The sequence below is a fragment of the Campylobacter novaezeelandiae genome, from assembly GCF_018968685.1.
Classification (GTDB): Bacteria; Campylobacterota; Campylobacteria; order Campylobacterales; family Campylobacteraceae; genus Campylobacter_D; species Campylobacter_D novaezeelandiae.
This window is the reverse complement of record NZ_CP076657.1, coordinates 401,111-631,796: the sequence shown is the minus strand read 5'-3', so window position 1 is coordinate 631,796 and position 230,686 is coordinate 401,111. Positions and strand designations below refer to the sequence as shown.

The 230,686-nt window shown below is 28.2% G+C and carries 222 protein-coding genes, 16 tRNA genes, 3 rRNA genes, 1 other RNA gene and 6 pseudogenes (2 of these 248 cut by a window edge); 85 read left to right on the top strand and 163 right to left on the bottom strand.

What is annotated here, in order from left to right:
* Positions 1-433, top strand: the 3' portion of a protein-coding gene (locus CNZW441b_RS03365) for an amino acid ABC transporter ATP-binding protein (RefSeq protein WP_131163422.1). Its footprint begins 296 nt before the window's first position; 433 of the gene's 729 nt are visible here — the last part of the coding sequence; its start codon lies beyond the left edge, outside the window; its stop codon occupies positions 431-433.
* Positions 434-471: 38 nt separating this feature from the next.
* On the opposite strand, the gene CNZW441b_RS03360 is transcribed toward CNZW441b_RS03365, so the two are convergent.
* From CNZW441b_RS03360 to pgp2, 4 genes are read right to left on the bottom strand one after another with little or no spacing between them, the layout of a single operon-like run.
* Positions 472-1,917, bottom strand: coding sequence for an alanine/glycine:cation symporter family protein (locus tag CNZW441b_RS03360; protein WP_216681570.1), 1,446 nt, complete (start codon positions 1,915-1,917; stop codon positions 472-474).
* 48 nt (positions 1,918-1,965) lie between these two features.
* Positions 1,966-2,433, bottom strand: a complete 468-nt coding sequence (locus CNZW441b_RS03355) for a tRNA (cytidine(34)-2'-O)-methyltransferase (protein WP_131166152.1) — start codon at positions 2,431-2,433, stop codon at positions 1,966-1,968.
* Positions 2,433-3,422, bottom strand: coding sequence for an alanine racemase (locus tag CNZW441b_RS03350; RefSeq protein WP_131186382.1), 990 nt, complete (start codon positions 3,420-3,422; stop codon positions 2,433-2,435). The genes CNZW441b_RS03355 and CNZW441b_RS03350 overlap by 1 nt, the downstream gene beginning before the upstream one ends.
* Positions 3,422-4,396 (bottom strand): cell shape-determining L,D-carboxypeptidase Pgp2, encoded by a 975-nt coding sequence (gene pgp2 / locus CNZW441b_RS03345; protein ID WP_216681569.1) that lies wholly within the window; start codon positions 4,394-4,396, stop codon positions 3,422-3,424. The genes CNZW441b_RS03350 and pgp2 overlap by 1 nt, the downstream gene beginning before the upstream one ends.
* Before the next feature lie 178 nt (positions 4,397-4,574).
* On the opposite strand from pgp2, the gene CNZW441b_RS03340 reads away from it, so the two are divergent.
* The gene (locus tag CNZW441b_RS03340) at positions 4,575-5,039 is read left to right on the top strand and encodes a hypothetical protein (protein WP_131186384.1); all 465 of its coding nucleotides are present in this window, start codon (positions 4,575-4,577) and stop codon (positions 5,037-5,039) included.
* A 28-nt stretch (positions 5,040-5,067) separates the two neighbouring features.
* Here the strand turns inward: CNZW441b_RS03340 and CNZW441b_RS03335 are convergent, their stop codons facing one another.
* A complete protein-coding gene (locus CNZW441b_RS03335) occupies positions 5,068-5,370 on the bottom strand; it encodes an HU family DNA-binding protein (RefSeq protein ID WP_131186385.1) in 303 nt (100 codons plus the stop codon).
* 69 nt (positions 5,371-5,439) lie between these two features.
* A complete protein-coding gene (ciaB, locus tag CNZW441b_RS03330; protein WP_216681568.1) occupies positions 5,440-7,302 on the bottom strand; it encodes an invasion protein CiaB in 1,863 nt (620 codons plus the stop codon).
* 62 nt (positions 7,303-7,364) lie between these two features.
* Here ciaB and CNZW441b_RS03325 point away from each other — a divergent pair, with 62 nt between their 5' ends.
* On the top strand, positions 7,365-7,778 hold the full coding sequence (locus CNZW441b_RS03325; RefSeq protein WP_131163430.1) for an acyl-CoA thioesterase: 414 nt from the start codon (positions 7,365-7,367) through the stop codon (positions 7,776-7,778).
* Positions 7,779-7,811: 33 nt separating this feature from the next.
* Here the strand turns inward: CNZW441b_RS03325 and kcuS are convergent, their stop codons facing one another.
* The 4 genes from kcuS to CNZW441b_RS08120 form a co-directional block, all read right to left on the bottom strand.
* On the bottom strand, positions 7,812-8,003 hold the full coding sequence (kcuS, locus tag CNZW441b_RS03320) for a KCU-star family selenoprotein (RefSeq protein ID WP_131166156.1): 192 nt from the start codon (positions 8,001-8,003) through the stop codon (positions 7,812-7,814).
* Positions 7,987-10,131 carry a carbon starvation CstA family protein gene (locus CNZW441b_RS03315; RefSeq protein ID WP_216681567.1) on the bottom strand — a complete coding sequence of 715 codons (2,145 nt, stop codon included), beginning with the start codon at positions 10,129-10,131 and terminating at the stop codon, positions 7,987-7,989. Before CNZW441b_RS03315 ends, kcuS begins: the two co-directional genes overlap by 17 nt.
* A gap of 279 nt (positions 10,132-10,410) precedes the next feature.
* Positions 10,411-11,358: a hypothetical protein gene (locus CNZW441b_RS03310; RefSeq protein WP_131166158.1), complete on the bottom strand. Its 948-nt coding sequence runs from the start codon at positions 11,356-11,358 to the stop codon at positions 10,411-10,413.
* A gap of 14 nt (positions 11,359-11,372) precedes the next feature.
* Entirely contained in the window at positions 11,373-11,837 is a 465-nt protein-coding gene (locus tag CNZW441b_RS08120; RefSeq protein WP_244985444.1) for a hypothetical protein, read from the bottom strand.
* 119 nt (positions 11,838-11,956) lie between these two features.
* On the opposite strand from CNZW441b_RS08120, the pseudogene CNZW441b_RS03300 reads away from it, so the two are divergent.
* Positions 11,957-12,809 (top strand): annotated as a pseudogene (locus CNZW441b_RS03300) (hypothetical protein).
* Positions 12,794-13,390, top strand: coding sequence for a C39 family peptidase (locus CNZW441b_RS03295; RefSeq protein ID WP_216681566.1), 597 nt, complete (start codon positions 12,794-12,796; stop codon positions 13,388-13,390). The pseudogene CNZW441b_RS03300 and the gene CNZW441b_RS03295 overlap by 16 nt, the downstream one beginning before the upstream one ends.
* Positions 13,391-13,450: 60 nt before the next feature.
* Here CNZW441b_RS03295 and CNZW441b_RS03290 read toward each other — a convergent pair whose 3' ends face one another.
* From CNZW441b_RS03290 to CNZW441b_RS03265, 6 genes are all read right to left on the bottom strand, one after another.
* Positions 13,451-14,818, bottom strand: coding sequence for a Cj0814 family flagellar-dependent secreted protein (locus CNZW441b_RS03290; protein WP_131166161.1), 1,368 nt, complete (start codon positions 14,816-14,818; stop codon positions 13,451-13,453).
* A 9-nt stretch (positions 14,819-14,827) separates the two neighbouring features.
* Positions 14,828-16,108, bottom strand: a complete 1,281-nt coding sequence (locus CNZW441b_RS03285) for a Cj0814 family flagellar-dependent secreted protein (protein WP_216681565.1) — start codon at positions 16,106-16,108, stop codon at positions 14,828-14,830.
* 100 nt (positions 16,109-16,208) lie between these two features.
* The gene (locus CNZW441b_RS03280; RefSeq protein ID WP_131166043.1) at positions 16,209-16,652 is read right to left on the bottom strand and encodes a hypothetical protein; all 444 of its coding nucleotides are present in this window, start codon (positions 16,650-16,652) and stop codon (positions 16,209-16,211) included.
* A 231-nt stretch (positions 16,653-16,883) separates the two neighbouring features.
* Positions 16,884-17,813 carry a ribose-phosphate pyrophosphokinase gene (locus CNZW441b_RS03275; protein ID WP_131186906.1) on the bottom strand — a complete coding sequence of 310 codons (930 nt, stop codon included), beginning with the start codon at positions 17,811-17,813 and terminating at the stop codon, positions 16,884-16,886.
* A 79-nt stretch (positions 17,814-17,892) separates the two neighbouring features.
* Positions 17,893-18,675: a CheR family methyltransferase gene (locus CNZW441b_RS03270; protein ID WP_131186907.1), complete on the bottom strand. Its 783-nt coding sequence runs from the start codon at positions 18,673-18,675 to the stop codon at positions 17,893-17,895.
* A 19-nt stretch (positions 18,676-18,694) separates the two neighbouring features.
* The gene (locus CNZW441b_RS03265) at positions 18,695-19,246 is read right to left on the bottom strand and encodes a CheB methylesterase domain-containing protein (RefSeq protein ID WP_131186908.1); all 552 of its coding nucleotides are present in this window, start codon (positions 19,244-19,246) and stop codon (positions 18,695-18,697) included.
* A 148-nt stretch (positions 19,247-19,394) separates the two neighbouring features.
* Between CNZW441b_RS03265 and rpiB the strand changes: the two genes are divergently transcribed.
* The 7 genes from rpiB to CNZW441b_RS03230 are packed head-to-tail and all read left to right on the top strand — an operon-like array spanning position 19,395 to position 26,856.
* On the top strand, positions 19,395-19,832 hold the full coding sequence (gene rpiB, locus CNZW441b_RS03260; RefSeq protein ID WP_131186909.1) for a ribose 5-phosphate isomerase B: 438 nt from the start codon (positions 19,395-19,397) through the stop codon (positions 19,830-19,832).
* Positions 19,833-20,165, top strand: coding sequence for a hypothetical protein (locus CNZW441b_RS03255; RefSeq protein ID WP_131186910.1), 333 nt, complete (start codon positions 19,833-19,835; stop codon positions 20,163-20,165).
* Positions 20,162-20,710 (top strand): adenine phosphoribosyltransferase, encoded by a 549-nt coding sequence (apt, locus tag CNZW441b_RS03250; RefSeq protein ID WP_131186911.1) that lies wholly within the window; start codon positions 20,162-20,164, stop codon positions 20,708-20,710. The genes CNZW441b_RS03255 and apt overlap by 4 nt, the downstream gene beginning before the upstream one ends.
* Positions 20,711-20,721: 11 nt before the next feature.
* Positions 20,722-21,318 (top strand): DedA family protein, encoded by a 597-nt coding sequence (locus tag CNZW441b_RS03245; protein ID WP_131186912.1) that lies wholly within the window; start codon positions 20,722-20,724, stop codon positions 21,316-21,318.
* The gene (locus CNZW441b_RS03240; protein ID WP_131186913.1) at positions 21,315-22,766 is read left to right on the top strand and encodes a leucyl aminopeptidase; all 1,452 of its coding nucleotides are present in this window, start codon (positions 21,315-21,317) and stop codon (positions 22,764-22,766) included. Before CNZW441b_RS03245 ends, CNZW441b_RS03240 begins: the two co-directional genes overlap by 4 nt.
* Positions 22,763-23,872, top strand: a complete 1,110-nt coding sequence (gene ychF, locus CNZW441b_RS03235; protein WP_131186914.1) for a redox-regulated ATPase YchF — start codon at positions 22,763-22,765, stop codon at positions 23,870-23,872. Before CNZW441b_RS03240 ends, ychF begins: the two co-directional genes overlap by 4 nt.
* On the top strand, positions 23,869-26,856 hold the full coding sequence (locus tag CNZW441b_RS03230) for an MFS transporter (RefSeq protein WP_216681564.1): 2,988 nt from the start codon (positions 23,869-23,871) through the stop codon (positions 26,854-26,856). The genes ychF and CNZW441b_RS03230 overlap by 4 nt, the downstream gene beginning before the upstream one ends.
* 4 nt (positions 26,857-26,860) lie before the next feature.
* Here the strand turns inward: CNZW441b_RS03230 and CNZW441b_RS03225 are convergent, their stop codons facing one another.
* Together CNZW441b_RS03225 and secA are read right to left on the bottom strand one after the other, a co-directional pair.
* Positions 26,861-28,099: an ABC transporter permease gene (locus CNZW441b_RS03225; RefSeq protein WP_425331634.1), complete on the bottom strand. Its 1,239-nt coding sequence runs from the start codon at positions 28,097-28,099 to the stop codon at positions 26,861-26,863.
* Complete coding sequence (secA, locus tag CNZW441b_RS03220) at positions 28,057-30,639, bottom strand: preprotein translocase subunit SecA (RefSeq protein ID WP_216681562.1); 2,583 nt, start codon at positions 30,637-30,639, stop codon at positions 28,057-28,059. Before secA ends, CNZW441b_RS03225 begins: the two co-directional genes overlap by 43 nt.
* A gap of 102 nt (positions 30,640-30,741) precedes the next feature.
* Between secA and lolA the strand changes: the two genes are divergently transcribed.
* Positions 30,742-31,248, top strand: coding sequence for a LolA-like outer membrane lipoprotein chaperone (lolA, locus tag CNZW441b_RS03215; protein WP_131186918.1), 507 nt, complete (start codon positions 30,742-30,744; stop codon positions 31,246-31,248).
* On the opposite strand, the gene CNZW441b_RS03210 is transcribed toward lolA, so the two are convergent.
* Positions 31,245-31,880 (bottom strand): hypothetical protein, encoded by a 636-nt coding sequence (locus tag CNZW441b_RS03210; RefSeq protein ID WP_216681561.1) that lies wholly within the window; start codon positions 31,878-31,880, stop codon positions 31,245-31,247. The two genes, lolA and CNZW441b_RS03210, sit on opposite strands and share 4 nt — an antisense overlap.
* Positions 31,877-33,208: an ATP-dependent DNA helicase gene (locus CNZW441b_RS03205; RefSeq protein WP_216681560.1), complete on the bottom strand. Its 1,332-nt coding sequence runs from the start codon at positions 33,206-33,208 to the stop codon at positions 31,877-31,879. The genes CNZW441b_RS03210 and CNZW441b_RS03205 overlap by 4 nt, the downstream gene beginning before the upstream one ends.
* Before the next feature lie 46 nt (positions 33,209-33,254).
* Between CNZW441b_RS03205 and CNZW441b_RS03200 the strand changes: the two genes are divergently transcribed.
* Positions 33,255-34,568 carry an SH3 domain-containing C40 family peptidase gene (locus tag CNZW441b_RS03200; protein WP_216681559.1) on the top strand — a complete coding sequence of 438 codons (1,314 nt, stop codon included), beginning with the start codon at positions 33,255-33,257 and terminating at the stop codon, positions 34,566-34,568.
* 331 nt (positions 34,569-34,899) lie between these two features.
* Here the strand turns inward: CNZW441b_RS03200 and CNZW441b_RS03195 are convergent, their stop codons facing one another.
* The 24 genes from CNZW441b_RS03195 to CNZW441b_RS03080 all read right to left on the bottom strand — a co-directional run bounded on the left by CNZW441b_RS03195 (position 34,900) and on the right by CNZW441b_RS03080 (position 54,361).
* On the bottom strand, positions 34,900-35,106 hold the full coding sequence (locus CNZW441b_RS03195) for a hypothetical protein (RefSeq protein WP_131186750.1): 207 nt from the start codon (positions 35,104-35,106) through the stop codon (positions 34,900-34,902).
* Between the two features lie 510 nt (positions 35,107-35,616).
* Positions 35,617-35,733, bottom strand: a 5S ribosomal RNA gene (rrf, locus tag CNZW441b_RS03190).
* Positions 35,734-35,904: 171 nt separating this feature from the next.
* Positions 35,905-38,813, bottom strand: a 23S ribosomal RNA gene (locus CNZW441b_RS03185).
* 368 nt (positions 38,814-39,181) lie between these two features.
* Positions 39,182-39,258: transfer RNA gene (locus CNZW441b_RS03180), tRNA-Ile, on the bottom strand.
* 5 nt (positions 39,259-39,263) lie between these two features.
* Positions 39,264-39,339, bottom strand: a tRNA-Ala gene (locus CNZW441b_RS03175).
* Positions 39,340-39,433: 94 nt separating this feature from the next.
* Positions 39,434-40,947: ribosomal RNA gene (locus CNZW441b_RS03170) — 16S ribosomal RNA — on the bottom strand.
* The 16S, 23S and 5S rRNA genes sit together here with 2 tRNA genes alongside, the layout of an rRNA operon.
* A gap of 506 nt (positions 40,948-41,453) precedes the next feature.
* On the bottom strand, positions 41,454-41,783 hold the full coding sequence (locus CNZW441b_RS03165) for an ArsC/Spx/MgsR family protein (protein ID WP_131166321.1): 330 nt from the start codon (positions 41,781-41,783) through the stop codon (positions 41,454-41,456).
* On the bottom strand, positions 41,783-43,084 hold the full coding sequence (locus tag CNZW441b_RS03160; protein ID WP_131166304.1) for a 3-deoxy-7-phosphoheptulonate synthase class II: 1,302 nt from the start codon (positions 43,082-43,084) through the stop codon (positions 41,783-41,785). The genes CNZW441b_RS03165 and CNZW441b_RS03160 overlap by 1 nt, the downstream gene beginning before the upstream one ends.
* 7 nt (positions 43,085-43,091) lie before the next feature.
* Positions 43,092-43,505 carry a hydroxyisourate hydrolase gene (gene uraH, locus CNZW441b_RS03155; protein ID WP_131166305.1) on the bottom strand — a complete coding sequence of 138 codons (414 nt, stop codon included), beginning with the start codon at positions 43,503-43,505 and terminating at the stop codon, positions 43,092-43,094.
* A 134-nt stretch (positions 43,506-43,639) separates the two neighbouring features.
* A complete protein-coding gene (gene rplS, locus CNZW441b_RS03150; RefSeq protein ID WP_131166306.1) occupies positions 43,640-43,996 on the bottom strand; it encodes a 50S ribosomal protein L19 in 357 nt (118 codons plus the stop codon).
* A 9-nt stretch (positions 43,997-44,005) separates the two neighbouring features.
* Positions 44,006-44,713, bottom strand: a complete 708-nt coding sequence (gene trmD, locus CNZW441b_RS03145; RefSeq protein WP_216681558.1) for a tRNA (guanosine(37)-N1)-methyltransferase TrmD — start codon at positions 44,711-44,713, stop codon at positions 44,006-44,008.
* On the bottom strand, positions 44,710-45,246 hold the full coding sequence (rimM, locus tag CNZW441b_RS03140; RefSeq protein ID WP_216681557.1) for a ribosome maturation factor RimM: 537 nt from the start codon (positions 45,244-45,246) through the stop codon (positions 44,710-44,712). The genes trmD and rimM overlap by 4 nt, the downstream gene beginning before the upstream one ends.
* Positions 45,239-45,481, bottom strand: a complete 243-nt coding sequence (locus CNZW441b_RS03135) for a KH domain-containing protein (protein WP_216681556.1) — start codon at positions 45,479-45,481, stop codon at positions 45,239-45,241. Before CNZW441b_RS03135 ends, rimM begins: the two co-directional genes overlap by 8 nt.
* A 2-nt stretch (positions 45,482-45,483) precedes the next feature.
* Positions 45,484-45,711 carry a 30S ribosomal protein S16 gene (gene rpsP, locus CNZW441b_RS03130; RefSeq protein ID WP_131166310.1) on the bottom strand — a complete coding sequence of 76 codons (228 nt, stop codon included), beginning with the start codon at positions 45,709-45,711 and terminating at the stop codon, positions 45,484-45,486.
* A 62-nt stretch (positions 45,712-45,773) separates the two neighbouring features.
* Positions 45,774-47,111, bottom strand: coding sequence for a signal recognition particle protein (gene ffh, locus CNZW441b_RS03125; RefSeq protein WP_200218020.1), 1,338 nt, complete (start codon positions 47,109-47,111; stop codon positions 45,774-45,776).
* 74 nt (positions 47,112-47,185) lie between these two features.
* Positions 47,186-47,938 (bottom strand): pseudouridine synthase family protein, encoded by a 753-nt coding sequence (locus CNZW441b_RS03120; RefSeq protein WP_216681555.1) that lies wholly within the window; start codon positions 47,936-47,938, stop codon positions 47,186-47,188.
* Positions 47,919-49,088, bottom strand: coding sequence for a lipid IV(A) 3-deoxy-D-manno-octulosonic acid transferase (gene waaA, locus CNZW441b_RS03115; protein ID WP_216681554.1), 1,170 nt, complete (start codon positions 49,086-49,088; stop codon positions 47,919-47,921). The genes CNZW441b_RS03120 and waaA overlap by 20 nt, the downstream gene beginning before the upstream one ends.
* The gene (locus tag CNZW441b_RS03110) at positions 49,085-49,798 is read right to left on the bottom strand and encodes a zinc ribbon domain-containing protein (RefSeq protein WP_200218018.1); all 714 of its coding nucleotides are present in this window, start codon (positions 49,796-49,798) and stop codon (positions 49,085-49,087) included. Before CNZW441b_RS03110 ends, waaA begins: the two co-directional genes overlap by 4 nt.
* Positions 49,798-50,532, bottom strand: coding sequence for a Nif3-like dinuclear metal center hexameric protein (locus tag CNZW441b_RS03105; RefSeq protein ID WP_216681553.1), 735 nt, complete (start codon positions 50,530-50,532; stop codon positions 49,798-49,800). Before CNZW441b_RS03105 ends, CNZW441b_RS03110 begins: the two co-directional genes overlap by 1 nt.
* Entirely contained in the window at positions 50,519-51,382 is an 864-nt protein-coding gene (gene glyQ, locus CNZW441b_RS03100; protein ID WP_216681552.1) for a glycine--tRNA ligase subunit alpha, read from the bottom strand. Before glyQ ends, CNZW441b_RS03105 begins: the two co-directional genes overlap by 14 nt.
* Before the next feature lie 20 nt (positions 51,383-51,402).
* Positions 51,403-51,924 carry a DUF3972 domain-containing protein gene (locus tag CNZW441b_RS03095; protein WP_131166317.1) on the bottom strand — a complete coding sequence of 174 codons (522 nt, stop codon included), beginning with the start codon at positions 51,922-51,924 and terminating at the stop codon, positions 51,403-51,405.
* Positions 51,925-51,933: 9 nt separating this feature from the next.
* On the bottom strand, positions 51,934-52,431 hold the full coding sequence (gene purE / locus CNZW441b_RS03090) for a 5-(carboxyamino)imidazole ribonucleotide mutase (RefSeq protein WP_216681551.1): 498 nt from the start codon (positions 52,429-52,431) through the stop codon (positions 51,934-51,936).
* Positions 52,428-53,684 (bottom strand): peptidase U32 family protein, encoded by a 1,257-nt coding sequence (locus CNZW441b_RS03085; RefSeq protein WP_216681550.1) that lies wholly within the window; start codon positions 53,682-53,684, stop codon positions 52,428-52,430. The genes purE and CNZW441b_RS03085 overlap by 4 nt, the downstream gene beginning before the upstream one ends.
* Positions 53,681-54,361, bottom strand: a complete 681-nt coding sequence (locus CNZW441b_RS03080) for a chemotaxis protein (RefSeq protein WP_216681549.1) — start codon at positions 54,359-54,361, stop codon at positions 53,681-53,683. The genes CNZW441b_RS03085 and CNZW441b_RS03080 overlap by 4 nt, the downstream gene beginning before the upstream one ends.
* Before the next feature lie 214 nt (positions 54,362-54,575).
* Between CNZW441b_RS03080 and glnA the strand changes: the two genes are divergently transcribed.
* Complete coding sequence (gene glnA, locus CNZW441b_RS03075; protein WP_200218013.1) at positions 54,576-56,006, top strand: type I glutamate--ammonia ligase; 1,431 nt, start codon at positions 54,576-54,578, stop codon at positions 56,004-56,006.
* A gap of 27 nt (positions 56,007-56,033) precedes the next feature.
* Here the strand turns inward: glnA and CNZW441b_RS03070 are convergent, their stop codons facing one another.
* The 8 genes from CNZW441b_RS03070 to CNZW441b_RS03035 all read right to left on the bottom strand — a co-directional run bounded on the left by CNZW441b_RS03070 (position 56,034) and on the right by CNZW441b_RS03035 (position 57,173).
* Complete coding sequence (locus tag CNZW441b_RS03070) at positions 56,034-56,582, bottom strand: DUF2972 domain-containing protein (protein ID WP_280636232.1); 549 nt, start codon at positions 56,580-56,582, stop codon at positions 56,034-56,036.
* A 2-nt stretch (positions 56,583-56,584) separates the two neighbouring features.
* Positions 56,585-56,661: transfer RNA gene (locus CNZW441b_RS03065), tRNA-Asp, on the bottom strand.
* A gap of 12 nt (positions 56,662-56,673) precedes the next feature.
* Positions 56,674-56,749: transfer RNA gene (locus CNZW441b_RS03060), tRNA-Val, on the bottom strand.
* Between the two features lie 11 nt (positions 56,750-56,760).
* Positions 56,761-56,836: transfer RNA gene (locus tag CNZW441b_RS03055), tRNA-Glu, on the bottom strand.
* 14 nt (positions 56,837-56,850) lie between these two features.
* Positions 56,851-56,926: transfer RNA gene (locus tag CNZW441b_RS03050), tRNA-Lys, on the bottom strand.
* Between the two features lie 2 nt (positions 56,927-56,928).
* Positions 56,929-57,005: transfer RNA gene (locus CNZW441b_RS03045), tRNA-Asp, on the bottom strand.
* Between the two features lie 12 nt (positions 57,006-57,017).
* Positions 57,018-57,093, bottom strand: a tRNA-Val gene (locus CNZW441b_RS03040).
* 4 nt (positions 57,094-57,097) lie between these two features.
* Positions 57,098-57,173 (bottom strand) — tRNA-Lys (locus CNZW441b_RS03035).
* Between the two features lie 131 nt (positions 57,174-57,304).
* On the opposite strand from CNZW441b_RS03035, the gene dsbD reads away from it, so the two are divergent.
* A complete protein-coding gene (gene dsbD, locus CNZW441b_RS03030) occupies positions 57,305-58,999 on the top strand; it encodes a protein-disulfide reductase DsbD (protein WP_216681547.1) in 1,695 nt (564 codons plus the stop codon).
* A 2-nt stretch (positions 59,000-59,001) separates the two neighbouring features.
* Here the strand turns inward: dsbD and CNZW441b_RS03025 are convergent, their stop codons facing one another.
* The 3 genes from CNZW441b_RS03025 to CNZW441b_RS03015 are packed head-to-tail and all read right to left on the bottom strand — an operon-like array spanning position 59,002 to position 60,511.
* A complete protein-coding gene (locus tag CNZW441b_RS03025) occupies positions 59,002-59,202 on the bottom strand; it encodes an EexN family lipoprotein (RefSeq protein ID WP_131163534.1) in 201 nt (66 codons plus the stop codon).
* Between the two features lie 5 nt (positions 59,203-59,207).
* Complete coding sequence (locus tag CNZW441b_RS03020) at positions 59,208-59,846, bottom strand: trimeric intracellular cation channel family protein (protein WP_131163535.1); 639 nt, start codon at positions 59,844-59,846, stop codon at positions 59,208-59,210.
* 11 nt (positions 59,847-59,857) lie between these two features.
* A complete protein-coding gene (locus CNZW441b_RS03015; protein WP_216681546.1) occupies positions 59,858-60,511 on the bottom strand; it encodes a DNA/RNA non-specific endonuclease in 654 nt (217 codons plus the stop codon).
* A gap of 183 nt (positions 60,512-60,694) precedes the next feature.
* Between CNZW441b_RS03015 and gltS the strand changes: the two genes are divergently transcribed.
* Complete coding sequence (gene gltS, locus CNZW441b_RS03010) at positions 60,695-61,915, top strand: sodium/glutamate symporter (protein WP_131163537.1); 1,221 nt, start codon at positions 60,695-60,697, stop codon at positions 61,913-61,915.
* Here gltS and nth read toward each other — a convergent pair.
* Positions 61,912-62,535 (bottom strand): endonuclease III, encoded by a 624-nt coding sequence (gene nth / locus CNZW441b_RS03005; protein ID WP_131163538.1) that lies wholly within the window; start codon positions 62,533-62,535, stop codon positions 61,912-61,914. The genes gltS and nth overlap by 4 nt on opposite strands.
* Positions 62,536-62,616: 81 nt before the next feature.
* Between nth and CNZW441b_RS03000 the strand changes: the two genes are divergently transcribed.
* From CNZW441b_RS03000 to CNZW441b_RS02975, 6 genes are all read left to right on the top strand, one after another.
* Positions 62,617-63,438, top strand: coding sequence for a peptidylprolyl isomerase (locus tag CNZW441b_RS03000; RefSeq protein WP_131163539.1), 822 nt, complete (start codon positions 62,617-62,619; stop codon positions 63,436-63,438).
* Complete coding sequence (gene fbaA, locus CNZW441b_RS02995; protein WP_131163540.1) at positions 63,438-64,502, top strand: class II fructose-bisphosphate aldolase; 1,065 nt, start codon at positions 63,438-63,440, stop codon at positions 64,500-64,502. The genes CNZW441b_RS03000 and fbaA overlap by 1 nt, the downstream gene beginning before the upstream one ends.
* A gap of 74 nt (positions 64,503-64,576) precedes the next feature.
* A complete protein-coding gene (locus CNZW441b_RS02990) occupies positions 64,577-65,929 on the top strand; it encodes a MotA/TolQ/ExbB proton channel family protein (RefSeq protein WP_131165972.1) in 1,353 nt (450 codons plus the stop codon).
* A gap of 11 nt (positions 65,930-65,940) precedes the next feature.
* A complete protein-coding gene (locus CNZW441b_RS02985) occupies positions 65,941-66,894 on the top strand; it encodes an OmpA family protein (protein WP_131165971.1) in 954 nt (317 codons plus the stop codon).
* Positions 66,854-67,756: a 1-aminocyclopropane-1-carboxylate deaminase/D-cysteine desulfhydrase gene (locus tag CNZW441b_RS02980; protein WP_131163694.1), complete on the top strand. Its 903-nt coding sequence runs from the start codon at positions 66,854-66,856 to the stop codon at positions 67,754-67,756. The genes CNZW441b_RS02985 and CNZW441b_RS02980 overlap by 41 nt, the downstream gene beginning before the upstream one ends.
* Before the next feature lie 64 nt (positions 67,757-67,820).
* Positions 67,821-68,108: a FlhB-like flagellar biosynthesis protein gene (locus CNZW441b_RS02975; protein WP_131163543.1), complete on the top strand. Its 288-nt coding sequence runs from the start codon at positions 67,821-67,823 to the stop codon at positions 68,106-68,108.
* Between the two features lie 182 nt (positions 68,109-68,290).
* On the opposite strand, the gene CNZW441b_RS02970 is transcribed toward CNZW441b_RS02975, so the two are convergent.
* Both CNZW441b_RS02970 and CNZW441b_RS02965 read right to left on the bottom strand, forming a co-directional pair.
* On the bottom strand, positions 68,291-69,100 hold the full coding sequence (locus CNZW441b_RS02970) for a phosphatidylserine decarboxylase (RefSeq protein ID WP_216681545.1): 810 nt from the start codon (positions 69,098-69,100) through the stop codon (positions 68,291-68,293).
* Positions 69,097-70,221: a metallophosphoesterase gene (locus CNZW441b_RS02965; protein ID WP_216681544.1), complete on the bottom strand. Its 1,125-nt coding sequence runs from the start codon at positions 70,219-70,221 to the stop codon at positions 69,097-69,099. Before CNZW441b_RS02965 ends, CNZW441b_RS02970 begins: the two co-directional genes overlap by 4 nt.
* 93 nt (positions 70,222-70,314) lie before the next feature.
* Between CNZW441b_RS02965 and gltX the strand changes: the two genes are divergently transcribed.
* Genes gltX through CNZW441b_RS02950 form a run of 3 tightly spaced genes read left to right on the top strand, consistent with a single transcriptional unit; the run spans position 70,315 to position 73,506 of the window.
* Positions 70,315-71,610 carry a glutamate--tRNA ligase gene (gene gltX / locus CNZW441b_RS02960; RefSeq protein ID WP_131163695.1) on the top strand — a complete coding sequence of 432 codons (1,296 nt, stop codon included), beginning with the start codon at positions 70,315-70,317 and terminating at the stop codon, positions 71,608-71,610.
* A 1-nt stretch (position 71,611) separates the two neighbouring features.
* Entirely contained in the window at positions 71,612-71,893 is a 282-nt protein-coding gene (locus CNZW441b_RS02955) for a YggT family protein (RefSeq protein WP_131165969.1), read from the top strand.
* Positions 71,890-73,506: a lytic transglycosylase domain-containing protein gene (locus CNZW441b_RS02950; RefSeq protein WP_131165968.1), complete on the top strand. Its 1,617-nt coding sequence runs from the start codon at positions 71,890-71,892 to the stop codon at positions 73,504-73,506. The genes CNZW441b_RS02955 and CNZW441b_RS02950 overlap by 4 nt, the downstream gene beginning before the upstream one ends.
* Here CNZW441b_RS02950 and CNZW441b_RS02945 read toward each other — a convergent pair.
* A complete protein-coding gene (locus tag CNZW441b_RS02945; RefSeq protein ID WP_216681543.1) occupies positions 73,409-73,894 on the bottom strand; it encodes a hypothetical protein in 486 nt (161 codons plus the stop codon). The two genes, CNZW441b_RS02950 and CNZW441b_RS02945, sit on opposite strands and share 98 nt — an antisense overlap.
* Positions 73,895-73,989: 95 nt before the next feature.
* Between CNZW441b_RS02945 and mobB the strand changes: the two genes are divergently transcribed.
* The 5 genes from mobB to CNZW441b_RS02920 are packed head-to-tail and all read left to right on the top strand — an operon-like array spanning position 73,990 to position 78,358.
* Positions 73,990-74,469, top strand: coding sequence for a molybdopterin-guanine dinucleotide biosynthesis protein B (gene mobB / locus CNZW441b_RS02940; RefSeq protein WP_216681542.1), 480 nt, complete (start codon positions 73,990-73,992; stop codon positions 74,467-74,469).
* A gap of 10 nt (positions 74,470-74,479) precedes the next feature.
* On the top strand, positions 74,480-75,325 hold the full coding sequence (locus tag CNZW441b_RS02935) for a class 1 fructose-bisphosphatase (RefSeq protein ID WP_216681541.1): 846 nt from the start codon (positions 74,480-74,482) through the stop codon (positions 75,323-75,325).
* A gap of 1 nt (position 75,326) precedes the next feature.
* Positions 75,327-75,530 carry a hypothetical protein gene (locus CNZW441b_RS02930; protein WP_216681540.1) on the top strand — a complete coding sequence of 68 codons (204 nt, stop codon included), beginning with the start codon at positions 75,327-75,329 and terminating at the stop codon, positions 75,528-75,530.
* 21 nt (positions 75,531-75,551) lie between these two features.
* On the top strand, positions 75,552-77,417 hold the full coding sequence (gene metG, locus CNZW441b_RS02925; protein WP_216681539.1) for a methionine--tRNA ligase: 1,866 nt from the start codon (positions 75,552-75,554) through the stop codon (positions 77,415-77,417).
* Positions 77,414-78,358 (top strand): hypothetical protein, encoded by a 945-nt coding sequence (locus CNZW441b_RS02920; protein ID WP_131165963.1) that lies wholly within the window; start codon positions 77,414-77,416, stop codon positions 78,356-78,358. Before metG ends, CNZW441b_RS02920 begins: the two co-directional genes overlap by 4 nt.
* On the opposite strand, the gene CNZW441b_RS02915 is transcribed toward CNZW441b_RS02920, so the two are convergent.
* Positions 78,347-78,796: a methylated-DNA--[protein]-cysteine S-methyltransferase gene (locus CNZW441b_RS02915; protein ID WP_131163554.1), complete on the bottom strand. Its 450-nt coding sequence runs from the start codon at positions 78,794-78,796 to the stop codon at positions 78,347-78,349. The genes CNZW441b_RS02920 and CNZW441b_RS02915 overlap by 12 nt on opposite strands.
* A 125-nt stretch (positions 78,797-78,921) precedes the next feature.
* On the opposite strand from CNZW441b_RS02915, the gene CNZW441b_RS02910 reads away from it, so the two are divergent.
* The 4 genes from CNZW441b_RS02910 to trmA are packed head-to-tail and all read left to right on the top strand — an operon-like array spanning position 78,922 to position 83,679.
* Positions 78,922-80,142: an ankyrin repeat domain-containing protein gene (locus CNZW441b_RS02910; protein WP_131165962.1), complete on the top strand. Its 1,221-nt coding sequence runs from the start codon at positions 78,922-78,924 to the stop codon at positions 80,140-80,142.
* The gene (locus CNZW441b_RS02905) at positions 80,139-80,888 is read left to right on the top strand and encodes an SDR family NAD(P)-dependent oxidoreductase (RefSeq protein WP_131165961.1); all 750 of its coding nucleotides are present in this window, start codon (positions 80,139-80,141) and stop codon (positions 80,886-80,888) included. The genes CNZW441b_RS02910 and CNZW441b_RS02905 overlap by 4 nt, the downstream gene beginning before the upstream one ends.
* The gene (locus CNZW441b_RS02900; RefSeq protein ID WP_131165960.1) at positions 80,885-82,606 is read left to right on the top strand and encodes a Na+/H+ antiporter NhaC family protein; all 1,722 of its coding nucleotides are present in this window, start codon (positions 80,885-80,887) and stop codon (positions 82,604-82,606) included. Before CNZW441b_RS02905 ends, CNZW441b_RS02900 begins: the two co-directional genes overlap by 4 nt.
* The gene (trmA, locus tag CNZW441b_RS02895; protein WP_216681538.1) at positions 82,603-83,679 is read left to right on the top strand and encodes a tRNA (uridine(54)-C5)-methyltransferase TrmA; all 1,077 of its coding nucleotides are present in this window, start codon (positions 82,603-82,605) and stop codon (positions 83,677-83,679) included. Before CNZW441b_RS02900 ends, trmA begins: the two co-directional genes overlap by 4 nt.
* Here the strand turns inward: trmA and CNZW441b_RS02890 are convergent.
* The 8 genes from CNZW441b_RS02890 to glmU form a co-directional block, all read right to left on the bottom strand.
* Positions 83,666-84,082, bottom strand: a complete 417-nt coding sequence (locus CNZW441b_RS02890; protein ID WP_131165958.1) for a hypothetical protein — start codon at positions 84,080-84,082, stop codon at positions 83,666-83,668. The two genes, trmA and CNZW441b_RS02890, sit on opposite strands and share 14 nt — an antisense overlap.
* 75 nt (positions 84,083-84,157) lie before the next feature.
* On the bottom strand, positions 84,158-84,880 hold the full coding sequence (gene truA, locus CNZW441b_RS02885; protein WP_131165957.1) for a tRNA pseudouridine(38-40) synthase TruA: 723 nt from the start codon (positions 84,878-84,880) through the stop codon (positions 84,158-84,160).
* Entirely contained in the window at positions 84,880-85,905 is a 1,026-nt protein-coding gene (locus CNZW441b_RS02880) for an LptF/LptG family permease (protein WP_131165956.1), read from the bottom strand. Before CNZW441b_RS02880 ends, truA begins: the two co-directional genes overlap by 1 nt.
* On the bottom strand, positions 85,889-86,662 hold the full coding sequence (locus CNZW441b_RS02875) for a prepilin peptidase (RefSeq protein ID WP_131165955.1): 774 nt from the start codon (positions 86,660-86,662) through the stop codon (positions 85,889-85,891). Before CNZW441b_RS02875 ends, CNZW441b_RS02880 begins: the two co-directional genes overlap by 17 nt.
* Positions 86,659-87,327, bottom strand: a complete 669-nt coding sequence (uppS, locus tag CNZW441b_RS02870; RefSeq protein WP_131163563.1) for a polyprenyl diphosphate synthase — start codon at positions 87,325-87,327, stop codon at positions 86,659-86,661. The genes CNZW441b_RS02875 and uppS overlap by 4 nt, the downstream gene beginning before the upstream one ends.
* A 2-nt stretch (positions 87,328-87,329) precedes the next feature.
* Entirely contained in the window at positions 87,330-87,944 is a 615-nt protein-coding gene (locus CNZW441b_RS02865) for a hypothetical protein (RefSeq protein WP_216681537.1), read from the bottom strand.
* Positions 87,941-89,095: a bifunctional phosphopantothenoylcysteine decarboxylase/phosphopantothenate--cysteine ligase CoaBC gene (coaBC, locus tag CNZW441b_RS02860; RefSeq protein ID WP_131186528.1), complete on the bottom strand. Its 1,155-nt coding sequence runs from the start codon at positions 89,093-89,095 to the stop codon at positions 87,941-87,943. Before coaBC ends, CNZW441b_RS02865 begins: the two co-directional genes overlap by 4 nt.
* The gene (glmU, locus tag CNZW441b_RS02855; RefSeq protein ID WP_131186527.1) at positions 89,092-90,378 is read right to left on the bottom strand and encodes a bifunctional UDP-N-acetylglucosamine diphosphorylase/glucosamine-1-phosphate N-acetyltransferase GlmU; all 1,287 of its coding nucleotides are present in this window, start codon (positions 90,376-90,378) and stop codon (positions 89,092-89,094) included. Before glmU ends, coaBC begins: the two co-directional genes overlap by 4 nt.
* A 158-nt stretch (positions 90,379-90,536) precedes the next feature.
* Here glmU and fliP point away from each other — a divergent pair, with 158 nt between their 5' ends.
* Entirely contained in the window at positions 90,537-91,274 is a 738-nt protein-coding gene (gene fliP, locus CNZW441b_RS02850) for a flagellar type III secretion system pore protein FliP (RefSeq protein ID WP_216681536.1), read from the top strand.
* 361 nt (positions 91,275-91,635) lie between these two features.
* On the opposite strand, the gene CNZW441b_RS02845 is transcribed toward fliP, so the two are convergent.
* From CNZW441b_RS02845 to omp50, 7 genes are all read right to left on the bottom strand, one after another.
* Positions 91,636-91,712: transfer RNA gene (locus CNZW441b_RS02845), tRNA-Arg, on the bottom strand.
* A 41-nt stretch (positions 91,713-91,753) separates the two neighbouring features.
* The gene (gene fusA / locus CNZW441b_RS02840) at positions 91,754-93,829 is read right to left on the bottom strand and encodes an elongation factor G (protein WP_131163568.1); all 2,076 of its coding nucleotides are present in this window, start codon (positions 93,827-93,829) and stop codon (positions 91,754-91,756) included.
* A 12-nt stretch (positions 93,830-93,841) separates the two neighbouring features.
* Complete coding sequence (gene rpsG / locus CNZW441b_RS02835; RefSeq protein ID WP_131163569.1) at positions 93,842-94,312, bottom strand: 30S ribosomal protein S7; 471 nt, start codon at positions 94,310-94,312, stop codon at positions 93,842-93,844.
* 68 nt (positions 94,313-94,380) lie between these two features.
* Positions 94,381-94,767, bottom strand: coding sequence for a 30S ribosomal protein S12 (gene rpsL, locus CNZW441b_RS02830; RefSeq protein WP_002782934.1), 387 nt, complete (start codon positions 94,765-94,767; stop codon positions 94,381-94,383).
* Positions 94,768-94,968: 201 nt separating this feature from the next.
* Positions 94,969-95,562 carry a DedA family protein gene (locus CNZW441b_RS02825; RefSeq protein WP_216681535.1) on the bottom strand — a complete coding sequence of 198 codons (594 nt, stop codon included), beginning with the start codon at positions 95,560-95,562 and terminating at the stop codon, positions 94,969-94,971.
* Positions 95,563-95,657: 95 nt separating this feature from the next.
* Entirely contained in the window at positions 95,658-95,894 is a 237-nt protein-coding gene (locus tag CNZW441b_RS02820; RefSeq protein ID WP_131165949.1) for a hypothetical protein, read from the bottom strand.
* Positions 95,895-95,905: 11 nt separating this feature from the next.
* Entirely contained in the window at positions 95,906-97,354 is a 1,449-nt protein-coding gene (gene omp50, locus CNZW441b_RS02815) for an outer membrane tyrosine kinase (RefSeq protein WP_131165948.1), read from the bottom strand.
* Between the two features lie 223 nt (positions 97,355-97,577).
* Here omp50 and CNZW441b_RS02810 point away from each other — a divergent pair, with 223 nt between their 5' ends.
* Both CNZW441b_RS02810 and CNZW441b_RS02805 read left to right on the top strand, forming a co-directional pair.
* On the top strand, positions 97,578-98,354 hold the full coding sequence (locus CNZW441b_RS02810) for a threonine/serine exporter family protein (protein ID WP_131163581.1): 777 nt from the start codon (positions 97,578-97,580) through the stop codon (positions 98,352-98,354).
* On the top strand, positions 98,351-98,860 hold the full coding sequence (locus CNZW441b_RS02805; RefSeq protein ID WP_131163582.1) for a threonine/serine exporter family protein: 510 nt from the start codon (positions 98,351-98,353) through the stop codon (positions 98,858-98,860). Before CNZW441b_RS02810 ends, CNZW441b_RS02805 begins: the two co-directional genes overlap by 4 nt.
* Here the strand turns inward: CNZW441b_RS02805 and CNZW441b_RS02800 are convergent, their stop codons facing one another.
* Positions 98,861-99,514 carry a bacteriohemerythrin gene (locus CNZW441b_RS02800; protein ID WP_216681534.1) on the bottom strand — a complete coding sequence of 218 codons (654 nt, stop codon included), beginning with the start codon at positions 99,512-99,514 and terminating at the stop codon, positions 98,861-98,863.
* 37 nt (positions 99,515-99,551) lie between these two features.
* On the bottom strand, positions 99,552-100,136 hold the full coding sequence (locus tag CNZW441b_RS02795; RefSeq protein WP_200218228.1) for a bacteriohemerythrin: 585 nt from the start codon (positions 100,134-100,136) through the stop codon (positions 99,552-99,554).
* A 127-nt stretch (positions 100,137-100,263) separates the two neighbouring features.
* On the opposite strand from CNZW441b_RS02795, the gene CNZW441b_RS02790 reads away from it, so the two are divergent.
* On the top strand, positions 100,264-100,506 hold the full coding sequence (locus tag CNZW441b_RS02790) for a TFIIB-type zinc ribbon-containing protein (protein WP_131163584.1): 243 nt from the start codon (positions 100,264-100,266) through the stop codon (positions 100,504-100,506).
* 26 nt (positions 100,507-100,532) lie between these two features.
* Here the strand turns inward: CNZW441b_RS02790 and argS are convergent, their stop codons facing one another.
* From argS to CNZW441b_RS02655, 27 genes are all read right to left on the bottom strand, one after another.
* A complete protein-coding gene (argS, locus tag CNZW441b_RS02785) occupies positions 100,533-102,122 on the bottom strand; it encodes an arginine--tRNA ligase (RefSeq protein ID WP_131166323.1) in 1,590 nt (529 codons plus the stop codon).
* Between the two features lie 8 nt (positions 102,123-102,130).
* Positions 102,131-102,364 (bottom strand): Sec-independent protein translocase subunit TatA/TatB, encoded by a 234-nt coding sequence (locus CNZW441b_RS02780; RefSeq protein ID WP_131163586.1) that lies wholly within the window; start codon positions 102,362-102,364, stop codon positions 102,131-102,133.
* Positions 102,365-102,366: 2 nt separating this feature from the next.
* A complete protein-coding gene (gene gmk / locus CNZW441b_RS02775; RefSeq protein WP_131166324.1) occupies positions 102,367-102,984 on the bottom strand; it encodes a guanylate kinase in 618 nt (205 codons plus the stop codon).
* Positions 102,981-104,633: a highly acidic protein gene (locus CNZW441b_RS02770; protein ID WP_216681533.1), complete on the bottom strand. Its 1,653-nt coding sequence runs from the start codon at positions 104,631-104,633 to the stop codon at positions 102,981-102,983. Before CNZW441b_RS02770 ends, gmk begins: the two co-directional genes overlap by 4 nt.
* Positions 104,634-104,688: 55 nt before the next feature.
* Complete coding sequence (gene fliR / locus CNZW441b_RS02765) at positions 104,689-105,456, bottom strand: flagellar biosynthetic protein FliR (protein ID WP_216681532.1); 768 nt, start codon at positions 105,454-105,456, stop codon at positions 104,689-104,691.
* Positions 105,443-106,078, bottom strand: coding sequence for an ABC transporter ATP-binding protein (locus tag CNZW441b_RS02760; RefSeq protein WP_131166327.1), 636 nt, complete (start codon positions 106,076-106,078; stop codon positions 105,443-105,445). Before CNZW441b_RS02760 ends, fliR begins: the two co-directional genes overlap by 14 nt.
* Position 106,079: 1 nt before the next feature.
* Positions 106,080-107,159, bottom strand: a complete 1,080-nt coding sequence (tsf, locus tag CNZW441b_RS02755; RefSeq protein WP_131163591.1) for a translation elongation factor Ts — start codon at positions 107,157-107,159, stop codon at positions 106,080-106,082.
* Complete coding sequence (rpsB, locus tag CNZW441b_RS02750) at positions 107,159-107,947, bottom strand: 30S ribosomal protein S2 (protein ID WP_131166328.1); 789 nt, start codon at positions 107,945-107,947, stop codon at positions 107,159-107,161. The genes tsf and rpsB overlap by 1 nt, the downstream gene beginning before the upstream one ends.
* Positions 107,948-108,062: 115 nt before the next feature.
* A complete protein-coding gene (locus tag CNZW441b_RS02745) occupies positions 108,063-109,223 on the bottom strand; it encodes a class I SAM-dependent methyltransferase (RefSeq protein ID WP_131166329.1) in 1,161 nt (386 codons plus the stop codon).
* A 117-nt stretch (positions 109,224-109,340) separates the two neighbouring features.
* On the bottom strand, positions 109,341-110,465 hold the full coding sequence (locus CNZW441b_RS02740; protein ID WP_216681531.1) for a c-type cytochrome: 1,125 nt from the start codon (positions 110,463-110,465) through the stop codon (positions 109,341-109,343).
* Positions 110,462-111,712 carry a cytochrome b gene (locus tag CNZW441b_RS02735; RefSeq protein WP_131163595.1) on the bottom strand — a complete coding sequence of 417 codons (1,251 nt, stop codon included), beginning with the start codon at positions 111,710-111,712 and terminating at the stop codon, positions 110,462-110,464. Before CNZW441b_RS02735 ends, CNZW441b_RS02740 begins: the two co-directional genes overlap by 4 nt.
* Position 111,713: 1 nt before the next feature.
* Positions 111,714-112,217: a ubiquinol-cytochrome c reductase iron-sulfur subunit gene (gene petA, locus CNZW441b_RS02730; RefSeq protein ID WP_216681530.1), complete on the bottom strand. Its 504-nt coding sequence runs from the start codon at positions 112,215-112,217 to the stop codon at positions 111,714-111,716.
* A gap of 127 nt (positions 112,218-112,344) precedes the next feature.
* Positions 112,345-116,901 (bottom strand): DNA-directed RNA polymerase subunit beta', encoded by a 4,557-nt coding sequence (gene rpoC / locus CNZW441b_RS02725; RefSeq protein WP_216681529.1) that lies wholly within the window; start codon positions 116,899-116,901, stop codon positions 112,345-112,347.
* On the bottom strand, positions 116,894-121,021 hold the full coding sequence (gene rpoB / locus CNZW441b_RS02720; RefSeq protein WP_216681528.1) for a DNA-directed RNA polymerase subunit beta: 4,128 nt from the start codon (positions 121,019-121,021) through the stop codon (positions 116,894-116,896). The genes rpoC and rpoB overlap by 8 nt, the downstream gene beginning before the upstream one ends.
* Before the next feature lie 103 nt (positions 121,022-121,124).
* Positions 121,125-121,505, bottom strand: coding sequence for a 50S ribosomal protein L7/L12 (gene rplL, locus CNZW441b_RS02715; protein ID WP_131163599.1), 381 nt, complete (start codon positions 121,503-121,505; stop codon positions 121,125-121,127).
* An 11-nt stretch (positions 121,506-121,516) separates the two neighbouring features.
* Entirely contained in the window at positions 121,517-121,996 is a 480-nt protein-coding gene (gene rplJ, locus CNZW441b_RS02710) for a 50S ribosomal protein L10 (RefSeq protein ID WP_131163600.1), read from the bottom strand.
* A gap of 149 nt (positions 121,997-122,145) precedes the next feature.
* Entirely contained in the window at positions 122,146-122,847 is a 702-nt protein-coding gene (gene rplA / locus CNZW441b_RS02705) for a 50S ribosomal protein L1 (protein ID WP_131163601.1), read from the bottom strand.
* A gap of 57 nt (positions 122,848-122,904) precedes the next feature.
* Positions 122,905-123,330, bottom strand: a complete 426-nt coding sequence (gene rplK / locus CNZW441b_RS02700) for a 50S ribosomal protein L11 (RefSeq protein WP_027304856.1) — start codon at positions 123,328-123,330, stop codon at positions 122,905-122,907.
* Positions 123,331-123,366: 36 nt separating this feature from the next.
* Complete coding sequence (nusG, locus tag CNZW441b_RS02695) at positions 123,367-123,900, bottom strand: transcription termination/antitermination protein NusG (RefSeq protein ID WP_131163602.1); 534 nt, start codon at positions 123,898-123,900, stop codon at positions 123,367-123,369.
* A gap of 9 nt (positions 123,901-123,909) precedes the next feature.
* Positions 123,910-124,092 carry a preprotein translocase subunit SecE gene (secE, locus tag CNZW441b_RS02690; protein WP_131166332.1) on the bottom strand — a complete coding sequence of 61 codons (183 nt, stop codon included), beginning with the start codon at positions 124,090-124,092 and terminating at the stop codon, positions 123,910-123,912.
* A gap of 18 nt (positions 124,093-124,110) precedes the next feature.
* A tRNA-Trp gene (locus CNZW441b_RS02685) sits at positions 124,111-124,186 on the bottom strand.
* Between the two features lie 16 nt (positions 124,187-124,202).
* On the bottom strand, positions 124,203-124,361 hold the full coding sequence (gene rpmG, locus CNZW441b_RS02680) for a 50S ribosomal protein L33 (protein ID WP_131163604.1): 159 nt from the start codon (positions 124,359-124,361) through the stop codon (positions 124,203-124,205).
* Positions 124,362-124,418: 57 nt separating this feature from the next.
* Positions 124,419-125,618 carry an elongation factor Tu gene (tuf, locus tag CNZW441b_RS02675; RefSeq protein WP_131163605.1) on the bottom strand — a complete coding sequence of 400 codons (1,200 nt, stop codon included), beginning with the start codon at positions 125,616-125,618 and terminating at the stop codon, positions 124,419-124,421.
* A gap of 68 nt (positions 125,619-125,686) precedes the next feature.
* Positions 125,687-125,761, bottom strand: a tRNA-Thr gene (locus CNZW441b_RS02670).
* Positions 125,762-125,848: 87 nt separating this feature from the next.
* Positions 125,849-125,925, bottom strand: a tRNA-Gly gene (locus CNZW441b_RS02665).
* 9 nt (positions 125,926-125,934) lie between these two features.
* Positions 125,935-126,020 (bottom strand) — tRNA-Tyr (locus tag CNZW441b_RS02660).
* A gap of 32 nt (positions 126,021-126,052) precedes the next feature.
* Positions 126,053-126,128: transfer RNA gene (locus tag CNZW441b_RS02655), tRNA-Thr, on the bottom strand.
* Between the two features lie 564 nt (positions 126,129-126,692).
* Between CNZW441b_RS02655 and CNZW441b_RS02650 the strand changes: the two genes are divergently transcribed.
* The 4 genes from CNZW441b_RS02650 to CNZW441b_RS02635 are packed head-to-tail and all read left to right on the top strand — an operon-like array spanning position 126,693 to position 133,897.
* A complete protein-coding gene (locus CNZW441b_RS02650) occupies positions 126,693-128,462 on the top strand; it encodes a cytochrome c3 family protein (RefSeq protein WP_131166351.1) in 1,770 nt (589 codons plus the stop codon).
* A gap of 42 nt (positions 128,463-128,504) precedes the next feature.
* Positions 128,505-130,577, top strand: coding sequence for a rhodanese-like domain-containing protein (locus CNZW441b_RS02645; protein ID WP_131166333.1), 2,073 nt, complete (start codon positions 128,505-128,507; stop codon positions 130,575-130,577).
* A 34-nt stretch (positions 130,578-130,611) separates the two neighbouring features.
* Positions 130,612-131,193 (top strand): SoxW family protein, encoded by a 582-nt coding sequence (locus CNZW441b_RS02640; protein WP_131166334.1) that lies wholly within the window; start codon positions 130,612-130,614, stop codon positions 131,191-131,193.
* The gene (locus CNZW441b_RS02635) at positions 131,186-133,897 is read left to right on the top strand and encodes a cytochrome c biogenesis protein (protein ID WP_131166335.1); all 2,712 of its coding nucleotides are present in this window, start codon (positions 131,186-131,188) and stop codon (positions 133,895-133,897) included. Before CNZW441b_RS02640 ends, CNZW441b_RS02635 begins: the two co-directional genes overlap by 8 nt.
* A gap of 354 nt (positions 133,898-134,251) precedes the next feature.
* Here CNZW441b_RS02635 and CNZW441b_RS02630 read toward each other — a convergent pair whose 3' ends face one another.
* The 5 genes from CNZW441b_RS02630 to CNZW441b_RS02610 all read right to left on the bottom strand — a co-directional run bounded on the left by CNZW441b_RS02630 (position 134,252) and on the right by CNZW441b_RS02610 (position 137,403).
* A complete protein-coding gene (locus CNZW441b_RS02630; RefSeq protein ID WP_131166336.1) occupies positions 134,252-134,494 on the bottom strand; it encodes a glycosyltransferase family 25 protein in 243 nt (80 codons plus the stop codon).
* Between the two features lie 200 nt (positions 134,495-134,694).
* The gene (locus tag CNZW441b_RS02625; protein WP_131163612.1) at positions 134,695-135,438 is read right to left on the bottom strand and encodes an amino acid ABC transporter ATP-binding protein; all 744 of its coding nucleotides are present in this window, start codon (positions 135,436-135,438) and stop codon (positions 134,695-134,697) included.
* A 1-nt stretch (position 135,439) separates the two neighbouring features.
* On the bottom strand, positions 135,440-136,096 hold the full coding sequence (locus CNZW441b_RS02620) for an amino acid ABC transporter permease (protein ID WP_131166337.1): 657 nt from the start codon (positions 136,094-136,096) through the stop codon (positions 135,440-135,442).
* Positions 136,089-136,790, bottom strand: coding sequence for an amino acid ABC transporter permease (locus CNZW441b_RS02615; RefSeq protein ID WP_131166338.1), 702 nt, complete (start codon positions 136,788-136,790; stop codon positions 136,089-136,091). Before CNZW441b_RS02615 ends, CNZW441b_RS02620 begins: the two co-directional genes overlap by 8 nt.
* A 10-nt stretch (positions 136,791-136,800) precedes the next feature.
* A complete protein-coding gene (locus CNZW441b_RS02610; RefSeq protein ID WP_131186514.1) occupies positions 136,801-137,403 on the bottom strand; it encodes a Crp/Fnr family transcriptional regulator in 603 nt (200 codons plus the stop codon).
* A gap of 80 nt (positions 137,404-137,483) precedes the next feature.
* On the opposite strand from CNZW441b_RS02610, the gene CNZW441b_RS02605 reads away from it, so the two are divergent.
* The gene (locus CNZW441b_RS02605) at positions 137,484-137,858 is read left to right on the top strand and encodes a group III truncated hemoglobin (protein ID WP_131163616.1); all 375 of its coding nucleotides are present in this window, start codon (positions 137,484-137,486) and stop codon (positions 137,856-137,858) included.
* 152 nt (positions 137,859-138,010) lie between these two features.
* On the opposite strand, the pseudogene CNZW441b_RS02600 reads toward CNZW441b_RS02605, so the two are convergent.
* From CNZW441b_RS02600 to CNZW441b_RS02585, 4 genes and pseudogenes are all read right to left on the bottom strand, one after another.
* Positions 138,011-138,469, bottom strand: a pseudogene (locus CNZW441b_RS02600) (hypothetical protein); the annotation flags it as partial.
* Between the two features lie 238 nt (positions 138,470-138,707).
* Positions 138,708-140,525: an ATP-dependent DNA helicase RecG gene (gene recG, locus CNZW441b_RS02595; protein ID WP_131163617.1), complete on the bottom strand. Its 1,818-nt coding sequence runs from the start codon at positions 140,523-140,525 to the stop codon at positions 138,708-138,710.
* On the bottom strand, positions 140,515-141,741 hold the full coding sequence (locus CNZW441b_RS02590; protein ID WP_131163618.1) for a M16 family metallopeptidase: 1,227 nt from the start codon (positions 141,739-141,741) through the stop codon (positions 140,515-140,517). The genes recG and CNZW441b_RS02590 overlap by 11 nt, the downstream gene beginning before the upstream one ends.
* Complete coding sequence (locus CNZW441b_RS02585) at positions 141,741-142,790, bottom strand: dehypoxanthine futalosine cyclase (protein WP_131163619.1); 1,050 nt, start codon at positions 142,788-142,790, stop codon at positions 141,741-141,743. The genes CNZW441b_RS02590 and CNZW441b_RS02585 overlap by 1 nt, the downstream gene beginning before the upstream one ends.
* An 83-nt stretch (positions 142,791-142,873) precedes the next feature.
* Here CNZW441b_RS02585 and CNZW441b_RS02580 point away from each other — a divergent pair, with 83 nt between their 5' ends.
* On the top strand, positions 142,874-144,073 hold the full coding sequence (locus tag CNZW441b_RS02580; protein ID WP_131163620.1) for an MFS transporter: 1,200 nt from the start codon (positions 142,874-142,876) through the stop codon (positions 144,071-144,073).
* Here CNZW441b_RS02580 and CNZW441b_RS02575 read toward each other — a convergent pair.
* The 3 genes from CNZW441b_RS02575 to htrA are packed head-to-tail and all read right to left on the bottom strand — an operon-like array spanning position 144,070 to position 147,453.
* A complete protein-coding gene (locus CNZW441b_RS02575; RefSeq protein ID WP_131163621.1) occupies positions 144,070-145,314 on the bottom strand; it encodes an ArsS family sensor histidine kinase in 1,245 nt (414 codons plus the stop codon). The two genes, CNZW441b_RS02580 and CNZW441b_RS02575, sit on opposite strands and share 4 nt — an antisense overlap.
* Positions 145,311-145,985 carry a response regulator transcription factor gene (locus CNZW441b_RS02570; RefSeq protein ID WP_131163622.1) on the bottom strand — a complete coding sequence of 225 codons (675 nt, stop codon included), beginning with the start codon at positions 145,983-145,985 and terminating at the stop codon, positions 145,311-145,313. The genes CNZW441b_RS02575 and CNZW441b_RS02570 overlap by 4 nt, the downstream gene beginning before the upstream one ends.
* A 49-nt stretch (positions 145,986-146,034) precedes the next feature.
* A complete protein-coding gene (gene htrA, locus CNZW441b_RS02565; protein ID WP_131163623.1) occupies positions 146,035-147,453 on the bottom strand; it encodes a serine protease HtrA in 1,419 nt (472 codons plus the stop codon).
* 198 nt (positions 147,454-147,651) lie between these two features.
* Between htrA and CNZW441b_RS02560 the strand changes: the two genes are divergently transcribed.
* The 12 genes from CNZW441b_RS02560 to CNZW441b_RS02505 are packed head-to-tail and all read left to right on the top strand — an operon-like array spanning position 147,652 to position 158,775.
* Positions 147,652-148,521 carry a DnaJ C-terminal domain-containing protein gene (locus CNZW441b_RS02560; protein ID WP_131163624.1) on the top strand — a complete coding sequence of 290 codons (870 nt, stop codon included), beginning with the start codon at positions 147,652-147,654 and terminating at the stop codon, positions 148,519-148,521.
* A 1-nt stretch (position 148,522) separates the two neighbouring features.
* Positions 148,523-148,894 (top strand): heat shock protein transcriptional repressor HspR, encoded by a 372-nt coding sequence (locus CNZW441b_RS02555; RefSeq protein WP_131163625.1) that lies wholly within the window; start codon positions 148,523-148,525, stop codon positions 148,892-148,894.
* Positions 148,894-150,519: a cation:proton antiporter domain-containing protein gene (locus tag CNZW441b_RS02550; RefSeq protein WP_131166341.1), complete on the top strand. Its 1,626-nt coding sequence runs from the start codon at positions 148,894-148,896 to the stop codon at positions 150,517-150,519. Before CNZW441b_RS02555 ends, CNZW441b_RS02550 begins: the two co-directional genes overlap by 1 nt.
* 9 nt (positions 150,520-150,528) lie before the next feature.
* Positions 150,529-150,864 (top strand): hypothetical protein, encoded by a 336-nt coding sequence (locus tag CNZW441b_RS02545; RefSeq protein ID WP_131163627.1) that lies wholly within the window; start codon positions 150,529-150,531, stop codon positions 150,862-150,864.
* Complete coding sequence (locus CNZW441b_RS02540; protein WP_131163628.1) at positions 150,861-151,481, top strand: HAD family hydrolase; 621 nt, start codon at positions 150,861-150,863, stop codon at positions 151,479-151,481. Before CNZW441b_RS02545 ends, CNZW441b_RS02540 begins: the two co-directional genes overlap by 4 nt.
* A gap of 52 nt (positions 151,482-151,533) precedes the next feature.
* Positions 151,534-153,531 (top strand): glycine--tRNA ligase subunit beta, encoded by a 1,998-nt coding sequence (glyS, locus tag CNZW441b_RS02535; RefSeq protein ID WP_131163629.1) that lies wholly within the window; start codon positions 151,534-151,536, stop codon positions 153,529-153,531.
* Entirely contained in the window at positions 153,528-154,361 is an 834-nt protein-coding gene (gene pgp3 / locus CNZW441b_RS02530; protein ID WP_131163630.1) for a peptidoglycan metallopeptidase Pgp3, read from the top strand. Before glyS ends, pgp3 begins: the two co-directional genes overlap by 4 nt.
* Positions 154,348-155,301, top strand: a complete 954-nt coding sequence (locus CNZW441b_RS02525; RefSeq protein WP_131163631.1) for an SAM-dependent methyltransferase — start codon at positions 154,348-154,350, stop codon at positions 155,299-155,301. The genes pgp3 and CNZW441b_RS02525 overlap by 14 nt, the downstream gene beginning before the upstream one ends.
* 32 nt (positions 155,302-155,333) lie before the next feature.
* A complete protein-coding gene (locus CNZW441b_RS02520) occupies positions 155,334-156,107 on the top strand; it encodes a pyridoxine 5'-phosphate synthase (protein ID WP_216681527.1) in 774 nt (257 codons plus the stop codon).
* Positions 156,100-157,257 (top strand): 4-hydroxythreonine-4-phosphate dehydrogenase, encoded by a 1,158-nt coding sequence (gene pdxA / locus CNZW441b_RS02515; RefSeq protein ID WP_131166345.1) that lies wholly within the window; start codon positions 156,100-156,102, stop codon positions 157,255-157,257. The genes CNZW441b_RS02520 and pdxA overlap by 8 nt, the downstream gene beginning before the upstream one ends.
* The gene (locus CNZW441b_RS02510) at positions 157,244-158,431 is read left to right on the top strand and encodes an MFS transporter (RefSeq protein WP_216681526.1); all 1,188 of its coding nucleotides are present in this window, start codon (positions 157,244-157,246) and stop codon (positions 158,429-158,431) included. Before pdxA ends, CNZW441b_RS02510 begins: the two co-directional genes overlap by 14 nt.
* 50 nt (positions 158,432-158,481) lie before the next feature.
* Positions 158,482-158,775, top strand: a complete 294-nt coding sequence (locus CNZW441b_RS02505) for a hypothetical protein (RefSeq protein WP_131166346.1) — start codon at positions 158,482-158,484, stop codon at positions 158,773-158,775.
* A gap of 8 nt (positions 158,776-158,783) precedes the next feature.
* Here the strand turns inward: CNZW441b_RS02505 and nusA are convergent, their stop codons facing one another.
* On the bottom strand, positions 158,784-159,866 hold the full coding sequence (nusA, locus tag CNZW441b_RS02500; RefSeq protein ID WP_131166347.1) for a transcription termination factor NusA: 1,083 nt from the start codon (positions 159,864-159,866) through the stop codon (positions 158,784-158,786).
* Positions 159,867-159,994: 128 nt separating this feature from the next.
* Here nusA and CNZW441b_RS02495 point away from each other — a divergent pair, with 128 nt between their 5' ends.
* The 6 genes from CNZW441b_RS02495 to CNZW441b_RS02470 are packed head-to-tail and all read left to right on the top strand — an operon-like array spanning position 159,995 to position 164,126.
* Complete coding sequence (locus tag CNZW441b_RS02495) at positions 159,995-160,237, top strand: HP0268 family nuclease (protein ID WP_131163637.1); 243 nt, start codon at positions 159,995-159,997, stop codon at positions 160,235-160,237.
* Positions 160,234-161,535: a tRNA (N6-isopentenyl adenosine(37)-C2)-methylthiotransferase MiaB gene (gene miaB / locus CNZW441b_RS02490; RefSeq protein ID WP_216681525.1), complete on the top strand. Its 1,302-nt coding sequence runs from the start codon at positions 160,234-160,236 to the stop codon at positions 161,533-161,535. The genes CNZW441b_RS02495 and miaB overlap by 4 nt, the downstream gene beginning before the upstream one ends.
* A complete protein-coding gene (locus CNZW441b_RS02485; protein WP_131163639.1) occupies positions 161,519-162,151 on the top strand; it encodes a lysophospholipid acyltransferase family protein in 633 nt (210 codons plus the stop codon). The genes miaB and CNZW441b_RS02485 overlap by 17 nt, the downstream gene beginning before the upstream one ends.
* Positions 162,151-163,098, top strand: a complete 948-nt coding sequence (locus CNZW441b_RS02480; RefSeq protein WP_216681524.1) for a clan AA aspartic protease — start codon at positions 162,151-162,153, stop codon at positions 163,096-163,098. The genes CNZW441b_RS02485 and CNZW441b_RS02480 overlap by 1 nt, the downstream gene beginning before the upstream one ends.
* Positions 163,088-163,612, top strand: a complete 525-nt coding sequence (locus CNZW441b_RS02475; protein WP_131163641.1) for a hypothetical protein — start codon at positions 163,088-163,090, stop codon at positions 163,610-163,612. Before CNZW441b_RS02480 ends, CNZW441b_RS02475 begins: the two co-directional genes overlap by 11 nt.
* Positions 163,602-164,126 carry a hypothetical protein gene (locus CNZW441b_RS02470; protein WP_131163642.1) on the top strand — a complete coding sequence of 175 codons (525 nt, stop codon included), beginning with the start codon at positions 163,602-163,604 and terminating at the stop codon, positions 164,124-164,126. Before CNZW441b_RS02475 ends, CNZW441b_RS02470 begins: the two co-directional genes overlap by 11 nt.
* 20 nt (positions 164,127-164,146) lie before the next feature.
* Here the strand turns inward: CNZW441b_RS02470 and CNZW441b_RS02465 are convergent, their stop codons facing one another.
* Together CNZW441b_RS02465 and rpe are read right to left on the bottom strand one after the other, a co-directional pair.
* Positions 164,147-164,950: a 3'-5' exonuclease gene (locus CNZW441b_RS02465; RefSeq protein WP_131163643.1), complete on the bottom strand. Its 804-nt coding sequence runs from the start codon at positions 164,948-164,950 to the stop codon at positions 164,147-164,149.
* Positions 164,947-165,594: a ribulose-phosphate 3-epimerase gene (gene rpe / locus CNZW441b_RS02460; RefSeq protein WP_131163644.1), complete on the bottom strand. Its 648-nt coding sequence runs from the start codon at positions 165,592-165,594 to the stop codon at positions 164,947-164,949. The genes CNZW441b_RS02465 and rpe overlap by 4 nt, the downstream gene beginning before the upstream one ends.
* Before the next feature lie 169 nt (positions 165,595-165,763).
* Here rpe and rpmB point away from each other — a divergent pair, with 169 nt between their 5' ends.
* The 4 genes and pseudogenes from rpmB to CNZW441b_RS08280 all read left to right on the top strand — a co-directional run bounded on the left by rpmB (position 165,764) and on the right by CNZW441b_RS08280 (position 167,431).
* Complete coding sequence (rpmB, locus tag CNZW441b_RS02455) at positions 165,764-165,958, top strand: 50S ribosomal protein L28 (RefSeq protein ID WP_131163645.1); 195 nt, start codon at positions 165,764-165,766, stop codon at positions 165,956-165,958.
* A 130-nt stretch (positions 165,959-166,088) separates the two neighbouring features.
* Entirely contained in the window at positions 166,089-166,310 is a 222-nt protein-coding gene (locus tag CNZW441b_RS02450) for an HP1242/YdcH family protein (protein ID WP_131163646.1), read from the top strand.
* Between the two features lie 410 nt (positions 166,311-166,720).
* Positions 166,721-166,987: pseudogene (locus CNZW441b_RS08285) on the top strand (methyl-accepting chemotaxis protein); the annotation flags it as partial.
* A gap of 12 nt (positions 166,988-166,999) precedes the next feature.
* A complete protein-coding gene (locus CNZW441b_RS08280) occupies positions 167,000-167,431 on the top strand; it encodes a CZB domain-containing protein (RefSeq protein WP_424944988.1) in 432 nt (143 codons plus the stop codon).
* A 2-nt stretch (positions 167,432-167,433) separates the two neighbouring features.
* Here the strand turns inward: CNZW441b_RS08280 and CNZW441b_RS02440 are convergent, their stop codons facing one another.
* The 8 genes from CNZW441b_RS02440 to gpmI form a co-directional block, all read right to left on the bottom strand.
* Positions 167,434-168,030: an NUDIX hydrolase gene (locus CNZW441b_RS02440; protein WP_131163648.1), complete on the bottom strand. Its 597-nt coding sequence runs from the start codon at positions 168,028-168,030 to the stop codon at positions 167,434-167,436.
* Positions 168,031-168,106: 76 nt separating this feature from the next.
* Positions 168,107-170,164 (bottom strand): TonB-dependent receptor domain-containing protein, encoded by a 2,058-nt coding sequence (locus CNZW441b_RS02435; RefSeq protein WP_216681598.1) that lies wholly within the window; start codon positions 170,162-170,164, stop codon positions 168,107-168,109.
* Positions 170,165-170,451: 287 nt separating this feature from the next.
* The gene (locus CNZW441b_RS02430) at positions 170,452-171,393 is read right to left on the bottom strand and encodes an acetyl-CoA carboxylase carboxyltransferase subunit alpha (RefSeq protein WP_131163649.1); all 942 of its coding nucleotides are present in this window, start codon (positions 171,391-171,393) and stop codon (positions 170,452-170,454) included.
* A gap of 2 nt (positions 171,394-171,395) precedes the next feature.
* Positions 171,396-172,613, bottom strand: coding sequence for a beta-ketoacyl-ACP synthase II (locus CNZW441b_RS02425; RefSeq protein ID WP_131163650.1), 1,218 nt, complete (start codon positions 172,611-172,613; stop codon positions 171,396-171,398).
* A gap of 30 nt (positions 172,614-172,643) precedes the next feature.
* Positions 172,644-172,877, bottom strand: a complete 234-nt coding sequence (gene acpP / locus CNZW441b_RS02420) for an acyl carrier protein (protein ID WP_131163651.1) — start codon at positions 172,875-172,877, stop codon at positions 172,644-172,646.
* A 62-nt stretch (positions 172,878-172,939) separates the two neighbouring features.
* The gene (locus tag CNZW441b_RS02415; protein WP_131163652.1) at positions 172,940-174,187 is read right to left on the bottom strand and encodes a DUF2920 family protein; all 1,248 of its coding nucleotides are present in this window, start codon (positions 174,185-174,187) and stop codon (positions 172,940-172,942) included.
* Positions 174,187-174,930 carry a 3-oxoacyl-ACP reductase FabG gene (fabG, locus tag CNZW441b_RS02410; protein ID WP_131163653.1) on the bottom strand — a complete coding sequence of 248 codons (744 nt, stop codon included), beginning with the start codon at positions 174,928-174,930 and terminating at the stop codon, positions 174,187-174,189. Before fabG ends, CNZW441b_RS02415 begins: the two co-directional genes overlap by 1 nt.
* A gap of 64 nt (positions 174,931-174,994) precedes the next feature.
* Positions 174,995-176,473 (bottom strand): 2,3-bisphosphoglycerate-independent phosphoglycerate mutase, encoded by a 1,479-nt coding sequence (gene gpmI, locus CNZW441b_RS02405; RefSeq protein WP_131163654.1) that lies wholly within the window; start codon positions 176,471-176,473, stop codon positions 174,995-174,997.
* A gap of 78 nt (positions 176,474-176,551) precedes the next feature.
* On the opposite strand from gpmI, the gene mraY reads away from it, so the two are divergent.
* Both mraY and murD read left to right on the top strand, forming a co-directional pair.
* Positions 176,552-177,610 (top strand): phospho-N-acetylmuramoyl-pentapeptide-transferase, encoded by a 1,059-nt coding sequence (gene mraY, locus CNZW441b_RS02400; RefSeq protein ID WP_131166353.1) that lies wholly within the window; start codon positions 176,552-176,554, stop codon positions 177,608-177,610.
* Positions 177,607-178,809, top strand: a complete 1,203-nt coding sequence (murD, locus tag CNZW441b_RS02395) for a UDP-N-acetylmuramoyl-L-alanine--D-glutamate ligase (RefSeq protein ID WP_131186500.1) — start codon at positions 177,607-177,609, stop codon at positions 178,807-178,809. Before mraY ends, murD begins: the two co-directional genes overlap by 4 nt.
* Positions 178,810-178,844: 35 nt before the next feature.
* On the opposite strand, the gene CNZW441b_RS02390 is transcribed toward murD, so the two are convergent.
* Both CNZW441b_RS02390 and ruvB read right to left on the bottom strand, forming a co-directional pair.
* A complete protein-coding gene (locus CNZW441b_RS02390; protein ID WP_131163657.1) occupies positions 178,845-179,888 on the bottom strand; it encodes an AI-2E family transporter in 1,044 nt (347 codons plus the stop codon).
* Positions 179,889-179,894: 6 nt separating this feature from the next.
* Positions 179,895-180,902 carry a Holliday junction branch migration DNA helicase RuvB gene (ruvB, locus tag CNZW441b_RS02385; protein ID WP_131166354.1) on the bottom strand — a complete coding sequence of 336 codons (1,008 nt, stop codon included), beginning with the start codon at positions 180,900-180,902 and terminating at the stop codon, positions 179,895-179,897.
* Positions 180,903-181,100: 198 nt separating this feature from the next.
* Between ruvB and CNZW441b_RS02380 the strand changes: the two genes are divergently transcribed.
* Positions 181,101-181,511: a histidine phosphotransferase gene (locus CNZW441b_RS02380; RefSeq protein WP_131163659.1), complete on the top strand. Its 411-nt coding sequence runs from the start codon at positions 181,101-181,103 to the stop codon at positions 181,509-181,511.
* A gap of 1 nt (position 181,512) precedes the next feature.
* Positions 181,513-181,872, top strand: a transfer-messenger RNA (tmRNA) gene (ssrA, locus tag CNZW441b_RS02375).
* A gap of 93 nt (positions 181,873-181,965) precedes the next feature.
* Here the strand turns inward: ssrA and CNZW441b_RS02370 are convergent.
* The 10 genes and pseudogenes from CNZW441b_RS02370 to CNZW441b_RS02325 all read right to left on the bottom strand — a co-directional run bounded on the left by CNZW441b_RS02370 (position 181,966) and on the right by CNZW441b_RS02325 (position 191,566).
* Complete coding sequence (locus CNZW441b_RS02370; RefSeq protein WP_216681523.1) at positions 181,966-183,720, bottom strand: tetratricopeptide repeat protein; 1,755 nt, start codon at positions 183,718-183,720, stop codon at positions 181,966-181,968.
* Between the two features lie 137 nt (positions 183,721-183,857).
* Positions 183,858-184,907: pseudogene (locus tag CNZW441b_RS02365) on the bottom strand (autotransporter outer membrane beta-barrel domain-containing protein); the annotation flags it as partial.
* Between the two features lie 438 nt (positions 184,908-185,345).
* Positions 185,346-185,885, bottom strand: coding sequence for a ferric reductase-like transmembrane domain-containing protein (locus CNZW441b_RS02360; RefSeq protein WP_216681522.1), 540 nt, complete (start codon positions 185,883-185,885; stop codon positions 185,346-185,348).
* Positions 185,885-186,778, bottom strand: coding sequence for a protein-methionine-sulfoxide reductase catalytic subunit MsrP (gene msrP / locus CNZW441b_RS02355; RefSeq protein ID WP_216681521.1), 894 nt, complete (start codon positions 186,776-186,778; stop codon positions 185,885-185,887). The genes CNZW441b_RS02360 and msrP overlap by 1 nt, the downstream gene beginning before the upstream one ends.
* A gap of 128 nt (positions 186,779-186,906) precedes the next feature.
* A pseudogene (gene pyrF, locus CNZW441b_RS02350) lies at positions 186,907-187,584 on the bottom strand (orotidine-5'-phosphate decarboxylase); the annotation flags it as partial.
* The gene (nusB, locus tag CNZW441b_RS02345; RefSeq protein ID WP_131163708.1) at positions 187,581-187,979 is read right to left on the bottom strand and encodes a transcription antitermination factor NusB; all 399 of its coding nucleotides are present in this window, start codon (positions 187,977-187,979) and stop codon (positions 187,581-187,583) included. The gene nusB and the pseudogene pyrF, both read right to left, overlap by 4 nt.
* 8 nt (positions 187,980-187,987) lie before the next feature.
* Entirely contained in the window at positions 187,988-188,452 is a 465-nt protein-coding gene (ribH, locus tag CNZW441b_RS02340) for a 6,7-dimethyl-8-ribityllumazine synthase (protein ID WP_131163709.1), read from the bottom strand.
* 9 nt (positions 188,453-188,461) lie between these two features.
* Positions 188,462-189,268 carry a 3-deoxy-8-phosphooctulonate synthase gene (gene kdsA, locus CNZW441b_RS02335; RefSeq protein WP_131163710.1) on the bottom strand — a complete coding sequence of 269 codons (807 nt, stop codon included), beginning with the start codon at positions 189,266-189,268 and terminating at the stop codon, positions 188,462-188,464.
* Between the two features lie 26 nt (positions 189,269-189,294).
* Positions 189,295-190,653, bottom strand: coding sequence for a uracil-xanthine permease family protein (locus CNZW441b_RS02330; RefSeq protein WP_131163711.1), 1,359 nt, complete (start codon positions 190,651-190,653; stop codon positions 189,295-189,297).
* Entirely contained in the window at positions 190,643-191,566 is a 924-nt protein-coding gene (locus tag CNZW441b_RS02325; RefSeq protein WP_131163712.1) for a DMT family transporter, read from the bottom strand. Before CNZW441b_RS02325 ends, CNZW441b_RS02330 begins: the two co-directional genes overlap by 11 nt.
* Before the next feature lie 116 nt (positions 191,567-191,682).
* Between CNZW441b_RS02325 and der the strand changes: the two genes are divergently transcribed.
* From der to CNZW441b_RS02300, 5 genes are read left to right on the top strand one after another with little or no spacing between them, the layout of a single operon-like run.
* On the top strand, positions 191,683-193,068 hold the full coding sequence (der, locus tag CNZW441b_RS02320) for a ribosome biogenesis GTPase Der (protein ID WP_131163713.1): 1,386 nt from the start codon (positions 191,683-191,685) through the stop codon (positions 193,066-193,068).
* Positions 193,058-193,549, top strand: coding sequence for a shikimate kinase (locus CNZW441b_RS02315; protein ID WP_131163714.1), 492 nt, complete (start codon positions 193,058-193,060; stop codon positions 193,547-193,549). The genes der and CNZW441b_RS02315 overlap by 11 nt, the downstream gene beginning before the upstream one ends.
* Positions 193,549-194,508 carry a tryptophan--tRNA ligase gene (trpS, locus tag CNZW441b_RS02310; protein ID WP_131166224.1) on the top strand — a complete coding sequence of 320 codons (960 nt, stop codon included), beginning with the start codon at positions 193,549-193,551 and terminating at the stop codon, positions 194,506-194,508. Before CNZW441b_RS02315 ends, trpS begins: the two co-directional genes overlap by 1 nt.
* Positions 194,509-194,517: 9 nt before the next feature.
* A complete protein-coding gene (gene serS / locus CNZW441b_RS02305; protein ID WP_131166225.1) occupies positions 194,518-195,753 on the top strand; it encodes a serine--tRNA ligase in 1,236 nt (411 codons plus the stop codon).
* A 9-nt stretch (positions 195,754-195,762) separates the two neighbouring features.
* Positions 195,763-198,207: a tetratricopeptide repeat protein gene (locus CNZW441b_RS02300; RefSeq protein WP_131166226.1), complete on the top strand. Its 2,445-nt coding sequence runs from the start codon at positions 195,763-195,765 to the stop codon at positions 198,205-198,207.
* 13 nt (positions 198,208-198,220) lie between these two features.
* Here the strand turns inward: CNZW441b_RS02300 and CNZW441b_RS02295 are convergent.
* Positions 198,221-198,295 (bottom strand) — tRNA-Asn (locus tag CNZW441b_RS02295).
* A gap of 213 nt (positions 198,296-198,508) precedes the next feature.
* On the opposite strand from CNZW441b_RS02295, the pseudogene CNZW441b_RS02290 reads away from it, so the two are divergent.
* A pseudogene (locus CNZW441b_RS02290) lies at positions 198,509-199,837 on the top strand (Cj0814 family flagellar-dependent secreted protein).
* A 277-nt stretch (positions 199,838-200,114) separates the two neighbouring features.
* On the opposite strand, the gene CNZW441b_RS02285 reads toward CNZW441b_RS02290, so the two are convergent.
* The 6 genes from CNZW441b_RS02285 to CNZW441b_RS02260 are packed head-to-tail and all read right to left on the bottom strand — an operon-like array spanning position 200,115 to position 205,213.
* A complete protein-coding gene (locus CNZW441b_RS02285; protein WP_131166227.1) occupies positions 200,115-201,017 on the bottom strand; it encodes a radical SAM protein in 903 nt (300 codons plus the stop codon).
* Positions 201,014-202,033: a uroporphyrinogen decarboxylase gene (hemE, locus tag CNZW441b_RS02280; protein WP_216681520.1), complete on the bottom strand. Its 1,020-nt coding sequence runs from the start codon at positions 202,031-202,033 to the stop codon at positions 201,014-201,016. The genes CNZW441b_RS02285 and hemE overlap by 4 nt, the downstream gene beginning before the upstream one ends.
* Before the next feature lie 35 nt (positions 202,034-202,068).
* The gene (gene aroC / locus CNZW441b_RS02275) at positions 202,069-203,151 is read right to left on the bottom strand and encodes a chorismate synthase (protein ID WP_131186648.1); all 1,083 of its coding nucleotides are present in this window, start codon (positions 203,149-203,151) and stop codon (positions 202,069-202,071) included.
* Positions 203,148-203,822 (bottom strand): ribonuclease III, encoded by a 675-nt coding sequence (gene rnc, locus CNZW441b_RS02270; RefSeq protein WP_131186649.1) that lies wholly within the window; start codon positions 203,820-203,822, stop codon positions 203,148-203,150. The genes aroC and rnc overlap by 4 nt, the downstream gene beginning before the upstream one ends.
* On the bottom strand, positions 203,809-204,249 hold the full coding sequence (gene rnhA, locus CNZW441b_RS02265) for a ribonuclease HI (protein ID WP_131163723.1): 441 nt from the start codon (positions 204,247-204,249) through the stop codon (positions 203,809-203,811). Before rnhA ends, rnc begins: the two co-directional genes overlap by 14 nt.
* Positions 204,236-205,213: a tetratricopeptide repeat protein gene (locus CNZW441b_RS02260; protein ID WP_131163724.1), complete on the bottom strand. Its 978-nt coding sequence runs from the start codon at positions 205,211-205,213 to the stop codon at positions 204,236-204,238. Before CNZW441b_RS02260 ends, rnhA begins: the two co-directional genes overlap by 14 nt.
* Positions 205,214-205,279: 66 nt before the next feature.
* On the opposite strand from CNZW441b_RS02260, the gene dnaG reads away from it, so the two are divergent.
* A complete protein-coding gene (gene dnaG, locus CNZW441b_RS02255) occupies positions 205,280-207,073 on the top strand; it encodes a DNA primase (protein WP_216681519.1) in 1,794 nt (597 codons plus the stop codon).
* A gap of 59 nt (positions 207,074-207,132) precedes the next feature.
* Positions 207,133-208,113: an MnmA/TRMU family protein gene (locus CNZW441b_RS02250; RefSeq protein ID WP_131163726.1), complete on the top strand. Its 981-nt coding sequence runs from the start codon at positions 207,133-207,135 to the stop codon at positions 208,111-208,113.
* 125 nt (positions 208,114-208,238) lie between these two features.
* On the opposite strand, the gene CNZW441b_RS02245 is transcribed toward CNZW441b_RS02250, so the two are convergent.
* The 4 genes from CNZW441b_RS02245 to CNZW441b_RS02230 all read right to left on the bottom strand — a co-directional run bounded on the left by CNZW441b_RS02245 (position 208,239) and on the right by CNZW441b_RS02230 (position 212,151).
* Positions 208,239-209,246 carry an alpha/beta hydrolase gene (locus CNZW441b_RS02245; protein ID WP_208332046.1) on the bottom strand — a complete coding sequence of 336 codons (1,008 nt, stop codon included), beginning with the start codon at positions 209,244-209,246 and terminating at the stop codon, positions 208,239-208,241.
* Between the two features lie 272 nt (positions 209,247-209,518).
* Positions 209,519-210,103, bottom strand: a complete 585-nt coding sequence (locus CNZW441b_RS02240; protein WP_131166234.1) for an NAD(P)H-dependent oxidoreductase — start codon at positions 210,101-210,103, stop codon at positions 209,519-209,521.
* Positions 210,104-210,162: 59 nt separating this feature from the next.
* The gene (locus CNZW441b_RS02235; protein ID WP_216681518.1) at positions 210,163-211,233 is read right to left on the bottom strand and encodes an NAD(P)-dependent alcohol dehydrogenase; all 1,071 of its coding nucleotides are present in this window, start codon (positions 211,231-211,233) and stop codon (positions 210,163-210,165) included.
* 303 nt (positions 211,234-211,536) lie between these two features.
* On the bottom strand, positions 211,537-212,151 hold the full coding sequence (locus tag CNZW441b_RS02230; protein ID WP_131163730.1) for a hypothetical protein: 615 nt from the start codon (positions 212,149-212,151) through the stop codon (positions 211,537-211,539).
* A 281-nt stretch (positions 212,152-212,432) separates the two neighbouring features.
* Here CNZW441b_RS02230 and CNZW441b_RS02225 point away from each other — a divergent pair, with 281 nt between their 5' ends.
* A complete protein-coding gene (locus CNZW441b_RS02225) occupies positions 212,433-213,734 on the top strand; it encodes a major outer membrane protein (RefSeq protein ID WP_131163731.1) in 1,302 nt (433 codons plus the stop codon).
* Between the two features lie 1,626 nt (positions 213,735-215,360).
* Here the strand turns inward: CNZW441b_RS02225 and CNZW441b_RS02215 are convergent.
* From CNZW441b_RS02215 to lgt, 5 genes are all read right to left on the bottom strand, one after another.
* Positions 215,361-216,062: a tetratricopeptide repeat protein gene (locus tag CNZW441b_RS02215; RefSeq protein WP_131166239.1), complete on the bottom strand. Its 702-nt coding sequence runs from the start codon at positions 216,060-216,062 to the stop codon at positions 215,361-215,363.
* A gap of 81 nt (positions 216,063-216,143) precedes the next feature.
* Positions 216,144-216,869 carry a fumarate reductase iron-sulfur subunit gene (locus tag CNZW441b_RS02210; RefSeq protein WP_131166240.1) on the bottom strand — a complete coding sequence of 242 codons (726 nt, stop codon included), beginning with the start codon at positions 216,867-216,869 and terminating at the stop codon, positions 216,144-216,146.
* On the bottom strand, positions 216,862-218,853 hold the full coding sequence (locus tag CNZW441b_RS02205) for a fumarate reductase flavoprotein subunit (RefSeq protein ID WP_131166241.1): 1,992 nt from the start codon (positions 218,851-218,853) through the stop codon (positions 216,862-216,864). Before CNZW441b_RS02205 ends, CNZW441b_RS02210 begins: the two co-directional genes overlap by 8 nt.
* Positions 218,837-219,619, bottom strand: a complete 783-nt coding sequence (locus CNZW441b_RS02200) for a fumarate reductase cytochrome b subunit (RefSeq protein WP_131166242.1) — start codon at positions 219,617-219,619, stop codon at positions 218,837-218,839. The genes CNZW441b_RS02205 and CNZW441b_RS02200 overlap by 17 nt, the downstream gene beginning before the upstream one ends.
* 70 nt (positions 219,620-219,689) lie before the next feature.
* Positions 219,690-220,505 (bottom strand): prolipoprotein diacylglyceryl transferase, encoded by an 816-nt coding sequence (gene lgt / locus CNZW441b_RS02195; protein WP_131166243.1) that lies wholly within the window; start codon positions 220,503-220,505, stop codon positions 219,690-219,692.
* Between the two features lie 101 nt (positions 220,506-220,606).
* On the opposite strand from lgt, the gene CNZW441b_RS02190 reads away from it, so the two are divergent.
* Positions 220,607-221,467, top strand: coding sequence for a YajG family lipoprotein (locus tag CNZW441b_RS02190; protein ID WP_131166244.1), 861 nt, complete (start codon positions 220,607-220,609; stop codon positions 221,465-221,467).
* Between the two features lie 4 nt (positions 221,468-221,471).
* Here CNZW441b_RS02190 and CNZW441b_RS02185 read toward each other — a convergent pair whose 3' ends face one another.
* The 8 genes from CNZW441b_RS02185 to gatC all read right to left on the bottom strand — a co-directional run bounded on the left by CNZW441b_RS02185 (position 221,472) and on the right by gatC (position 227,769).
* Positions 221,472-222,263, bottom strand: coding sequence for a shikimate dehydrogenase (locus CNZW441b_RS02185; protein ID WP_131166245.1), 792 nt, complete (start codon positions 222,261-222,263; stop codon positions 221,472-221,474).
* Positions 222,260-223,081: an SPOR domain-containing protein gene (locus CNZW441b_RS02180; protein WP_131166246.1), complete on the bottom strand. Its 822-nt coding sequence runs from the start codon at positions 223,079-223,081 to the stop codon at positions 222,260-222,262. The genes CNZW441b_RS02185 and CNZW441b_RS02180 overlap by 4 nt, the downstream gene beginning before the upstream one ends.
* A gap of 12 nt (positions 223,082-223,093) precedes the next feature.
* A complete protein-coding gene (locus tag CNZW441b_RS02175; RefSeq protein WP_131163740.1) occupies positions 223,094-223,639 on the bottom strand; it encodes a DUF1882 domain-containing protein in 546 nt (181 codons plus the stop codon).
* Entirely contained in the window at positions 223,636-224,880 is a 1,245-nt protein-coding gene (locus CNZW441b_RS02170; RefSeq protein ID WP_131166247.1) for a serine hydroxymethyltransferase, read from the bottom strand. Before CNZW441b_RS02170 ends, CNZW441b_RS02175 begins: the two co-directional genes overlap by 4 nt.
* Positions 224,877-226,382 (bottom strand): lysine--tRNA ligase, encoded by a 1,506-nt coding sequence (gene lysS, locus CNZW441b_RS02165; protein WP_216681517.1) that lies wholly within the window; start codon positions 226,380-226,382, stop codon positions 224,877-224,879. The genes CNZW441b_RS02170 and lysS overlap by 4 nt, the downstream gene beginning before the upstream one ends.
* On the bottom strand, positions 226,383-226,853 hold the full coding sequence (locus CNZW441b_RS02160) for a Fur family transcriptional regulator (RefSeq protein ID WP_216681516.1): 471 nt from the start codon (positions 226,851-226,853) through the stop codon (positions 226,383-226,385).
* A complete protein-coding gene (locus tag CNZW441b_RS02155; RefSeq protein ID WP_131166249.1) occupies positions 226,843-227,412 on the bottom strand; it encodes a CvpA family protein in 570 nt (189 codons plus the stop codon). Before CNZW441b_RS02155 ends, CNZW441b_RS02160 begins: the two co-directional genes overlap by 11 nt.
* Before the next feature lie 69 nt (positions 227,413-227,481).
* Positions 227,482-227,769, bottom strand: coding sequence for an Asp-tRNA(Asn)/Glu-tRNA(Gln) amidotransferase subunit GatC (gatC, locus tag CNZW441b_RS02150; RefSeq protein WP_131163745.1), 288 nt, complete (start codon positions 227,767-227,769; stop codon positions 227,482-227,484).
* Between the two features lie 93 nt (positions 227,770-227,862).
* Here gatC and CNZW441b_RS02145 point away from each other — a divergent pair, with 93 nt between their 5' ends.
* The 4 genes from CNZW441b_RS02145 to CNZW441b_RS02130 all read left to right on the top strand — a co-directional run.
* Complete coding sequence (locus CNZW441b_RS02145) at positions 227,863-228,474, top strand: hypothetical protein (protein ID WP_424945000.1); 612 nt, start codon at positions 227,863-227,865, stop codon at positions 228,472-228,474.
* Positions 228,475-228,476: 2 nt separating this feature from the next.
* A complete protein-coding gene (locus CNZW441b_RS02140; RefSeq protein WP_131166251.1) occupies positions 228,477-229,475 on the top strand; it encodes a PQQ-binding-like beta-propeller repeat protein in 999 nt (332 codons plus the stop codon).
* A gap of 60 nt (positions 229,476-229,535) precedes the next feature.
* Positions 229,536-230,168 carry a type III pantothenate kinase gene (locus tag CNZW441b_RS02135; protein ID WP_131163748.1) on the top strand — a complete coding sequence of 211 codons (633 nt, stop codon included), beginning with the start codon at positions 229,536-229,538 and terminating at the stop codon, positions 230,166-230,168.
* A 106-nt stretch (positions 230,169-230,274) separates the two neighbouring features.
* Positions 230,275-230,686: the 5' end (the start) of an FAD-dependent oxidoreductase gene (locus CNZW441b_RS02130; RefSeq protein ID WP_131166252.1), read on the top strand. The gene runs 935 nt beyond the window's last position; the window shows 412 of its 1,347 coding nt (coding positions 1-412); the start codon lies at positions 230,275-230,277; its stop codon lies off the right edge, out of view.

Genomic DNA, 230,686 nt, shown 5'->3' with positions numbered 1-230,686 from the left:
TTTAGCACCCATTAAAACAAAAATTTTAACCAAAGATGAAGCTATAAAAAAAGCTAGAATTTTACTTAAAAAAATAGGACTTAATGATAAAGAAAATGCTATGCCTCATCAATTATCTGGAGGACAAAAGCAACGTATAGCTATTGCAAGAAGCTTAATGATGAATCCTGATGTCATTTTATTTGATGAGCCAACTTCTGCACTTGATCCTGAAATGATAGGAGAGGTTTTAAATATCATGAAAGAGGTCGCTAAAGAAGGTTTAACCATGCTTGTAGTTACACATGAAATGGGTTTTGCTAAAAATGTAGCAAATAGAATACTTTTCATGGAACAAGGAAGTATCGTTGTAGATGAAAATCCTTATAATACTTTTGAAAATCCTACAAATGAAAGACTAAAAGAATTTTTAAATAAAGTTTTAAACCATTAATTATTCAAAAAAGACTTTAATAAAAAAGTCTTTTATTATCAATCCCAACATTCTGCATTTTTAATGCCAAGTTTTGAAGCACTAAATTGAGGATCTTTTCCTTGTTTTTTTTGTAAGTTATAATCATTTAAAACCTTGCTAACAATAGAACCTAAAAGCAATAAAGAAATAATATTTGTTGTCGCCATAAAAGCCATTGTTAAATCAGCCAAGCTCCACGCTAATTTTAAATCCATTTGAGAACCTATAAAAATCATTAATACAGCAGAGATCCTAAAAATATTCATAACAACCTTAGAATCACTTAGATATTTTACATTAGCTTGAGCATAATAATAATTTCCTATTAAAGAAGTAATGGCAAATAATACAATAGAGATTGAAATAAAATGTATTCCTAATTTACCATAATACTCATCCATAGCATGCTGAACCAAAGGAAGAGCAGTTAAAATAGGCTTGCCATCTACGCCTATATTATTCAAATAGGTTAAAGAAAATAATACTAAAAATCCAGAGCTTGTACATATTATAACATCAATAAAAACAGAAAAAGACTGAATAATTCCTTGCTTTACAGGATGACTAGTAAGCGCTGCTGCTGCTGCATTAGGAGCTGAACCCATACCAGCTTCATTAGAAAAAAGCCCCCTTTTAATACCTATAACCAAAACAGATCCAGCAAAACCTCCAAATATAGCTTTAAAATCAAAAGCACTTTGAAAAATCATATGTAAAACCATAGGAATTTTCTCAAAGTTCATTAAAACTGCAATAATAGCAAGAAAAATATAAGCTAGCGCCATAAAAGGAACGATTAAAGAACTTATTTTCCCTATTTTAGTATGATGAGAAAAAAACATCCAAATACCAAACAAAGTTAAAATAGCTCCTATAATTAAAGGCCAATGACTCTGCATAAAAGAAATAGACGAATTTGGATTGACCATATTGTAATAAACTTCAAATGCTGAAGTAATATTTTGACTTTGAAGACCATTAAAACCATAAGCATAAGTAATAATCAAAATAAAGGCAAAAAACGCTCCCAACAATTTTGAGCCTAATGCTTTTTTTATATAATATGCTGGACCGCCTTTATAACCTCCAGTACCATCTTTTGATTTATAAACCTGTGCTAAAGTGCTTTCAGCAAAGGCTGAAGCTCCTCCAAAAAAAGCCATAAGCCACATCCAAAATAAAGCACCAGGACCACCAGCAACAATAGCAATAGAAATACCTGTAATATTTCCTATACCTACCCTTGAAGCTGTAGAAATCATTAATGCTTGAAAAGGAGAAATATGCTCTTTTTCATTAGATCTTTCTGTTAAAATTTTAAAAACACCACCTAACATTCTAAATTGAACAAAGCGAGTTTTAAAACTATAATAAAAGCCACAAATAATCAATAAAACAACCATTATAATATCTGTTTTAGGCAATACTTTATCTATAAAATTACTAACATCTATTAAATTCATTTATACTCCTAAAGTTAATAAAATATTTTACACAATTATTCTAAAAAATCAATGAGTAAAAAAAGAAAAATTTTGTCTTAATGCTTCATAAGTTACAATTCCCACACTAGTAGCCAAATTAAGACTCCTTCCATAAGCCTTCATTGGTATGGTAATTGCATTTTCCCAATTAAGTTGCATTAAATCTTGTGGCAAACCAAAACTTTCACTTCCAAAGAATAAAAAATCATCTCTTTGAAATTGCACCTTAAAATAAGGCTTATTGCTTTTTGTAGTTGCAAAGAAAAAACGATCTTTGTATTTTATATTTTCTTGCAAAAACTCATCAAGACTCTCCCATATGATAGGATTTAATCTATTCCAATAATCAAGACCAGCTCTTTTAAGTTTTTTTTCTTCTAAATCAAAAACAATAGGCTTTACAATATGCAAAGTAAAACCAGCATTAAAACACATTCTTCCAATACTTCCAGTATTTTGAGGAATTCTTGGAGAAACCAAAACTATATTAAACATTAAACTACTACTCTTTTGATATTAGGATGAAGCTTGACTAAAATTTCATAATCTATAGTATCGAAAAAATTTGCCCATAAGGTTGCATCATTAAAAACACAAACTTCATCTCCACTATCCTCACAAGAAAAACTATCCATAGACATTTTTCCAAGTATCTTTTTTCCATTTGCAAGTCTTAACTCTCTTTTTGCATTATAACGAAATAACCCATCTGCATAACCTAAATCATATGTTGCGACATTTAAATCTTTATTTGCTGTATAAGCATTAGAATAACCTATGCTTTGCCCTGTTTTTAAAATTCTTTGACTCAATTTATGTGCATAAAGACTTAAAACCTTTTTCAAATGTAAAGCCCCGTAGCCAAATTGAACAAGACCTACTCTGCAATACTCATCTTTAGGAATTTCAGAGTTAAATAAAGCCGCTGAATTAAAAGAATGAAAAATTAATTTTTTACTACAATTCTTATAAAACCATTCTTTTACTTTTTTAAAATTATTTCTTTGCGCCAAATAAAAATCATCAGCATTATCAGCACTAGAAAAATGTGTAAAAACACCTTCAAATTTTAAATTATATTTTAAAATATCATTATAAGCTTTGTTTAAATCTTGGAGTTCAATTCCATTTCTATGCATATTTGTATCAATCTTCAAATGAATTCTAGTTAAAGGTTTAAAACTTTTAATCAGATTTATATCATTTAGTGCATAAATAAAATTTGGATTTTCATTCCCATTTGGACGATGTGAGAGAATTAAAATAGAGTCAAAAAAATCTTTAAGTTCATCTGCTTCTTGTTCGTTTTTAACAGCAACAAAGTTAATACCTTTGCTTTTGGCAATAGGAGCCAAAAGAGTAGCTCCATGCCCATATGCATTATCTTTAAAAACACAAATAACACGATCAAAATTCCCTGCTTTATTGGCAATTTGATCTAAATTAAATTCATAAGCCTTTTGATTTAACCTAATTAAAGACATTATTGCTCTGCAAGAATTTTCATTTTGCCTTCTTTATCAAGCTTAACATAAAGAACTTTATTTCCCTTAAACTGATAATTTTTAGTATAGTAGTCTTCATAAAAAGAAATTCTATACATAATTCTTCCTTCTAAATTTGGATAAGGACTTATGCTAATATCTGAAAATTTAATATCTTTTTTTTCATTTCTTGAAAAAATATTTTTTTTCATAGTTGCAAATTGCTCAAAAGAAGTCTTATCGAATCTTTTAAATTCTTTTTCATCATAAAAATTTAAATATACTTTAATATTATTGTTTTCCCAAGCATTTTTCCATTTGAATAAAGAAGACAATAAAGAAGCAACTTCATCTTTATTTGCAAAAACTTTATCTTTTTCCTCTGTTAAAACATAAACTTTTTTATCTTTAACTATCGCGGCAAAACTATCTAAATTTTTATTAAATAAAGCAATACAACCTCTGGTCTTATACTCGTCAATTCTAGTTCCATCTAAAGGATAGCCATGGATCCAAATTCCTCCTCCTGTTTTTCCCTGAACTTTATCAAGCAAATTAGGATAAGTCGTTGCAAAAGCAAAAGGACCATAATAAGGATCCCCTGGATTAAATTTTTTTCCTAATTCATAAAAACCAATAGGAGTTTTTAAATCGCCTTCTTTTTGCTTATCACCCATTAAACCAGTAATCACATCTTTTTGTTCAAATTTTTCTTCGATTTTTCCATTGCTATAAGAATAAACTTTAAGAATTTTATCTGTTTTATTTGTAACAACTATAACTACTTCATCTTTATAATAACCCAAAGAAACATTTTGGTCTTTAAGTTCTTCCAACCAAAAATCTTTATTGGATAACTTTTGTTCTATAGCTGTTTTAACCGCTTCTAAACCATTATCAAGATAAATTTTTACAAGATCTGAAGCATAAACACTTGAAATAAAAAATAATGCAGTAGTGATAATTTTAAACAACGATAATCCTTTAAAAAATTTTCGAAGTGAAATTATATATCAATTTTTCTTAAAAAACTATGTAAATGAAAATTTAAAAATAGATTAATTTGTAAAAACATTTTATTTACGATATACTAAATACTTCTTAAAAAATTCGTTTTTTAAGTTATAAATTTTAATTAATCATTGGATATTTATGAAAAAAAATATTTTTATATTTGCTTTTATTTTTAGCATTATTATTCTTTACGTTATTTTTGATTTTTATATATTAGATGGTACAAGATTAACAACTAAGGTATCTTCAGCGTCTGCAAAAAATGCTTGTGATTTAAATTTAAAAGATTGCATATACACTTTTAATAATGAAAAAATTTCAATTTCTATCAATCCAAAACCCATTAAAGCATTAAATACCAATAAAATAAAAATAACAATAAAATCAAATAAAATTTACAATGATTTAAAGTTAAGAGTTTATGGAATAAATATGTTTATGGGCATAACAGAAATTAACCTTTATAAAATAAAAGATAATACCTTTGAAGGAAATATTATACTAAGTTCTTGCACAAAAGATTTAATGCGTTTTAAAGCTGATGTATTAGAAAATAATAGATTGACGGATTTTTCTTTTGAGTTTGATGTTAAAAAACATTAAAAAAGGCTAGAAAACTAGCCTTAAAAAATTACTTTTTCTTTTTGTTAGCTCCTGCTTTTTTTGCAACAGCTTCTTTAAGATTTTTTCCTACTTTAAATTTAGCAACTTTAGTTGCAGGAACGGTAATTGTTTTACCTGTACTAGGAACTCTAGCTGTTCTAGCTGCTCTTTCAGTAGTTGAAAAAGTTCCAAAACCGATAAAACTAATGCTATCTCCTTTTGCTAATAAATCTGTAATTGCTGAAATAACAGCATCCGTAGCGGCACCTGCATCTTTTTTTGTTAGCCCAGAAAGTTGAGCAACTTGAGAAATAAAATCTGCTTTAGTCATGGAAAGCTCCTTTTTTAAATTAAAAAGCCTAATTCTAGCATATTTAAAAAGTAATAGCAAGAAAAAACATTATTTTTCCTTATCTTTTTTTATTTTTTTCTCTTTCTCTTTATATTTTTCAAATTCTTTGCTATCATCAAGCTCATTTCCAATCTGCTCGTATAAATCATAATAATATAAAACAAAATCTCTACATTCTTCATTAATAGGTAAGAATATTCCATTTTCTAAAGTGCAAAAAAGATTTAAAAATTCCTTGGCATCTTTTTTTTCTGTATAATGTTTAGCAAGATTATAATAATTCTGCAAAGTTAAGTTTTTAAACCTTTCATAGAATTCTAAAGTAAAATTAATAGATAATTTTTTATTTTTAAAACTTAAAACTCTACTCCTAAATAATAAATCAAGATGAATTAAACCTTCTGTATAGTAAGGTTTCACCTCTTCAGTCTTTTGCCAAGCAATTAAAGAAATAGCCCTTTTAATAAGCTCATGAAATACTGGCATTCTAAGCTCATCAACTTCATGGTAGAAAAAATTTACCAAACCTCCTGTAGTCGCTTTATATTCTTCTATATTTTTAAAATATCCACTTTGATTCATCAATTTTTCACTCTCTTGATCTATGAAAAAAATATGACCAAATTCATGTCCTATAGTTGAAATTTCATAAACTCTTTTCCAAACTTCTTCTTTAAAAAAAAGAATTTCTCTTCCATAATCTAAGAATTCTTTATTAAAAATAATATTTGAAAGTTTCATAAAAGGCTTACTTTTAGCGCTTTCATAAACAAAATTTAAAAAAGCAAATATTTTTTTACCTAATTTAGCACTTACAAACTCATCATTAGGAACTACCTGAGCAGAAAAAAGCCCTCTAAGTTCTGCTCCATAAAAAATCATAGGGGTGCATATATAAAGTTGTGTTTTATTAATATTATTAAAAACTTCAGTTTTTAAACTGTCATTATCTAAATCTATATTTTTGCAAATTTTTTCAAAACTAGTATTAATTTGATTAATAAATTTAGCAACATCAAAACAGCTTTCATCTTGTAATCTGATATCCCACTCTAATGCTACAGCATGAGTATAATTATCTTCGTAATACTCCAAAGGATGACCAATTTGCAAAGGTGATTTTACTTCCATCCAAGCAAGCTCAGCTTCTTGCCAAGCTTCTATAACTTTATCTTCTTGTCTTTCACAAAAAGCTGCTTTTAATTTAACCAAATACTTAATATAGGCAAATTCCTCATTTGTATTTGCAATTTTTTTAAGCTTATCAATCATCGAATCAAAAGCAAACTCAAGCCTTAAAATTTCATTTTCAAAAAATTTAGCATAGGGAACAAATCTCCAAATTTGACCAATTCTCACTAAAACCCCATAGCTTCTTTCGCAAATCTTACCCTCTCTATCGACTTGATAAAGCTTATTTTGTTTTAAAAAATCCAAAGCTAAATCAAGATCCTTAAACATTGAAGATAAAATTTTATTATTTTTTTCTATAATCTCTTTAGTCCAAGAACTCTCAAAATCATTCATAATCAAACCTATGTCATGAACCCCTTGAATAAGAGTCTGATAAAAATCATTTAAAAGTTTTTTACTTTTAATCTCATCAATAAGTTCTTGATGCTCTCTTTCATAAAATTTTCTTACCTCATTATAAAAGAGATGTTTTATTTGGATAATTTTTTCTTCGCTAAAATTATTTTTTTCTAATTCTTTTACTAAATTTTCCTCTTTTAAATCTACTAAGCGTCTTAATATCGCTAAAATAGTATTTTTTTCTTTTTTTAAACCGCTTAGACTAATTAAGGATTCAAAATAAGAACCGATATTATCTTTATCTACAATTTCATATAAAGAATTGATCTGATCTTTTCGTTTTTTTACAAGTTGTAACACTTCTGTGAAATTATTCATAATTTTACTCCTTATAATTTTAAATTCTATTATAATTAAACATTAAAAATCAAGGAGAAAAAATGAAAGATATGGGAGAACCAAAACTTAAAATTGTTGCAATGCCAAAAGATACAAATTCTGCAGGCAATATTTTTGGAGGATGGATTTTATCACAAATAGACAGTGCTGGAGTCATAGCTGCTAGAGAACTTTCTCCTGAAAGAGTTGTAACAATCTCTATGGAACAAGTGGTTTTTAAGCAACCAGTTTTTATAGGGGATATCATCTCATGTTATGCGAAAATTTTAAAAGTTGGAACCACTTCGATCAAAGTTCAAGTAGAAGTTGTTGCTCAAAGAGTAGATAAGCTAGGTTGCATGGCTTGTATCCATGTAACCTCTGCTACTGTAACCTATGTAAGCGTTGATAGAGAAGGTAATAAAAAACCAATTAGTGAAGAATTAAAAAAAATTCATGGTTTTTTAAATTCTTAAATTGTGTGATAAAACTTTATCCTAAAAAGTCTATCAACATTTACTTAATTTACTATTGTATTTATTTTCCAGACATTCCTTGAAAAACTCCGCTCTAGTTTTAGGAGTTTTTTCAGGATGTTTTTCTTTCATATGCTCTAAATACTTATCATAACTTGAAAGTCCTACTAAAGGATGAAAAAACCTTTCGGCTTTTTCATAATAAATTTTAATCTTCTTTAGCATTTAAAGAACTTATTTTGATATAAGGACTCTCTTTTAATGGAATTTTAATCTTACCCATACAAATTCCTATACAAGAAATAATAACAAGTAAAGTAGTTAGCATAAAAAAGATACATAAAATAGCATCTAAAATGTTTCCAAATATCACATGAGATAAATTAGAAATTTGTTGTTCTTTTTCTTCTATTTGTTTAATAAAATGACTTTCTTTTTTATTTAAATTATCTTTTTGCGCTCTAAGCCCTGAAAGCTCATTTTCTAATTTTTCTATATTTTTACTAGCCATTTGAGCAGTAGCTATATGGCTTACCACATTTCTTACTTTAGCCCCTTCTTCATAAGGTAGTATTTTTTGCACTCCGCCATAAAGAGTTACTAATAAAACAAAACAAGCTGGGATTAAAGTCACCCAAAGAAATCGTTTTTTGCCCATTTTGACAAGTATTACACTTACTAAAAGTAAAGCCATTCCAGCCAACATTTGATTACTTACCCCAAAAAGTGGCCATAAAGTATAAATTCCACCCTTAGGATCTATTGCACCTTGATATAAAAAATATCCCCAACAAGTTACACTTAAAATAGTAGCTAAAATTCCTGCAAAATAATTATGAGTATTTCCTAAAGGTTTATATACATTGCCTAAAATATCTTGAACCATAAATTTGGAAGTTCTAGTTCCAGCATCAACAGCAGTTAAAATAAATAAAGCTTCAAACAAAATGGCAAAATGATACCAAAAACCCATAAATTCAACTCCACCAAAAATTTTATGCAAAATTAGAGTAACGCCCAAGGCAAATGTTGGAGCACCCCCTGTTCTTGATAATATAGTTTGCTCTCCTATATCCTTAGTAAGTTGCATAATTTCTTGTGGTGTTACACTAAATCCCCAATCACTAATAATTTTTGCTGCATTAATTAAATCATTTCCTATCAAAGCTGAAGAAGAATTGACAGCAAAATAAATTCCAGGATGCAAAATACATGCACAAATTAAAGCCATAATAGCCACAGCACTTTCAGCAAGCATAGCGCCATAACCAACTAATAAAGCGTGTTCTTCATTTTCAAGCATTTTAGGGCTTGTTCCACTTGAAATTAATGCATGAAAACCACTAATAGCTCCACAAGCTATAGTAATAAATAAGAAAGGAAAAATTGATCCAGCAAAAACAGGTCCAGTCCCATCAAGGTATTGGTAATTTACTTTTGGCATCTGAAAATCAGGCATAACAATGACAATAGCTAAGGCCATTACAACTATAACACCGATTTTTAAAAAAGTAGCAAGATAATCTCTTGGTGCCAAGAAAAACCATACAGGTAAAAGCGATGAAATAAATCCATATCCCATAATCATAAAAGCTAAAGTTGGAGCATCAAAAGTAAAAATTTTCGACCAGTAAGGATCTGTCGCAACAACACTGCCATAATGAATCGCTAAAATTAAAAGTACAAAACCTATAATAGAAGTCTCACCCACCTTTCCAGGACGAATAAAACGCATATAAATACCCATAAATATAGCAATAGGAATGGTCATAGCAATGGTAAATAAACCCCAAGGAGAATTCGCCAAAGATTTTACTACAACCATAGCTAAAATAGCGATGATAATAATCATTATGCCAAAAATTGCTATCATAGCTACAGCACCAGTAAAATTTCCCATCTCATCTTTTATCATTTCGCCAAGAGAGCGACCCTTTCTTCTCATAGAAATAAAAAGAACTAAAAAATCATGCACAGAGCCTGCTAAAACACCACCAATTAAAATCCAAATCATAGAAGGTAAATAACCCATTTGAGCAGCCAAAACAGGACCAACCAAAGGACCAGCTCCAGCAATAGCCGCAAATTGATGACTAAATAAAACAATTTTATTTGTTGGAACAAAATTTTGTCCATCATTCTCAACTCTTGCGGGTGTAGCGCGATTTTTATCAAGCTCTAAAACCTTATAAGCTACAAAACGTCCATAAAATCTATAAGCTATCATATAAATACATACAGCAGATACAACCAAATAAAGAGCTGAAACTTTTTCTCCATTTTGTAAAGCCAAATAGCAAAAACAACAAGCTCCAAACAAGGCGACAAAAAACCATAAAATTTTATTAACCATTTTTGTTTATCCTCCTTTATTGGATAATCGTTAAATTATAATTAATAAAATATTAATTATAATTTAAAAATTATTTTTAATTTTTAAAAATTTTTAAAACTCTCAAACATTCATTATTTGCTTTTTTAAGCAGTATTAAAAAGATAAAAATTAAAAATTTATTTATTATTTATATTTTGAAAAGTTTAAAGAGTAAATAAGAGTTTAAAGACTAAGAAAGAGTAAAAATATAAAAATTTTTTACTTGATTTTTAAAGCAAAAAGCTATTTCTAAATTATTTAAATATTATTTTTTAATATATCTTTTAATGGTGACATAGAATTTTTAATAAAAAGATTTTCTTGCTTATTTTTTAAAGTAGTTTTGAAATTTTCTAAATCTTTTCTTACAATACTCCAATAAATATTTACAAGAATAAAATTTGAAGATTCTTTTTCATTTTCTTCTTTTGGAAGATTTTTAACATTTTCATGAGCCTTTTGGATATCAAGTTCAAAATTTGATTTATCATATATGGAAAAGCTAGTAAATTTACCCTCTGTTCCATCATTGTCAAAATAAATGCTAATATCTATATCTTCTTTAAAATCATTAAGTGTTTTTATATCAGCATTTTTTATATTTGTAAGCAAATTTTTTCTTTCACTTGTGCTTAAATTTTTATCACTTATAAATGAAAATTTATATATTTGGCTATCATTATGCTCTAAAAAACCATAGCTTCCATACTTATTTTCATTCATTGTTTGCATAGAAAATTCTGCCCCCATACTAAGAGTTTTTCCATCAATAGTACGAAGATTTGCCTCGATATAAAGTTCATTATTATCATTTAAATCTATTTTTATATCGCTTAATTTTGCTCTTGTCCCATAGATATTAGTTTGTTCTAATGGTGTTCTTAAAAAAGAAATAATAAGACTTTGCTGTTTGGAATCTAAACTATTAAAATCAATTTTATTTCCATTTAAATCTTTTATATTATTAATATATTTAGTGATTTCATTGCTAACATAGTTGCTACTATTATCGCTATAGATATTTAAAAAATCATTTTTATCTATATTTTTATGATTTTCATCTTTGGAAAATTGATTGAATTTATCATCTAAGATTTCTTGCCATTTAGAGCCATCATTATAAATTCCGCCACAATATTCTTTATCACGCTGATAATCAATAACAGCACCAAATGGCGTGTTGCTAACTTGAAAACTACTTAGCATTGCTTTATTCTAATTTAATGAGAATTTATTAGAAATGTTCTATATTCATTTTGAATATAAGAATTGTTATTTTTAATCAGTTGAGGCTTTAGCTGTCTTTTTGTATCATAAAGAACAAACATAGGATTATTGTTTTTGTCTTTAACTCCCAATATAACTATTCCGTTTCCTTGATATCCTATTTTTTTTCTTACTGAATCTGTTCCAGAGTTTGATTTAAGATTTCCATTTGCATCGGTTGTAATATACATTGAATCACTTGCAAGCCAAACTTTATATCCATATTTATCAAGTTTAGATATTCTGTGATAGAATGCACCACCTACTATTTGTTTCATCTCATCTAAACTAAGAGCTTTAACACCTTGAGAATTATCACTTAAAGCATCATTGCTAATTTTAGCTAAAAAATCATCTGCAAAAGCAGAACTTACTAACAAAGAACCTAAAATCAATGAACTTGCTAATTTTTTTAACATAATTTCTCCTTTTTTAGCTATTTTTAGTCTTTATTTGCATAATATCACAAATTATATATTAAAATCAATTTTTTGCTTATATTGTAAAAAATTTTTTGAAAATAGTCAGAAAGGTAACAATGAAAAAGATTTGTTTAGCGTTTATAGTTTTAGTTGGTTGTGTTTTTGCTAGTGATGAGTTAAATATAGACAATTTATTTAAAAAGCAAATAGGTTTAAGAAGTATCACAAGTTTATCCTTGCTTAGCACAGGAAATGCTTATTCGTATTATCTTTATCCAAATATAGGAGTAAATGGAGATTTAAACGTTTGGAATGATACTAAGCAACTTTATTTAAATCAAACTTTTATCTATACCATAACACCTAAATTCGATATTTTAATTTCAGGTGGCGGAAATTATTCAAGACAAGAATACAACAATATCATCTCAGGAGCATTCACAAGTAAAAATACCTTAAATTTTGATTCTTTATGGCTAGGTTTCATTTACACAGCAGATAATATAGCTGATTTCATCCCTCAACTTAAATTTCAAACTGCTATTATCCAAAGAGAAAAAACAGTAATGCAAACTAAAAACTTTTATTTCCAATCTCAAAATTTAGAAGCTAGTTTAAGAGGTTATAGCGATCCAGTAGTTTATAGCATTTATACTGGCTTTGGCTATAATCAAACAAGAAAATTTAAAATTGCAAAAATAGCTTATGGAAATAGTATTTATATAGGTGGAAATTTATCCATTATTTTAAGTCCTAAAATTACTTTAGATTTAGGAGCAGAACAAAGATTTCAAACAGCACAAAAAATCAATGGAATAAAAAATTCAGAATTAAGATCAATCCCTACATAGTGCCGGATCTACTTATAGTATAAATCAAGACACGGCTGTTTCAGTCAGTGCTAGTTTAGGCGGAAGTTCTGCTGCACCTGATGCAATTTTTGGTTTAAGTCTATGGAAAAAATTCTAAAAATAGTATTAATGGTTACTCTTTTGCCTTTATTTTTAAAGGCAGAATTTGTAGTTAAGTCTTACCAAGAAATTAAAAATGAAAAAGTAATAAGACAAAATTATGAAGAATCTTGCGGAGCTGCTTCTTTAGCTACACTTGTCAATATACTTGATGATAACAATTTAACAGAATTGGATTTATTAAAAACTATGAGTGGACAAAAACTTTATACAGATATGGTAAGTTTTGCGGATTTAAATGATGCAGTAAAAAAGCTTGGCTATGAAAGCAAATCATATAAAGTCGATAGAAAAATTTTAGAAAAACTTGTAAATATTCCACTGCTTGTAAAAATCGAAGATGATCCACGCTTCCCACATTTTGTAATAATTATCAATCATAAAGGTAATTATTTACAAATACTTGATCCAAGCTATGGAAAATATATAAGCTCTAAAAGAGAATTTTTTAGTGTATGGGATAGATATAATAAAGGTGGCTACGCTTTAATAGTAGCACCTAAAAAGGGGTTAAAAAAATTTAAACTTAATATACCAAAATCTTTAAATTTTGACTTTAGACCTTTTAGCTTGTATTAAATAAATTATTTCGATTTTGATACCACTTTGGTGATATCAAAATCTTTGCTTTAATTTTTTTTATACCCTAGTTTGCTCCAAAAGATTATTGAGTCTATCCATTATAGAATTTACAAAAGAGTTTATACTTTCATTACTTGCTTTCCAGCCATTATGTTTAGCATTATTAAATTCTCTATCAAACCAAGCTCCACCATAACCTATACTTGTATTTTGCCATTTAACTCCTTTTTCCATTGCATATATATCTGCATCAAGCCATCCATCTTGAGCATAACCTTTTAATAAACTTGCAAAATCAACTTTACCTGTCATGATGTCATCTAAAGCTATTCTACTACCGCTAAAGCTTTCCTTAGCCATAGCTCTATTATAAGCTTCTATTGTCGGATTAAGTGTGGTTTTTAAACTCTCAACAGGTTGCCCACCTTGAGATTTTAAAAAGCTCATAAATAAAGCTTCTTTAGAATAACTTCCATCTTCATTTTGCGGATAAACTGACATATCAGGATTAAACTGCCAATCTCCACCCTTAGAAACATTTTTAATCTCTTCCAAAGATAAACCAAAGCTATGACTGCTTATACCTTCTATATAAACCCCTGATTGTACAAACAAGCTTTCAGCTTCTTTTACTTGTTCAGAAGTTTTATAAACATTTGAAATAGAAACTTTGGAAAAATCTCTTAAATGAGTAATATTCATTCTATTATTTAGGTCATTATAATCTGCAGCTTTTATTCCACTTACACTATACCCCTTAGGTATAGAATTTATATCTGCTTCACTAAAACTTGTTTTATCGTTTGGAAAACTTTGGCTTAAAGCATTAGAAAAAAGATTATAATATTGTTTTATGGTTTCAGCCATATCGATATTAGTATAATACTCGCTTACGCCTAAATATTCTTTTATACTTGAAGCAACAGGATCATTCTCAGCAGCTTTTTTAATCTCATCTAAAGTAGATTTATGTATTTTAAAATCTTTTGGTAATCCTGCAGCTTTATTAAAGTCTTCTCCCATATAACCATCTTTATCTACACTATAACCATAGGCTAAAGATGCAATATTATTTATATTAACTAAAGGATCAGCTTGTTTATATTTTAGAGTATAAATAGAGTTTTTAAATTCACTAGCTATATCATAATTAGGAGAATTTGTTTTAGTAGTATTGTTAGTATTATTAATACTAAAATTACTATTATTAGATATATTAGCAGAATTTAACTCATCATCTAATACTTCACTTCTTATTAAAGTTTGTGAATTTGCACTTTGAATTTCATTTAACTTAGTGACATTTTGTTTTAAAAAAGTATTAGCAAAATTTATTTTAGAATTTTCTTTACTTTCTTTATTAGTTTTACTTTGTGAAAGTATAGAAGTATAACCTGAATTATCATTGATAGTAAAGATACTCATATTAACTCCTTATACTCTAGTTTGCTCCAAAAGATTATTGAGTCTATCCATTATAGAATTTACAAAAGAGTCTATACTTTCATTACTTGCTTTCCAGCCATTATTTTTAGCATTATTAAATTCTCTATCAAACCAAGCTCCACCACTGCCTATGTATATATTCTGCCATTTAACTCCTTTTTCCATTGCATATATACTTGCATCAAGCCATCCATCTTGAGCATAACCTTTTAATAAACTTGCAAAATCAACTTTGCCTGTCATGATGTCATCTAAGGAAACACTAAAAGAAGGATTTGCTTTCATTTCTTGAAAAAGTTTTGCTTCGCGAACTTTTGCTTCAGAGCTCAAAACAACTTGATTTGAAGATGGAACAGGCGAATAAGACTTTAAAAAGCTCATAAATAAAGCTTCTTTAGTATAAGTTCCGTCTTCATTTTGTGGATAAACTGACATATTAGGATTAAAGCCATCTTCTAGTGAAGGACCTTGCTCCATGCTTTGTGGAGAAAAGTCAAGTTTTACCCAATTAATTCCTAGACCTGCAATACAATCAAGCTCTTGTGCTTCTTTCAGTTGTTTTGCATTAAATATATTTGTTACAATTTTTTCTTTATTTTCATTACAATTATAATTTAATCCTTTTGGTAATTGTTCCAAATCTGCTTTGCTAAAACTTGTTTTATCATTTGGAAATGCACTTATTACTTGATTAAAGCTATTATAATAGGATTTAACAATAGAAGCCATATCAAAACTATTATAATAGTTTCCATTAGTTTCATCAGCCATACGATGTTGATTAAACCTCTCTATCTCATCTAAAGTAGATTTATGTATTTTAAAATCTTTTGGTAATCCTGCAGCTTTATTAAAGTCTTCTCCCATATAACCATCTTTATCTACACTATAACCATAGGCTAAAGATGCAATATTATTTATATTAACTAAAGGATCAGCTTGTTTATATTTTAGAGTATAAATAGAGTTTTTAAATTCACTTGATATATCATAATTAGGAGAATTTGTTTTAGTAGTATTGTTAGTATTATTAATACTAAAATTACTATTATTAGATATATTAGCAGAATTTAACTCATCATCTAATACTTCACTTCTTATTAAAGTTTGTGAATTTTTATTTTGAATTTCATTTAACTTAGTGACATTTTGTTTTAAAAAAGTATTAGCAAAATTTATTTTAGAATTTTCTTTACTTTCTTTATTAGCTTTACTTTGTGAAAGTATAGAAGTATAACCTGAATTATCATTGATGCTAAAGATACTCATATTAATTCCTTGATTTAGATTCTGCCTTCAATCTAAATATAAATTAATATAAGCAAAATTTATTCCATTTTAGAATAAAATGGAATAAATTTAGAAAGAATTAGTATTGATTTTTAAATTGTTTTAAAATGTCATAAGCAGGACTTCCTGCATAAGCCCAGATATTTGTACCTGTTCCATATTTGCTTGAAAAATATTGCAAATAATAATCTTTTTGATTATTTACATAACGGTATTTAGCTACGATATATCCACTATTTGAATAACCAAGTTTTTCACTTACTGCTCCATGATCATTACTATTATCATTAAAAACAACATAACCATAAGAACTTAGAGAACCAGCATTATAATCAAAAGCACTATCTCTTTGAAACCAATATCCACCCTTAACCTCTTTCATCTCATCAAGGCTAAGAACTTTAACACCTGCGCTATTATCACTAATTGCTCCATTACTTACTTTAGCAAGAATATCCTCTGCAAAAGCAGAACTTGAAACTAAAGCACCTAAAGCTACAACACTAAGTAGTTTTTTAAACATTTTAGCTCCTTATTTTAAAATATGATGTGAATTTGTTTTATTGCAGAAAATATTTTAAGTCAAATTTAATAAAACATTGTTTTATAGATATTTGAAGATTATTTATAATGATTTTATGGTATTTATGAGTGTTTTTATTTTTTATAAAATTGGGTAAATTTATAATATTTATTGAATTTTTGCTATATTGAAGTTATAAAATCTATAAAGATATTTTTCATCTTTATAGATTTAAATAAATAAGGAATTTACACTTTCATTGTGATAAACACGGCGTATAACTTCTGCAAAAATTGGGGCTACACTTAATACTTTAATATTAGGAAGTTCTTTTTTAAGAGGAATTGTATCTGTAACAACAAGTTCATCTAAGGCGCTATTTTGAATTCTTTCATATGCTGCTCCACTTAATACTGGATGAGTGCAACAAGCCATAACCGATCTTGCCCCTCTATCTTTTAAAACCTCAGCAGCTTTTACTATAGTTCCTGCAGTATCTATAATATCATCAACTAAAATTACCTCTTTATCTTTAACATCGCCTATAATATTCATAACTTCGCTTTCATTAGCTCTTTCTCTTCTTTTATCAACAATAACAATGTCAAGACCCAAATGTTTTGCAACACTTCTTGCCCTTGCAATCCCTCCTATATCTGGACTTGCAATGATTGCATTTTTAAAATGTTTATTTTTTATATAGTCATTAAAAACTATACTTCCATAAAGATTATCAACTGGGATATCAAAAAAACCTTGAATTTGGCCTGCATGCAAATCAATAGTTGCAACACGATCAATTCCTGAAGTTTGAATCAAATTAGCAACCAATTTAGCTGTAATTGGAACTCTAGGATTGGCTTTTCTATCTTGTCTTGCGTATCCAAAATAAGGGACAATTGCTGTAATGGAATTAGCACTTGATCTTCTTAAAGCATCTGTTAAAATCAAAAGCTCCATTAAATTATCATTCGTTGGGACACAAGTGCTTTGTATAATAAAAACATCTTTTCCTCGAACACTTTCATCAATTTGAACGCTAATTTCACCATCACTAAAACGTTTAATACCGGCATCACTTAAAGGTAAAGAAAGATATTTTGAAATTTCTTTTGCAAAATTAATATTAGCTGAACCTGAAAAAATTTTATAACCACGCATAAATATCCTTAAAAATTAAAACGGCATTCTATTAAAATAAATATTAAAAAATGCTGTAAAATAAAGATCTTCAAATGATTTATACTTTTTCATAATACACCCCTTTAGAAGAAAAAACCTTTTTAAATAATCCTGCATCTGGAACCAAATCGGCATTTCCAATATATAATCTTCCGTTATTATCTAAAATCTTATAAAAACGTTCCATAAGTTTTAATTTAGAATCATGATTAAAATATATCATCATATTTCTTGATACAATGATATCAAATTTTCCTAGCCTTAAAAATTTATCTTCAAAAACATTGCAAAGTTCAAATTTACAAGAACAAAGCTCACTCTTATTGATAGTATATATTTCACCTTCTTTTGTAAAAAATTTATTTTTTTCAGCTTCACTAAGTCTTTGTAAAGTTCTTCCTTGATATTTTCCTAATTTTGCTTTTTCTATAACATTGGAATTTATGTCAATTCCTAAAATATCTATGTCTTTAATAAAATTCTGAGCAGCTAAAATAGCCAAAGAATACACCTCTTCTCCTGTTGAACAAGGAGCACTTAAAATTCTTACACTTTTTTCTAAACCTTTGATATAGAAAATTACCTCTTTTAACTGTTCAAGCTCTCTTAAAAAATATGTTTCACCTATAGTAACAAAATCTAGAGTTTCTTGTTTTAATTTTTGATTAATCCTTAATTTAAATAAAAAATCCTGAAAATTATCAAACCCTTGATCTAAGCAAAATTTAAATAATTTTAAAGAAAGAGTGTTTCTTTTATCAGCTAAATCAATACCACTTATTTCGTTAATCACTTTTACAAACTCATTAAATTCAAAATCATTAAGATTCTTTTTTTCCATAGTTATCCCTTGATAATTCTTATTCAATAAAATCTAAAATTTCTTTTTTAATTTCTTTTAAACTCATAGGCTTTAATTCAGGATTTAAATCTTTAGCTCTTTTTGGCATTCCATAAACTACAGAATCTGTCTCATTCTCGCATAAACATTTTACTCCAGCTTTATAAAGCTTAAGCAAGGACTTTGCTCCATCATTTCCCATACCTGTTAAAATAATAGCTAATATTTTATTTGTTTTACTAAGCTCAATTGCAGAATTAAAGAGCAAATCAACACTTGGCTTAAAATCTGACAAAACTTCATCTTGCCACAATGCAATTGGATTTAAAGTTCCTGTTAAAATAGTATTTTTTTGACAAATATAAATTTTATTTGATAGCATTTCTTTATCATTTATAATACATACTTCACTTAAAGCTTCTTTATTAAATTGACTTACAAACGAAGGAATAAAACTTTGACTCATATGTTGAGCTATTACAATACAAGTATTTTTAATATCTACATCTTTTAATAAATATTTAAGTTGATTAGGTCCACCTGTAGAAGATCCTATAAGTATAAATTTCATTAATAAAATTTCCTTGACATTTAATTAATATTTTATAGAAATATTATTGTATCATAAATATTTTAGTATATTTTTATATTTTAATTAGTTATTTTTATACTTTATTGTGATAAAATAAATCTTAATTTTTTAGTTGGGTCGGATTTTTATGCTTAAAGAACAAATTTATATTGCTAGTGATCATGCTGGCTTTAAACTTAAAGAGCAAATTTGTATTTTTTTTCAAAATCAAAATATTTCTTTTATTGATCTTGGAACACACAATAATTCAAGTTGTGATTATCCTGATTTTGCTCATTTGCTTGCTAGCAAAATTGACGATAAAAGCTTTGGAATTTTAATTTGCGGATCAGGGATTGGCATTTCAATCGCTGCAAATAGACATAAAAATATTCGTTGTGCCCTATGCAATGAAAGTCTTAGTGCAAAACTAGCTAGAAAACATAACGATGCAAATGTTTTAGCCTTGGGTGGAAGACTCATCGGAACTGATTTAGCAATTGATATTATTCAAAATTTTATCCAAACTCCCTTTGAACAGGGAAGACATATCGACAGAATTCAAAAAATTGAAATAGGATTATAAATGTTTTTAGATTGGCTTATACTGACTGTGCTTATTTGTATTAGCATTTATTTAATTGTTATGTTATTTTATTATAAAACTTTACTTCACAAAGAAAAACATTCCAAAGAGTTTATTAAGCATAACCTTGATGACACAGAAATTATTATAAGAAAACTCCAAGTTCAACTTCAAAGAAGTTTAGGAAATATAGATATTCTAACAGAAGAGCTAAACAAAATAAAAGCTGATTTAACTTCTCTTAGAACTAGAAATTCCCAATACCGATTAGAAAATGATAAATTAAGACAAAGAATTAAAGAATTAGAAGCAAAAATAGAGGCATTATTATGATAACATTAAATACCAAAGAACAAAAATATTTACTTGATACAATCAGAACAATTGCAGATTTTCCTAAAAAAGGAATCCAATTTAGAGATATCACAACTTTATTAAACAATAAAGAAGCTTTATCTTTTTTGCTAAACCATTTACAAGAACGTTATAAAAATACAAAGCTTGACTTTATCGCTGGAGCTGAAAGTCGTGGATTTATCTTTGCTGCTATGCTTTGTGCAAGACTTAATGTTCCTTTTGTTCCGATAAGAAAACCTAAAAAACTTCCGTACAAAACATTTTCTTGTGAATATGAATTAGAATATGGAAGTGATACTTTAGAAATTCATCAAGATGCATTTAATGGCATTTCAAATGCTAAAGTACTTCTTGTTGATGATCTAATAGCAACTGGAGGAACAGCTATAGCTTCTTGTGAGCTTATCCAAAAAGCAGGAGGACAATGTATAGAATCTTGTTTTTTACTTGAATTAAAAGATCTAAAAGGAGTAGAAAAACTTTCTAGTATTACTTCAGTTTATAGTATTTTACAAATTTAGAAAGGTTTATTATGGAAGATTTTTTAAAAAATTTACTTTACAATTATAAAGATCTTGCCTATATTATTATTTTTGTATGGTGTATGCTAGAAGGAGAACTTGCTCTAATTTTGGCAGGAATTTTTGCTCATCAAGGTCATGTCAACTTAGGTTTAGTTATTTTTATAGCAGGACTTGGAGGTTTTGCTGGAGATCAAGTTTATTTTTATATTGGAAGGTATAATAAAAAATATATACAAAAAAAACTTAGAACACAAAGACGTAAATTTGCTGTAGCCCATTTACTTTTACAAAAATTTGGCTGGCCTATTATTTTTATTCAGCGTTATATGTATGGCTTTAGAACAATTATACCTATGAGTATTGGTATTACAAGATATAGTGCTAGAAAATTTGCCATTATCAATCTTTTTAGTGCTTGGGCTTGGGCAAGTATTACTATACTTTTGGCTTGGTATTTTGGTGAAACCATTTGGAAAGCAGTTGGATGGGCAGAAGAACATTGGTACTATGCAGCTTTAATTATTGTATTGTTTTTATTGCTTTTGTTATTTGGTTTTAAGCAAATGGAAAAAGCCTTACTAAAGGAAAGAAGGAAAAAATCATGAAATTTGAATTTAGCTTAAAAAAAATTGAAGAAATTTCAGCTGACTTTGAACTCGTTTTTATTCAAAACAAAAATATAAAAAATTTAAAAGAGTATAAAAATTTCTTTGATCTTAATAATTATACAGGTGAAGGATTGTGTATTGATTTAAATAGTAAAAAATTATTTATAGAACTAAAAAGCCTTGATTATGAGGATATAAGAAAAAGTTTTTATGAAGCTTACAAATATCTTGAAAAATTAAATATCAAAACCATTAAAACCCCTTCCATAATAGGAGAATGTGTAGTTAGAAGTTTTTCTGCTTTAGTGGAAGGAATTATTTTTGCAAGTTATAAATTTGATAAATATAAAAGTGAAAAAAAACAATCAAATATCAAAAAAATCATTATTGCCAAAAATGACATAAATAATAAAAAATTTAATCACGATGAAGCAAAAATAGGAATTTCAAGAGGAGAAATTTTAGCTAATGCTACAAATTTTACAAAAAATATCGTCAATGAATTTCCTGAATTCTACACTCCGCTTCAAATGGCAGAAGATGCCAAAAATTTAGCAAAAGCAAATAAAAATATATCGTGTAAAATTTATGATGAAAAATTTTTAATCAAAGAAAAGATGAATGCGTTTTTAGCTGTTAATCGTTCATCTGTCCATCCTCCACGTCTTATTCACCTTAGCTATAAACATAAAAATGCAAAAAAACGTATTGTCTTTGTAGGTAAAGGTTTAACCTATGATAGTGGTGGGCTTAGCTTAAAACCTTCAGATTATATGGTTACAATGAAAGCAGATAAAAGTGGTGCTGCAGCTGCTATGGGAATTATCAAAGCAGTAGCAGAACTTGAATTAGAATTTGAAGTTCATTGCATTCTTGGTGTTACAGAAAACATGATAGGAGGCAATTCTTACAAACCTGATGATATATTAATCTCAAGAGAAGGTATTAGTATAGAAGTAAGAAATACCGATGCGGAGGGAAGATTAGTATTAGCTGATTGTCTTTCTTTTGCACAGGATTTAAAACCTGATTTACTTATAGATTTGGCAACTTTAACAGGAGCTTGCGTTGTAGGACTTGGAGAATATACAAGCGCCATTATGGGAAATAATGAAAATTTACAAAATGATTTTTATTTATCAAGCAAAAAAAGCGGAGAATACACAACTATATTACATTTTAACCCTTATCTTAGAGAGTTGATTAAATCAAATATAGCAGATGTTTGCAATGTTTCATCAAGTCGTTATGGAGGAGCAATCACTGCTGGACTTTTTTTAGATAAATTTATACGTAAAGAATATAAAGATAAATGGTTGCATCTTGATATTGCAGGTCCTGCTTATATAGAAAAAAATTGGGGTTATACAAATTTTGGAGCAAGCGGGGCTGGAGTTAGAATGTGTGTAAATTTCTTAATTTATCTTTTAAGGAATAATAAATGAGTCTTTCTGTAGGAATAGTAGGCCTTCCTAATGTAGGAAAATCAACAACTTTTAATGCTTTAACTAAAACGCAAAATGCACAAAGTGCTAATTATCCATTTTGCACCATAGAACCAAACAAAGCATTAGTAGAAGTTCCAGATCCACGGCTTGATCATTTGGCCAAAATTGTCAATCCACAAAAAATTGTAAGATCTTTAATCGAGTTTGTAGATATAGCTGGACTTGTTAAAGGAGCAAGCAAAGGAGAAGGACTTGGTAATAAATTTCTTTCTAATATTAGAGAAACTGAAGTTATTTTGCACATAGTGCGTTGCTTTGAAGAAGAAAATATCACTCACGTTGAAGGGAGTGTAGATCCTATAAGAGATATTGAAATCATTAATACTGAACTTATTTTAGCAGATATTGAGCAACTAAATAAAAAAATAGAAAAGCTCTCTAAAGAAGCAAAAGCTAACCAAAAAGGAGCTAAAGAAACATTAGAACTAGCTTCACGTCTGCTTGAACATCTTAATAAAGGTTTAACAGCAAAAACCTTTGAACAACAAGATAATGAAATTTATCAAAATATCATTAAAGAATTACGACTACTTTCTGCTAAAGAAGTAATTTATGGAGCAAATGTTGATGAAAATACCCTTAATGAAGACAATCACTATGTAAAAATTCTAAAAGAATATGCAAAGAAGCAAAATCAAGAAGTGATTAAACTTTGCGCCAAAATAGAAGAAGAATTAAGCACTCTTAATACTGAAGAAAGTTATGAGTTTTTAAATTCTTTAGGAGTCAAGGAAAGCGGACTTGATCAAATTATTCGTACAAGCTTTCATAAACTCGGTCTTATTAATTATTTTACCGCTGGAGTAGTAGAAGTGAGATCTTGGACTATAAAAAAAGGCTGGAAAGCTCCAAAAGCTGCAAGCGTTATTCATAATGATTTTGAAAAAGGTTTTATTAAGGCTGAAGTAATTTCTTATGAAGATTTTATTCAATACGGCGGAGAGATCAAAGCTAAAGAAGCGGGAAAATTACGTTTAGAAGGAAAAGATTATTTGGTTAATGATGGAGATGTTATGCATTTTAGGTTTAATGTGAGTAAATGAGAAAGATTTTTTTAAAAAAAATTAATCAAATTCATATTCTTTTATTATTAATATTTATAAATATTTTTATTTATATAAGTCATAAATTAATAACTAAAAACTTCATTTATAGTACTTATGAAAAAGATCTACAATCTTTTTTCGTTATATTGAATGAGGTTTTATTTTTTTTACCTTTTGTTTTATTTTATCCTTTAACCAGCTTTTTAAATACTGCTTTTTATGCTAAAAAATACATTATAAAGTTACTAGCTTCTTTATTTTTATTATTATCTGTGATTATTTATATATCTTATTATAATCACATTTTTTGGCTAGCTTTATTTTTAAATTTTCTATTAGCCTTACTTAATTCTTTTTATTTTCCTATTTTTTATGCTTATATAACAAAAATTGCTCAAAAACATTTAGCATTAAAAATAAATTTATTAATTGGTATTAGTGGTGCTTTAGCAATTTTAATGGCTTTTGGAGCATCTTCTTTTTCTCTGAACAATAAAAATGAAATTTCTGATTTTATTAATTTAATTGGATTATCTTTTATTGCCCTATCTTTAATAAATTTAGCATTAAGCTATAAGCTTTCGATTTTGCAAGAAAAAAATATTAAATACTCATTAAAAAAATTTTTAAAGAAAAAACTTTTTTTAAAAAATTTAAAATCAATAATCAAAAAACCCATTCTTTTTCCTTCTATCTTGGGTATCTCTGTATTTTTATTTTTATTAGAATCTTATATGATACTATTTCCTATATACGTTAAGGATGTTTTACTTGAAGATGATTTATTTTATATTTATTTAAATTTTATATTGCTAGCTATAGGATTTATTTTTGGTTCTTTTATTTTAAAGAGATCTTCAGAGACTTATCTTGAATTTGGATTTATCCCTCTTGCTCTTTCTGGTTCTTGTATTTTAACACTATTATTGCCTCATATATTAAATCATTTTGTGGTCTTTTTTTTGTTTGGATTTTGTGGAGCTTTTATAATCATTCCTTTTTTTGCTCTTATACAGTTTCACTCTCAAACAAAAAAAATACAAAGAGTTATTTTAATTAATAATTTCATACAAAGTAGTATTATTTTAATCTGCATTATCTTCATTTTTTTGTTTGCAATGACCAAGTTTAATATAAATTATATTTTTTATATTCTTGCGTCTATTGCTTTTATCATATCTTTATATATATTTAAACAACTTCCTTTTTTATTGATAAGACTTTTAACCAGTTTTTCTTATTTTCATCATTATAAATTTTTAATCAATGGATTTGAAAATTTATCAAGTCAAAAAGGGATCTTATTAATAGGAAATCGCGATAGTTTTCTTGATTGGGCCATTATACAAATGATTATTCCAAGAAAAGTTCATTTTATTATGGATAATAATATTTTCTCTCCTTGGTATATTAAGATTTTTATTGAAAAATTTAGCTTTATATCTAAAAATTTAAAAGAAGGTCTTAAACTGCTTGAAAAAGGAGAAGTAGTTTGTATCTTTACAGATGAAATAAAAAATGATTTAGAAAATATGATTTCAAAACAACAAATAGAAATTATACCTTTTCATATTAAAGGCATATGGGGCAGTTCTTTTTCGAAAGATAATGAAGAATTTTCATTAAAAAATAAACATTTAAGTCAAAAATATATTTGCATAGCCTTTGGTAAAAAAATAAATTCTCTTTGCAAAACAGAAATTCAAGAGTGTATATTAAAATTATCATTTAAAACTTGGCAAATGCAATGTGAAGCTACGCATACCATAGCAAGAACTTGGATTGATTGTGCTAAAAAAAATCTTTCCCGTATTGCTTTAATTGATTCTTTAAACAATACATCATTTACCTATAGGGAACTTTTAAGCTTAAGTCTTTTACTAAGCAAAATTATCAAAAATAATTCCAAAACACTCAATATTCATTTTTCAAGGGGAAGCTATGCGCCAAAAGAAGAATGCATAGGAATTTTACTTCCAATTTCATTTGAAAATCTTCTTTGCAATCTTAGTGTTTTATTATCACAAAAAGTTATTATAAATTTAAATCATAATGACAAAAATATATACTCTATTATAAAAAACTCAAATATAAAACAAATTTACACATCAAGAATTTTTTTAAAAAATCTTGATTTAGATTTTAATGATAAAAATATTCATTTAATTTTTGTAGAGGATATTTTCAAAACCATAAAAGAACAAAAAAATAAAATGTTTTTATATACTCTTTTGATAAGCATACTCCCAAAAAGTCTTTTAAAACTTATATTTTCACTTTCAAAAAACAATCTTGCCATCACAAATATAAATTTTGAAAATAACCAAGGTTTTATGTTTAATAACCGCAATATCTTAAGTACTATTATGCAAATATCAGACCAATTTAATTTAAGAAATGATGACATTATATCATCTTCATTTCCTTCTCATACTTTTTTTGGTTTTATTATGAGCTTTCTTCCTATTTTAACTGGAACTAAAACTATCATAAATGTAAATTTTAAAAGTAAAATTACAAATCAAATTACAATAATATGCCAAGAACAAAATGCCCTTAAAAACTATATTCAAATATTAAATGAAAATACATTCATAAATACTAGAATCATCTTAAGTGATAATAAAATAAATCAAGACATTAAAGAGAAATTTGAATCAAAATTCAAAAAAAGAATTTTTTGTGTATTTGGAATTAACGAACTTTCACCTATAATAAGCATTAATACCGATCAAGAAAAAAATAATAACCTAGGTCACATTCTAGATGGTATTGCTATAAAAATTAATGAAGAAAATAGTAAAAATTATTTATTAAACAAACATGGAACTATATTATTAGGCGGACATCAAGTTATGGTTGGATACTTAAATGATAAAAAACTAACTGATGAGACAATCAAAGAAATCGATGGAATACGCTGGTACAATACAAAAAAAATGGGGTATATTGATGAAAATAACTCTTTACATATAATATAAAGAGTTATTCATTTCTTAAAGTATCTAAAACATTAACTTCTGTTGCTTTTTTTGCTGGATAATAAGAAGATAAAGCAACGATAATTAAAGCTCCACATATAGTTAAGAAAAAATCAATTATAGATAAATCAAGAGGTAATTTTGTTGTGCCATAAACATCTGCAGGAAGAGAAATAATATCGAAATTTCTCAAAAGCCATAAAATAATAAAAGCTAAAACAATGCCACATATCATACCACTTCCACCAATCAACATACCTAAAGAAAAAAAACTTTTTTTAATCTCTATCCTACTGGCCCCTAAAGCTAATAAAAGAGCAATTTCACTGCGACGATTCATTACTATCATAAGTAAAGAACTTACTATATTTAAACTCGCAACAAGAATAATAAGCATTAAAACTATAAATAAAACTCTTTTTTCTAAGGCTAATGCTGAAAAGAAATTTTGATTTTGCTCCCACCAGCCAATACTTATGTAATCATCTCCTAAGTATTGCTTTATTTTTTTAAGATCCTCAAAGGCATTAGTGCTATAAATATGGATACCATCATAATCTTGTTTTCTGTTTAAAATTTTTCTCAAAGCATTTACATCAGTATACATATAAGCTTTATCATAAAACAAAAGACCTGAATGAAATTGTGCTTTAATATCAAAGCGTTTTGTTTTCGGGGTCAAAGAAAATCCACTTGCATCAAGATTTGAGAAAATAATAGCCAATTTATCCCCTCTTTTTAAACTAAACTCACGCACTAAAGCAGATCCTATTAAAATATCAAAATTTTTAATCTCATCAATTACCAAAGCTTTTTTAACTACTTCATTAATCTCTTTTTCATCATTAAAATTAACTCCAAATAACACCCCGCCCTCAAAAGAATTATCTGTTTTAACAATTACTTGAGTGCTAATATAGGGACTAAATTTAAGTTTAGGAAATTCTTTTTTTAATTTATTGATTAAATCATCATCAACCAAAGAATAAAATTTAGGCAAAATGGTAATGGGATAATTCATTACAAAAAATCTTTTTTCAAATTCTTTATCAAATCCATTCATTATAGCCATTGCCACTAAAAGAACACAAAGACCAACACTAACACCTAAAAAAGCCAAAAGCATAGAAAGATTGATAAAAGGTTGCTCTTTGTCAAAACGAAGATACTTAAAAAGTAAATATCTTAAAATTCCTTTTTTCAAGAAAATATTCCTTGTTTTGGCCCACTTTTTCCATGGCATTCTTTAAACTTCTTTCCACTACCACATGGACAAGGAGAATTTCTTGGCACTTTTCTAAATTCCATTTCACCCAAATTATCCTCACTTGCTCCAGATTCTGTTATATTGTCTAAAATTTTTTGATTTTCTTCATTAGCTTTTTCTTCTAAATTTTTGATATCTTTTTTATTTAACACTATACTAAAAAGAAGTTTTATGCTATCAAATTTAATACGCTCTACAAGCTCTAAGAAAAGATTATAACTTTCTTTTTTGTATTCTACTAAAGGATCTTTTTGATTATAACCTCTAAGTCCTATTCCTGTTTTTAAGATATCCATTTGATACAAGTGCTCTCGCCAAGCATTATCTAATACTTGAAGATAAATAATTCTTTCTATATTCTTTCTCTCTTCTTCTGATAATTCTTGCATTTTTTGATTATAAGAATTTTGTAATACCAAAACTAATTTCTCTTGAATTTGAGAAAATTCTAAATCTTTAAATTCTTTATCATCAATTTCAGTTGAACATTCATAAAGAATTTTTTGTTTTAAAATTTCAAATTTCTTATCTTCATCGTAGGTTGAAAATTCATTCATAATATTAGAAGCATATTCTTGGATATTTTGAGAAATCTTACTTTTAATGTCATAATTTTCATCTAAAAGCTCATTACGATAGCGATATACTGTTTTTCTTTGTTCATTAGCCACATCATCATATTCTAATAAATGTTTTCTACTTTCAAAGTGTAAGTTTTCAACTTTCTTTTGTGCATTTTCGATTGCTTTAGTAACTATTCTTGATTCTATACTTTCACCCTCTTGGATACCCAACTTATCCATAATACCCTTTATACGATCTCCACCAAAAATTCTCAAAAGATTATCTTCAAGACTAAGATAAAAACGACTCATTCCAGGATCACCTTGACGTCCTGCACGACCACGGAGCTGATTATCGATTCTTCTACTTTCATGACGCTCTGTTCCTATGATATAAAGCCCTCCTAGCGCTCTTATTTCATCATCAATTTTTATATCAACTCCACGTCCAGCCATATTTGTAGCTATAGTCACAGCTCCTTTTTTTCCTGCATCTTGTATAATCAAAGCTTCTTGTTCATGATTCTTAGCATTTAAAACATAATGTGGAATTTTTTCTTTAACAAGCATTTTATGAAAAACTTCGCTTCTTTCTATGCTCGCAGTTCCAACTAAAACAGGCTGTCCTTTTGAATTTGCTTTTTTAATTTCTTCTATTACGGCTTTAAATTTCTCTTCTTGAGTCTTATAGATAAGATCATCTTTATCAATTCTTTGAATTTTAATATTTGTAGGAATAGAAATCACTTCTAAATTATAAATTTGTGAAAATTCACTCGCTTCAGTTTGAGCAGTTCCTGTCATACCTGCAAGCTTATTATACATTCTAAAATAGTTTTGAAAAGTTATATCAGCTAAAGTTTGACTTTCTTCTTGAATTTTTACATTCTCTTTTGCTTCTAAAGCCTGATGAAGTCCATCACTAAAGCGTCTTCCTTCACTCAATCTTCCAGTAAATTCATCTACTATAATAACTTCATTTTTACGTAAAACATAATGAACATCTTTTTCAAAAAGATTATGAGCTTTTAGAGCTTGATCTAATTGATGGGCTAAGATTGCATTATCAAGACTATATAAGTTTTCAACCCCAAAAAGCTTTTCAGCTTTTGCTATACCCTCTTCTGTAATCAATATAGTTCTATTTTTTTCATCTACTAAAAAATCACCTTCTGGTTTTTGTGGAGCTTCTACTTCTTTGGCTCGTTTCATTTTTTTAGCTACTTCATTAGCTTTGATATAACCATCTAAAGTTCTATTTGTAGGACCACTTATAATAAGAGGGGTTCTTGCTTCATCAATTAAAATACTATCTACTTCATCAACAATAACAAAATTATATCCTCTTTGTACTTTATCTTTTGCTTCAAATTTCATATTATCGCGTAAATAATCAAAACCAAATTCATTATTTGTTCCATAAGTAATATCGCAACCATAAGCCTTTTTTCTTTCTATATCACTATTTTGCTCTGAAACAATAACTCCAACGCTTAAGTCTAAAAAATTATAAAGAGCACTCATTTGTTCTGCATCTCTTTTTGCTAAATAATCATTTACAGTAACCACATGAACACCTTTACCACTCATAGCATTTAAAACAACAGGCAAAGTAGCAACCAAAGTTTTACCCTCACCTGTTTTCATTTCTGCAATTTTTCCTTCATGTAAAACCATACCACCAATTAATTGAACATCAAAATGACGCATATTAAGAGTTCTTTTGCCAACTTCTCTTACTATGGCAAAAACGTCATTTAAAATTTCATCTAAACTTACTTGATTATTTAAAACTTGATCTTTTAAATTTGCAAAAACATTTTTTAATTCTTGATCTTGCATTTTTTGATATTTTTCTTCAAGAGAATTTATTTTTTCAACGCGTTTAAAATATTTTTTTATTTCGCGATCATTTTTTGTTCCAAGTAAAGTTTTTAAGGTGCTTAAAAACATAATTTAGCCTTTTGATTAAATTCTTTTAAGCTATCATTATAGCTATTATTTAATTAAACTTAGCTAGAATGTTTTAAAAATATTTATTTTTTAAGGAATTTTATGAAGGTTATTTTTATTTTATTGGGCTTGATCATTAAAATTTTTGCTCTTGATTTAAGCTTTGAAAATTTTTCAAGTGATTTTATTCAAAGCATAGATAATAAAAAAACAAAGATTAACTATACAGGGCATTTTATTATAACTCATAATAAAGCTCTTTGGAATTATCAAAATCCTATGCATAAAGATATTTTTATAGATAATAATAAAATCACTATCATAGAATATGATTTAGAACAAGTCATTATTTCAAAGCTTGAACGTATACCAAATTTAAACGAAATTTTTAAAAATGCCAAAAAGATCAATCAAAATACTTATGAAGCCAAATATGAAAATACTACTTATATTTTAAACCTAAAAGAAAATCAAGTAGAAAATATTTCTTATAAGGATGAATTTGATAACAATGTCAATATTAAATTGCTTAATCAAAAAAGAAATACTCACATAGATGAAAATTTATTTATACCCAAAATTCCAAAAAATTTTGATATCGTTTCTTAAAGAGTTTGATTTTCATCAAGCTTTATCTCAAATCCAGTAGATTCACTTGAATTATTCTCTTTTCTACTGGCATTATTATCTTTAAATATTTGAGGTAAAATATTAGATGTATTATGATCTAAAGTTAAGTTGTTTTCTAACTTTATATTTTCTATTTTGGATAAATTTAAATCATTATTTAAAGAAACTTTTGGAACTTCAGGAATTTCTGGTGTTTTAATATGCGGAGCTTGTTCTAAATTTTCTTTATCTTTTTCTTGAGATTTTAAAAATTTTTTTAACTCTTCTATATCAAATTTTTCAACACTATTTAAAGATAAAATATAAATAGAATTAATTTTTATTTTGTATTTCTTATAAATAAATTTTTCTAGCGTCTGTTTAAAAGTTCCTTTTCCAAGCTCTGTAAAAATATCTTCATAAAAAAAACTTGAAATGACGCTATTAATACTATCAATAATTTTTGCTTTATTACTTTCTAAATTTTCTCCATTAATTTCTAAGGAAATATTGATTTTTTTAAGTAAATTATCACTAGCCTTAGAATAAAGATCTGTTTTTAAATTTAAAATTTCTAAAGTATCAGCACACAATAAAAATGGCATCATTAAAATAAAAAAATATTTTTTCATATTTCATCCTTTTCTAAATCTAAAAAATTATTTTTTTTATAAAATTCTAAAACTTGTGTATCAATTTTTAAACTATTATGAAAATAGGATCTAAAATTATCAATCCTAGAATAAAGTATTTTTAAGTTGTTTGGATTTATAGCCCTTGAAAGAGCCACGTAAAGTTGTCCATTTTCAAATATATTATTAATATCACAAATTAATTTTTCTATGCTCATACCCTGTGATTTATGAATTGTTATAGCATACGCAAGTTTTATAGGAAATTGTCTTATACTTGCACGAATATTGATTTCTAAATTATCTTGATTTTGACTTAACTCTTCCATATTAAAAGTATAAGGTTCTAATAAAATAATTGTGCCATTATTTTTTAAAATTTCAATATAAATTTCTTGATCTTTTTCCAAAATATCCTTTACAATACCTTGTTCCCCATTATAATAATTTTTTTCCCAATTATTTAAACAAAAGATTATTTTAGCACCTATTTTTAATTTTAATTCTTCTAAAATATTTAAACTTTTAATCCAAGAGTACAAAACCTTATCCTCTAAAGATTTATCTTCTTTTTTGATCTGTGCTTTAAAAATCACCAACTCACTTTCAAGTTTTTTTAATTTTTGAGAATTAATTAAATCAACCTTTTTATTGATGCCGCACAATAAAGTAAAATCATCAGATATTTCATCAAATTCTTGATCCTTTATCAGCAATTTTTCAAAATATGAAAAAATAGTATCATTAATCTCCCCTTTTCTTAAAAAAGATAAATAATTATAAAATTCTTCATTATCTGTTCTTTTGGATATACTTAACTTTAAAAATTTAAAATTCAAATCATTCCAAAATATAGAATTAAAAGCATAAAAAGAATTAGAAAATAATGTTTGCTTATCATCTTTTATTACAGGGGGTAATTGAAAAAAATCTCCAACAATTAAAATTTTACCATTAAAGCTTGAATTTCTTAATCTAAGAACAATCATATCAAAGATATTTGCACTTACCATTGAAATTTCATCAATGATAATTAAATCTGTCTTTTTTAAAATTTTATTGAGTTTTATAATTTTTTCTTTTTGTTTTTTATCATAAAATGTAAGTTCATTTTGATTTACGCTTCTTCCAAAACAAAAAAAGCTATGTAAGGTAATTCCACTAATATTAAATGCACTCAAAGCAGTAGATCCTAAAGAAATGACATTTTTACCTTGTTTTTGATAATGTGCTTTTAGTTTATTTGTTAAAAATGATTTTCCAACACCAGCTCCACCACTTAAAAAAACATTATTTTTTTCTAAAATTTTTTCTAGTTTATCAAGCATTATTTTTCCTTATTATAATTATAACTATTTTTATAAAGGTTTTTTTATGTTTCGTTATTTTTTATATTTTATTTTATTTTTTATAAGTGGATGCACATTAAACACACAACAATCCTTTAAAACTCCACAATATGCACAATTTAAACTTGAACAAAATGTTTCTATATTACCTAAATTAGATGAGAATTTTTTTATAAAAAATAACTATAAAAAGAATTTTTTTCATCCTTGGCATAGTGATTTTAAAAAATTAAAAAATGAAGATTTATTTTGGGCTTTTAAAATGTATAAAAATCAAAAAAATCAATTTTATTTTTACAATAAGCAAAAAATTTCCCAATTCTGGTTTGATGAGCAGATTAAAAATTCTAATATCAATCACTTAGGATCAATAAATAAAAAAGCCCTAATAATACAAAATTCTTTGATAAGAAATTTACCAACCTCAAAAGCTATTTTAAAAAATCCTTTTGAAGAAGGAGAAGGTTTGCCTTTTGATTATGCACAAAATAGCATTTTAAATATAGGCTCTGCCATTTTAGTATCGCATTATAGCGAAGATAAACGCTATGCTTTTGTGATGAGTGAAAATGGTTTTGGCTTTATTAAAGCTAATGATTTTGAATTTATAAGTAATCATAGGGCAAAAATCTATGAAAATTTAAATTTTATAACTCCCCTTAAAGAAAAAACACCAATCTTTGATACAAAGGGAAATTTTTTATTTCAAACGCGTGTTGGGGCTATTTATCCTTATTATAAAAAAGATAAAAACTATTATTATGGAAAAATAGGATCTTATAAATATAAAGCTCAAAAAACCCTTTTCTCAACTTTTCCTATGCAATTAAATGATAAAAATTTAAAAAATCAGATTTCTCAAATCCTAAATCTTCCTTACGGCTGGGGAGGGTATGACTTTGAACGAGATTGTTCTTTATTTACAAGAGATTTATTTTCTGCTTTTGGAATTTATATGCCTAGAAACTCCTATGCACAAATTACTCATTTTGATTATTTTGATATTAGCAAATTAAACCAAAAACAAAAAGAGGATTTTCTTGATCATTTTGCTAAACCCTATTTGAGCTTGCTTTATTTTCCTGGACATATCATGCTTTATAGCGGAAAAATAAATAATACCCACACTGTGTTACATAGCACTTGGGGAGTAAAAGGCTATAACAATACTAGATTATTAATTTCTCAAAGCGCTATAACTTCTTTGCAAATAGGAAAGGATCAAGCTGATATTCCAAATAAGAATTTATATATCTCAAAATTAAGCAAAATTGCTTTTATAAATCTTAATATAGATGAAAAAAATATCATAGAATCTTACTTAAAAAATATCTTTTAAGTAAGATAAAAATAATATAGTCTTTATTCAATATAATTTCAATATAGCAATTTTATCTTTGCGTTGAAAAGAGATAATAACTTTTTAATATTTTTTTCATTGGTAGTTAAAATTGATAAATTTTAATCTTATTTAATTGTTTTTTATTTGTTATCTTTAATTTATTATAAATATTTTAGCCAATCAATCCACCCCTTTTAATATCAAAAACTTCAAAGACATATAAAGCTTAAAGAAATAAAAATAAAGCCCAAGAACTTTTTTATTTAAATAAGCAAAGAGTAATTAAAGTAAAAGAAGTATAAAACTATAAAAATCTTTTTACAACGAATTAAACAAATATGTCTAAAAGCTTATCTTTTTTGCTAGTATCTACTTGATTATCCACATTTATATTAATATCTTTACTTACTTCGATATTTTTTTCCTTGTTTTCTTGTTTAAGTTTTACTTCTTCAAGTTTTAATAATGGTTTTACTGTATAACGTAAGTTTGTATCAATAACTTGATTACAACATTGAGAATATACTAATCCCATAATTAGCCTTTAGCGATACAAATACCCAATTTAAAACGAACTTGATATTGGTATTGATGTATTGCTAACAATTGTGAAAATATTCCCACAAGTCATACTTCTACCTTCCATAAATTCTTGTTGCAAATTACCAAGATTTTCTTACTATGATAACTATGATTTAAAGCTAAAGCAACACTATACAATGAAGCAATAATCATTAAATTTAGATAACTTTTTTCATTTTTATCCAGCTTTTTAAAACATAATTATAAATTATATTTTAAACATAATAAATTTAAATCTTAACCCTCTCATTCATTAGATAATACCTATCTTAACCATTCTAAAAACCATTAAAAATAAACATTCTAAAATAACTAAAATATAAAAAACAATTAGAATTTAAATTAAATCATAAACATTCAACTTAATATATTAAACAAACAATCCTAAATAATCTTTTTAAAACCTTAATATTGAAATTATTATTTATAATTAGTAGTATGTAGTATAAGAAGTAAATTAACAAGTCCGCAATGAGCTACTTTCCCCCTGCCAGTAAGGCGTAGTATCATCACCCACGATGTGCTTAGCTTCTTGGTTCGGGATGGAGCAAGGCGTTTCCACATCTGTATAATCACGGACATTGTTATTTAAATATTCTTTATTCTATCTTTAATATTATTTATAAAAGACAATGATTAATTTACACATTTATTATTTAAGTAAGAATACTTAAAAAACAATGTTAAAAGCAAGTTTAAAACCTTACTCATTTAAAGGTGTAAAACCTTAACAAGGAAGTGATGCTTTATTTAAGATAAGCCAAACGCTCTATTAGTACTGGTCAGCTAAAGGACTTTCATCCATTACACACCCAGCCTATCAAACTAGTAGTCTTCTAGAGAGCTTAGAGAAGATTCATCTTAGAGTTGGCTTCACGCTTAGATGCTTTCAGCGTTTATCCTTTCCAAACTTAGCTACGCTGCGATGCTCTTGGCAGAACAACAGCTACACCAGTGGTTTGTTCAACCCGGTCCTCTCGTACTAGGGTCAAATCTCTTCAATCTTCTTACGCCCACGGCAGATAGGGACCGAACTGTCTCACGACGTTCTGAACCCAGCTCGCGTACCGCTTTAAATGGCGAACAGCCATACCCTTGGGACCTGCTCCAGCCCCAGGATGCGATGAGCCGACATCGAGGTGCCAAACCTCCCCGTCGATGTGAGCTCTTGGGGGAGATCAGCCTGTTATCCCCGGGGTACCTTTTATCCTTTGAGCGATGGCCCTTCCACACAGAACCACCGGATCACTAAGACCGACTTTCGTCTCTGCTTGACTTGTATGTCTTGCAGTTAAGCTGGCTTATACCTTTATACTCTACTAGCGATTTCCAACCGCTATGAGCCAACCTTTGTAAGCCTCCGTTATTATTTGGGAGGCGACCGCCCCAGTCAAACTACCCACCAGACATTGTCCCACTTGAGGATAACTCAAGCTGGTTAGCTACCCAAATAAGAAAGAGTGGTATCTCAACAATGGCTCATAATAAACTGGCGTCTATTACTCAAAGCCTCCCACCTATCCTGCACATTCTTATCCAAGTAGCAGTGTCAAGCTGTAGTAAAGGTCCACGGGGTCTTTCCGTCTTGCCGCGGGTAGGAGGAATTTTCACCTCCACTACAATTTCACTGGATCCCTCTTTGAGACAGCTCCCATCTCGTTACGCCATTCATGCAGGTCGGTATTTAACCGACAAGGAATTTCGCTACCTTAGGACCGTTATAGTTACGGCCGCCGTTTACTCGGGCTTCGATCAAGAGCTTCGCTAATGCTAACCCCATCAATTAACCTTCGAGCACCGGGCAGGCGTCACACCCTATACATCCTCTTACGAGTTAGCAGAGTGCTGTGTTTTTGGTAAACAGTCGGGAGGGACTCTTTGTTGTAAGTTTCTTCGCTTTCGGAGTAAATCCTAATACGAAGCGAACCACACCTTATACCGAAGATACGGTGCTATTTTGCAGAGTTCCTTAAAGAGAGTTCTTCCACGCGCCTTAGAATACTCATCCCACCCACCTGTGTCGGTTTACGGTACGGGCAACATTAGCTAAACTTAGAAACTTTTCTTGGCTCGACGGCATCAGGGGTTCTCCTATCCATCCGAAGACTTCAAAGAGCCTTTCAGTTCTCAGAGTATTGTTATACGGATTTGCCTATATAACCTCCTACAACCTTAGACTAGCACTTCCATCCGCTAGCCCCCTTAGCCCTAAGCGTCCTTCCATCGCACACTAATGTTGGTATTGGAATATTAACCAATTTGCCATCACCTACCCCTTTCGGACTCGGCTTAGGACCCGACTAACCCTACGATGACGAGCATCGCGTAGGAAACCTTGGGTTTACGGCGTTAATGATTCTCACATTAATTATCGCTACTCATGCCTGCATGCTCACTTCTATTCGCTCCAGCACTCCTTACCGGTATACCTTCGACGCAAATAGAACGCTCTCCTACCACTTGACAAAGTCAAGTCTACAGCTTCGGTACTTACTTTAGCCCCGTTATATTTTCCGCGCAAAATCACTAGACCAGTGAGCTATTACGCTTTCTTTAAAGGATGGCTGCTTCTAAGCCAACCTCCTGGTTGTTTAAGTAACTTCACATCGTTTTCCACTTAAGTAAGATTTAGGGACCTTAGCTGGTAGTCTGGGTTGTTTCCCTCTTGACGACGGATTTTATCACTCGCCGCCTGACTGCTGTGATTACATATAAGGTATTCGGAGTTTGATAGGGTTTGGTACATTGGTGTATGCCCTAGCCCATTCAGTGCTCTACCCCCTTATATTACGACACAACGCTATACCTAAATATATTTCGGAGAGAACCAGCTATCACGAAGTTTGATTGGCCTTTCACCCCTATCCACAAGTCATCCCGGGGCTTTTCAACGCCTATGGGTTCAGTCCTCCACTAGTTCTTACACTAGCTTCAACTTGCTCATGGATAGATCACTTCGTTTCGGGTCTGCAGCATCTGACTAAAACGCCCTATTCAGACTCGCTTTCGCTACGGCTTCGCGTGTGCTTAACCTTGCCAGACACCACAACTCGCAGGCTCATTATGCAAAAGGCAGTCCATCACCCTGTATTGCTACATAGGGCTCTGAATGATTGTAAGCAAATGGTTTCAGGTTCTATTTCACTCTGATCACCTCAGTTCTTTTCACCTTTCCCTCACGGTACTTGTGCACTATCGATCTGGTAGTAGTATTTAGGGTTGGATCGTGGTCGACCCAGCTTCAGACAAAATTCCACGTGTTTCGCCCTACTCAGGATACTGCTAGTTAAAGTCAGCTTTTCGCATACGGGACTATCACCCTCTATGGCTATACTTTCCAGAATGTTCTGCTAAGCTTTTTTTATACATATTGCAGTCCTACAACCCCCAATGCAAGCATTGGGTTTGCCCTCTTACGCTTTCGCTCGCCGCTACTTACGCAATCTCTATTGATTTCTTTTCCTGAGGGTACTAAGATGTTTCAATTCCCCTCGTTCGCTCCTATTAAGGTAATGTATATCTCTATACATTGGGTTGCCCCATTCGGAAATCTACGGATCAAAGCTTCTTGACAGCTCCCCGTAGCTTATCGCAGTCTAGTACGTCCTTCATCGCCTTTACCAGTCAAGGCATCCACCATTCGCTCTTAGTAGCTTACCTTTTGACTTCTTTATAAAAAAGAAGTTTGCATAAAAGTTAGACTAGAATCTAACTTCTACCTTTTATTCTAAAACGCATCACTTCCTTGTTAAAGTTTTACAATAAGTCTTTTATATTCAAGACGGAAAGCATTTAATACTTATAAATAAATATTAAAACTCAACTTTAGATAATATTTATACTAAAGAAAAATATAAAATCTTATTCTTTAACAAGCTTAGTAAAATTGTTTTTTAAAACTTGCTTGTGACTCTTAACATTGATAAGTAAAAGAACATTTAGGTAAAACCTAAAGTAAATATATAAAAAATTATATAATTTAAATATACTTACTTTAGATTTAAACCTTTTTTCAAATCTTAATCCTATGGTGGGCCTAACAAGACTTGAACTTGTGACCTCACCCTTATCAGGGGTGCACTCTAACCAGCTGAGCTATAGGCCCTTATATGGTGGAGAATAGCGGGATCGAACCGCTGACCTCCTGCGTGCAAAGCAGGCGCTCTCCCAGCTGAGCTAATTCCCCAAAATTAGCTTTTCATCAATCTTTGAAATCTAAACAAGGATGATTGAGTTTGATTGAAGTAATAGTTGTGAGACTTATTACTTTAGTACTCTAGAAAGGAGGTGATCCAACCGCAGGTTCTCCTACGGTTACCTTGTTACGACTTCACCCCAGTCGCTGATTCCACTGTGGAAAGTAGCTATTTTAGCATCCTCGCTTCGAGTGAAATCAACTCCCATGGTGTGACGGGCGGTGAGTACAAGACCCGGGAACGTATTCACCGTAGCATGGCTGATCTACGATTACTAGCGATTCCGGCTTCATGCTCTCGAGTTGCAGAGAACAATCCGAACTGGGACATATTTTATAGATTTGCTCCACCTCGCGGTATTGCGTCTCATTGTATATGCCATTGTAGCACGTGTGTCGCCCTGGGCATAAGGGCCATGATGACTTGACGTCGTCCACACCTTCCTCCTCCTTACGAAGGCAGTCTATTTAGAGTGCTCGGCCGAACCGTTAGCAACTAAATACGTGGGTTGCGCTCGTTGCGGGACTTAACCCAACATCTCACGACACGAGCTGACGACAGCCGTGCAGCACCTGTCTCTAAGTTCTAGCAAGCTAGCACCCTCATATCTCTATAAGGTTCTTAGGATATCAAGCCCAGGTAAGGTTCTTCGCGTATCTTCGAATTAAACCACATGCTCCACCGCTTGTGCGGGTCCCCGTCTATTCCTTTGAGTTTTAATCTTGCGACCGTACTCCCCAGGCGGTATGCTTAATGCGTTAGCTGCATTACTGAGATGACTAGCACCCCAACAACTAGCATACATCGTTTAGGGCGTGGACTACCAGGGTATCTAATCCTGTTTGCTCCCCACGCTTTCGCGCCTTAGCGTCAGTTAAGTTCCAGCAGATCGCCTTCGCAATGGGTATTCTTGGTGATATCTACGGATTTTACCCCTACACCACCAATTCCATCTGCCTCTCCCTCACTCTAGATTACCAGTTTCCCAAGCAGTTTAATGGTTAAGCCATTAGATTTCACAAGAGACTTGATAATCCGCCTACGCGCCCTTTACGCCCAGTGATTCCGAGTAACGCTTGCACCCTCCGTATTACCGCGGCTGCTGGCACGGAGTTAGCCGGTGCTTATTCCTTAGGTACCGTCAGAATTCTTCCCTAAGAAAAGGAGTTTACGCTCCGAAAAGTGTCATCCTCCACGCGGCGTTGCTGCGTCAGGGTTTCCCCCATTGCGCAATATTCCCTACTGCTGCCTCCCGTAGGAGTCTGGACCGTGTCTCAGTTCCAGTGTGACTGATCATCCTCTCAGACCAGTTAAGCGTCATAGCCTTGGTAAGCCATTACCTTACCAACTAGCTGATACTATATAGTCTCATCCTACACCGAAAAAACTTTCCCTATTCAACTTATGTTAAATAGGAGTATGGGGTATTAGCACTCATTTCTAAGTGTTGTCCCCCAGTGTAGGGCAGATTAACTATACCTTACTCACCCGTGCGCCACTAATCCACTTCTAGCAAGCTAGAAGCTTCATCGTTCGACTTGCATGTATTAGGCACGCCGCCAGCGTTCACTCTGAGCCAGGATCAAACTCTCCATAATAATTTATAGATAGTTTAATCTTTTTCTTCAAAGAAAAAGTATTTGATTAAAAACTAGTTTAATCTTTATATTTTTTATAATTATAATCTGGCTCAATCGATCACTTATTTAGATTTCAAAGATTGACTATAAGATTTGAAAACAATATTAAATTAAAAGAACAAAACTTTTTTACTTAAAATAAAATAGTGAAAAAATTAAAAATAATATAATCCATAGTTTTTATTTTAAAAATAAAAAACTACTTTTTATCAAAGTATTATTTAATACAACTATTTTATTATTTTAAAAAATGCTTTTAAGGCTTTTTTGTAAAATGTAAAAAAGAAATGAGATTATATTCCTAATAAGCTTAAGGGGAGATTAAATGAGATAAATTTTTATAATTTTTATTAAAATTAATATTATTGATTGATTATTTTTTAATATTCTAAATAAATCAGATTATAAAAATATTAAATTTAATATTTAAATCATATATCCACTAACAGAATTTCAATAATTATTTATTCAATTTTCTCATAATCTTTTCCTATAAGAATTTTATTATTAATTTCTATAACCGGTCTTTTAATTAAACTTGGATTTAATAAAACTAATTTAAATAACTCTTCATCACTTAAAGTTTGAAGCATTTCTTTATTAAGATTAATTTTTCTAGCACTCATACCAGAAAGATTGATAAATTCCTTTAGATTTCTTTTTTTAACCCATGAATTTAAAATATCATTATCTATTTTTTTAATATCCTTAAAAGCAAAATCAAGTTGCTTTTGCACAAGGAAATCCATAGCTTTTTTAACGCTATTGCAATTTTTAATTCCATATAAATTTATCATATTTTCACCTTTTTGATTAAATTTGCTACCAGAAGTGCTAATTCTAATGCTTGTTCAACGTTCAATCTTGGATCACATTTACTTTCATAATACTCTTTTAAATTACGCTCTGTAATATTGCTTATACCTCCAATGCATTCTGTAACTTTTTTACCAGTCATTTCAAGATGTATTCCACCCGGATAAACTCCTTCTGAATAAGCAATTTCGAAAAAAGACTGAACTTCTTTTGCAATTTTTTTAAATTCGCGCGTCTTTAAATCATTAACTTTTATAGTATTTCCGTGCATCGGATCAATGCTATAAATTAAATTTAAACCTTCTTGTTTAAGTTTTCTAAAAATATTTGGCAAAATTTTATCAATTTGATCAGCACCCATTCTCATAATAAAAGTCAATCGTCCTTCTTCATTGTTGGGATTTAAAATCTGTGTAATTTGAAGCAAATCATCAATTTGAACATTTGGACCTATTTTAACCGCTATTGGATTTTTAATTCCACTTAAAAAATGAACATGAGCCTCATGAATATCTCTTGTTCTTTCTCCAATCCAAAGCATATGAGCTGAATGATTGTAAAATTGTCCACTTAAATCATCAACACGAGTTAAAGCCTCTTCATAAGGCAAAAGCAAAGCTTCATGTGAGGTGTAAAACGCATCAATAATCGTTTCGTAATTTTTTTGAGCGCTTAAAAATTGAGAATCTTTTTCACTTATATATTCATTGTTAAGATTATTTTTTTCAATAAATTCCAAAACCCCATTTAAATCTAATAATTTTTCTTTAGAACAATTTCGTATTAATTTTAAAGTTGTTAAACTTTGATAATACGCCTTAAGAATTCTATCAGGATCTGGAATTCTTTCATTTTTACTAAATCCAAAACCATTTATAATATCGCCACGAAAACTTGGCAATATCTCCCCTTGATACTCTTCAAATTCAGAACTTCTTGGTTTAGCAAATTGCCCAGCTATACGACCAACTTTTATCACGGGAAAATTTCCTGAAAAAGTTAAAATCATAGACATTTGAAGTAAAATTTTAAACATATTACAAATATCTAGAAAGTTAAAATTTTCAAAACTTTCAACACAATCACCTCCTTGAAGTAAAAAAGCTTCTCCTCTAGAAACTTTTATCAAAGCATTTTGAAGATTTTTAATTTCCTCTATAAAAACCAATGGAGGAAATTTTTCTAATTTATTTAAAATCTGATTCAAATGATATTGATTTGGATAGATTGGTTGCTGTTTTATGGGATAATTTCTCCAAGAACTTTTACTCCAATTCATTCAATTATTAATTTCCTCTATAAGTCGAATAACCAAATGGAGAAAGAGTTATGGGAACGTGGTAATGCTTTTGTTCTTTTGAAATTTCAAAACTTACCTCTATAAAAGGATAAAAAGAGTTAATATTATGTAATCTATAATAATCTTTAGTATAAAATTTAAGTTTATAAATTCCAGAAGCTCTATTTTCAGGTTTTTCATAAGGAATCAAATCTTCTATCCTACCATTTAACTTAGTAAATTTTTCACTTATTTTTTTCCAATGTTGATTTTTATCTAAATAATAAAGTTCAACTCTCACTTTAGAAGCAGGTTCTCCAGAAGTAATATCCAAAATATGAGTGCTTAGCTGATACTCTGTTGCACTCAATAACACAGGCATACTAATTAAAATAATTAAAATTTTTCTAATAAAAAACATAATTTCTCCTTGTTATTATATTATGGATTATCATAATATAATATTAGTAATTATAATTAAATAATAAAATTTATTAAATTAAATTTTATTAAATTTATATCAATTCAAGGAGTAAAATTTTAGTTATAATTAAATTATTTTTTAAGCTCTTTAATACGAGCAGCTTTACCACGTCTATCTCTTAAATAAAAAAGTCTAGCACGACGCACACGACCTTTTCTTAAAACAGAAATACTTTCTAAACTATCACTATAAATAGGGAAAATTCTTTCAACCCCTACATTATTAGCACCTATCTTACGAATAATAAAAGTTTCATCAACACCATTACCCCTTCTAGCAATGCAAATACCCTCAAAATTTTGAATTCTTGTTTTATCTCCTTCTTTAATGCGAATTGCTAGTTTTAGTGTATCCCCAGCACGAAAATCTGGAACATTTTTACCCTCAATTTGCTTAGTTTCAAATTGCTCAATATATTTATTTTTCATAATAATTCCTTATTTTTTGCGCTCATGTTCTAAAAACAAATCTGGACGAAAAAATTTTGTTTTACAAGACGCCAAAGTATTTTTTAAATCGGAAATTTTAGCATGATTACCCTTTAAAAACACTGAAGGAGTGCTATTTTTTTTATGATACCTATCTTCAAATATAAAAGGTTTTGCAAAAGCAGGAGCTTCTAATAAATCAACTTCAAAACTTTCCTCTTCTAAACTTTTAAAATTTCCCAAAACTCCTTTAATATTTCTTGAAATTGCATCACAAAGAGTTAAAGCTGGTAATTCTCCTCCTGTTAAAATAAAATCTCCTATGCTAAAAATTTCATTAGCAAAAATTTCAAACACTCTTTCGTCTATACCTTCATATCTTCCACAAATAAAAACAAGATGCTCTTTTTCGCTTAAACGTTTAGCATCCTTTTGATTAAAAGTTTTTCCGCTAGGAGAAAGAAAAATAAAATGAGATTTTTCATCTTGTTGTTTAATAAAAGTTAAAGTTTTAAATAATGGCTCAATTTGCATTAAAAGCCCAGCTCCACCACCTATTTTATAATCATCAACTTTTCTATAAATATCAGAAGTAAAATCTCTAGGATTATAAAATTTAATATTTATAATTTTCTTTTCCAAGGCTCTAAAAAGTATAGAGTCCTTAAAATAAAACTCCAATAAATGAGGAAACAAACTAACAAAGCTAAAATTCATGAGTTTTCTAAAATTAAAACTGCTTCATTAGAACAAAAAATTTGATGCTTGTCAATATCAACTTTTTGAACATATTTATCAATATAAGGTATATAAAATATTTTAGAATATTTTTTTCTTAAAAGTTCTTCATCTGTTTGGATCTCTAACAAGTAAGAGAATCCAGTTTTAACAATATCACAAACTTTTCCAAGCTTTTGTTTATCATCATAAACTTCACATTCTAAAATATCAAAATAAAAAAATTCATCTTTTTTTAATTTGCAACATTTTCTAGTTTGCTCTATGCTTTGATATAAAATAAGATTTGTTAATTTTTTTGCTTTATTTAGATCTTCATAATCCACAAATAAAACAGTAGAATTATAACGATTAAAATCTTTAATTGTTATAATTTCTTCTTTGCTAATGTAAAAAGAATTGCCTTTTTTAAATTGAGAAGGAAAATCACTCAAATTATAAAGCTTTATATAACCCCTCAACCCAACCGTTCTACCAAGTTTTGCAACCTGAATTAATGTTTTTTCAGCCAATTGGTTTAACCGTTACACGATAAGAAGTTAAATCTTTTACTTTATAAGCAGAAACAACTGTTTTAATGGCATTAATCATTTTACCATTCTTGCCAATCAATTTTCCAGTATCAACTTTATCGACAAAAATAATAAGTTCTATAATATTATCTTCTAAATTTATTTTTTGAACTTGAATTTTATCTGGAAATTCTACAATTAATTTTGCATATTCTTTTAAAAAATCTTCTATCATTTTTATTTGCTTGTGATAGAAGCAACCTTATCACTCAACTTTGCACCTACACCTTTCCAATACTCTAAACGCTCTTTATCAAATTTAATAACTTCAGGATTTACCATAGGATTATAATAACCTATGCTTTCTATCCAGCCACCATCTCTACGTTTTCTACTATCAGTAACCACTATACGATAAAAAGGTCTTTTAACTCTTCCCATTCTTGTAAGTCTAATAACTGTCATTATTTCTCCTTAAATTTTTAAAAATTTATTTAAAAATATTTTTCATATTTTTAAATAAATTTTTAAAATTGTTTTCTTGATTGAGACATCATTTGCATTAAACTATCCATACCTTTTTTTCCAGAAAATTTTTTAGCTAATTTTGCAGCATTAGAAAATTGCTTTAAAAACCTATTTACTTGAATCTGAGATAGGCCCGAACCTTCTGCTATGCGACGTTTTCGTGCATTATTTAAAAGAGAAGGGTTTTCTCTTTCTTTTGGTGTCATTGACGATATCATAGCTTTAATATGAATAATCTCCTTAGAGTTATCTAAATCAAGATCTTTTATTTGTGAACCCAAGTTCGAAAGGCCAGGTATCATGCCAATGATAGATTTAATGCTACCTAATTTTTTAACACTTTCCATTTGTTCTAAAAAATCATTAAAATTAAATTCCCCTTTTTTAATCTTTTGACCTAATTTCTTAGCTTCTTTTTCGTCAATAATAGCAGCTGTTTTCTCGGCCAAAGTAGCCAAATCTCCTTCGCCCATAATACGACTAACTATTCTATCTGGAATAAAAATTTCCAAATCAGCTACTTTCTCTCCAACCCCTATAAATCTCAAGGGAATTCCAACTTGCTTTGCAATGCTTAAAGCAACACCGCCTTTTGTATCTGCATCAAATTTAGAAAGTATAACTCCACTAAGTTCTAAAGCCTCATTAAAACTTGTTGCTGTTTTTACTCCATCTTGACCGCTCATAGCATCTGCTATATAAAAAATTTCATCAGGATTTAGAATATTTTTCATTTCCTTAAGTTCTTGCATTAAAACTTCATCTATAGCTAAACGCCCAGCTGTATCAACCAATAAAACATCAACCATTAATTCTTTAGCTTTATTTAAAGCATTTTTGGCAACATTTAAAGGATTTTTCTCATTTTCTATATAAAATAATTCGATTTCATTAGCTTCACAAAGCTGGCGTAATTGCTCCACAGCGGCTAATCTTTGCAAATCACACGCGGCCACTAAAACTTTTTTATTTCTTAGTTTAAGATAGTGAGCTAGTTTTATTGTGCTAGTAGTTTTACCACCACCTTGTAAACCAGTCATTAATACAACTGTAGGAGGTTTAGAACTAAAAACAAAACCCTGAGTCTTGTTTGGAACATTTAAGATATTTTCTAAATTAGTTTTTATTGCATTTAAAAACTGTTTTTGACCTATTCCATTTTTCTTAACATCTTCTTCTACTAAGTATAAAAGTTCTTTTGTAACTTTATGATGTACATCAGCCTTTAAAAGAGATTTCTTTAAAGTCTCTAAAGCATTTTTAAGGGCTTTTTCATCATCAATAAAACGAATTTTATTAATAGCTGATTTAAAAGAATCGCTAATTAATTCAAACACTTAAATACCTTTCGAAAATTTTATATTTTAAGAAATTAAAATTTGCATTATAAAAAATTTTTCCTTAAATACCTTTAAAAAACTAAATTTTTTAAATCAAAACCGAACTGATTAAAATCCTGATCAATTTTTGCTCTAAAAACATAATCTAATATTTTTATTTCATAACTTTGAAGATACATTCTATTGCTTGGAATCTTGGCATATTTTTCATCTCCAATAATACCATGTTTTATAAAGTGAGTATGTACTCTTATTTGATGTGTTCTGCCAGTTGAAATAACAATATGTGCTAAAGTTTTTTTGCCATGGATCATAAGTGGAGTAATTTTTGTATGAGCTTGCAATCCTTGTTTTGATATTTTGCTATATGCACCTTTTTTATTTTTTAAAGTTAAGATAGGCTCATTTATGCAAATCTCTTCAGCAACGATTCCATCAAGCAGTGCTATATAACTTTTATAAACTTTTTGTTGCTTAAACTCTTTAATACACAAAGCTCTAAATTCTTCATTTTTACAAAGCAAAATTACTCCACTTGTTTCTTTATCTAAACGATTCAAAAGCTTTGCATTAAAATCTCTTTCTAAATTTTCACTGATAAAAGAATGAGGTTTATAAATAGCCAAAATATTATTATCTTCAAAAATGATATAAGGATTTTGTATTTTTTTAATAACGAATTTAGCTTTATTATGTAGTAAAGTTCTTGCTAAAACAAGTTTTTTACCTTGAAAAAATACACAACCTCTATCAATCAAATCTTTAGCTTGATGATTTGAAATTCCTTCTTGTAACGCTAATAATTTATAAGCTTTTTCTTGCATTAATACCCTCTTTTATGCTTTCTATAATAATGTTTAAATTACTTTTTTGGTTTATTTTAGCTTTTTTTTGAAGTTTGTGAATCTTATCATCTAATTCACTTATGTCGCTACACAAATAAATATTTTCAACAGCCTCATATAGTTTTTTTTGATTATGAAAATAAATTCCTGAAATTAAAATATTATTAAAAGAGGCTGCCTCTATAGGATTGTGTCCTCCGATACCTTCTATAAAAGATCCTCCAAGTACAACAACATCAGAAATAGCATAAAAATTAACAAGCTCTCCTATGCTATCTAATAACAAAATAGAACTTTTAAACTCATTCTTAAAAGATGGAGATGATAAATTTAAAGAACTAAATTTTACAAAATCCAATTTCTTGGCTTTAAGCAAATTAGCGACCTCTTCAAAACGTTCGGGGTGACGAGGAGCTATAATTAATTTTTCATTTTTCCTTAACATAAAATTTTCTAATAATAAACGCTCTTCTCCCTTATGAGTATTTGCAAAAATAATTAATCTTTGATCTAATTTTTCATAATTTTTATTTATCTGTATTTTTGAATTGATTTTAATATTACCTACAATTTTTATATTTTTAGCCCCTAAATCAACAAGTTTTTTTTGATCTTCTTTGCTTTGAGCAAAAATTTCATCAATATAAGAAAAAATTTTTTTATAAAAAAATGAAAATCTTTTATAATTTTTATATGATTTATCTGAAATTCTTGCATTAATAAGAATAATTTTTGCACCTTTTAATTTGGATATCAAAATCAAAATTAACCAATATTCTGCTTCAAATATCACTAGCACTTTGCACGGTTTAAGCCAAAAAGGAATAAAATTTTCAAAAACAAGATAGTTGACTGATTTGCAAAATTTCTTTGCCTCTTCATAGCCAGTTTGAGTAATTGTAGTAATTCTAGAATCAAAAAGAAATGCAAGATCTTTAATACTCTTTACTTCTCCCAAAGAACAAGCGTGAAAATGGACATCTCTTACATTTTGAACTAAATTTTTATATAAAAAAAATCTTGCTTTTAAGCTATGTTTATATTTTGCTTTTAAAAATGAAAGAAAAAATAAAGGGATAGCTAATAAAATATAAACTATCCAAGTTAATAAATAATAAAAAATAATCAATTTTCTTGAGATTCTTTATAAAGGATTCTACCGCAATGAGGGCAAGTTACAATCTCTTCTCCTTTTATAATCGAAAGATAAGTTTTATCATAAATTCTCATAAAACAACCATAGCAAGCTTGTTTTTTTACAGGAACTACAGCTGTATTCTTGGCCCATTTGCGAATTTTCTCATAAAAACCTAAAACTTTTTGGTTCATTTCTTCAACTAATTTTGTTTTTTTATCATAAACATTCATTCTATCTTTTTCTAGAACTTTCATTTGTTCTTGAACTTCCAATTTAATTTGTTCTAATTGTTTTTCTAAATCTTCTTTTTCTGCAAAAAGTTCTTTTTTATAACTTTCTTTATTTTCTAAAATTTTATCTAAACGGATTATTTCATCATTAGCTGCATCAAGTTGCTCTTTAGCTATGTCTTCTTCTATTTTTAACGCATTTGCTTCTTTTTCAGTTTTAACCATAGCACTTTTTTTTGAGAATTCTTTAATTTTTGCAGAAAATTCTAAAATATGAGTGTTATTTTGACTTTTTTGATTTTGAATATCTTTAATCTCATCGTCGTAATTATTTAATTGTATATTTATTTTATCAATCTTATTTTCTACTTCTTTTAAATTTTTATTGATACTTTCAATTTTAGGCTCAAAACTATCAATTTCCTGATCAATTTTTGATAAAGATACAAGTTGTTCGAGATATTTATTCATTAATTTTCCTTAAAAAATTGGAATGGATTTTTTGAAACCTTTATTATAACCTTTAAAGACAAATTTTGCAAATCTTTTGCTAAAGCTTGTGCAAAATAACACTCACTTTCAAAGTGTCCAATATCAATAAGACTTAATTTATTGCTTAGAGCTTCCAAGGCTTGATGATACTTAAAATCGCCACTTATAAAACAATCAGCATTTACAAAAGGTATTAAATCTCCTCCGCCACCTGTGCAAATAGCCAATCTTTTAATTTTTTGTTTTCCACAAAAACTTATTCTAAGGGTGTCTAAATTTAAAGCCTTTTTTACATGATGACATAAATCTTTAAAATCTATATCAACATCAACATAAATTAAATATTGCTCTTGTTTAAATTCCTTAAAACCTAGAATTTCTTTTGTAAAATAAGAATTTAAATGACTTAAATCATAATTTGTATGCAAAGCAATTAAAGATATATTCTTTTTTATCATTTCCTTAATAAAAGCCCTAGGATACTTTTCTCCCGTTAATTCTTTTAAGGGTTTAAAAATTAATGGATGATGAACAATAAATAAAGAATTTTCACTCGCTTCTTTAATTAAATTTTCATCTATATCAAGGCTTGTATAAATTGTATCAATTTCATTATCCAAATCTCCAAGCAAAATACCACTATTATCCCAGTTTGCCTGATTTTCAAAAGGACTTAATCTGTCTAAAAAAGAATAAATTTCACTCAGCTTCATCTAAATTTTTCTTATAAATTTGAGCACAATTCTTGGCAAGTTCTCTAATTTTTAACATATAATCTTGTCTTTGAGTTACCGAAATTGCTCCTCTAGCGTCTAAAAGATTAAAAGTGTGTGCCGCTAACATACAATAATCATAAGCAGGTAAAGCTAAGCCTTGTTCTAATATGTTTTTACATTCCTTGCAAGCATTTTCAAATTGTATATTTAAAAAATTTACATCACTTAATTCAAAATTATATTTACTAAATTCATATTCACTTTGCTTATGGACATCTCCATACTTAATAACCTTATTGCCAAATTCACTCCAAACGATATCATAAACATTTTCAACATTTTGAATATACATTGCAATTCTTTCTAATCCGTAAGTAATTTCAGCACTTACCAAATCTACAGCTATTCCTCCAACTTGTTGAAAATAAGTAAATTGAGTTACTTCCATGCCATCAAGCCATACTTCCCAACCTAAACCCCAAGCACCTAAACTTGGACTTTCCCAGTTATCTTCAACAAAACGTATATCATGATTTTTTAAGTCAAATCCTAAACTTTCTAAACTCTTTAAATACAATTCTTGTATATTATCAGGACTAGGTTTTATTAAAACTTGAAATTGATAATAAGCTCCTAAACGATTAGGATTTTCTCCATATCGTCCATCTGTTGGGCGACGACTTGGCGCAACATATGCTACAGACCAAGGTTTCTTTCCTAAGCTTCTTAAAAAAGTTGCAGGATGAAAAGTTCCAGCACCTGCTGGCATATCATAAGGCTGCATTATAGCACAACCTTGATTTTGCCAATAATTTTGTAAATTTAAAATAATTTGCGAAAAAGTCATTTTAACTCTCTTAGTATTTTTTATTTATTATTTTCATTTTTATCTTTATTCATCTCTAAATCAGGTTCAGTTTTTGCTCCAAAAATTTCAGTTGTTTTACTCCACATTAATTTATATTTGCGTTTTAAAAACTCCACTTCTTCACGTGCATGCTTTAACTCAGTGTTTAAAGTCTCTATTGTTTTTCTATCAGCATCATAAAGTTCTTGCATAGAATAAAGAGCATCTTTTAAAAATTTATTTTCATTTTTTAAGGCTTCTAAAGTCTCGTCTTTGGCATCTAAAACTTTTTCATGTAAATTTAAAATAGTTCCTATTGTTTTTTCAACAAAACTTTCCCCTGCTAAAGTTATGGAATTAACCATAGAATTTTTCGATGCAGTGCTTGGAACTACGCTAAAGGTTCCTTGATTAGCCTCTATATATATTTTATCATTCTCTTCTTTGAAATTTAAAGATCCATTTGCCATCATGCCTTTAACAACATCTTCATTTAAATGAACTAATTTACAAAATTCGCTTAGTTCTAGATAAGTTTGCATTTTATTCCTTTATTGTAACAAAACTTCAATTCCTTTTGAATCGTTAATAATTTTTTCCTGCTGTTCTTGTCTATCTTCTAATAAAGATTTATTCAACTCAATATTATCTAAAGCCAAAATTTGTATAGCTAAGTAAGCTGCATTAATAGCACCTGCTTTACCTATAGCTAATGTGGCAACAGGAATTCCACTAGGCATTTGAACACAAGAAAATAAAGCATCCATACTTGCTAAATTTGAATTTGGCATAGGTATAGCTAATACAGGCTTAATAGTATGGGCTGCACAAACTCCTGCCAAATGAGCCGCCATACCCGCTGCTGCAATAAAAACTTTAGCTCCTCTTTTTTCAGCATCTTCTATATATAATTTTGTTCTTGTTGGGCTTCTATGAGCAGATGTAATTATCAATTCATAAGAAACATTAAACTTTTTAAAAATTTTTTCTGCTTCTTTTACAATTTCATAATCACTCTTACTTCCCATCAAAATTGCTACAAAACTCACACAAGCTCCTTGCGTAAAAAACTAAATTGCGGAATAGAAACTGGCATTTTAATCTCATTTTCATTTCCACTATGAATCACTTCAAACTCTTTATTATTCTTTGCTATCATTTTTTTAAATTCAATAAAATATTTATCATCTTTTTTATAAATTGTTCCTAATTCATTGTCACATTCTTGTATTTTTGCTTCTAATGGACTTAAAATTTCATAGGGTGTTTTTAATGAAATTTTACCTTTACATTTAAAAAAGGATCCATCTTCTGTAAATGCGCATACTTGATGTGTCCCTTCTTCAATGCTTGAAATATGATTTTGTGTATCTCGTTTTTCAAAAGGGCGCGAAACTAAATAACCATCTGTAAATCCACGATTTTTTAAAGTATTTAACTCTTTCTCATATTTCTTAATATCAAAACAATCGTTTAAAACATCTTGTATTGCCATTTTATAAGTTCTTGTTGTAAGAGCTACATAATACTCACTTTTAGTGCGACCTTCTATTTTGAAAGCCTGAATGCAATTTTCTTTCATAATTTTTTGAATATAAGCACCCAAATTCAAATCTTTAGAATTAAAAATATATGTTCCATTTTGATCCTCTTCTAAACGAAACAAAGCTCCATTATCTGAATTTTTTGCATAAAGCTCGTAATTAAATCTGCAATCATTAGCACAAGTTCCACGATTACTCATTCTTCCGCTTTGAACAGAGCTAATTAAACAGCGACCAGAATAAGCAAAACACATAGAACCATGCACAAATGCCTCTAGTTCAATATCGCAATTTTCTTGAATAATTTTAGCATCTTTTAAAGAAAGCTCTCTTGCAATTACAATGCGTTTAGCTCCCATATTTTTATAAACTTTAGCATCAAGATAATTTAATACATTGGCTTGAGTAGAAATATGCAAAGGTATTTCAGGAGCAAGCTCTCTTGCTAAATTTAAAGCACCGAGTGATGCTATAATAAAAGCATCAGGCTTCATTTCCTTTAACTTTAATATATGTTTTTTTAAACCTTCAATTTGAGAATTAAGATGAAAGCCATTTAAAGTAACATAAATTTTTTTACCTTTAGAATGCGTATAATCAATAGCTTGTTTGAAAGTTTCATAATTAAAATCTTTAGCTGCTCTCGAGCGTAAAGAAAAATGATTAACCCCTGCATAAATTGCATCAGCACCATAAGCTAAAGCAATTTTTAGTTTGGTAAAATTGCCAGCTGGCGCAACAATTTCAGGTATAATCATTTTTTTCCTAAAGTTGCTATTAATGCTTCTATATCATCATTACTAACAACATCAGCAGTATTATCTCCTTGTATATGTACAGCAGAACTTACACGTTTTTGATCGTCAATTTTCCCTTCAAATAGAGAGTTCATATAACGACTCAAAGATCTCATAACATTAATAACACGCTCAATTTTTTGACGGTGAATATCTTGATACTGCATAACATCCATTATCATCATCACTTCATCCTGACCGCTTTGTAAATTATCAATAATACTACCAATTTTACTTACAGTATTTTTGTTTAAATTTAAAGTTTCCGAGAAACTTTCGACATTAGGAAATTTATCATTTAATTTAGAGAATATATCAATATTTTTATTTAAAACTTTTTTTAATTCATTGACCAAACTTTCAGAGTCTATAAAAAAATTATTTATAACTTCTAATTTCTCCATAATCTCTGTAGCTCTTTCCTCGCTATCTCTTGTTACATCGTCTAATTGATGAACTACCTTGTGCTCTTTACTTGGAGGTGGTAATGGCCAACCTTCTTTAGGATCTGGTCTATATCCAATATTCTCTTCTAAATTTTCTTGAATTTCATTTTTATTATATTCATGTTCTTCTTCAGCGTTTTCATCAAATTCAGCTGTACTTTCCATTAGAGCATCAAGTTCTTCTTGAGTCATTATTATCCTTTAAACCTAAAAAAATATAAAAATATTAATGAAATATTAGCCAAAAATATTTAAAAAAACTTAATAAATTTCAAAAAAAAAAAAAACAAATATATTTTATTAAGTCGAGTATTAATATATCGACTTCTAAAGAATATAATTTATATTTAAAAAAATATGATACAATCTTTACTATCAAAAACTAATGATAGGAATGTAAATAGCAATGGGAAAATTTGTAAATAATGTTGAAGAATTTTTTGATTTTTGTAAAAATAATGAAGTAATTTTTGTTGATTTTAGATTCAGTGATCTTATAGGCACTTGGCATCATATTACCTATAATTTTAACTCTATAAATAAAGAAACCTTTAAACAAGGAATTCCATTTGATGGGAGTTCAATTCTTGGTTGGCAACCTATAGAAAAATCAGATATGATACTTATGCCTGATGCACAAAGTGCTTTTTTAGATCCTTTTAGTGCCGATCAAACTATTATAGTTTTTTGCGATGTTTATGACATTTATAAAAATCAAATGTATGAAAAATGCCCTAGAAGTATTGCTAAAAAAGCTATGGATAATTTAAAAAATAGCAATATAGCGGATATGGCATACTTTGGTCCTGAAAATGAATTTTTTATTTTTGATAATGTAAAAATCATAGATACTCCAAACTGTTCTAAATATGAAGTAGACACAGAAGAGGGAGAATGGAATGACAATAAAGAATTCACAGACAATTACAATACTGGACACAGGCCAAGAAATAAAGGAGGATATTTTCCTGTTGCTCCTATAGACTCTCTTGTTGATATACGTTCTGAAATAGCCCAAACCTTAGAAAAAGTAGGTCTTAAAACTTTTGTTCATCATCATGAAGTAGCGCAAGGGCAAGCAGAGATTGGAGTTTATTATAGTACTTTAGTAGAAGCGGCTGATAATGTCCAAATTTACAAATACATAGTTAAGATGATAGCTCATTTAAATGGAAAAACTGCAACTTTCATGCCAAAACCTCTTTATGAAGATAATGGAAGCGGAATGCATGTGCATATGAGTCTATGGAAAGATGGAGTTAATTTATTTTACGATGAGAAAGGTTATGGGAAATTAAGCCAAACAGCTATTTACTATATAGGAGGAATTCTTAAAAATGCAAGAAGCGTTGCAGCTTTTACCAATGCAAGCTCCAACTCTTATAAAAGGATTGTTCCAGGTTTTGAAGCACCTTGCATACTAACTTATTCTTGTCAAAATAGAAGTGCGAGTTGTCGTGTTCCTTATGGTATTGATAAAAAAAGCGCAAGAATTGAAATAAGATTTCCTGATAATACAGCTAATCCTTATTTAGCTTTTGTAAGCTTACTTATGGCTGGACTTGATGGCATTAAAAATAAAACTATACCTGTTGGTCCTATGGATGAAAATCTTTTTGAGCTTACTTTAGATGAAATTCGCGAAAAAGGTATAGAACAACTACCGCATACTTTAAGAGGAAGTTTAGAAGCATTGATTAGAAATAATGAATATTTAAAACCTGTTATAAACGATACTTTTGTACAAGCTTATCAACATTTAAAATTTAAAACTCAAGTTTGGCCAGTAGAATCTCGACCAACAGCCTATGAATTTAAAACTTGCTATTCTTGCTAAATTAAAATAAAGTATAAACTTTATACTTTATTTCCCATCTAATTCTTCACACATCTTTTCAAATTCTTTATAGTATTTCCATTTTTCTATATATTCTGGATGATTTTCTTTAACATAAGCTAAATCATCATCTAAAAGTTTTTTGAGCTTAATTCTTAAATCTTTTTTATCTTTAAAATATTCTAAAATTTGTCTTTCATTAATAAGATTATTTTTAATATCTATTTCATGCTTTTCTAGTGCATTTATATAATCATTAAGATAATTTTTACATTTTTTAAATAATACTTGATTATTTTTTAAAAATATATAATCGTGCTCTTTAATAAGTAATATAAGATTATCAAACATTAAATTTCTATTTTCAAATATTTCTTTGCTAATCTCTATAAAACCTTGTTTGTTGCTATGAAGTTGATGAGTTGTAATAATAATTTTACAATTTTTATCAATATATAAATCTACAGGTAAAACAAGTAAATCTCCTTGATTTCTATTTGCTCTTCCTTGAAAAATCAAAGGATCTCTAGGTGGAGTAAAATTATATTTATGAGCCAATCTTGTAAAAGTATAAATTCTGGCGCGGCGGACGGGGCTCGAACCCGCGACCTCCGGCGTGACAGGCCGATATTCTAACCAGCTGAACTACCGCCGCAAAAGAATGAAGTGGTGGTCACTATAAGACTCGAACTTATGACATCCACCTTGTAAGGGTGGCGCTCTACCAACTGAGCTAAGCGACCTAATATATTTTTGGCGACCCCTAGAGGATTTGAACCTCTGTTTTCACACAGAGAGAGTGATGTCCTGGGCCACTAGACGAAAGGGTCAAACCCTATAAAAGTGGTGTCCCGTGTTGGATTCGAACCAACGGCCCCCTCCTTAAAAGGGAGATGCTCTACCGGCTGAGCTAACGAGACAATGGCGCGGCGGACGGGGCTCGAACCCGCGACCTCCGGCGTGACAGGCCGATATTCTAACCAGCTGAACTACCGCCGCAAAAGAATGAAGTGGTGGTCACTATAAGACTCGAACTTATGACATCCACCTTGTAAGGGTGGCGCTCTACCAACTGAGCTAAGCGACCTAAGTGGTGTCCCGTGTTGGATTCGAACCAACGGCCCCCTCCTTAAAAGGGAGATGCTCTACCGGCTGAGCTAACGAGACGTGTTTAAAAACTGAGTTGTGATTATGCCAAAATATAAAGTATTTTGTCAAGGGTAAAAAGAAAAATATATCATTAATTAACTTTAATAAAATATAATCTTATCTTAAACTTAAAAATATAAAGGAAAATAGTGCGTTTTGTTTTTTTATTATTAATATTGTTTAATTTTATTTTTGCAAATATATTAAGTCTTGATAAAGCTTTTAATATTGCTTTAAATTCAGATAAACAAGCTCTTTATATTAATTTTAAACTTGGAGATGAAATTTATCTTTATAAAGATAAAATAACAATCAAACTTAATGAAAAAGATATTACAGAGTTATTAAATTTTCCAACTCCAATTATAAAAGATAATGAATACATATATTATAAAAACCTATCTCTTGCTATGCCTAATATTTTACTAGATCAATATACACAAAAAAAAGATAGTTTATTGCAAATAACTTATCAAGGATGTTCAAATCAAGGCCTGTGCTACCAACCTCAAAAAATTAATTACTCCTTAAAAGAAAAAAATAATATTTATATCTATTCAAAAATAAATAAAATAAAACAACAAAACCTAACTTCTGCTTCAGAAGAAAGCATTATTGAAAAATTTATTAATACTGAAAATTTATTTACCATTTTAATAACTTTTTTTGGATATGGTTTATTATTATCCTTAACTCCTTGTACATTGCCAATGATTCCTATTTTATCTTCTTTAATTATGTCAAAAGTAGGTATTTCAAAAAAATACAGTTTTTTTCTATCTTTTATCTATGTTTTTTTTATGTCTTTAGCCTATGCGATTGCTGGAATAATTGCAAGCTATATTGGCGCAAGCGTTCAAGGATTATTGCAAAAACCTGTTGTTTTAATTTTTTTCTCTCTTATATTTGTATTATTTTCTTTAGCCATGTTTGAAGTTTTTAACTTTGAACTTCCTAGCAAATTTCAAAATTTTATTCATAAAAAAACCAATCAAGGCAAAGGTATAATTAGTATTGCTATAATGGGATTTTTATCAGCTTTAATTGTGGGACCTTGTGTAGCCGCTCCTTTGGCTGGAGCTTTACTCTATATAGCAAATTCTGGAGATATGATACTTGGAGGCTTAACATTATTTACTATGAGTTTTGGAATGGGAATTCCTTTATTATTTATAGGTCTAGGAATTGGTTTTATTAAACCTGGACAATGGATGAAAAAAATTAAAATTCTTTTTGGTTTTATAATGCTTGGTATGGCTATTTGGATTTTAGAAAGAATTTTAGATTTTAGATTTATTCTGATAGGATATGGAGTATTAGGTGTTTTCTTTTGTGTTTTTATGGGTATTTTTGATAAAGCAAAAAACTTTTTAAACTCTTTTAAAAAATCTTTACTTATTTTAATTCTTAGTTTAAGTATCACATTGTTTTTAGCCGGAATCTTTAATATTAAAGAGGTTCCAAATTTTCTTTCTAATCAAACACAAAAATACAATTTTTTAAATTTTACTTATATCTCTAATTTAGATGAACTTTTAAATGTTATTAAAAATAGCCCAAAAAAAGTTATGATAGATTTTACTGCTACATGGTGTGAAAATTGTAAGCTTTTAGATAATATTACCTTTAAAGATCCTGCGGTTATTAAAGAGTTAAATGAATATAAACTTATAAAAGTTGATGTAAGTGAAAATAATGAAGAACAAATTAAAATAATGAAACACTTTAATGTCTTTGGTCCACCAGTTTTAATATTTTTTCAAAATAACCAAGAAAAATTGAAAATTACAGGATTTATAAAGCCTCAAGATTTATTAAAAAAGATTTCTTTTGATGAAAATTAAAATCACTCTTGTGTTAAATTTTCATCTCTAGGAAAACCAACTTTATATGCATTAACACAATCTAAACTGATTATAGCATTGTGACGACACTCTAAAGATCTTTTTCTAGCCTCCTCTGGATGAGCTTTATAGTATTCTTCGCTTTTGTGTTCACAACCCATTAAAATAAATATAAACATCATAAATATAAATTTTATTTTCATATTATTTAACCTTTTTGTTTATTTTCCTGATCATTTTCATTATAAGAAAATATAGGCAAAGACCACTTATACTTAATAGCCAAAAGTCTTATGCTTACACCAAATAAAAGTGATACAAGAGTACATATCAAATCACTAAATTCGAACCATATTCTTAATACAAAATAGACTGTTGCCGTAATAATAGCAATTCCTGCATAAATTTCTTTTTGAAAAACAAGTGGAATCCTCATACACAAAATATCTCTTAAAATTCCACCAAAAACACCTGTTATAACCGCTGCAGATACTGCTATAATATAACCATAATTCTGTTCAATTGCAATTTGTGCACCAAGTATACTAAAAACAACAAGCCCTACAGCATCAAGAGTTAAAAATAGACCTTCAAGCCTTGTAACTATACGCGGAATTCTTGTTGCAAATAAGGCAAAAAAACAAATTAAGATAATATATTCTGGATGTTTTACCCAAGTAAGTGGATAATGACCTAATAATATATCCCTAATACTACCTCCACCAATTGCAGTCACCAAAGCAATAAATATAACTCCAAACAAATCCATTTTGTATTTTCCAGCAGCCAAAGCACCTGTCATTCCTTCAGCAGATATTCCGATAATATATAAAATAGTAAGAAGCATAAATTTTTTGCCTAAAATATTTTACAATCAATCTTATAATTTTTAATTTTCTCGTCTTCTACATTTTGATTTGGGATTTGATAGCATTCTTTATAGCTATTTGTCTTTAAAATTTTAATATAATGACTAGGAATAGCAATATTATTTCTAATAAATTTTGGATTATCTTGATAAATTACTAAATTTAAAACCTCGATACTTCCATTTTTTAAAGCGAGCTGTCTTTCTCTTTTTTCAATTTTATTCCAAACTTTATTGTTAATTTGTGCATTTTGTGGAGTAATATTACTCATTAAAAAAACTGATTTTTGCGCAGCCACACTAAAACGAAATGAAGCATTTGGAGCAGTATGGCCCCTTGTATAACCACTCTTTTTATAATCTTGCCAATAAGTTCTATATTTTTTTGGTATATTTGTATCTTCTTCAAAGTATGGTCTATTTTTTAATTGAACAGCTTTTAAATTACTAGCTTCTACTCTATAAGCCACTGCTTTTGTTCCCTTATAACCATAATCATAACAATTTAAATAATAAAATTTATCCAAGACCAAAGAACAATCTTCATTGTTAAAATATTTCTTAAATTCTTTACTAGGGATATAACGATCATTAGCAAAAGTTAAGCCAAAAATACAAAACAAAATGATAATACTCTTTTTCATTAATAAAATCTCTAAATATTTTTAAAATTTTTATCTACAAAGGTTAATTATACTTTAGTTATTCTTAATAATTATTGTATTTTCGTAACATTAATTTTAATTTACATTAAACCTTGTTTAATTTTTATAATATTTTCAAGCAAAGATTTTTAAAATAAATTAAAATAATTTCTAGGAGTTTACATGAGTTTAAATTTTGACTTCTATGCAACACTAGTTGTTATAGTTTTAGTTTTATTACTTGGTTTTTTTATAACAAATAAAATTAAGTTTTTAAAAGATTATAATATTCCAGAACCTGTAGTTGGAGGCGGAATTGCATCTATAGTCATACTTCTTATATATTCTTTTGGGGATATAAGCATTAAATTTGACAATTCATTTAAAGATCCTTTGATGCTTACTTTTTTTGCCAGTATAGGTTTATTAGCTGATTTTTCTTCTCTAAAAAAGGGCGGGAAAAAATTAATTATTTTCTTATTTGTTATATCAGGATTGTTGATAACCCAAAACATTATAGGAATTGGCGTTGCTAGTGCTATGGGTCAAAATCCTCTCATTGGATTACTTGGAGGATCGATTACTATGAGCGGTGGTCACGGCACAGGTGCTGCTTGGGCAAGTGAATTTATAAAAGCTCCATATTTTTTCACACCTGCAACAGAAGTTGCAATTGCAAGTGCTACATTTGGATTAATAGCTGGAGGTATTATAGGGGGTCCTGTAGCAAGATTTTTAATTAATAAATATAGTTTAAAAACAAATCTAGAAGATAATTCATCAAATGAAGCTATTTTAAATTTTGAAGAACCTCAAAAAGAAAAACTTATCACCCCAACCTCTTTTATTAAGTCTCTTGCTTTAATAGGTCTTTGCTTATTAATAGGAAGTTATTTATCATCTTGGATTAAATCAAGCACTGGATTTACATTGCCAACTTTTGTATATTGTCTTTTTGTGGGAGTTATTTTACGCAATACTCTTTCTATTTCAAAAGTTCATCAAGTGTTTGATAGAGAAGTTTCTGTCCTTGGAAATGTCAGTTTATCGCTTTTCTTAACTTTTGCCCTAATGACTGTAAATCTTTGGGAGCTTGTTTCACTTGCGCTACCAATTCTAGTTATCTTAATTTTTCAAGTTATTACCATGATTCTTTATTCAATATTTATTACCTTTAAATTTTGTGGAAAAGATTATGATGCAGCAGTTTTAGCAGCGGGGCATTGTGGATTTGGATTGGGAGCAACTCCAACAGCTATGGTAAATATGCAAGCAGTTACAAATCATTATGGACCAAGTCATATGGCATTTATTATTGTGCCTCTTTGCGGTGCATTTTTTATTGATATAATCAACGCTTTAATTATTAATGCTTTTTTATATTTGCCATTCTTTGGTCATTAAACTATTTTATCTTTACTTTTGCACAAATGTTCTAAAAAACACTCTTTACAAAGAGGTTTTTTAGCCTTGCAAGTATACCTTCCAAAAAGAACCATTGCCTGATGAAGATAGTTTAAATTATTTTGAAAAATTTTTGTTAAATCTTTCTCGGTTTCTTCTGGAGTTTTTGCCTTACTAAGACCTAAACGATGCGACACTCTAAATACATGAGTATCTACAGCCATAAAATTTGCCCCACACCATTCGATTAAAACTACATGGGCAGTTTTTTGTCCAACTCCGGCCAAAGATTTTAAATCTTTCTCATTTAAAGGGATTTCTCCGTTAAAATTTTCACATACAGTTTTTGCCATTTTAATTAAGTTTTCTGCTTTATTATTAAAAAAAGAGCAAGTTTGAATAAAACTTTTAACACTCGCTAAATTGGCATTTGATAGAGCCTTTATATCAGGATATGCCTCAAAAAATGCAGGAGTGATTAAATTAACCCTTTTATCAGTGCACTGAGCTGAAAGCATTACGCAAACTAAAAGCTCATAAAGATTTCTAAATTTAAGCTCTGTTACAGGTTTATCAAATTTTTCTAAAAAAAGTTCTTTAATTTTTAAATTTCTTTTCATTTTTTTATTTTAGTTAATTAGCTTTAAACTAAGTTTAGATATAATCTATAGACAAAAATTTAAAAAAAGGAAAACAAAACGATGAAAAAAATTTCTTTAGTTGCAGCATCATTAATTGCTGGAATAAGTTTTAATTTAAATGCAGCTACTGTGGCTGTTCTTAATGGTAAAAACATTAGTGATACAGAAGTAGGAGAATTTTTTGCACCAATGCTAAGAGGACAAAATTTTACAAATCTTCCACAAGATCAGAAAAAAGCTTTAATTCAACAATATATTGCACAAGAACTTGTTTTACAAGATGCTAAAAAACAAAATTTAGAAAAAGATCCTCTTTATGCAAAAGAACTTGAAAAGGCTAAAGAAGGTATTTTATTGGCTGTTTATCAAGAAAAAATTCTTAACTCCGTTAAAGTTGATGAATCAAAAGTAAAAGCCTTTTATGAACAAAACAAAGACAAATATGTTCAACAAGCAAGAGTGCAAGCAAGACATATCTTAGTTTCTAGCGAAAAAGAAGCTACAAGCATTATTAATGAACTTAAAAATTTAAAAGGTGAGGCACTACTTAAAAAATTTAGCTCTCTTGCAAAAGAAAAATCAATTGACACAGGCTCAGCTTCTCAAGGCGGAGAACTTGGATGGTTTGATCAATCAACAATGGTAAAACCTTTCACAGATGCTGCTTTTTCTCTTAAAAATGGAGAGATAACGAAAACTCCTATAAAAACTAATTTTGGTTATCATGTTATTCTTAAAGAAAATTCTCAACCAAAAAAACAAATAAGCTTCAATGAAGTTAAACAAGGCATTGAAAATGGGCTTAAATTTGAAGAGTTTAAGAAAATAATGGCACAAAAAACTCAAGATCTTATTAATCAAGCAAAAGTGGAATATAAATAATGGGAATTTTAGATATAGTAAAACCTGGAGTTATAACCGGAGATGAACTTAATAAAATCTATGATTATGCTAAAGCTGAAAAATTTGCTATTCCAGCTGTTAATGTTGTAGGAACTAACTCTATTAATGCTGTTTTAGAAACAGCAAAAAAGGTTAATTCCCCAGTTATTATCCAATTTTCAAATGGAGGAGCAAAATTCTATGCAGGAAAAAATTGTCCTAACGCAGAAATCTTAGGAGCAATTAGTGGTGCAAAACATGTCCATTTGCTTGCAAAAGCTTATAATATCCCAGTAATTTTACATACAGACCACGCCGCTAAAAAACTTTTGCCTTGGATTGATGGTCTTATTAAAGCAAACATAGATTTCAAACAACAGCATTCTCAAGCGCTGTTTAGCTCACATATGTTAGATTTGAGCGAAGAAAGCTTAGAAGAAAATTTAAGTATTTGTAGCTCCTATCTTAAGCAATTAAGTGCCCTAGGAATTTCTTTAGAAATCGAACTTGGTTGCACAGGCGGAGAAGAAGATGGTGTTGATAATACAAATATTGATAATGCCAAACTTTACACTCAACCAGAAGATGTGGCTCTTGCTTATGAAACATTAAGCAAGATTAGCAATAACTTTACCATAGCTGCGAGTTTTGGAAATGTTCATGGGGTCTATAAACCTGGAAATGTTACTTTACAACCTGAAATATTAAAAAATTCCCAAGAGTATGTAAAAAACAAATTCAAACTTTCTCACGCTAAGCCTATTAATTTTGTTTTCCACGGCGGAAGTGGAAGCGAATTAAAAGATATACAAGATGCGATCAGCTATGGTGTAATAAAAATGAATATTGATACAGATACTCAATGGGCATTTTGGGATGGTGTTCGTTTATATGAGAGCCAAAATAAAGCTTATTTACAAGGACAAATTGGCAATCCAGAAGGAGATGATAAACCAAATAAAAAATATTATGATCCGCGCGTTTGGTTAAGATCTGGAGAAGAAAGTATGATCAAACGTTTAGAAATTGCATTTGAAAATTTAAATTGTATTAATAAAAATTAAACCAACTAACCGTTGGTTTAATTGTGAATATTTTTTAATTTTTACAATTAAACCAATACAAAAAAAGGTTCAATATGGAAATAAAATCAGAAGAAATTTCAGAACTTATTTTACCAGAAAGCAAAGAAAACAAAGGATACTTAGTTTATTTAAAAATTATTTTAATCCCTACTATTTTATATATTTTAATTTTACTTGGATATTTTGGAAAAATTAGTTTTAAAGTGGAAATTCATACCGTTGTTATGACAGGTATTATTTTTATAACAGCTTTAATTTTTGCAAGACACAATGCTGAGTATGCTTATAGTATCTTTGAGCAACAAAAAAATGAATTTAAGCAGGCTTTAAAACGTTATATTATGAAACACTTTTTAACCATAGGCAAGGACACAAAATCAAATGCCAATTTCAATGACTTTGCTTACAATTACATAAAAGGAGCAAGAAATGAAAATTTTGCTTCTATAGGTTCTGCAATTTTTCCTATGATGGGAATTTTAGGAACATTTGTAAGTATTGCCTTATCAATGCCAAATTTTAATTCTAGCGATACAGCCTCTTTGGAACACGAAATTTCTCTACTTTTAAACGGAGTTGGAACAGCTTTTTATGTTTCTATCTATGGAATTTTTTTAGCCTTATGGTGGATATTTTTTGAAAAATACGGAATGAGCAAAATTCAAAAATTATTAAATCGTCAAAAAAACTCTACAAATGATTTTTTTTGGACAAAAGAAGAAATTGATCAAAGATACCTACGCGAAAGTTTAGAGCATTTTGATAAAATTGGAGCTATTTTTAAACAAGTTAGCAACAATGATTTTTTTAAAGAATTAGATCACGCAATTGATAGAAAATTTAGTATTTTTCAAGATATGTTAAATGTAGAAGAAAAAGCTATAAGACTTAGTAGTGAACATATTAAACAAACTATGGGTGAACTAAGTAGAGCTCAAAGAGACCAAAGAGATCTTGGTAGACTTTACTCTGAAATGCTTAATGCGGTTGGTATTTTAAATCAAAATCTAAAAGAAATTAGTACCAGAATGTCAGAACAATATAATCGTTTACTAGACATTAGCTCCGAAAAAATTGCTCATTTTGATAAAACTTTAAGTAGTTTTGATGAAAAAGTGCAACATTTTCAAAAAGGATTTGAGCTTTATGAAAAATCTATGCTCGAAAATCAAGAAAAGATTTTTAACACTTTCAAAACAAGTCTTTTTGAAGGTATGCAAAAATTTAAAGAAATTTATGAAGAAGAAAGAAATATTGATGAGCAAATTGAAGTTATGAATACACTAAAAAAAGAAATTGAGGAGCTAGATAAAGAAACTAGTGAAGTAATTTCCAAGCTTGAAGATAATAATTCTTTATCAAATAACCAAAAAATTCGGGAAGAAAATAAAGAAGAAAATAAATAAAAAGAAAGAATATGGAAAATCAAAATAAAGAAGAAAATAATTTTTGGATAGCCTATGCTGATTTAATGGCTGGCTTACTTTTTGTCTTTATTCTTTTAATTGGTGCTATTGTAGTAAAATATGTTTTAACCCAAAGTGATTTACAAGAAATTAAAAAAAATCTAAACAAGCAAGAACAACACCTTAAAAAAAGCGAAGAAGAATTAAAAAATAAAGAAGATATAGTTTTTAAATTAAGTAAAGAATTAAGCAAAACTTCTGATGCAATAAATCTTATCAACCAACAAAAAGCAGAACTTGAAGCAAATATAACAAACTATAAACAACTAAGCAAAGAATTAAATTTGAGTTTAGACAACAAAGATAAACAAATTTTAATTTTATTAGGACAGCTTGAAAAAAAAGATGAAGAATTTAAAAATTTAAAACAAGACTTTGAAGAAGCCAAAGAAAAAGTTCAAAACTTAAATTTTATTAAAGAAAATTTAAGCAAGCAACTTCAATCAAAACTTGATTCTAATATCACTATAAATGAAAAAACCGGGGCTATTGTATTACCAGCAGAAATTTTATTTGATAGAGATTCTTATATACTAAAAAATGAGGCAAAATCAAATCTTAAAAAAATACTTAATGAATATTTTAATGCAATATTAAACGATCCTTCTATTTTAAATAACATAGAAAATATTATTATAGAGGGGCACTCAGATAGCGATGGATCTTATATTTATAATTTAGACTTATCTCAAAAAAGAGCCTATGAAGTTATGAGTTTTATTTATACCTTTAATAAAGATCCAAGATTACAAAAACTTTTAATGGCAAGTGGAAGATCGTTTTCTGATCCTATAATTAAAAATGGTGTAGAAGATAAAGAATTGAGTCGTAGAATAGAAATTAGATTTAGCATTAAAAATGATAATGCACTTAAAGAAGTCGAAAAATTTTTTGAATTTAAATAGTCCTATAGAAAAAATTACTTTTTGTGATTTTAGTTTTTATATAAAACGTGATGATTTATTAGGTGAAATTAATGGCAATAAAGCGAGAAAACTTTATTATTATTTCTTGAACAAATATCCAAAAAATCAACGTTTTATTAGTTTTGGGAGTTCTCAGAGTAATGCTTTGCTTGCTCTTAGTATATTTTGCAGACAAAATAATTATCAACTTCTTTTTGTTTGCGAAAAACTCTCTTCTTTTTTAGAACAAAATCCTCATGGGAACTATGCCTTAGCTCTAGAAAATAAAGCTTTAATTATACAGAATTTAGATTTTTCCCATCGCAGAGATAAGGCTCTTTCATTAAAACAAGAAAAAGATATTTTTATAGAAGAAGGAGTTGGCAATAAAGAAGCAGAAATTGGTTTTATACATCTTGCAAAAGAAATTGAACAACAAAGCAAAATTTTAAATTTAGATTTTGATATATTTTTACCTTCTGGGACTGGAACATCTGCGGCTTTTTTAGCAAAACATAGCAAATCAAAAGTTTTTACCTGTGCTTGTGTTGGCGATGAAGCATACTTAAAAAAACAAATTTTAACTCTTGATCCTTATTATGATTTTTCTAATTTATATATATTACAACTTTCTAAAAAATATCATTTTGCCAAACCTTATTTAGAATTTTATGAACTTTATTTAAAACTTAAAAAAGAATGTGGTATTGAATTTGACTTACTTTATGATATGCTAGGTATAAAGACTATGATGCATTATCAAGCTATTTTTAAAAAACCCATATTATACATTCATCAAGGTGGTATTATTGGCAATGACAGTATGTTAAACAGATATAAAAGAAAATTTACACATTTATAATTTTTTTAATTTAAATTGATATTTTATTTTATATAATTTTAATTAAAAATTAAAGTCTATAACTATGGGTAAAATTAAAAAATCTATTAAAAAAGCTGTTGCATTAGGCTATAAAAAAGATCAGCAAAATGCTCCAAAAGTTCTTGCAAGCGGAAAAGGTGAAAGTGCCTCTAAAATAATTTCTCTAGCCAAAGAACATGGAGTTCCTATAAAAGAGGATGAGGATCTAATAGAAATTTTAAGCAAACTTGACTTAGGCGATGAAATACCTCCTAATATGTATAAAGCGGTTGCTGAAGTATTTGCTTTTATTTATCAAATGGTAAATGAAACATCTGTAACAAAAAAATAATTAATATTACATTTATATAATTTTTTGTATTACTTTAAGAAAATTAAATTTGTACTCTATAAACTATCAAATCAATGTAATTTTATCATCTAACAGCGAAAAATTAAATAACAAATAGATAAAAGAATAACAAAACTCTTCAAGAGTTATCTTCAAAAAACTCCAAAATTTAAAATATTATTTTAGATAAAATTAGCTATATTTTTACCAAATTTAATATTTTGATTTTCTTGAATATTAAAATTTAAAAATCCTTTTTGAGATAATATAACAATAGTAGAACCAAGTTCGAAATTTCCTAACTCTTCTCCCTTTTTTATCTTTAAATTATGATATTTTGTAGAAAAATTATTGTATTTTTTAGTATTTGTTTGTATACTAGAATCAAAATTAAAACGCATTTTTCCAACATTTTGCGCTCCAACAAAAATAAGCCAAAATATAAAATTATTTTCGCTTTTGCATTTTAAACACACTCTTTCATTTTCGCTATAAAGATTTGAAATTTTTTTTAAATATTTTTCATTTACACTATAAAGTTTTCCTCTAGTATAGACTGCACTTAAAATTTCTAAATCACAAGGAGCATGATAACGATGGTAATCTTTTGGTGAAAGATAAATATTGACACAATCAAGTCCATTTTTAAGCTCTTTTGACTCAAAACTATCTCTTATAAGAGTATTTATACTATAAACTTTTCCTTTGATGCTAAAACTAAAAAATTCATCTTTTTGAAAAAAGGAATTTGAAATCTGTAAAATTTTTCCATCACAAGGTGCTATAAAATCATTTTCTAGATTTCTTGAAGTTGCTAAACTTCTTGTAAAAAGCGCATTTAAACTTTCATAATCACCAGCTTGTTTAAATTCACTCATGTCAATTTTAAAATACTTTATATAAGCTTTATTAATCAATGTTTGCAAAGGTTTGATAAATTTAAATCTAGCTATAAGTCCAAAGACTCTTGAACTTTGATTAGAAAAGCTCATCTTTTTCCCTTTAATTCTAATAATACTATTTCACTTGGAGCAAAAACTCTTAAACTAGGACCCCAAAATCCAGCTCCGCTGCTTACATAAAGTTTTGTTTTTTCATTTAAATGGTATAAACCATGTAAAAAACCTTGATTTAACTTAACAATAACCCCAAAAGGAAAAATTTGCCCAGCATGAGTATGTCCACTTAAAATAAGATCAAAATCATTTACATTATAAAGTAAAACTGTTTTTGGCTGATGAGATAATAAAATACTTGGTTTATTTTTGCTTAAATCTTTTTGAACCTTATCTAAATCTGGCCCATAAACACCTTGTCTTAGACCCATTAAATCACCTATTCCGGCTATATTGATAACTCCTAAATCTATATTTTTATTTAATAAAATGTGCATATTTGTATTTTCATTTAAAAACTGTAAAACTTCATTCACATTATGATAATACTCATGATTTCCTAAAACATAGAAAGTTCCAAATTTTGATTTAAATTCATTCAATATGCCTATATAATCCTTTAAATGTTCAACATCAGTATCCACTAAATCCCCTACTATTACTATCAAATCAGGATTTAAGGCATTAGTTTTTATGATAAGCTTTTCTAAAAAATCTTTATGAAGATTTTTTCCTAAATGAATATCAGTAAGCATAGCTATTTTTAAATCTTGCTTGAGGTTATTAATATAAATTTGTTCTTTTTTAACATTAGGAATTTTAAGAGCATTATTAATGCTTATATATGTTAAAAAACCTCCCAATACCAAAATAAAAATTTCAAAAATAATGCGTAAAAATCTATATGGTATAGAATAATTTTTCCCTGAAAAAATACAGATAAATTTTATAAAATCTAAAAATAAAGTAATAAAAAAGAAACAATAAGTAGGGGCAAATGATAAAGCCAAAATCTCATACACTTTATCAGTTAAAAAATCTTCTTTGCGAAGCAGAAAAAAGAATGCTTGCGAAATATAAAGCAATATGAAAAAATATTTAAAAAAATTATGCAAATATTTAAAAAAAGAAATTCTAGTTATTAATCTTTTATAAATATATACATTTGCTAAAGCAAAAATAAATAAAATCGTGAAAAAAAAAATAAAAGCTAACATGTTCTAAATTATACACAAAAATATATTAAATTTTTATATATTTTTTTTTATTATAATGCAAATTTAACTAAAAAATTCATAAAGGTTATTATGATGTATAGATTTGCACCTTCTCCAACAGGAGATATGCATATAGGCAATTTACGTGCTGCAATTTTTAACTATATTTGCTCCAAACAAGATAAAAGTGGATTTGTTCTACGTATAGAAGATACAGATAAAATACGAAATATCGAAGGTAAAGATGAGGAAATTAAAGAACTTTTAAAACTTTTTGGTATTTCTTGGCAGTATTTATATATACAAAGCGAAAATTTAAATTTCCATCAAAAAATGGCTTTAAAGCTAGTAAGTGAAAAAAAAGCTTTTGCTTGTTTTTGCACTGAAGAAGAACTTAATCAAAAAAAAGAGTTGGCAAAAAAAAATAATCAGCCCTACCGCTATGATGGAGCTTGTGAAAAATTAAAAGATATTGACGTTTTAAATTGTAATAAACCCTTTGTCATAAGACTTAAAAAGCCTCAAAACAATATAGGTTTTAAAGATTTGATTAAAGGGAATCTTGACTTTAAACCCGATGATATTGATTCTTTTGTTATTTTAAGGACGGATAAAACTCCAACTTATAATTTTGCTTGTGCAGTTGATGATATGCTTGAAAATATAACTTGTATTATACGAGGAGAAGATCATGTTTCAAATACTCCAAAACAAGAGCATATCCGCAAAAGTTTAAACTATGAAAAAGAAATTATTTATGCACATTTGCCTATTATTCTTAATGAAAATGGTGTAAAAATGAGCAAAAGAGAAGCACATTCTAGTGTAAAATGGCTTTTAGAATACGGTATCTTACCAGATGCAATTATTAATTACTTAATTTTACTTGGAAATAAAACTCCATGTGAAATTTTTACCTTAGAAGAAGCATTTACTTGGTTTGACATTAAAAAAATTTCAAAATCTCCTGCAAGGTTTGATTTAAAAAAACTTTTACAAATCAATAGAGAACATATAAAGAGAATACCAAATACCAAGCTCAATGAAATTTTAGATTTAAATAAAGATATAGCAGAATTAGCTAAATTTTATACTCAAGAATCAAGCACTTTAGTAGAGCTTAAAGATAAAATGAAAGCTATTTTTTCTGCTAAAGATTATAAAGATTTCAAAGAAGAATGTTTAATTCTTAAAGAAAATTTAAAGAATTTTAACTTACCTCAAAACTATGAAGACTTTAAAGAAGAACTAATAAAAAGAACTAATCTAAAAGGAAAAAAATTTTTTATGCCTTTAAGAATTGTTCTTACGGGAAATGTTCACGGCCCAGAACTTAGTGATTTGTATATTTATATAAGACCTTTTATTAATGACTTAGCAAGGATATAAAATGATTATAGATTCTTTAATACTCTCTTTGATCCAAATTTTACAAATTATTATTAATCTTTATATGTGGATTATTATTATTTCAGCACTGATAAGCTGGGTAAATCCTGATCCTTATAACCCTATAGTGCAAATTTTATACAAATTAAGTGCTCCTGCATATAATATCATGAGAAAATTTCCTACACGTATTGGCAATATAGACTTAGCACCGTTAATAATCATTTTAGCTTTACAATTTTTAAGCATATTAATTTCGAATTTAGCGAGACAATTTTTATGAAAAAAATATTTTTAATTTTTTTATTATCTAATTTATTATTTGGTAATTCTTACGACCTAAAAGAGCTTAAGCAAAAAGATAATTCTCTGGCCAAAGATTATTATATCTATAGACTTCTAGAAGAAAATAATATAAGCAAAAATGAAGCACAAAGTCTTAATTCTCATATTTTTCGTTATGTAGGAAAAATTAAAACTGAACTTGAAAAGATAATACCCGTTGCAACCTATATTAATCCTTTATATAAAAAATGCTTTACCTATACTAAAAACAATATTTTAGATGCAAATCTAACATGTCAAAGCGTAAGATTAAACTCTATCACATTTATAGCTAGTTTAAACAATGAAACAAGAAAGATTCTAGCTTCAAATATGCAACAAGAAAAACCAGAAGTTATTAATCTTTTACTTGCTTTTAATCAAGAAAAGCCTGTTGCCTATTTAGACAAAAAAGAAGATGTTGATAATTTTTTTAAACTTTATAATTATTCTATGAAAATTGATTATCCTTTAAGTACAACTTTTATCAATAAACTCTCCTTTTCTCAAAACTTTAAACAATTTGTCCAAAATGTCGTAATTAAAAAAGAAAATCCTAATTTTAGCCTATCTCTATTAAATGTTAAACCAGAAAATACACAAGAAAATTCTGCATTTTTTCTTGGTGTAAATGCCTTAGTTTATAATAAAAAAGATTTAGCTTTTAATTTTTTTGAACAAGCTTATAAAAGTTTTAGCAAACAAGAAAATAAAGATAATGCTTTATTTTGGATGTATATGATTAAAAAAGATAAGCAAGATCTAATTACTTTAGCTAATAGCACCTCATTAAATATTTACAACCTATATGCACGTGAACTTATAAATTTAGATTTTCCTAAAATCTTAAATCCTAAACCAAAAAAAGAAAAAAACTTTTTTAATATGCAAGATCCTTTTGCATGGCAAGAGCTTTCAAAAGAAATTGCAAATGCTAATCCAGATAAACTTAAAAATCTTGCCAATCAATTTAATACGCAAGAAACCTTGCCTATTTATGCTTATATCCTAGAAAGGCTTTATAAATTTAAAAATCATTATTTTATAATGCCCTATTTTGAATTTATAAAAGATTATGATACTAAAAGACAAGCTTTAATTTTAGCTATAGCAAGACAAGAGAGTCGATTTATTCCAACTGCTATTTCAACTTCTTATGCCTTAGGAATTATGCAGTTTATGCCATTTTTAGCCAATCACATTGGGAATAAAGAATTAAAAATTGAAAATTTTGATCAAGATTTGATGTTTAATCCTAAAATAGCCTACTATTTCGCCAATCATCATTTAAATTATCTTGAAACTCATTTAAATTCACCCCTTTTTGTTGCTTATGCCTATAATGGAGGTATAGGTTTTACTAAAAGAATGTTGGCAAGAAAAGATCTTTTTAAAAAAGGAGAATTTGAACCTTTTTTATCAATGGAACTTGTGCCTTATCAAGAAAGCAGAATTTATGGCAAAAAAGTTTTGGCTAATTATATTGTGTATCGATATCTTCTGAACGATAATATAAAGATTTCGGATATTTTTGAAAATTTAGCTCAAAACAATGATTTAAACAAATCTTAACTTTAAGATTTGTTTCATTTTGATTAGAAGGTAAAGAAAATTTAAAATAGCTAGTGAATTCATTTTGAAATAAATATTTTAAATATTTACTATTTTTATCTATTTTAGATATTATGGCTTCTTTATCATTAATATAAACTTTTAAATGATCTATATTAAATGTATTAGGAGTAATTTGCAATGCAAATTCATCCTCTTTTGCCTTCTCATCTAAAACAGGATTTAAATAACTTATAGTGATTACAGAGCTTAACTTTCCATCATCAATTTTCTTTTTTTGAGAAAACATTAAAGTTTGTGTTTTTAAATTAATCTCAGTAATTTTATCATCTTTTAAAAAGCAAGCATTAAATAAAAAAAGAATCAATATTAAAATAAAAATTTTCATCAATAAACCCTAAAATTTTTAGTAATTATAACTTTTTGTCTCTATTTTTTGCTTTAAATAAGGTATAATTCCAAAAAAATATCCAAAGAGAAAAAATGACAAAATCTATTATGGCTTTTAGCGGACCTTCAAATTCTGGAAAAACAACATTAATTACAAAAATCACTCAAAAAATGATACAGAACAATCTCAAAGTTTTAATCATAAAACATGACCCTTCTGATAAAGCTCAATTTGATTTTAATGGAAAAGATAGCTTTCGTTTTTTTCAAAGTGGTGCTGAAGTTATTGTTTTAAGCCCTACTAGAACAACTTTTTTTTCTCATCAAGAACGAGATATTTTAGAAAGTATTAAAATGGTAAAAGATTTTGATATATGTTTAGTTGAAGGTTTAAAAACGCTTGATCTTCCAAGAATTAGTGTATTTTGCAAAGAAATTGATGAAAGTTATTTTGCTTTTTCAGACGCTATTGCTTCTTATAAAAAGATTACAAATAAAAATCTTAAATGGCTTTATTTAGATGATATAGAAGGAATCTATACTTACATTTTAGAACACGCAAAAAAAATATAAGGAAAAATATATGCAAGAAATTTTTGATTTTATAAAAAAAGCTGTAATTAAAATCTCAAACGAACTTAAATTTCCAGATACCTCCTATGAAAAAACCCAAAATAACACAGGAGACACTCAACTTAAATTTGATATTTTAAGTGATCAAATCATTACAGATACTTTAAAAGAATGTCCAAATATCAAGGCTTTAATTAGCGAAGAAAAGCAAGAAGAATTAACAATCAATGAAAAAGCTGAATATATCATAGCTTATGATCCTTTAGATGGTTCTTCTTTAATGGATGTAAATTTTGCCATAGGATCTATTTTTGCCATTTATGAACAAAAAGCTGATGCAAAAAATTTAAAAGCGGCTGTTTATAGTATATATGGACCTAGAGTTGAACTTGTAATTTGCGAAGATTTACCAAAACTTTATCGCTTGGATCAAAATAATCATTTTGTTTTTATACAAGAGCTTCACATGCAAGAAAAAGGGAAAATCAATGCAACAGGTGCAAGTCAAAAATTTTGGAGCAATAAACATAAAAATTTTATACAAGAATTATTTAACGAAGGTTATAGACTAAGATATTCTGGAGCAATGGTCAGTGATATACATCAAATTTTAATTAAAAAAGGCGGATTGTTTAGTTATCCTGCTACAGAAGATGCCCCAAATGGAAAATTAAGAGCATTTTTTGAAGTCTTTCCTTTAGCTTTTATTATAGAAAAAGCTGGTGGGCTTACAAGCAATGGAGATAATACTTCTTTATTGGAACTTGAATTTAAAGAGATTCATGCTACTACGCCTTGCTTCTTTGGATCAAAATATGAAATTCAAAAACTTTTAAATTTCGATAAGGTTAATTAATATGGAAGAAGCAATCATTCTTGATGATTTTGAAAAAAATCTACAGCAAAACAAAGAAAAATTAGAAAATTGTCAAAAAACAAAAAATCTTACTTCTTGTTATAATTGCCCTGAAATTTTTACTTGTCAAACACGTAAAAATTATGTAGATGCAGTTTATAATAGTATGTCAAAAGGAAAAAATGAAGGTGGTTTTGACTTTTAAAAATTTAATTAAAGGAAAAAGATGCGTTATATAACTACACCAATTTATTATGTAAATGATAAACCTCATCTAGGTCATGCCTATACTACAATTTTAGCCGATACAATGGCAAGATTTTATCGCTTACAAGGATATGAAACAAAATTTTTAACAGGCACAGACGAACATGGACAAAAAATAGAACAAGCTGCCAAAAATCATAATAACTCTGCAAAAGAATACGCCGATAAAATAAGCTTAGAATTTAAAAAACTCTGGGATGAATTTGAAATTACTTATGATATATACGCAAGAACTACTGATCAAAAACATATTGATTTTGTTCAAAATATTTTTCTAAAAATGTATGAAAAAGGAGATATCTATAAAGATGAATATGAAGGACATTATTGTATCTCTTGTGAAAGTTTTTTTACTCCAACTCAATTAACCAATCATCTTTGTTGCCCAGATTGTGGAAAAGAAACTTCTCTTTTAAAAGAAGAAAGTTATTTCTTTAGGCTTTCAAAATATCAAGATAAAATTTTAAAATGGTATGAAGAATCCGATCCTATACTGCCTAAAAATAAAAAAAATGAACTTATTAATTTTGTTCAAAATGGTTTAAAAGATCTTTCGATTACTAGAACAAGTTTTAATTGGGGAATTAAACTTCCAAAAGAATTAAAAGACGATAAACATATTATTTATGTTTGGCTTGATGCACTTTTTATCTATGTAAGTTCTTTGCAAGATGAAAATTCAAAATTTTGGCCTGCGCATATACATTTGGTAGGAAAAGATATCTTACGTTTTCACGCTATTTATTGGCCTGCTTTTTTAATGAGTGCAAATTTACCTCTACCAAAATTTGTAGCAGCACACGGATGGTGGATACAAGATGGAGAAAAAATGAGTAAATCTAAAGGCAATATTATAGATCCTAGAAAAGTTGCTCATACTTATGGATTAGAAGCTTTTAGATATTTTCTTCTTAAAGAGGTATCTTTTGGTAATGATGGAGATTTTAATGAACAATCTTTAATCAATCATATCAATGCAGAACTTAGTAATGAATTTGGAAATTTACTTGGACGTATTATAGGAATGAGTGCAAAATATTCCCAAAATTACATAGATCATAAAGACGTTTTAATATATTTTAGCGAAGAATATCAGCAAGCAAAAAAACATTTAAAAGAAGCTATTAATTTTTTAGAAGTTTTACAAACTAATCATTATTTAGAAGAGCTCTTTAAGGCTTTAAATGTAGCAAATTTAAGCATAAGCAAATATGAGCCTTGGAATTTAATTAAAAACAACGAAAATGAAAAAGCAAATGCTCTAATCTCTCTTTGTGCAAATATCCTAGCACAAGTTAGCATACTTTTAAATCCAGTATTGCCAAATAGCACAAAAAAAGTTGCTAAAGCTTTAAATTTCGAAATATCAAGCAAAGCTTATCAAAAACTCATTTTAAATAATGAACTTTTAGATTTTAAAGCTTCCCCTTGTGAAGCTTTATTTCCTAAAATTGAACAAAAAAGCCAAAAAGAAAATGAAATAAAACAAGAAAATAAAGCAAAAATTAAAATAGAAGATTTCTCTAAAATTGAAATCAAAATAGCCCTAGTTAAAGATTGTCAAGCCATATCAGGAAGCGATAAACTTTTAAGATTTGAACTTGAACTTGAAGATAATGAAATAAGACAAGTGATTTCAGGCATTGCTAAGCACTATAATCCAAAAGATTTAATAGGAAAACAAATTTGTGTATTAAGCAATCTTAAAAAAGCAAAAATTTTTGGATACGAAAGCGATGGTATGATTCTTAGTGCTAAAAGCGGGGATAAACTTGTATTAATCACTCCTGAACAGTTGGTAGAAAACGGCTCTTTAATAGGATGAATATTTCAAATCTTAATGAACTTTTAAATACAAAAATTATCAACGAAGGAAAGGTCTTAAGCGTAGAAGGTTTTAGTCTTAATTTAAATGAAGTAAAATACGCTTATGCTTTTTTTTCAAATGATGAGTTAGAAATAAAAGAAGCTATTAAAAAAGGGGCCTTTGTTATTGTCTATGAAAAAGAAATTCCTATATTAGATAAAGAAATTTTTTATCTACAAAGCCAAAATTTAGAAGTATCTATTTTTAGACTTTTACGTTTTTTATGCGAAGAAAAAGAATTTAAATTTTTACTATGCAATCCTAATGAAATTCATTTTGCAAAAACATTTTATTTAAAAAGTTTACAAGAGAATATTTTTTTAGATTTTAACTCTTTGATTAAAGCCGATAAAAATGAAATTTTTTGCTCAAGCAACAAAAATTATATTTTAAAACTTTGTGCCAATTTTGATCAACTTAATCAAGTTAATTTTGCCTTATTAGAAAGTTCAAGTCCTTTTTACATAAATTTAATTTGTGAAAACATATATTTTAAAAATATAAAACTACCTTTTATTTATGCACAAATTTTTGCTAATTTTATATCCTTTTTACAAGAAAAAAAACGTGATATTCGTTTTAATCTAAATAAATTAGATTTTTTTCAAATTTATTTTATACATTATGATTTTAAGCCTGCTGAATTTGGAAAAAGCGATAGAGCTCTTATTTTTGTTTTTAATGAAAACGATTTTGAATTTTTTAAAGAAAATTTTAAAAATATTAAAGGTTTTAAATCCGCTTTAAAAAATTCTTTATTTTGTGATTTTTCGTATTCTCATATTTTTGATTTAAAAAACAAAGATTTTAAGTACTGTCTTATTCTAGATGAACATAAAAACTATATTAAAGATTTTTATTTACAAAATGAGATAGAAGAATCAAACCTATTTAACTGATTTTTCAAGGTCAATTAAAAATTTTTTAATCTCCAAGCCCCCATTATATCCGCCAATCCCATTACTTGCTACTACTCTATGACAAGGAATAAAAATAGGAATATCATTTTTAGAATTAGCATTGCCCACAGCGCGAAAAGCCTTAGGATGAGCTATTTTTAAAGCTATATCCTTATAAGTTAATAAAACTCCGTAAGGAATTTGAATTAAAGCTTTGTATACTTTTTGTTCAAATTCGCTTCCTTTAAATTTTAAAGGTGTTTTAAATTCCTTTAATTTACCTGAAAAATAAAGTTTTAATTCTTCTTTTGCTTGTTCTAATACTTCGCAACTTTTATCTTCAAAATAAGTTTGATGAAAATCAACCTTAGTTAAAAATTTTCCATCACTATGTAGAGATAAGTAACATAAAGGGGATTTAAAACAAATTTTAAACATTATTTATCCTTAAATAAAGAAAATTATATTATTCTACTTTTCTAAAAACAATTGATTATTTTTAATAAAAAATTATTAAGCAAATGCCGATTTAAACTTGAAGTTTAACACAAAAAAGGATTAAATTGAAATTTTTATTTTCTCTTATATTATCTCTTTCTTCTATATTAGCTTTTGATTGTAAAAATATCTTAAACCAAAAATTTGATTTATCTGATCAAAATATCATTAATAAAATTGACAATTGTAAAGAGTCTTTAAAAAATGCAATTTTTACAAAAGATCTTTATAAGATTTCTAATGAAATAAGAGGAAGCAATAGCTCTTGTTCGGGTATATCTTATTTGCCAAAGCTTACAGAGTTTAATCTTTTGTTATTAAAGATTTCTATTGACCCTTTAGCTTACCAAAAAGAGCTTGAAAGAAAAACAAATCTAGATAAAAAATACCAAGAACTAAATACTTATTTTAAATATTGGGCTTATCAAAGTATAGGAAATTTTAGACTTTACCAATCTTTTTGGCAAAAATACAACAACGCTTTAAAGCCTTTAGAAAACTATTATCAAAAAACATTTAATTTGGATAAAACAACTTCGTTTTTTTTAGCAAAGCAAGCCTTAAATGAATTTTTAAATTGGGCAGTTGGTGAAACAAAAATTATAAAAGATATTTTACCAATATCCAAAATACTTGAAAATAAAAATTGTAACGAAAGCTGTTTAAAACAATTTATTTACACAAATAATCCCTCTAGAACAGAACTCACTATAGCATTAAGATCTGCCTTATTAAATCAAAGAAACACAACAATTATTCAAACTCTTTTAGATTTTGGTGCCAAGCTTGATGAAGGATATGAAAGTGCTATTTTTTATGCTTTAGAGAATTATCAAAATACAAAATTTTTAATCGAACAAGGAGCAAATGTAAACCAAAGTAATGCATTTGGAAAAACTCCTCTTTTTTATGCTATAGAATTTCAAAAAAAAGACATCATAGAACTTTTACTTAATAATAAGGCAGATGTAAATCATAAATACATTAACAACAATGAAAAACTAGCACTAAGCGCCAATATAGAAAGTGATACACCTTATTTTATAACCTTTTGTGCTCTTGAACATACTTCTAAAAATGTCCTAATGCATGCTGCAGCATACGGAAATACGGAAATTTTAAAACTTTTGGTGCAAAAAGGCGTAAAACTTTTTGAAAAAGATGATTTAGGTTTTAATGCCTTAGACTTTGCTTTAGCCGCTAAAAAAGAAGAAAATGCTAAATATCTAAAATCTTTAGGTCTTAAACCAAGCGAAAATTTATTTTATGGAGGTTCTTTAGAATGAAAACAGCTTTAATCACAGGAGCTAGTTCTGGCTTTGGAAGAGCTAGCGTAGAAGCATTAATTAATGAAGGTTTTAAAGTTATAGCCATAGCAAGACGCGAAGAAAGATTAAAGCTTTTAAAAGAAAAATTTAAAGATAAACTCCATATTATTGCACTAGATGTGCGTGATAAAGAAAAAATAAATTCTGAACTTAAAAATTTACCCAAAGAATTCAGCGATATTAGCCTTTTAATCAATAACGCAGGACTTGCGCTTAATCAAGACGAATTTGATAGCTTGAGTTTAGAAGATATAGATACTATGGTTGATACAAATATTAAAGGCTTTTTATATATTGCAAGGGTGATCATTCCCATACTTAGAAAACAAAAAAATGCTTATATTTTTAATATAGGATCAGTAGCAGCGACAAATCCTTATTTTGGCGGTAATGTATATTGTGGCACAAAAGCATTTGTAAGGCAATTTTCTCTTGCATTAAGAAATGATTTAAGATCAAGCAATATTAAAGTTACCAATATAGCTCCAGGACTTTGTAAAACAGAATTTTCCGAAGTTCGCTTTAAAGGAGATAAAGAAAAAGCAGAACAAATTTATAAAAACACCAAATTTATTAGCGCTGATGATATTGCAAAAGTTATTATTTCCATTATCAATCTTCCAGAACATATTAATATCAATGAAATAGAACTTATGCCAGTTACACAAACTTGGAATGGTTTTCATATAGAGAAGTTTTCATGAAAATTATATTTATATTTTTAATGCCTATTGCTCTATTTGCTGATGCTGATACTAATGCTAATTTATATGGTTTTTTTACTCTTATACCGCCTATTATAGCAATTGCTTTAGCTTTTGTTACAAAAGATGTTATCTTATCTTTGTTTGCAGGGGTTTTAAGTGGAACTTTTCTTTTAAGCTTGTCTTCTAATATTTTTTTAAGTCAAAAGATACAATTTTTAAATATCTACAATACCCTTTTAGAATCATTTACAAAAATGATTTCTTATATCTTACACTCCACTTCAGATCCTTTAAATGCTGGAATTATTTTACAAATTCTTTGCATAGGAGGATTGGTAGCTCTTATTACCAAAATGGGTGGAGCTAAAGCTATAGCTTTAAATTTTGCAAAAAGAGCTAAATCTGCTGTAAGCGCTCAAATAAATACTTGGTTCATAGGCCTTTTAATATTTTTTGATGATTATGCTAATTTGCTAATCGTTGGTCCCATCATGCGACCCTTAGCAGATAAATTTAAAATTTCAAGAGAAAAATTTGCTTTTATTATTGACTCAACTGCTGCTCCGGTTGCTGGAATAGCTATCATTTCAACTTGGATAGGCCTAGAAGTTTCTTTAATTAAAAATGCCTATAATCATATAGGTATAGAAAATATTAGTGCTTTTGGAATTTTTTTAGAAACTATTCCTTACAGATTTTATAATATTTTTATGCTTTTTTTTGTTTTAATGACAGCATTAATGAAGAGAGAATTTGGACCTATGTATCAAGCAGAAATAAGGGCTAGAACTACAGGAGAAGTTGCACCAAAAATCAAATCTCAAACATTAAATACAGCTGAATTAGAAGATCAATTTTTAGCACCAAAAGAAAATATAAATATCAAAGCTTCAAGTGCTATTATTCCGATTTTTATTCTTATTTTTCTCTGTATTGTTGGTTTTTATTTTAATGGGCTTGGCGTATTAGAAGGAGATGAGTTAAAAAAAGTTAAAGAAAATCCTTTGTCTTTTTATGCTTTTAGAACAACTTTTGGAAACGCAGATTCTTCTGTAGTATTGTTTCAATCTGCTTTATTTTCTGCCATTATTGCTATTTTTATGGGAGTTAAAAGGAAGATTTTTGATCTTAAAGAAGCAATAGAAACTTGGATTTATGGTTGGAAAACTATGATTTTTACTATAGTTTTACTTTTACTTGCATGGTCTCTTTCTGGTATAGTTAAAGATCTTGGAACTTCTAAATATATAGTTTCTCTTCTTGTTGGAGAACTACCCTCTTTTATTCTTCCTTCGGTAATTTTTTTATTTGCCTCGGGAATTTCTTTTGCTATAGGAACTAGTTATGGAACAATGAGTATTTTAATGCCGCTGGCCGTACCTTTAGCCTACGCCATTGCACAACTTAATCAATTTGATCCTGATTCTTTGCATCATTATATGGTTATTAATATAAGCTGTGTTTTAACAGGGGCTATTTTTGGAAATCATTGCTCTCCTATTTCAGATAATGTTATACTCTCTTCAATGAGTGCAAAATGCGATCACATGGAACACGTTAGAACTCAAATTCCTTATGCTTTATTTATCTGTATAATCTCTTTAATCACTGGTTATTTACCTATCTCTTTAGGATTTAGTGTGTGGATTATCCTACCTTTAAATCTAGTGCTTATTGTAATTTTGTTAAGAATAATTGGAAAAAAAGTCGAATGAAAGATTTTTCTAAACTGTGCATCAATAATACTTTAGAAGAAAAAATTAGACAAATTAAAGAGCTTTTTAAAGAAAATTATAAAGAAGAATTTGAAATTTTTTCATCTTCTTTTAAGCATTATAGAACAAGAGCTGAACTTTCCTTTTATCACAAAGATGATGATATCTTCTATGCTATGTTTGATGAAAAAACTAAGAAAAAATATATTATTGATACTTTAAATTTTTGCGATGAAAAAATATGTAATCTTATGCCTTTATTGCTTGATTACATAAAAAAGAATTTTGTATTAAAAGAAAAACTTTTTGGGGTGGAATTTCTAGCAAGTAAAAAAGAATTAAGCGTAACATTGCTTTACCATAAAGATATAAATTTAATAGAAAAAGAACTTTCTGATTTAAGTAAAAATCTCCAATTAAATCTTATTGCAAGAAGCAAAAAGAAAAAATTAATTTTTCAAAAAGAAATTCTTACCCAAAATCTAAATATTTTTGATAAAGAATTTATTTATGAATTTAATAATGATTGCTTTATACAACCAAATACTCTAATCAATGAAAAAATGATAGAATGGGTTTTAACAGCACTTCAACAAGAAACAACAAAAGATTTATTGGAGCTTTATTGTGGCTATGGAAATTTTACAATAGCTTTAGCTTCTTGTTTTAAAAAAGTATTAGCCACAGAACTTTCTAAAAAAAATATACAATTTGCATTAAAAAATTGCGAGTTGAATCAAATTTCTAATATAGATTTTATAAGACTTTCAAGCGAAGAACTTAGTCAAGCATTTAAAAAAGAAAGAGAATTTAATCGTTTAAAGCATATAAATCTTGATGATTTTAATTTCTCTCATGTTCTAGTTGATCCTCCAAGATCTGGACTTAATAAAGAGGTTATAAATTTAATAAAAAACTATAATAATATTATTTATATTTCTTGCAATCCTTTAAGTTTAAAAGAAAATTTAGATTTTCTTTTAAAAACTCATCAAATCAAAAAATTTGCACTTTTTGATCAATTTGTTCATACCAAACATTTAGAATGTGGTATTTTACTTAAAAAGATATAAAAAAATAATTCATTAATTTTGCTAAAACTACAATCACTATGGCCAAAATAAAAACAATAGGATGTATTATCTTGCCTAAAGGATTTGGCTTTTTAAATATAAAACGACAAAACAAAGAAAATAACACCAAAGCTAAAATAATAGAAGCTAAAATAATCTTTATAGCAAAATAACCATTTAGTGGTTTAAAATGAAAACTTGCTAACATTCCACCACTTAAAAATAATATTAAAACTATAAAAGGCATTATTTTAATTGCTGTATTTGATAAAAGTTTAGAGTCAAAATCATTATAATTCTTTTTTACTTTTCTTATAATAAAAATATCAACAAATAAATACCCTACAAAAAATATAGCACAAATTAAATGCACAGTTAAAATATATACATAATATTCACTCATATTTTCTCCTTTTTTTCCGTATTCTATACAAAAAATAGAACAAAAAAATTAATATGTGTTAATTTATATACAAAATCAATATAAAATTCTATGCAAATAAAGCCCATTAGGAGGAACCAAAATCCTACAGTGTTCTTTTTTTGCTTCAATTTGTTCTTTAAGTTGTTCTTTGTTTAAACGATTTTCCAAAACAGCCAAAACACTAGCAATACTTAAACGAATTTGAGCCCTTAAAAAACCATTAGCCCTAAAAGTAAAAATGCTTAATTTCTTATAAGCATAGGCTTTAGCAAAATACATCTTTCTTATTGTACTTTTTGTAGAACTACCTTCTTTTTGAAATAACTTAAAATTATGCTCTCCGTTAAATAAAGCAAGAAGTTCATTTGCTTGATTTATATCAAATGAAGGATAAAAATAAGCATAACGTGATAAAAAAGGATTAAATTTGTCATGATTAAATATATAACGATATTCTCTTGCCTTAGCATCAAATCTTACTTCAAAGTCTTGTTCCATCTTTTGAATTTGTTTTATATGTATAAAAGGATGAGTATATTTATTAAGTTGATTTTTAAGATAATGTAAATCTTTAAAATAATCTCCACATTCTACACAACCTACGGCATTATTAGCATGCACTCCTTTATCTGTTCGTGAAGCCATTAAAAACGAATTATAAATTCCAAGATGAGAAAGAGCATTTTCAAAGTTATCTTGAACACTTTTTTTATGTGGTTGTTTAGCAGAACCTAAAAAAGCTGAACCATCGTAAGAAAAAACAAATTTTAATTTCATTAATAACGACTTAAAATCATTTTTTTAAAACATATAAACGAAGCAATAAAAATACTTAAAAAAATTAAAATACAGGATAAAATTGGGGGCTGATGAAAAATGTTTAAAAGTCCAAAATATACGCCAATAACCCCAAACATACCAAAATATATAAAACCTTTTTCATAGCGGTAAGTCACTATACCAAAACTTAAAGCAAAAAGAGTGCTTGCTAAAGGAAAAAGAGCAATTGTAGTATAAACAACAAATTCTTTTGCTTTCTCTTCATTGATAGAAATATCACTCCAATATTCATAGAAACTTTTTATTTTAGTATTTAAATTATCCACTTGAGTATTAATTACAAGCTTTTCAAAATCTCCTATAAACATAGTTTGATTATCCTCAAAATTATACATTTTGCCGGAATTTAATTCAAAAGAAAGACCATTTTCCTTTGATAATACTTTAGCATCTTTAGCAATGATAAATTGTTCCTTATCAGTTTTTAATTTTTTTGGATGATATAAAATAATATTTTTATACCCATTTGCTTCTTCTTTTTCAATAAAGATCATCCAATCTAAGAATTTTTGACCAAATTCTCCTGTTTTATAATTAAATTTAACTTGAGTTTTTTTATAATTAATAAAATTATCTTGAAGTTCAAAAACTATTGGAAGCACAATTAAAGCTACAATGAGCATTAAAGCACTCACACAAGCTGCAATTTGCAAGAAAAACTTAGCTAAATTTAAAGGTGAAAAACCTAGTGTAAAAAACACTATACTTTCATTCTCCTTAGAAAGTCTATAAAAAGCCAAAGTTAAAGCTATAAAAAAAGCTATAGGTAGAGTAAAGATTAAAATTCTTGGCAACATAAAACCATAGAGTCTTAAAAGATCCAAAAAATTAATTTCTATATTTGAGGTAAATTTCGCAAGCTGTATAAAAAATACCATAGAAACGATACTAAATAAAGTAAAAAAAATTGATAAATTTGTACTTAAAAATTGGTTTAAAATATATTTATAACAAAGTTTCATAATTTATCCTAAAAATCCAAACTAGAATAAAAGATAGAGTTAAAAAAGGTATCATAGCAAGTTCTTTCTCTTTTCTTGCTTTAATGATAAAAAAAGGCAAAGTCAAAATACAAGCAATAAACAAAGAGATAAATCCATCTTTAAAACCTAAAATTCCACCTATACAAGCAACTATAATAATATCTGCATCTCCTAAATTATCAGATATTTTATTTTTTCTTTTTAAATTTGTTAAAAATAAAATAAAACTTTTAAATAAAAACAAAGCCCCAGAAAAACTTACGGCATAAAGTAAAAACCCTTCTTTTAAATTTTCAAAAATAAAAATATAAAAAATTTCCTCCATTTTAAAAGCATAAAAACCCGCTAGAAAAAAAGCACTCCAAAGCAAAATTTCTGGAACAGCTTTTAATTTTATATCAATCAAAGAAAGTAAAAATAAATTAAAAACAAAAAAAGAAAAAACAATAAAATCATATAAATTTGTATTAAAAAAATAAGCAATACAAATTAAAAAAATACCAATTATTTCGCTTAAAAATACTTCAAAGGGAATTTTATTTTTACAATATTTACATTTTGCTCTTAAAAAAATATAAGAAAAAATAGGAATTAATTCTAAAAATCCTAAGTTTCTTCTACAACTAAAACAAAAAGATCTAGGATAAAAAATCTTTTGTTTATAGATGATACGATCAGCTAAAGCTTTACAAAAAGAACCTAAACTTGCACCTAAAATCAGCAAAAAAAATATCATAAACCAAAAGTTCTTTCGCGATTTTTATAATCTTTTATAATCCTTTTAAATTCTCTTTTTGTAAGGCTAGGAAATAAAGTTTCACTAAAGTATATTTCAGCGTAAGCGCATTGCCACAATAAAAAGTTAGAAAGTCTTTTAGCATTGCCCACTCTAAGAAGCAAATCCACATCTAAAGGCAGATCTAAATTTTTACTTAAATTTTCTTCATTAAGTTCTAAACCTTTTTCTAATACTCTTTTTGTAGCTCTAATAATTTCATTTTTAGAGCCATAAGAAATAGCTAAATGAATATAAAGCAAATTACAATGCTTTGTTTTTTCTTCAACTAAGGCTATTTTTTCTCTTAAATTCTTATCAAGTTTTGATAAATCACCAATTGCTTTTAAACAAACATTATTTTTTTCAAATTTTTCCAAAGCTTCATCTAAACAGCGATCTAAAAGTTTAAAAATAAAGTCAATTTCATCTTGTGGACGACCCCAATTTTCAGTACTAAAAGCAAAAAGACTTAAATTTGAAATTCCCTCCTCAACACAAACTTCCATAATTTTTTGCATTGTTTTAACACCTTGAGAATAGCCTAACTTTACTAAAACTCCCTTAGCTTTAGCCCAACGTCTATTACCATCCATTACAATAGCAAGGTGTTTTAATTTATTCATTTTTATCCTTTAAAATTAAATAGTTTTTTAAATTCAAATAAAGGCTTCACATTTGCATCTTGTAAAACCTGTATTTTTAAGTGCTCACTTAAAAATTTTTGTACTTTAAAAAAAGGTGTTTTAATTAAAATTTCATTTTCTTTAATAAAAATTTTTAAGGGTCCAAATACACCAAAAAAAAGATAAATTTCTAAAAATTTGTCTTTTTTCATTTGTAAAAGAGCGGCTTTGTTTTCAAAAACAAAAGGAATATGATATACATTTTCAAAACTTGCAAAAAGCATTTCTTTTAGAATTTGATATTTTTGCTTATCTTTGCATTCTATAAGATTATGTAAAATAAATTTTTTAAAATCAATTCCTTCTTCCAAAAGGCCAGTAATTAAAGATAATCCTTGTTCAAAAAAAGATAAACTAGGTTTTTTATAAAGATTTTTAAATTCTATTATACTACCACTATCATTATATAATTCTACTAAATATTGCACCCCAACTTCAAGCTCAATCATACTTTTAGTTTGAATTTTTTTATTATTTATTAGTAAAGTATAGTGCCCATATCCAGATTTAGCAAGAACTTCAATTTGTATAGGCAATATTGGATTAATAATACTCATAATTCTTTACATTTATAGGCTAGTTTATAGGCTAAATTTTTTTTATCCTGCATGGAAAATAACACCTCATCTTTGGCACTAATACACAATATTTCATTCAAATTAGATCCAAAAGAATTTTCTTTTTTTAAAATATTTAAGCATACCATATCAAGCTTTTTATCCTTTAATGAATGCTTAGCATTTTTTATAGCATTTTTTTCATCAAATTCTAGTTTAAATCCTATCTTTTTACCTTTAAAATCTATATTTTTAAGCAAATCTTCATTAGGTAAAAGCTTCAGCTCTAAACCTTCTAAATGCTCATTTTTTTTAATTTTTCCAGCTTGCATTATAGGGATAAAATCACTAACAGCGGCACTCATTATCAAAAAATCTTTATTTTTATTTTCTATTAAAAGTTCTTTTAGCTCTTTAGAACTTTCGAATTTTAAAAGTTTATAAGGAGTTTTAAAATCTACACTACTTAAAAAAGTGACATTAGCACCCAAAAAATAAAAAGCATCTGCTATAGCTTTAGCCATAAGTCCGCTTGAAAAATTACTAATACATCTTACCTCATCAATCTTTTCTTTCGTGCCTCCACCAGTTACAACAACACTTTTGCCTATAAAAAATTTTTCTTTTAAAAGTTCTCTTTTAACAATATTAAAAATATCCAAAACTTCTGCTAAAGCTCCTATGCCCTCGTCATTACAAGCAAGCTTTTTACAAATAGGATCTATTATCAAAGCACCCTGTTCTTTTAAAAGTTTCAAAGAATTCTGCACACTAAAATGCAAATACATATTTGTATTTGCTGCTGGAGCAATAATCAAAGGAAGTTTAGCTGCAATTAAAGTTTGTATAAATAAATTATCACAAATCCCTAAAGCAAGTTTATTAATAGAATTTATACTCGCAGGAGCAAAAAGTATAAGATCGCAATCTTTACTAAAAGCTATATGATTGTTTGCATTTTTCCAAGTTTCATTCTCTTCACATAAAACATCATCACAAAGTGCTTCAAAACTTATTTTAGAAGCAAATCTTAAAGCCCCATTGCTAAGTAAAACTTTAACCTTAAAGCCTTCTTTCTTAAATAAAGATATAAGCTCATAAGTTTTATAAAAAGCTATGCTTCCGCTAATTGCTAAAAGTAAAGTTTTCATTGAAATTTTTTATAAAAATAATCTTTAATTATTTTACTCGTTGCTCTATTGATAAATAAAGCTCCTTTTTCAACTTTTTTATCCACACAACTTCCAGCGGCTATAATCACATCATCTTCTATATTAACAGGGGCTATAAGCTCTGAATTTGAGCCAATAAAAACATTTTTACCTATTATACTTTTGTGCTTTTTGATACCATCATAATTGCAAGTAATAACCCCACAACCTATATTGGTCCCTTCATCGATTTCACAATCTCCAAGATAACTTAAATGCCCTGCTTTAATTTTGTTTAATTTTGCATTTTTGCATTCTACGAAATTTCCAATATGTGAATTTTTAATAATATTTTTAGGTCTAAGATGTGCCAAAGGTCCTATATCGCTATTAAATACTTCGCTCTCTTCTATAACACAAGAACTTTTAATGATAGAATTTACAATAAGACTCTTTCCTTCAATACGAACATTTTCATAAATTTCACATTCTCCTTCAAAACAAACATCAGGATCTATATAAATAGTATGAGGCAAATGAAAAATCACTCCTTGTTTCATCCAGTATTTCTTAAGCTCATCTTGCATTAATTCCTCAGCTTTGCTTAATTCAAATTTATCATTAACTCCCATAAATTCAAACTCATCTACAAAAACAGGATGTATTAAAACTCCTTTTTCTCTAGCTAATTTAATCGCATCTGTTAAATAATACTCTTTGGCTTCATTTTTATTATCAATCAAAGGCAAAATTTGCATTAAAAGATCTGAATTTATAGCATAAACTCCGGCATTACAAAGAGAAACATTTCTCTCCTCTTCACTAGCATCTTTAAATTCAACAATTTTTTCTAAAGAATCTTCTTTTAAAATTACCCTCCCGTAATTTTTAGGATCTTTAGCATTAAAAATTGCTACATTAAAATCATAATTTGTATCAATAAGTTTTTTTAAACTTTGTTCTTTTATTAAAGGCATATCTCCACATAAAATTAGTGTTTGTTTAGCTTGTGGTTTATAGTTTTTTAAAGCTCCTGCAGTTCCTGGAAATTTGTTTAAATCTTGTTCTAAAATTTTAGTTTTTGGAAAATGATCTAAAATTTCTTTTTCAATTAATTCTTTCTCATAAGATAAAACTACACTTACATCATCACTTATCTTAAAAGCTTTTTCAAGTATATATAAAATCATACTTTTTTTACATATTTTTTGTAAAACTTTTGGCTTTTTAGACTTCATTCTTGTTCCAAGTCCAGCAGCTAAAATTAAAATAGAACTTTGCATTTAAAACCTTATTCAAAAATTTTAAAGTATTTTACCAGCTTAAAATTAAGCAAAGTTTATCAAAAACTAAAGTTAAACTTGTTTTAAAACATCTAAAGATAAAATTAAAAATTATAAATATAAAATAGACTAAAAGAAAACTCCAAAGGTTAAAAAATTTGAAAAAAATTCTTTTATTGTTTTTATTTTCTTTAACTCTTTTTGCTGCTCCAGAAGCAACAATTCCTACTGTGAATTTAAGTTTAAGCGCCCCTGATACCCCAAATCAGCTTGTAACAACTTTAAACATTATCATTGTTTTAACCATACTTGCTTTAGCGCCAAGTATTATTTTTGTTATGACTTCTTTCTTGCGTTTAATTGTTGTTTTTTCATTTTTAAGACAAGCTATGGGAACGCAAAGTATGCCGCCTAATACTATTTTAATAACCCTTGCTCTTATTTTAACCTTTTTTATTATGGAACCTGTAGCCACAAAGTCATATAATGAAGCAATTAAGCCTTATTTAGAGGAAAAAATAGGCTATGAAGAAGCATTTGCCAAAGGAGTTAAACCCTTTAAAGAATTTATGCTAAAAAATACTAGAGAAAAAGATCTTGCTTTATTTTATAGAATTCGAAATTTGCCTAATCCTAAAACCATAGACGATGTTCCTTTAAGCGTTCTTGTACCAGCCTTTATGATTTCAGAATTAAAAACGGCTTTTGAAATAGGCTTTTTAATCTATCTACCTTTTTTAGTTATAGATATGGTCGTAAGTTCTGTATTAATGGCAATGGGTATGATGATGCTTCCGCCTGTTATGATATCTTTACCTTTTAAACTACTTATTTTTGTTTTAGTAGATGGATGGAATTTATTAGTACAAAGATTGGTAGAAAGTTTTGTAACCTAAATAAAAATTAATCAATAAACAAAATAATATTATTTTTATAAAAACTTCTGAAAAATTCAAAGATTAAATATTACAAAAAAGATTCCAATACCTAGAATTTTTCAATATGTGATACCGAATATATATTCTTTTGGCTATTCTATGCTAATTATATACCTTTTATCTTTTGATTTCTAAATTATCTATATCTTTTTAATTAAATATTAAAAAACATTTTTTAGTATCTATATAGCCAATACTTTGGCTATATAGATGGCTACAAAATGATAAGAAAAATTTCAATCATAATAAAATCTGAATGCAGGAAAATCGTTTAAAATAGTAGATTTTATATCTTAATGTTATTTAGTGAATTATTACTTGGTGTCCACGGCGAGATTCGAACTCACGGCCTCAAAATTAGGAATTTTGTGCTCTATCCAGCTGAGCTACGAGGACATTTAGAATTTGCCAAAAAAGCAAATTCTAAGCTAATATAATTATCCATTTCTCTTTTTGATAATTTCTTCAGAAACATTCTTAGGAACTTCATTGTAATGATCAAATTCCATAGAATAAGTTGCACGTCCTTGAGTTTGACTTCTAAGATCAGTAGAGTAACCAAACATTTCAGCCAAAGGACAAAATGCGGTAACGATTTTATTTCCACCTCTTTCATCCATAGAATTCACTTGACCACGACGTTTATTAAGATCTCCAATAACATCTCCCATATACTCTTCAGGTGTTTCAACTTCAACTTTCATCATAGGTTCTAAAATAACAGCTCCTGCTTTTCTAGCACCTTCTTTAAATCCCATAGAAGCAGCAAGTTTAAATGCCATTTCAGAAGAATCCACTTCGTGATAACTTCCATCATAAACAGTTACTTTAACATCTTCAACAGGATAGCCGGCTAAAACACCATTTTGTAATGCTTCTTGGATACCTTTATCTACGGCTGGGATATATTCTTTAGGGATTACACCACCTTTGATATCATTTACAAACTCATATCCACTACCTGGATCAAGTGGCTCAAGACGCAAGAAAACGTGTCCATATTGTCCACGACCACCTGATTGTTTTGCGTATTTGTATTCTTGTTCTACTACTTTTCTAATAGTTTCACGATAAGCAACCTGAGGCTGACCTACTTCAGCTTCTACTTTAAATTCACGAAGCATTCTATCTACAATAATTTCAAGGTGTAATTCACCCATACCAGAAATAATAGTTTGACCACTTTCTTCATCGGTTGAAACTCTAAAACTTGGATCTTCTTGTGCTAATTTATTTAAAGCTATAGACATTTTTTCTTGATCTGCTTTAGTTTTTGGTTCCACTGCAACAGAAATAACAGGATCTGGAAAATCCATTCTCTCAAGAATTACTTTATCTTTTTCACTCGCTAAAGTATCACCTGTTAATGTATCTTTAAGTCCTACAACAGCACCAATTTCTCCAGCATAAAGAACTTTAATTTCTTCTCTTTTATTAGAGTGCATTTTTAAAAGACGCCCTATTCTTTCTTTCTTATCTTTGGTTGAGTTATAAGCATAAGATCCACTTTCTAAACTTCCACGATAAACACGAACGAAAGTAAGTTGTCCTACAAAAGGGTCTGTCATAATCTTAAATGCAAGTCCTGCAAATTCTCCATCATCAGTTGATTTTACAGAAACTTCTGTGCCATCTTCATATTCCCCTTTAATATTTGCAACTTCATCTGGAGCTGGTAAATACGCAATAACCGCATCAAGTAAAGGCTGAATTCCTTTGTTTTTAAAAGCTGTTCCACAAAGCATAGGAATCATAGAAAGATTTAAACATCCCGCTTTAATACCTGCTCTAATTTCTTCTATACTTAATTCTTCTCCGCCTAAGTATTTTTCCATAAGTTCATCAGAAGTTTCAGAAACAGCTTCTATCATTTTTACACGATATTCTTCTGCTTGATCTTTAAGCTCAGCAGGAATTTCTTTTTCTACATAATCAGTTGGCTTGTTTTCATCTTCCCAAACCAAAGCTTTCATTGTAATAAGATCGATTACGCCTTTAAAATTATCTTCAGAACCGATTGGAATTTGAAGTGGAACTGGATTAGCTTTTAAACGTTCGCGAATTTGTTCTTCTACTCTAAAAAAATTCGCACCGATTCTATCCATCTTATTAACAAAAACAATTCTTGGAACGCCATACTTATTAGCTTGTCTCCAAACTGTTTCGCTTTGTGGTTGAACGCCACCTACAGAACAAAACACTGCAACAGCACCATCTAAAACACGCATTGATCTTTCAACTTCTATAGTAAAATCAACGTGGCCTGGAGTGTCAATTAGATTGATTTGATGATCTTTCCAAAAACAAGTTGTTGCAGCAGAAGTGATAGTAATACCTCTTTCTTTTTCTTGTTCCATCCAATCCATAGTAGCAGCACCATCATGCACTTCGCCTATTTTATGACTCATACCTGTAAAGAAAAGTATTCTTTCACTTGTTGTTGTTTTTCCTGCATCAATATGTGCAGCGATTCCTATATTTCTAACTCTTTTTAAAGGAGTACTTCTTGACATTTATTCTCCTTTTTACCAGCGATAGTGAGCAAATGCTTTATTTGCTTCAGCCATTTTATAAGTATCTTCTTTCTTCTTAAATGAAGCACCTTTGCTATTTGCAGCATCCATTAACTCAGCAGCAAGTTTTTCTATCATAGTTCTCTCGCTTCTTTTTCTTGCAAAAGAAATAATCCAGCGGATCGCTAAAGCTTGTTGTCTAGCAGGTCTTACTTCTACTGGAACTTGATAAGTAGCTCCACCAACACGACGTGATTTAACTTCTAAAATAGGCTTAATATTTTCAATTGCTTCATTAAAAACATCTATACCTTTTTTTTCGCCACCTTTTTTGTCAATAGCTTCTAAAGCACCATACAAAATAGTTGTTGCAACACTTTTTTTACCATCATACATTAAAGAATTAATAAATTTCGTAATTACTTTGTTACCATAAATCGGATCAGGCAAGACTTCTCTTACCGGAGCTTTTCTTCTTCTCATTTTTTTCCTTCAAATTTTAAATTTTACTCAAACAAAATCAAATCAAACGGATTTGTCTGTCTTTAAATTTACTTAGCAGCACCTGCTTTAGGACGCTTAGCACCATATTTAGAACGAGAAACTGTTCTTTTTGCAACACCAGCAGTATCCAATGCGCCACGCACGATATGATACTTAACACCCGGTAAGTCCTTAACCCTTCCACCACGCACTAACACTATGCTATGCTCTTGAAGGTTATGACCCTCACCGCCTATATAACTAATGACCTCAAAGCCACTTGTAAGCCTTACTTTGGCAACTTTTCTTAACGCTGAGTTTGGTTTTTTAGGTGTTGTTGTATAAACCCTAGTACAAACTCCCCTTCTTTGTGGACAATTTTTAAGCGCTGGAGATTTAGATTTTTCTAAAACTTTTTTGCGCTCTTTTCTAACCAATTGATTTATGGTAGGCACAATAATTCCTTTCTTTAAAATTAAAATAAACTCTGATGATATCTAAAATTTGCTTAGATTTTCTTAAAATAAGCTTTGCTTAGCATTTTGATATTTTTGAAATTTTGTAAAAGCTAAATGAGTTTAAAAATAAATTAAAATTTTTTACCTAAATAGAGTATAAATAAAAATACAAAATAATTCTTTAGAAATTTTCAGTAATTAAATTTTAATCTTTATTTTTACATAAATAAAAACAAAGATAAAGCAAAATATTATAATAAAAACTAGAATTTGACTTAAATAGGTTTTGATAAGTTCTTCATTTTCTCCTATAAAATATCCTAAAAATGTAAGTATGCTAACCCAAATAGCACTGCCTAAAGCCGTAAAAAAGACGAAATTTAAAAGTTTCATTTTAGAAAGTCCAGCTGGCATAGAGATGTATTGACGAATGCCAGGTAAAAGTCTGCAAATAAAAGTTGAAATTTCTCCGTATTTTAAGAAAAATTCTTCAAATTTTGAAAATTTTTTTTCATTGATACCAAAATACTTTCCAAATTTCAAAACAAATTTCTTACCCCAAAAAAAACAAATATAATAATTTATCAAAGCCCCTAAAACAGAACCAAATACCCCACTTAAAATACACAAAAAAAGATTAAGCTCACCCTTATGTGCTAAATATCCAGCAGGTATCATCACAACTTCACTTGGAAAAGGTATAAAAGAGCTCTCTAAAGTCATTAAGATAATAATACCTAAGTATCCCCAAGAACTAGCAGTATCAACTATAAACTGAATGATTTCTTGCATATTGACCTTATAGAAGAAAAAATTTTAGAAATTGTAGCTTAAAAAATTAAATGATTAAAAGCGGTATAAAACCGCTTTTTTTATTTTTGTTGTTATTATTTACCTGCAACTGAAACTTGATTTGGGTTATCAGCAGCACGTGCTATCATACACTCTGAAAGGATGGCTGCATCTTTTGGGTCTTTTACTTTTTTACTAATCCATCTTTCAACTTGTTTCATAGTTTTTGACTCAGGCTCTGGAGCTTCATATTTTTTCATCAAAGCATCGCAATCATTAGCAAAAGCAAAGATTGGAAGAGTTAGAAATAAGGCAAAAATTACTTTTTTCATCATTTAACTCCTTAGAATTTTACATTATACATAAGCATTATATTATCAGCTCTTGATTTTTCTTTTTTAGCTCCACCAAATGGTAATGCACGATTGCTCCATTTATTTTGGATATTTGTATAGCTAAGCCTTAAGAATTGATATCTATCAAGTTGATAAATCACATAAACATCATGAGCTGTTCCTCTTGTCATTCTGATATTTAATGGATCATTGATACTTGGACGACTCATAGTATACCAGTATCTGCTTCCCCAGAAAAACTCATAACCCACTTTTAAAGCTTGAGTGAAATCATAGCGTCCACCTACATGCACAGCATAACCATCTTCTTCATTGAATTTTCCATTCCCATAACCTTGACTTCCAAGAACTGCACTTAAAGTTGAACTTAATTGATTGTTACTTCCACGAGAATAACCCAAAGAAACAAAATAATTAAAATTCGTTCCGAAAGCTTTGTAATTTTCAAAATGAAGATTTGCTATAGTTAAATCTCCTAAATTTACCACCTCATCATCATAGCCAAGTACGCTTGTTCCTGTAAGTGGTAGCGCAAAGTCGCTTAAGTAAGCAATATTAAATAGCCATAAGTTATCCCCCATGCCTTCTATAGGAAGTTGTCCTTCTATAGCTCCATAATAAAGGTTTGCATCAGTATTTTTTTGATCTGCCATCCAGTCTCTTACTCTACCTTCTTCATCCCATTGATAAGTTTTACCATAAGCAGCACGCATAGCTACTTTATACTCTTGTAAGCTTTCTGGCTTATAAGTTAAAACCGCAGCATCGCCTAGAGCATTGATAGCTAAAGCTGGATAGGTTGATTGTCTTAAGGCATTGTTTCTTAGGTTGCTTCCTGGACCATCTGTTCCTGGTTGGCGTCCTATAGTAGCAATTAAATTCGGAGTGATATAGTAATCTAAATAAGCTCTATCCACATAAAGCACAGCTCCACTTGTTCTAGTGTTTCTTCCTGCATCTAGATCATATGGTAAGCCACTCCAGCCCATTTGAGACCAGTTTTTAGCCATAGATAAGCGTCCATAGAATTTGGTTTTGTCATTGATATCAGCATTCATATTTAAATGAAGTTCCATCATCCATTTATTATTAACACTATAGTCCTTATATCCAGCAAACTGATTACTAGTATAATAAGGAATATGATTGAAATTTGTATTTGATACGGCAGTTGAGAATTCAAGACCAAATTTTACTTTGCTTAAAGCTGCTTGAAATTCATTCGCATCAGCTCTATCGCTTAGATCATCAAGCTCAGCTCTTACTTCTTCATTTTTTTTAGCCTGAGCTTCTTTTTCTTTTTTTAATTGCTCAATTTCTTTTTGAATTTGTGCAAGTTGCTTTTGAAGTCTTGTGATCTCATCATCAGCTTTTGCATAAAGCAAAGAAGATGAAAGAAGACAAGCACTTAAAATAACCGAAAACTTCGTTTTCATTTAATCTCCTTGAAAATTGTTACATTTTTGAATGTTAAGTGCAATTATAGGAAAAAAAATTTTAAAAAAAAATTATTTGTTAATTTTTTTATGATAAGGCTAAAAATGTAAATTTGTTGAGTTTGTTAATTTACAAAAAAGATTAAAAAATTTATTTTTATTAATCTTTATTTTAAAAATTTGTTATAATTTTTTAAAAATTTTAAAAAAAGCAAAACAAAAGATGCAAAAACCAAATATCCAAACTTTGACAAATTTTTTAATCGAATATGTTAGTATAATGTTAAGCTCTGGAACTTACACATCAAGAATTGCAAAATGTGTTGATAGAATAACACGAGTTTATGGATATGAAATACACATAAATTTCTTTTTTCACCATTTTACACTCAATATCGTTGATAGAAGTGATAAATCTTCACAAAGAACTTACGTAGTTCCAACTAAAAGTGAAAATATAAATTTCAAACTTATCTCTGATCTTAGTGCACTTAGCTGGGCTATTTATGATAAAAGATATTCTTTAGAATATGCACAAGAAACTTTTAAAGAATTAATCTCTCAAAAAAAACATTCTTCTCTTAGTAGAATTTTGTTTATATCCGTTGCTAATTCTGCTTTTTGTAGGCTTTTTGGTGGAGATTTTGGTGGATGTTTGTTTGTGCTTTTTGGAACTTTAGTGGGGCTTTTTTTCAGATATATTTTTACACGATTAAAAATAAATATAAAAATTCAGTATATCTTTTGCTCTTTTATCACTTCTTGGATTGTATTTTTAGGTATAGATTTAAATTTTGTCAAAGAAGCAAATGTTGCTTTAGGATCTAGTATTTTGTATCTTACTCCTGGGGTGTTTTTTATCAACTCTATCATCGATATACTCAAAGATCACATTTTAATGGGACTTAGTCGTATTATAAGCGTCATCATTTTAGTTTGTTGTATTAGCATAGGAATTTATATGACCTTAAGTATTTCTAATCTTGGGATTTTGCAATGATTAGCTTTAGTTCGATAATTGGCGATATGTTTTTTGCTGCTATAGCTGGATTTGGTTTTGCATATGCTTGTAATCCTCCTTTTAAAACTTTGATACTTTCTGCATTACTTGCTGCGATAGCACACGGATTTCGTTTTGTTTTAATCGAATATTTACACTTTCAAACTTTAGCTATAGCAACTTTTTTGGCTTCGTTTTTTATAGGTTGTTTAAGTATAGCTTTGGCTAAAATATTTAAAACCCCTGCTGAAATTATAGTTTTTCCAGCTCTTATACCTATGATACCTGGAATTTATGCTTATAAGGCAATATTAAATTTGATTTCTTTTATTAGAAGTGAAAGTATGGAACTAAAAACAACTTATTTAATAAGCTTTTTTGACTATGCTTTTACAGCTTTGTCTGTTACTTTGGCTCTAGCCATAGGAGTAAGTGTGACTTTGCTAATCTTTTTTGAGCAAAGCTTTATGATGACAAGACACGCAAAACTACACAAAAGAAGATAATCACTCATCTTGATGATGAAATTTCAATATTGCTTTACACTTTTTGCATTTAAATTGCGTTGTGCCTATCATCACTTTATGATAAATACTTAAAGGGATTTGATGAATAAAATTTTCACACTTACAAGTGCAATATACTTGGCATTCTTCAAAGCTTAAATTTTTAACATTTTCATTTATAATACACTCTTCAAAAGTTAAATCATCATCTAATATTCTATTTTCTATAAAATCTAATTTACTTTTCCATTTTGCAATTTCCATATCTTCACAAATTACATGTTCTATAAATTTATGTTTAATAGCTTTATAAAATTTTTCTTTAAGATCATTTGTAGATTTAATATCTTTAATCATACTGATCATATTGCTTATAGTTTGCTGATGAATTTTGCAATGTTGTTCGTAATGAGGATAGTTAATTTCTCTCATATATTGTTCTTCATCTTCACAATGCTCTTTAATATAATAAAAAAGTTCAATAAGCAATTGTTTAAGCTCATCTCTTTTAACATAACGATAAAATGCAGATTCAACATTTTGTGCAAGTTCAAAAAGCTTTTTATGTTGAGAATCAATTATTTCATGACCAATACAATATTTTTTATCCCATCTTGGAAGCAATTTAAACTCATCGTCTAATAACTCACACATAATTTATCCTAAAAACTACACCTTTTAACAAAAACTTTTATTCTTTATCTTGATCGGAAAATTTTAAAATTGCTTTACACTTTTTGCATTTAAATTGTGTTGCACCTGATTGAATTTTATAATGGATGCTTAGAGGAACTTTATGTATAAAATCTTCACATCCACAAGTATAATAAGCCATACACTCTTCAAAAGTTAAATCATCATCTAATATTCTATTTTCTATAAAATCTAATTTACTTTTCCATTTTGCAATTTCCATATCTTCACAAATTACATGTTCTATAAATTTATGTTTAATAGCTTTATAAAATTTTTCTTTAAGATCATTTGTAGATTTAATATCTTTAATCATACTGATCATATTGCTTATAGTTTGCTGATGAATTTTGCAATGTTGTTCGTAATGAGGATAGTTAATTTCTCTCATATATTGTTCTTCATCTTCACAATGCTCTTTAATATAATAAAAAAGTTCAATAAGCAATTGTTTAAGCTCATCTCTTTTAACATAACGATAAAATGCAGATTCAACATTTTGTGCAAGTTCAAAAAGCTTTTTATGTTGAGAATCAATTATTTCATGACCAATACAATATTTTTTATCCCATCTTGGAAGCACTTATTTTAAAACCTTTAATTAAATATTAGTTTTCTTTATTATATCTTAAAAATATTATTTTATCAATTTTGAAACGAATGATTTAAATTTTATGATTATAATTTTTTAATTTTTTAAAGGAGTATTAATGCTATGTCCAGTTTGCAATATTGATTTAATGATGAGTGATAGAAATGGGGTTGAAATTGATTATTGTCCAAAATGCCGTGGGGTATGGCTTGATCGAGGAGAGCTCGATAAAATAATAGAAAGAAATAATGCAACTTCTTATAATCAATCCTATAACTCTCACTCTCAATACGATCATCACAATAACTACTATAAAAAGAAAAAAAGAGAAAGTTGGCTTGGAGAAATTTTCGACTTTTAAAGAACTAATCTGCAATTTTTTGCAGATTATTCCATTTTATTTTTAGCTTCAATTCCCATTAAGGAAAGACCTGTTTTTATACTCAAGGCAACCAAAGAAAAAAGTTTTAATAAAGTATCTTCATTTTCTGCACCGACAACGCGATTTTCATTATAAAATTTATGAAAATTCGATGCTAAATTTTTCAAATAATCAGGAAGTTTTTGTAAAGATCTTGATTCAAAAGCATCATTTAAGATAGATTCTAAATTTAAACTTTCAAAAACTAAATTAATACCCTCTTGATTTAAAGACGAAAAATCAGCGTTTAAAACATCTTGTGGAGTTTTTTTAGCTTTAATAAAAACTTGATGAATTCTTGCATGAGCGTAATTAATATAAAAAATAGGATTTGAACTATCTTCTTTTTTAAGATCATTAATATCAAATTCTAAATGCGTATCACATTTTTTACTAAGAAATATAAATCTTAAGGCATCAGCACCTATCTCGTCTAAAACTTCACTCATTAAAATAAAATTTCCGGCTCTTTTGCTCATTTTATAAGGTTCTTTGTCTTTAAGTAAAGATACCATTTGGGTAAGTATAATTTCTAATTTATTAGAATCAAAACCTAAAAACTCTATTGCCGCTTTCATTCTTAGGATATAGCCGTGATGATCTGCTCCCCATATATTGATACATTTATCATAAGAACGACTCATTTTATCTTTATGATAAACAATATCTGCAGCAAGATAAGCACCTTTGCCATCTTCTTTTATGATAACGCGATCTTTTTCATCGCCTTTTAAGGTTGATGCAAGCCAAATTTTACCTTCTTTTTCATAGATTCCACCGTGCTTTTTTAAAGCCTGAAGTGTTTCGTCTAAAGCATTATAATAAGAACTTTCATTAGAATACGCATCTATGTTTACTTTGGCTTTTTGAAGATCTTCTTTGATTAAATGTAACATCTTATCTTTAGCCCAAGAGGCCAATGTAGGGATATTTTCTTCTTTAAAAAAATCTTTTTCAAAATGCGCAAAAGCTTCTTTGGCTAATTCAGCTATATACTCACCCTTATAATACTCATTAGGATATATAACTTTTTCTTTAAGACATTGTTCTTTTACGCTTAAAAGAACTGAAAGTCCTAAAAGATAAATTTGATTTCCCGCATCATTGACATAATATTCTGTATCCATTTTATAGCCTAAATGCCTGGCTATCCTTGCTAAAGTATCACCAAAAATAGCTCCTCTAGCATGACCTATATGCAAAGGTCCTGTTGGATTTGCACTTACAAATTCAAGTAAAAAGCTTTGATCTTTAACCTCTCCTTTGGTAAAATTTTGAGGTTCTTTTAAAGCTTTAGTTGCTAAAACATTTAAAAATTCTTTAGAAATCTTAAAATTCAAATATCCATTAAGTGCTTCAACTTTTTCAAAACAATGATGATTTTCAAATTTAAGTGCTAATTCTGTAGCAATAAGCATAGGATTTTTCTTAAGCGTTTTAGCCAAAGAAAAAGCTAAAGGGGTAGCAAAATGAGCTAAATTTTTATCTTTTGGATTTTCGAGTATAAAATCTTGCTCTAAAATTTTAGAAATTTCTTTAAAAATAATATTTTTCAAAATAAACCTTAAGCTTTTTTCAATTCATCTTTATCTTGTGTTTGCGACTGTAAATCATCATTTGTTTTTTCTTCAATCTTTTGAGTATTTTTTACTACCGTATCATCTGAATTCATCTCATCTTTAAAAGTTTTAATACCTTTTCCTAAACCTTTTGCAAGTTCTGGAATTTTTTTTGCTCCAAAAAGCAATACAACAATTAGTAAAATAATCAACCATTGGGTTCCACTTGGCATATGCATAATTAATCTCCTTTACTCCAATTAATTTGAAATTGATTTAAATTTTGATTTTGAACTTTAATCTTTTGAGCTTTTAGAATAGTTCTTAGCTTTTCATAGCTATCTTCTAAATCATCATTAATAATTAAATAATCATAATTTTCAATCCATTTCATCTCTTCACTTGCATTTTCTAATCTTTTTTGCAATGCATTTATTGTATCAGTATTTCGCTTAATAAGTCTTTGTTTTAACTCTTCTTTATTTTTTGTAGTGATAAAAACAGAAACAATTTTATCAGCTAATTTCTTTTTCACTATACCAAAACCTTGCACATCGATATCAAAGATTACAATTTTTCCATTTTCTAAAGCATCCATTGTATTTTTTAAAGAAGTCCCATAATAATTTTCATGAACCTTAGCCCACTCTAAAAAATAATCCTCTTTTATACCCTGTTCGAATTCGTCTTTAGATATAAAATAATAATGCTTTGAGTGAATTTCTCCTTCTCTTGGTTTTCTCGTTGTAGAAGAGATAGAAAAATAAAGCTCATCATTAAATTCTTTAAAAAGTTTCTTTAAAAGAGTAGATTTACCTGCTCCACTAGGACCTGAAATAACTAAAATAAAACCTTTCAATCTTTCATATCCTCAAAACTAATCTTAATGTTTATATTCATATTCATACCTTTTAATGCTGCTTTTAAGGTATCATCTTTAATACTTGAAGAAATAGTTTGAGCTATGCTTTGGCTTAATTCATTAACTATTTTTTCTTTGTTATTATCATTTTCATTTGTATCATTTGATGTGCTAGAAATTTCAGAAGTTTTTATAATTTTTTCTCCTAAAGCTTGTTGAATTTCGCTTTCTTTTAACTCATCAAAATCATTGTACTGCATCTTTGGAACAACAAGTTCTTCATTATTACCAGCTGTCAAAATTTCATCTCCTAAAATTGATTCTTGTTTAAAATCATCTAATATTTTAGTGCTTTCATAATCTTTTATATTATCATCTAATTCATCAAGCGCTGCAAGCTCTTCTTTGATTTGATCTTGAGTGCTCAAATCAGAATTAATACCAAGATCATCGTCTAAATTTTCCTTTTCTTTTAACTCTTCTTCTACTATAGGTAGAAAATCTTCTGCTTGTTTATTTTCATTTTTATTTTGTCCTAAGAATTCAGCATCTTGAGGAAGATCATCAAAATTTATTTCTTTAATTTCTTCTTCTACTATAGGATACTCATCATCTTGGGTTAATGATTCTTCTTGTTGATTTTCTTCTATTTGAGGTATATTGTCTTGTAATTCATCTTCAATTTTTTTAGCATCGTCATTTATTTCATCATCTTGGGTTAATTCTAAATCATCGGTTGGATCTTGGACTTGGTTATCTTCTATATTTAACTCATCGCTATGATTTATCTTTAAATCTTCGTTTTGAGTTTCTAAATCAAGATTATCATCTGTATCTTTTAAATTTTCATTAATTTCATCTACATTTTCATCTACTTGGATTTCTTCTTGATCATTTTGATCGTTTAAGGTTAAATCATCATTATTTAAATTTTCATCTTGTAATTCATCTTCAATTTTTTTAATATCATCTTTTATTTCATCATCTTGGGTTAATTCTAAATCATCGGTTGGATCTTGGACTTGGTTATCTTCTATATTTAACTCATCGCTATGATTTATCTTTAAATCTTCGTTTTGAGTTTCTAAATCAAGATTATCATCTGTATCTTTTAAATTTTCATTAATTTCATCTACATTTTCATCTACTTGGATTTCTTCTTGATCATTTTGATCGTTTAAGGTTAAGTCATCTAAATTATCAGTATTATCAGATAAAGACTTTTGATTTATCTCATCCTCATCTAAGCTTAAATCATCAATGCTTAACTCATCTATCTCTTCTAATTTATTATCATCTTTTTCATGAATATCATCTTGTTCTTCGATAAAAGTTTGAGTATTACTATCTAAACTATCATTATTTAAAAGATTTAAAAGATCCGTTGGTAAAAAAGGTTTTTGTAAAATTTTTATATTTTTAATATCAAATTTTTGATTACGCGATGTTAAAACTATAAGTTTAGAACATTTTTGTTTTAATTTTTCAATATCTTCTTGTATATCACCATCTATAACTATAATATCATATACGCCTAAATCATCAGTATAAGCATTTGCTTCTTTAAAATCATGAGACATTTTTTTTGCACTAAGCCCTACAAGCTTTGATACAACAGGGTTTTCATTTAAAAGTAAAATTTTCATCACTTTATCCTTGAAAAATAATTCTTATTTTATGATATTTTCATTTATTATTACCTTATACAAAAAAGAGAGTTTGCATATTTGAAAAAACTTGAATAATCAATTGTTTAAAATATTGCATCATTACAAGTAAAATTGCAATTAATACTATAAAACCTAAAGCAATTTTAATAGGATAACCAATAACTAAAAGATTAAATTGTGGCATAGTTTTCATTAAAAGCCCAAAAATTACATCAGAAAGTAAAGAAATTGCTAAAATAGGAAAAGACATAGTAAAACCTATAATAAAAATATTTAAAACACCTTGATTAAGATATGTTAGCAAATTTTCACTCGGATAAAATCCTCCTAAAGTAATACTTCCTAAAGAATACTTTAAAAACAAAAGCATTAAATGATGCCCATCAAAAGCAAGAAAAAATAATAAAGCAATTAAATGTAAAATTTGAGAGGTTATGGGCATATTGGTACCAGAAGAAGGATCAATAACACTTGCCATAGTAAAACCCATAGTAAAAGCTATTTGCTCTCCTGCCATCATTATAATGGCAAAAATAATTTGCAACATAAGTCCAGCTATCATTCCAAAAATAACTTCACTCAAAATTTGCAAAATAAAAAAAGAATCTAAATGTAAAGCTTCTAATTTAGCAAAAGGAAATAAAAACATTGTCAAAAAGAAAACAATAGTAGTTTTTATCACCATAGGAATAACATTGTGAGAGAAAAAAGGAAAAAAAACTACAAGTCCACTTAATCTTGCAAACAAAAGCATAAAAGTAACTACATTTTTATCGCCTAAATAATTAACAAATTCCATAAGAGTTTAAAATATAAGTTTTATCGCAAAATTTCGCTAATTGATTATCATGTGTCACAAAAAATAAAGCAGCATTATTTTCTTTTACATAATCAATTAAAATTTCAATAACATTTTTAGCATTATCAAAATCCAAATTCCCAGTTGCCTCATCTGCAAATATAATTTTTGGTTTTTTACAAAGTACTCTTGCTATACTTACTCTTTGCTGTTGCCCTCCACTTAATTTGGTGATTTTTTGATTTAAAAGTTTTGCAATTCCTAACTTTTCAAGTAAAACTTTATCAAGCTCATATCCAGATAAAATACTTGCTAATTCTATATTTTCCAAAGTTGAAAAACCTTTAAAAAGATAATGAGTTTGAAAAATAATACCAAATTCATAGCGTCTTATTTTGATCTTTTCTTTCTCGTTAATATCATATAAATTTTGATTTTTATAAAAAACATTTCCATTATTTGGTTTTAGTAGAGAAGATAAAATATGTAAAAGAGTAGATTTTCCACATCCACTACTTCCTTGTATAGCAATACAATCTTTTGGATAAATATTTAAATCTAAATCTTTAAAGAGCGGATAATCAAAACTATGAGTTATTTTTTCCGCTCTTAAAAGTTCCATATTAGCTCATTTGTGCAGCAACTTCTGCAGCAAAATCTTCAGTCTTTTTCTCTAAGCCTTCGCCCACTTCAAAACGAACAAATTTCACAATTTGAATTTTTCCGCCAAATTCTTGTTCTTTTTGCGCAATTACTTGTTCAATAGTTTTTTTATCATCCATTACATAAAATTGTCCCATAAGCGTTAATTTGCTATCAAGTTGAGAATTATCAGCTATAAAACTATTAATTTTTCCAGGAATAATATTTGCCCAAATTTTTTCAGGTTTATTTTGTGCTTTAAGCTCTGCTTTAATATCATCTTCAACTTGTTTTAAAATAGTTTCATTAAGCTGTTTTCTACTAGCAAATTTAGGAATTTTATGCTCTGGCTTATTTGGATCTTTTAAACGGCGTCTTTCTTCATTTTCTTTTTCAAGTTCAGCCACCAAAGCTTTATATTCGTTTTCAATAAAATCCATATCAAGTTCTTCATAGCTTAAATAACTAGGCTTCATAGCAGCTATGTGCATACAAAGTTGTTTTAAAAAATCTTTCGATTTTTGAGCTACTTCTTCATTTTCACAATTTGCTGCGATAATAACACCTACACGACCATTAGTATGGATATAGCCATTAACTATACCTTTTTGATCATTAGTCTTAATAGTCTCAAATCTTCTTACAACTAAATTCTCTCCAATAGTAGCAATTTGAGTTTTTAAATAATCTTCAAAAGCAACCCCGTTAATCTTGCTATTTTTAAGTTCATCATTGTTTTTTAAATCATTAATTTGTATATGCTCTGTTGTTTCTTTTGTTAAAGCAATAAATTGCTCATTTTTTGCAACAAAGTCTGTTTCTGAATTAATCTCACTTAAAGTTGCTGTTTTAAAATCATCACTCACTTTAACACTAATTAATCCCTCAGCCGCCAAACGATCTGCTTTTTTAGCTGCTTTACCAAGTCCTTTTTCTCTTAAAAGTTGAACAGCTTTATCAAAGTCTCCATTACTTTCTTTTAAAGCATTTTTACAATCCATCATTCCTGCGCCAGTGCTTTCGCGCAGTTCTTTTACCATTTGTGCAGAAATTTCAGCCATTATTCTTGCTCCTTAAAGTCTTCTTCACTCATTGCTTCATCAATAATTTCTTTTTTTTCACTTTCAGAAATTTCATTTTTTTGTTCTATTTCTTCTAATCCATCTTGCTCTCTTAAGGCTTTACCCTCATTAATTGCTTCAGCCATTTCTTGACAAAAAAGTTGAACAGAACGAATAGCATCATCATTTCCTGGTATCGGATAAGTAACCAAATCTGGATCACAATTTGTATCAAGAGGAGCTACAACAGGAATTCCAAGTCTATTAGCTTCTGTAACAGCAATTTTTTCTTTTACAGTATCAATAACAAAAATCATATCAGGCTGAGTTTTCATATAACGAATACCGCCTAAATATGCAAGTAATTTCTCTTTTTTTCTTGTAAGCATTAAAGCTTCTTTTTTTGTCAAAAGTTTAATGCTACCATCTTCTTCCATTTTTTCTATAACTTCTAATTTTCTTATCGACTGACGAATAGTGCCAAAATTTGTCATCATACCACCTAGCCAACGATGATTGACATAAGGCATTCCGCATTTTTCAGCATACTCTTTAATAGCTCCACCTGCTTGTTTTTTGGTTCCAACAAACAATATAGTTTTTCCCTCAGCAGCTGCATCACGAACAATATTATAGGTGTATCTAAAATATCTTAAAGTTTTTTGCAAGTCGATAACATAGATACCTTTTCTTTCTCCAAAAATAAATTTTTTCATCTTTGGATTCCATCTTCTTGTTTGATGTCCAAAATGCACACCGCATTCTAACAAATCTCTCATACTAACCATAATTTCTCCTTAAATTTAGCTTTTATTCCTCCGTATCCTTTTTTATTTACAAAGCTAAAAAGAATTGATACGTGTGAAATCAAAACAGTTATTTTATCAAATTTTATTTTAGTTTTTACTTATAAATATGTTCTTGAGTTAATGGAATTTCATTATTAATTTCTTTGGTAATTAATAATTGAAATAAATCTACACTTCCAACTTTAAAAGCTGCAGAGCAAGAACGTAAATATAAATTCCACATTCTAATAAATTCTTCATCATATTTTTTACGTACTTGATCAACAGCTAGATTAAAATTATTAGTCCAAATATCTAAAGTTTTAGCATAATGCAATCTTAAACTTTCTGCCAATAAAAGATGAAAATCTCTTTCGCTCATTATACTTATAACTTCTCTTAAAGACGGTAAATATCCCCCTGGAAAAATATACTTATCTATCCATGCATTAGTCTTTCCCTCAAACATTGATAAAATAGAATGAAGCAAAAATAAACCACCGGGTTTTAACATTTGTTTTACTTTTGCAAAATAAAGATCCAAATTTTTTCTACCAACATGTTCAAACATACCAACAGAAACAACTTTATCAAAATAATTATGATATTTTAAATCTTGATAGTTTTGAAGTTTAATTTCAATTTGATTTTCAAGTCCTAATTCCTTAACTCTTTCATTGGCCTTTTGATACTGCTCTTTAGAAATTGTAATACCAACAACTTCAACTCCATACTTTTGTGCTGCGATAACAGAAAGCCATCCCCAGCCACATCCTATATCTAAAAGTTTTTCTTTGGGTTTTAAATTTAATTTTTTTAAAGTATGCTCAATTTTATTAAGTTGTGCCTCATAAAGAGTTTCTTTAGGATTTTTGAAATAAGCACATGAGTAGCTCATGGTTTCATCAAGCCAAAGTTTATAAAAATCATTTCCTAAATCATAATGACTTTTAATATTTTCACTTTCTTTATTTTGGGCTATTTTACTTAAGACATTCTTATTTTTTAAATATTTTTTATTAGAAAAATAATATAAAACTTTAGCTATTTCATTATAATCACCCTCAATATCTAATTTTCCTTGCATATAATATTGAGCAAAAATCAAACTCGTATCTTTAAATAAAACATAAAAAGGTATTTTCTCTTTTAAAATTAAAGAAAATTTAGGCTGATTTTTGCCTAAAATAAATTCTTCTTTATCCCAAAAAACAATCCTAAAATCACCATAATCCCATTTTGAAAGAATTAGTTTAATAATTTTCTTTTCTAGCATAATATACTCCAATAATAAAAATTTATATAAACAGTATAGAATCTAAAAATTAATAAAATTGAAGTATATGAAGAATAAAATTATTTTTATCACTTTTTTAAAAAAGTGATAAAAATTTTAATGAAGTTTAGACCAAACAGATCTTTTCCATCCTATAGCTAAAATACTTAAAATTACAAAGAAAATCATTATATAAATTCCTAAATTTTCTCTTTGTTCTTTTTTACTATCACCTACTTTTTCTAAGTAAGAAATAACTTTAGCTTGAGACTCTTCATTCAGTCCTACTCTTGGCATTGCTGTTCCTGGGAGTAATTTTTGAGTATTATTTATAAAGTCATGAAGATACTGCTCACCTCTTGAACGTATCATCATAGATAAATCAGGCGGAACTGAACCAAGATAATTTTTCAAATCATCATGATTAGATGGAGTAAGAAAATTATCATACTTAACATCATGACAACGACCACAAGCTTCTATAAAAGTTACTCTATCTTTTGCAAAAGCTACATCTTTATTTATCAAAGCTATTTTTCGTTTCTCATCTGTTAAATTAGCATATTTTGCTTCAATCTCTTTTTGAATAGCAGTATCTTCTTGTGTTTTAAATTTCACGCCAACTTCTTTAAGGTAAGCAATAACATTTGCAATATTAGCATTAACTGTCTCTTGATTTTCTCCAGATGTTTCTGTATTGTAAGCACTCATAATAAAAGCATCTCCAAATTTATGATCTACTTTTAGAGCAAGTGCTGGATACATAATTAAAGCGGCTAAAAATTTCTCATCATATAAATTTGCCGCAGAACTTAAATCAGGAGGAATGACACCTAAAGAAGAGTCTGTAATATTTGCTGGCATATTATCAGCTTTAATTCCATGACAAGCAAAGCAATTTCCTTCAAAAAATTCTTTTCCTTTTTTAGCATCTGCCTTAGAAAAGTCAATTTTATCCACTTCATTCCAAAGTTTTTCATTTTTAACTAAATTTTCTTTTGCAAGTTCAAGATCTTTTCTGGCACTTTGTATTCTTTTTTCATCATTTGACTTTTGCGCTTCATCAAGTGCTAACTCTTTAGATGCAATAACGCTTTTTGCATAATCAATATCTTCAACTGCAAAATTAAAATTTGCAGGAGCTACATGAGGCTTCATAACAGAGTGAGCATAAGGTTCAACACCCCAATAAACAAGTCCAGTAAATACTACTACAACTAAAAATATTTTTAGCTCTCTCATGACTTAGCTCCTTTTCTCTCTAAAATAGTAATTATAGGTAAAACCACAATAAGCATTAGTAAAAAAACTATAGAAGCGTAAAAACCAACCCAAGCATTAACACCCGTTGGAGGGAGTTTACCATAAACAGTTAAAACAATTAAGTCTATCAATAAAATCCAAAACCATATAAAAAATAATGGTCTATCATGAGCAGGTTTTACTACATCACTTCTATCAAGCCAAGGCAATAAGAAGAAAATAATTTGAGCTATACCAAAAGCAGCTAAACCTATATCAAAAGCTTTAATTCCCGCAATATCAAAGAAAAATCCTCTTAATACTTCATAAGACCATAAAAAATACCATTCAGGATAGATATGTGCTGGTGTTTTTAATGCATTAGCCGGATCAAAATTAATAGGATCCATAGCAAAATCAAATTTAAAACAAACTAAGTAGAAAAAGAAAATCATAAACAAGCAAATATACATAAAATCTTTAGATAAAAATCCTGGCCAAAAAGGAATAACTTTAGATCCTTTTGTATCTCCTGCCATATATTTTTCAGCTTCTAAATCAAAGTCTAATTCTTCTGAAATTTCATTATTTACATGAGGAATTCTTAAAGTATAAAAATGCACAACAATAAGAGCAATAATAACTATAGGCAACAAACAAACATGAAGCATAAAAAATCTTGTTAAAGTTGGATCTGAAACAGCGTAGTCTCCTCTTATCCAAATTACAAGCTCAGGACCTATAAAAGGAATACCACCAAAAAGATTTGTGATAACTTGTGCAGCCCAATAACTCATTTGTCCCCAAGGCAACATATATCCACTAAACGCTTCAGCTGAAAATACAATAAATAAAAGCATTCCACTAACCCAAATCATCTCTCGGCCTTTTTTATAAGACCCATAATAAATTCCTGTTAGCATATGAATATAAATGATTAAAAATACTACAGAAGCCGCAACACCGTGCATATGTCGCCAAAGCCAACCATAATCTACTTCTTGCATAATAGTTTTATTTACACTATCAAAAGCCAATGCAGTATCTGGCTTATAATACATAACAAGCAACAAACCTGTTACAAAAAGTATTGCAAAAAGAGTGGTTAATATAACACCCATAGCCCATAAAAAGTTAATTTGTTTTGGTATCCAATATTTAACCATTAAAACATCTAATAATTTATAAATTGCAAGTCTTTGATCAAGCCAATCCATTATGCCATTAGCTTTTCTAATATGTGCCATTTTAAGCCTCCGCTATCATTTTTTTATATTCTAAACCCTCTTCACCTAAAACAAGTTTTGTTCCATCAATTTTAAATGGAGGAATTTCTAAAGGCTTAGGAGGAGGTCCAAATACATTTTTGCCACTCACATCAAATTCTCCACCATGACAAGCACATTTAAATAATTGCTCACTCGGTGCATAAGCTGGTATACATCCTAGATGGGTACACAATCCTATAACAACGGTATATGCTGCATTACCAACTACAACATCACGCTTCTCGTCTCTTGGCATACTTTCATCTTTTTTTAGAATAAAGATAGGTTTTTTACGCCATTCTATTGTTCTAAGTTCTCCTGCTTGCATTCCAGATAAATCAACAGTGGTAAAACCAGCAGCTTTTACACTTGGAAGTGGGTCCCAAGTTTTTTTCATTGCAACTAATGAAAAAATGCCGCCCACAGCAGCCACACTTCCAAATGCAAAACCCATAAAGCTTCGTCTACTTTCAGATGTAGCCATATTAAGTTCCTTTCATTTTTTAATATACAAACTTAGCAGTCTATCGAAAATAAAATTAATTTTTTCTTTAAAAGAAATAAGATAAATAAAATAAAAGTAGATATTTAAAAATATCGAATAGCTAAAACTATTCGATATTTTCTCTTAATTTGAAATCTTGCTCATGATATAAACCGGTTCCAACAGGAATCATACGACCTAAAATTACATTTTCTTTTAAATCCTCTAAATAATCAAATTTACCAGCTATACTTGCTTCTGTCAAAACCTTAGTCGTTTCTTGGAAAGATGCAGCAGATATGACGCTATCACTTCCAATAGCTGCTCGCGTAACCCCTAAAAGAACCGGTTCAGCTATAGCCGGCTCTCCGCCCATTTTAATAATTCTTTCATTTTCTTGTCTAAATTTACGTCTTGAAACTAAATCTCCTTCAATAAATTTAGTATTACCGCTATCAACAATTTTAACCTGTCTTAACATTTGAGATACAATAACTTCTATATGCTTATCTGAAATTACAACACCTTGTCCGCGATAAACTTGCTGAATCTCAGAAATCAAATAATAATGTAAAGCTTTTTCGCCTAAAATTTTAAGAACATCATGACTTGAAATAACTCCATCAGTAAGTTTTTCACCTGCATGGATAAATTCTCCATCTCTTACTTGAATATGTTTTGATTTATCAATCAAATATTCTACACTAGTGCCATCTTCAGCTTGTATAATAATTCTTTCTTTAGAACGCAATGGCTTGTCAAATCTTACAACTCCATCAATTTCTGCTATAACAGCACTATTTTTAGGTTTTCTAGCTTCAAAAAGCTCAGAAACTCTTGGAAGACCTCCAGTAATATCTTTTGATTTTGTAGCTGCTTTTGGAGTTTTTGCTAAAATATCTGCTTGAGCTACTTTATCACCATCACTAACCAAAATAACTGTTTTTGGCTCAAGCTGATAGCGAACAGATTTTTCTCCTTTTCCTGCTATGATTAATGTCGGTCTTACTCCGCTTGGTAAATATTCATTAATCACTAAAGATCTTTTTCCGGTAGCTTCATCTACTTGCTCATCTGCACTATAGCCCGCTTCTATATCTTCAAATGCAACAACTCCATCGATTTCTGCTATAGTGGTATGATTATAAGCATCCCATTCTGCAATAATATTTTTATCTTTTTTGGTTGCACTTACAATTATAGTATTTGGGTCTTCAATAAAAGTACTATCATCAAATTCTATTTTTGATTCTCTTGGGATATAATATCTTTTTGCCTCTCTATCATTTTCATCTGCAATTACAACAAAAAAGCCTTTTTCTTTAACTATATCGCCTTTTTTGACATTTTTAACTCTATCGAGTCCATCTCCTTTTAAAATATAGAATTTTAAAGTTCCTTTTTCTCCTGCTTTAATATTTTGAACTATAGGATCGCCGTCTTTTACTAAAATATCACTTGCAAAAGGAATACGATTTGGGATATTCCAACCCTCTTTAATAACCTCTACAATGCTTTCATCTTCTTCAACTTCACTACCGCTTTGATAAGGCAAATAGAATTTACCATCGATATTACCACTTACACCAGCTAATTCATTTGGTTTTGCTAAATCATATTTTCTCAAAATGAATTTGGCTTCTTGCTTTTTATTTTTAACCGAAATAACAACATCTTCGTGGATATTCTCTACATTGATAACTCCCTTAAATGGAGCTTTTATTTTAGGCTCAACAAGCAAAATAGCCGCATTTCTACGATTTGCCGCAATACTTTTATTTTCTTTATTTTTATAAGTTTTAAGATTGTAAAATCTTATAAAACCTTCTTTTTGAGCACTTACTTGTCTATCTTGTAAATCAGTACTTGCTGTTCCACCGCTATGGAAAGTTCTAAGTGTAAGCTGAGTTCCAGGTTCTCCAATAGACTGAGCAGAAATAATTCCCACAGCTTCACCAGGTCTTACAAGCTTTCCTTCTCCTAAATTCACGCCATAACATTTAGCACAAATTCCTTTTTTAGCTTTACAAGTTATAGGAGTTCTAATATTTACACTTTTAATTCCGCTTTCTCCTAAAATTTTAGCTTTCTCTTCATCAATCAAAGTGCCTTCAGCAAAAAGAACTGAATTTGTAATAGGGTCAATCACATCTTCAGCTAAAACCCTTCCTAAAATTCTTTCTTCTAAAGTCTCTATAATAGAGCTATCAGCAGTAATTTCATTAATTTCTATACCTTCGTGAGTTCCACAATCTTCAATAGTAATTTTTACATTTTGTGCAACATCTATAAGCTTTCTTGTTAAATAACCTGCATTTGCCGTTTTAAGTGCGGTATCGGCAAGCCCTTTTCTAGCTCCATGGGTAGATATAAAATACTCAAGAACATTTAATCCTTCACGGAAATTAGAAATAATTGGTGTTTCTATAATAGAACCATCTGGTTTAGTCATAAGTCCTCTCATGGCAGCAAGCTGAGAAATTTGAGCTGCACTACCTCTAGCTCCAGAATCTGCCATCATATAAATAGAGTTAAAGCCATCTTTATCTTTTTCTACTAAATTCATCATTTCTTTTGAAAGAATGTTATTGGTACTTTTCCAAATATCTATAATTTTATTATATCTTTCACCCGAAGTGATAAGTCCAAGATTATAAGAATTTTGAATTTCTCTTACTTGTTTTTTAGCTTCATTGATTGCTTTTTCTTTATTTTTTGGAACAATAATATCAGCAATAGATATAGAAACCCCAGCTTTTGTAGCATACTCAAAACCAAGATTTTTTAATTTATCTAAGAAACTTGCTGTAATTTCTAAACCACCTTGTTTATAGACATAATCTACAAGAGCAGCAATATCTTTTTTCTTTAAAACTTTATTCCAACTGTATTCTGGAACAAAATCAGGTAAAATGGATTTAATAATTAAACGCCCTGCTGTTGTTGTAATCTTACGTCCATCTACAAGAGTTTGAATGCTAGCGTGAATATCAAGACTTTTTGATTCTAAAGCCATCATCACTTCATCAATTCCTGTGCAAATTTTATGAGCCCCTTTTGCTCCTGCTTTCTCCAAAGAAAGATAATAAATTCCTAAAACCATATCTTGCGAAGGAACAGTAACAGATTTACCACTTGCTGGCAAAAGAATATTCATTGATGAAAGCATAAGAACTTTACACTCTGCAATAGCTTCTTGAGATAAAGGAACATGAACAGCCATTTGATCCCCATCAAAGTCTGCATTAAACGCAGCACAAACTAGAGGATGAAGTTGTATTGCCTTACCTTCAACTAAAACAGGGTGAAATGCCTGTATAGAAAGCTTATGTAGAGTTGGCGCACGATTAAGCATAACAGGATGTCCCTCAACAACTTCTTCCAAGCACTCCCAAACTTCATTAGTTTTGTTTTCTATCATTTTTTTAGCTTGTTTAACTGTTGTAGCATAACCTTTTTCTTCCAATTTAGCTAAAAGATGTGGTTTAAAAAGTTCTAAAGCCATTTTTTTAGGTAAACCACACTGATCCATTCTTAATTTTGGTCCTACAACAATAACACTACGACCAGAAAAATCAACTCTTTTACCAAGTAAATTCTGTCTGAATCTTCCTTGTTTTCCTTTGATAATCTCACTTAAAGATTTTAAAGGACGTTTATTTGCACCTTTTACGGCATTGGCACGACGTCCATTATCAAAAAGTGCATCTACTGCTTCTTGAAGCATTCTCTTTTCATTTCTTATAATGATTTCTGGTGCATCAAGCTCCATAAGCTTTTTTAAACGAGTGTTTCTATTAATAACTCTACGATATAAATCATTTACATCAGAAACAGCAAATTTTCCCCCATCTAAAGCTACTAAAGGACGTAAATCTGGAGGTAAAACTGGAAGATTTGTAATCATCATCCATTCTGGACGATTTGGCACTGCATCTTCACTATCTGTATTAGCATTTAAATTTGAATTTAGAAAATTTTCTACTACTTTTAAGCGTTTTATAATAGTTTTTTTCTTTGCTTCAGAATTTGTAGCACTCATTTCTTCTTTTAATTGATTTAAAAGCGAAACAAGATCTAAATTTGCAAGCAAATCTCTAACTACTTCACCACCCATTCTCGCTTTAAAGCCGCTATTCTCATAACGTTGCATTAAATTTTGATATTGCTCTTCATTTAAAACATCACAGAATTCTACTTTTTTGGTATTTTCGTTATCATAATATGCATCACCTGGATTTTCAACAATATAAGCCTCATAATAAAGCACGCGCTCAAGATCTTTCATCTTAACGCCAAGCAAAGTTCCTATACGACTTGGTAAAGAATTTACATACCAAATATGAGCTACTGGAGTTACAAGTTCGATGTGCCCCATTCTTGAACGACGCACCTTAGAATTTGCAACCTCTACTCCACATTTTTCACATTTCACACCCTTAAAGCGCATCTTTTTATATTTACCACAAAGACATTCATAATCACGTATAGGACCGAAAATTTTTGCACAAAAAAGACCATCTCTTTCTGGTTTTAAAGTTCTATAATTAATTGTTTCAGGCTTTTTAACTTCTCCATATGACCAAGATTTAATCTTTTCAGGGCTGGCAAGTCTTAATTGAAAAGCCTCAAAATCCCTTGGTCTTGCTTCTTCCTTGATTTCTATAATTTTAAGCTTACTCATTATCTTCTTCCTTATCAAAAATTTCAACATCTAAAGCAAGAGATTTAAGTTCATTAGTTAAAACAAAAAATGTTTCAGGAATTCCTGTTGCAGGAACATTTTCTCCTTTAGTTAAAGCCTTATAAGCACTAAATCTTCCTTCGACATCATCTGATTTTATCGTGAGCATTTCTCTTAAAGTATGTGCGGCTCCATAAGCTTCAAGCGCCCAAACTTCCATTTCACCAAATCTTTGACCCCCAAATAAAGCTTTTCCACCTACAGGTTGTTGGGTTACTAAGCTGTAAGGACCAGTACTTCTTGCATGAACTTTTTCATCAACTAAGTGATGGAGTTTTAACATATACATACATCCTATATGAACACGTTCTGCTATCTTTTCTCCAGTTCTTCCATCATAAAGCTCAGTTTTACCATCCATATCAACCTTAGCTATTTCAAAGAGTTTTTCAAATTCTTCTATATTAACTCCCTCAAAAACTGGAGTAGCAAATTTAACCCCTTTACTCCAATCCCTAGCATAATTTAAAATCTCTTCATCACTCAATTTCTTAATAAAATTTCTTTCATTTTCAAGTCTTGGAATTGAACAAATCTCAAGCATTTTAGCTCTTAGTTCTTTAACAAAATCTTTTTGTTTTTTATCAAAAATTTCTTGGATCTGATCTCCTAATCTTAGACCGACTAATCCAAGATGACTTTCTAAAATTTGACCTATATTCATACGACTTGGAACACCGAGTGGATTAAGAGCGATATCTACACTTTTACCATTTGGCAAATATGGCATATCTACTTCTGGTACTATAGTAGAAACTATACCTTTATTTCCGTGACGTCCTGCCATTTTATCGCCAACTTTAAGTTTTCTTTTTGTTGCAATATAAACTTTAACAAGTTTCACAACTCCACTTGGTAAAATATCATCTTTTTCTAAAATTTCTAATTTCTCATCATGCTCACTCTTAAGCTTTTTCTTTTCATTTTGAAAATGATTTTTTAGATCTTCGTATTCTTTTTGCACTTCTTTAGAATATGATTTAATCAAAGAAGCAAGAGTGAAACGATTGATTTTTTCAAGCTCCTTAATATCAACTTTCTGCCCCTTTTTATAGGTTTTATCATTAATTTTTTGTTCACTATTTAAAGGAGAATTAGATAATAAAGCGCATACTCTTAACATTTCTTCTCTATCCATCATTAAAAGTCTATCATGATGTTCTTTTTCTAAAGTCATTTTTTCTTTATCATAAGACTTTATAGCTCTATCATCTTTATCATAGCCTTTTTTAGTAAAAATTTTAACATCAACTACAACACCCTCTAAAGAAGCAGTCGCATATAAAGACTTGTTGACAACATGCCCTGCTTTTTCTCCAAAAATTGCTCTTAATAATCTTTCTTCTGGAGTAGGCTTTACTTCACCTTTTGGAGAAACTTTACCTACTAAAATCATACCTGGTTTTATATGTGTTCCTATTTTAGCAATACCACTTTCATCTAAATGTGCAATATCCTCTTCTTTAACATTTGGTATATCTTTAGTAATTTCTTCAACACCATCTTTTAATTCTCTTGCTTCAATTTCTTTTTCATAAATATGCACACTTGTAAAAGTATCTTCACGTATGATTCTTTCACTTACTACTATAGCATCTTCATAGTTATAACCATTCCAAGGCATAAAAGCTATTAATGCATTTTTTCCTATAGCAAGCTCTCCTTGATCCATGCTTGGTCCATCGGCTATAATTTGACCTGCTTTTACAATATCGCCTTTTTTAACAATAGGATGTTGAATATAATTTGTATTTTGATTTGTTCTTAAATTTTTTTCTAAAGTATAATGGTCTATAAAAGGACCTTTATCATCTTCTCCCAAAATAAAAATACTTCTATTATCAACTTTTTCTACCACTCCTCCACGCTTAGCTTTTACAGCTTCCCAAGCATCTCTGGCAATAATTTTTTCCATACCAGTTCCAACAATTGGAGCACTAGAGGTCAAAAGTGGTACAGCTTGACGTTGCATATTAGAACCCATCAAAGCTCTATTAGCATCATCATGCTCTAAAAATGGTATTAAAGAAGCAGCTACACCAACTATCATACCCGAACAAAGATCTATGAGTTGAACTTCTTCACGTCTTGCAAGTATAGTTTCACCATCTTGTCTTGCTTCTACAAATTCTTCGATAATATTACCATTTGAATCAATTTTAGTTGAAGCAGGAGCTATAAACATTCCTTCTTCTTGAGTAGCAGTTAAATACACAATTTCATCTGTTACTTTTCCGTTAACAACTTTTTTATAAGGAGCCTCTACAAAACCCAATTGGTTCACTTTAGCATAAGTTGAAAGTGTATTAATAAGACCTATATTTTGACCTTCTGGAGTTTCAACAGGACAAATCCTACCATAATGAGTAGCATGAACATCACGCACTTCAAATCCAGCTCTTTCCTTAACTAATCCACCTTCACCTAAAGCTGATAAACGACGCTTGTGAGTAATTTCACTCAAAGGATTTGTTTGATCCATAAATTGAGAGAGTTGACCGCCTGTAAAAAACTCAATGATAGTTGTGGTAATCATTTTAGGATTAATCAAATCATAAGGCATGATTTTATCTATATCTGTGTTTAAAGAAGTGAATTTATCTCTTATAGCTTTTTGCATTTTGGCTAAGCCTAAATGTAATTCATTGGCTAAAAGTTCTCCAATAGATCTAATTCTACGATTTCCTAGATGATCTCTATCGTCAATATGCCCTTTTCCATTTTTAACTTTAATTAAATATTTTGCCGTTTTTATAATATCTTCATTTGTTAAAACGGTTAAATATTCTGGAACATCCAATCCTAACTTATGATTCATTTTCATACGACCTACTTTTGTAAGATCATATCTTTCAGGATTAAAAAATAAATCGTTAACAAAAGCTTTAGCTGCATCTTTAACAACAGGTTCTCCAGGACGCATTACTTTATAAATTCTTATTGCTGCTAAATCATTTTCATCATCGATATTTTCACTTTGTTTAAGTAATTTTAATGTTTCATTATCCTGTGCAAATGAATTAATAATTGCAGCATCTACTCCATTAGCTAAATCATTGGCAATATCAAAACTCTTTTGTTCTTTTATTTTTACTAATTTTGCTTCATCAATTAAAGTTAAAGAATCAAATAAAACTTCGTCTGTTTCTTTATTAATAATAGGATTTGCCAAATAACGATTTAAAAGAACTTCAACAGGATATTCTATCCATTTTAAACCATCTTTTAAGAGTTGCTCTGCTTTTTTTCTGGTTAGTCTTTTTCCAGCTTGGTGAACAACTTTACCCTTTTCATCTTTAATATCATATTCTATTCTATCCATAAAATCATTTGGATTAAATTCTGTTAAAAATTTATCCTTTTTAACATGAATAGTTTGTATAGGATAAAATAATTTAATAATATCTTGTTTTTTATAACCCAAAGCTCTAAATAGCATGGTTACTGGAATTTTTCTTCTTTTATTAATCCTTACATAAAGCACATCTTTTGCATCATACTCAAAATAAAGCCAAGAACCACGATCTGGAATGATTTGAGCTGTATAAACTAATTTATTTGCAACTGTAGAACTTTCCTCTTCTTTGAAAATTACCCCAGGACTTCTATGCAATTGATTTACAACAACTCTTTCAACTCCATTGATAATAAAAGAAACTCTATCAGTCATAAGAGGAATTTCTCTTATAAAAATTTCTTGTTCTTTAATATCTTTTACACCAATTTTCTCACCTGTTTTTTCATCTTTCTCATGTAAAGTGAGACGGATTTTCATTTTTAAATTTACTGAATAAGTTAAACCTCTTTCCATACATTCTCTAATGGTATATTTAGGTTTACCTATCTCGCTACTAACATACTCTAAACTCAATCTATTTTGAGGATCGTGTATTGGGAAAATAGACTTAAAAACTTTTTCTATACCACTTTCACTATTATTAAGATTTAGAAAATAATCAAAACTTTTTTTCTGTAATTGTAGAAGATTAGGAATTTCTATTTGTTTCGAAATATTTGAGAAATCTACTCTTAAACGATTTCCTAGTTTATTATTTGACATATCGCATACCTCATATGGTAAATTTAAAAAAGAAGACCTAAAATTAGGTAAAAAACTAAAATAAAGAAGGCTTAGATTAGAAAGCCTTCTTAAACATATAAACTTATTTAAGCTCTACTTTAGCACCAGCTTCTTCAAGTTGTTTTTTAGCTGCTTCAGCATCTGCTTTAGCTACGCCCTCTTTTAAAGTAGAAGGAGTTTGTTCAACAGCATCTTTTGCTTCTTTTAATCCAAGACCTGTTAAAGCACGAACAATTTTAATTACTTCGATTTTTTTAGCACCACTATCAGTTAAAACAATATCAAATTCAGTTTTTTCTTCAGCACCTCCAGCGGCACCTCCAGCGGCACCTCCAGCGGCTGCAACCATTACAGGAGCTGCAGAAACACCAAATTTTTCTTCGAATTCTTTTACTAATTCTGATAATTCAAGAACACTTAAATTTGAAATATATTCTAACACATCTTCTTTTGTTATCGCCATTTTTTATCCTTTTATTCTGATTCTTTTTTATTTTTTAACGCATTTAGGCCTATTGTAAAGTTGGTAATAGGCGCATTCCAAACCTGCAAAAGCATAGCAAGCAACTCATTACGTGAAGGCATTTTAGCTAAAGCTTTAACTTTAGATACTTCAACAACTTCACCGTCTACAAAAGCACTTTTAATTTTAAAGCATTCATTATTTTCTTCAAATTTTGCAGCAACTTTTGAGACGCTTAATTGATCTTCTCCCCAAAGATAAATATTAGTATCTTTGAGTTCTAAGCCTTTTTTACCGGAATTTGAAAGAGCAATATTCGCTAAAGTATTTTTAATAATTTGAACTTTAACATTATTTTCTCTTGCATTATTTCTAAGCTCTTCAAGCTTTTTAGTTTTTAAGCCTCTGTAGTCACAAACTACAATAGCTTCGCTCATTTTAAAATTCTCTTCAAGCTTAGCAATAATTTCAACTTTTTCGCTTCTAGTCACATCTTCTCCTTTCCGATTGAGATTTCAAGTAGAGCAGATAAAAATCTAATTAAGTATAAATACCTCGACTATCTTCAATCTAAAATAAATATCTCAAGAAAAAAAATTTCTTCAAATATTTATTTTAAGTTACCTTATCTAAAGGTAACTTATTTCATATCTAATAATTCTTGAACTTCAAGCTTTAATGAAGGACTCATAGTTAAACTTAATGCTGCACTCTTAATATATCTTCCCTTTGCAGCAGCTGGCTTATGTTTATTAATCGCTTTAACAAATGTAGAAATATTATCAAACAATTTATCTTTAGAAAAACTAACTTTTCCAAGTCCTGCATGAATATTTCCTTGCTTATCTACACGGAAATTTACCTGACCACTTTTTGCATTATTAACCGCTTGTGCAACATCCATTGTTACTGTTCCAGTTTTAGGATTTGGCATTAATCCTTTTGGACCTAAAATACGACCAACTTTACCTACTAAACCCATTAAATTTGGAGTTGCAATTAAAACATCAAAATTAATATTTCCCTTTTGAATCTCTTCAACCAAATCATCACTACCAACGATATCAGCTCCAGCATTTTTAGCTTCATCTGCTTTTGCATCTTTTGCAATTACTGCCACACGAACTTTTTTACCAGTTCCAGCTGGAAGAACAACTGAACCACGAACCATTTGATCTGCATGTCTTGGATCTACATTAAGCTTAAGAGCGATTTCAACCGTCTCATCAAATTTAGCTGAAGCTAAAGTTTTAATATTATCAATTGCTTCATTTAAATTATAGTTCTTTTTTAAATCAACTTTTTCTGATAATTCTTTTAATCTTTTAGTCATTTTAGCCATCTATTCTCTCCGCATTTTTAAAGTGCTTCCGCCTTTTTGGCGGTAAATTTATTAATATTAATCAACTATTTCAACACCCATAGAACGTGCTGAACCTGCAATAATTTTTGCAGCCTGATCTCTATCTTTAGTATTTAAATCTGCAAGCTTTTTATCAACAATTTCTAAAACTTGAGCACGAGTAAGCTTGCCCACTTTATTTTTAAGTGGATTATCCGCACCCTTTGAAATACCTGCAGCCTTTTTAATAAGATCAGTAGCAGGAGGCTGTTTAGTAATAAAAGTAAAACTTTTATCTGCATAAACAGTAATTACAACAGGTATGTTAAATCCTGCCATATCTTTTGTTCTTTCATTAAAAGCCTTACAAAACTCCATAATATTTACACCTTGCTGACCCAAAGCAGGACCTACAGGAGGTGAAGGATTTGCTTTTGTAGCAGCAATCTGTAATTTTATTTCACCTACAACTTTTTTAGCCATAACCAAATCTCCTTAAAAAATTAAATGCTTAAAGTATTATATTATCTTTTCAACTTGAGAATATAAAATTTCTACTGGTGTTGAACGTCCAAAAATAGAAACGTTAAGTTTTAATAATCCTCTAACCATATCATATTCTTCTACTATACCAGTAAAATTAGCAAAAGGACCTTCAATAATTCTAACATTCTCACCCTCGTCAAATGCAATTTTAGGCTTAGGTGCAGCCTTATGATGCACTTTTTCCAAAATTAAATCAATATCCTTTTCATTCAAAGGAGTTGGTTTTTTAGATTCTCCAATAAAACGACCTACTTTTGGAAGAGATTGTATACGATGCCAAAGCTCTGTATTTAAATCTAGACAAGCAAAAACATAACCTGAATAAAGACTTCTTTCACTAATTTTTTCTTTTCCATTTTTAAATTCTATAACATCTTCGGTCGGAACAACAATTTTTTTAAGTTGCTCTTCGATTCCATTATCTTTTACTAAATTCTCAATAGCTCTTTTAACTGCCATTTCACTACCAGCATAAGTTTGAATAGCATACCATTTATGATTATTCATTAGTTTCCTTTACTTTATAATTAAAGAAATAACCGATGACATTATCCAATCTACCAATGTCAAAAATAAAGAAACTACTGTTACAACCACAAATACAGTGATATAAGCATTTCTTACTTGTTCTTTTAAAGGAAAAATTACTTTCCTTAATTCTGTTTTTGACAATTTAAAATAAGTGATTAATTTTTCCATTTATATCAACCTTCAATATGGCAGGGCAAGAGGGACTCGAACCCCCAACCATCGGATTTGGAATCCGGCGCTCTACCATTGGAGCTATTGCCCTATAAAAATTAAAAAGATTAACTTTTTAATTTAACTTCTTTATGTAAAGTATGTTTTTTTAATCTTGGGCAATATTTTTTTAATTCTAATTTTTCAGTATTATTCTTACTATTTTTATAAGTGCTATAATTTATATCACCACATTCTTCACATTTTAAACCTATTTTAATTCTCATTCTAATTCCTTATAAAAAGCTAAGATTTTTAAATCTTAGCTTTAAAATTTAAGTTATTTATTTAAGTATTTTTGTAACAACACCAGAACCAACAGTTTTACCACCTTCACGAATAGCAAAACGAGTTCCTTCTTCTAATGCAACTGGTGCAATTAAACTTACAGAAATTCTTACATTTTCTCCTGGCATAACCATTTCAACACCTTCGGCTAATTTGATAGAACCAGTTACATCTGTTGTTCTTACATAGAATTGCGGTCTGTAATTATTAAAGAATGGAGTATGTCTACCACCTTCATCTTTATTTAAAATATAAACTTCAGCTTCAAAATCTGTATGAGGTGTTATTGACTTAGGTTTAGCAAGAACCATTCCACGGATAACATCTTCTTTTTTTGTTCCTCTTAAAAGAACTCCAACATTATCACCTGCTTCACCTTGATCCATTTCTTTTCTAAACATTTCTACACCTGTAACTGTTGTAGTTTGAGTATCTCTAATTCCTACAATTTCTACAGTATCTCCAACTTTAACAATACCTTTTTCTATTCTACCTGTAACAACTGTTCCACGACCAGAAATTGAAAAAACATCTTCAATTGGCATTAAGAAATCTTTCTCTGTATCACGAGTTGGTGTTGGTATATAACTATCAACTGCAGCCATAAGATCAAGTATTTTTGCAGACCATTCACCGTCTTGTCCGGCCTTAGCTTCTTCTAAAGCTTTAAGTGCTGAACCAGAAATGATAGGAGTATCATCTCCAGGAAAATCATAAGAACTCAATAATTCTCTAATTTCCATTTCAACTAATTCTAAAAGTTCAGCATCATCTACCATATCTGCTTTATTCATAAAAACAACAATATAAGGAACTCCAACTTGACGTGAAAGTAATATATGCTCTCTAGTTTGCGGCATAGGACCATCAGCAGCAGAAACAACAAGTATAGCTCCATCCATTTGCGCTGCACCTGTAATCATATTTTTAACATAGTCAGCGTGGCCAGGACAATCAACATGTGCATAATGGCGATTATCTGTTTCATACTCGATATGAGAAGTAGCAATTGTAATACCACGTTCTTTCTCTTCTGGAGCATTATCGATATTATCATAATCTTTAAGCTCTGCCAAGCCTTTTCTTGACAAAACAGCAGAAATAGCAGCTGTTAAAGTTGTTTTACCATGGTCAACGTGACCAATTGTTCCTATATTCACATGTGGCTTATTTCGTGAAAACTTTTCTTTAGCCATTTTTTTCCTCCATAATTAAAGTATAATCAAGCAAAGCAAGTCTATATTGTATAATTTTTTCAAATCAATGGAGCTCATAGCGGGAATTGAACCCGCGACCTCTCCCTTACCAAGGGAGTGCTCTACCTCTGAGCCATACGAGCGCTCAGAAAAATTATTTTTATAGACAACAAAAATCTAGGAGATAAACTGTAAGTTTTAAAATAAATACAGCTCCCAGTTTATAATTTTGGAGCGGGAAACGGGACTCGAACCCGCGACCCTCAGCTTGGAAGGCTGATGCTCTAGCCAACTGAGCTACTCCCGCAAGCAATGATGGTGGTGAGTCGTGGATTCGAACCACGGAAGGCGAAAGCCAGCAGATTTACAGTCTGCCCTCGTTGGCCACTTGAGTAACTCACCAAAACGCTTCTATCTGGTCAAACACTGTTAAATGGAGCTGGTTAAGGGACTTGAACCCCCGACCTGCTGCTTACAAGGCAGCTGCTCTACCAACTGAGCTAAACCAGCAAAAATTAGGTTGTTATTCTAACCTAAAAAAAAGGTTTTGTCAAGGAAAAATTAAAAAAATAAACAATATTTTAAAATATTATGCATTATTAAATTACTAAATTACCTAAACATCTATCTATATTCTATGAACTATAAATACTATTAAGTCTTTAATTAATTTTTAAATTTAAAAATTAATTAATTTTTAAAAATTTGTAATTAATATTAAATAAAAATTAATTTAATATTTAAATTTTATATATTATTTTAAATATATTTTAAGTTTATTTATAATAAATTTCAAATATAAGTTAACAAATAGTTAATAAAAATTATCTATTGCTATTAATTAATTGTTTTACTTAAATTTCCAATCGCAAGGTTATACTTATGAATAAACTTATATTAGGTATTACTGCATTAGTTTTATTTTTAGGAAATAATACATTAAATGCAAGGCAAAATCCAAACGTTCTCATTCAAGGACAAGCGGCGCAAGATGGCAATACAACACCAAGAACGCTTGAAGGTTATATTCATCAAGAAGATGCTTTTTTTAAATATTTAAAAGAAAATCATCCTATGTTCAAATATGAAAAGGAAGGTCGTATAGTTGGAAAATATGCTATAAGTGATAGAGAAGAAGAATATGTAGAATTTTCAAATGGCCCTACATTTGCAGAACAAAACCATCTTTCTAATACCTCTATAACATACCGTCTAGGAATGGAATCATTTTTAGATATTCCAAATAAATTTGTAGGCCCTAAAAAATGTGGAGAATGCCACCCTGCTCAATATAAGGCATGGGAGAGATCTCGCCATGCAAAAAGTGTCCGTTTTCCAGATGAGTTTGAAGAAGTAAATAATGATCTAAAAAAACCTATGTACAACTCTCCTTCTACAATTTTACCATTAGGAATTTATCCTGATGATGTTTATGCAGTAATTGGAACACCAAGAACTAAATATGGGTTTATTGATAAATGGTTGGTGCGTGGAACTTATCATGTTGAGGATGGAAATTTAAGCAATATGACTGGAAAAATAGTAGCGGGAGGAAATCAATTTTCAAGATTATGGAGCGAGTTTTTAACCCCAGAAATGACTAAAAAAATTGCTGAATTTTCGCCAGGATTTCCAACCACTTTAGAAGAATTTGGAGGAAATGGATCAAAAGTATGGGGAACAAATTCTTATGCTGCAAGCTATGGAAAAAATATGCTTTTCCAACCAGCAAGTTCATACTGTGAAACATGCCACTCTTTTAAATTTGATTTTAAAAATAAAGAAGAATTTTATAAAGCTTTAGGCAATCCACAAGAATTAAGAAAGCATACAATCTCTAAAGGAATTTCTTGCGAAGAATGTCATGGAGCTGGTGCCCATCTTTATGGAGCTAGGGGAGCTGGTATGCCATCAAATTGTGAAAGATGTCATCAAAGATTTTCTTATGATCAAGAAGATGCAAAGAAAAATCTAAGAAAACCATTTAATGCCTTTTTTAAATCTAGCTGTCCAGCATGTGGAACAGAAGGAGCTCAAATGTATAGCTCTGCTCACTATGATAAAGGTATGAGATGTTCAACTTGTCATGATCCGCATGAAGTGACTTATAATAACTGGAAAGATGGTTATACGAAAGTTGGACTTAAAAAAACTTGTGCAGATTGTCATGATACGCAAGCAGGATTCTTTAAACAAGGCGGAATTCATTCAAAAGATAATTGCACCGCATGTCATATGCCAAATATGATGAGTTGTGAAAATTTTGGAGTGGTTCAAAATCCTGATAAAGGTGGATTTGACAATGTTAGAGCTTCACATATTTGGAAAATAAAAGTTGATAAAGAAGCAAAAACATTAAACCCACCAGAAGGAAAAGAAAGATCTCCAAAAACACCCGGATGGACTATAGCAAGAGATAATGATGGAAGATTTTTTCTTGATCTAATGTGGAGTTGCGGTCGCACAAGTTTTAGTGATCCAAATTTAATGGGTCCTGGTGCTAGCGGTTGTCATAGTGCAGTGCAGTCAAATTTGCCTAAAAAACTACACTTTACAAATCAAGAAATGATTTATGACATTGTTGTAGGCTGGCAAAAACCTGTAAAAGATGGCTATGAAAATATCTTAAAGGGTATTAAAGATATAGATAAAAAAATGGCTGAAAATCCTAAACTCTCTGTTGAGAAAAAATCAAAAGTTATTTCTTTAGCTAATCAGGCAAAAGAAATAGCAGAAAAAATACAAAAAGATGGTTCTTGGGGAGTTCATGGACCGGTTTATTCCAAAAAAATAGTTGATGAAGCTTTAGTTTATATACAAGAAGCTAAAAATATTCTCAAATAATTTTCTTGCTCCTTTTTTGGAGCAAATTTTAAGGAGCTAATCTTGAAAAAAAGCTTGATCAAATTTATTATTCTTAGTTTTTTTATGTTTTTTGCACAGCTAGCTTATGCTGATGGAAAAATGCAAATTGGTATTATAGATGGCATCACTCCAATTAGTATGGCAGATGCTGAAAAACTTTTAAATAAAAAAGATATATATTTCATAGATGTTAATTCAGAAGAAGAAAGAGAAAATGCAGGTTATATTCCTAATGCAATCTTAGTCAATGCCGAAAACTGGCAAAATTTGCTACCAAACGACTTTAATGCTACTTTAATTTTTTATGGTTCAAATCGCTTTACTTATAATGCCTCAAGTCTTGCGAATTTAAGTAAAAAAATAGGTTATAAAAATATTTACGTTATGCTTGATGGTATTGAATCATGGGTTATATCAGGAAGAAAGGTTCAAAAAGAACAAATAGAAAAATGGCAAAATGCAAAAGATATAAAAGATTTTAAAGATAGCATTCATTCAAGAATGTATTTTGGAGATTTGCCAAGCTGTAGAGATTGTCATGGAAAAGGTGAAAATCAAAAGAAAATTGAATATTACAACGCTGCAAATTTAGATCTTATAAATAATAACTGTGCTACTTGTCATAAAGAAGCTAATAAAGAATTTAAACATAGCATCCATCAAAATATAAGCCAAATGGCACTTGGCAAAGATGGCAAAGAAAAGAAAAAACCAACTTGCACAACTTGTCACGAAATCCATACTAACAATAATAATGTTTTTGATCTTATGACCTTAAAACAAAGAAGCGATTTTAAGTGCGGAGAATGTCATCAAGATAAACAAGATCGTTATCATGATACTTTTCATGGAAAAGCTATGTTTTTAAACACCCCAGGAAGTGCTCCTAAAGTGGCTGCTTGTTTTGATTGTCATGGAAAGCATAATATCTTAAAAGTAAATGACTTAAATTCGACTTTATCACCTATAAATCGTGTTAAAACTTGTATGGAGTGTCATCCAAATTCAAATGAAAATTTTGCAAATTTTATAGCACATGCTGATCATAATGATAGAAATAATTTTCCACTATTAAACACAGCTTATATATTTATGACTTGTCTAGTTGTGGGAGTTTTTGCATTTTTTGGACTTCACACTCTGCTTTGGAGTATAAGATTGATCATTGCAAGAATTAAAAATCCTATTACATGGAAAAAAGCAAAAGAAAATGCCCATAATGATAAGATTTTGATCAAACGCTTTTCAACATTTCATAAAATACAACATTTCTTTATGGCTGCAAGTTTTCTAGGACTCGCTTTTTCTGGTCTACCACAAAAATTTTATACAGCTCCTTGGGCACAAACTATGATTAATCTAATGGGCGGACCTCTTAATGCAACACTTATACATCATATCAGCGCCATTATAATGTTTATGGTCTTTTTCTCTCATATTGGGGAAATTATTTTAGTTAATTGGAAAAGAAGAGATTTAGTACGTGATCCTAATACAGGAAAATTAGATAAAAAGAAAATTTTCAAAGCTCTTTTTGGGCCTGATTCTTTAATGCCAAATTTACAAGATTTTAAAGACATGAAAGCACATTTTAAATGGTTTTTTGGCAAAGGAGAAAGACCTCAATTTGATCGTTGGACTTACTGGGAAAAATTTGATTATTTGGCAGTATTTTGGGGTATGTTTGTAATAGGATTTTCTGGATTAGTATTATGGTTTCCAACATTTTTTACCCTAATTTTACCTGGATGGATGATAAATCTTTGCGCATTAATTCACTCAGATGAAGCTTTACTTGCAACAGGATTTATCTTTGCAATACACTTTTTCAATACTCATTTTAGAGCCGATCGTTTCCCTATGGATATGGTTATATTTTCAGGAGTTCAAAGTGAAAGCGAAATCAGACAAGAAAGAAATAATTATTATAAACGTTTAATAGAAAGCGGAAAATTAGAAACACTTAAGGAGAAAAATTCCAAATTTAACTCTTACAAAGGTATAGCAAAAATAATTGGCTATGCAATGTTAATTACAGGAATGATATTTTTGTTTTTAATGATTTATGCTTTCATTATAGAACTATTAAAATAAGTGCCTATTTTAGGCACTTTAAAAAGGATAAAAATTGATTAAAAAAATATTATGTGGATTATTTATTTTATTTTTATATGCTTGCAATGATGAACAAATTAATAAGAATATATTAAGCAATAACTCAGCATTAAGTAAAGAGCAACTCGAACATTCAAATTCATTAGATATAAATTCTTATAAAGAAATTGCTATTTTTTTTAAAGACAATCAAAATATTATTTTTGATGATAAAAAACCGACATTTATTATATTTAGTTCCAATAACTGCAAATATTGCAATAAATTAAAAGAAGAAATCAAAGAGGACAAAAAATTACAAGATAAGCTAAGAAAAGATTATAACTCTTACTATATCAATATAAGCTATCAAAAAATCCATAATATCAACAAACAAAAACAAACAACACAAGATCTTATACAAAACTATGATATTCAATCAACCCCAACTTTAATATTTTTTAACTCCTCTGGAAAAATGTTGCTTAATTATCCTGGATTAATGGGCGCAAAAAGGCTTGCTTTAACCATGGATATTTTAAAAGAAAATCAAAATTTAACAGAAGATGAACTTTTAAAAAAGCTATTTTTAGCTTATAGGGAAAATAATGTTTAAAAAAATATTTTTTTCATTATGGATGAGCATTATTTTACTTTTTCTTTACGCGTTTGCGTGTGCTGTTGCAACCTTTATAGAAAATGATTTTGGAACCAACGTAGCTAAAGCATTAATTTATAATGCCTTATGGTTTGACTTACTTCATTTAATACTAATCGTTAATTTAATAGGCGTAATAGTAATTTATAAATTTATACCTAGAAAAAAATACGCTATTTTGCTTTTGCATTGTTCCTTTATCATGATACTTATTGGTGCTGGGATAACTAGATATTTTGGCTTAGAAGGAGGAATGCATATAAGAGAAGGTGAAAAATCAAATATCTTAATAACAAGAGATGAAATTCTTTCTTTTATGGTCTATAATGACATAGGAAAAGTGATAGAATATTTTTCTTTTCCTATAAATTTACATCCTTTATTTAAAAATCACTTTGAACAAGATATAAATTTAAAGGACAATAAAGTCAATATAAAACTTAAAAGTTACACTAAAGCACAAGATAAAGAAAGTCTTCCTATTATAGAATTTAATATAAATTATAAAGGTGATTCAAAAGATATTTTACTTCTTAGCAATTATAACAATGAAAATGTAATTCCTTTTAGATTAGCCGATAAAATTTTTGCCCTTAATTTGGGTCCAAAAGAAATTCAATTACCATTTTCTTTAACATTAAATCAATTTATATTAGAACGTTATGCAGGATCCATGAGCCCTTCATCTTATGCTTCAGATATTATAGTTAATGATAACAATCAAAATTTTGAATATAAAATTTTTATGAATAATGTTTTAGATTATGGAGGTTATCGTTTTTTTCAATCCTCATACGATGAAGATGAGAAAGGAACTATACTCTCAGTCAATAAAGATCCGGGTAAAATTCCAACTTATATAGGTTATACCTTACTTATTATAGGTTTTTTATGGGTAATATTTGATAAAAATTCAAGATTTTTAAAACTTAGTTCTTATCTTAAAAATCAAAAAAATTTATTTTTATTTTGTATTTTACTTTTATCTTTGCAAAATTTTTCCTTTGCTAATGAAGAAAAAGATAGCATTATCAATACTATAAAAAGCATTAAACAAAATTCTAATGAACATTCTAAAATATTTTCAAGTTTATTAGTGCAAGATTTTGATGGAAGGATTAAGCCCATAGATACTTTGGCTATGAATTTTATCCATAAAATCACGAAAAGAAATTCTTTTTTAGGATTAAATTATAATCAAATATTTTTAGGAATGATGATTTATCCAAAATACTTTAAACAAGTTAAGATGATTCCTATAAAAACAGATAAACTTAAGCAGATTTTAGGAATTAACAATGAAGAAAAATATGCATCTTATAATGATACTTTTGATGGAAATTTTTATAAAATCATAAATTATGTTCAAGAAGCAAACCGAAAAAAACCAAATCTTAGAACGCAATTTGACAAAGATATTTTAGCTTTAGACGAAAAGATTAATCTAGCATTTTATATATATAGCGGAGAAATTTTTAGAATTTTTCCAGATCCTAGCTTTAATACTACAACTTGGTATTCGCCTGCTACAAATATGCCTTTTAAATTTAAAGACATTCAAATGATACAAAATCTAATGTATAATTATTTTTTAAATTTTAATACCGCCTTAGAAGATAATAATTTCACACGAGCCAATGAATCTTTAATAAATATCAAAAAATTTCAAGAATATTACGGAGAAAAACTTTTACCTTCTCCTTTAAAAATAAAAATGGAAATTTTTCTAAATCATTTTGATTTCTTTAAAAATTTAGGCTATATTTATCTTAGTTTTGGAATTTTGCTATTTGTATTAATTTTTTATGAAATTTTAAAAAATAAAAATATTTTCAATACCCTTAAAAAAATTATTGTATTTTTAACACTACTGGCTATTTTGGTGCATATTTTTGCATTAATTTTAAGATGGTATATAGGAGATCACGCTCCTTGGAGTAATGCCTATGAAAGTATGATTTATATAGCTTTAGCTTGTATAATCTGCGGATTTATGTTTTACAAAAAATCAATTTTATCTCTTTGTGTTGCAAATATTATGGCTGGAATTTCTTTATTTGTGGCTCATCTTGGCTTTATGGATCCACAAATTACAAACTTAGTTCCTGTTTTAAAATCTTATTGGCTAAATATTCACGTTTCTATTATTACTGCAAGTTATGGATTTTTAGCTTTTTGTTTCTTTTTGGGGGTTTTTAGTTTAGTTTTATTTATTTTAAGAAATTCTCAAAAACCACAAATTGATCAAAGTATTTTAAACATTCATTGCATCAATGAAATGGCTATGATTATAGCACTTGCTTTGCTTACTATAGGAAATTTTTTAGGTGGAGTTTGGGCAAATGAAAGCTGGGGAAGATACTGGGGGTGGGATTCTAAAGAAACATGGGCTTTAATTTCTATTATCATTTATACCATAATCTTACATTTAAGACTTATACCAAAACTTAATTCACCTTTTGTTTTTGCAAGTGCTAGTATTTTAGGTTTTTATTCCATTTTAATGACCTATTTTGGTGTTAATTTTTATTTATCAGGGCTTCATTCATATGCAAGTGGCGATCCTATACCTGTGCCTAAATTTCTATATTTTTTTATTATTTTTACTTTTGCTTTAATCATATTAGCTTTTTTTAAAAGAAAACTTAAAAGTCCTATTTAACTTATCTTAAATTTAAGATAAGTTAAAAATTTTTATTTTTTAGCTTTTTCAAAAAATGGATTATTTTTAAATTCTTTTTTAGGATTTACAAAAAATACAAAAATATATCTATAAAGATGAGAAAAAATTTAGATAAAGGTCTGGTTATTTTTTGAATTATAATAATTTTTAAAGGACGTTTTTTGTATATTTGAACCTGCTTGAGCCTGAAAGCTAAATAGATTTTTCATATACATCAAATTATAAATTTTATAAAAATAATACATATCTAAATAATAATCAACAGGTGCGAACCAAATTTTAGCATTTTCTAAAAGTTTTTTAGCTCCTTTTGGATTTATAATATAAGAGAAGCTAAAAAAGATTATTTTTTAATACTAAAGCGACATTTTTATCAACCCTATATGCTATTTTATTTTCTTGATAATTAAATCTTAACATTTCATAATCTAGACTTAAAATTTCATTAAGATGTTCTATAAATTCTTTGTTAAAAACTATATCATCTTCTAAGATTAGTATTTTTTCATTAAGCCTTACACATTCTTGCCATAATAAATAATGACTTGCAAAACAAGCCTTTTCAGACTCGCTCATCAATGCTCCACCTCCATATAAATAGGCAAGAAAAGTAAAATGTTTTTAAATTTTAAATGCTCATATAATTTACATCAATAGCTTTAAAAAATTAAATTCTAATTTTTCTTTTATGAGGGGCGGGATAAATTAGAAATTTGTTTTTCTAAGTTAATACGTTTTTAGGTTGATCTTTATAAATTGATAATAAATACTTTCATTTAAAAATCCTTATTATAACTAAATAGATTAAGAAATTTTTTAGCTCTATCTGTATTAGGATTTTTAAAAAATATATCAGGAGTATTTTCTTCTACTATAGTGCCATTATCCATAAAAACTATTCGATCGGCCACCCCTTTAGCAAAGCCCATTTCATGAGTTACTATAATCATGGTCATACCCTCTCTTGCTAGATTAAGCATTACCTCTAGAACCTCACGTACTATTTCAGGATCAAGAGCTGCTGTAACCTCATCAAAAAGCATTAATTCAGGATTCATACATAAACTTCTAACTATAGCTATACGCTGCTTTTGTCCACCGCTTAATTCTCTTGGATAAGCATCAATCTTATGAGATAAACCAACTTTTTCAAGCCATTTTTTTGCCTCTTCTAGAACTTCTTCTTTGTTTCTTTTTTGAACTTTTGTAGGACCTAAAAGTATATTTTCTCTTACACTTAAATGTTCAAAAAGCTCATAAGATTGAAAAACCATTCCTACTTTTTGACGAATTCTTGTCCAGTCTTTAAAATCTTTTGTTATTTTTTCTTTATCGATATAAATACTTCCATCAGCAATTTCTTCAAGCCCATTAATACAACGCAATAAAGTTGATTTTCCGCATCCACTAGGACCTAAAATAACAAGAGTTTCCTTTTGCTTTAATTCCAAATTGATATTTTTTAAAGCATGATGATTACCATAATATTTTTGTAAATTTTCTATTTTTAAAATACTCACATTAACTCCATTTTTTTTCTAAAATTCTAGAATACAAAGAAACAGGGTAGCAAATTATAAAATATATAATAAAAATTAATCCATAAATTATAAAAGGAGCAAAATCATTTTTATTATGAAATTCTATAATTTGTTGTCCAACCTTAACAAGCTCAACACTTCCGATCAAATAAGCAAAAGTAGTACTTTTTACCATACGCGTTAGCAAATTCATACTTACAGGTGTTAATCTTCTAAGGGCTTGCGGTATAATAATATAAATAAAGCTTTGCAAAGAATTTAAACCTAAAGATGCGGCACTTTCGTATTGGTGTTTAGGAATACTTTGCAAAGATGAACGCACTAAATCCATCATTTCAAAACTTCCCCAAATACTAAAAACAATAATAGTAGAAGTTGTGCTATCTAAATCAATACCAAGCCATCTTGAAAATCCAAAATAAATAATAAAAAGCCAAACGAGTAATGGCATTACGCGTATAAATTCTAAACCAAAACGACAAAATGCATAAATATAAGGATTTTTAAGAACCATTAAAATTCCTAATACAAGACCGCCCAATGAGGTCATGATAATACTAATAACAGAAATTTCAAGCGTAACAAAAAGTCCTTGTGCCAATCTTAAAAAAGTATCTTGATTTAAAAGATCAAGCATGTCTTAGCCTTTTTTCAATATAAGATAAAATTAAAGATAAAGGTAAAATGATACACAAATATCCCAAAAATAGCATAAACAAAAGCTCATCTGTCTTATAAGTAAGCGAATTTAAACCTTTCATTAAATTTACTAAATCTGGCAAAGCTATAATGCTTACAACAGATGTTTCTTTAATTAAAAAAATCATATTTGCACTGATACTTGGCATAGAAATGGCTAAAGCTTGAGGAAAAATAACATATCTTAAATTTTGAAAAGATGTAAATCCTAAAGAAAGTCCTGCTTCAAATTGTCTCTTTTTTATAGCTTCAAAACCCGTCCTAAGACTCTCTGCCATATAAGCACCGCCTAAAAAACTAAGACCGGCTATAGCACAAGCAAAAGCAGGACGCAAGCTTTCATCAACGCTAAGACATATTAAATTTAAAATAGGCATTTGCTCTAAATGTATATTTAGCTTTGGTAAAGCATAATATAAAAAAAACAGTTGTATAAGCAAAGGAGTATTTCTTGCAAGTTCTATATAGATATTACAAAAATATTCAAAAATACGTATTCTAAAATAAGATGCTACAACACAAAATACTCCAATAATTAAAGAAAAAACGATCCCAAAAAAACTTAATTTTATGGTAAGAAAAGCTGCTTGTGCAAAAGCTGGAATATAGTGCAATAAAAAATTAAAATCCATCAAAGCTTCCTTAAGATAACTCGCTGAAATTTTTTATAAGTTTTTCTTTATCTAAAATAGTAATTTTACCTTTGTTAGTTGTTAACAAATTCTTATTTTTAAATTCTTTTAAAATTCTAGATAAAGATTCTACTCTAACATTTAAATCAAGTGAAATTTGCTTTTGAGTCATTATATCCAATTTCTGTTCATTTTCCAAAATATAAGAAATTACTCTCTCTTTTAATCCCAAAGAATTCTGCAAAAGTTTTTTTTCTAAAATTTTAATTTTTTCAAATAATGAAGCAATAAGTAAAAAATTAAATTTTGTATTTTCTAAACATAAATTATAAAATTTCTCAAAATTAATTTCTAAAATCTCACTCTCTTCTTCAAACTCAGCATTAGCCGGATATTTCAATCTTTTAAAAGCTGGCATTTCAGCTATAAAACTTGTGGGCAAAAAACGATGCAAGGTCATTTCTTTATCATTTATGCTTTTGTAAACACGCACTTTTCCTTTCAAAAGTATAAAAAAATTTTCAGCCTGTTCATCTTCATAAAATAAAATATTATTTTTTTTATATCTTTTAATATTGCCTATCTTATGTAAAAAATTTAAATAATCTTCCATTGCCTCTCATTTAACATAAGTTAATATTTAAATTATTTGAATCTGATATATTAACCATAAAAAATTAACAAAGGAAAAAAATGACTTATGAAACAATTGATCAAGAATCTATTTTAAAACTTATGGATATTTTTTATGACAAAATAAGAAAAAACGAAAAATTAGGACCTATTTTTAATAATGCCATAGGAACAGATAATCAAAGTTGGCAAGAACATAAAAAGAAAATAGGAAATTTTTGGATGGGTATGCTTTTAGGTGAAGGAAACTATACAGGGCAACCGCTTAAAGCACATCTTGAACTTCCACCTTTTCCTAAGGATTTTTTTGAAATTTGGCTTGAGCTTTTCAATGAAAGCTTAAAAAGTATTTATAAAGACGATATAACAAATATTATATTGCAAAGAGCTCAAATGATAGCTAGGCATTTTCAAAATATGCTTTATCAATCTTAATTTATATTATTAGTCTTATTTTATAAATTAAAATAATCAAGAGATTAATTTTAATTTCTCTTGATAATTCTGTCGGTAGAAAAATAAAAACAACATAAAAATACTGATTTTATTTTTTCCATGAAGCTTAAACTTAAAATGTAATTATTATATTTCTTTGATTTATTTTTCCAAAAATCAATAAATTTCTCATCAATTTTAGGATTTATTTCAACTTCTTTTATTAAATCATTTATATAATCAATTCTTTTTTGTTTAGATTTAATGGTTTTTAATTTCCTAGCTTCTTTGTAATACTTAATACATTGATTTTCAAAAAGATTTGTATCATAATTATCTTCCAAAAATTGAATTGTATTTATAATTAAACCATAGGCTTTGGGATGTCTTTCCTGTATTTCTTGTTCCATTTCTAACGCAATTTTTCTTCTGCTTTCTGCAGTATCTTTATTTTTTGATTTTAAGGCTATATTAACGCTTTCTTCTGCAATTTGAATAAATCTTATCGCTTTTGCATATTCATCTTGATTGTTTAAAGATAAATTATACAAAAATTTACCCTGTTCATCTATAGAAAGGCTTTTGTATTCTTCATATATTTCTTTATAAGAGCTTTCTATTTTTTCTAAGTCTTTTTGCTCTTTTTCTTTTTTAAATTTTTCATTTATTTTTCGTATTTTTTGTTTGTGTTCTTCGTCAATTTTTTGTATTTTTTGCTTATACTTAATCCAATCTTCTTTACTCTCTTGTTTGTATTTGTTCCACTCAAACTTGAATTTGCTCCAAATTTCTTTTAGTGATTTATATAGTTTTTATAATCCTTATTTACAAATTTTAAGAATTTAAAAATTAGAATTTTATATTTTCTAAATCTTCTTTTGCTTTTTTTAAGATATATTCATCATTAAAAGTGAAAAATTTAAAATCATTTCCATGTTGGGTAAAACCATCAAGCAAATCACCGCTTAAACGGTTCTTAAGATCAAGCTCTGCAATCTTAAATCCGTCTAGAGTTTTAGAAAATTCTAGTAATCTTTGAGGAATTTCTTTTAATTTTGTATATAAATAACAATAACTTTTAACACCATTTCTACCAACCCTACCACGTAATTGATGCAAAGTTGCGAGTCCTAATCTTTCAGCTCCAACTATAACAATAGTGCTAAGTCTTGGCAAAGAAATTCCCACTTCAACAACAGTAGTACTAAGCAAAATATTACCTTCTTCTTTAAAACGTTGCAAAATTTCATCTTTATTTTTATCTTTTCCGTGGGTAATAAAAACTTTCTCATAATGAGTTTTCCAGTAATCACTAGCTTGTTCTAAGGAAAGATAAGGAATTTTATCGCTTGGATTTACCAAAGGATAAATAATAATGATTTGATGTTTTAGCTTAATTTCTTCTTTAATTTTTGTTTCAAGTAAAGCAAAATCTTCATTTTTTATACATAAAGTTTGAATATCTTTTTTAAAAGGCATTTGTTTTATAAAAGAAAAATTTAAAAGCTCTGATTGTATCATACTAAGAGTTCTAGGAATTGGAGTGGCTGAAAATTGGATAAAATGAGGACTAAAATCTCCATTTGATAACTCATAAATTTTTTGCCTTTGATTTGATCCAAAGCGATGTTGCTCATCAATCATAATCAAAACCGCCCCATGTTCTTTTAAGTATGTAAGCGCATGTGTTCCTATAATTAAATGGGCTTTTTTAATATTTTCTTCTAAATTTTTATCCTTTTTACCTCCTTTGATAAATAAAATATCCATAAAAGCGGGCAAAAGCTTTAAAGCTTCATCATAAAGTTGTTTTGCTAAAATGCTAGTAGGTGCCATTAAAATAGCTTGTTTTGGATAAACCATTAAAGCAGCTCCTAACAAAACCAAAGTTTTACCACAACCAACATCTCCCATAACTACACGTTTTTTAGCCTCTTTAGATTCTAAATCTTTTCTAATATCTTCTAAGGCTTTAAATTGATCTTGAGTTAACTTAAAAGGTAAATTTTTTATCCAAGAATCAATTTTAAAAATTTCAAAATTAAAACTTTTGTAAGTTTTTCTTTTGCTCTTTAATCTTTTTAAAAAATTAAAAATCTCTATATATTTTAAATCTTTTTCAAAATTTGAAAAATTTTGATACAAAATATAGCATTTATGATCATAAGAATGTAAATTAAGAAGTAAATGAATATATTTTTCTTGAAGTTTGCTCTCTTTTAAATTTTCAAAACTAAGATAGCTTTGTATCAAATTTTGAATTTTTTCATCTCTAATACCAGAAATTTGATACTTTGGAATAAAACCACCTGTTTTATTTATAATCTTAGGATTGCTAAATTGCCAATTTTGATTAAAAAAATTTAATTTTGCACTAAAAATTAAACAAGAACCTGTTTTTAAAAGTTTTATATGCCAAACATTGGGATTAAAAAAAACAAAATGAGCATCTATTTTCCATCCCTCACACTCACAAATTCCAAAAATTTGATTTTTTCTTAAAGTTACACTTTTAATTCTAACTTTTTGTATGCAAATTTCACCTTGTTTTGGAGAAGGGCTAAGATTTAAATTTTCAATTTTTTTAGGCAATATTAGGGCTAAATCAATAATATTTTTAACCCTTAATTTTTTAAAAAGCTCAAAATCCTTAACATCAATTTTCATTTTTTAAACTTGCAAAGCTAAGTTTTAAAATTTCATCATGCTTTTTAATATAAGCATTGATCTCATTTAAATTAACTTTCTCTATATTTTTAAGTTCATTTTTATAATATCCTAGTTCCAAATCTTGATAAAATTCATAAAATGCTATATTTAATCTTTTACTTAAACTCTCATATCTTAAAGGGGTGCTCCCAAGTAGAAAATTTTTCGCTTGATTTAATTCTTCTTCATTAATCCCCTTATTAACAAACTCATCAAAAACCTGTTTTATAATTTTCTTAGCTTCTTGTGCATTTTCATTTTTAGTTTGCAAATACCCAAAAATACGATTATAAGACAAATTTAAATCAAGCATAGAATAAGCTGAGTAGGCAAGACCTCTTTTAACACGAATTTCTTCCATTATCCTAGATCCAAAACCTGCTTGACCTAGCACAAAATGAGAAATTTTAGCCATATAAATATCATTATCTTTTATACTTCCATAAAATGGAGAGGCAAAATAAATATAAGCTTGCTCACTTTCTTTACGCACCAAATTCACATCTTTTAAGTGTGAAGTTAGATCATATTTTTTATCAGGAATTTTTTCTCCTTTATCCAAAGGGCTTAAAATAAGTTCTAATAATTTTTGCATATCCTTTTTTATAAAATCCCCGCCTAAACTTATAATAAGATTACTAAGGTTTATATGCTTATTAAAAAAATCTTTTAAATCTTTAAGGGTAATTTGTTTTATACTCTCTTCATTTCCATCATTAGGGCTTTTAAATTCTTCACAATCAAATATATTTGAATTTAATAAATTCTTTGCCAAATAATCAAAATCACTATTTTTACTTGCCAATTCACTCAAAGCGAGAAATTTATTTTTCTGTAGTATTTTTTCATCAAAACGAGGTTGCTTTAATAAATTAGCCAAAGATTTAAAAGCAAATTCTTTGTATTCTTTTAATAAAGTAAGATTAATTTCTAAAGTTTCAAATCCGCTACTAGATGTAAGATTAATAGCCTTTAGCTCTAATTCTTTAAAAAAATTATCATCCACGCCTTCATTTAAAATTCTTGCAAACATTCTTGCAGTTCCTGGTATCTTATCAAAAGATCTTCCACAATTTTTAAAAACTAATTTTAATACTATAACCGGAAGATCATTATTCTCTTCAAAAATCAAAGGAATTTTTGTATTTTTAAAATCTAAATATTCTAATTTCATCAAAACCTTTCTAAAATTTCATAAGCTGTATTTCTTTTGGCAGCTTTTTCGCCTAAACTTTGAATAAGTCTTATCATCTCATCTTGATTCATCTTATAGCTTGCTCCAGCTGCTGAAACAACATTCTCCTCCATCATGGTAGAGCCTAAATCATTGGCTCCAAATTTTAAAGCAAGCTGTCCTATTAATGAGCCTTGAGTTACCCAAGAGCTTTGAATATTTTTAAAATTATCCAGATAAAGTCTTGATAAAGCAAGCAATCTTAAATAACGATTAGAGCTTTGTTTTAAAATTTCAGGATGCTTTTTGATTAAAAGAGTATTTTTGCTTTGAAAACTCCACAAAATAAAGGCTCTAAAACCATTTGTTTCATCTTGAAGTTCTCTTAAATATTCTAAATGATCAATAATTTCTTCATTTGTCTCTACAGTTCCAAACATCATTGTAGCAGTGCTTTTCATACCTATTTTATGTGCATTTTTATGGACTTCAAGCCATGTTTTTACATCACATTTATTTGGAGCTATAATATCTCTTACCCTATCACTTAAAATTTCTGCTCCAGCTCCAGGAATAGAAAAAAGACCCTTATCTTGAAGTCTTTTTAAAACTTGAGCAATAGAAATTTTAGAAGCTTTTGCAATATAAGCAATCTCTACTGCAGAAAAGCCATGAATTGTAATATCAGGATAAGTTTTTCTAATCCAATCCACCAAATCCTCATACCATTCTATCTTAAGCTTTGGATGAACCCCTCCTTGAAAAAGAATTTGAGTTCCACCTATAGCTTTAAGTTCTTCTATTTTTTTACCAATTTCTTCAAAGCTTAAAATATAAGCATCATCTTCTTTATGGTGACGATAAAAAGCACAAAATGAACAATCAATACAACAAACATTAGTATAATTAATATTACGATCCACTACAAAAGTTGTAATTTTATCAGGATGTAATTCTAATTTTTTTTTATAAGCCATCTCTCCTAATTCTATCAAACTTGCATTTTCAAGTAAATTTAGAGCTTCTTTTTTATCAAGTCTTTTATTCAAAATTTTATCCTCATTTTCATAGTTATCTTTAATATAAACATTATAGCATTTAAAAATATAAAATTGTGTTATAATTATAAGTTATGAATTATATAGATTTATTAAAAAATAATAAAAACATACGAATTTTAGCAAGCGTGCAATTTGTTGTTTATTTTGGGGCATGGTTTTCTCAAACTGGAGTTTATACTCTTTTAGTAAGCTTAAATGCTCCTACTTGGGCTATTTCAATAAGCGCTATGCTTGCTTTTTTGCCTGGGGTTTTACTCGCGCCCATTAATGGTGTTATTGTTGAAAAAAACAAGCCTAAAAAATTATTATTAAGCATGGCAAGTCTTGAACTAATATCCATTTTTATGCTTATTTTTGTTAAAGATCTCAGTATGCTTTGGCTTTTATTTGTTTTAATCTTTTTAAGACTTTGCGTAGCTTCAATTTATTTTCAAACAGAAATGAGTTTACTTGCTAAAATACTTAGCGCCAAAGAATTAAAACTTGTTAATGAAATGCATAGCATTATATGGGCTGTTTCTTATACTGCTGGTATGGCGATGGCTGGAATTTTTATTAATTTTTTTGGGGTTCAAAATGCCTTTTTATTTGATGTTTTTCTTATTGGTATTGGAATCTTTTTCCTTACTAAATTAATTATTCCAGATTTTGAACGAAAAAAACAAGATAATTTTATCTTTATGATAAAAGATGGATTTTTATACATTTTTAGAAAAAAAATTATTTTACACCTTATAATACTTCATGCCTTTGTTGGAATCACTGCATATGATGCTTTAGTAACGCTTTTGGCTAAACATCAATACAAAGAAGTGCTATCTGCTGCTTTGGTAATAGGCTTTATTAACGCAGTAAGAGCCTGCTCTTTAGCTATTGGTCCAATTATCTTAAGTCGTTTTATCAACAGTAAAACTCTTATTTATTTTTATATTGGACAAGGGGTAGGTATTATACTTTGGGCTTTAACTCAATTTAATTTTTATCTTTCTTTTTTAGGTTTAATAGCGGCTGGATTTTTCACATCATCTCTTTGGGCCTATACTTATACTATGGTGCAAAAAAACTGCAATAAGGAATACTATGGAAGAGTTATAGCTTATACAGATATGGTTTATCTTACTTTTAGTGCTATTGTTTCTATTTTAATAGGAATTTTATTTGAATGGGGATTAAATTTACAAATGATTACTTCTTTACTAGGAATTATATTTATATTTGCTGCTTGTTATTGGAAATATTTCATAAAAGCTTATTCCAAAGAATTAAGCTAATCTTTTATAATAATATTTTCCAAATTTTTAAAATAAAACAAATTCATTCCGTCTTGATAATTATATTCAAGCTTTATACAATGAGATTCTAAGATAGTATTTACAATATAAAGCCCCAAGCCAAAACTATCTTTTTGCTTAGAACCTTGAGTAAAAGCTTGAGTATAATATTCTAAAGAATTATTAAGTTTATCTCCATAATTTTTAAAACAAATAAAATCTTTTGAAATTTCAATTTGCAAAAAATGTTCTTTAGAATATTTAACACCATTATCAATCATGTTTTTAATTGCTGTTGTAAAAAGTTTAAAATCAACACTAACAAAAAAACTTTCTTTAATAGAAATTTTAATATTCTTATCATCATTCATTGCTACTTCTTTGGCTTCATCTAAAATATCTAAAATATTATATTTTTTTTTATTGATAAAAGCAGCTCCAGAAGTAATTTGTTCAATTGCAGCAAATTCATTAATTAAAATTTCAAGACGATTAAATATTCCCTCCAAACGACTTTTATATTTATTATCCTCAAGCATTTCTAATGTAATTAGTCCTTTAGTAATTGGGGTTTTAAGTTCGTGCATAATATTTCTTAAAAAAAACTGACGCGATTGATTAAGCTTTCTAATTTGCACTATAGCCAGATAAAAAGCATTGGCAACTTGAGAAATTTCATCTTGTCCGTTGCTTACATCTTCTATTTCATTAAGTTTATTAAGAGCAAATTTATCGATTTGTTTTTTTAAGGCTTTTAAAGGTTTTAATTTTTTAAAAATAAAAATATAAAGTAAAATTAATATACATATGACAGCTATTGCAATAGCTTTTATCATAAAATATCTATAGCTTTCGTAATCTTGATCTTTATAAAGAAAAATTTTACCATCAAAAATAATGTTAAGATAAATTTCTTTATTATAAGAAATGATTTCTATAAGACCACTATTTGTTTGTGCCCTTCCCCATACTTCACCATAAAATAATACTTTTCTAATATTTTTTGCTTCTGTAATTTCATTCATTTTATAATTTTTAGTTTGCTCTTCAAATTCTTTTTTACTAATAATTCCACTAAAATATAATAATCTAGCATTAGCAATCAAAGAATATTTAGCATTAAGCTCATTGCTATAATTTTGTTGATCATATTCTATAAGCCACAAAAAGGCTAAAATAACACTCACTCCAGCAAAAATAAAAATAAAAGTAATAACATAAAAAATTGATGATTTATTCATTGAGTCAACTTATATCCAATGCCTCTTATAGAATGAATATATTTAGGTGTTTTTGGGTCATCTCCCATTTTTTGACGAATTCGACTAATAATAACATCTATACTTTTATTGCTTGAATCTTCGCTAATAGAACTACAATTATAAACAAGCTCCTCGCGACTTACAACACCACCTTCTTTTTTAATCAAATAACTTAAAATATCAAATTCAGCATTTGTAAGATTTAATTCTTGCCCCTTCATTGTAATGGCATGCTTATACTGATCATAAACTAAATCTTTACTAATACGAGAAGAGGTGTTTTTAGTATTAGAAATACGTCTTAAATGACTCCTAATTCTTGCTTGAAGTTCTTTAGGATTGTAAGGTTTTGGCAAATAATCATCTGCTCCAAGTTCTAAAGCATTGACTTTATCACTAATATCATGCCTTGCACTTGAAATAATAATAGGAATGTCATATTTCTTGCGAATTTCTTCGCAAACTTCAAGCCCATCAAGTCCAGGTAAAGTAAGGTCTAAAATAACAAGTTCATATTCCTTTAAGGCAAGTTTTGAAAGCCCTATATAGGGCTCATGAGCAATATCAACCTTCATCTCAGATTTTTCCAAATACTCGGCTATAATTTCAGCCAATTCTAAATCATCTTCTATCATAAGAATATGGATCATAAATGTTCCTTAAAAAATAAATAACAAATTATACTATAAATTAAATTTATTATTTTATAACAAGTAATGTAACAAAACCACCACGATAAACCCAAACTTTAATCCATTCTTTCTTTCCTATTTTTTTGAAAGCTTCGCTTAAATCTTTTAGATTTTTCACTTCAATTTGCTCAACTCCAACTATAATATCCCCTGCTCTAAATCCAGCACTTTTTGCCTTGCTTTTATTTTTAACCTCATCTACTAAAACACCATTAATATCGCCTGGAATTTGAAGTTTTGCTTTTAAATTAGCATTAAGTTCTTTTAAATTTAGACCATCGATAATATTGGTTTGATTTGCCTTATCCTCTTTATCACCCTTTAAAATAAAGCTTACTTGCTTAACAACACCATCTCTTTCATAAGTTATATTTATATTTTGATTAGGTTCTAAAGTTCCAATATAATTTTTAAGATCTGTTGGACTCTTAATGACTTTATCATTTACTTTTATAACCAAATCTCCTCTTTTAAGCTTAGCATCATCTGCTGAAGATCCTTTTTGAACATCAGTAATTAAAGCCCCTTCTTGATTTTTATAAGCCTTTTTAGTATCCCCTTGTAAAGCTGAAATAGTGACGCCTAAAATTCCTCTTTCAATCTTACCTTTTTGAATAAGTTTTTTTGAAATATCTTTAACCATATTAGAAGGGATAGCAAAACCTATACCATTGTTACCTCCGCCTCTTGAAAGAATTGCTGAATTAATTCCTACTAAAAAGCCTCTAGTATCTACCAAAGCTCCTCCTGAATTTCCAGGATTAATCGAAGCATCTGTTTGAATAAAATTCTCATATTGGTTAAGACCAATATTATCCTTATTAAGTGCGGAAATAATTCCACTAGTAACACTAAAACCTACTCCAAAAGGATTTCCAAGAGCAAAAACTATATCCCCTTCCATTAAATCATCAGAATTCGAAAAAGTAACAGCTTGAAGATTATTTGCCTCTATTTTAATAACAGCTAAATCTGTTTTTGGATCTTTTCCTATAAGTTTAGCTTTATATTCTGTATCACTTCCTGGTAAATTTACCATAATATTATCTGCATCTTCTACAACATGATTATTTGTAACTATATATCCATCTTTAGAAATTATAACTCCAGATCCCAAAGAATTAACAACTTCCTTATCGCTTTTTCCTTTTCTTTTTGGAAAATCAAAATCAAAAAATTGTTTAAAATAAGGATCATTAAAAAATTCTTCTAAGGGATTTGTCCTATCTGAATATTCTATTGTTTTTGAAGTTGAAATATTTACAACAGATTTTTTTACATCTTTAATTGCATCATGATAAGATAAAACAACATTAGATCCATTAGCAGGATTTACACGATTTGGATTTGAATTTGCTTCGTTAAAATTAATATTTGCACTAAATAAATAACTAGCTAAAGCAACACATAAAAATATTTTTTTCATAGTTGTATCCTTTCAGTGATATAAATTATTTTTTAATATAATTTATATAAGTATAAATTCAAAAATTTACTAATTTGTAAATAAAAGCTTGAGTATAAAAATTTATAAAACTTGATTGACTAAGACTAAAGTTTATGATATAATTTTTTATTAAAAATACAGTTTAATTTTTTAGTTTAAAAATATCTAAGGAAAATTATGAATAGTTTATATGAAACTTTAGGCGTATCAAAAAACGCAAGTAGTGATGAGATAAAAAAAGCTTATCGTCGCTTAGCAAGAAAATATCATCCTGATATCAATAAAGAAAAAGGTGCTGAAGAAAAATTTAAAGAAATTAATGCTGCATATGAAATTTTAAGCGATGAGAAAAAAAGAGCACAATATGATCAATATGGAGATAGTATATTTGGTGGACAAAGTTTTCAAGACTTTTCACGCAATAATAACGGATTTGATATCAATGATATTATCAATGATCTCTTTAATAGAAGTCAAAGGGGTGGATTTAAAGGTTTTAATTCACGAGGATTTGGTAGTGACTTTAGTGGATTTGGAGATTTTGAAGAAGATTTAGATACTAATACTAGTATTAATATTCCGTTTGAAACAGGTATTTTAGGAGGAGAATATAGTATCAACCACAATGGAGAAAATATTAAAATTAAAATTCCTCACGGTATAAAAGATGGAGAAAAATTAAGAGTTAGAGGCAAAGGTAAACAAAGAGGATTAAAAACTGGGGATTTGATTATTAAAGTAAATTTAGAAAAAAGTCCCATCTATGAAAGAGACGAAGATGATCTTATAAGAAAATTTGACATCAGTCTTAAAACAGCTTTATTTGGAGGAAAAGTTAATATACAAACTCCAAAAAAAGAAGTAAGCTTTAGTATCCCTGCTAATTCTAAAAATGGTCAAAAAATTCGTCTTAAAGGTTATGGAATACAAAATAGAAAAACAAAGATTTATGGAGATATGTATTTAATTTTAAATATTATTTTACCAAATACTGATGATTTAGATGAAAATTTAATTACACTTTTAAAAGAAAAATTAAAGGATTAATATGGAACACAATTATGATGAACCAGTTTATTTAATAAGCGTTGTTGCCAAAGTTCTTAGTATACATCCTCAAACCTTAAGACAATACGAAAGAGAAGGTTTGATTGAACCAAGCAGGACAGATGGAAAAATCAGACTCTATTCTCAAAGAGATATCGATCGCATCAAACTTATATTAAGACTTACAAGAGATATGGGTATTAATTTAGCAGGTGTTGATGTTATTTTAAAACTTAAAAATCAAATTCAAGAGTTTGAAAGTTTAATCAATGAGTTACGCTTAGAATTAAGCAAAAAAGAAAATGGAGGTAAATCAAAAGCTGTTATAAAGCATCAAAGCAGTTTTGATTTGATTTTCTATGAGAAAAAATAATGGAAAATTTCTTACAAATTTTTTTAATTGCTGCTTCTAGTGTTATTATTTTAAATGTTATTTTTAAAAAATTTGAAATTCCTACAATAATAGCTTATATTGTTACTGGAATTATCATTAGTCAAATTTATCATTTTAATGGAAGTCATGAGTTAAGTGACATTGCTGAATTTGGTATTGTTTTTTTAATGTTTACTATAGGACTTGAATTTTCTTTTAAACATCTTTTAGCAATGAGACAAGAAGTATTTTTAAACGGTAGTTTACAAATGCTTACTTGCGGACTTATTTGTAGTTTTATAGTTATATTTCTTTTAGGGCTTAAAAATGAAATAGCTATGATTGTAGGTTTTACCTTGGCTCTTTCTTCTACGGCCATTGTTTTAAAAATTTTAAATGATAATGCAGATATTAATGAAGCTTACGGAAAAAAAGCACTTGGAATTTTACTTTTTCAAGATATAGCGGTAATTCCTTTGCTTTTAATTGTTGAAATATTTTCTTCTCAAAACACAAATATATCACAACTAGTTTTAACTATTTTTATCAGTGCTATTCTTTTACTTACTTTACTTTATTTAATAAGCAAATATTTAGTCGATAGAATTTTTCGTTTTGTTATATATACCTCTTCTCAAGAAACTTTTATAGTAACTATACTTTTTATAGTTATTGGAGCAAGTTTCTTGGCAAATAATTTTGGTTTTTCCTATTCACTTGGTGCTTTTATGGCCGGAGTTCTTATAGCAGAAACCAAATATAAACATAAAATTGAAGCAGATTTAATTCCTTTTAGAGATTTACTTTTAGGATTATTTTTTATAACAATGGGAATGCAAATTCAATTTAACATTGTTTTTGAAAACTGGCTAATTATATTATCTCTTATTCTCTTGGTTTTAATCTTTAAATTTATAATTGTTTTTGGTTTTTTATTTCTATACACCAAGAAAAGCATAGCCTTAAAAACTGCTTTTAGCATCTGCCAAATAGGAGAATTTGCTTTAGCAATTTTTTCACTTTTACAGGCTAAAGAAATGCTTGATATTAAAATTGCGCAAATTCTTATTGTAACTTCTATTATCACAATGATATTAACGCCTTTTATTTTAAACAATATTCGAAAAATTACAAATATAGTAGAAGATATAACATTAAATTCAAATTCAAACCCTTATATCCAAGATAAATCAGAACTTAAAAATCATTTAGTTATTTTTGGATATGGACATTTAGGACAAGAAGTTGTGCAAAAAATAAAACGTACAGGTATCCCCTATATAGCCTTGGAAAACGATCTTAATCTAGTAGAACTTGGTTTAAGTCGTGGCGAAAATGTTCATTTTGCAAATGTGGCCCAAAAAGAAACCTTAAAAATTGCCAATATAGAAGAATGTGCTGTTGTAGTTATTACCATTAGCAATGAAAATAAATTAGAAATGCTTTGTCAAATTTTAACAAGTTTTTCAAAGCCTATTGATATTATTATTCACATCAATGGAAATTTAGAAAAATTTATTTTCTCAGAAACTAATAAAAATATACACATCATTAAATCAGAAAAAGTTTTAGCTAGAAATTTAGTTCAACAAGCTATAGAATGTCGTATTCAAAAAAATATTTAAAGGATAATTTTGACTAAAAATGAAGAAAAAAAAATAAGAATTAAATATATAAGAAATTTAGAAAAATTTTTTAATGAAGCAAGTCTTTCTTTAAAAAAAGAAAATTTTGACTTAGAAAAATTTAGAGAAAAAGTTTTAAAAAATGCCAAAATTCTTAAAAAGGATCCCTTTGTTTTTATAAATTCCAACTACATTAAAAATTTGGAAAATTTTGCCAATACATGTTTAAATTTTTCTATGGAACAAAATGATCTTTTAAAACAAGTTCATTTTATAGAAAAGCTTAAAAAAAATCAAAATTATAAAAAAGATAAATATAAAAATTATTTAAAGGAGTATATGTGATCAATGTTATTTTTGATATGGATGGGACGCTAATTGATAGTGCAAGCGCTATAAGTGCTGCGGTAAATGAGATCAGAAAAGATCTTAATCTAAGCCCTCTTTCTAAAGAACTAATTTATAAAATCATCAATACACCAGGAATCAACTGGAGCAAAGAGCTGTATAATATCGATGATGCAAATCACCCTAATTTCAAAGAAGGCTTTGAAAAATATTTTTTAAAACACTATGAGCAAAGTGCTAATTTATATGAAGGGGTTTATGAAATTTTAGAATTTTTAAAAAATAAATCCTGCTATTTAGCTATTGCAACAAACGCTCCTCAAAGCTCTTTAAGTGATATCTTAAAAAAACATAATATTATAAAATTTTTTAGTAAAATTTTAGGAGTAAGTTTAGGGATCAATCCAAAACCAGATCCTATGATGTTAAATCTTATAAAAGCAGAAGCGCCTTTTTCAACAAGTATTTTTATAGGAGATAGCTTAAAAGATAAAGAATGTGCAAAAAATGCTAATGTTATTTATTTTAATGCAAAGTGGTATGAAAAAGAAATTTTAAAAGATGAATTCAGTAATGCTTTAGAATTAAAAGCTTTGTTAGAAAATTATTTATAAGTTTTTCAAATAAAAAAAGATAAAATTAAAATTAATTTATAAAGAGTTAACAATGAATAAAAATTTATTAATAGAAATTGGAGTTGAAGAATTACCAGCTCTACCTTTACTAAAAGAACTTCCAAATATAGAAAAAAAATGGATTGAGATCTTAAAAAATTATAAATTAGAAAGCGAATTTAAATTTTATTATACTCCAAGAAGATTAGTATTTTTTCATCAAAATTTTAAAGAAAGACAAGACGATTCTTTTGTGGAATTTATAGGAGCTCCTAAAAATATAGCTTATAAAGATGGAAAATTAAGCAATGCTGGACTTAGTTTTTTACAAAAAGCAGGTATAAGCGAAGAAGAGCTTGAATTTAAAGAAATCAAAGGAAAAGAAGTTTTGTATTATAAAAAATATATACAAGGACAAAAAAGTCAAGAAATCTTGCCTTTGATGATAGAAAATTTTCTAAAAAGTCTTAATTTTGGCAAAAGTATGAGATGGGGAGAATATACTTTTGAATTTATTAGGGCTATAAGATCTATGGTTTGTCTTTTGGATAGTAAAGTGCTTGAATTTGAGCTTTATGGAGTTAAAAGTTCAAATAAAACTTTTGTTCATAGAAGTGTTAGTTATGATTTATTAAGTTTTAATAGCATACAAGCTTATTTTGAAATTTTAGAACAAAACTATATTATTTTAGATCCAGAAAAAAGAAAAGAAAAAATTCTTAATGAATTTAAAGCCTTAGAACAAAAGCATTTTATCAATATCGCACAAGATGATGAATTGCTTAATGAAGTCATTGCTATTACTGAGTATCCTAGTGCTTTATTAGGAAGTTTTGACAAAAATTATCTTGAAATTCCTAAAGAAGTTATTATCACTTCAATGAGAGAAAATCAACGTTATTTTGCCGTCTTTAAAAATGAAGAACTTAGTAATCATTTTATAGTTGTAAGTAATTCAGTTTGCAAAGATTATACGCAAATTATAGAAGGTAATGAAAGAGTTTTACGCGCAAGATTGAGTGATGCTATGTTCTTTTGGAAAAATGATTTAAAAACTGGTTTAAATCCAGATAAACTTTCTTATATCACCTATCTTGAAAATTTAGGCTCGATGAAAGATAAAAGCTTAAGAGAAGAATATATAGCAGAAATTTTATGTGAGATTTATAATAATCCAAATACCAAAGATATTAAAACAGCTATAAAATACTCAAAAGCCGATCTTAATTCTCAAATGGTTTATGAATTTACAAATTTACAAGGTATTATGGGTTCTTATTATGCTAAAGCTATGGGATTTAATGAAGCAATTTGCTTAGCCATTAAAGAACAATATTTACCTGATGGAGAAAATTCCAAACTTCCAAGCAATGAATTTTCTAGTATAGTATCTTTAGCAAATAAACTTGATACTCTTTTAGGGCTATTTTCTATAGGAAAGCTTCCAAACGGGAGTAAAGATCCTTATGCATTAAGACGTGCTGCAAGTGGAGTTTTAAAAATAATCCTAAATACAAAAAAAGATTTAGATCTTGATGATTTATTTTCAAAAATTTGCAAAAATTACAAAGAATTTGATATACAAATTTTAAAGGATTTTATTTTTGAAAGACTTTATACTTTTTATGAAGTTAATGCTTCTTTTATCAAAGCTGTATTAAGTTCTAAAAACACTAATATTATTTATATTAACAATGCTATTAAAGCCTTAATCAAAATTAGCCAAAAAGAAAATTTTAGTGAAAATTTTAGCACTTTTAAACGTCTTGCCAATATAGCTTCAAAACCGAAATATCCATTAGAAAAAACACTTTTTACACAAGAAGAAGAAAATAAGCTTTATGAGGCATTTTTACAAACTTTAAATTTTAATGATGTAGAAGAAAAATTAGATAGCTTATTTGCTCTAAAACCTTTGATTGATAACTTTTTTGATAAAGTAATGATCAATGTCGATGATGAAAAAATAAAGAATAATCGTCAAGCACTTGTGTATCAAATTTATAGTGAATTTCTAAAAATTGCAGATATTAAAGAAGTAAGCTTATGAAAAAAATATTTATTTTTTTATTCTTTTTGCAGTTTCTTTTTGCAGAACAAAATATTGATCTCATCAAAGGACAAGCTTTATTTTTAGAATTTGATAAAAAAGACTTACAAAAAATTACACTAAATGATAAAAAAATTAATTTTTTCATTCATCCAAATAATAAAAATAAAGTTGTAACAATATTTTCACTCCCCTATAAAAATCCAACTAAAAAAAATATTATTAAAGCAATTTATACCAATAAAGAGCAAATATATACTATAAATTCTCTAGAAGGGGCTTATAAAAAAGAATTTATACAAGTTGCACCAAATAAAGTTTTTCCTTCCAAGGAAAAGCAAAAACAAATTGCTAATGAGTTTAAAGAAGCTTCTTTAATTTATGCTAACTATACTCCAAATACTCTTATAAAAACAAATTTCCAAAAACCGCTTGATTCTTTTATTACAAGCTCTTTTGGTAAGGCAAGAATTTTTAATGATAAATTAGCTTCCTATCATAGCGGTACTGATTTTAGAGCAAAAATAGGGACAAAAATAAAAGCTGCAAATTCAGGCATAGTAAAACTTGCTAAAAATCGTTATTATGCCGGAAATTCTATTATCATTGATCATGGATATGGAGTATATTCACAGTACTATCATCTTTCAAAAATTCTAGTAAAAACTGGAGATAAAATTGAAAAAGGACAAATCATAGGATTAAGTGGGGATAGCGGAAGAGTAAATGGACCTCATTTGCATTTTGGAATCATTGTCAATCAAAAACAAGTTGATCCTATTGATTTCATACAAAAATATAACGCTTTATTTGGCAATGAAAAAATTTAGTGAATTTTTTGAAAATTGGCTTCATCAAAACTATTATAAAAAAGTTACTAAAATAGGCAAAGAAGGAGATTTTTTTACTGCCGTTAGCGTGGGAAATCTTTTTGGAACCTTAATAGCTCAACATTTCTTAGATTTAATTGATAAAAAAATTTTAACTCCTCCTTTGCAAGTTGTAGAAATAGGAGCAAACGAAGGATATTTAAGTAAAGATTTTTTAAGCGCTTTGCTTGAATTTAGACCAGAGCTTTTTAAAGAAATAGAATTTTACATTATAGAACCACATTCAAAATTACAAAATTTACAAAAACATACATTACAAAATATAGATTTTCACCACAAAAATTCCTTAAAAGAATGCGAATTTGAAAATGCCTTTATCTTTTGTAATGAGCTTTTTGATAGTTTTTCTTGCGAATTAATAAATGAAGATAAAATGGCCTTTATAGAGAATTTTGAAATTCATTTTTTAGCTATGGATGATTATACTAAATCAAAATGTCAAGAATTAAAACTTTTAAAAGGTGAATTAAGCTTTGCTTTAGAAGACTTTTTTAAAGACTTGAATAAAGCTTGCAAAAAATTTATTCTTGCTGGATTTGATTATGGGGTATTAAATCCAAATTCTTTAAGTTTAAGAATTTATCAAAATCATAAAATTTTTAATCCTTTTACAAGTAAGTTGCAAGATTTTTTTGGACAAAGTGATCTTACTTATGATGTTAATTTCACACATTTATATCAGCTTTGTGATTTTTATAATTTTAAAATTCTTTCTTTTGAAAAGCAAAAAGAAGCCCTATTACATTTTGGTTTTGAAAAATTATTAAAATATACTCAAGATAAAAATATTAAAAGTTATGAAAATTTTTTACAACAAGCTAAATATCTTTTTTTTCATTTTAATGATAAATTTCATTTTTTTGAAATTCAAAAAGCTTAAATGGGATATAATTAAAAAAATGGAGGAATATCATGCTTTTAGGGGTAAATATTGACCATATAGCTGTTTTAAGAGAAGCTAGAAAAGTAAATGATCCAAATCTTTTAGAGGCAGCTTTATTTGCTTGTCATTTTTGTGATCAAATTACTATTCACGTAAGAGAAGATAGACGCCACACTAATGAAAGAGATTTAAAAGATTTAATCAAACATTGTAAAAATCCTATCAATTTAGAATGTGCACTAGATAATGAAATTCTTGATCTTGCTTGCACTTTAAAACCAAAGCGTGTTACCTTAGTTCCAGAAAAAAGAGAGGAGCTTACAACAGAAGGTGGGCTTTATTTAGATCATGAAAATTTAAACTCTAGTATAAAAAAATTAAAACAAGCAGATATTGAAATTTCTTTATTTATAGATCCAAATTTAGAAAATATCCAAAAAGCTTCTTCACTAAAAGTTGATTTTATAGAGCTTCATACAGGATTATATGCTAATTTATATAATGCTATTTTTAGTAATATTTTAAAAACTCCATATAAAATTAAAGAACTTGATTTAAATTCCAAAATTCTAGAACAAAAATTAGAAGAAGAATTAAATTCTATTAATCTTTGTGCTTTAAAAGCTAAAGAATTTGGTTTAAAAGTTGCTGCAGGACATGGGCTTAATTATAAAAATGTCCAAAAAATAGCAAAAATTAAAGCTATAGATGAATTAAATATAGGTCAAAGCATTATCGCAAGATCTGTTTTTGTAGGTCTTAAAGAAGCTATCTTGGAAATGAAAGCTTTAATCAATGAATAAGCTTGCCATAAGCATAGGCGATATCAATGGAATTTCTTGCGAAATTCTAATCAAAGCTCATAATGCCATTTCAAAAATTTGCACGCCTTATTATTTTATCCATCCTAATCTACTCTCACAAGCTTTAAAAATTTTAAATTTAACTATTGATAATTATAATTTAGTCATTTTTGAAAAAGATAGTAAAGAAGAATTTTTTCTCAAAGAAGAAAATAAGCATTATAAAATTTTTTGCTTTAAAAGTGCACTTTATGCAGATGTAGATTCAAATTTTGATATTAACGTCGGCAAAATTGATGCTAAAAGTGGACTTTACTCTTATTTAAGTTTTCAAGCGGCTAATTATTTTGTAAAGGCAAAATATGCAAAAGCTCTAATCACTCTTCCTATTCATAAAAAAGCTTGGCAACTTGCACATATACCTTTTAGAGGACATACAGAAGCTTTAAGATTTTTCTACAAAAAAGAAGCCATTATGATGCTTGGATGTTCTAAACTTTTTGTAGGACTTTTTAGCGATCATATCCCCTTAAAAGAAGTCAGTAAAAAAATTCAATTTAAATCTTTAGTTAATTTTTTTATCAACTTTTATAAACAAACACATTTTAAAAAAATTGGGGTTTTAGGATTTAATCCACACGCTGGTGATTACGGCGTTATAGGCGGAAAAGAAGAAGAGATTATAAATAAAGCCATTGAATTTAGCAATGCTTATTTAAATTTTTCAAAAGCTGGCATTAAACAAAAAAATATTTTATTAAAGAAATTTAATATTACAGAAAAAACTCTGCTTCAAAATGCTTTAAAAAATGAGATTTTAAAACAAGAATTACTTCAATTTAATACTCATCTTTTTTACTTACCGCAAGTTTTAGTAGCCGATACCGCTTTTACTAAAAATTCTTTAAAATCTTGCAACAGACTTATAGCTATGTATCACGATTTAGGTCTTGCTCCGCTTAAAGCTTTATATTTTGATCAAAGTATTAATATAAGTTTAAATTTACCCATTATACGCACTAGTGTTGATCATGGAACTGCTTTTGATATAGCCTATAAACATAAAGCAAAAATTAAAAGTTACAAAGAAGCAATTAAATTTGCCCTATATTTAAACCATATAAAGAATGATAAAAATGGAAAATTATAAAAAAGCTATTTTTGCTCTTGCCTTAAGTGCCTTTTGCATGGGGGTTACAGAATTTGTTATGGCTGGAGTTTTAATTGATGTTCAAAATTATTTTAATATTGATGCAAAAAGTGCTGGTTATCTTACAACTCTTTATGCATTAGGAGTTGTAATTGGCGCTCCTTTAATTAGTATAATATTAAGTTTTTATAAACGACATATACAACTTTTAATTAATATAGCTGTTTTTGCTTTTGCCAATTTAACTATCTTTTTTAGTACAAATTTTTATTTAAGTGCTTTTGCAAGATTTATAGCAGGAACTCAACATGGAGTATTTTTTGTTATAGCTACGCTAACCATTAGCGTAATAACTCCAGATCATAAAAAAAGTCAAGCTCTTGCTATTATGGTGAGTGGATTAACTATATCTTTAATAAGCGGCGTTCCACTTGGAACTTTTATTAGCCATTATTTTGGCTTTAAATTTGTTTTTTTATTGATTTTTATAATTAGCATCTTAGCATTTATAGGAATTTTACAAATGATGCCTAAAAATCTCAGTCCTAATAAAATGAGTTTTAAAAACCTTATCCCAGCTTTTTCTCATATCAACTTAATAAAAACCTATGTTATTACTATTTGTACTTGTGGAGCCCAATTTATCCTTTATACTTACTTGCAAAAACTTTTATTAGAAAAAAGTGGTTTTGAAATTCAAGATAGTGCTTATATTTTACTTTTGTATGGAATTTGTGCAATTTTAGGGAATTTATGGGGAGGAAAAATAGTTAGTCAAATTGGAGCAATTCGTTCTTTAAGAATTATACTAAGTATTCAAATTTTGATATTTTTAAGTGTATTTTTTACAATGAATTCTAAAATTTTAATCATTATAAATATTGCTTTAATTGGTTTTTTTGCATGCTCAAGTATTAGTGCTTTAAAAATTTTAAGTATCATTAAAGCTAAAAGACACACTTTTAAAACTATTGATAGTTCAGTTAGTATCAATGAGGCTGCTTTTAATGTTGGAATTGCTTTAGCATCTTTTATAGGGGGTATTGTTTTAAGTTATCTAGGAATAGAATTTAATGCATTATTTTGCGCCTTATTTGTTTTACCTGCATTAATTTTAAGTCTTTTTCTTGCTAAGGATAAATTTTCTTTTGAGCAAATTAAAAGAAAAAAATAATACGGAATGATAATTGCTTGTATTATATAAAATTAGCTAAAGGATAGACTATGATTATAAATCCAAATCAAAATAATTCTTTGTTTTTTAGCAAAGTCAAAGAAAAAAAATTTTCAAGCGATGAATTTCAAGCCAGTTTAAATGAAATTAAAAATAAAGAAAAAACTGATGCAAAAGAAGAAAAAGAAGTAATGAAAAATCAAGACATTGATCTTTCTAGCGTTAAAAACAACTTTAGTGCTTACGCATGGCAAAAAATGAGAGAAGATCAATACAAAAAGAATGAAGAAACTATTTTAAACAAACTTTTTGCAACTATTGATCAAGCAAATCAAGCTAAATAATAGCTTGATTATACATTTTTAAATAAATTTTCTAAATTTTTAAAGGCCTCTGCTGCACTCTCATTATTTTTAGAATCAAGAACATTAAGCTCTATTTCGCAAGAACTCAACATAGAAACAAGGCGAATATTAATTCCATTCCTTCCTATAGCCTTGCTTTTTTGATCATTGTTTAAACTCACAATAGCTTTTTGATCTTTAATCTTAACAGAACTAATAATAGCAGGTGCTAGAGCTCTTGCTATTAGAATTTCAATTTCATTTGAGTATTCTATACAATCAATATTTTCATTATGGAGCTCTTTGCTTACAGCGTTAATCCTTACTCCTTTAACGCCAACAGTAGCTCCTACTGGATCAATATTGCTCATATTAGTTGTTAAAACAACTTTTGCTCTTTCTCCTGGAATTCTTGCACAATTTTGTATACTAACATAACCATCTTTAATCTCAGGAACTTCAGATTCAAGCAAACGTTCTAAAAATTTAGGACTTGTCCTAGAAAGTTCTATTTTAATACCTTTATCGATATAAACACGACGTATTACAGCTTTAACAACATCTCCTATTTTAAATTTTTCCCCTTTAATACGATTTTTTCTCGGTAAAAAAGCTCTTAATTCATCAATTTCTATATAAGTATTTTCTTCACTATCTATACGCACGACATTCCCAAATACTATTTGACCTACTTTATTTTTATATTTATCAAAAATAGTTTGTTCTAAAAGCTTTTGGATATGATATTCAAGTTCTTTATGTAAAATATTAACTGCTGTTCTTCCTAAATTTTCTAAAGAGCACTCATAAGTAAGCTCATCTCCAACCTCAACTTCTCCAGCTTCTTTTCTAGCTTTACTTAGAGCAATAAAACTTTCATTATTTTCGTCTAATCTTTCATCATTATCTGCTATAACAGTAATTTTTTGATAAAGTTTCAAGCTTTTATTATCAACAAAAAAATCATATTCTTGTCCATAAACTTTTTTAGCTGTATTAATTAATGCAACAATTACTTTATCTTTAACACTTTCTAGATCTAAATTTTTTTCATTAGCAATAGATTCTATAATATCTGTAATTTTTTCCATTTCTATATTGCCTTTTTTGGGAAATTTTCATTAATTTGCTTAAAGAAGATAAAAATTATATCTTTAATAAGTTTAATTAAAAGTAAAATTGATATAATAATAAATTTAAAAGAAGTTAAGGAAAAACTATGGAAATAAAATTAGCAAGAAATTCAATCAACGAAAAACCAAAAACTATTACTTTAGAAAAAATCGAAGAAGCTGTAACAAAAGAAGGGCAAAAATTTTTTTACTTTGATAAAGACAACTCTCATAAACAATTAATTTCTCTTGTAGAATATTTTGAAAAAAAAGGCTTTAGCGTTTATCATAGAACTATTAAATATGGGCTTGATGAATCAGATTTTATGTATGAGGTACACATTCTTTGAGTGAAAAAAAATTATTTATTCAAACTTTAGGTTGCGCTATGAATGTAAGAGATTCAGAACATATAGTTGCTGAACTCTCTCAAAAAGAAAATTACACCTTAACTGAAGACATTAAAGAAGCAGACCTTATACTTATTAATACATGCTCTGTAAGAGAAAAACCTGTTCACAAATTGTTTTCTGAAATTGGAGCTTTTGAAAAAATCAAAAAAAATGGTGCCAAAATAGGAGTTTGTGGTTGCACTGCTTCACATTTAGGGGATGAGATTTTCAAAAGAGCTCCTTATGTGGATTTTGTTTTAGGAGCAAGAAATGTTTCAAAAATCACAAAAGCTGTCAAAACTCCTAAATTCATAGGAACAGATATTGACTATGATGAAAGTGAATTTACTTTTGCTGATTTTAGAAATAATCCTTATAAAACTTATATTAATATTTCTATAGGTTGTGACAAGCATTGCACTTATTGCATAGTTCCTTATACGCGCGGAGATGAAATTTCAATTCCATTTGATATCATTTTTAAAGAAACCTTAAAGGCAGTTCAAAAAGGGGCAAAAGAAGTATTTTTACTTGGACAAAATGTAAATAATTATGGTAAAAAATTCCGCAATAATCATAAAAAAATAGATTTTTCAGATCTTTTAGAAGAGCTTAGCACTATTGAAGGCTTAGAACGTATTCGTTTTACTAGCCCTCATCCTTTACATATGGATGATAAGTTTTTACAAGTTTTTGCTAATAATCCTAAAATTTGCAAATCCATTCATATGCCATTACAAAGCGGTTCTGATAATATTTTAAAAGCCATGAAAAGAGGATACGATAAAAAGTGGTATTTAAATAGAGCTTTTAAAATCAGAGAACTTTGTCCTGATGTTAGCATATCTACAGACATCATTGTAGCATTCCCTGGCGAAAGCGATAAAGATTTTGAAGAAACTATGGATGTTTTAGAACAAGTGCGTTTTGAGCAACTTTTTTCTTTTAAATATTCTAAAAGACCTCTTACTAAAGCTGCTTCAATGCCAAATCAAATTCCTGAAGATATCGCTTCTTCTAGACTTACAACTTTGCAAAATAGACATAATGAAATATTAGATGAAATTGTTCTTAAACAAAAAAACAAAGAAGTAAAAGTTTTATTTGAGGAGCTAAGGGCCGATGGAGCTGTTGCTGGTAGAACGGATAATAATTTTTTAGTTCAAATTCAAGGAAGTGAAGAATTCTTAGGAAAATTAAAACGTGTAAAGATTACAGATGTTAAACGCATGGTGCTTCATGGGGAAATTATTTAAAGAATTTTTTTTAACTAGAATAATATTTTTATTACAATGGTTTATTTTCTTAACTTGTTCTAAAGAATATAAAGGAAAAAAGGTAGATGAAAAACCTTGTGTTATTTTATTTTGGCACGGACGATTAGCATTAATGCCTTTTGCTTTTAGACATTTTAGATTTAAAAATAAAAGAGCTTATGTAATGATTTCTTTACACAAAGATGGAGAAAAAATTGCAAAAATTATTTCATTTTATGGTCTTCACTCCATTAGAGGTAGCACTTTTAAAGGTGCTAGAACTGCATTAAAATCAGCTTTTAAAGTTTTAGATCAAAATGACGATATAGTTATTACCCCAGATGGTCCAAGAGGACCCGTTCATAGTATTTCAGATGGGGCGATTTTAATTGCACAAAAGAAAAATGTTAAAATAAGAATTTTAAATTATGAAACAAATCGTTTTTGGAAATTTTCAAGTTGGGACCAAATGATTTTACCAAAACCTTTTAGTAAAATTATTTATAGACTTTCTGATCCTTTAGATATTTCAGATTTATCAAAAAGCCAAGCGAAAATTTTTTTAAAAAAAGAATTTGAAAAAATATACAATATGGATAGTTTCAAGGTTTATTAATGTTTTTTTTAAAAAAATATCTTCCACAGATTTTTATTGCTATTCTTATAAAAGAAAATGAACAAATCTTTAAAGCAAAAATTTATCGAAATAAAAATTTAATTAGCACCCAAGAAAAAACTTTTAATGACGAAAAAAAACTTCTAGAACATATAAAAAAATTAAGCAAAAAATATCTTATATACTATATAGGATTATTTTTAAATAATCAAGAGCAAGGATTAATTCCTGATTTAAATACCAATAATCTTGAAAAATTTAATATAGGCAAAATGAGTGTAAAATATTTACCTTTAAATAATGCACAAATTTATATTGCTACTGAACATATAGAATATTTTAATGAACTTTTTGAAGAATATAGTGGAATTGATTTTTTATATTCACCTTTTGCTTTACTATATTATCATATCTCAAAAAGGAACTTAAGCTTAGAAAAAACGATTTTATATATACATAATTATGATAATTTTTTAACTTTAATGATATGTAAGGGAAAGGATATTTTATTTGGAGATTATAAAGTATTTGAAAAAAATACTACTCAGGGCAATATTGAAGAACAATCTGACTCTTTAGATAATGAGTTATTATTTTCTAAAGAAAAAGAAGAGCTTGATATGCAAGAAAATTCTGAGTTTTTGGATAGCGAAAATAAAGAAAGTGTATTACAAAATGATATCGATTTTAAAGAATTAAATAGCTTTAGCCATGACATGGAAATTTGTAATTATATTTTTTCAAGCATTCAAAAATTTTATAATGATGATAAATACTCCAATAATTTCATTGATGAGCTAGTATTTTTTAGCGATAAGGAATTTTCTCTTACTACTTTTGAAGTAATAGAAAATGAAATCTTTTTAGAACCAAAATTTGAAAAAATTGATACTCTAAACTGGATGATAACTTTAATGCAAGAGGAACTTAACTCTTATGAAATATAGTTTTATACAACCTAGAAAAAAACCTATTTGGACACTTTTTGATAAAACATGGTTTGCTTTATTTATATTTGGAATCTCATTTATTTTATTTATTTATTTTATTTATTTATTTAAAGTAAGCTTTATTTCTAATTCCATAGAAAACAAAAAACAAGAAATAATACTTAAAGAAAATCAAATTTCAAAAAACGAAGATTTATATAAAATTTTACTCAACCAAAGCTATATGGCAAATAATTTTTATACACAAAACCAGTATATAAAGGAAAGTCTTAAAAATATTTTAGATATGGTTATTCAAACAAATGCAATTACTTTGGATAATTTAGAACAAAATAAATATTCACTAAAACTCTCAGGCATTACTCCAACAAAAGAAATGTTTATTTTACTTTTAGAAACTCCGCTAAAAAGTGTTTTTGATGAAAGTCATACTAACTATTATAAACTCAATAATGGATGGTATCGTTTTATAAGTATTAATACAAAAATAGGAAATAACAATGAAAGATAAAAGTTTTGAAGAAATAGATGTTTTAAAACTTCTTATCTATTCTTTTAGTTTTATAACAATATGTACTGGCTTAATTTTATTTTTACTTTTGCCTATACTTAAAGAATATAAAGAAATCGTTGCAAAAGAAAATATTCAAAATTCATCACTTGCCTCAACCAATAAAGAACTCAAAGCAAGTGAAGATAAATTAAATCTTTTACGCAAAGAAAATAATATAAGCTTGGAACAATTTAAACGTCAATTTGATGTTCAAAATTTTGTAAATTTTACAAAAAACTACTTTCAAAATGTAAAAATAAAGTCTTTAGATACAAATCAATCAATTCCTTATTTAAAAGAACACCTACTAATACAGACAAATATCAAAAATCCTAGAATTTTGTATAATTTTATAGATCATTTAAAACAATATAAAAACCTAATTCAAATAGATTACCCTCTTACATTAAAAGCAGATGATAAAGATATAGCTGTAAGTTTTCCTGTTAAAATTTACTTTGCAAATCCTTGATATAATCTTTTAAAAATTGACTACCCATTTTCTTTCGTCTTTGGACTATTTTGTAAACTCTTATTATTTGTTTTTGAACGAGAAGTTCTAATAAAACTGATAAGCTCCTCTGTAGTTTTAATATGATAAGGAAGTTTGCTAAGACAATATTTAAAAATTTCAGCTGCAGCTAGGGCATCATTTAATGCTCTATGATGTATATTTTGTATACCTAAAACTTCTTTAAGTGTTTCAAGTTTATATCTTGGACTATCTATACAACATTGAGCAAATTCTATAGTACAAATACGACGGTTAAGTAAAATTCCTAAATTACAATTATTTAAAGCTTTAGAAATAAAACTATAATCAAATCTAACATTATGTGCCACAAAAATACTGTCTTTTAAAAAGGTTCTAAATTGTTTTAAAACAATATCAAGAGCAGGAGCATTTTTTACCATATCTATATTAATACCAGTTAGCTCGGTAATTTTATCAGGAATTTCTTCAACCTTAATCAAAGAACAAAAACGATCGATTTCTTTAAAATTTTGAATTTTTACAGCACCTATTTCTAAAATATTTCCATTCTTAATACCACCTGTGCTTTCTATATCAACTATACAAAATATTTCTTCTTTAAAATTTTTAGTTCTTGATTTTAAGGTAAGAGTATTATCTTTATTTAAATTAAACGAAATACCCATAAATTCTAAAAGCCTCAAATCTAGATTTAAATCCTTTAGCTCATCAATCATAGAAAATTCGTTAATCACCCATTCATAAGATCTACTTTGTCTTATAAGTTTAGTAATAATTAAATCAATTTGTTGTAAATTCAAAATTCAAGCTTTAATGATTTAATAGCACTTGCATAATCATTAGAAGAAAAAATATGATTTCCTGCAACCAATATATCAGCTCCACTAGCTTCCAACTCACTGGCATTTAAACCATTAATACCCCCATCTACCTCTATAAAAACCTTTGCATTTTTCCTATCAATCAACTCTCTTAATTCTCTAATTTTTTCATATATTAATGGCAAAAACTTTTGCCCACCAAATCCTGGGTTAACACTCATTAAAAGAATCATATCAACAAATTCTAACATATGTTTTATAGAGTCTATAGGTGTATGAGGATTTAAAACAATAGCAGGATGAATTCCTTGAGATCTTATGTATTCACAAAGTCTTATTGGATGATTTTCTGCTTCTATATGAAAAGAAATAAATTTAGGCTTTAAAGGGATAAAAAAATCTACAAATTTAATGACATCTTTTACCATTAAATGTACATCTAATGGAACATTTGTAATGCTTGAAATTTTTTCTATTACACAAGGACCAAATGTTAAATTTGGAACAAAATATCCATCCATTACATCAATATGTAAAAGATCGGCTCCAGCCTGCTCTATCGCCTTAATCTCTTCCTCAAGTCTTAAAAAATTGGCAGATAATATACTAGGAGCTACATACATTTTAACCTCATTTTATGTTCAATTTAATTTAGACGACAAAGAAAAATTTTATCTTTTATATATTAAAAAAATATAAATAATTTGAATTTTTAAGTTTATTTAGATACAATTTTGTTTTTATTATAGAAAAAACATAGCTAAAATAAATCTCAAGCTTAAGGAAAAACTAATGTCAAGAATTTGTCAAGTTACAGGTAAAAGACCTATGGTAGGTAATAATGTTAGTCATGCAAACAATAAAACAAAAAGAAGATTTTTACCAAATCTTAGAACAGTTCGTATAACCCTAGAAGATGGTACTACAAAAAAAATAAGAATTGCAGCTTCTACTTTAAGAACTCTTAAAAAACAAAACTCTAAATAATATTAAGGATTTTACTCCTTAATATCTACGATATTAATATATAAAATTTTATATTTTTTTAAGTTTAAGTCTCTTAATTTAAGATATAATATTAAACAATCTTAAAACTTACCAAAAACAAAGGAAAACCATGTTACATGAATTTAGAGATTTAATATCATCATTAAAAGGTAAAGACGCTCACTTTGATAAGCTTTTTGATCAACACAATCAACTAGATGAAAAAATTAAAAATGCTGAAAATGGAACAATCTTTTTAAGCAATACAGAAATTTCAAAACTTAAAAAAGAGAAATTAATACTTAAAGACCAACTTAATGAATATCTTTCAAATTATAAAAAGGAGTCATAATGTTTAGTTCAAAGAATAGCCAAAATGATCTTAAATTTCTTGAAGAAGAAGTTAAAATCTATAAAGAAAAAATAAAAAATTTAGAAAATGAAAATTTGGATCTTAAAACAAAAATTACATCGCTTGAACAAGAAAGCTTAGAGTCAAAATTAAAAACAGATCTTTTAAAAATCTTATTAAATGGAGTTCTTAATAATATTAGCATTGTTCAAAATAATATGTTAGATAATGTCAATAAAGCTGAAATCATCTCACAATACTCCCAAAATTCTCTTAGTAAAATGGATGAACTTGATCATATTACTCATTCTATAACTTCTTCTTTAGAAGAAATTATAGAATCAGCAAATAAATCTCGTAATACCGCTGGAACTCTCCATAGAAGCGTTGATGAAATCACTAATGTTATAAATTTAATTAAAGACGTTTCAGATCAAACTAATCTTTTAGCATTAAATGCAGCAATAGAAGCTGCACGTGCAGGAGAATATGGACGTGGATTTGCCGTTGTTGCTGATGAAGTTAGAAAACTAGCAGAAAAGACACAAAAAGCTACAGCAGAAGTTGAAATGAATATCAATTTATTAAAACAAAATGCCAATGAAATGTATTCACAAAGCGAACAAGTTGAAAAAGTTTCTACTGATTCTAATTCTTATATACAAAATTTTTCAAATAAATTTAATGAATTGATTCAAGAATCCAACTTAACAAATGCCAATGCAAAAGATATAACTTCTGAAGCTTTTATTTCTTTAGCTAAGTTAGATCACGTTGCTTTTAAACTCAATGGCTATAAAGAAATTTTTGAAAAAACAGGAAATCAACTAGCAAATCATACCTCATGCCGTTTAGGAAAATGGTTAGCTAGCACAGGAAAAGAAAGATTTGGACATAGTAAAATATTCTCAAAAATTAATGAACCTCATCAAAAAGTTCACGAAAATATGAATTCTGCAATCAATATAGCTCACACTGAAGACTCATCAACTCAAGTAATACAAAACAAAATTACAGAAAAATGTCAAAATGCAGAAAATGCTTCTTTAGAACTTTTTGATATCTTTGAAGAAATGCTTAATGAAACAAGTCTATCACGCCAAAAAAATAATTTAGCTTAATTTTAAGCTAAATTGTATACTTTGGCTTTTTCTTTCATAAACCAAAAATAAGAATAATCGAGCAAAGAATTACGGATAATATTTTTTGTAAATTCCTCAAAATCCACAACTTTAACATAAACAGCTTCAATTTCTTCTGCGTCTATGCCTCCACCTTGACTTAATTTATCTTTTTGACTTATTTCTGCAAAATAAAGATTTTGTTTGCTAACCCCTGAACCAAAACCAGAATAAAACTCATTAATCTTTTCTAATTTTTTAGGATGAAAACCAAGCTCTTCTATACATTCTTCCTTGGCAATTTCTTCTATGCTTAAATTTTTATCAATTAACCCAGAACAAAGCTCTATCGTATATCCTAAATTTTTATTTTCTTTATACTCTTTTAAACTTGTTTGATAGTGCCAAAGTGGAATTCTAAATTGTTTAACAAAAACAAAACTTTGCAAATCTACATGATATAGCAAAATAGATACGCTATCTTTAGCACAAATAAAATCCCAAGAATATTTTTTTCCCTTATATTCATAAGTATATCTTTTAGGTTGTATATAGGGCGAAGAAATAAATCTTTCTTCTTTTAATGTTTTTAAATTCATAATATTCCTTTAAAAACTTTTATTAAGTTATGAATTATATTCATTATAAATTCAAATCATTTAATTTTTTATAAATTTAAAAATCGTATTTATAACTTATCCAAAAGCTTCTACCTTCAGTATAATCTTGATATCGATTTGCATATCCTCCTGGCAATCCATTATTTGCATAACTGGTAATACCTGGATCAAAAAAGTTTTTATCAAAAAGATTTTGTATAGAAAAATTAAGAGTGCTATGCTTATCTACTTTATAATTTAACCCAATATCAACTATATAAAAAGGTTTATATTTTTGCCAAGGCAAAGGCTTGTTATTTCCCCCTTTTGGCTTACTGATAGTATCAAGTCTTGCTCTTGTTTTTATATAAGAATTCAATTTACCTTTTTCGTAATTTAATTTTATCATAGCTATATGTCTTGGTAAATTCTCTATCCTATTGCCACCATAAATATTTTTTTTACCATTTTTATAGCGATTATCCATGAAAGTATAAGAAGAATTAATACTAAAACCATTATAAGATATAGTATTAAAGGCAAATTCTATTCCATTTGTTCTAGTTTTTCCTAAATTTATAGGTCTTGTACATGTTATACCATTACTACAATCTATACCATTTAAAGTTCCATCTAATTCTTCATTAGAAATTTGATTTTTAAAATCCGTCACAAAAGCAGTTATAGAATAATGTGCAAAATTAAACATTTTAAAATCTATACCAAGTTCATAATTTATACTTTCTTCAGGTTTTAAATCAGGATTTCCAAAAGAAGCGCTTCCATTGCCATAATTATAATATCCATTTGTAAGCTGTTTTACAGCAGGAATCTTATAGCCTTTTGATACTCCTCCTTTTAAAGTTGCATTGTCATTTAAATTGTAAACCAAATAAACTCTTGGAGTAAATTGTGAGTTAAATAAATCGCTATAATTATATCTTAACCCTGTAGTAAATATAAGATTATCGCTAATAAAATATTCATTCTCTGCATACAAGGCAGCTAATGTTTGATCTAAATTTTTTCCTTTAATTTCAGTTCCAGCAGATGAAGAATCATTTTTAAGCATTTCATAATCCAACCTTGCTCCAAAACTTGTAACAAAATTACCATATTTATTAAGTTCAAATGGAACAACAGCTTTACTTTCAACTACAAAAATTTGACTATGCAAATCTATATCTTTTGTGCTTCCATACTGAAAATAGGAGTTAGTTGAAATCAAATCATACATTCCATCATGATTTAAAACTATATTGTCTTTAAATAATCTTCTCTCACTTTTTATCGCTCTGCCGCTAGTAGAATTTACACTTATTTCATTAATATAGCGTTCTAAATCTAAATATACGTCATTATTATCATTGACATTTAAATTAAATCTAGTGCCAAAACCTAAACTAGAAAAATATCCTGGAGAGTGACTGGCAATTTGATAATTAGATGGTTTCTGAGATGAACCTTGATATACAGGAGTTGGCCATTTTAAATCAGAATCTTTTTTATCATAATATTTAAATCTAGTAGAAACTGAAAATTTATTATCAATAATTGGTGTTGCTATATAAAAATTTAGCCCTCCTGCATTACCATATTTCTTAGGGTGATTTTGTAAAAGTGTATTAAATTCAATGCTTGCTTCAGTTTTATTGGGATTTTTTTTAGTAATAATATTAATAACACCTCCAACAGCATCACTTCCATAAAGAGTTGAAGCAGGACCCCTAATCACCTCTATACGCTCAATCATTGATAAGGGAGGCAAGTATCCAGATTCACTTCCTCCAAAACCATTATCGTAAAAACCGTTTGCAACGCTTTGTCTTTTTCCATCAATTAATACAAGAGTATAACTAGAGCTAAAACCACGTATACTAAAATCGTAAGTTCCAGTTTTATTCATAGTTACATCAACTCCTGGGATATCGGCAATAGCTTCACCTATATCTTTAACAGGTTTTTGACTTAACTCTTCTTTTGTAATTATAGATATAGATGCAGGTGCATCTACTATGCTTTGCTCAAATCCACTTGCACTTATAACGGCTTCATTAAGCCTATACTGTTCTTGAGCATATACACAAGAGCTTAAGAATAAAGAAAAAATAAAAAATTTATTTCTTGCAAATATTGGGGTTTTTAATTTTTTATTCAAAATTTTTCCTTTAAAATAAAATTGATACTAAATATCAATTTTGAATTATAAGAGAACTAGCTTAAAATTTAATAAATAAAAAATTATTTATTAATAATATTTAATCAGCATAAAACAAAATTTAAAACAAATTATTGAATACAAAAAGTTAAAGAAAGTCTATAAAAATATTTTTTAACCAATATAAGCTAAAAAATATTTATCAAGAAATAAATATAAATCTAAATATTAAATTAAAAAAAATATAATAAATTTTTATATTTTTAAGAATATTCAGTATAAGATCCGAGTTTAAGAATTTTTTTCATACGATTAGAAACAAGTTCTCTTTTATCAATACCTTCAAGTTCTTCTAAAGATTTTTTAACGTAATTTGCTATAGCAACAGCTGCGCCTTCTTTGTTTCGATGTGCTCCATTTAAAGGCTCTTCTATGACATCATCTATTAAAGATTGAGATTTAAGATCATCTGCTGTGATTTTCATAGCCTTTGCTGCTACTTCATTTTTTAAAGGATCATTCCAAAGTATAGCCGCACAACCCTCTGGAGAGATAACTGAAAAAACAGAATTTTTCATCATTGCAAGCTTATCTGCAACACCTATAGCTAAAGCTCCTCCGCTACCTCCTTCGCCAATAACTACAGCAATGGTAATAGTTTTAAGATCACTTAATTCATACAAATTGCGCGCTATAGCTTCACTTTGACCCCTTTCTTCAGCCTCAATACCTGGATAAGCTCCTGGGGTATCAATTAAAAAAAGTATAGGAATTTCAAATTTTTCAGCAAGTTTTGCAACTCTTAAAGCTTTACGATATCCTTCAGGATGAGGCATACCAAAATTCCTTAGAATTTTATCTTTAGTTCCTCTTCCTTTTTGCTCACCTATAACAATAAGTCTTTTTTGACCCAAATAACCCATAAAACAAACAATAGAAGGATCATCTTTAAAAGATCGATCTCCATGAATTTCATGAGCGTCATTTAAAATAAGATGAATATAATCTAAAGCATAAGGACGATCTGGATGTCTAGCAAGTTGCAAACGACCAAAATCACTTAAATTTTTATAAGTCTTTTGTATTTCTTTTTCAAGATTTTTTTGCAAGATAGCAACAGCTTCAAAATCGCCCTTATTTTTAGCATTAATAATATCTTGATCAATTTGTTCAATATTTTTTTCAAAATCTAAATATGAAGCCATTATTAATTATCTACTTTTTTAAAAATCACACAACCATTTGTGCCGCCAAATCCAAATGAATTGCTCATAGCAACCTTTAAATTCATTTCTCTAGCTTTATTTGGTACATAATCAAGATCACATTCTTCATCTTGAACTAATTGATTAATAGTTGGTGGAACAATATTTTGTTTTAAAGCCATAATACTAATAACAGCTTCAATAGCCCCAGCAGCTCCCAAACAATGACCTATTTGACCTTTAGTAGAGCTTACCAAAGGAATATCATTTCCAAAAAGTGCTTTAATTGCTGCTGTCTCATTTCTATCATTAACTGGAGTTGAAGTTCCATGTGCATTAATATAATCAATTTTTACATTACCAGCCATCTTTAAAGCTTTTTGCATAGCTCTAAGTGGACCATCTAAAGTAGGCGAAGTAATATGATGTGCATCAGCACTCTCTCCAAACCCTATAAGTTCAGCATATATATGAGCACCCCTTTTTTTGGCTTCCTCATACTCTTCAAAAACTAAAGCTCCAGCTCCCTCTCCCATAACAAAACCATCTCTTTCTTTATCAAAAGGTCTAGAAGCTCTTTGAGGATCATCATTTCTTGTTGACAATGCTTTCATTGATGCAAAACCACCAATTCCTACAGGACAAATAGCCGCTTCTGCACCTACAACAAGCATTTTACTAGCTGTTCCTAAAACTATACTTTTATAAGCTTCAGCTATAGCATGAGTTCCCGCCGCACAAGCTGTTACACAAGAAATATTTGGCCCTTTTAAAGAATACTCTATAGAAATTAATCCACCTAGCATATTCACAAGTGCTGATGGAATAAAAAATGGAGAAATTCTACGCGCACCCTTTTCAAGACAAATTATAGAATTCTTTTCTATATTAGGCAAACCACCTATACCAGCTGCTGAAACAATACCAAATTCTTCTTCTTGAAAATTTTCATCAAAATTAGCATCTTGCATTGCTTCTTTTGCTGCTTTTATTCCAAGCTGTATAAAACGATCAATTTTTTTAACTTCTTTAGCGTCAATAACTTCTAGTGGATCAAAATTTTTTACTTCAGCAGCTATTCTTACAGGAAAATTACTACTATCAAAAAGAGTAATATTTCCAACGCCACTCTTACCTTCACAAATTGCTCCAAAAGAGTCATTTTTATTTAGACCAAGAGCATTGATCATTCCAATACCTGTAACTACAACTCTTTTCAAAAATAGCTTCCTTATTATAAGAATTTAAAATTATTTTTTAAGATTATCAATATAATTTACAACATCCTCAATTTTAATAAGCTTCTCAGCATCACTATCAGGGATTTCTATACCAAATTTTTCCTCTAAAGCCATAATAAGCTCAACAACATCTAAAGAATCTGCACCTAAATCTTCAATTATCTTAGAATCCATTTTTACCGCATCTGCATCTATACTTAATTGCTCTACTACAACTGATTTTACATCATCAAAAGTTGCCATTATCTATCTCCTTGAATTTAAAATAACGCGTATTTTATCCTAAAAAGCTTAAAAATACAATATTACTTTTTTATAATCTTCAAACTTATTCTATTATTCTCTTCGCTAAAAGTATAAATTAAGTCTTCACTTGGATAAGAAATACTTTTTTCTTTAAAGTCTTTTTTATTATCTAAAAGAATTTTATCTAATAAAGATGGCAATTCTTTTTTAATTAAAAGTTTTGTAGGTATTCCCATACCGTGATTTAGATCTTTTATGAATTTATGATCTATATCTTTTTCACTGATTTCATAAAGACAAGCATCAAAATTTAAATCCCTAAATTCTTTATATAAAATTCTTTTTTCTTCTAAAGAAAGATATTGATCTTTTACAGAAAAATAACTCACATATTTTGTATTGGCATATTTGCTTTGTATTATAAGATGATCTTCTTCTAAAATGTTTCTTATTTTTCTTCTTGCCGGAGAAAAAAAGTTTTTTGCTTCTTTATTACTGGTCCAAAATGTTTTTGTGGAACAATGAGTATTAATATGATGAAAAAAATCAAAAGTTGAAAATTCAGCATATTGCATAAAATCAATCTCTTTGCCAAAACCTACAACCCTCCAAGGAAATTTAGCTCCACTAGAATTATCAATCACTCCATCTATAAGCCAAGGGGCAATTTTAGCCGCAAGGTGTGATAAATATCCTCCGTGAGAAGTTCCTATCATGATAATAGCTAAATCCCCCCCCCCAGAAATTTTAAATGGAGGATTTGCTTTAATAAAAAGCAAAGCATTGATTAAATCTTGTGCTTGCATAATGCCAAAATTTTGATATTCATTTTTACTAGGCTGTAAACTTACATGAAGGTTTAAAAAATAATTAGGATTTAATTTCCCTTCAAATTTTCTTCTAGCTAAATTTTGATTGACAAAATGAAAAACTTCACTCATTTTTTCATAATTATTAATATCTTTAACCTCTAAAGGAAGTTCTAAATTGATAGCTTTGCAACTTTCACTTAAAATAAGCTTATCAATATCATCTAAATAAAAACTAGAACCTGTTTGAGGACGATTGCCTATGCAGTGATAATTAACTCCTACAATAGCAATATCTAAATTTTTGATTAAATCTCTAGCAACAAAATCTAAATAAGGATCATTACAATCAGTTCCAAGCCCTTGATTGATAAAAACTAAAGCTTTTACTTCTTTAGCATCATCAAACCAAAGCTTAAATTCAAGCTTTGATTCTCTTTTTATATTAAGCTCAACATCATCACAAGAAGTGATTTCATAGGTTTTTTTATTTATCATTACATATAAAGTCCGCCATTAATTTTAAGAGAGTCTCCTGTCACATAAGAAGCATAATCACTAAGCAAAAATGCTACACAATAAGCAACTTCGCAAGGTTCAGCAAAACGTTTTAAAGGGATATTATCTTCATAAGATTTTTTAATTTCTTCGCTTAAAACCTCTGTCATATCGCTTTTAATAAATCCAGGCGTTACAACATTAAAACGAATATTACGACTCGCACCCTCTTTTGCAAAAGATTTAGTCATAGCAATCATTCCACCTTTACTAGCAGAATAATTCACTTGTCCAACATTGCCCATTTCTCCCACTATAGAAGCTATATTTACAACAGCTCCAAAACGTTTTTTACTCATTATTTTTAATGCTTCCTTACAACCTAAAAATGCTGAATTTAAATTCGCATTAATTACTTCAGTAAAATCTTCTAATTTCATTCTTAAGGCTAATTTATCATTTGTAATTCCTGCATTATTTACCAAATAACTAAGTTCTCCATCGCTTTCTATGATAGTCTTAATAGCAGCTTCAAATTCATCCTCTTTGCTTGCATCAAATTTAATTACAGCAGCTTTGCCACCTTTTGATTCAATTTCCTCTTTTAAGGCATCTGCAAGTTTATGATCTCCTCTATAATTAATCCAAACTTTAAGATCAAATTCTGCTAAAACTCTTGCAATATATGAGCCTATGCCCTTACTTGATCCTGTGATTAAAACATTTTTTCCGCTAAATTTCATTTTTACTCCTTTTTTATTTTAAAATTATACAATGCTTTAGTAATTAAATTAATTTATACCCAATTTAAAACAAAGCTTCATTCATTTCTTTTGGGATATTAATCCCCATGATCTTTAAAATGCTAGCAGCTATATTACTAAGTCCCTTACCTTCTTTAAGCTTCGTAATATTTTTTGCCTCAATAAAAGCAAATACATCAAAAGTTGTATGATTGGTAAGCGACTCCCCTTTCTTATTTTGCATAGCTTCACAATTGCCATGATCACTTGTAATAATAAAAGCATAATCTTGCTCTCTAGCTTTTTTTATAATTTCTCCTAAACAATCATCTACAGCTTCTACAGCCTTAACAGCCGCTTTAAAATCTCCAGTATGTCCTACCATATCTCCATTGGCAAAATTAACAACTATAAAATCTTCTTGATTTTCTATACCTTTTAACACCACTTCAAGCACTTCATAAGCACTCATTTGAGGCATCAAATCGTAAGTTTTTACCTTAGGGCTTGGGATTAAAACCCTTGTTTCATTTTCAAGAACTTCTTCTTTTCCTCCATTGAAAAAGAAAGTTACATGAGCATATTTTTCAGTCTCTGCTGTATGAAGTTGTCTTAAACCAGCCAAAGAAATAGTCTCAGCCAAGGTATTATCAATCTTTTCTTTTTCAAATAACACTGGAATATTATATTTATCATCATAAACAGTCATTGTAAGTAAATTTTTGAAAATTTTTTCACGCTTAAATTCTTTAAAATTTCCATCATTTAAAACTTCAATAATCTGTTTCATTCTATCATTTCTAAAATTAATAAAAATAAGTCCATCTTCTTCATTAATTCCCTCAAATTTAGGATTAATTATAGACTCTAAAAACTCATCGGTAATATCTTTATCATAAGAATTTTGAATATGCTCAACAAAATCACTATTTTTTAACACTTTAGCTAATAAACAATCATAATATTTTTGTGTTCTCTCCCATCTTTTATCCCTATCCATAGCATAAAATCTTCCGCATAAACTTGCAAATTGAATATCTTTTTCTTGACAAAATTTTATTAAATCTTTAGCGAAATTTATACCACTTTTAGGACTTGTATCCCTACCATCACTTATCATATGCGCATAAACTTCATTACCTGCATCTTTGCACATTTTAAGCAAAGCTTTAAAATGCATATGGCTTGAATGTACCCCTCCATCACTATATAAACCTATAATATGAATTTTCTTGCATTTTTTTAAAATATTTTGAAGATTAGTGCTATCTTTTAAAGTATTATTTTCTATAGCCTTATTAATTCTTACTAAATTTTGATAAATAATGCGTCCACTTCCTATACACATATGCCCTACTTCACTATTACCCATTTGTCCCTCTGGTAAACCTACTGCTAAACCACTGGTTTTAATAAGAGTATGAGGCACTTCTTTAAAAAGTTTTTCATAATTTGGCTTTTTGGCATGAAAAAAAGCATTAAATTCACTATCTGGATTATACCCTACACCATCTGTTATAACTAAAATACATTTTTGTTTCATTTTTTAAACTCTTTATAAGAATATTTTTTGCTTGATTTTACTAAAATTAAACTTTAAAAACAAAAAAAGGCTTTACATTTGTATTATTTATCTTATTTTAGTGATTATGCTTTTTTTACTTATATTAGCGTGCGTGCAGGATTTGCATTTTTCATTGCCCTTTGTCTTACTTTATTTATTATTCCAAAATTTATAAAATGGGCAAAAACAAAAAATGCTAATCAACCTATATACGAATACGCTCCACAAAATCATCAAATGAAATCAAAAACACCAACAATGGGTGGGATTGTCTTTATATCTTGTGCTGTTATTGCAAGTTTAATATGCATAAAATTTGATAATTATTTTGCTCTTTTGACCCTTTTATGTCTTATTTTATTTTCGCTTATAGGTCTTATTGATGATCTAGGTAAAATTCTTTATCAAAACAATCACAGTGGTCTTAGTGCTAGGGCTAAATTTATAGCTCAAATCATTGCTTCTTTGCTTTGTTGTGTGCCACTTTATTTTTATGGATTTAATACAGATTTATATATCCCTTTTTACAAACATCCTCTTTTTGATTTATCTCTTTTTGCTATAGTCTTTTGGATTTTAGTTTTAATTTCAAGTTCTAATGCAGTAAATTTAACAGATGGACTTGATGGATTAGCAACGGTTCCTTCTATATTTTCTCTTTCAACTTTAGCAATTTTTATTTATTTAAGCGGAAATCTTAATTACAGCGAGTATTTGCTTTTGCCTAAAATTCAAAATCTTGGAGAAGTTGCAATTGTTTGTGCGGCTTTAATTGGAGCTTTAATGGGGTTTTTATGGTATAACTGCTATCCAGCACAAATTTTTATGGGAGATAGTGGCAGTTTAAGCATAGGAGCTTTTATAGGGTTTTTAGCAGTTATTAGTAAAAATGAAATTTTACTTTTACTTATAGGATTTGTTTTTGTTCTTGAAACCATATCAGTTATTTTGCAAGTTGGAAGTTTTAAAATATTTCATAAAAGAGTATTTAAAATGGCTCCTATCCATCATCATTTTGAAAAAGTAGGCTGGGTAGAGAATAAAATCATTGTGCGTTTTTGGATGATAGCTTTACTTACCAATTTAATCGCCCTTGCCTCAATAAAATTAAGATGAAAAAATCTTTATTTGGTTACGGAACAACCACTAAAGCTTTAGCGCAAAAATTAGGTGGCTTTGATATTTATGATGATAATTTTAAAAAGCCTTTAAAAGATGAATTTAATAACAATTTATTACCTACAAATCATTTTAACCCTTCTTTAAGTTCACTTGAAATAGTAAGCCCAGGTTTTCCAAAAGATCATATCTTAGTTAAACAAGCTAGAAATTTAATCAGTGAATATGATTTCTTTTATGACATTATGCCAAGAAGTGTTTGGATTAGCGGAACAAATGGAAAAACAACAACAACACAAATAACCCAACATCTCTTAAAACATGTAGGAGCTGTTATGGGCGCAAATATAGGCATACCTTTAGCTAATTTAAATCCTTATGCAAAATTATGGATACTTGAAACTTCATCTTTTACTCTTCATTATACAAAATTAGCAAAACCCGAAATTTATGCCCTTTTGCCTATAAGCACAGATCATATCTCTTGGCATGGAAGTTTTAAAGCCTATGAAGAAGCCAAACTTAGTGTTTTATATAGAATGCAAAAATGTGATAAAGTTATACTTCCTCAAATATATGCTGATATTCCTACAAAAGCGGATAAAATTACTTATAAAGATGAAAAAGATTTAGCACAGAAAATGGAAATTGATCTAAAAAAAGTTAATTTTAAAAAACCTTTTTTAATCGATGCTCTTATAGCTTGTAGTATAAAAAAAATTATCCTTAAAGATATCAATTATAAACTTTTATCCACTTTTAAAATGGAAGAAAATAAATTAGAAGAATTAAAAGATCATCTAGGAAGAACTTGGATCAATGATACAAAAGCTACTAATGAAAATGCCACTTTAGAAGCGCTTAAACGCTATAAAGATAAAAAAATTTATCTTATCATAGGGGGTGATGATAAAGGAATGGAATTTAACAACTTATTCAATTTTATGCAAAAACTAGATATAGCTTTATACATCATAGGATCAAATATACAAAAACTTAATTCTTATGCTAAAGATTATAAAATAAAAGCTTATCAATGCCATTTTCTAAAAGATGCTATCAAAGAAATTTCAAAAGAATTAAAAAATAACGAAATTGCTATACTAAGTCCTGCTTGTGCAAGTTTGGATCAATTTAGCTCCTATAAAGAACGAGGAGAGATATTTAAAAAAGAAATCAAAGACTTAAATAATTAAAAAGCTTAAATTTTTAAACTTTTTAATTTGGATTATTAAATTAAATTTTTATCTTTCAAAATTACATAAAGTCTTATGGTTGAAATAAAAAAAGTTAAAATTGCTGGACCTAAAATAATACCCCAAAACCCAAAACTAGAAATTCCAGCGATCATTGCTAAAAAAATTAAGAATTCATTGATATTCGTAGGAGTTTTAACAAGTTTTTCATTAATCCATTTGATAATTAAAGGCTTGATTAAAGTGTCCGCAAAAAAAGATATTACCAAGACAGAATAACCAAAAATCCAAAAAGCAGCTTTTTGATTACTCATAGCAAATTCATAAAGACTAATAGGTATATAAATTAAAGCACCACCAATAGCAGGAATTAAAGAACTTATTGAAAAAATGGCACCCATTAAAAATCCATTATAACCAAAAACAGCAGTAATAATTGCAAATAATGCACCTTGAAAAATAGCAACAATAACCATAGAATAAAGCACCACAGCCATAACATTGCTTACTTCGCTTAATACATCTTCAAGCTCCTTTTTCTCAATAGGCACTATAGATTTTATATAAATAACAAGTTCTGTTCCATAAAGATTTGCAAAAAAATAAAATACACAAATTAATACCATATCAATCAAAAATTTAGCTCCACTTTTTGTAAAATTTGAAGCATAACTTAAAGATTGTTTTGAAAGGGTATTAAGATCAATATTGGCTAAAAATTCTTTTATTTTTGGTTCTAAAAAATTCAAAGATTCAGGAAGAGAAAATTCATAATTTTTAATATAATCTAAAGTATGAGTAATAGTATTTATATCAAAATTTTTTAAAACTCTGGCAAATTCTATCATGGCATAAACAAAAGGGGCAAAGAAAAGAACAACAATACAAGCAGTAGTCATACAAGTTGCTAAAAATTTACGACCCTTGGTTAAATTTAAAAATCTCAAATGCAAGTTAGAAGTAGCCACAGCCATTAAAATAGCAATTATCATAACAAGTAAAAAATTTTTAAAAAGATAAAGCAAAAGCGTTAAAACAACCAAAATAAAGCATATTAAAAATATTTTGCCATTTTTCATATAAATTTAATCCTCAAATAAATTTTTTTGATAATTTAATTTCAAAACTCTAAAGCTCTTTGCACTTGCAATTCTTCCTTTAGCCGTTCTTTCTATATAGCCATTAGCAAGTAAGTAAGGCTCAATCACGTCTTCAATGGTATTTTCATCTTCACTTAATGCAGCAGCAATACTAGCAAGCCCTATAGGTTTTTGTTTCGCAGAAGTTAAAAGTTCCAAATACCTTAAGTCCATAGCATCAAAACCAAGCTCATTAACCCCTAAGGAATTTAAAGCCTCTTTAGCTCTTTCTTCGCTAATATTTTCCTCATCATTTACATCAGCAAAATCCCTTACTCTTTTTAAAAGCCTTAAAGCAATTCTTGGCGTAGAACGCGATCTTTTAGCGATTTCAAGAGCCGCTTTTTTATCGCAAATTTTGCCAAGTTTATTTGCTGCTTTTTGTAAAATAAGGGCTAATTCTTCATTTTTATAAAATTCTAAACGAAATTGCATTCCAAAACGATCTCTTAAAGGATTGCTAAGCATTCCTGCTCTAGTCGTAGCACCGATTAAAGTAAATTTAGGCAAATCGATTTTAATCGTTTGTGCAGCAGGACCACTTCCTATAATGATATCAAGTCTATAATCTTCCATAGCAGGATAAAGCACCTCTTCTATAGCAGGACTTAAGCGATGAATTTCATCTATAAAAAGAATATCGCCTTCGCTAAGATTAGTCAAAATAGCAGCTAAATCTCCACTTTTTTCTATCATAGGAGCTGCAGTTGTTTTAATATTTGCATTCATTTCATAAGAGATAATATTAGCCAAGGTTGTTTTTCCAAGTCCTGCGGGTCCGCTAAAAAGAATATGATCTAAACATTCCTTACGTTTTTTGGCAGCACCGATAAAAATATGAAGATTTTTTTTGATATTTTCCTGACCAATATAACCATCAAAATTTGATGGTCTTAGCGAAGTTTCATAAGTTTCATCTAGGGAAAATTTTTCTATTTCTACAATTCTATCCATTTTAAACTGCTTTAAAAAATTAAAAGAGAATTTTAACAAAGTATAGTTTTAATTTTTATAAAGACTATTTATATTTTAAGAAATTTTTCAAAAATAAATAAAACTTTATCGCTAAGCATTACTCATTAACTTTTAAAATTTAGTTTTTAGCTAAAATTTGATAAAATTTAAATTGAACTTTAAAATAATGGTTTAAAAATGGGGATTTTAACAAAATTAGAATTAGATTATGAAATTGATGATATAGAAAAATTTTTGCAATTTTTTAGAACCATGTGTGATCGCTTTGAACCATTGATCATAAAATTAGGCACAGATAAACAAAAATATAAAGAAGCTGTAAAAGAGCTTGAAACTCTAGCACACAATACTGCTTGGGCTGCAAGACGTCTAGAGCTTAATGAAGTAACAGATTTTTGCGTATTTTGTGAAGAAATGATGATTCAAGCAAGCCGTTTTGAAGGTCCTGCAAGCGAAGAATTTACAGATTGGATGCTTTTAATGAGTGATCAATTTGAAAAATACTGCAGATCTTACGAAAATGACGATTCTGTTTTAGCTATTTTTAATCCTTTAATTGTTAATGTTCCAAATATTATTTCTAAATAATGGGAGCGACTTGGCTTCGACAGGAGTAAGTTTGCAAAGATGGCATACCGCTTTGGGCAAAGCGTTAAAAGCCTAAATTAAAATTAAACGCAAACAACGTAAAATTTGCTCCTGCTTACGCTAAAGCTGCGTAAGTTCAGTTGAGCCCGAATTTTAAACAATACTATCTAATTTAAAATTTGGTCATTACAAGATAGTGTAGTCTTTGACTTGACACATCAAAGATGAAATAAAGTCTTAGCCAGATCATAAAGTTTTGGAAGATGAGCTTGATTTGGTGAAATTTTCATCTTTACTAAGTATGTAGAGGTCTTTGTAGAATTATTTTTGGACAGGGGTTCAATTCCCCTCGCTTCCACCAAATCTTATTATTTTTCAAAAAGTATAAATTTACAATCCTAAAAAATATTAAAAATCAAATTTAAATCACAAATAAATTAAAGCTTAAAAAGCTTTAATGCAAAATATCTTTAATCAATTTTTGTAAATTTCTTTTTACTTCTTCTTCATCTTTCAAAACAAAACATTTTGCTTTTGGCCAAAAAAAACTTTTAGGATCTTCAAATTTTCCCCAACGCCAATCAAACCTAGGATGCAAAAGAACGATCGTTGGGATATCCATAGCCAAAGTTAAATGAGTAATTGCGCTATCAATGCTAATCATACAATCAATATCAGATAAATTATTGAAAGTATCATTCCAATTTTTTATTTTTTTACTCCTATCTTCTATGCTTTTAGGCAAATTCTCATTTGATTGCATTTGAAAAGAAATAATTTCACAATCCAAATCTTTTAAAATATCAAACAATAATTCAAATTTGAAATTTCTTAACAAATCAGAACCCTCTGCATTAGGAGTAAAATAAAAAATACCCAATTTTTTCTTTTTATTTTGTGGCTTTTTTTGTGCTAATATTGGTGTTTTTAATTGTTTAATTTCGCTTAATTTAATATCAATTAAAAAAGGTAAAGAACAAATAGGAATAGCATAATCAAATTTTTTAGGCAGATTTTTTAAAACTTTTAAATTTTTAAAAATATCATCATTTTGATTTAAAATTTTTATTTGATTTTTAAACATTTCATACATCGCACTTTGAGGAGCAAATAAAACCCTTGAAGCGATTTTGCAAAGCTTTTCTAAACATCTTGCATACATTATAGTATCCCCAAAACCTTGTTCGCAAAATACTAAAATTTCCTTGTTTTTAAAAGCATCTACGCCCGATTTATTAAAAGCTTTTATGCTTTCATTATAATGATAAGTAGAAAAAGTTTCATTATGCGCATAAAATAACCTACTTTCATAATACTTTTTACCTTCTTCAAAATTATCATCTACGCCCATACGCATTAAAAGATACGCAAGATCAAATTGATAAGTTGCATGAGTATTTAAACTTAAACATTTTTGATATGCATTATAAGCACTTTGATAATTAGAGCTAAATTCTAGCACCTTGGCATAATTTTGCCAAAATTGTGGATGGTGTTGATTTGCTTCTTCTAGTGATTGAAAAAGCTTTAAAGAATCAGATATTTTAAAAAGTTTAAAAAGCAAATATGCTTTTTGCGGTAAAATCTGATGGGCTAAAAAATCATGTATTTTTGAAATCGTAAGATTTTCTTTAGTTTTGCTATGAAGTCTATCTTGAAGATTGTTTAAATTAGGATTATGACGCCCCATAAGAGTTCCATCTTGCAATTTCTCTATGAGCTTTTGCATAAAATTATACAATTCTTCATGTGCATCAAGTGCTTTAACAAAATCTTTTTTAAAATAAATCTCTGCGTATTCTTTCCAAAGATCTAGATTATACAAATCTTTTGAAAGCAACTCTTTAAAAATCTTCTCAGACTCTTCAAATTTATTTATAATTTTATAAAGAAAAGCCAATTGTAAATTAATTTCATTTTGCAAATCATCTTTACGATCTAAAAGTTGTTGCAATAAATTTAAAGCTTCATCAAATCTTAGATTTTCAATATAACTTTTAGAAAGCATAAGACCATTAAAACTTGTTGGATTTATAGAAAAAAGCTCTTGGGCATAATATAAGGCTTTTTGAAAAAATGAAAGTTTATAAGATGAGAGCATAGCAAATTCTAAAGCAAATTTTTGATTTTCTTTCAAAAATCTCTCACTTAATTCTAAGCATTTTTCATAATTAGCATTAAAATAATAATAATAAATTCTATCAAACATAGAGCTTTCCTACTAAAAAGTTTTAAAAACTTGAAATTATGATATAAATTTACTAAAAAATTATTTATAAAAACAACCCAAACAACTAAAGTCATTTGGGTTTAGGAGATTAAACTAGTAAACTAAGTAATTATTTCTTACCATACATAATTAAATTGTGCATATCCTGTATGAGTATTACCATCTCTATCAAACATACCATTATAGTTTAAGCTAAAATAGAAAGCTTCATTAAGAGGAATGATAAAAGATCCTGTTGCATAGCTTTGAACTCTTGGTAAATCAAATTCATCAGTTGCTTTAATACTACCAAATCTAGCTTTAGCTTTTACGCTAGGATTGATATTAAATTTAGCTCCAAGGGTTAAAGAAGTTTTTAAATGAGGTAACCAATCTCTAAACCAAGTAAGACTTGTTTTAGTAGAGAATAGATTTAAATAGTTTGCATAAACTCTTTCTCCACCTTTAACAGTAGCTTGACCTATAGTATCTTGCATAGAAAAAGCCTCTGTATAGCCTCCTTCATAGGCTAAGCCAATTTCAGGTGAGAATATATCTTTATCATAGATAAAATTCATACCTATATCAGAACTCATACCATAAGCATAAGAATTAGGTTCAGCTTTAGCTTCATTAGTTCCTACTCTTTTAGTTAAATCATTTTTAATTAAGGCTGTTTTACCTTGAGCTTTGATATAAACTTCTTGACCTTTTTTAGTAGTAAATAAGGTATTAAAGTATTTTAAACCTGCATAATAAGTTCTGTTATTTACATCAAAATAAGTTGAACTCATTTTTGTATCTTCATAACCTGCATATACACCATATATTCCACTATCTTTTAAGGTAGAATAACCTATGATAGTTCCTTTAGTATGTCCTTTACTTTCTTCATTTAAAGAAAGTTCAACATTCTGTGAAGAAGCATAAGGAAGGATAAATAAGGAGTGTTCTTTATTGGTTTGATTAAAATCCCTAATTGAAATATTTAAAAAATTTTGCATAGAGCTATCCATAACGCTATCAATGAAAGTTGATCTTCTTGCGGCTATAGAAATCAAACTTTCAAGCATTGTTTGGGAAATAGATTTTTTAAGATCAAAATCTGTAGGGAGTTTTGTGGTAATTTGATCAACGTTTTTATTGTTTTTATTATCTGTAATATCTAATTTATTCTCATCTACACCACCACCTGCAACAAAAATCACTTCATCAAATGTTGTGTAATTATATTTTTCTACGGCATAAGAGTAATGGCTTAAAAAAGAAATTGTAACTAAAAAAAGAACTAGCTTTTTCAAAGGTGTATAAGAATGATTTTTTTCAATCCTTTGACTTGCTAAGTATCTTTTGCCTAAACTGAATTTTTGCTGTGTCATTATTACTCCTTGTATTTGTTTTGATTTTATTTTAAAAGGTAAATAAAAAAGCAATAAAAATCATAGGCTTAATGATAAGATATTTTGTATTAATATAAATTTAATTTTTTTATTTTGTGTAATTTAATGCCAAAAATTTAAAAAAACAGTTTATTTTGTGGGTTTAGCTCAATTTATAAATTTAAAAAATACTTCAAGCATTTAATACTTTTAGTGCTTTTTGAACAATGATTTATTAATTTATATTTATTTATTTTTTATAATCAATCTTTTATAAGCTAAAATAAAATAAATCAAAGCAACAATCAAAGCACTCCATTCCCAAAACATAGGAACTTTAGGGCTTAAAAAGTAATGATAGCTTGCTAAGAGAAAGCATAAATAACTTAATTTTCTTATTTTTTCTATCTTTTTAAAAAACCTAAAAGAACTTAATAGCATCAAAATAAGCAAGATAAAAGCTATAAAACCGCTTGATTCTAATAAACGTTTTGAAATATCATCAAAAAGTCTTGAAATCTGCATATTTCTATCGAAAACAAAATAATTTAAAAAATGCAAAATTGCCCAAAAAACGGAAAAAAATCCGAACAATTTGGGATAATCTTTAGTATTTTTTAATTTAACCAAAGAAAATAAAAGGCTTAAATTTAAAAAGATTAAAGAAAAAATACCTGTATAAAAATAAGCCTCTTTGACAAAATCAAAAGAATTTAAAATATTATAAAAACCATAAATTATACTTATAGAAAAAAGTATATAAACTACAAAATTATAAACTAGCATTAAAAATTCTTTTTTAAATCCATATTGGCATAAAGGCTTGCCACTTCTTTTTCATAACCATTAAACATTAAAGTTGGCTTGGTAAAAAATTCCCCTAAAGCTCTTTCATTGGCTTGTGACCATCTTGGATGAGAAACATTTGGATTGACATTAGCGTAAAAACCGTATTCATTAGGGGCATACTCTTGCCACGTTGTTTTTGGCTGATTTTCGACAAATTCAATTTTTACTATGGATTTAATGCTTTTAAAGCCATATTTCCAAGGAACTACAAGACGCAAAGGGGCTCCATTTTGTCCTAGTAATGTTTTTTTATACATTCCTACTGCTAAAATAGTAAGTGGATGCATAGCTTCATCCATCCTTAAAGCTTCTGTATAGGGGTATTTGATAGTAGGAAATAAAGCATTTTGATCAGGAAATTTTTCTTTGTCAAAAAGAGTTGTAAATTTTACATATTTTGCTTTGCTTGTAGGCTTTGCTTTTTCGATTAAATGACGCAACTCAAAGCCTATCCAAGGAACAACCATAGACCAAGTTTCTACACAACGAAAACGATAAATTCTTTCTTCTAGTGGAAATTTTAAAATATCCTCCATTGTTAATTTTATAGGTTTTTCTAATTCTCCACTTAAAGAAATCTCCCAATTTTTTACATCAAAATTCTTAGCATATTCTACTGCCTTTTTTTTATTGGTAGAAAATTCATAAAAATTTACATAATTAGTCGCAAGTTCTTCATCTGTAAGGGTTAATTTCTGTGGATTTTTATCACTACTAAATTCAAGGGCTAAAAGTTTAGAATTAATCAAACTTGAACTTAACATAGCTCCAACGCCAAGCTTTAAGAATTGTCTTCTTTTTTTATAAAGTTCTTCTGGTGTTATAAACATAAATTTTCCTTGTTGATAATTTTTACAATAATAACAAGAGAAAATAAATCTTATTTAAATATATACATATATTTAAATAATAGTTTATAAAATCATAATTTTAGCAACTCTTGTTTTATTTATTTTATAATTTCTAAAAGTATTTTTTCGCATATTGATCTTGGATTAGATGACTCATATATAGGGCGTCCTATTACTACAAAATCACTTTTATACTCTTTAGCCATTTTAAGATCTGCTACTCTTTTTTGATCGTTGTTTGATTCATTAAAAGGGCGTATACCTGGTGTCAAAGTTAAAAAACTTGATGAAGTATTTTCTTTGATGATTTTACTTTCAAAAACAGAACAAACCATACCATCAAGCCCTGCTTCATAAGAAAGCTTTGAAAAATTAATTACGGCTTCATTGATTTTTTGCTTATAAATACTAAAAAAATTTTCCTCATCAAAACTAGTAAGAGCAGAAACAGCTAAAATCAAAGGGCGATTTTTTAATTTTTCTAAACGTTTTCTAACTTCAAGCATTGCTATTTTACCGGCACTTGCGTGTAAATTTATCATATTTACACCCAATTTTGAAATTTCTTCGCACGCATCTGCCATGGTATTTGGTATATCATAAATTTTAAGATCTAAAAAAATTTTAAAATTATCAATTTTTTTAAGATCTTCTATAAATTTAAAACCATCTCTTAAATATGCTCTTAATCCTACTTTTAACCAAAGATCTAAACCTTTTAATTCTTTGGCAAGTTTAAGGCAATCTTCTTTTGTGGCCAAATCAAGTGCAACACATAATTTCATTTTTTAGCCTTGATTAAAGAGTCTAAAACCCCATTGATAAATTTAGGGGAATTATCATTAGCTAATTCTTTAGCTAATTCTATGGCTTCGTTGATAATTATAGCATCTGTTGTTTCTGTAAAAAGCAACTCATAAGCTCCAAGTCTTAAAATGGCTCTTTCTATATGGCCGAGTTTATTGATTGCATTTTCTTTTAAATGAACATTAAGTGCTTCATCTAATTTGGTTAAATTTTCACAAATTCCATTATAAAGGCTTAGAGTAAAATTCTTTTGCTCATTGCGGATTTTTTTTTCATTTAAAAATTCATCAATAAAATTTTCATTTTTGTCATTTAACTCTAAAGCATAAAGCAAAGAAATAACGCTTTGTCTTACTTGATGTCTTGTTGCCATTTTAAGCCTTAAAATTGTTTAATTAAATTTAGCATTTCGATTAAAGTAAGCATAGCTTCAAAACCTTTATTACCAACTTTACTTCCTGCTCTTTCGATGGCTTGTTCTATGGTATCTGTAGTTAAAACTCCAAAGCTTACAGGGATATTATGATTTAAACTTACGTTTGCAATCCCTTTTGTAGTTTCAGCCGAAACATAATCAAAATGTGGAGTAGAACCACGAATAACCGCACCTAAACAACAAATAGCGTCAAATTTATTGCTTTGTATAGCTTTTTTCAAAATAAAAGGAAGTTCAAAAGCGCCTGGGACTAAAATAAGATCTAAATTTTCTTCTTTTCCGCCGTGTCTTAAAAAAGCATCTTTTGCACCCTCTACTAAACGATCTGTTACGATATGATTAAATCTTGCATTGATAATAGCAATTTTTTCATCACCTGTTAATTGTAATTTTCCTTCAATAATCTTCATTTTTTTCCTTTACTCAATAATATTTTGAATTTTTATAAGTGTTTTAATACATTCTTTAAAACGATTTATATTAAGCATATTAGGTCCATCACAAAGCGCTTCGCAAGGATTAATATGCGTTTCAAAGAAAAAGCCATCTACTCCAACAGCAGCCGCAGCTCTTGCTAAAGGTTCTACAAATTCACTTTTGCCACCACTACTTCCTCCTACAGCTCCTGGCATTTGCACGCTATGGGTTGCATCAAAAATGACAGGGGCAAATTCACGCATAATCACTAAAGATCTCATATCAACGACTAAATTGCCATAACCAAAACTAGAACCTCTTTCGGCTACAAAAATGCCGTTTTTACCTGCTATATCATAGCCCTCTTCTTCTATGCCACGTGTTTGAAGAATTTTTTTCACGCTATATTTAATATCACTTGGATTTAAGAATTGCCCCTTTTTAATGTTTATTTTGGCTTTTGTTTTGGCTGCTTCTACGAGTAGATCGGTTTGACGGCATAAAAAAGCTGGAATTTGTAAAACATCAACTACTTCGCTAACAATTTTTGCCTGATAACTTTCATGAATATCAGTTAATATTTTCATGCCAAATTCATTTTTAACACTTTGTAAAATTTTAAGTCCCTCATCAAGTCCTGGGCCACGAAAAGAATTAATACTTGTGCGATTTGCTTTATCAAAGCTTGATTTGAAATAAAACTCAAATCTATCATCATTTGAAAATTCTTGTAATTGCTTTGCTACTTTAAAAACCAAATCTTTATTTTCTATTACGCAAGGACCTGCAATTAAAATCATTTTTTTCATTTTTAAGCCTTTAAATTTTTATAATTTTACTTTATTTTTCTTTGTTTTTCTTCAAATGGAAAAATAATATTTAAAACAATAGCGCTAATTCCTCCTGCTGCTATACCTGAAGAAAACAAAGTTTTAAACCAAGTAGGAGTAAATTGCAAAATATCAGGATTATTAGCTACACCAAGTCCTATCCCTAAAGAAATAGCTATAATCATAATGGATCTTCTATTTAAATTTTCTTTTGAAATAATTCTTACTCCAGTGGCTGCAATTGTTCCAAACATGATTAAAGTGGCACCGCCTAAAATAGGTTCTGGAATTTGCAAGGTGATATTTGCCACTATAGGAAAAAGCCCTAAAATAATTAACATAAAAGCGACTATAAATCCCACATAACGACTAGCAACTCCAGTTAAAACAATCACCCCATTATTTTGTCCAAAGCAAGAATTTGGAAAAGTATTAAAAAATGCTGAAATAAAAGAATTAAGTCCATTAGCTAATACTCCACCTTTTAATCTTTTGGTATAAAGCTCGCCTTTTATAGGTTGATTTGAAACTTCACTTGTAGCACTAATATCTCCTATAGTTTCAAGAGAAGTTACTATAAAAATTAAAATTAAAGGTAAAATTAAATTATAATCAATGCTTAAACCATAGTGCATAGGACTTGGAAAAAATAAAATGGGTAAATTATCGTTAAAATTAAAATGAAAATTTTCAAAACCCATAGCAATCAAAAGCCCTATAATAATAGCAATAAATAAGGACGAAATCCTAATAAATGGATTATTTAAACGATTTAATATAATAATGCTTAAAATCACAACTCCAGCTAATAATAAATTTTCAAAAGATCCAAATTCTCCATTTGCTTTAGCACTAAAGCCTCCTCCTGCGCTTACAAGCCCTACATTAATTAAACTAAGCCCTATAATCATCACAACAATTCCAGAAACCAAAGGTGAAATAATTTTTCTTATAAAAGGTAAAAACCTAGAAATAATCATCTCTGTTGTAGAACAAAGCATCAAGGTTCCAAAAATAGCTCCAAGCATTGCTTCTTGTGATAGTCCGTTATTTTTTAGAGTAAGTCCTCCTAAAATGATAGGCGAAACGAAATTAAAACTTGTTCCTTGTATTGATAAAAGTCCACTTCCAATAGGTCCCCAAGTTTTAATCTGAAGCAAAGACGCAATGCCAGAAGCAAATAAAGACATACATATAATTCTTGCTGTATTTTCCTCATCTATACCCAAGCCTTTACAAATAAGCAAAGCCGGTGTAATCACAGCCACAAACATAGCCATTAAATGCACCAAAGCAGCAAAACAAGCTTTTAAAAAAGGAGGTTTATCTTCAAGTTCATAAATTAAATCTGTTTTATTTTTCATTTTTTCCTTTTCCTCGAACTAAAATAATACCACCTAAAATGATACCTAGTATTCCGATAAACACCATAACACTAGGAAAATCATCTCCTAACATAACACCCAAAATTAAAGTAAAAACTACATCCATATAGCTTACTCCAGCAACTATACCTGCTTTTTTTGCCACTCCATAAGCTTTTGTAATATGAATTTGATATAAAGTTCCTAAGCTCCCCATAATAAGTATAATAACCCAAGCTTTAAGACTAGGCATTATAAAAGGTGCTATAAGAAAATCAAGCTCTTTTGTAAAATAAAAAGAACCAATACTCATAGAAATTAAAGGCAATAAAGAACCAAGAAATATAAATGAAGCAGCAATTTGCTCGGTTAAATAATATTTTCTTAATTCTCGCACACTTGTTAAAGCTATGGCTGCTAACAATCCACTTAAAATTCCTATAATACAATTTTTTAAGTCAAAACCTGAATGATTTGAAAAATCTGCCCAAGGCTGCATAATACAAAGAACGCCTAAAAAAGCAATCAAAATACCAAACCAACCTTTTGCACCTATATTTTCCTTAAAAAGAAAAAAAGCGATTAAAGTTACAAAAATAGGGGCTGTTTTTTGAAAAGCAAATGCACCGCCTAAGGTAATATGTGAAACATTATAAAAAAACATATAAAGGGCTAAAGTTCCTATAACTCCCCTAAAAATTAAAAGTCCTAATTTTCCACCTTCTTTGTGAATTTTTGTTTTTTTAAGCATATAAATAATAAAAAAAGTCCCTATAATATTTCTAAAAAACATAATTTCTATAGAAGAAAGTTCGTTGCTTAAAATTTTGGCACATGCGCCCATCAAAGCAAAATCAAGACAAGCTAACATCATAAAATAAATACCTAGATTATGCTTGACAATTTTTAACACAAAGATTCCTTAATTTTTGAATGAATATGTATTTTAATCTTTTTTTGCTTAAATTTTAAGGCAAAGTTTATATAATTTTATAATTTTAAAAATAAAACAAAAAATATAGGAAAAAAATGCAAAGTATTATACTTGTAGGTAAGCCAAATGTTGGAAAATCAAGTCTTTTTAATAGAATGGCAAGGCAAAGAATAGCCATCACAAGTGAAATATCTGGCACAACAAGAGATACAAATAAAACAGAAGTTCAAATCAATTCTAAAAAGGCATTGCTTATTGATAGTGGAGGACTTGATGAGAGTAATGAGCTTTTTAAAAATGTCCAAAAAAATACCTTAAAAACTGCCAAAGAAAGCGATATTATCCTTTATATGGTAGATGGAAAATTAACTCCAGATGATGAGGATAGACATTTTTTTTACTCTTTAAAAAAATTAAACAAACCTATAGCTTTAATTATCAATAAAATCGATAATAAAAAAGATGAAGAAAGATCTTGGGAATTTATTAATTTTGGAATAAAAGAAATTTTTAATCTCTCAGTAACACATAATATAGGCTTAGATGAACTTTATGATTGGCTTGAGAAACATTTAGAAAATAAAAATTTTTTAATAGAAGATCAAGAAGAAAATTTAGAAGATTTTTTAGAACACTATGATACAAGTAAAGAGCCTGAATTTAAAGAAATTGATACAAATCATATAAAAGTAGGTATTGTAGGGCGTGTAAATGTCGGAAAATCAAGTCTTTTAAATGCTTTAGTCAAACAAGAACGTAGCGTAGTAAGCACTATAGCAGGAACAACTATCGACCCTGTAAATGAAAGTATATTTCATAAAGATAAAACTATAGAATTTGTCGATACAGCAGGCATTAGAAAGCGTGGAAAAATTCAAGGACTTGAACGCTTTGCTTTAAATCGCACGGAAAAAATTTTACAAAACTCACAAATTGCTCTTTTAGTTTTAGATGCTAGCGAGGGTTTTAATGAACTTGATGAAAGAATCGCAGGGCTTATTTCAAAGCATTATTTGGGCGTGATTATTGTATTAAACAAATGGGATAAAAGTGAACTTGAATTTGATAAAACAGTCAAAGAACTACGCCTTGATCGTTTTAAATTTTTAGCGCACGCTCCTATTGTTAGTGTTTCAGCTTTAAGCGGAAAAAGAGTTCATGTGTTGTTAGATAAAATTTTAGAAGTATTTGAACATTTTATACAAAAAATTCCAACTTCAAAGCTTAATGCTTTAATAGAAAATGCCACAAAAGCTCATCCTTTACCTCATGATTATGGTAAGCTTGTTAAAATTTATTATGCAGTGCAATACGATTTAGCACCCCCTAAAATCGCTTTAATCATGAATCGACCAAAAGCTTTGCATTTTAGCTACAAACGATATTTGCAAAATAAAATTAGGCAAGAATTTGATTTTGAAGGAGTGCCTTTAATCATTGCCTCCCGTAAAAAAGGAACTAAAGAAAACAATGAAGAATGAAAACATTGTTTTTATAGGTTTTATGGGAAGTGGAAAAAGCTCTCTTGCTAGAGCTTTATCGCAAAAAATGGATAAAGTTTATCTTGATAGTGATTCTTTGATCGAAATGAAATTTCAAAAGAGTATTAGTGAAATTTTTAAAATTTTTGGCGAAGAATTTTTTAGAAAAGAAGAACAAAAATTAGCTTATTTATTTAGTATGATTGATAATACTGTAATAGCCACAGGTGGTGGATTTATCCATGTGCCAAATTTTAAAAGCTTAGGATTTTGTATTTATTTAAGAGCTGAATTTGATTTTTTAAGCAAACATTTAAGCTTAGAAGAAAAAAATAAAAGACCCTTATTTTGTGATGAAATTAAAGCAAAAAAATTATATAATAAACGCATTAAAGACTATGAAAAAAAAGCGGATTTGATTATAGATATAGAAAATAAAAATATTAAAGAATTATTAGAAGAAATAATAAAGAGGATTTAATGAGAATTTTAAGCGGAATTCAGCCAAGTGGAGATTTACATATCGGTAATTATTTTGGAGCTATCAAACAAATGATTGAGGCGCAAAATGACAATGAGATGCTTATATTTATAGCAAATTATCATGCAATGACCTCAAATCAAAAAGGTGAGATTTTAGAGCAAAATATACTAAAGGCTGCGGCTGCATTTTTAAGTCTTGGCATAGATCCTAACAAAAGCATTTTTTGGCTTCAAAGTGATGTTAAAGAAGTATTAGAGCTTTATTGGATTTTATCTCAATTTACTCCTATGGGGCTTTTAGAAAGAGCTCATAGCTATAAAGATAAAATTGCTAAAGGGATCAACGCATCACATGGGCTTTTTTCTTATCCTGTTTTAATGGCAGCTGATATTTTACTTTTTGATGCACAAATTATTCCCGTTGGAAAGGATCAAATTCAGCATATTGAAATTGCTAGAGATATTGCTTTAAAGATTAATAACGAATGGGGAGAAATTTTTACTTTGCCTAAAGCAAAAATTGATGATGAAATTTCTGTTATAATTGGAACAGATGGATCAAAAATGAGCAAATCCTATCAAAACACTATAGACATTTTTGGTGATGAAAAAGTTTTAAAAAAGCAAATTTCATCTATCATTACAGATAGCACGGATTTAAAAGATCCTAAGGACTGGAGAAAATGTAATGTATTTAATATTGCAAAATTATTTTTAGATAAAAAAGGGCAAGAAGATTTAAAAATAAGATACGAGCAAGGTGGAGAAGGTTATGGGCATTTTAAAATGTATCTTTATGATTTGATTCTTAATTATTTTAAAGAAGCAAGACAAAGATATCATGATTTCTTATCTCATCCAGAAGAAATTAAAGAATGTCTTCAAATAGGTGCAAAAAAAGCCAAAAATATAGCTTTGCAAAAAATGCAAAGAATTTATGAAAAAATAGGAATTTAAGGATACATTATGTTGGATTTAAAATATTTACAAAATAATTTTGAAGAAGTAGCAAAAAGTTTAAAAAATAAAAAAGTTGATGAATCTTTGTTAAAAAAACTAAGTGATCTTTTTTTAAATTTAAAAAAAGAAAAAGCAAATTTAGAAGAATTGCAAGCTTTTCAAAATAAATTTAGCAAAGAATTAAGCACCGCTCAAGATAAAGAAAATCTTAAAAAACAACTTAGCGAAAATAAAGAAAAAATTTCAATCCAAAATAAAAAAGTTGATGAAATACTTGCAAATTTAGAAGAAATAGCGCATTCTATCCCAAATATTCCTGATAAATGTGTCCCAGTCGGCGAAGATGAAAATGATAATGTCGAACTCAAAAAAGTTCTAACTCCACCTTCTTTTGATTTTACTCCTAAAGAACATTTTGAACTCGGAGAAAAACTTAATTGGCTTGATTTTGTAAGAGGAGTAAAAATTTCTCAAAGTCGTTTTTGTATCCTTAAAAATGAAGGTGCATTACTAAATCGTGCCTTAATTAATTATATGATAGATTTTAATATGAAACGTGGTTTTAATCTTATCAATGTTCCTTTTTTGGTTAATTCAAAAACAATGTTTGGCACAGGACAACTTCCAAAATTTAAAGATGATATGTATAAAGTAGAAGATGAAGATTTATATCTTATATCTACTTCAGAAATCCCTGTAACCAATTTTTATTCTGATGAGATTTTAAGTAGCGAAAATTTACCCATTAAAATGACTTGTTATAGTGCTTGTTTTAGAAAAGAAGCAGGAAGTGCCGGACGAGATACAAGAGGGATTATTCGTCAACATCAATTTGAAAAAGTCGAGCTTGTAAGTATCACAAAACCTGAGCAAAGTAATAGTGTATTTGAAGAGATGCTAAATTGTGCAAGTGATTTGTTAAGCTCGCTTGGACTTGCTCATCGTCACTTAATGCTTTGCACAGGAGATCTTGGTTTTAGTGCGGCTAAAACAGTAGATTTAGAAGTATGGCTTCCAGGACAAAATAAGTATAGAGAAATAAGCTCTGTTTCAAATTGCCAAGATTTTCAGGCAAGAAGGGCTAAAATTCGCTACAAAAATGATAAAGGAAAAAATGAATTTGTTCATACTTTAAATGGTTCTTCTTTGGCTGTTGGTAGAACACTTGTTGCTATTATGGAGAATTACCAAGATGACAAAGGCAACATTCATATTCCTGATGTTCTTAGAAAATATTTTTAAGAGTGATAAATGGCAGAAGAAAATTTTGATCAAGAAAATAGTTCTAAAGAAAGACTTGATGAAGGCTTAGAAGAATTTAAAGGACAAGAAGGTGAAGCTCCGCAAGATGAAGAGTTAACCACCCTACCAGAAGAACTTTCAAATAAAGAAGAAAGTTTTTCTTTCAAAAGAGAATCAGCCCCTAAAGAAGAAGAAAAACCATTAGAGAAAAACGAAGCTAAAGAAATAGCTTGGTATCAAGATAAGAAATTTTTATCCTTAGTGGCAGGCTCAATAATTATAGTTTGTTCTTTAATTTTTACACTATTTTATTTAACTTTTAACGGCGATAATATTAAAGCTGATATTATCGCAACGAAACAACAAGAAACAGTCAAAAACGAAGCTCCAGATGAATCATATCAATATAATATCGCAAAAATTGATACTATGATAAAAAAAGCTAATGCTTTATATCTAAAGGGTGAAATTGAACAAGCTTTAAAAGCTTATGAGCAAATTGCAATTTATAATGAGTCGCTTTCTAGCTACAATTTGGGAGTTTCTCAAATGAATGAAAACAAATTTGAAGAAGCTTTGCAAAATTTTAAAAAAGCTATAAATAATGGCGAAAATCAAACAGTATCAGCTATCAATGCTGCTGTTTGCGCCTTAAAACTAAATGATAAGGAGAGGTTTAAATACTATATTGATTTAGCTCAAGTTTATTTACCAAAAGAAGGAAATTCAAAACTTTATGATTATTATTTAGCTCTTATTAATTTTTATAAAGGATATTATCCAGAAGCTTTGCAAATGTTTCAAAAAACATCTACTGAGCCTTACTCTGATTCAGCAAAATATCTTTCAGCTAAAATCTACAGCAAAATGGATTTAAATTCAAAAGCCATAACTTATCTTAAGGAGCAAAATAGCCTTGAATCAAGCTTATCTTTAGGGCTTTTATATGCTCGCATTGGAGAATATCAAAAAGCTAAAAATGCTTTAAATACTGCTCTAAAAATAGAAAGAGATTTTAATCAAAGTTTGGCTGCTATTACTTTAATAGATTTAAAAATAGGACAGTATCAAGAAATGTTAACACGTCTTAATAATGCCTATAAAAATAAAGAAGATAAATATCGTATTTTAGATACTTATAAAATTAAAGTGAATTTAAATAAAGATCTTTTTAATATTCAAATTGCACAAGAAAATTTTTCTAGAAATTTCTTCAAACAACCAAAAGAACAATTTGATTTACTTTTTTATTATGCGCCTTATCAGGTTTTTGATAGCAAACAATCTTCTCTTTATATTAAAAAAGCAAACATTGCTTATTTTGTTGATGATAGTGTTGATGCTAGTTTTTATCTTAAAACAGGCAAAGCCCTTTCCTCAACAAATGTTAGAATAGCAAACATAGTAAATCTTGCTTTAAATCAAAAATTAAAACAAGCAAATAAAGGTTTTCAAGATTTAATTAAAGAATATCCAGAACATAGTATTTTGCACTATAATCTTGCATTAACTTATGCTCAACTTAAAAATTACAACTTAGCCTATAAACATTTTTCAAGTTCTTATCATCTAAATCCAAAAAATTATTTAGCCGGTGTATTTGCAATGTTTTGTGCCAAAATTAGTGGCATAGATACAACAAAATTTTATAATGAAATTCAAGATAATATTTCCAATGATAAAAATTTGACCCCCTCATCCTTGTATCAAAATATGTTTTTTTTAGCTAATGAAGATTATACTTCGATCTTACCCTATCTAGATGAAGTTAAAGAAGATAATCATCCTTTAAATCTTATCTTTGAAGCTATTGCTTTTAAAAATAATAATCTTGATAATCAAGCGGATATAAAAATAGCACAGCTTAAATCCGAACTTCCCAATGATGTCTTGAGTAATATTTTATATTTTAATTCTTTAAATACCAAGCAGAATATTAAAGATTATGCACAAAATGCTCAAATATATTTTCAAAATGCAAAATTAGATTATAAAAGTATATTTGGAGGAGCAATCATAGCAAGAGAAAAATATACTTCTTTAATGCAAATTGCTGGACTTTTAAATTTAGAACGTCAAAAATTTAAAGATTTGCTTAATATTTCCAACACAAGAGATGAAGGATTAATTCAAGCTCTAGCTTATATTGATATATTTTCACTCCATTTTGAAGAAGCGTATGCTTTATATAATACACTAATTGATAATTATAAAGTTAATGATTCTCATACGCTTTTTTTAGCTTCTGTTGCTGCTATAGGTTCTAATAATCCAAATTCCGCCATTGCTCTTTTGCAACTTGCAAAACTTAAAGACAATAATAATAAAGAAAGTAAAGCTGCTTTAGGGCTTTTATATCAACAAGTACAAAATTACGAGCCTGCTTTATTACAATACAAAGACTTACCGGATAATTTTAAAAGCGAGTTTTTTACTTTTGAAATTAAAAGATGATTTTATAAAGAAGTGGCTCCGGATGTAGGATTCGAACCTACGACCAAGCGGTTAACAGCCGCCTACTCTACCGCTGAGCTAATCCGGAATGAATTAATAAAAATGTAATTATATTAAAAAAAATAAATAAAGTCAAGCAAATTAAACCAAAATTTTAAAATTTAGAACTTTATATCCATTAAATTTATACTTGTAACAATGTAATTTCTAAATTTATTCCATTTTATTCTAAAATGGAATAAATTTTGCTTATATTAATTTATATTTAGATTGAAGGCAGAATCTAAATCAAGGAATTAATATGAGTATCTTTAGCATCAATGATAATTCAGGTTATACTTCTATACTTTCACAAAGTAAAGCTAATAAAGAAAGTAAAGAAAATTCTAAAATAAATTTTGCTAATACTTTTTTAAAACAAAATGTCACTAAATTAAATGAAATTCAAAATAAAAATTCACAAACTTTAATAAGAAGTGAAGTATTAGATGATGAGTTAAATTCTGCTAATATATCAAATAGTAATAACACTAATGTTAGTGTAAATACTAAAACAAGTTCTCCTAATTATGATATAGCTAGTGAATTTAAAAACTCTATTTATACTCTAAAATATAAACAAGCTGATCCTTTAGTTAATACAAGTAATATTGCATCTTTAGCTTATGGTTATAGTGTAGATAAAGATGGTTATATGGGAGAATACTTTAATAAAGCTGCAGGATTACCAAAAGATTTTAAAATACATAAATCTACTTTAGATGAGATTAAAAAAGCTGCTGAGAATGATCCTGTTGCTTCAAGTATAAAAGAATATTTAGGCGTAAGCGAGTATTATACTAATATCGATATGGCTGAAACCATAAAACAATATTATTCTAAATTTGATCAAATTATAAATCATAGTTTTGGTAATTCTAATAAAACTAGCTTTAGCATAGAAGATTTAGAACAATTGCCAAAAGGAGTGAGCGAAACAATCCGATAAAACTATAGGTATTATGCCAAAAAATTATGATAAATTAACAATTGCAAATTACTATTATACTCAAGAACAATATGATGAAATAGAACAATTAGGAATATTTGGACATATCAATACAGGATTGCAACCATTAAATTTCACCCCACAAAGTATGCAAACTCAAAATTTAGATAGCGATATAGCAAAAGATACTTTTAACCCTGATATGTCAGTTTATCCACAAAATGAAGATGGAAGTTATTCCAAAGAAGCTTTATTTATGAGCTTTTTAAAATCAACAGGTGCATCGCCAAGAGAAGATAGTGCAACATTAAACCCTATAGCAAAAGCTTATGAAATAGCTATGACAAAAGAAAGCTTTGATGGATCATTAGCTTCTTTAGATGACATCATGACAGGCAAAGTTGATTTTGCAAGTTTATTAAAGGTTATGCTCAAGATGGATGGCTTGATGCAGATATATATGCAATGGAAAAAGGAGTTAAATGGCAAAATACAAATATAGGTTATGGCGGAGCTTGGTTTGATAGAGAATTTAATAATGCTAAAAATAATGGATGGAAAGCAAGTAATGAAAGTATAAACTCTTTTGTAAATTCTATAATGGATAGACTCAATAATCTTTTGGGGCAAACTAGAGTATAAATATTATTTATAAGTAAATATAACTTTCTTGCAAAATTCAAAAAATTATTTATATTATATCAAAGTTATTTTTTTAGTTTTTTGTAATAAACAATCAACAATAACACAAACAAAATCTTTAAAAGATAAAAAAGTAGTTTTAGCTTTGCAAAAACAAATATAGCAATAAATCAGAAATTTATTTATACAACCTACAATAAAATTTTAATAAAAGTTTTTATAAAAATTATCGATATTAACTACCATTTAAAGTAAAAAATTCGAATTTTTTACAAATCTATACCTTATAAAATTTAACTCCGCCTAAATTATAAATTTTAACCAAATCTTTTTTTATTAAATTATCCAATATCGCTTGACTATTTAAGCTTAAAAGAGCCTTAACATCAAATTCACTTTGCGCTCTTAATTGCAACATTTTCAAAAGCTCATCTGTGCTAAATTCCATATTTTGTTTTTTCTCATTTCTTCTTGCAATAAATACTGGAATATTCTCTACAAAAAGACTTAAATCTAAAAGTTTTTCTTCGCTTACCCCTTTAACAGGATAAGAAGGGGGTCTATCTATAGTGCTTATATCTACTCTTGTAGGATTTATTTTTTGCAAAACTTCATTTAAAGCCTTAAATTCTTTTTCATTGTCATTAATACCTTTAACAACTAAAATTTCAATGATAAGTTCACCCTTAAAAATTTTTGAAAAAGTTATCATTTTTTCTATCATTAAATGAAGATCAATTTCTTTTAAGGGTTTATTGATACGCAAAAAACTTTCTTTAATTACACTATCAAGGCTTAATTTTACCATATCTAAATCAAGCAAAGCATTAAATTGTTTTTCATTTAAAACAGCAGTTCCATTGCTTAAAATAAGAATTTTTTTATCTAGTTTCAACCCTCTTAAAACAGTAATCAATTCTTTTAAATTTGGATATAAACTAGGCTCTCCATTGGCTGTTAAAGTAAGAACGTCAAAAGGTATTTTTTTGGTTAAAAAAAATTGTAATTGCTCAATGATATCTTTAACGCCAACTATATAATCCATTTTGGCAATGGCTTTAGCTTGTTTAAGTTCGCAATACACGCAATCAAAATTGCATTGTTTTAAAGCAGGACTTAAATCAATGCCTAAAGAAAAACCAAAACGCCTTGAATTTATAGGACCAAAAATTATGTTCATTTGCTTGATAATTCTTTTACAAGATTGATAAAATATTTAGCATTTTCAACAGGAATATCAGGTAAAATCCCATGTCCTAAATTAAAAATATGTGCTTTATTTTTCATAATTTCTAAAATATCACAAACACTTTCTTTTATGGCTTGTTTATCATAAAGCCTACAAGGCTCCATATTACCTTGCAAAGTATAAGTAGGACTTAAGAATTCTTTTGCCGTTTTTAAAGGAGTGCTCCAATCTACTCCAAAAACATCAAAATTTCCATAAATTCCATCTAAGTATCCACTAATTCCTTTTGGAAATAAAATTACAGGTATGTGAGGATACTTTTCTTTAATGTAATTAGAAATTTCTATCATATATTTAAAAGAAAATTCAAAAAATACATCTTTTTCTAAAGCACTTGCCCAGCTATCAAAAATTTGCACTGCATTTGCCCCAGCTTTAATTTGCTCTTCTAAATATAACTTTAAGATTTCACTTAATTTTTTAAGTAAACTATGCATTAATAAAGGATCAGTGTAAATTAATTTTTTACATTTTGCATAAGTTTTACTTCCTCTTGCTTCTATCATATAAGTTGCCAAAGTCCAAGGACTACCACAAAATCCTATTAAAGCCTTAGAAGAAGGGAGTTTTTCTCTTGTAAGAGAAATGGCATCATATACATAAGTTAATTTTTTATAAGCATTGCAATCTAACTTATCTATATCCTCTAAAGATTTTAAAGGCTCGCTAAATACTGGACCATCTCCTTTTTCAAATTTTAAATCCATACCCATTTCTAAAGGGACAACTAAAATATCTGAAAAAATAATCGCCGCATCTACATCAAGAATATCAACAGGTTGTAAGCTTACTTCGCTTGCTCTTTTATAATCCTTACATAAAGAAAGAAAATCCCCTGCTTCTTCTCTTACTTTCATATACTCTTTTAAGTACCTTCCAGCCTGTCTCATCATCCAAACAGGAGTATAAGGCACATTTTTTTTAAAACAAGCATCAATAAAAATCATTTATATTCCTTATTTATTTTTAAAATTATAACAAATTAAAAAGTATAAATTTTTTTAAGATAATCAAGTCTTGAACTTGCATTTAAAAGAAGTAAATCTGCAAGAATAAATCTCACCATAGCATTTACAACAACACTTCCACGAATTGCTATACAAGGATCATGCCTTCCTTTTAAAATATATCTCACATTATTACCCTTTTTATCCATACTTTCTTGAGGGATAAAAATTGAAGGAGTAGGCTTAAAATGAGTTTTAATTTCAATTAAAGATCCATTAGAGATACCGCCTAAAATTCCACCTGAATTATTACTTAAAAACTTTTTATCTTTTAAAATATCATTATAGCTTGAACCACGCATATGGCTTGCTTTTACTCCAGAGCCTATTTCTACAGCCTTAACCCCATTAATACCCATTAAAGCATGAGCTAGCTTAGAATCAAGCTTATCATATAAAACCTCTCCTAACCCAATAGGCACATTTTTAACGCAAGTATAAACACTAGCACCTATGCTGTCTTTAGCTTTTTTTACATTTAAAAGTTCTTTTTTAAATTCTTCTTCATAATTTGGATCTAAACAAAAAATCTCACTCGTTTTACAAAATTCAAAGTCTATATTTTTAAAATCTATATTTTTAGTGCCTATGCTACAAATTCCACTAAAAACTTCTATATCAAACTCTTTTAAGAGCATCGCAGCAATTGCTCCTGCTATAACTTTATTTATACTCTCTCTAGCACTTGATCTTCCACCACCTCTATAATCATGGATACCATATTTATAAAAATAAGTAAAATCAGCATGAGATAATCTAAAAACGTCTTTTAACTCTTCATAGTCTTTTGATCTTGCATCTTTATTAAAAACAACTGCAGATATAGGAGTTCCCGTTGTATAGCCTTGAAAAACCCCGCTTAAAATTTCCACCTCATCATTTTCTTTTCTAGGACTTAGAAATTTATTCTTACCGGGTTTTCTAAGCTCGAGTTCATTTTGTAAAAAATTCTCATCAAATTTTATTCCCGCAGGTATTCCATCTATAACACAACCCAAAGCTTTACCATGTGATTCCCCAAAGCTTGTAAATTTTAATCTTGTACCAAAAGTATTCATAAAATTCCTAATTTCTCAAGAGCAATTTTAGCTGCAAGTTGCTGAGCTTCTTTTTTGCTACTTGCAATAGATCTTGCATACTCAATTCCCTCCAGTTTTAAAACAATTTCAAATTGTTTTTGATGATCAGGCCCAAAAGCTCTTAAGGTTTCATAATCTGGCGTTTGACCTAATTTTGCCTGAGTAACTTCTTGTAATTTTGTCTTATAATCTCTAATAAGATTCTTTGCATCTATATGAGGATAATTTTCTTCAATCAAAGCTAAAGCCACTTTTTTTGCTTCTAAAAATCCTGATTCTAGATGTATTGCTCCAATGATTGCTTCTAAAGCATCTGAAAGTATAGATGGCTTAGCTCTACCGTTATTATTTTCTTCAGCAATTGACATAAAAATAAAATTACCAAGATCAAGACTTTTAGCAATTTTTGCAAAAGATTTTTCATTTACTAAAGCCGCTCTTAATTTAGATAAATCCCCTTCTGCATCATTTTTAAATTTATGAAACAAAAACTCACCAACAACCAAATCAAGAACAGCGTCTCCTAAAAATTCTAATCTCTCATTACTAAAAGGTTTTTTAAAACTTTTATGAGTTAAAGCTTCAATAAGTAATTTTTGATTTTTAAATGTATATTTTAATCTTTGTTCAAGCACCTTAATCTTTTCCATTTTTTTCCTTTTGTAAATTCAAAGCAGCCTCTCTTGCTAATTTATCACACTTTTCATTTTCTATATGTCCATTATGCGCTTTAACCCAAAAAGCCCTAATTTTATGATCCTTTGAAAATTTTAAATATTCTTTCCATAAATCTACATTTTTTTTATTTTTAAAATCCTTTTTAACCCAGGTTTCAAGCCATTCATTAATACTCCTTACCATTAAATTAGAATCCGTATAAAGCTCTATTTCGCAAGGTTCTTTCAAAATTTTTAAAGCTTCAATGATGGCTAAAAGCTCCATTTGATTATTGGTTGTATTTTCTTTCGCGCCAAAACCTATTTTTTCATGTTCTTTATAGCGTAAAATATAAGCCCAGCCTCCAAAACCCGGATTATTAAGACAAGACCCATCTGTATAGATCTTAATTTGTTTCATCAAGTTTAACCTCATAAAGAATTTTACATTTATTAAAACTATAACAAATTGGACAATGATAAAAAAATAATGGCATAATGTTTTTACAATCTAAACACATATAAGAAAATACCATTTTTACTTTAAATTCATTGTTTTTTAAAATTTTAAACATTCTAAAATTTTGATTTTTTATAAAAATTTTTTCTTCTTTTGGTAATAAATTCAAAGCATAGAAAAATTCTTTATACTCTTGTTTATCAATCTTTATTAATTTTTGATCTTTATAAAGCAAATCTATAATATCAAAAAGATTTTGCTCTTTTATGATTTGATAATTTTCAAAAATAAATCTTTGAAGCATTGCGTTATCTTTAATGTCAAGATTTAAAATAAGTTCTAATTTATTTTTTTGTTCCATATCTTGATCTTTTATGATAAGAGCTTTTATAAATTCTTTTTCTTCTTTTACCTCTTCATCAAGCTCCAAAAGACATTCTAAAGTATTTAAAACTTCTTTATAAGATCTTAACCTTAAATAAACAATTTTTAAAAGTTTTAAAGCTCTTTCATTTCTTGGTCTTATTTTTAAGGCATTAAGCAACACCTCTTTTGATCTTTCTAAAAATCCCGCTTTAAAATATGCCTCAGCCAAAGATATAAAAATACCTTCTTGTTCTTTTTTATCTTTTACTTTTTCTAAGGCAATTAAATAAATTTGTATAGCTTTTTCAAATTCTCCACTTCTTGTAAAAATTGATGCTAAAAAAATAAGATTATCCAAACTTAAATTTGGATCCCTTAATAAATCTTTATGTATATTATTAAGTTCAAATTTTTTAATAAATTTTTCTAATTTTTCCTCTTCATCTTTATAGATAAAAAATCTCCAAAAATAATTAATCAGTGCCACTACAAAGATCAAGATAGTAATGAAAATTAATCCTACTAAAGGATCCCTATAATCTAAAAAAAATAAATCCATATTAAAACTTTAATTTTTATATCTATTATAGCCAAATCTTTGTATAATTTTATCAAGGTTTAAAAAATGATTGATAAAGCAAGTATAGAAAATTTAAGTCAAAGAATAGACATTGTTGATATTATTTCTCATTTTATTGAAGTAAAAAAACAAGGCTCAAGCTATATTTGTGTTTGCCCTTTTCATAATGATAAAAATCCCTCTATGCACATCAACTCTCAAAAAGGTTTTTATCATTGCTTTTCTTGTAAAGCAGGTGGAGATGTTTTTAAATTTGTTATGGATTATGAAAAAATAAGTTTTAAAGAGGCCGTTGAAAAAATAGCCAATTTAAGTAATTTTACTTTAACTTACACCAAAGAAAAAAAAGAAAATCAAAAAGATCTAAAATATATCTTACCTTTGCTTAATGCTTTTTATAAAGAAAACTTACCAAAACATAAAGAAATTTTGACTTATCTTTATTCAAGGAAATTAGATGATCAAGATATTAAAAAATTCGAACTAGGTTTTGCACCCAAATCAGAAGAAACCTTAAGACTTTTAACAAATGAAAATATTAATTTTCAAGATGCATTAGAAGTTGGAGCTATCAAAAATCAAGATAAAGAATTTTACGCTAGCTTTATTCAAAGAATAACTTTTCCTATATATGATCACAAAAATATATTAGTAGGTTTTGGAGGACGCACACTAAATTCTTCAAATTTGGCCAAATACGTTAATTCACCCCAAAATAAACTTTTTGATAAATCCAGAATTTTTTATGCTTTTAACCTTGCAAAAGATTATATAGCTCAAAAAAAAGAAATAATTATTTGTGAAGGTTATATGGATGCTATTGCTTTTCATAAAGCAGGATTAAATAACGCTGTAGCTGTTTTAGGAACAGCTCTAACCCAAAATCATCTTCCTTTGATTAAACGTTATGATGCCAAAGTGGTTTTATGCTTTGATAATGATAATGCAGGTTTACAAGCTGCTTTTAAATCAGCATTTTTGCTAAGCACCAACAAAATAGATGGTAAAGTAATTTTACTTGAAGGTGGAAAAGATCCTGCTGAACTTGTAGCAAACAATCAAAATAAAGTTTTATTTAATTTACTAGAACAAGGAATAGAGCTTGGAGAATTTTATATCAAAACTATGCTTGATAATCTTCCTTTAAAAACTATGCTTGATAAACAAAAGGCTTTAGAAAATATACAAAAATACACCTTTTTACTTGAACCATTGATAGCCAATTCATACAAAACTTTAGTCTCAAAACTTTTAGGAGTTGAAGAAAATTTTATTCATCTTAGCAAAAAATCCTCTCAAAATAAAAACTTAGTTAACGCCTATAATATCTCGCAAAAAATTTATCTAAGTGAATTTGAAATTTTAGATTATTTATTAAGAGAGGAAAAGGCTAGAGAACTCTTTCGCTTAATCAGTGATAAAGCATGCTTTAAACATCGAAATATTTTAGAAAAAATCTTCCAAAATATAAATTTAGAAGATTCTGATATAAGAGAACTCTATTTAAGAAATTTTAGAAAATTAGAAAATGAAAATGAATTTTTACTAGGAATTTGTAAAATCAATCTTGCTTTTTTAAATCAAATCAGCATTAAAAAAACAAATCTCGCATTAAAAAAACAAATTTTTTCTTTACTTGAAAAAAATAGTGAGAAACTCAAAAAAAATCTTAATCAAAATGAACTTTTTATCTTTTTAAAAGATTGTTTAACAACCTTAAAACAAGAAAAAAATGAAGAAAATTTAGAATCACTTTTTAAACATCTTTATAAAATATTTTCAAAAAACTACTTTACTTTTATAGAATTAAATTTAAAAGAAAATGAACATCCTTTTTAAGCCATTGTATAATTTTTTAAGATAAAATTACGCTTTTATTAAATTTTAGAAAGGAAATGATGAAAGCATTAGCACTTTTTAGCGGAGGTCTTGATAGCATGCTTGCTATGAAGCTTATCACCTCTCAAGGAATAGAAGTTAAAGCTTTAAATATTAATATAGGCTTTGGAAGTACAAGTGATAAAAGCGAAATTATGGCAAAACGTGCGGCTATGGTGGGAGCTTCATTTGAGATGATAGATGTAAGAAATGAATATCTTCAAAAAGTTCTTTTTAGTCCAAAATATGGCTATGGAAAACATTTTAACCCTTGTATTGATTGTCACGCTTTTATGTTTAAAACAGCCCTTTCTATGTTAAAAGATGAAAATGCAAATTTTATCATTACAGGTGAAGTTTTAGGACAACGTCCTATGAGTCAGAGATTAGACGCTATGACAAAAGTAAAAACCTTAGCCCAAGATGAAGAAGATCTTATTTTACGTCCTATGTGTGCTAAAAATTTAACCCCAACAAAACCAGAAAGAGAAGGTTGGGTTGATAGAGAAAAATTAGAAGGCATTAGCGGCAGAAGTCGCAAAAGACAACTTGAACTTGCAAAAAAATTTAATCTTGAAGATTTTGAAAGCCCAGGTGGAGGTTGTTTGCTAACTATTGAAAGCTTTTCTAAAAAAATTAAAGATTTTATATCATTTGATAAAAATATGGAAGTAAATGACGCCCAACTTCTAAAATACGGAAGACATTTAAGACTACCTAATAATTCTAAAATGATCATTGGTCGCAATGAATTAGAAAATGAACTTTTAAGAAATTTAAAAACTTCTAAATATGAAGAAATTAAACTTTTTGATCTCATTGGGGCTTACTCTTTAGTGGATACTAATATTAATGAAGAAGATTTAAATTTAGCTTTAAAAATCGCCCTAACTTATACAAAATGTGAAGAGGGAAAAAAATACAAACTAGGCTTTAAAGATAAAATTTATGAATGCAAGCCTTTGAAAGATAAAGATCAAATCAAAGAATTTTTTATCTAAATACAATAAATTCTAATTCCTAGTTAAAACTCTTCTTATTTAGTAAAATCTTTTATGTATTCTAATTAAAACATTTACATAAAAGATTTAAATTATTTTAAAAAATCTATATTTTAACCCTTTTCTTAAAGATTGTTATTTAGATTTTGTAAATTTTGCATTCCTTTTTTATCTTTTGAGGCTAGATTTTTCTTAAACCACTTAACTACTAGATTAATAACTTCATCTTGATACCAATAAATATCCCCGTGATTTGCTCCCTTTATAAGGATATATTCTGCTTCATTACCTTCTTTCTTTAAAGCCTCGTAAAGTTGCTTGCTTTGTATTGGAGATACCAATGTATCTGCACTACCGTGCATTATTAAAAAAGGTGGCTTTTTACCTTTAATATGACCTAAAGGACTAGCAAAAAGTGCTTTTTTAGGATCTGCTTGGATACTTAATCCTGCAAAATCTCTAAAAGCTACCCCATTTACCAATAAAGCCTCTGTTACGGCTAAAGAGTGATGAACTTCTTGCACTTCTTTTGAAAATCCCTCACCGATATTTAAAAGATTAGAAATTCCATAAATTGTAGCCACAGCTTGAACTTTAGAATCTTTATCTAAATATTCTCCTTGCTCAAAGATTTTATCATCTGTCACTCCCGCCATCTGAGCCAAATACCCTCCTGCTGAATCTCCTAAAACACCAATTTTCATCGGATCAATACCATATTCTTTAGCATGAGCTCTTAAATATCTTATGGCTGATTTTGCATCAACTACAAGGGCTGGAAATTTATCAGGAATTACGCGGTATTCCACAGAAGCTACAACAAATCCCGCTTTTGCTAGAGCCATTCTCATCTGAGAATATTTAAAATAATTAGCAGACATAAAACCACCCCCAGGAAAATAAAGAATAGCAGGTTTTAAAACATCAGTTTGAGGAATTAACAAAGACATATGCAAACCTCTAATGCTACCATTTGTTGATACCTGAGAATAAACAATATTTTCTATTGAATTAATTCTTATATCCTTTAATTTTACCTCTATAACTTTTGCACCCTTTGTATAGCCAAACAATCTAATATCTTGACTAAAACAAAAACTTAAAAAAATAAAAAATAATATTAACTTCTTCATCATCAATCCTTAAATTTTAAAAGATTATATAACTTTTTCTTTAAGTATTTATCAAGATGCAATCAAAAATTTAGATAAAAATCATCAAAATCTAAATATTTAAAATAATCTATTGTATACAAAAATCATCAAAGAAGTTTTTTAGGTATTTATAAAAGATAAATTTGATTTAAAATCATGGATAAAATTTTTTAAACTTAGAAAAATTTAATTTATTTTAGCTTATTAAATCCTTGCTTTAAGAATAATTTATCTTGCAATTTAAAATAAACTTAAATTGCAAAAATATTTTTTAAATGATTTTTGTATTCGCTTAAATATTTTTCAATCTGAGGATTTTTAACTACATCATAGCAAATAAAAGTCGGTAAAGCACTCATTCCCAAAAACTGATTTGCTTTATGCAAATGCAAATAAACTCCATCAACTCCAACACCTTCAAAAAATTCATCTTTCTCATTAAAAGCTTCAGCTGGAGCATTCCAAGTAAGAGAAAACATATATTTTTTTCCTTGTAAAAGTCCGCCTTTACCATAATTTTTAGTTGGATCTGTATGACTACGTCCATCATTTGCAAACAAACGCGTATATCCGGCGGTAAAAACCTCATCTATATATTTTTTAACTATCCAAGGCTCACCCATCCACCAACCTGGCATTTGATAAATTATCACATCAGAATTTAAAATTTTTTGAACTTCATTCTCTGCATCATAACCACGATCAATATGAGTTTCATTGATATTATAATCTAATTCTTTAAGGGTTTCAATGGCAAGATTATGTAAAGTAAGATTAAGTTCACCATTAGAACTACCAAATTTTTTTGCACCATTAAGTAAAAGTATAGTATTCATTTTAACTCCTTAAATAAAACTCTAATAATACCAAAAAAAATCATAAAACCGGAGTAAAACTATCTCATATCAATCACATAACGAAATTTTGCTTTACCTGAAGTAAGATTTTCATAAGCCTTATCGATTTCATTTGGCTTTATAAGTTCAATCTCTGGATAAATTTGATGCTTTAGTGAAAAATCAAGCATTTCTTGGGTTTGAGCTATACCACCTATTAAAGATCCATAAACTTTTTTACCAGCTTTAAATACTAAATCTTTGATATTAATACTAGGGCAAACTTCATAAGGAGGAAGTCCTACTATAGCAAGTTCTCCACCAAATTTAAGTAAATTTATATAAACAAGTGGATCATAAGCTGTTGGTATAGTTGAAAGTATAAGATCAAATCTTTCTTTTACTACATTTTCATCTGTGCTTGTATAAAAACTACTTACACCCATATTTAAAGCATCTTGCTTTTTGTTCTCATTTCTAGCAAAAACACTTACTTTAGCACCCATTTTAACAGCGTATTTAACCCCCATCATACCAAGACCACCAAAACCTGCTATAGCCACTTTTGAACCCTCTTTGATATTAGAAAATTTTAAAGGAGAATAAGTAGTAATCCCAGCACAAAGCAAAGGAGCAACTTTTTCAAGTGGAGCATCTTTTGGAACACATACGGCAAATTTTTCACTTACAACTATATTATTAGAATACCCGCCATAAGTATTTTCATTATCATGAAAGCAATCTTTACTATTGTAAGTAAAAACTGTTTTTCCTTGCTCGCAAAATTGTTCTTGTGAATTTTTACAAGACTCACACTCTCCGCAAGAATTTACCATACATCCAATTCCAGCATAATCACCCACTTTAAATTTACTCACTTTTGAACCAACAGCTACGACTTCTCCTGCTATCTCATGACCTGGAACACAAGGATACACAGCCTCTCCCCACTCGCTCCTTGCAGTATGAATATCGCTATGACAAATTCCAGCATAAAGAATTTTTACTAAAATATCATATTCTCCTATAGCATGACGACTAAACTCAAAAGATGTAAATTTAGCATTTTTATCTAACATTGCATAACCTTTGCTTTGTATGCGTCCATTATCTAAAATTTTAAATTCCATAAATCACTCCTTTATTACAAAAATATAATACTATTATACATTACAAAGCAAATAAAGCTTAAATCAATTTATACCTTAAATTATTATAAATAATTTTGTATTTTATTTTCAAATAAAAAGTATAAACTCTAATGCAAAATTTAAAAAATATCAATAAATCAAAACATTATATAAATTTCAAAATTTTCACTAAAAAGATACAAAAAAAGATTTTAGACAAATAAATATTTGAAAAAAGAATTTAGCTTATAATTTGGATTAACAACCTTAGTTAATGTTTGACTAAGGTTGTTAAAATAAGAATTAAATTTGGATATCTAAAGTTTTTCCACCAAGCTCATCTAAACGTTGATTAACTTTTTCTAAGGCCTTATCCATAGTATCTTGGCTAATTTGAGGCAATTTCCCACCCCACATTTTTGAAGCTTCTTCAAAGCCTCTTTTCATTCCTTCTATACCTTTTTTTAGCTTTTCTGCATCATTTCCTGCGCCTTGTATAACAAAATCAGCTATACGATCTGCAGTATTTTGCACACCAAAAAAACCATTTTCACCAAGTAAATCTTCTAACTCGTTTGAGTTCATATTCATTGGATTTTTTCCAAAATATCCTATAGATGCAAAATCTATCCCTGAAAGAATTCCTTGTGCTTTACTAAGATCATCTTGATAAAAAAGATTAAAAACTCCATTTTGAGCACTCATGCTGCCACTTACAGCATTAAAAGCCTTTTGTTCAAATTCAGCCAAATATATAGCGCTCATTCCCTTGCCACCTATAGCACTAAGTTGATCAAGAACTTTTTTATCTATATTTTTACTAGAATTTGCACTTTGAGTGTTTGTCTCTCTTGTTTGAGAACTAAGTTTGTTGTTATTAATCTGCATAGCTACATTAGAATACGCGTTTATTTGCATATTAACTCCTTTTAATATGATTAATCTAATATCGACATTTTAAAAAAATAGTTAATTATTACACATCATTAACTTTTGAATTTTATACTTCTTAGCATTAAACTAACATAAAAACTTCATAATCTTAACTCCTTTGAAAAACGCTCAAAATTTTTGAGCGTTTTAATTTGTTATCAAGCATTTATCATAAATTTAATTACTATTTAAGTATACATTAAGAAAATATAATACTTTTTTATGATACAATTGCCGGCGTAGATATTTAAATAAGGAGAAATTTTATGAAACTAGTTAAACTTAGTTTAGTAGCAGCTATGGCTGCAGGCGCTTTTTCAGTAGCAAATGCTGCTCCTTTAGAAGAAGTACTTAAAGATATCGATGTATCTGGAGTTTTAAGATACAGATATGACACTGGAACATTTGATAAAAAATTTGAACCAATCAAAAATGATCAACTTAACGGTAGTAAACAACAACATAAATACAGAGCGCAAATCAACTTTAGCGGTGCTATAGCTGATAATTTCAAAGCTTTTATGCAACTTGACTATAGTGCTAACGATGGTGGTTATGGTGCTTATCAACCAGATCCAAACTCACCTCAATACAACCCTAATGTAAGTAATACAAGTAAAGGACTTAGCGTTCGTCAATTATACTTAACTTACACAAATGATGACTTTGCTACAAGCGTGATCGCAGGTAAACAACAACTAAATACTATCTGGACTGACAATGGTATCGATGGTTTAGTTGGAACAGGTATCAAAGTAGTAAATAACAGCATCGATGGTATCACTTTAGCTGCTTTTGCTGTAGATAGTACAAACGCAAGAACAGAACAAGAAACTGATACTCTACAACTTTTAAATTGGGAAAAAAATATTTATGGTGGTGCTGCACTTGCAAGCTATAATGTTTTTGGTGGAGATATCAACTCTCAATTATGGTTAGCTTATATGTCTGATACTGCATTCTTATATGCTCTTGATGTAGCTTATAGCACAACTGTATTTGATGGAGTAAAATGGACTCTAGAAGGTGCTTATCTCGGAAATTCTGTAGATAATAGCGTAAAAGGAACAAATAATAACCCTGTTAACAGCAAACCAGTAAGTTGGGATGGAAAAAATAATAATTTCTTTGCCTTAAGAGGAACTGTTGAATTTGGCGGTTGGGACGCTACACTTGGTGGTTTATACTACGGTAAAAAAGATGGTGTTACTATAACTGTTCTTGAAGATCAAGGAAATTTAGGCTCTTTACTTGCTGGTGAAGAAATTTTCTATACTGATGGCTCTAGACTAAGTGGAGACTATGGTCAAAACACTTTTGGTTATGTAACAGCAGGTTATACTTTTAACGAAACTGTGCGTGTAGGTGGAGACTTCATCTATGGTGGAACTAAAACTGATCTTGTTGGATTTGGTGGAGATAAAATGGAAGCAGTTGCAAGAGTAAACTACAAATACTCTCCAAAACTTGACTTCTCAGCATTCTACTCATACCTAAACGTTGATAGAAAAAATGCTGGTAGCGCAGATCACAATACTGTAAGACTTCAAGCTCTTTACAAATTCTAAAAACTTTTAGCCTATCTTTGATAGGCTTTTACTTCTTTAATCTTATTTTACTTTTAATCTAAAAATTTTAATTTTTCTTATATTTTTTTAATTATTTTTAATACATATTTTCTAAATCTTTTTAATAATCTTAAAAAAATAAATCAAATATAATTAAATATATTTTATGCTATTTAAAAATTTCTATCTTTGTATAAGGATATTTTATAAATAAATATAAATTAAATATAGATGAACAAATACAATATATGCAAAATCAAGGTATAAAATTTAACCTTATCAGCAAAGAAAAAGCAAAGGAATTTTCAAGCTAAAGTAATTACTTTTTTAAGCTTAAGACTTTTGTAAAAAATTATGATAAAGATAAAAAAGGTAAATATATAAGACTAGATTATGCATATCTAAGAGAAATAAGTATTATAGATACTTTATAAGAGATATTATACTAGAATTATGTTTAACTTGCTAACATTTACTCAAAACACAGATTAACATTCATTGTAGCAACGATGAAAATCAAAATGGATATGAGATAGTTAAAAATTTTTTATCACAGCATAAAACCTTATGCTCTTTTATCTTATAAAAAAGATGAAAAAAAATACAAATATATCAAAAAAATTAATAGAAAAGTATTGTGTAAAAAAATAATGAAAAATGAGAAAACCATTTTGCTTTATGGAATTTTATTGAGATATTAACTTTTTCAGAATTTATTAAATTTTATAAATTTTATTGCAAAGAAACAAAACTACAAAAATATAATTTTATTGAAGAAATAGCTAAGTTAAGAAATGCTTCAGCACATAATTTTTGTATTTTAAATAATTTTAAATATTATAATGATTTTTCTTTTAAGCCTTCAAAATCTTTACAAAGCAAAATAAGATTATTATCAATTTTTAATAAAAATAAAAAATTAAAATATTTAAAAATCCATTATACATGATTGTATATGTTTATTATTTCTTATTAAAGAACCATGCCCTTTAAAAATGTTAAAAAAGATTAAAAAGAAAATATTTCATTTCATAAAAAGGTCTAGAAATTATAAAGAATATTTTATCAAATTTTAATTTTACTATTAAGTTGATTTTAAATATAATTTAATTATAACCTTAAGCATTGAACAAAAAAATGGAATCCATTTTTAGCAAGAATAGCCTATTTATGGCTATTCTTTTTTTAATTATGCTGATTGTATAGATTTTTCATATATTTTATGACTACTCAATAGCTTTATATTTTTATAAATTAATTTTATAAATAGAATTCATCTAGCTAATCAATACAATGATTTTTCAAATTGTTAAAAATTATTTTTATAATAAAAGTACAATAAAAATTTTTTTACACTAGGGCAACAAATTATTATAAAATACTCTTTTTAAAATTTTAAAAATAGTATAACTTTAAATAAACCATAAATTGATACAAAATACTATTTTTTTCAATACTTAATTGTATTTAGATTTTATTTAAATTAAAAAATTATAGTTTTTAAATTGCATTATTTAATCTTTATAAAATTATTTAAAAAATAATTTATTTTTAAAATATCTCTCATAAAATTAAAAATATTAATTTTTTTAAATATTTAACTTTAAATTTTTTATATCAAAAAATTTAATAAATCTTTATATCTTTATTGTTTAAATCTTTATAGGCTTCACAAGCTTGTAAATGTTTTTGATCACAAGCCATTCCAAAATACCTTTTTGCTGTTTTTATATCATTTTTTTCAAATTGATTATAACGTCCCAAAAGATAACAAGCTTCTCCAAAGCCAAAGGAACAAGACTGTTTATAAAAATACAAAGCTTGATTTAAATTTTGCTTGATAAGCTCACCTTTTTCATATAAAAAACCTATTTTATAACACGCTCTAGGATCTTTTAAAGCACAAGATTTTTTATAAAAACTTAAAGCTAATTTTCCATCTTTTTCTTTTTCATAAAAAAGACCTACAGTATTACAACTTTGAGTATCATTTAATTTACATGCCTTGTTAAAGACTAAAATAGCTTCATTAAAAAAACCTTGATCTTGCATCAAAAGAGCTAAATTAGAACAAGCCTGTTTCAAACCTAATGAACAAGACTTATCATAAAATTTATAAGCTTTTTGCAAATCTTTTAAAACTCCTTGGGCATTCTCATACATGTAAGCCAAAGAAAAACAAGCTCTTGAATTTGATTTTTCACAAAGCTCATTGAAAATTTCATAAGCTTTTTTATAGTTCTTATTGTCATAAAATTTCAAAGCATTATCAAGATCATTAGAGAAAAGAATATTGAAGAAAATTAAAATTAAAAAGATCTTTTTCATTATTTTCCTTAAAAAGCATTATAAAATCTAATTTATAACACAATTTAACAAACAATATTATAAATAATCCCTTTTTTGGGATTATTTATTTTTTTGAGCAACTAATTGTCTTCTCATATAAGCAATTTTACTCTGAAGAGGTAATTCTTTTGGACAATTATCCTCACAAGCAAGCAATGACATACAACCAAAGACTCCATCATCATCGCCTACAAGTTCATAAAAGTCCTCTATAGTTCTATCATCATGAGGATCTTGTAAATATCTTGCTGTTCTTAAAAGTCCAGTTGCTGCTATAAAATCTGGCCTCATTAATTTCGTTGCACAAGAAGCAACACAAATTCCACACTCTATACAACGATCTAGTTCAAAAGTTTCATCAGCTACTTCAGGTTCTATTCTTTCTTCAAGTTTTGAAATGTCAACTTCTTTATCATGATGTACCCAACTCTCAACTTTTTTACACATACCTTCAAACCATTCGCCAGTATTAACACTTAAATCTTTAATATGTCTAAAAGCTGGAAGTGGCATAAGCTCTATAACTCCATCAGGATAATCTTTAGTAAGAGTTCTACACGCAAGCTTTGGAACTCCATTGATCATCATCGCACAAGATCCACAAATTCCAGCACGACAAACAAAATCAAAACTTAAATCCGCATCCATTTTTTCACGGATTAAAGTAAGACAAACAAAAACCGTCATAAAAGGAGTCTCTTCGAGCTCATAAGTAACAAAATGAGGTTTTGAAATCTTACTCAAAGGATTATACTTAAAAGCTTTAATTGTTAATTTTCTACTCATAATCAACTCCTATTCTTTGGTTTGGTTTTTTATATTTTTCTTGTAATTCATAAGGCATTAAAGCTTCTTGAATTTCATAGCGTCCTTTACCTTCAGCTTCCATTTTAGCACGGATTGCATCAACCTCTTCTTGACGTTTTTGACTTAAAGGATTTTCTATAATATTTCCTTTTGCCCCATAACCTCTAAATGCTGGAGGTATTTCCATTTTCATAATGTCAAGATCTTCATACTCTACGCGTGGCAAAGTTTCACCTTCAACCCAATAAGTATTTGTTCTTTTCATCCAATTTAAATCATCTCTTTTTGGATAATCTTCTCTAAAATGCGCCCCTCTACTTTCTGTTCTTAAAAGTGCTCCATAAGCAACACATAAAGCGATTTTAAGCATTCTAGGAACTCTATAAGCTTCTTCTAATTCTGGATTTGCACAGTCTAATTCTTTATTATGTAGTTTAAGATCTAAAGATTCTTGATATAATTTTTCAAGTTCATCTACAGCTTCTTTTAAACCTTCTCCTGTTCTAAAAATAGCAACTTTTTCCCACATAATATCTTTCATTTTATTCTTAATTTCAAAAACATCAAATTTACCCTCTTTGTCAACCAAGGATTTTAAATATTGATATTCTTTGCTTAGAAAATCTTTAACGATATTTGTATCAATAACTTCACCATTATTTTTACAATAATCAGCAAAATAATCGCCCACTATCATACCTGCAACAACAGTTTCAGCACATGAATTTCCACCTAAGCGATTAAAACCGTGCATATCCCAGCAAGCTGCTTCTCCACAAGCAAAAAGTCCTTCAAGCCACTGACTTTCACCTGTTGGCTTAGTTCTAATTCCACCCATTGAGTAATGCTGCATAGGCAATACAGGAGCCCATCCTTTTGGTCCCTCATCAGCTGGATCTATACCATTGAAAGTTTTACAAATATCTTGAACATCTCTTAAATTCTTTTCAATATGAGCACGACCAAGGATAGAAATATCAAGCCATAAATGATCTCCATATGGACTTTTAACCCCTTTTCCTTTGCGTATATGCTCCATCATACGACGGCTTACAACATCACGGCTTGCGAGTTCTTTTTTCTCTGGTTCATAATCTGGCATAAAACGATATCCATCAACATCGCGTAAAACGCCACCATCTCCACGACAACCCTCAGTAAGCAAAATTCCACTTGGAACAATAGGAGTTGGGTGAAATTGCACTGCTTCCATATTTGAAAGTCTGCAAAGTCCTGTTTCAAGAGCAATAGCAGCTCCAGTTCCTTCGCAAATAACAGCATTAGTAGTTTGTTTATAAATTCTTCCATAACCACCTGTTGCTATCATAGTTCCTCTTGCTACATAAGCAATAAGTTGACCATTTGTAAGATCTCTTGCTATAACGCCTAAACATTTTTTACCATCATGTATAATACGCACAGCTTCCATTCTATCTATAATTTTTACTTGATATTTAATAGCCTCATTTGCTACACCATAAAGCATACAATGGCCAGTAGCATCAGCAATATAACAAGTTCTCCACTTTTTTGTTCCACCAAAATCTCTTGCATTAATAAGTCCATGAGCTTCACTTTTTTCTTCTATAGTTGTTTTTTGTGCATTAATAACTACAGATCTTGGTCCTTTTTTAATTCTAGTCCAAGGAACACCCCACGCAGCAAGTTCTCTAACTGCTTTTGGAGCAGTTTGGGCAAACATTCTTGCTACTTCTTGATCACAACCCCAATCGCTCCCTTTAACAGTATCTGCAAAATGCAAATCTTCATTATCTCCTTCACCCTTAGCACCATTTGCTAAACTTGCTTGCATTCCACCTTGAACTGCTGCAGAGTGTGATCTTTTTACAGGACAGATACTTAAAAGCGTAACACTTTGTCCACTTTTAGCTACTTCAATTGCTGCTCTAAGTCCAGCTAAACCTCCACCAACGATTAAAGCATCACTATATTGTATATTCATGTTTTACTCCATCATAATTTTTTATCATTACACTTTGTATTTGTTGTTCTTGATAATTTTTATAACCGATTTTTGCAAAAGCTGCAAGACTTAAAAATCCTAAGACTAAAAAGAAAATACTTATAACCCATTTAGCAGTTTTAAGCTTTTTACGACTTTCTTTAGCATTTTTTCCTTCAAACCATCCCCATTTAACACAAAGTCTGTAAAGACCTATGCTACCATGAAGTTCAACACAAATTAACAACACTATATAAAAAAGCCACATAAAATGACTAACAACCCTATCTCCTGATAATTCTCCACTAATTTTATCTGCATTTGTGATTACAAAAATAAGATGCGCAGAACCCAAAAAAAACATTACAAAACCAGTAAATGCTTGAGTCCACCATAAAGTTGTATCTTGATGTTTTATAGTTTTGATATGAGTTTTTAAAAGCTGATATTGACGAAAATTGATTGGAAATTTTCTCATTGCCAAACCAGCATGAATAATAAAAACAATTAAAACACAAGCCGCAAGAAAAGAAGTGATATAACTCATTATTGGATTATCATAAACAAATTTTAATTCCAAAAAATGAACAACAGAGTTAAAAAAATCTTCACTCACTAAAATCGTAGACACAAAAAGCATATGCATCCACATAAATAATCCCAAAAAAAGCCCAGAAGCACTTTGGATAAAATCCAATTTTGCAGGAATTTTGCTTTTTTTACCCTCAATGCTTCTACCTAGATATCCTTCGATAAGCCAACCCATTTTTACTCCTTGGTAGTTTTAAAGAATTAAAGAAATATCAAATTATATTGTAACAAATCTTTAATAAAAATTAAATATTTATTTTACATTTTCTAAGATAAATATAAAATAACAAAGATAACATACACATTAATAAGCTTAAAATTTGACCCATACTTAAACCAAACGCAATATAACCCAAGCCAAAATCCGGCTCTCTATAAAATTCACAAAAAAATCTTGCCAAAGAATAAGCACTAGCATAAACAATAATCAATTCTCCATTAAAACTTTTTCTTAAATTCATATAATAAACAATTAAAAAAACAATAAAACCTTCAAAAAATGCTTCATAGAGTTGGGAAGGATGGCGTAATACTCCATTAACATAAATTCCCCAAGGAACATCTGTTGTGCGTCCAAAAAGCTCTTGATTTAAAAAATTTCCAATTCTACCAAATATATAAGCTAGTGGAACGCTTAAAGCAACAAGATCTAAATAAACCCACATATTTTGTTTATATTTTTTACAAAATAAAAATGTAGCCACTAAAAAGCCAATGATTGCACCATGATAGCTCATACCTCGAATTCCTACGAATTCTCCGTTATAATAAGGATTAAAAATCTGCCAAGGATGAGTTAAATACCATAAAGTATTAGAATCATAAATTAAAATATATCCTAAACGAGCTCCTAAAATAACTCCTATTTCAACCCATATAAAATAACTATCTAACATTTTTGAGCTTATATCAATTTTAAATTTTTTAACAAAAAGTTTTGCCAAAAATAAAGCTATCAATAAAGATAAAATATACATTATTCCATACCAATGAACTTTTAAGCCAAATAATTCAAAAGCCACCACATCAAAATTTGAATAAATATTTTGCCATTTTTCCATAATTTATAAATCCAAATAAAAATTATAATTTTAAAAGAATATACCAAAAAAAATTTAATCTTGCTATAATTTCGGCTAAATAAGATTAAAGGTGAATTGCTATGAAAAAATATATACTTATAACTATTTTTGCTATACTTTTAAGTGCCTGTTCTAGTACGAGTTCTAATTTTGTTAATGTTTCTTTGCCAAATTTCAAGCCTCAAGTGCCTACAAAAATTGAACCTATACAGTCAAATGTTAAAATTAGCCTAGAACCAATTAACATTGAACAAAATAATAACTATTCTGACTATTTTGAAAATTCTGTTCTAAAACTTAGAATCGAAAAAGAAATTGATCTTTTAAAAGAAAATTTAGAAGAACAAATAAAAACTATAGCACTTTTAGCCGGCTATGAAATAGACGATAAGCAACCAGATTACAAACTTAAAACAACTGTAAATATCTATATCGAAGAAAAAGAAATACAAAAAGCTAATGAACTTCTTGGGGGAGATTTTATTGATTCTAAACTAGGAATAGCATTTAAAGCTAATTCTGAATTTATTAATGTTTATGATCCTAAAAATAAAACAGATATGTCAAGCAACACTAAACTTGACTCTTTAATCAACTTAACCTATCCTATTAAAAGTGATGATGGAATAGGCATGTTTAAAACATCAATTAGTAGTGTTCCAACACAACTTAACAAAGGTTTAGAACGTCCAGCTTTTGAGATTGATAAAAGCTTTTTAGCTTTTTATAAACATTTTCTAAATACCTTATATTCTAATCTTCCAAAGGCACTAGATCTTGGAAAACCTTCTATAAAAAATACACAAGAATTTAATGAATTTAATACGCAAGATTTTGAAGAGCAAAATACTGATAAAATCGATCCAAATACCGATAATACCGATAATGATGAAGAAAAATATCCTCAAAAAAATGATGATGGGGTAATAATTTTTGAATAAATTATTACTCTAAATTTAAAGCTTCTAGCATAAAATTTTTAATACTATTTTGTTGATTTTTGATTTCAAAAAAAAGCTCAAAAGCAAAAACTCCTTGCCATAAAAGCATTTCTAAGCCGTTTTTATATATTAAATTATATTTTTTGCTAAGCTTTATAAAAGAAGTTTCTTTATTGTAAATTACTTCAAAAGCATACTTACAATGACTAAAAACTTTTTCCAATATTTTTTTATCGCAAGCTAAACTATCATCACAAAGACCAGCAGAGGTTGTATTAATCACCATATCATAGTTAAAATCACTAATATCTTCATAAAGCATGGTGGTAAAATCTTTAAATGAATCAAATCTTGCTAAATTTCGATTTGCAATATGAATTTCTTTTATATTGTTATATCTTAAAGCATAAGCAATAGCTCTTGCAGTTCCACCTGCTCCTAAAATTAATACTTTATTTAAATTTTTAAAATCTTCAATAGCCTTTAAAAATCCTAAAATATCTGTATTGTAAGCATAAATTTTAGATTTTTTTATAATTAAAGTATTAGCAGTCTTGATATCTAAAATACTATTATCCTTAACATCTGCTATAGCAAAGGCTTCTTCTTTAAAAGGCAAAGTAATATTTGTGCCACTAAATTTTAAATCAATCAATACTTCTTTAAGTTTATTTTTATCTTCTAAATTATAACGCGTATAAAGCGCATCAAATCCAAAATTTTTAATTGCATTATTATGCATTCTAGGGGATTTAGAATGCATAATAGGGTTACCTATAACGCCAAAAAGTTTCATTTTAAAGTGAAAGAGAAAGCATCTTTTCCTATATCTTTACGAATTTTTGCAAGTTCATTAGCAATAGTATCTTTACTAAAAGGACCAATAAGAACTTTTGTAATTTCTTTACCATTAACTGTAGTTTTATAAAGTTTATAATTATAACCTTTTTGTTTTACCGCCATAAGCTCTTTTGATTTTTTATCAACATTAGAAACTGAAAAAATCTGAACATATATTCCAGGAGTTAAATCACTTGAAGATTCTACTTTTGGATCAACTTTTTGAAAAAGCTCTTTTGGATCTTGAGTTTTAGGTTTTGATTCTTCTTTAGCCTTAGCAACAGTATTGTTCGCTGTATTGTTTTTAGAACTAGGTTTATTTTTTTCTATGTCATTATCTTTTGGTTGAGAGTTAACAACAGTTTTTTCTTGTTCTTGTGGTTGTGGCTGTATTGTTTGTGATTGCACAGGCTCTTGTGGAATGCTTGATATTAACTGATCGCTTGTATTATTTTCATTTATTGCATCTTCACCTTGAATTTGTTTTTTTAAAATTTCAAACTGATCTTCAGCTGAATCTTCTTGAGTAATAGGTATGTTTTCAAAAGAATTTTGATTATCCATATTTTCATCGGTATTAATGCTTATCGGCTCTGAAGGCAATATATTTTTTTCACTGCTATCATTTCCATTGATAAGTTTCATTACTATCATAATCACTAAAAATAAAATAACTAAAGCAATAACTCTTAATAAAATTTTCTTAATTTTCTCACTTTTATTGCTTTTGTCTAAAATAATATCATCAAATTCATTTTTTTTATTGTTCTCCATTTTTTTCCTTTCTTACATATGTTTTGACCAAGAAGTCCCACGTTCTTTTTTATAGACTTCATAAGGCATAATTAAAATATTAAAATCTCTAGGCAAATCAATAGTTGGAAAAACTCTCCACTCAATTGGCATTTTAGTTGCAAATAGTGCAGAAAGCCTAGATGCTAAAGAATACCCCTCTATCAAATCAGTATGTCCTTTATGGATATATAAGTGCAAATGTCCTGGGGTTTTAGTTTTATATGCTGTAAAATTAATAAAACCTTGTTCACGTAAAATAAGCTGGGCTCTATGCCAAAATCTCTCAGCATTAAATCCATTATAATCAAATACTATATTTTCAACTTTATTAGTTTTTGATATAAGATCATGTGCAATAGTAATTTTTTTCTCACAATGCTCTCTAATAAGATTACTAGTTAAAGGGGCGTTAACTTTTTCAAATTTATCAAAAAAATATCTGCCACGATGTTCATATTTATTAACAATCTTATCTCTTTTAATATAATAATGACTACTTATAATTTTAATAAGCGATAAATCCATCATTGAAATCAAAACATAGCCTTTGTATAAATTGTAAATTTGCTTGCAAGTTCTTTAAGTTTTGCTTTTATGTTTAATTGTAAGTCTATATTATTTATATCATCTAAAATATCAGCTATACAATTAGCAACTATTTGGATATCTTCTTCTTTAAAACCTCTTGCTGTTAAAGCTGGAGTACCTAGTCTTAGACCGCTTGTAATAAATGGACTACGTTTTTCTCCTGGAACCGTATTTTTATTTGCTGTAATTCCAGCATTTGCCAAGGCCAAATCTGCATCTTTACCACTAAATTCACGATCTAAAAAACTAATTAATACTAGATGATTATCTGTTCCATCACTAACAAGCTTATATCCTCTTTCTATTAAAACTTTAGCTAAAACTTGAGTATTTTTTATAATATTTTTGGCATAAATTTTCCATTCATCACTTAAATTAAATTTAAATCCCACAGCTTTTGCAGCTATAATATTCATTAAAGGACCTCCTTGAATTCCAGGAAAAATTGCCGAATTTATTTTTTTAGCAATTTCTTCATCATTACACATAATAATGCCACCTCTTGGTCCTCTTAAGGTTTTATGTGTTGTTGAACTTACTACATGAGCATAAGGAAAAGGACTTGGATGTTCATTAGCCACAACCAAACCCGCAATATGTGCTACATCTGCAAACAAATACGCATCTACTTCATCTGCAATTTCTCTAAATTTTTTAAAATCAATTATTCTTGGATATGCACTAGCGCCGCAAACAATAAGTTTTGGTTTAACAATGTTTGCAATATGTCTTACTTTTTCATAATCTATTCTTCCATCAAGCTCAACCCCATAAAAAAAACTTTCATAAAATTGACCTGATGAACTTACTTTTGCTCCATGTGTTAAATGACCTCCATGACTTAAATCCATACCTAAAATCTTATCTCCTGGATTTAAAAGAGCTGCGTATACACCTTGATTAGCTTGAGAACCAGAATGAGGTTGAACATTTGCAAAATTACAATTAAAAAGTTTTTTACAACGTTCTATTGCTAGAGTTTCAATCTGATCAACAATTTCGCAACCACTATAGTATCTTTTTTGAGGATAGCCTTCGGCATATTTATTGGTCAAAATACTGCCCATAACTTCCATAACTTCTGGCAAGGTAAAATTTTCACTGGCTATCATTTCAAGCCCTTCGCATTGTCTTGCTAATTCTTTATTAGTCAACTCATAAATTTCTTTATCAAAACATTCTAGACTCATGTCTTATCCTTTATATTGGGATTAATTGGACGCATTGCTGGAAATAAAATAACATCACGAATTGATTTTTTATTAGTTAAAAGCATTACCAATCTATCAATTCCTATACCCTCTCCTGCAGTTGGAGGCATACCATATCCTAAAGCATTTATAAAATCTTCATCCATCTCACAAGCTTCTTCATTGCCGTTATTTTTTGCTTCAACTTGTTTTAAAAACCTTTCATGTTGATCAATTGGATCATTAAGCTCATTAAAACCATTGGCTAGTTCTCTACCGCAAATAAAAAGTTCAAATCTCTCAGCTATGTCTTTATTACTATCACTTCTTCTTGATAAAGGACTTATAGAAATTGGAAATTCTGTAACAAAAGTAGGATTAATTAGCTTATCTTCCACATAATGATCAAAAAGTTCTGCTTGCAAATGACCCAAATCTAATTTTTCATTTGCTTCAAAACCGTCTTGTTTTAATTTTGATAAAATTTTTTCTTTATTTTCTATAAGGTCTTCTTGTAAATTACCATATTTTTTTAAAGCTTCTTTATAAGAAATTCTTTCAAAAGGCTTTGAAAAATCGATCATATGACCATCAAATTCTATTTTAAGCTCTAAATTTAACTCTTTTAAAAGCATAGCAAATAACTCTTCTGTTAAATCCATTAAATCTTTATAATTATGATAAGCCCAATAAAATTCTATAGTAGTAAATTCTGGATTATGTGTTAAATCCATTCCTTCATTTCTAAAACAACGATTAATTTCAAAAACAGCTTCAAATCCTCCTACTATCAATCTTTTAAGATATAATTCTGGAGCTATTCTTAAAAATCTCTCAACACCTAAAGCATTATGAAAAGTTTTAAACGGTTTAGCATTAGCTCCTCCGGCAATAGGATGCATCATAGGAGTCTCTACTTCCAAAAAACCTTTTTTTTCAAAGAAAACACGAATTAAACTTACAATTTTAGATCTTAAATAAAAATCTCTTCTTACTTCATGATTCATTATCATATCAACGTAACGTTTACGGTATCTTTGCTCAATATCTGTTAAACCGTGATACTTTTCTGGTAAAGGAACTATAGCTTTTGAAGCTAATGTTAACTCTTGAACATGTATACTAAATTCACCCGTTTTAGTCACAAAAGGAAAACCTTTTACTAAAACAATATCCCCTACTTCAAGATTCTTTTTTAAAAAATTAAAATAATCTTCACCAATACTATCTTTACTAAAATAAATTTGCAAATTAGATTCATCATCTTCAATATTTGCAAAAACTGACTTTCCAGCAATTCTCAAAAGCTTTAAACGCCCAGCTATAGTAGAAAAAGAATTTTCATCTCTTTTACTTTCACTATCTACTACATAAAAAAAATGATTTTTAAATTCTTTAATACTCATTTCTTTTTTTAAAAAATGAGGATAAGGATTAATATTTATCTTTCTAAATTCATTTGCTTTTTCAATTCTTTGTTGTTCTAAAATATTATCAAACATTTATATCCTTGTTTTTGGCTTTAAATTACATTCGCTACAAATTCCATAAAGTTGCATTAAGTGGCCAGTAAGTTTAAAATTGTATTGTTGTGCAATTATAGATTGCTGCTCTTCTATTATAGAATTTTCAAACTCTATAATTTTTCCACAATTTTTACATATCATATGATCATGGTGCGGCTTATTTGCTAATTCGTATTTCTTTCCAGCAGATCCAAATGATATAGAAGTTACCATTTGGGCATCTTCAAGTAAATTTAAAGTTCTATATACAGTAGCTATTCCTATATTTAAATCTGGCTCAATTTGTTTAATTTCCATATATAGGCTTTCTGGAGTATAATGTGTATCACTATTATATAAAGTTTTTAAAAGAATTTCTCTTTGTTTTGTGTATTTTAAACCACCTTGGCGTAAAATTTTTTTAAAACTCTCTAATAAAACATCATATTCTATATTTTCAACTAGCATTAAATTTTTCCTTTAAAGCATTATTTGAATCAAGTTCCTCTAAATTTTTATTCATTTTATCAATAGATGTTTCCATTAAAGGTTGATTCATAATATAAGAACCTACATTTTTTAGCAGATCTAAAGTATAGCTATTTTGAGCAAAATTATTTAATTTATCATTTAAAAAACTTATTTTAGAAATACAAAAGACAAAAATAGAAAAAATTAAAAATATCTTTGCTGCACCAAATAAAAAGCCTCCTATACGATCAATAAAACCTAAACCGCTCCATTTAATAAGTTTTGAAAGAAAACTTCCCAAAATTAAACAAAAAACCCAAAATAAAACAAGAATAACCATAAAACCGGCAAATGAAGCTAAAGATTCATTTTCTATTTTATAAAAAGTATTTTGAATTAGCTTAGTGGCTTCAGCAGAATATTTAGAAGCTATAAAAATACCTCCAACTATTCCAACAAGTCCAAAGACTTCTTTAAACAAGCCATTTAATATACCCTTAAGACCTAAAAGTAAAGTAAATCCTAAAATAAATATATCAAACCAATAAAAATTCATAAAAATCCTATTCTAAAAAATCTAAAAAATTATTTTTTAATAAAAATTCTATAATAAAAAAATAAATATTTAATCAATAATTTTTGGCACAATAAAAAAATGATCTTGACAACTTGGAGAATGCTTAAAAACTTCATTAATTATATTGCTATTTTTAACCTCATCATTTCTAAAAATAATATTGTTTTTAATAGGACTAACAGAGGTTTCTAAAGAATCTAGGTCTATCTCATTTAATTTTTCAACAAAATTAACAATTTCACTTAGCTCAGAAAGAAGTTCTTTTCTTTTTTCATCTGCAATTTTCAATGCACTCAATCTTTCAAGCTTTTCCAATAAATTTTCATCAATTTGCATAACTTAATCCTTTAAAAAAAGCAGTTAAATTTTTGAATTATATCACAAATATTCTTAAATAGTTTAAGAATATTTAATCTAACTAATGATAGAATGCTAAAAAATTGTTTTAATAAATTAATTAAGGATAAACAGTTGAAATTTCAAAACAATCTAAAAACAGAAAATTCTAGTATTCAGGAAAATTTTTTTAAAACATTTATTCATAGTGAAAGATTTTTTAAAAAATATAAATTTTATATTTTAATAGTTATTATATGTTTATTAGCTTGGTTCATTGTTTCTATTATCAATAAAAAAATCGAAGAGAAAAATATTAAAGAAAATAATCAAATATATTTAACTTTAATACAAAATCCAAATGATGATAGAATCGCCTCTAATTTAAAAGAAAAAAATATAAATCTTTATGCTTTATTTTTAATCAGTCAATTAAATAAAAATAACACAGACTCAAAAATCATTGATCAATTAAAACAAATAAGCCAAACTTCCAAAATAAATTTTTTAATAAAAAATATTATAGATCTTGAACTTCATCAAAAATCTTTATTTTTAAAAGACTATTCTAAGATTTTAGAAGCTTATAACTTTTTAGAACAAAATAAAATTGAAGAAGCTAAAGTTTTATTAAATCAAATTAAAAATAACTCTGAATTTAAACAAATAGCAGACAACTTAAAACATTATCAAGGTAACAACTAAAAATGAAACATTTAATCTTAATATTTTTATGTATTTTTTTATTTAGCGCTTGTAGTACAAAAAGACAATATTTTAAGCCAGATCATATCAATAAAGATCTTGATAAAAGCGAAAGCTTAAACTCAACCATTATTGATTGGAATATCTTTGCAGCCAAGCTTAAAAATAATCAAGTGATCTTTAAAAATCAAGGTGTTATTAAAAATTTTAAACTTGAAAAAAATTATATGTTGCTCAATATGGAAGATAACGAGTTCTTCGTTGCTGATAATGATGGAAATTTAAAAATTTACAATCTCCAAAACCAAGAAGTTTATTCTTACAAATTTGATGCAAGTGTTGTAAGCATAGCATCAAATGGGGATGATATGGCTTTAGTATTAGCTAATAATACCATTGTTCTTTTAAATAGAACGCTAGGAATTAAATTCTCTCAAACACTGAGTCCATCTATAGCCCAAGACAATAGAATTGCTGCTCCTATTTTTTTAGACAATATCATAGTATATCCGACTTTAGATGGAAGAATTATTGTTATTTCAAAAAACGATTATAGAATTTTAAAAGATGTAGTCATTTCTGCTGAAGATTTTTTTAATAATATCATTTATTTAAATGTTATAGATGATAAACTCATTGCCGCAAGTGCAAAAAAAGTTATAGTTGTAACCCAAAATCAAACTTTTTATTTATATGCAGATATTAAAGATATAGCTGTAAATCATAATAATATTTTTATATTTGATAAAGACGGAAATATTATTAAGACAGATTTAAATCTAAAAAAAATAACAGAAAAAAAACTTGAATTTGCAATATTTACAAAAGCAAATATTTACAATGATTATTTATATATATTCGAAAAAACTGGATATTTAATAAAAAGTGACTTAAACTTAGATAAAATGGAAATTTATGAATTAAATAATGCTGTTGATAAAATGTCATTTATAGACAATAGGGCATTTTATTATAATGATAAAATTTTAAAATTTAAATAGTTTTTTAACTTAAAAATTTCTAGAATTTGCAACTAGATTTTATAAAGGAATATAGAACTTATGATTTTATGTGATATTGGCAACTCTAATGCAAATTTTTTAGATAACAATAAATACTTTTCTCTTAATATTAAGCAATTTTTAGATTTTAAAACAGAACATAAAGTTTTTTATATTAATGTTAACGAGCAAATAAAAGATCATCTCAAATCATTGCCTTATTTTATAGATCTTGAGCCCTATTTTTCTTTTGATACTATATATCAAGGTTTAGGAATTGATAGAATCTCTGCTTGTTATACAATAAGCGATGGGGTAGTAGTTGATGCAGGAAGTGCAATAAGTGTTGATATCGTTTCAAATTCCATCCATCTAGGTGGTTTTATACTACCAGGGATTAGTAATTTTCGTAAAATTTTTTCATTTATCTCTCCAAGATTAAAATGTGAGTTAAATACCCAAGTAAGCTTTGATGCTTTTCCGCAAAAAACTATGGATGCTTTAAGTTATGGCGTTTTTAAAGGAATTTATCTTCTTATTAAAGATGTTGCCAAAAATAAAAAAATCTATTTTACCGGTGGAGATGGAAAATTTCTTGCTAATTTTTTTGAACTTTCGATTTATGATAAACTTTTAATTTTTAGAGGAATGAAAAAAGTTCTTCAAGAAAATCCTCAACTTATTACTAATTAATGTTACAAAAATACTCTTATAGCAATGTTATTATTTTATTTAATTTATTTATAAAATAAATTAAACTAAACTTTTATTAAAACTTATCTAAACAATAAGGAAAAAAGTGAAGCAGGAATTTGACGTATTAATTATTGGAGCTGGAATCTCTGGTGCAGCATTATTTCATCAACTTTCAAAATATACAAACATTAAAAATATTGCTTTAATAGAAAAATATAATGCGCCAGCTAGCTTAAATAGCAAAAGCACAAGCAACTCTCAAACTATACATTGTGGCGATATCGAAACAAATTATACTCTTGAAAAAGCAAAAAAAGTAAAAGTTAGTGCTGATATGATTATAAAATATGGGCTTTTACAAAACGCTCAAAATAAATTTATGTTTTCTCATCAAAAAATGGTTTTAGGTGTAGGAGATATTGAGTGTGATTTTATAAAAAATCGCTATGAAGAATTTAAAGAACTTTACCCTTATATCAAGTTATTTGATAAAGATAAGATAAAAAATATTGAAC

Excerpts from the sequence above, each read along its gene's own strand:
- serS (WP_131166225.1), top strand. The coding sequence starts at position 194,518 with ATGTTGGATTTAAAATATTTACAAAATAATTTTGAAGAAGTAGCAAAA.
- truA (WP_131165957.1), bottom strand. The coding sequence starts at position 84,880 with ATGAAATTAAAATTTGTTTTTTCTTACGATGGTTCAGCTTTTTTAGGT.
- acpP (WP_131163651.1), bottom strand. The coding sequence starts at position 172,877 with ATGGCAACTTTTGATGATGTAAAATCAGTTGTAGTAGAGCAATTAAGT.
- CNZW441b_RS02620 (WP_131166337.1), bottom strand. The coding sequence starts at position 136,096 with ATGCTTGATCTTTTAAATCAAGATACTTTTTTAAGATTGGCACAAGGA.
- CNZW441b_RS02945 (WP_216681543.1), bottom strand. The coding sequence starts at position 73,894 with ATGAAAATTTTTATTTTAATATTGATTCTTTTTTTATTTAATGCTTGC.
- CNZW441b_RS02140 (WP_131166251.1), top strand. The coding sequence starts at position 228,477 with ATGAAACATTTAATCTTAATATTTTTATGTATTTTTTTATTTAGCGCT.
- CNZW441b_RS03105 (WP_216681553.1), bottom strand. The coding sequence starts at position 50,532 with ATGAAGCTGAGTGAAATTTATTCTTTTTTAGACAGATTAAGTCCTTTT.
- nth (WP_131163538.1), bottom strand. The coding sequence starts at position 62,535 with ATGAAAAGAAATTTAAAAATTAAAGAACTTTTTTTAGAAAAATTTGAT.
- pdxA (WP_131166345.1), top strand. The coding sequence starts at position 156,100 with ATGAATAAGCTTGCCATAAGCATAGGCGATATCAATGGAATTTCTTGC.
- fabG (WP_131163653.1), bottom strand. The coding sequence starts at position 174,930 with ATGAAATTTAGCGGAAAAAATGTTTTAATCACAGGATCAAGTAAGGGC.
- CNZW441b_RS03230 (WP_216681564.1), top strand. The coding sequence starts at position 23,869 with ATGAGAAAGATTTTTTTAAAAAAAATTAATCAAATTCATATTCTTTTA.
- CNZW441b_RS02315 (WP_131163714.1), top strand. The coding sequence starts at position 193,058 with ATGAAGAATGAAAACATTGTTTTTATAGGTTTTATGGGAAGTGGAAAA.
- pgp3 (WP_131163630.1), top strand. The coding sequence starts at position 153,528 with ATGAAAAAAATATTTATTTTTTTATTCTTTTTGCAGTTTCTTTTTGCA.
- CNZW441b_RS02820 (WP_131165949.1), bottom strand. The coding sequence starts at position 95,894 with ATGAAAAAAGTAATTTTTGCCTTATTTCTAACTCTTCCAATCTTTGCT.
- rpe (WP_131163644.1), bottom strand. The coding sequence starts at position 165,594 with ATGTATGTAGCTCCTAGTATATTATCTGCCAATTTTTTAAGACTTGAG.
- CNZW441b_RS02580 (WP_131163620.1), top strand. The coding sequence starts at position 142,874 with ATGAATTATATAGATTTATTAAAAAATAATAAAAACATACGAATTTTA.
- CNZW441b_RS03335 (WP_131186385.1), bottom strand. The coding sequence starts at position 5,370 with ATGACTAAAGCAGATTTTATTTCTCAAGTTGCTCAACTTTCTGGGCTA.
- CNZW441b_RS02285 (WP_131166227.1), bottom strand. The coding sequence starts at position 201,017 with ATGAACATAATTTTTGGTCCTATAAATTCAAGGCGTTTTGGTTTTTCT.
- CNZW441b_RS02495 (WP_131163637.1), top strand. The coding sequence starts at position 159,995 with ATGGAAATAAAATTAGCAAGAAATTCAATCAACGAAAAACCAAAAACT.
- gltS (WP_131163537.1), top strand. The coding sequence starts at position 60,695 with ATGAGTTTAAATTTTGACTTCTATGCAACACTAGTTGTTATAGTTTTA.
- CNZW441b_RS02415 (WP_131163652.1), bottom strand. The coding sequence starts at position 174,187 with ATGATAAATAAAAAAACCTATGAAATCACTTCTTGTGATGATGTTGAG.
- lysS (WP_216681517.1), bottom strand. The coding sequence starts at position 226,382 with ATGTTTGATAATATTTTAGAACAACAAAGAATTGAAAAAGCAAATGAA.
- CNZW441b_RS02610 (WP_131186514.1), bottom strand. The coding sequence starts at position 137,403 with ATGGAAGATTATTTAAATTTTTTACATAAGATAGGCAATATTAAAAGA.
- CNZW441b_RS02185 (WP_131166245.1), bottom strand. The coding sequence starts at position 222,263 with ATGAAACTTTTTGGCGTTATAGGTAACCCTATTATGCATTCTAAATCC.
- CNZW441b_RS03285 (WP_216681565.1), bottom strand. The coding sequence starts at position 16,108 with ATGAGTATCTTTAGCATCAATGATAATTCAGGTTATACTTCTATACTT.
- CNZW441b_RS08120 (WP_244985444.1), bottom strand. The coding sequence starts at position 11,837 with ATGTTAAAAAAATTAGCAAGTTCATTGATTTTAGGTTCTTTGTTAGTA.
- uppS (WP_131163563.1), bottom strand. The coding sequence starts at position 87,327 with ATGAATAAATTAAAACACCTTGCTATTGTAATGGATGGTAATAGACGT.
- CNZW441b_RS02190 (WP_131166244.1), top strand. The coding sequence starts at position 220,607 with ATGAAAAAATATATACTTATAACTATTTTTGCTATACTTTTAAGTGCC.
- uraH (WP_131166305.1), bottom strand. The coding sequence starts at position 43,505 with ATGTTTTTTATTAGAAAAATTTTAATTATTTTAATTAGTATGCCTGTG.
- rplL (WP_131163599.1), bottom strand. The coding sequence starts at position 121,505 with ATGGCGATAACAAAAGAAGATGTGTTAGAATATATTTCAAATTTAAGT.
- CNZW441b_RS02470 (WP_131163642.1), top strand. The coding sequence starts at position 163,602 with ATGAAAGATAAAAGTTTTGAAGAAATAGATGTTTTAAAACTTCTTATC.
- CNZW441b_RS02575 (WP_131163621.1), bottom strand. The coding sequence starts at position 145,314 with ATGAATAAATCATCAATTTTTTATGTTATTACTTTTATTTTTATTTTT.
- CNZW441b_RS02390 (WP_131163657.1), bottom strand. The coding sequence starts at position 179,888 with ATGAAAAATGGCAAAATATTTTTAATATGCTTTATTTTGGTTGTTTTA.
- glyQ (WP_216681552.1), bottom strand. The coding sequence starts at position 51,382 with ATGACTTTTTCGCAAATTATTTTAAATTTACAAAATTATTGGCAAAAT.
- CNZW441b_RS02970 (WP_216681545.1), bottom strand. The coding sequence starts at position 69,100 with ATGAGCTTTTCTAATCAAAGTTCAAGAGTCTTTGGACTTATAGCTAGA.
- rpsB (WP_131166328.1), bottom strand. The coding sequence starts at position 107,947 with ATGGTTAGTATGAGAGATTTGTTAGAATGCGGTGTGCATTTTGGACAT.
- CNZW441b_RS02805 (WP_131163582.1), top strand. The coding sequence starts at position 98,351 with ATGATTAGCTTTAGTTCGATAATTGGCGATATGTTTTTTGCTGCTATA.
- rpmG (WP_131163604.1), bottom strand. The coding sequence starts at position 124,361 with ATGAGAATTAAAATAGGTTTAAAATGTGAAGAATGTGGTGATATAAAT.
- gatC (WP_131163745.1), bottom strand. The coding sequence starts at position 227,769 with ATGCAAATTGATGAAAATTTATTGGAAAAGCTTGAAAGATTGAGTGCA.
- fbaA (WP_131163540.1), top strand. The coding sequence starts at position 63,438 with ATGGGAATTTTAGATATAGTAAAACCTGGAGTTATAACCGGAGATGAA.
- CNZW441b_RS02380 (WP_131163659.1), top strand. The coding sequence starts at position 181,101 with ATGGGGATTTTAACAAAATTAGAATTAGATTATGAAATTGATGATATA.
- ribH (WP_131163709.1), bottom strand. The coding sequence starts at position 188,452 with ATGAAGATTATTGAAGGAAAATTACAATTAACAGGTGATGAAAAAATT.
- secA (WP_216681562.1), bottom strand. The coding sequence starts at position 30,639 with ATGTTTTTAAGCACCTTAAAAACTTTACTTGGAACAAAAAATGATCGC.
- CNZW441b_RS02935 (WP_216681541.1), top strand. The coding sequence starts at position 74,480 with ATGCAAGAAATTTTTGATTTTATAAAAAAAGCTGTAATTAAAATCTCA.
- coaBC (WP_131186528.1), bottom strand. The coding sequence starts at position 89,095 with ATGAAAACTTTACTTTTAGCAATTAGCGGAAGCATAGCTTTTTATAAA.
- CNZW441b_RS02300 (WP_131166226.1), top strand. The coding sequence starts at position 195,763 with ATGGCAGAAGAAAATTTTGATCAAGAAAATAGTTCTAAAGAAAGACTT.
- CNZW441b_RS02520 (WP_216681527.1), top strand. The coding sequence starts at position 155,334 with ATGCTTTTAGGGGTAAATATTGACCATATAGCTGTTTTAAGAGAAGCT.
- CNZW441b_RS03255 (WP_131186910.1), top strand. The coding sequence starts at position 19,833 with ATGTTTTTAGATTGGCTTATACTGACTGTGCTTATTTGTATTAGCATT.
- CNZW441b_RS02200 (WP_131166242.1), bottom strand. The coding sequence starts at position 219,619 with ATGGGTTGGCTTATCGAAGGATATCTAGGTAGAAGCATTGAGGGTAAA.
- CNZW441b_RS03160 (WP_131166304.1), bottom strand. The coding sequence starts at position 43,084 with ATGAATTGGAGTAAAAGTTCTTGGAGAAATTATCCCATAAAACAGCAA.
- der (WP_131163713.1), top strand. The coding sequence starts at position 191,683 with ATGCAAAGTATTATACTTGTAGGTAAGCCAAATGTTGGAAAATCAAGT.
- CNZW441b_RS02735 (WP_131163595.1), bottom strand. The coding sequence starts at position 111,712 with ATGGCACATATTAGAAAAGCTAATGGCATAATGGATTGGCTTGATCAA.
- CNZW441b_RS02180 (WP_131166246.1), bottom strand. The coding sequence starts at position 223,081 with ATGGAGAACAATAAAAAAAATGAATTTGATGATATTATTTTAGACAAA.
- CNZW441b_RS02965 (WP_216681544.1), bottom strand. The coding sequence starts at position 70,221 with ATGTTAGCTTTTATTTTTTTTTTCACGATTTTATTTATTTTTGCTTTA.
- CNZW441b_RS03135 (WP_216681556.1), bottom strand. The coding sequence starts at position 45,481 with ATGATAGAAGATTTTTTAAAAGAATATGCAAAATTAATTGTAGAATTT.
- nusB (WP_131163708.1), bottom strand. The coding sequence starts at position 187,979 with ATGGCAACAAGACATCAAGTAAGACAAAGCGTTATTTCTTTGCTTTAT.
- CNZW441b_RS02160 (WP_216681516.1), bottom strand. The coding sequence starts at position 226,853 with ATGCTAGTTGAAAATATAGAATATGATGTTTTATTAGAGAGTTTTAAA.
- CNZW441b_RS02635 (WP_131166335.1), top strand. The coding sequence starts at position 131,186 with ATGTTTAAAAAAATATTTTTTTCATTATGGATGAGCATTATTTTACTT.
- CNZW441b_RS02450 (WP_131163646.1), top strand. The coding sequence starts at position 166,089 with ATGTTACATGAATTTAGAGATTTAATATCATCATTAAAAGGTAAAGAC.
- CNZW441b_RS03280 (WP_131166043.1), bottom strand. The coding sequence starts at position 16,652 with ATGTTTAAAAAACTACTTAGTGTTGTAGCTTTAGGTGCTTTAGTTTCA.
- CNZW441b_RS03275 (WP_131186906.1), bottom strand. The coding sequence starts at position 17,813 with ATGCGTGGTTATAAAATTTTTTCAGGTTCAGCTAATATTAATTTTGCA.
- CNZW441b_RS02510 (WP_216681526.1), top strand. The coding sequence starts at position 157,244 with ATGGAAAATTATAAAAAAGCTATTTTTGCTCTTGCCTTAAGTGCCTTT.
- CNZW441b_RS02485 (WP_131163639.1), top strand. The coding sequence starts at position 161,519 with ATGGGGAAATTATTTAAAGAATTTTTTTTAACTAGAATAATATTTTTA.
- CNZW441b_RS02590 (WP_131163618.1), bottom strand. The coding sequence starts at position 141,741 with ATGAAATTAGAATATTTAGATTTTAAAAATACAAAAATTCCTTTGATT.
- tuf (WP_131163605.1), bottom strand. The coding sequence starts at position 125,618 with ATGGCTAAAGAAAAGTTTTCACGAAATAAGCCACATGTGAATATAGGA.
- CNZW441b_RS02480 (WP_216681524.1), top strand. The coding sequence starts at position 162,151 with ATGTTTTTTTTAAAAAAATATCTTCCACAGATTTTTATTGCTATTCTT.
- ychF (WP_131186914.1), top strand. The coding sequence starts at position 22,763 with ATGAGTCTTTCTGTAGGAATAGTAGGCCTTCCTAATGTAGGAAAATCA.
- CNZW441b_RS02505 (WP_131166346.1), top strand. The coding sequence starts at position 158,482 with ATGATTATAAATCCAAATCAAAATAATTCTTTGTTTTTTAGCAAAGTC.
- CNZW441b_RS02550 (WP_131166341.1), top strand. The coding sequence starts at position 148,894 with ATGGAAAATTTCTTACAAATTTTTTTAATTGCTGCTTCTAGTGTTATT.
- CNZW441b_RS02985 (WP_131165971.1), top strand. The coding sequence starts at position 65,941 with ATGGAAAATCAAAATAAAGAAGAAAATAATTTTTGGATAGCCTATGCT.
- CNZW441b_RS03195 (WP_131186750.1), bottom strand. The coding sequence starts at position 35,106 with ATGGGATTAGTATATTCTCAATGTTGTAATCAAGTTATTGATACAAAC.
- murD (WP_131186500.1), top strand. The coding sequence starts at position 177,607 with ATGAAAAAATCTTTATTTGGTTACGGAACAACCACTAAAGCTTTAGCG.
- CNZW441b_RS02915 (WP_131163554.1), bottom strand. The coding sequence starts at position 78,796 with ATGTTTAAAATTTGTTTTAAATCCCCTTTATGTTACTTATCTCTACAT.
- CNZW441b_RS02790 (WP_131163584.1), top strand. The coding sequence starts at position 100,264 with ATGCTATGTCCAGTTTGCAATATTGATTTAATGATGAGTGATAGAAAT.
- CNZW441b_RS02605 (WP_131163616.1), top strand. The coding sequence starts at position 137,484 with ATGACTTATGAAACAATTGATCAAGAATCTATTTTAAAACTTATGGAT.
- CNZW441b_RS03245 (WP_131186912.1), top strand. The coding sequence starts at position 20,722 with ATGGAAGATTTTTTAAAAAATTTACTTTACAATTATAAAGATCTTGCC.
- secE (WP_131166332.1), bottom strand. The coding sequence starts at position 124,092 with ATGGAAAAATTAATCACTTATTTTAAATTGTCAAAAACAGAATTAAGG.
- rplA (WP_131163601.1), bottom strand. The coding sequence starts at position 122,847 with ATGGCTAAAATGACTAAAAGATTAAAAGAATTATCAGAAAAAGTTGAT.
- aroC (WP_131186648.1), bottom strand. The coding sequence starts at position 203,151 with ATGAATACTTTTGGTACAAGATTAAAATTTACAAGCTTTGGGGAATCA.
- CNZW441b_RS02740 (WP_216681531.1), bottom strand. The coding sequence starts at position 110,465 with ATGAGAGAGCTAAAAATATTTTTAGTTGTAGTAGTATTTACTGGACTT.
- kcuS (WP_131166156.1), bottom strand. The coding sequence starts at position 8,003 with ATGCTAAAGAAGATTAAAATTTATTATGAAAAAGCCGAAAGGTTTTTT.
- CNZW441b_RS02215 (WP_131166239.1), bottom strand. The coding sequence starts at position 216,062 with ATGAAAAAGATCTTTTTAATTTTAATTTTCTTCAATATTCTTTTCTCT.
- CNZW441b_RS03290 (WP_131166161.1), bottom strand. The coding sequence starts at position 14,818 with ATGAGTATCTTTACTATCAATGATAATTCAGGTTATACTTCTATACTT.
- CNZW441b_RS03095 (WP_131166317.1), bottom strand. The coding sequence starts at position 51,924 with ATGCAAACTTATCTAGAACTAAGCGAATTTTGTAAATTAGTTCATTTA.
- CNZW441b_RS02230 (WP_131163730.1), bottom strand. The coding sequence starts at position 212,151 with ATGCAAATAAACGCGTATTCTAATGTAGCTATGCAGATTAATAACAAC.
- CNZW441b_RS03015 (WP_216681546.1), bottom strand. The coding sequence starts at position 60,511 with ATGAAAAAGAGTATTATCATTTTGTTTTGTATTTTTGGCTTAACTTTT.
- CNZW441b_RS02440 (WP_131163648.1), bottom strand. The coding sequence starts at position 168,030 with ATGAATTTAAAAACATTAAAAGAAGAAAGATTTATTTCTTCGCCCTAT.
- hemE (WP_216681520.1), bottom strand. The coding sequence starts at position 202,033 with ATGATTTTTATTGATGCTTGTTTTAAAAAAAATGTGCCTTATACTCCT.
- CNZW441b_RS02225 (WP_131163731.1), top strand. The coding sequence starts at position 212,433 with ATGAAACTAGTTAAACTTAGTTTAGTAGCAGCTATGGCTGCAGGCGCT.
- recG (WP_131163617.1), bottom strand. The coding sequence starts at position 140,525 with ATGAAAATTGATGTTAAGGATTTTGAGCTTTTTAAAAAATTAAGGGTT.
- CNZW441b_RS02875 (WP_131165955.1), bottom strand. The coding sequence starts at position 86,662 with ATGATATTTTTTTTGCTGATTTTAGGTGCAAGTTTAGGTTCTTTTTGT.
- CNZW441b_RS03310 (WP_131166158.1), bottom strand. The coding sequence starts at position 11,358 with ATGCTAAGTAGTTTTCAAGTTAGCAACACGCCATTTGGTGCTGTTATT.
- CNZW441b_RS02980 (WP_131163694.1), top strand. The coding sequence starts at position 66,854 with ATGCACTTAAAGAAGTCGAAAAATTTTTTGAATTTAAATAGTCCTATA.
- rplS (WP_131166306.1), bottom strand. The coding sequence starts at position 43,996 with ATGAAAAATAAATATATTGAGCAATTTGAAACTAAGCAAATTGAGGGT.
- CNZW441b_RS03270 (WP_131186907.1), bottom strand. The coding sequence starts at position 18,675 with ATGGAAAAAAAGAATCTTAATGATTTTGAATTTAATGAGTTTGTAAAA.
- CNZW441b_RS03295 (WP_216681566.1), top strand. The coding sequence starts at position 12,794 with ATGGAAAAAATTCTAAAAATAGTATTAATGGTTACTCTTTTGCCTTTA.
- rpoB (WP_216681528.1), bottom strand. The coding sequence starts at position 121,021 with ATGTCAAATAATAAACTAGGAAATCGTTTAAGAGTAGATTTCTCAAAT.
- CNZW441b_RS02825 (WP_216681535.1), bottom strand. The coding sequence starts at position 95,562 with ATGCAAGAAATCATTCAGTTTATAGTTGATACTGCTAGTTCTTGGGGA.
- CNZW441b_RS02615 (WP_131166338.1), bottom strand. The coding sequence starts at position 136,790 with ATGGATTTTAATTTTTTATTGCACTATATTCCAGCTTTTGCACAAGCA.
- CNZW441b_RS03020 (WP_131163535.1), bottom strand. The coding sequence starts at position 59,846 with ATGCTTCTTACTATTTTATATATTATCGGAATATCTGCTGAAGGAATG.
- CNZW441b_RS03225 (WP_425331634.1), bottom strand. The coding sequence starts at position 28,099 with ATGCCATGGAAAAAGTGGGCCAAAACAAGGAATATTTTCTTGAAAAAA.
- CNZW441b_RS02205 (WP_131166241.1), bottom strand. The coding sequence starts at position 218,853 with ATGAATATACAATATAGTGATGCTTTAATCGTTGGTGGAGGTTTAGCT.
- lolA (WP_131186918.1), top strand. The coding sequence starts at position 30,742 with ATGAAGGTTATTTTTATTTTATTGGGCTTGATCATTAAAATTTTTGCT.
- CNZW441b_RS02770 (WP_216681533.1), bottom strand. The coding sequence starts at position 104,633 with ATGAAAATTTTACTTTTAAATGAAAACCCTGTTGTATCAAAGCTTGTA.
- mobB (WP_216681542.1), top strand. The coding sequence starts at position 73,990 with ATGACAAAATCTATTATGGCTTTTAGCGGACCTTCAAATTCTGGAAAA.
- rpiB (WP_131186909.1), top strand. The coding sequence starts at position 19,395 with ATGCTTAAAGAACAAATTTATATTGCTAGTGATCATGCTGGCTTTAAA.
- CNZW441b_RS03085 (WP_216681550.1), bottom strand. The coding sequence starts at position 53,684 with ATGATTATACCTGAAATTGTTGCGCCAGCTGGCAATTTTACCAAACTA.
- ruvB (WP_131166354.1), bottom strand. The coding sequence starts at position 180,902 with ATGGATAGAATTGTAGAAATAGAAAAATTTTCCCTAGATGAAACTTAT.
- CNZW441b_RS02135 (WP_131163748.1), top strand. The coding sequence starts at position 229,536 with ATGATTTTATGTGATATTGGCAACTCTAATGCAAATTTTTTAGATAAC.
- CNZW441b_RS03110 (WP_200218018.1), bottom strand. The coding sequence starts at position 49,798 with ATGAATAAATATCTCGAACAACTTGTATCTTTATCAAAAATTGATCAG.
- fliR (WP_216681532.1), bottom strand. The coding sequence starts at position 105,456 with ATGGAATTTGTTAATTATTTAGGCGATAAAAATGTAGTTACTTTTATG.
- dnaG (WP_216681519.1), top strand. The coding sequence starts at position 205,280 with ATGATTGATAAAGCAAGTATAGAAAATTTAAGTCAAAGAATAGACATT.
- CNZW441b_RS02145 (WP_424945000.1), top strand. The coding sequence starts at position 227,863 with ATGCTAAAAAATTGTTTTAATAAATTAATTAAGGATAAACAGTTGAAA.
- ciaB (WP_216681568.1), bottom strand. The coding sequence starts at position 7,302 with ATGAATAATTTCACAGAAGTGTTACAACTTGTAAAAAAACGAAAAGAT.
- CNZW441b_RS02475 (WP_131163641.1), top strand. The coding sequence starts at position 163,088 with ATGAAATATAGTTTTATACAACCTAGAAAAAAACCTATTTGGACACTT.
- CNZW441b_RS02250 (WP_131163726.1), top strand. The coding sequence starts at position 207,133 with ATGAAAGCATTAGCACTTTTTAGCGGAGGTCTTGATAGCATGCTTGCT.
- trmD (WP_216681558.1), bottom strand. The coding sequence starts at position 44,713 with ATGAATTTTAGCTTTGTTAGTTTGTTTCCTCATTTATTGGAGTTTTAT.
- CNZW441b_RS02360 (WP_216681522.1), bottom strand. The coding sequence starts at position 185,885 with ATGCTAGTTTATAATTTTGTAGTTTATATACTTTTTTCTATAAGTATA.
- gltX (WP_131163695.1), top strand. The coding sequence starts at position 70,315 with ATGTATAGATTTGCACCTTCTCCAACAGGAGATATGCATATAGGCAAT.
- rpsP (WP_131166310.1), bottom strand. The coding sequence starts at position 45,711 with ATGACAGTTATTAGACTTACAAGAATGGGAAGAGTTAAAAGACCTTTT.
- rpoC (WP_216681529.1), bottom strand. The coding sequence starts at position 116,901 with ATGAGTAAGCTTAAAATTATAGAAATCAAGGAAGAAGCAAGACCAAGG.
- CNZW441b_RS02760 (WP_131166327.1), bottom strand. The coding sequence starts at position 106,078 with ATGGAACTTTTAAGAGCGGAAAAAATAACTCATAGTTTTGATTATCCG.
- CNZW441b_RS02170 (WP_131166247.1), bottom strand. The coding sequence starts at position 224,880 with ATGAGTCTAGAATGTTTTGATAAAGAAATTTATGAGTTGACTAATAAA.
- glyS (WP_131163629.1), top strand. The coding sequence starts at position 151,534 with ATGAATAAAAATTTATTAATAGAAATTGGAGTTGAAGAATTACCAGCT.
- CNZW441b_RS02560 (WP_131163624.1), top strand. The coding sequence starts at position 147,652 with ATGAATAGTTTATATGAAACTTTAGGCGTATCAAAAAACGCAAGTAGT.
- CNZW441b_RS03265 (WP_131186908.1), bottom strand. The coding sequence starts at position 19,246 with ATGAAATTTATACTTATAGGATCTTCTACAGGTGGACCTAATCAACTT.
- CNZW441b_RS03350 (WP_131186382.1), bottom strand. The coding sequence starts at position 3,422 with ATGTCTTTAATTAGGTTAAATCAAAAGGCTTATGAATTTAATTTAGAT.
- CNZW441b_RS02920 (WP_131165963.1), top strand. The coding sequence starts at position 77,414 with ATGAATATTTCAAATCTTAATGAACTTTTAAATACAAAAATTATCAAC.
- fusA (WP_131163568.1), bottom strand. The coding sequence starts at position 93,829 with ATGTCAAGAAGTACTCCTTTAAAAAGAGTTAGAAATATAGGAATCGCT.
- CNZW441b_RS03200 (WP_216681559.1), top strand. The coding sequence starts at position 33,255 with ATGTTTCGTTATTTTTTATATTTTATTTTATTTTTTATAAGTGGATGC.
- rplK (WP_027304856.1), bottom strand. The coding sequence starts at position 123,330 with ATGGCTAAAAAAGTTGTAGGTGAAATAAAATTACAGATTGCTGCTACA.
- trmA (WP_216681538.1), top strand. The coding sequence starts at position 82,603 with ATGAAAGATTTTTCTAAACTGTGCATCAATAATACTTTAGAAGAAAAA.
- glnA (WP_200218013.1), top strand. The coding sequence starts at position 54,576 with ATGGGAAAATTTGTAAATAATGTTGAAGAATTTTTTGATTTTTGTAAA.
- rnhA (WP_131163723.1), bottom strand. The coding sequence starts at position 204,249 with ATGAAACAAATTAAGATCTATACAGATGGGTCTTGTCTTAATAATCCG.
- nusG (WP_131163602.1), bottom strand. The coding sequence starts at position 123,900 with ATGAATAATCATAAATGGTATGCTATTCAAACTTATGCTGGTAGTGAA.
- CNZW441b_RS02630 (WP_131166336.1), bottom strand. The coding sequence starts at position 134,494 with ATGAGCGAGTCTGAAAAGGCTTGTTTTGCAAGTCATTATTTATTATGG.
- CNZW441b_RS02975 (WP_131163543.1), top strand. The coding sequence starts at position 67,821 with ATGGGTAAAATTAAAAAATCTATTAAAAAAGCTGTTGCATTAGGCTAT.
- CNZW441b_RS02950 (WP_131165968.1), top strand. The coding sequence starts at position 71,890 with ATGAAAAAAATATTTTTAATTTTTTTATTATCTAATTTATTATTTGGT.
- CNZW441b_RS03340 (WP_131186384.1), top strand. The coding sequence starts at position 4,575 with ATGAAAAAAAATATTTTTATATTTGCTTTTATTTTTAGCATTATTATT.
- CNZW441b_RS02900 (WP_131165960.1), top strand. The coding sequence starts at position 80,885 with ATGAAAATTATATTTATATTTTTAATGCCTATTGCTCTATTTGCTGAT.
- CNZW441b_RS02210 (WP_131166240.1), bottom strand. The coding sequence starts at position 216,869 with ATGAGTAGAAAATTAACAATTAAAGCTTTTAAGTATAATCCTTTGAGT.
- CNZW441b_RS03325 (WP_131163430.1), top strand. The coding sequence starts at position 7,365 with ATGAAAGATATGGGAGAACCAAAACTTAAAATTGTTGCAATGCCAAAA.
- tsf (WP_131163591.1), bottom strand. The coding sequence starts at position 107,159 with ATGGCTGAAATTTCTGCACAAATGGTAAAAGAACTGCGCGAAAGCACT.
- CNZW441b_RS02370 (WP_216681523.1), bottom strand. The coding sequence starts at position 183,720 with ATGTTTGATAGAATTTATTATTATTATTTTAATGCTAATTATGAAAAA.
- CNZW441b_RS02570 (WP_131163622.1), bottom strand. The coding sequence starts at position 145,985 with ATGATCCATATTCTTATGATAGAAGATGATTTAGAATTGGCTGAAATT.
- apt (WP_131186911.1), top strand. The coding sequence starts at position 20,162 with ATGATAACATTAAATACCAAAGAACAAAAATATTTACTTGATACAATC.
- CNZW441b_RS02780 (WP_131163586.1), bottom strand. The coding sequence starts at position 102,364 with ATGCATATGCCAAGTGGAACCCAATGGTTGATTATTTTACTAATTGTT.
- CNZW441b_RS02955 (WP_131165969.1), top strand. The coding sequence starts at position 71,612 with ATGATTATAGATTCTTTAATACTCTCTTTGATCCAAATTTTACAAATT.
- nusA (WP_131166347.1), bottom strand. The coding sequence starts at position 159,866 with ATGGAAAAAATTACAGATATTATAGAATCTATTGCTAATGAAAAAAAT.
- CNZW441b_RS03205 (WP_216681560.1), bottom strand. The coding sequence starts at position 33,208 with ATGCTTGATAAACTAGAAAAAATTTTAGAAAAAAATAATGTTTTTTTA.
- htrA (WP_131163623.1), bottom strand. The coding sequence starts at position 147,453 with ATGAAAAAAATATTTTTATGTGTTGCTTTAGCTAGTTATTTATTTAGT.
- CNZW441b_RS03240 (WP_131186913.1), top strand. The coding sequence starts at position 21,315 with ATGAAATTTGAATTTAGCTTAAAAAAAATTGAAGAAATTTCAGCTGAC.
- CNZW441b_RS02810 (WP_131163581.1), top strand. The coding sequence starts at position 97,578 with ATGCAAAAACCAAATATCCAAACTTTGACAAATTTTTTAATCGAATAT.
- CNZW441b_RS03080 (WP_216681549.1), bottom strand. The coding sequence starts at position 54,361 with ATGACTCAAGAAGAACTTGATGCTCTAATGGAAAGTACAGCTGAATTT.
- CNZW441b_RS03360 (WP_216681570.1), bottom strand. The coding sequence starts at position 1,917 with ATGAATTTAATAGATGTTAGTAATTTTATAGATAAAGTATTGCCTAAA.
- CNZW441b_RS02745 (WP_131166329.1), bottom strand. The coding sequence starts at position 109,223 with ATGCTAGAAAAGAAAATTATTAAACTAATTCTTTCAAAATGGGATTAT.
- CNZW441b_RS02235 (WP_216681518.1), bottom strand. The coding sequence starts at position 211,233 with ATGGAATTTAAAATTTTAGATAATGGACGCATACAAAGCAAAGGTTAT.
- CNZW441b_RS02330 (WP_131163711.1), bottom strand. The coding sequence starts at position 190,653 with ATGAAAAATAAAACAGATTTAATTTATGAACTTGAAGATAAACCTCCT.
- petA (WP_216681530.1), bottom strand. The coding sequence starts at position 112,217 with ATGGCTACATCTGAAAGTAGACGAAGCTTTATGGGTTTTGCATTTGGA.
- CNZW441b_RS02905 (WP_131165961.1), top strand. The coding sequence starts at position 80,139 with ATGAAAACAGCTTTAATCACAGGAGCTAGTTCTGGCTTTGGAAGAGCT.
- CNZW441b_RS02155 (WP_131166249.1), bottom strand. The coding sequence starts at position 227,412 with ATGAATTTTTATTGGTTTGATATATTTATTTTAGGATTTACTTTACTT.
- metG (WP_216681539.1), top strand. The coding sequence starts at position 75,552 with ATGCGTTATATAACTACACCAATTTATTATGTAAATGATAAACCTCAT.
- CNZW441b_RS02865 (WP_216681537.1), bottom strand. The coding sequence starts at position 87,944 with ATGAGTATTATTAATCCAATATTGCCTATACAAATTGAAGTTCTTGCT.
- CNZW441b_RS03000 (WP_131163539.1), top strand. The coding sequence starts at position 62,617 with ATGAAAAAAATTTCTTTAGTTGCAGCATCATTAATTGCTGGAATAAGT.
- glmU (WP_131186527.1), bottom strand. The coding sequence starts at position 90,378 with ATGCAAAGTTCTATTTTAATTTTAGCTGCTGGACTTGGAACAAGAATG.
- CNZW441b_RS02430 (WP_131163649.1), bottom strand. The coding sequence starts at position 171,393 with ATGGCTTCATATTTAGATTTTGAAAAAAATATTGAACAAATTGATCAA.
- CNZW441b_RS02930 (WP_216681540.1), top strand. The coding sequence starts at position 75,327 with ATGGAAGAAGCAATCATTCTTGATGATTTTGAAAAAAATCTACAGCAA.
- lgt (WP_131166243.1), bottom strand. The coding sequence starts at position 220,505 with ATGGAAAAATGGCAAAATATTTATTCAAATTTTGATGTGGTGGCTTTT.
- gpmI (WP_131163654.1), bottom strand. The coding sequence starts at position 176,473 with ATGAAACAAAAATGTATTTTAGTTATAACAGATGGTGTAGGGTATAAT.
- msrP (WP_216681521.1), bottom strand. The coding sequence starts at position 186,778 with ATGTTTATAACACCAGAAGAACTTTATAAAAAAAGAAGACAATTCTTA.
- CNZW441b_RS02260 (WP_131163724.1), bottom strand. The coding sequence starts at position 205,213 with ATGGATTTATTTTTTTTAGATTATAGGGATCCTTTAGTAGGATTAATT.
- CNZW441b_RS03355 (WP_131166152.1), bottom strand. The coding sequence starts at position 2,433 with ATGTTTAATATAGTTTTGGTTTCTCCAAGAATTCCTCAAAATACTGGA.
- CNZW441b_RS02990 (WP_131165972.1), top strand. The coding sequence starts at position 64,577 with ATGGAAATAAAATCAGAAGAAATTTCAGAACTTATTTTACCAGAAAGC.
- rpsG (WP_131163569.1), bottom strand. The coding sequence starts at position 94,312 with ATGAGAAGAAGAAAAGCTCCGGTAAGAGAAGTCTTGCCTGATCCGATT.
- CNZW441b_RS03120 (WP_216681555.1), bottom strand. The coding sequence starts at position 47,938 with ATGCAAGAAAAAGCTTATAAATTATTAGCGTTACAAGAAGGAATTTCA.
- rnc (WP_131186649.1), bottom strand. The coding sequence starts at position 203,822 with ATGGAAAAGATTAAGGTGCTTGAACAAAGATTAAAATATACATTTAAA.
- CNZW441b_RS02525 (WP_131163631.1), top strand. The coding sequence starts at position 154,348 with ATGAAAAAATTTAGTGAATTTTTTGAAAATTGGCTTCATCAAAACTAT.
- CNZW441b_RS03315 (WP_216681567.1), bottom strand. The coding sequence starts at position 10,131 with ATGGTTAATAAAATTTTATGGTTTTTTGTCGCCTTGTTTGGAGCTTGT.
- CNZW441b_RS02650 (WP_131166351.1), top strand. The coding sequence starts at position 126,693 with ATGTTCAAATATGAAAAGGAAGGTCGTATAGTTGGAAAATATGCTATA.
- CNZW441b_RS02245 (WP_208332046.1), bottom strand. The coding sequence starts at position 209,246 with ATGAAGAAGTTAATATTATTTTTTATTTTTTTAAGTTTTTGTTTTAGT.
- omp50 (WP_131165948.1), bottom strand. The coding sequence starts at position 97,354 with ATGAAAACGAAGTTTTCGGTTATTTTAAGTGCTTGTCTTCTTTCATCT.
- trpS (WP_131166224.1), top strand. The coding sequence starts at position 193,549 with ATGAGAATTTTAAGCGGAATTCAGCCAAGTGGAGATTTACATATCGGT.
- CNZW441b_RS02890 (WP_131165958.1), bottom strand. The coding sequence starts at position 84,082 with ATGAGTGAATATTATGTATATATTTTAACTGTGCATTTAATTTGTGCT.
- CNZW441b_RS03210 (WP_216681561.1), bottom strand. The coding sequence starts at position 31,880 with ATGAAAAAATATTTTTTTATTTTAATGATGCCATTTTTATTGTGTGCT.
- CNZW441b_RS02555 (WP_131163625.1), top strand. The coding sequence starts at position 148,523 with ATGGAACACAATTATGATGAACCAGTTTATTTAATAAGCGTTGTTGCC.
- CNZW441b_RS02240 (WP_131166234.1), bottom strand. The coding sequence starts at position 210,103 with ATGAATACTATACTTTTACTTAATGGTGCAAAAAAATTTGGTAGTTCT.
- CNZW441b_RS03025 (WP_131163534.1), bottom strand. The coding sequence starts at position 59,202 with ATGAAAATAAAATTTATATTTATGATGTTTATATTTATTTTAATGGGT.
- rpmB (WP_131163645.1), top strand. The coding sequence starts at position 165,764 with ATGTCAAGAATTTGTCAAGTTACAGGTAAAAGACCTATGGTAGGTAAT.
- CNZW441b_RS02800 (WP_216681534.1), bottom strand. The coding sequence starts at position 99,514 with ATGTGTGAGTTATTAGACGATGAGTTTAAATTGCTTCCAAGATGGGAT.
- kdsA (WP_131163710.1), bottom strand. The coding sequence starts at position 189,268 with ATGAAAAAAATGATTTTAATTGCAGGTCCTTGCGTAATAGAAAATAAA.
- CNZW441b_RS02880 (WP_131165956.1), bottom strand. The coding sequence starts at position 85,905 with ATGAAACTTTGTTATAAATATATTTTAAACCAATTTTTAAGTACAAAT.